This is a genomic window from Pseudorhizobium marinum, from assembly GCF_000705355.1.
In the GTDB taxonomy this organism is placed as follows: Bacteria; Pseudomonadota; Alphaproteobacteria; order Rhizobiales; family Rhizobiaceae; genus Neorhizobium; species Neorhizobium pelagicum.
The window spans coordinates 1-224242 of record NZ_JMQK01000003.1; the positions used below are offsets into that span (position 1 = coordinate 1).

At 63.8% G+C, this 224242-nt stretch carries 225 protein-coding genes, 3 tRNA genes and 2 riboswitches (1 of these 230 cut by a window edge); of the genes, 96 read left to right on the forward strand and 132 right to left on the reverse strand.

Translation table 11 applies throughout. The features are described 5' to 3' along the window. Positions 1 to 168: 168 nt before the first annotated feature. The 3 genes from EO99_RS0103975 to EO99_RS0103985 all read left to right on the forward strand — a co-directional run bounded on the left by EO99_RS0103975 (position 169) and on the right by EO99_RS0103985 (position 1663). Positions 169 to 591: a hypothetical protein gene (locus tag EO99_RS0103975; RefSeq protein ID WP_029617348.1), complete on the forward strand. Its 423-nt coding sequence runs from the start codon at positions 169 to 171 to the stop codon at positions 589 to 591. A 4-nt stretch (positions 592 to 595) separates the two neighbouring features. Further along, the gene (gene ubiG / locus EO99_RS0103980) at positions 596 to 1342 is read left to right on the forward strand and encodes a bifunctional 2-polyprenyl-6-hydroxyphenol methylase/3-demethylubiquinol 3-O-methyltransferase UbiG (protein WP_029617349.1); all 747 of its coding nucleotides are present in this window, start codon (positions 596 to 598) and stop codon (positions 1340 to 1342) included. A 63-nt stretch (positions 1343 to 1405) separates the two neighbouring features. Next, positions 1406 to 1663, forward strand: a complete 258-nt coding sequence (locus EO99_RS0103985; RefSeq protein WP_029617350.1) for a ribbon-helix-helix domain-containing protein — start codon at positions 1406 to 1408, stop codon at positions 1661 to 1663. Positions 1664 to 1667: 4 nt separating this feature from the next. Here EO99_RS0103985 and EO99_RS0103990 read toward each other — a convergent pair whose 3' ends face one another. The 4 genes from EO99_RS0103990 to EO99_RS0104005 are packed head-to-tail and all read right to left on the reverse strand — an operon-like array spanning position 1668 to position 4048. Continuing rightward, positions 1668 to 2096, reverse strand: a complete 429-nt coding sequence (locus tag EO99_RS0103990) for a DUF1178 family protein (protein ID WP_029617351.1) — start codon at positions 2094 to 2096, stop codon at positions 1668 to 1670. Then, the gene (locus tag EO99_RS0103995; protein WP_029617352.1) at positions 2093 to 2947 is read right to left on the reverse strand and encodes a carbon-nitrogen hydrolase family protein; all 855 of its coding nucleotides are present in this window, start codon (positions 2945 to 2947) and stop codon (positions 2093 to 2095) included. The genes EO99_RS0103990 and EO99_RS0103995 overlap by 4 nt, the downstream gene beginning before the upstream one ends. Before the next feature lie 13 nt (positions 2948 to 2960). Next, positions 2961 to 3218 (reverse strand): glutaredoxin 3, encoded by a 258-nt coding sequence (grxC, locus tag EO99_RS0104000; RefSeq protein WP_029617353.1) that lies wholly within the window; start codon positions 3216 to 3218, stop codon positions 2961 to 2963. 56 nt (positions 3219 to 3274) lie between these two features. Continuing rightward, positions 3275 to 4048: a ComF family protein gene (locus tag EO99_RS0104005; RefSeq protein WP_029617354.1), complete on the reverse strand. Its 774-nt coding sequence runs from the start codon at positions 4046 to 4048 to the stop codon at positions 3275 to 3277. A gap of 61 nt (positions 4049 to 4109) precedes the next feature. Here EO99_RS0104005 and EO99_RS0104010 point away from each other — a divergent pair, with 61 nt between their 5' ends. Then, positions 4110 to 5006 (forward strand): methyltransferase domain-containing protein, encoded by an 897-nt coding sequence (locus tag EO99_RS0104010; RefSeq protein ID WP_029617355.1) that lies wholly within the window; start codon positions 4110 to 4112, stop codon positions 5004 to 5006. Here the strand turns inward: EO99_RS0104010 and EO99_RS26575 are convergent. The 6 genes from EO99_RS26575 to EO99_RS0104040 form a co-directional block, all read right to left on the reverse strand. Next, positions 4996 to 5169, reverse strand: a complete 174-nt coding sequence (locus EO99_RS26575; RefSeq protein ID WP_077067031.1) for a Flp family type IVb pilin — start codon at positions 5167 to 5169, stop codon at positions 4996 to 4998. The genes EO99_RS0104010 and EO99_RS26575 overlap by 11 nt on opposite strands. Positions 5170 to 5204: 35 nt before the next feature. Beyond that, positions 5205 to 5522 carry a hypothetical protein gene (locus EO99_RS0104020; RefSeq protein WP_029617356.1) on the reverse strand — a complete coding sequence of 106 codons (318 nt, stop codon included), beginning with the start codon at positions 5520 to 5522 and terminating at the stop codon, positions 5205 to 5207. Positions 5523 to 5626: 104 nt separating this feature from the next. Next, positions 5627 to 6040: an 8-oxo-dGTP diphosphatase MutT gene (gene mutT, locus EO99_RS0104025; RefSeq protein ID WP_029617357.1), complete on the reverse strand. Its 414-nt coding sequence runs from the start codon at positions 6038 to 6040 to the stop codon at positions 5627 to 5629. Continuing rightward, a complete protein-coding gene (locus EO99_RS0104030; protein ID WP_029617358.1) occupies positions 6037 to 6813 on the reverse strand; it encodes a GNAT family N-acetyltransferase in 777 nt (258 codons plus the stop codon). Before EO99_RS0104030 ends, mutT begins: the two co-directional genes overlap by 4 nt. A gap of 7 nt (positions 6814 to 6820) precedes the next feature. Next, a complete protein-coding gene (gene argJ, locus EO99_RS0104035) occupies positions 6821 to 8062 on the reverse strand; it encodes a bifunctional glutamate N-acetyltransferase/amino-acid acetyltransferase ArgJ (RefSeq protein ID WP_029617359.1) in 1242 nt (413 codons plus the stop codon). A gap of 80 nt (positions 8063 to 8142) precedes the next feature. After that, entirely contained in the window at positions 8143 to 8988 is an 846-nt protein-coding gene (locus EO99_RS0104040) for a peptidylprolyl isomerase (RefSeq protein ID WP_029617360.1), read from the reverse strand. Positions 8989 to 9235: 247 nt separating this feature from the next. On the opposite strand from EO99_RS0104040, the gene secA reads away from it, so the two are divergent. From secA to EO99_RS0104055, 3 genes are all read left to right on the forward strand, one after another. Next, the gene (gene secA, locus EO99_RS0104045) at positions 9236 to 11956 is read left to right on the forward strand and encodes a preprotein translocase subunit SecA (RefSeq protein ID WP_029617361.1); all 2721 of its coding nucleotides are present in this window, start codon (positions 9236 to 9238) and stop codon (positions 11954 to 11956) included. Between the two features lie 184 nt (positions 11957 to 12140). Further along, positions 12141 to 13553, forward strand: a complete 1413-nt coding sequence (locus EO99_RS0104050; protein WP_037111090.1) for a lipopolysaccharide biosynthesis protein — start codon at positions 12141 to 12143, stop codon at positions 13551 to 13553. Between the two features lie 2 nt (positions 13554 to 13555). Then, positions 13556 to 14839: a GNAT family N-acetyltransferase gene (locus EO99_RS0104055; RefSeq protein ID WP_029617363.1), complete on the forward strand. Its 1284-nt coding sequence runs from the start codon at positions 13556 to 13558 to the stop codon at positions 14837 to 14839. 22 nt (positions 14840 to 14861) lie between these two features. Here EO99_RS0104055 and EO99_RS0104060 read toward each other — a convergent pair whose 3' ends face one another. Further along, complete coding sequence (locus EO99_RS0104060) at positions 14862 to 16496, reverse strand: AMP-binding protein (RefSeq protein WP_029617364.1); 1635 nt, start codon at positions 16494 to 16496, stop codon at positions 14862 to 14864. Between the two features lie 296 nt (positions 16497 to 16792). Here EO99_RS0104060 and EO99_RS0104065 point away from each other — a divergent pair. Together EO99_RS0104065 and EO99_RS0104070 are read left to right on the forward strand one after the other, a co-directional pair. Then, positions 16793 to 16877 (forward strand) — tRNA-Leu (locus EO99_RS0104065). A 156-nt stretch (positions 16878 to 17033) separates the two neighbouring features. Next, positions 17034 to 17555, forward strand: a complete 522-nt coding sequence (locus tag EO99_RS0104070; RefSeq protein ID WP_029617365.1) for a disulfide bond formation protein B — start codon at positions 17034 to 17036, stop codon at positions 17553 to 17555. On the opposite strand, the gene EO99_RS0104075 is transcribed toward EO99_RS0104070, so the two are convergent. Both EO99_RS0104075 and EO99_RS0104080 read right to left on the reverse strand, forming a co-directional pair. Beyond that, a complete protein-coding gene (locus EO99_RS0104075; protein ID WP_029617366.1) occupies positions 17552 to 18109 on the reverse strand; it encodes an HNH endonuclease in 558 nt (185 codons plus the stop codon). The genes EO99_RS0104070 and EO99_RS0104075 overlap by 4 nt on opposite strands. Positions 18110 to 18199: 90 nt before the next feature. Continuing rightward, entirely contained in the window at positions 18200 to 18844 is a 645-nt protein-coding gene (locus EO99_RS0104080) for a DNA-3-methyladenine glycosylase family protein (protein ID WP_029617367.1), read from the reverse strand. A 45-nt stretch (positions 18845 to 18889) separates the two neighbouring features. Between EO99_RS0104080 and gluQRS the strand changes: the two genes are divergently transcribed. Further along, positions 18890 to 19771: a tRNA glutamyl-Q(34) synthetase GluQRS gene (gluQRS, locus tag EO99_RS0104085; protein WP_029617368.1), complete on the forward strand. Its 882-nt coding sequence runs from the start codon at positions 18890 to 18892 to the stop codon at positions 19769 to 19771. Here gluQRS and EO99_RS0104090 read toward each other — a convergent pair. Beyond that, the gene (locus EO99_RS0104090) at positions 19736 to 20674 is read right to left on the reverse strand and encodes a YihY/virulence factor BrkB family protein (protein ID WP_235776760.1); all 939 of its coding nucleotides are present in this window, start codon (positions 20672 to 20674) and stop codon (positions 19736 to 19738) included. The two genes, gluQRS and EO99_RS0104090, sit on opposite strands and share 36 nt — an antisense overlap. A gap of 64 nt (positions 20675 to 20738) precedes the next feature. Here EO99_RS0104090 and EO99_RS0104095 point away from each other — a divergent pair, with 64 nt between their 5' ends. The 7 genes from EO99_RS0104095 (at position 20739) to EO99_RS0104125 (ending at position 25979) form a co-directional block, all read left to right on the forward strand. Beyond that, the gene (locus EO99_RS0104095) at positions 20739 to 21572 is read left to right on the forward strand and encodes an SDR family oxidoreductase (RefSeq protein WP_037111092.1); all 834 of its coding nucleotides are present in this window, start codon (positions 20739 to 20741) and stop codon (positions 21570 to 21572) included. A 21-nt stretch (positions 21573 to 21593) separates the two neighbouring features. Next, entirely contained in the window at positions 21594 to 21791 is a 198-nt protein-coding gene (locus EO99_RS0104100) for a twin transmembrane helix small protein (RefSeq protein ID WP_029617371.1), read from the forward strand. Position 21792: 1 nt separating this feature from the next. Beyond that, positions 21793 to 22365, forward strand: a complete 573-nt coding sequence (locus tag EO99_RS0104105; RefSeq protein ID WP_029617372.1) for a cob(I)yrinic acid a,c-diamide adenosyltransferase — start codon at positions 21793 to 21795, stop codon at positions 22363 to 22365. A 21-nt stretch (positions 22366 to 22386) separates the two neighbouring features. Beyond that, positions 22387 to 23133 (forward strand): rhomboid family intramembrane serine protease, encoded by a 747-nt coding sequence (locus EO99_RS0104110; RefSeq protein WP_029617373.1) that lies wholly within the window; start codon positions 22387 to 22389, stop codon positions 23131 to 23133. 142 nt (positions 23134 to 23275) lie between these two features. Next, complete coding sequence (locus tag EO99_RS0104115) at positions 23276 to 24025, forward strand: electron transfer flavoprotein subunit beta/FixA family protein (RefSeq protein WP_029617374.1); 750 nt, start codon at positions 23276 to 23278, stop codon at positions 24023 to 24025. Between the two features lie 25 nt (positions 24026 to 24050). Next, the gene (locus EO99_RS0104120; RefSeq protein ID WP_029617375.1) at positions 24051 to 24980 is read left to right on the forward strand and encodes an electron transfer flavoprotein subunit alpha/FixB family protein; all 930 of its coding nucleotides are present in this window, start codon (positions 24051 to 24053) and stop codon (positions 24978 to 24980) included. 120 nt (positions 24981 to 25100) lie between these two features. Then, positions 25101 to 25979, forward strand: coding sequence for a 3-hydroxybutyryl-CoA dehydrogenase (locus tag EO99_RS0104125; RefSeq protein ID WP_029617376.1), 879 nt, complete (start codon positions 25101 to 25103; stop codon positions 25977 to 25979). Here EO99_RS0104125 and tlpA read toward each other — a convergent pair. Then, positions 25976 to 26650 carry a thiol:disulfide interchange protein TlpA gene (tlpA, locus tag EO99_RS0104130; RefSeq protein WP_029617377.1) on the reverse strand — a complete coding sequence of 225 codons (675 nt, stop codon included), beginning with the start codon at positions 26648 to 26650 and terminating at the stop codon, positions 25976 to 25978. The two genes, EO99_RS0104125 and tlpA, sit on opposite strands and share 4 nt — an antisense overlap. A 24-nt stretch (positions 26651 to 26674) precedes the next feature. Between tlpA and argH the strand changes: the two genes are divergently transcribed. The 4 genes from argH (at position 26675) to EO99_RS0104150 (ending at position 32457) form a co-directional block, all read left to right on the forward strand. Continuing rightward, positions 26675 to 28078, forward strand: coding sequence for an argininosuccinate lyase (gene argH, locus EO99_RS0104135; protein ID WP_029617378.1), 1404 nt, complete (start codon positions 26675 to 26677; stop codon positions 28076 to 28078). Positions 28079 to 28168: 90 nt separating this feature from the next. Then, positions 28169 to 28363: an LPS translocon maturation chaperone LptM gene (gene lptM / locus EO99_RS0104140; RefSeq protein WP_029617379.1), complete on the forward strand. Its 195-nt coding sequence runs from the start codon at positions 28169 to 28171 to the stop codon at positions 28361 to 28363. 12 nt (positions 28364 to 28375) lie between these two features. Beyond that, positions 28376 to 29644, forward strand: a complete 1269-nt coding sequence (gene lysA, locus EO99_RS0104145; RefSeq protein ID WP_029617380.1) for a diaminopimelate decarboxylase — start codon at positions 28376 to 28378, stop codon at positions 29642 to 29644. Between the two features lie 161 nt (positions 29645 to 29805). Continuing rightward, positions 29806 to 32457 carry a TIGR02302 family protein gene (locus EO99_RS0104150; RefSeq protein WP_029617381.1) on the forward strand — a complete coding sequence of 884 codons (2652 nt, stop codon included), beginning with the start codon at positions 29806 to 29808 and terminating at the stop codon, positions 32455 to 32457. Positions 32458 to 32462: 5 nt separating this feature from the next. Here EO99_RS0104150 and EO99_RS0104155 read toward each other — a convergent pair whose 3' ends face one another. From EO99_RS0104155 to EO99_RS0104165, 3 genes are all read right to left on the reverse strand, one after another. Continuing rightward, complete coding sequence (locus EO99_RS0104155) at positions 32463 to 32840, reverse strand: response regulator (protein WP_029617382.1); 378 nt, start codon at positions 32838 to 32840, stop codon at positions 32463 to 32465. Positions 32841 to 32960: 120 nt separating this feature from the next. Beyond that, on the reverse strand, positions 32961 to 33515 hold the full coding sequence (gene hpt, locus EO99_RS0104160; protein ID WP_029617383.1) for a hypoxanthine phosphoribosyltransferase: 555 nt from the start codon (positions 33513 to 33515) through the stop codon (positions 32961 to 32963). Positions 33516 to 33557: 42 nt separating this feature from the next. Further along, positions 33558 to 34199 (reverse strand): hypothetical protein, encoded by a 642-nt coding sequence (locus tag EO99_RS0104165; protein WP_037111053.1) that lies wholly within the window; start codon positions 34197 to 34199, stop codon positions 33558 to 33560. 214 nt (positions 34200 to 34413) lie between these two features. On the opposite strand from EO99_RS0104165, the gene ftsE reads away from it, so the two are divergent. The 4 genes from ftsE (at position 34414) to EO99_RS0104185 (ending at position 37715) form a co-directional block, all read left to right on the forward strand. Beyond that, entirely contained in the window at positions 34414 to 35073 is a 660-nt protein-coding gene (gene ftsE / locus EO99_RS0104170) for a cell division ATP-binding protein FtsE (RefSeq protein ID WP_029617385.1), read from the forward strand. Further along, a complete protein-coding gene (locus EO99_RS0104175; protein ID WP_029617386.1) occupies positions 35066 to 36073 on the forward strand; it encodes a cell division protein FtsX in 1008 nt (335 codons plus the stop codon). Before ftsE ends, EO99_RS0104175 begins: the two co-directional genes overlap by 8 nt. 67 nt (positions 36074 to 36140) lie before the next feature. Next, positions 36141 to 36854, forward strand: coding sequence for a YdcF family protein (locus EO99_RS0104180; protein ID WP_029617387.1), 714 nt, complete (start codon positions 36141 to 36143; stop codon positions 36852 to 36854). A gap of 72 nt (positions 36855 to 36926) precedes the next feature. Then, positions 36927 to 37715, forward strand: a complete 789-nt coding sequence (locus tag EO99_RS0104185) for a lysophospholipid acyltransferase family protein (protein WP_029617388.1) — start codon at positions 36927 to 36929, stop codon at positions 37713 to 37715. Here EO99_RS0104185 and EO99_RS0104190 read toward each other — a convergent pair. Then, a complete protein-coding gene (locus tag EO99_RS0104190; RefSeq protein WP_029617389.1) occupies positions 37712 to 38245 on the reverse strand; it encodes a gamma-glutamylcyclotransferase in 534 nt (177 codons plus the stop codon). The two genes, EO99_RS0104185 and EO99_RS0104190, sit on opposite strands and share 4 nt — an antisense overlap. 53 nt (positions 38246 to 38298) lie before the next feature. Here EO99_RS0104190 and EO99_RS0104195 point away from each other — a divergent pair, with 53 nt between their 5' ends. After that, positions 38299 to 39303: a DUF2125 domain-containing protein gene (locus EO99_RS0104195; protein ID WP_029617390.1), complete on the forward strand. Its 1005-nt coding sequence runs from the start codon at positions 38299 to 38301 to the stop codon at positions 39301 to 39303. A 6-nt stretch (positions 39304 to 39309) separates the two neighbouring features. Here the strand turns inward: EO99_RS0104195 and EO99_RS0104200 are convergent, their stop codons facing one another. From EO99_RS0104200 to EO99_RS0104210, 3 genes are all read right to left on the reverse strand, one after another. Then, positions 39310 to 40236: a prephenate/arogenate dehydrogenase family protein gene (locus EO99_RS0104200; RefSeq protein WP_029617391.1), complete on the reverse strand. Its 927-nt coding sequence runs from the start codon at positions 40234 to 40236 to the stop codon at positions 39310 to 39312. Then, positions 40233 to 41342 (reverse strand): histidinol-phosphate transaminase, encoded by a 1110-nt coding sequence (gene hisC, locus EO99_RS0104205; protein WP_029617392.1) that lies wholly within the window; start codon positions 41340 to 41342, stop codon positions 40233 to 40235. Before hisC ends, EO99_RS0104200 begins: the two co-directional genes overlap by 4 nt. A 79-nt stretch (positions 41343 to 41421) precedes the next feature. After that, positions 41422 to 42186 carry a class I SAM-dependent methyltransferase gene (locus EO99_RS0104210; protein ID WP_029617393.1) on the reverse strand — a complete coding sequence of 255 codons (765 nt, stop codon included), beginning with the start codon at positions 42184 to 42186 and terminating at the stop codon, positions 41422 to 41424. An 87-nt stretch (positions 42187 to 42273) separates the two neighbouring features. Between EO99_RS0104210 and gloB the strand changes: the two genes are divergently transcribed. After that, a complete protein-coding gene (gloB, locus tag EO99_RS0104215) occupies positions 42274 to 43044 on the forward strand; it encodes a hydroxyacylglutathione hydrolase (RefSeq protein ID WP_029617394.1) in 771 nt (256 codons plus the stop codon). 1 nt (position 43045) lies between these two features. Then, entirely contained in the window at positions 43046 to 43471 is a 426-nt protein-coding gene (locus EO99_RS0104220) for a cupin domain-containing protein (protein ID WP_029617395.1), read from the forward strand. A gap of 3 nt (positions 43472 to 43474) precedes the next feature. On the opposite strand, the gene yddG is transcribed toward EO99_RS0104220, so the two are convergent. Together yddG and EO99_RS0104230 are read right to left on the reverse strand one after the other, a co-directional pair. After that, on the reverse strand, positions 43475 to 44365 hold the full coding sequence (gene yddG, locus EO99_RS0104225; protein ID WP_029617396.1) for an aromatic amino acid exporter YddG: 891 nt from the start codon (positions 44363 to 44365) through the stop codon (positions 43475 to 43477). 28 nt (positions 44366 to 44393) lie between these two features. Beyond that, positions 44394 to 45167, reverse strand: a complete 774-nt coding sequence (locus EO99_RS0104230) for a DUF3108 domain-containing protein (protein WP_029617397.1) — start codon at positions 45165 to 45167, stop codon at positions 44394 to 44396. Positions 45168 to 45416: 249 nt separating this feature from the next. On the opposite strand from EO99_RS0104230, the gene rpmB reads away from it, so the two are divergent. Then, complete coding sequence (gene rpmB, locus EO99_RS0104235) at positions 45417 to 45722, forward strand: 50S ribosomal protein L28 (protein WP_029617398.1); 306 nt, start codon at positions 45417 to 45419, stop codon at positions 45720 to 45722. Between the two features lie 109 nt (positions 45723 to 45831). Beyond that, positions 45832 to 46470: a queuosine precursor transporter gene (locus EO99_RS0104240; RefSeq protein WP_029617399.1), complete on the forward strand. Its 639-nt coding sequence runs from the start codon at positions 45832 to 45834 to the stop codon at positions 46468 to 46470. A gap of 23 nt (positions 46471 to 46493) precedes the next feature. On the opposite strand, the gene EO99_RS0104245 is transcribed toward EO99_RS0104240, so the two are convergent. Genes EO99_RS0104245 through EO99_RS0104260 form a run of 4 tightly spaced genes read right to left on the reverse strand, consistent with a single transcriptional unit; the run spans position 46494 to position 51074 of the window. After that, positions 46494 to 47468: an esterase-like activity of phytase family protein gene (locus EO99_RS0104245; protein ID WP_029617400.1), complete on the reverse strand. Its 975-nt coding sequence runs from the start codon at positions 47466 to 47468 to the stop codon at positions 46494 to 46496. Between the two features lie 26 nt (positions 47469 to 47494). Continuing rightward, a complete protein-coding gene (cobT, locus tag EO99_RS0104250; RefSeq protein ID WP_029617401.1) occupies positions 47495 to 49381 on the reverse strand; it encodes a cobaltochelatase subunit CobT in 1887 nt (628 codons plus the stop codon). 14 nt (positions 49382 to 49395) lie between these two features. After that, positions 49396 to 50388: a cobaltochelatase subunit CobS gene (gene cobS / locus EO99_RS0104255; RefSeq protein WP_029617402.1), complete on the reverse strand. Its 993-nt coding sequence runs from the start codon at positions 50386 to 50388 to the stop codon at positions 49396 to 49398. Between the two features lie 59 nt (positions 50389 to 50447). Further along, the gene (locus EO99_RS0104260) at positions 50448 to 51074 is read right to left on the reverse strand and encodes a J domain-containing protein (RefSeq protein WP_029617403.1); all 627 of its coding nucleotides are present in this window, start codon (positions 51072 to 51074) and stop codon (positions 50448 to 50450) included. A 101-nt stretch (positions 51075 to 51175) separates the two neighbouring features. Between EO99_RS0104260 and EO99_RS0104265 the strand changes: the two genes are divergently transcribed. Continuing rightward, entirely contained in the window at positions 51176 to 51457 is a 282-nt protein-coding gene (locus EO99_RS0104265) for a BolA family protein (protein WP_029617404.1), read from the forward strand. A 1-nt stretch (position 51458) separates the two neighbouring features. On the opposite strand, the gene EO99_RS0104270 is transcribed toward EO99_RS0104265, so the two are convergent. From EO99_RS0104270 to EO99_RS0104280, 3 genes are read right to left on the reverse strand one after another with little or no spacing between them, the layout of a single operon-like run. Beyond that, a complete protein-coding gene (locus EO99_RS0104270) occupies positions 51459 to 52766 on the reverse strand; it encodes an HlyC/CorC family transporter (RefSeq protein ID WP_029617405.1) in 1308 nt (435 codons plus the stop codon). A 5-nt stretch (positions 52767 to 52771) separates the two neighbouring features. Then, entirely contained in the window at positions 52772 to 53899 is a 1128-nt protein-coding gene (aroB, locus tag EO99_RS0104275; RefSeq protein WP_029617406.1) for a 3-dehydroquinate synthase, read from the reverse strand. After that, positions 53896 to 54489, reverse strand: coding sequence for a shikimate kinase (locus EO99_RS0104280; protein ID WP_029617407.1), 594 nt, complete (start codon positions 54487 to 54489; stop codon positions 53896 to 53898). The genes aroB and EO99_RS0104280 overlap by 4 nt, the downstream gene beginning before the upstream one ends. A 160-nt stretch (positions 54490 to 54649) precedes the next feature. Between EO99_RS0104280 and EO99_RS27970 the strand changes: the two genes are divergently transcribed. The 5 genes from EO99_RS27970 to EO99_RS0104305 all read left to right on the forward strand — a co-directional run bounded on the left by EO99_RS27970 (position 54650) and on the right by EO99_RS0104305 (position 58453). Beyond that, the gene (locus EO99_RS27970) at positions 54650 to 54805 is read left to right on the forward strand and encodes a hypothetical protein (RefSeq protein ID WP_029617408.1); all 156 of its coding nucleotides are present in this window, start codon (positions 54650 to 54652) and stop codon (positions 54803 to 54805) included. A 7-nt stretch (positions 54806 to 54812) separates the two neighbouring features. Continuing rightward, positions 54813 to 55757 (forward strand): site-specific tyrosine recombinase XerD, encoded by a 945-nt coding sequence (locus tag EO99_RS0104290; RefSeq protein WP_029617409.1) that lies wholly within the window; start codon positions 54813 to 54815, stop codon positions 55755 to 55757. A 42-nt stretch (positions 55758 to 55799) separates the two neighbouring features. Beyond that, a complete protein-coding gene (locus EO99_RS0104295; protein ID WP_029617410.1) occupies positions 55800 to 56753 on the forward strand; it encodes an acetyl-CoA carboxylase carboxyltransferase subunit alpha in 954 nt (317 codons plus the stop codon). Between the two features lie 183 nt (positions 56754 to 56936). Then, positions 56937 to 58223, forward strand: coding sequence for a L,D-transpeptidase family protein (locus tag EO99_RS0104300; protein WP_029617411.1), 1287 nt, complete (start codon positions 56937 to 56939; stop codon positions 58221 to 58223). Continuing rightward, positions 58220 to 58453 (forward strand): sulfurtransferase TusA family protein, encoded by a 234-nt coding sequence (locus tag EO99_RS0104305; protein WP_029617412.1) that lies wholly within the window; start codon positions 58220 to 58222, stop codon positions 58451 to 58453. Before EO99_RS0104300 ends, EO99_RS0104305 begins: the two co-directional genes overlap by 4 nt. A 5-nt stretch (positions 58454 to 58458) precedes the next feature. Here EO99_RS0104305 and EO99_RS0104310 read toward each other — a convergent pair whose 3' ends face one another. Next, the gene (locus tag EO99_RS0104310; RefSeq protein WP_029617413.1) at positions 58459 to 59589 is read right to left on the reverse strand and encodes a CobW family GTP-binding protein; all 1131 of its coding nucleotides are present in this window, start codon (positions 59587 to 59589) and stop codon (positions 58459 to 58461) included. A 14-nt stretch (positions 59590 to 59603) separates the two neighbouring features. Beyond that, complete coding sequence (locus tag EO99_RS0104315; RefSeq protein ID WP_081851978.1) at positions 59604 to 60596, reverse strand: D-alanyl-D-alanine carboxypeptidase family protein; 993 nt, start codon at positions 60594 to 60596, stop codon at positions 59604 to 59606. 259 nt (positions 60597 to 60855) lie between these two features. Here EO99_RS0104315 and EO99_RS0104320 point away from each other — a divergent pair, with 259 nt between their 5' ends. From EO99_RS0104320 to EO99_RS0104330, 3 genes are all read left to right on the forward strand, one after another. Further along, complete coding sequence (locus EO99_RS0104320; RefSeq protein ID WP_029617415.1) at positions 60856 to 62019, forward strand: M20 aminoacylase family protein; 1164 nt, start codon at positions 60856 to 60858, stop codon at positions 62017 to 62019. Positions 62020 to 62120: 101 nt separating this feature from the next. Further along, positions 62121 to 62197, forward strand: a tRNA-Arg gene (locus EO99_RS0104325). A gap of 132 nt (positions 62198 to 62329) precedes the next feature. Beyond that, on the forward strand, positions 62330 to 63346 hold the full coding sequence (locus EO99_RS0104330; RefSeq protein WP_051679696.1) for a sensor histidine kinase: 1017 nt from the start codon (positions 62330 to 62332) through the stop codon (positions 63344 to 63346). A 58-nt stretch (positions 63347 to 63404) separates the two neighbouring features. On the opposite strand, the gene EO99_RS28565 is transcribed toward EO99_RS0104330, so the two are convergent. Both EO99_RS28565 and EO99_RS0104340 read right to left on the reverse strand, forming a co-directional pair. Further along, positions 63405 to 64505, reverse strand: coding sequence for a methyl-accepting chemotaxis protein (locus EO99_RS28565; protein ID WP_029617417.1), 1101 nt, complete (start codon positions 64503 to 64505; stop codon positions 63405 to 63407). A gap of 190 nt (positions 64506 to 64695) precedes the next feature. After that, complete coding sequence (locus tag EO99_RS0104340; RefSeq protein WP_029617418.1) at positions 64696 to 65913, reverse strand: FAD-dependent oxidoreductase; 1218 nt, start codon at positions 65911 to 65913, stop codon at positions 64696 to 64698. A gap of 131 nt (positions 65914 to 66044) precedes the next feature. On the opposite strand from EO99_RS0104340, the gene dxr reads away from it, so the two are divergent. After that, on the forward strand, positions 66045 to 67238 hold the full coding sequence (gene dxr / locus EO99_RS0104345; RefSeq protein WP_029617419.1) for a 1-deoxy-D-xylulose-5-phosphate reductoisomerase: 1194 nt from the start codon (positions 66045 to 66047) through the stop codon (positions 67236 to 67238). Positions 67239 to 67275: 37 nt separating this feature from the next. Here the strand turns inward: dxr and hemA are convergent, their stop codons facing one another. From hemA to EO99_RS0104365, 4 genes are all read right to left on the reverse strand, one after another. Beyond that, positions 67276 to 68490, reverse strand: coding sequence for a 5-aminolevulinate synthase (hemA, locus tag EO99_RS0104350; RefSeq protein WP_029617420.1), 1215 nt, complete (start codon positions 68488 to 68490; stop codon positions 67276 to 67278). A 205-nt stretch (positions 68491 to 68695) separates the two neighbouring features. Continuing rightward, positions 68696 to 69493 carry an FAD binding domain-containing protein gene (locus tag EO99_RS0104355; RefSeq protein WP_029617421.1) on the reverse strand — a complete coding sequence of 266 codons (798 nt, stop codon included), beginning with the start codon at positions 69491 to 69493 and terminating at the stop codon, positions 68696 to 68698. Between the two features lie 12 nt (positions 69494 to 69505). Beyond that, the gene (locus EO99_RS0104360) at positions 69506 to 71854 is read right to left on the reverse strand and encodes a xanthine dehydrogenase family protein molybdopterin-binding subunit (protein ID WP_029617422.1); all 2349 of its coding nucleotides are present in this window, start codon (positions 71852 to 71854) and stop codon (positions 69506 to 69508) included. A 113-nt stretch (positions 71855 to 71967) separates the two neighbouring features. Beyond that, on the reverse strand, positions 71968 to 72456 hold the full coding sequence (locus EO99_RS0104365) for a (2Fe-2S)-binding protein (RefSeq protein WP_029617423.1): 489 nt from the start codon (positions 72454 to 72456) through the stop codon (positions 71968 to 71970). Between the two features lie 289 nt (positions 72457 to 72745). Here EO99_RS0104365 and EO99_RS0104370 point away from each other — a divergent pair, with 289 nt between their 5' ends. The 5 genes from EO99_RS0104370 to EO99_RS0104390 all read left to right on the forward strand — a co-directional run bounded on the left by EO99_RS0104370 (position 72746) and on the right by EO99_RS0104390 (position 82232). Continuing rightward, a complete protein-coding gene (locus EO99_RS0104370) occupies positions 72746 to 73009 on the forward strand; it encodes a YMGG-like glycine zipper-containing protein (protein ID WP_029617424.1) in 264 nt (87 codons plus the stop codon). A 162-nt stretch (positions 73010 to 73171) separates the two neighbouring features. Continuing rightward, positions 73172 to 75097, forward strand: a complete 1926-nt coding sequence (locus EO99_RS0104375) for an autotransporter assembly complex protein TamA (protein ID WP_456238894.1) — start codon at positions 73172 to 73174, stop codon at positions 75095 to 75097. 1767 nt (positions 75098 to 76864) lie between these two features. Beyond that, entirely contained in the window at positions 76865 to 79633 is a 2769-nt protein-coding gene (locus EO99_RS28750; RefSeq protein ID WP_456238895.1) for a translocation/assembly module TamB domain-containing protein, read from the forward strand. 338 nt (positions 79634 to 79971) lie between these two features. Next, complete coding sequence (locus tag EO99_RS0104385) at positions 79972 to 81753, forward strand: methyl-accepting chemotaxis protein (RefSeq protein WP_029617427.1); 1782 nt, start codon at positions 79972 to 79974, stop codon at positions 81751 to 81753. Beyond that, positions 81753 to 82232: a chemotaxis protein CheW gene (locus EO99_RS0104390; protein ID WP_029617428.1), complete on the forward strand. Its 480-nt coding sequence runs from the start codon at positions 81753 to 81755 to the stop codon at positions 82230 to 82232. The genes EO99_RS0104385 and EO99_RS0104390 overlap by 1 nt, the downstream gene beginning before the upstream one ends. Positions 82233 to 82427: 195 nt before the next feature. On the opposite strand, the gene EO99_RS0104395 is transcribed toward EO99_RS0104390, so the two are convergent. From EO99_RS0104395 to EO99_RS0104465, 15 genes are all read right to left on the reverse strand, one after another. After that, on the reverse strand, positions 82428 to 84083 hold the full coding sequence (locus EO99_RS0104395; RefSeq protein WP_029617429.1) for an OFA family MFS transporter: 1656 nt from the start codon (positions 84081 to 84083) through the stop codon (positions 82428 to 82430). 74 nt (positions 84084 to 84157) lie between these two features. After that, complete coding sequence (locus EO99_RS0104400; protein ID WP_029617430.1) at positions 84158 to 84502, reverse strand: formate dehydrogenase subunit delta; 345 nt, start codon at positions 84500 to 84502, stop codon at positions 84158 to 84160. Then, a complete protein-coding gene (gene fdhD, locus EO99_RS0104405; protein WP_051679697.1) occupies positions 84492 to 85319 on the reverse strand; it encodes a formate dehydrogenase accessory sulfurtransferase FdhD in 828 nt (275 codons plus the stop codon). Before fdhD ends, EO99_RS0104400 begins: the two co-directional genes overlap by 11 nt. 9 nt (positions 85320 to 85328) lie before the next feature. Next, positions 85329 to 88208, reverse strand: a complete 2880-nt coding sequence (gene fdhF, locus EO99_RS0104410) for a formate dehydrogenase subunit alpha (protein ID WP_029617432.1) — start codon at positions 88206 to 88208, stop codon at positions 85329 to 85331. Positions 88209 to 88212: 4 nt separating this feature from the next. Next, positions 88213 to 89769, reverse strand: coding sequence for a formate dehydrogenase beta subunit (locus tag EO99_RS0104415; RefSeq protein WP_029617433.1), 1557 nt, complete (start codon positions 89767 to 89769; stop codon positions 88213 to 88215). After that, complete coding sequence (locus EO99_RS0104420) at positions 89766 to 90245, reverse strand: formate dehydrogenase subunit gamma (RefSeq protein WP_029617434.1); 480 nt, start codon at positions 90243 to 90245, stop codon at positions 89766 to 89768. The genes EO99_RS0104415 and EO99_RS0104420 overlap by 4 nt, the downstream gene beginning before the upstream one ends. A 134-nt stretch (positions 90246 to 90379) precedes the next feature. After that, positions 90380 to 91273 (reverse strand): LysR family transcriptional regulator, encoded by an 894-nt coding sequence (locus EO99_RS0104425; RefSeq protein ID WP_029617435.1) that lies wholly within the window; start codon positions 91271 to 91273, stop codon positions 90380 to 90382. A gap of 96 nt (positions 91274 to 91369) precedes the next feature. Then, complete coding sequence (locus tag EO99_RS0104430; RefSeq protein WP_029617436.1) at positions 91370 to 91777, reverse strand: F0F1 ATP synthase subunit epsilon; 408 nt, start codon at positions 91775 to 91777, stop codon at positions 91370 to 91372. Positions 91778 to 91847: 70 nt separating this feature from the next. Continuing rightward, a complete protein-coding gene (gene atpD, locus EO99_RS0104435) occupies positions 91848 to 93290 on the reverse strand; it encodes a F0F1 ATP synthase subunit beta (protein ID WP_029617437.1) in 1443 nt (480 codons plus the stop codon). 23 nt (positions 93291 to 93313) lie between these two features. Beyond that, entirely contained in the window at positions 93314 to 94192 is an 879-nt protein-coding gene (locus EO99_RS0104440) for a F0F1 ATP synthase subunit gamma (protein WP_029617438.1), read from the reverse strand. Positions 94193 to 94223: 31 nt separating this feature from the next. After that, complete coding sequence (gene atpA, locus EO99_RS0104445) at positions 94224 to 95753, reverse strand: F0F1 ATP synthase subunit alpha (protein ID WP_029617439.1); 1530 nt, start codon at positions 95751 to 95753, stop codon at positions 94224 to 94226. Beyond that, positions 95753 to 96319 carry a F0F1 ATP synthase subunit delta gene (locus EO99_RS0104450; RefSeq protein ID WP_029617440.1) on the reverse strand — a complete coding sequence of 189 codons (567 nt, stop codon included), beginning with the start codon at positions 96317 to 96319 and terminating at the stop codon, positions 95753 to 95755. The genes atpA and EO99_RS0104450 overlap by 1 nt, the downstream gene beginning before the upstream one ends. 239 nt (positions 96320 to 96558) lie before the next feature. Next, on the reverse strand, positions 96559 to 96942 hold the full coding sequence (locus EO99_RS0104455) for an AGROH133_08824 family phage infection protein (protein WP_029617441.1): 384 nt from the start codon (positions 96940 to 96942) through the stop codon (positions 96559 to 96561). Between the two features lie 57 nt (positions 96943 to 96999). Next, a complete protein-coding gene (locus EO99_RS0104460) occupies positions 97000 to 99222 on the reverse strand; it encodes a primosomal protein N' (protein ID WP_029617442.1) in 2223 nt (740 codons plus the stop codon). A gap of 51 nt (positions 99223 to 99273) precedes the next feature. Further along, positions 99274 to 100191, reverse strand: a complete 918-nt coding sequence (locus tag EO99_RS0104465; RefSeq protein ID WP_029617443.1) for a GNAT family N-acetyltransferase — start codon at positions 100189 to 100191, stop codon at positions 99274 to 99276. Positions 100192 to 100329: 138 nt separating this feature from the next. Between EO99_RS0104465 and EO99_RS0104470 the strand changes: the two genes are divergently transcribed. Both EO99_RS0104470 and EO99_RS0104475 read left to right on the forward strand, forming a co-directional pair. Beyond that, a complete protein-coding gene (locus EO99_RS0104470) occupies positions 100330 to 101265 on the forward strand; it encodes a tyrosine recombinase XerC (protein WP_029617444.1) in 936 nt (311 codons plus the stop codon). Between the two features lie 79 nt (positions 101266 to 101344). Beyond that, positions 101345 to 102424 (forward strand): TraB/GumN family protein, encoded by a 1080-nt coding sequence (locus tag EO99_RS0104475; RefSeq protein WP_051679706.1) that lies wholly within the window; start codon positions 101345 to 101347, stop codon positions 102422 to 102424. Positions 102425 to 102430: 6 nt separating this feature from the next. Here EO99_RS0104475 and EO99_RS0104480 read toward each other — a convergent pair whose 3' ends face one another. The 14 genes from EO99_RS0104480 to sdhC all read right to left on the reverse strand — a co-directional run bounded on the left by EO99_RS0104480 (position 102431) and on the right by sdhC (position 118037). Next, entirely contained in the window at positions 102431 to 102928 is a 498-nt protein-coding gene (locus EO99_RS0104480; RefSeq protein WP_029617446.1) for a cytochrome b, read from the reverse strand. Between the two features lie 117 nt (positions 102929 to 103045). Then, the gene (lpdA, locus tag EO99_RS0104485; protein WP_029617447.1) at positions 103046 to 104452 is read right to left on the reverse strand and encodes a dihydrolipoyl dehydrogenase; all 1407 of its coding nucleotides are present in this window, start codon (positions 104450 to 104452) and stop codon (positions 103046 to 103048) included. 33 nt (positions 104453 to 104485) lie between these two features. Then, on the reverse strand, positions 104486 to 104899 hold the full coding sequence (locus EO99_RS0104490) for an MAPEG family protein (protein WP_029617448.1): 414 nt from the start codon (positions 104897 to 104899) through the stop codon (positions 104486 to 104488). Between the two features lie 15 nt (positions 104900 to 104914). Continuing rightward, positions 104915 to 106162, reverse strand: a complete 1248-nt coding sequence (gene odhB / locus EO99_RS0104495; protein WP_029617449.1) for a 2-oxoglutarate dehydrogenase complex dihydrolipoyllysine-residue succinyltransferase — start codon at positions 106160 to 106162, stop codon at positions 104915 to 104917. Positions 106163 to 106220: 58 nt separating this feature from the next. After that, complete coding sequence (locus EO99_RS0104500; protein WP_029617450.1) at positions 106221 to 109220, reverse strand: 2-oxoglutarate dehydrogenase E1 component; 3000 nt, start codon at positions 109218 to 109220, stop codon at positions 106221 to 106223. A gap of 220 nt (positions 109221 to 109440) precedes the next feature. After that, on the reverse strand, positions 109441 to 110343 hold the full coding sequence (gene sucD, locus EO99_RS0104505; protein ID WP_029617451.1) for a succinate--CoA ligase subunit alpha: 903 nt from the start codon (positions 110341 to 110343) through the stop codon (positions 109441 to 109443). A gap of 18 nt (positions 110344 to 110361) precedes the next feature. Then, on the reverse strand, positions 110362 to 111555 hold the full coding sequence (gene sucC, locus EO99_RS0104510) for an ADP-forming succinate--CoA ligase subunit beta (protein ID WP_029617452.1): 1194 nt from the start codon (positions 111553 to 111555) through the stop codon (positions 110362 to 110364). A 29-nt stretch (positions 111556 to 111584) separates the two neighbouring features. Continuing rightward, a complete protein-coding gene (gene mdh, locus EO99_RS0104515; protein ID WP_029617453.1) occupies positions 111585 to 112547 on the reverse strand; it encodes a malate dehydrogenase in 963 nt (320 codons plus the stop codon). A gap of 174 nt (positions 112548 to 112721) precedes the next feature. Next, positions 112722 to 113879 carry a cell division protein ZapE gene (zapE, locus tag EO99_RS0104520; protein WP_029617454.1) on the reverse strand — a complete coding sequence of 386 codons (1158 nt, stop codon included), beginning with the start codon at positions 113877 to 113879 and terminating at the stop codon, positions 112722 to 112724. Positions 113880 to 113906: 27 nt separating this feature from the next. Further along, positions 113907 to 114428 carry a protease inhibitor Inh/omp19 family protein gene (locus EO99_RS0104525; RefSeq protein WP_029617455.1) on the reverse strand — a complete coding sequence of 174 codons (522 nt, stop codon included), beginning with the start codon at positions 114426 to 114428 and terminating at the stop codon, positions 113907 to 113909. Between the two features lie 176 nt (positions 114429 to 114604). Further along, on the reverse strand, positions 114605 to 115384 hold the full coding sequence (locus tag EO99_RS0104530; RefSeq protein WP_029617456.1) for a succinate dehydrogenase iron-sulfur subunit: 780 nt from the start codon (positions 115382 to 115384) through the stop codon (positions 114605 to 114607). Between the two features lie 18 nt (positions 115385 to 115402). Continuing rightward, positions 115403 to 117244 carry a succinate dehydrogenase flavoprotein subunit gene (gene sdhA, locus EO99_RS0104535; RefSeq protein WP_029617457.1) on the reverse strand — a complete coding sequence of 614 codons (1842 nt, stop codon included), beginning with the start codon at positions 117242 to 117244 and terminating at the stop codon, positions 115403 to 115405. Between the two features lie 6 nt (positions 117245 to 117250). Further along, positions 117251 to 117631 (reverse strand): succinate dehydrogenase, hydrophobic membrane anchor protein, encoded by a 381-nt coding sequence (gene sdhD, locus EO99_RS0104540; protein ID WP_029617458.1) that lies wholly within the window; start codon positions 117629 to 117631, stop codon positions 117251 to 117253. A gap of 13 nt (positions 117632 to 117644) precedes the next feature. Then, the gene (gene sdhC / locus EO99_RS0104545) at positions 117645 to 118037 is read right to left on the reverse strand and encodes a succinate dehydrogenase, cytochrome b556 subunit (RefSeq protein WP_029617459.1); all 393 of its coding nucleotides are present in this window, start codon (positions 118035 to 118037) and stop codon (positions 117645 to 117647) included. Between the two features lie 282 nt (positions 118038 to 118319). On the opposite strand from sdhC, the gene EO99_RS0104550 reads away from it, so the two are divergent. After that, positions 118320 to 118685 carry a hypothetical protein gene (locus EO99_RS0104550; protein WP_029617460.1) on the forward strand — a complete coding sequence of 122 codons (366 nt, stop codon included), beginning with the start codon at positions 118320 to 118322 and terminating at the stop codon, positions 118683 to 118685. Here EO99_RS0104550 and EO99_RS0104555 read toward each other — a convergent pair. The 5 genes from EO99_RS0104555 to tsaD are packed head-to-tail and all read right to left on the reverse strand — an operon-like array spanning position 118682 to position 122178. Beyond that, positions 118682 to 119326, reverse strand: coding sequence for a class I SAM-dependent methyltransferase (locus EO99_RS0104555; protein ID WP_029617461.1), 645 nt, complete (start codon positions 119324 to 119326; stop codon positions 118682 to 118684). The genes EO99_RS0104550 and EO99_RS0104555 overlap by 4 nt on opposite strands. Before the next feature lie 8 nt (positions 119327 to 119334). Continuing rightward, positions 119335 to 119775, reverse strand: a complete 441-nt coding sequence (locus EO99_RS0104560) for an EVE domain-containing protein (RefSeq protein ID WP_029617462.1) — start codon at positions 119773 to 119775, stop codon at positions 119335 to 119337. Between the two features lie 6 nt (positions 119776 to 119781). Continuing rightward, positions 119782 to 120075, reverse strand: coding sequence for a YciI-like protein (locus tag EO99_RS0104565; protein WP_029617463.1), 294 nt, complete (start codon positions 120073 to 120075; stop codon positions 119782 to 119784). Between the two features lie 22 nt (positions 120076 to 120097). After that, positions 120098 to 121084, reverse strand: coding sequence for an NAD(P)H-dependent glycerol-3-phosphate dehydrogenase (locus EO99_RS0104570; protein ID WP_029617464.1), 987 nt, complete (start codon positions 121082 to 121084; stop codon positions 120098 to 120100). Beyond that, a complete protein-coding gene (gene tsaD, locus EO99_RS0104575; RefSeq protein ID WP_029617465.1) occupies positions 121081 to 122178 on the reverse strand; it encodes a tRNA (adenosine(37)-N6)-threonylcarbamoyltransferase complex transferase subunit TsaD in 1098 nt (365 codons plus the stop codon). The genes EO99_RS0104570 and tsaD overlap by 4 nt, the downstream gene beginning before the upstream one ends. Positions 122179 to 122250: 72 nt before the next feature. Between tsaD and hemC the strand changes: the two genes are divergently transcribed. The 6 genes from hemC to EO99_RS0104605 all read left to right on the forward strand — a co-directional run bounded on the left by hemC (position 122251) and on the right by EO99_RS0104605 (position 128442). Next, positions 122251 to 123180, forward strand: a complete 930-nt coding sequence (gene hemC / locus EO99_RS0104580; protein WP_029617466.1) for a hydroxymethylbilane synthase — start codon at positions 122251 to 122253, stop codon at positions 123178 to 123180. Between the two features lie 5 nt (positions 123181 to 123185). Beyond that, entirely contained in the window at positions 123186 to 123908 is a 723-nt protein-coding gene (locus EO99_RS0104585) for a uroporphyrinogen-III synthase (RefSeq protein ID WP_029617467.1), read from the forward strand. A gap of 91 nt (positions 123909 to 123999) precedes the next feature. Next, the gene (locus EO99_RS0104590) at positions 124000 to 125418 is read left to right on the forward strand and encodes a mitofilin family membrane protein (RefSeq protein ID WP_029617468.1); all 1419 of its coding nucleotides are present in this window, start codon (positions 124000 to 124002) and stop codon (positions 125416 to 125418) included. 11 nt (positions 125419 to 125429) lie between these two features. Then, a complete protein-coding gene (locus tag EO99_RS0104595) occupies positions 125430 to 127169 on the forward strand; it encodes a heme biosynthesis protein HemY (protein WP_029617469.1) in 1740 nt (579 codons plus the stop codon). A gap of 17 nt (positions 127170 to 127186) precedes the next feature. Continuing rightward, positions 127187 to 127663 carry a tellurite resistance TerB family protein gene (locus tag EO99_RS0104600; RefSeq protein WP_029617470.1) on the forward strand — a complete coding sequence of 159 codons (477 nt, stop codon included), beginning with the start codon at positions 127187 to 127189 and terminating at the stop codon, positions 127661 to 127663. A gap of 11 nt (positions 127664 to 127674) precedes the next feature. After that, the gene (locus EO99_RS0104605) at positions 127675 to 128442 is read left to right on the forward strand and encodes a glutamine amidotransferase (RefSeq protein WP_029617471.1); all 768 of its coding nucleotides are present in this window, start codon (positions 127675 to 127677) and stop codon (positions 128440 to 128442) included. 6 nt (positions 128443 to 128448) lie between these two features. On the opposite strand, the gene EO99_RS0104610 is transcribed toward EO99_RS0104605, so the two are convergent. Further along, positions 128449 to 129684, reverse strand: a complete 1236-nt coding sequence (locus EO99_RS0104610; RefSeq protein ID WP_029617472.1) for an MFS transporter — start codon at positions 129682 to 129684, stop codon at positions 128449 to 128451. 134 nt (positions 129685 to 129818) lie between these two features. Between EO99_RS0104610 and EO99_RS0104615 the strand changes: the two genes are divergently transcribed. Together EO99_RS0104615 and EO99_RS0104620 are read left to right on the forward strand one after the other, a co-directional pair. Next, entirely contained in the window at positions 129819 to 130109 is a 291-nt protein-coding gene (locus tag EO99_RS0104615) for a YggT family protein (RefSeq protein ID WP_029617473.1), read from the forward strand. Continuing rightward, a complete protein-coding gene (locus EO99_RS0104620) occupies positions 130102 to 130416 on the forward strand; it encodes a DUF167 family protein (RefSeq protein WP_156034625.1) in 315 nt (104 codons plus the stop codon). Before EO99_RS0104615 ends, EO99_RS0104620 begins: the two co-directional genes overlap by 8 nt. On the opposite strand, the gene ppa is transcribed toward EO99_RS0104620, so the two are convergent. The 4 genes from ppa to EO99_RS0104640 form a co-directional block, all read right to left on the reverse strand. Continuing rightward, positions 130417 to 130950 carry an inorganic diphosphatase gene (gene ppa / locus EO99_RS0104625; protein WP_029617475.1) on the reverse strand — a complete coding sequence of 178 codons (534 nt, stop codon included), beginning with the start codon at positions 130948 to 130950 and terminating at the stop codon, positions 130417 to 130419. A gap of 109 nt (positions 130951 to 131059) precedes the next feature. After that, positions 131060 to 131575 (reverse strand): GNAT family N-acetyltransferase, encoded by a 516-nt coding sequence (locus EO99_RS0104630; RefSeq protein ID WP_029617476.1) that lies wholly within the window; start codon positions 131573 to 131575, stop codon positions 131060 to 131062. Between the two features lie 195 nt (positions 131576 to 131770). Further along, positions 131771 to 133597 carry a translational GTPase TypA gene (gene typA, locus EO99_RS0104635; RefSeq protein WP_029617477.1) on the reverse strand — a complete coding sequence of 609 codons (1827 nt, stop codon included), beginning with the start codon at positions 133595 to 133597 and terminating at the stop codon, positions 131771 to 131773. Between the two features lie 133 nt (positions 133598 to 133730). Then, the gene (locus EO99_RS0104640; RefSeq protein ID WP_029617478.1) at positions 133731 to 135818 is read right to left on the reverse strand and encodes a M3 family metallopeptidase; all 2088 of its coding nucleotides are present in this window, start codon (positions 135816 to 135818) and stop codon (positions 133731 to 133733) included. Between the two features lie 256 nt (positions 135819 to 136074). Between EO99_RS0104640 and EO99_RS0104645 the strand changes: the two genes are divergently transcribed. After that, positions 136075 to 137286 (forward strand): multidrug effflux MFS transporter, encoded by a 1212-nt coding sequence (locus EO99_RS0104645; RefSeq protein WP_235776762.1) that lies wholly within the window; start codon positions 136075 to 136077, stop codon positions 137284 to 137286. Positions 137287 to 137345: 59 nt separating this feature from the next. Here EO99_RS0104645 and EO99_RS0104650 read toward each other — a convergent pair whose 3' ends face one another. Further along, positions 137346 to 138569: an argininosuccinate synthase gene (locus EO99_RS0104650; RefSeq protein ID WP_029617480.1), complete on the reverse strand. Its 1224-nt coding sequence runs from the start codon at positions 138567 to 138569 to the stop codon at positions 137346 to 137348. A 169-nt stretch (positions 138570 to 138738) separates the two neighbouring features. Between EO99_RS0104650 and EO99_RS0104655 the strand changes: the two genes are divergently transcribed. Beyond that, positions 138739 to 139599: an SDR family NAD(P)-dependent oxidoreductase gene (locus tag EO99_RS0104655; protein ID WP_029617481.1), complete on the forward strand. Its 861-nt coding sequence runs from the start codon at positions 138739 to 138741 to the stop codon at positions 139597 to 139599. Between the two features lie 59 nt (positions 139600 to 139658). Continuing rightward, positions 139659 to 140300 carry a LysE family translocator gene (locus tag EO99_RS0104660; RefSeq protein ID WP_029617482.1) on the forward strand — a complete coding sequence of 214 codons (642 nt, stop codon included), beginning with the start codon at positions 139659 to 139661 and terminating at the stop codon, positions 140298 to 140300. 14 nt (positions 140301 to 140314) lie between these two features. Here EO99_RS0104660 and tenA read toward each other — a convergent pair whose 3' ends face one another. From tenA to EO99_RS0104695, 7 genes are all read right to left on the reverse strand, one after another. Beyond that, positions 140315 to 140977, reverse strand: a complete 663-nt coding sequence (tenA, locus tag EO99_RS0104665) for a thiaminase II (RefSeq protein ID WP_051679707.1) — start codon at positions 140975 to 140977, stop codon at positions 140315 to 140317. A 4-nt stretch (positions 140978 to 140981) separates the two neighbouring features. After that, positions 140982 to 142220: a 23S rRNA (adenine(2503)-C(2))-methyltransferase RlmN gene (rlmN, locus tag EO99_RS0104670; RefSeq protein ID WP_029617484.1), complete on the reverse strand. Its 1239-nt coding sequence runs from the start codon at positions 142218 to 142220 to the stop codon at positions 140982 to 140984. A 208-nt stretch (positions 142221 to 142428) separates the two neighbouring features. Then, on the reverse strand, positions 142429 to 142932 hold the full coding sequence (locus tag EO99_RS0104675; RefSeq protein WP_029617485.1) for an invasion associated locus B family protein: 504 nt from the start codon (positions 142930 to 142932) through the stop codon (positions 142429 to 142431). Between the two features lie 275 nt (positions 142933 to 143207). Further along, entirely contained in the window at positions 143208 to 143597 is a 390-nt protein-coding gene (locus EO99_RS0104680; RefSeq protein WP_029617486.1) for a YkvA family protein, read from the reverse strand. Between the two features lie 56 nt (positions 143598 to 143653). Beyond that, the gene (locus tag EO99_RS0104685; protein ID WP_051679698.1) at positions 143654 to 143974 is read right to left on the reverse strand and encodes a 4a-hydroxytetrahydrobiopterin dehydratase; all 321 of its coding nucleotides are present in this window, start codon (positions 143972 to 143974) and stop codon (positions 143654 to 143656) included. Continuing rightward, positions 143971 to 144558, reverse strand: a complete 588-nt coding sequence (gene thpR, locus EO99_RS0104690; protein ID WP_029617488.1) for an RNA 2',3'-cyclic phosphodiesterase — start codon at positions 144556 to 144558, stop codon at positions 143971 to 143973. The genes EO99_RS0104685 and thpR overlap by 4 nt, the downstream gene beginning before the upstream one ends. Before the next feature lie 66 nt (positions 144559 to 144624). Beyond that, positions 144625 to 145269, reverse strand: a complete 645-nt coding sequence (locus EO99_RS0104695; protein ID WP_029617489.1) for an arylesterase — start codon at positions 145267 to 145269, stop codon at positions 144625 to 144627. A gap of 75 nt (positions 145270 to 145344) precedes the next feature. On the opposite strand from EO99_RS0104695, the gene EO99_RS0104700 reads away from it, so the two are divergent. From EO99_RS0104700 to EO99_RS0104715, 4 genes are all read left to right on the forward strand, one after another. Next, a complete protein-coding gene (locus EO99_RS0104700; protein ID WP_029617490.1) occupies positions 145345 to 146055 on the forward strand; it encodes an ABC transporter ATP-binding protein in 711 nt (236 codons plus the stop codon). Further along, complete coding sequence (locus tag EO99_RS0104705) at positions 146052 to 148595, forward strand: ABC transporter permease (RefSeq protein ID WP_029617491.1); 2544 nt, start codon at positions 146052 to 146054, stop codon at positions 148593 to 148595. Before EO99_RS0104700 ends, EO99_RS0104705 begins: the two co-directional genes overlap by 4 nt. Positions 148596 to 148797: 202 nt before the next feature. Beyond that, the gene (locus tag EO99_RS0104710) at positions 148798 to 149535 is read left to right on the forward strand and encodes a Bax inhibitor-1/YccA family protein (RefSeq protein WP_029617492.1); all 738 of its coding nucleotides are present in this window, start codon (positions 148798 to 148800) and stop codon (positions 149533 to 149535) included. Positions 149536 to 149650: 115 nt separating this feature from the next. After that, positions 149651 to 150199 carry a GNAT family N-acetyltransferase gene (locus EO99_RS0104715; RefSeq protein WP_029617493.1) on the forward strand — a complete coding sequence of 183 codons (549 nt, stop codon included), beginning with the start codon at positions 149651 to 149653 and terminating at the stop codon, positions 150197 to 150199. 4 nt (positions 150200 to 150203) lie between these two features. On the opposite strand, the gene EO99_RS0104720 is transcribed toward EO99_RS0104715, so the two are convergent. From EO99_RS0104720 to acnA, 4 genes are all read right to left on the reverse strand, one after another. Next, positions 150204 to 150590 carry a DUF2794 domain-containing protein gene (locus EO99_RS0104720; protein WP_029617494.1) on the reverse strand — a complete coding sequence of 129 codons (387 nt, stop codon included), beginning with the start codon at positions 150588 to 150590 and terminating at the stop codon, positions 150204 to 150206. A 264-nt stretch (positions 150591 to 150854) separates the two neighbouring features. Beyond that, positions 150855 to 151607 (reverse strand): DUF1223 domain-containing protein, encoded by a 753-nt coding sequence (locus tag EO99_RS0104725; RefSeq protein ID WP_037164760.1) that lies wholly within the window; start codon positions 151605 to 151607, stop codon positions 150855 to 150857. Between the two features lie 171 nt (positions 151608 to 151778). Then, a complete protein-coding gene (locus tag EO99_RS0104730) occupies positions 151779 to 152519 on the reverse strand; it encodes a TSUP family transporter (protein ID WP_029617496.1) in 741 nt (246 codons plus the stop codon). A gap of 88 nt (positions 152520 to 152607) precedes the next feature. Then, positions 152608 to 155301: an aconitate hydratase AcnA gene (gene acnA, locus EO99_RS0104735; protein ID WP_029617497.1), complete on the reverse strand. Its 2694-nt coding sequence runs from the start codon at positions 155299 to 155301 to the stop codon at positions 152608 to 152610. 264 nt (positions 155302 to 155565) lie between these two features. Between acnA and ccmA the strand changes: the two genes are divergently transcribed. The 5 genes from ccmA to EO99_RS0104760 are packed head-to-tail and all read left to right on the forward strand — an operon-like array spanning position 155566 to position 158437. After that, positions 155566 to 156207 (forward strand): heme ABC exporter ATP-binding protein CcmA, encoded by a 642-nt coding sequence (gene ccmA, locus EO99_RS0104740; RefSeq protein ID WP_029617498.1) that lies wholly within the window; start codon positions 155566 to 155568, stop codon positions 156205 to 156207. Continuing rightward, positions 156204 to 156863: a heme exporter protein CcmB gene (gene ccmB, locus EO99_RS0104745; protein WP_029617499.1), complete on the forward strand. Its 660-nt coding sequence runs from the start codon at positions 156204 to 156206 to the stop codon at positions 156861 to 156863. Before ccmA ends, ccmB begins: the two co-directional genes overlap by 4 nt. Before the next feature lie 44 nt (positions 156864 to 156907). Further along, positions 156908 to 157666 (forward strand): heme ABC transporter permease, encoded by a 759-nt coding sequence (locus tag EO99_RS0104750; RefSeq protein ID WP_029617500.1) that lies wholly within the window; start codon positions 156908 to 156910, stop codon positions 157664 to 157666. 1 nt (position 157667) lies between these two features. Then, on the forward strand, positions 157668 to 157841 hold the full coding sequence (gene ccmD, locus EO99_RS26580; RefSeq protein WP_077067032.1) for a heme exporter protein CcmD: 174 nt from the start codon (positions 157668 to 157670) through the stop codon (positions 157839 to 157841). Then, on the forward strand, positions 157838 to 158437 hold the full coding sequence (locus tag EO99_RS0104760; RefSeq protein WP_029617501.1) for a DsbE family thiol:disulfide interchange protein: 600 nt from the start codon (positions 157838 to 157840) through the stop codon (positions 158435 to 158437). The genes ccmD and EO99_RS0104760 overlap by 4 nt, the downstream gene beginning before the upstream one ends. Positions 158438 to 158441: 4 nt before the next feature. On the opposite strand, the gene EO99_RS0104765 is transcribed toward EO99_RS0104760, so the two are convergent. The 8 genes from EO99_RS0104765 to EO99_RS0104800 form a co-directional block, all read right to left on the reverse strand. Further along, a complete protein-coding gene (locus EO99_RS0104765; RefSeq protein ID WP_235776763.1) occupies positions 158442 to 158984 on the reverse strand; it encodes a DUF2585 domain-containing protein in 543 nt (180 codons plus the stop codon). 50 nt (positions 158985 to 159034) lie between these two features. Further along, on the reverse strand, positions 159035 to 159682 hold the full coding sequence (locus EO99_RS0104770; protein ID WP_029617503.1) for a septation protein A: 648 nt from the start codon (positions 159680 to 159682) through the stop codon (positions 159035 to 159037). 56 nt (positions 159683 to 159738) lie between these two features. Next, complete coding sequence (gene ftsY, locus EO99_RS0104775) at positions 159739 to 161121, reverse strand: signal recognition particle-docking protein FtsY (RefSeq protein ID WP_029617504.1); 1383 nt, start codon at positions 161119 to 161121, stop codon at positions 159739 to 159741. Between the two features lie 9 nt (positions 161122 to 161130). After that, complete coding sequence (mtaB, locus tag EO99_RS0104780; protein WP_029617505.1) at positions 161131 to 162405, reverse strand: tRNA (N(6)-L-threonylcarbamoyladenosine(37)-C(2))-methylthiotransferase MtaB; 1275 nt, start codon at positions 162403 to 162405, stop codon at positions 161131 to 161133. Next, positions 162402 to 163304 carry a diaminopimelate epimerase gene (dapF, locus tag EO99_RS0104785; protein WP_029617506.1) on the reverse strand — a complete coding sequence of 301 codons (903 nt, stop codon included), beginning with the start codon at positions 163302 to 163304 and terminating at the stop codon, positions 162402 to 162404. Before dapF ends, mtaB begins: the two co-directional genes overlap by 4 nt. A 549-nt stretch (positions 163305 to 163853) precedes the next feature. Continuing rightward, complete coding sequence (locus EO99_RS0104790) at positions 163854 to 164936, reverse strand: MBL fold metallo-hydrolase (protein WP_051679699.1); 1083 nt, start codon at positions 164934 to 164936, stop codon at positions 163854 to 163856. A gap of 64 nt (positions 164937 to 165000) precedes the next feature. Beyond that, positions 165001 to 165438 carry a type II toxin-antitoxin system VapC family toxin gene (locus tag EO99_RS0104795; protein ID WP_029617508.1) on the reverse strand — a complete coding sequence of 146 codons (438 nt, stop codon included), beginning with the start codon at positions 165436 to 165438 and terminating at the stop codon, positions 165001 to 165003. Beyond that, positions 165438 to 165680, reverse strand: coding sequence for a type II toxin-antitoxin system VapB family antitoxin (locus tag EO99_RS0104800; RefSeq protein ID WP_029617509.1), 243 nt, complete (start codon positions 165678 to 165680; stop codon positions 165438 to 165440). Before EO99_RS0104800 ends, EO99_RS0104795 begins: the two co-directional genes overlap by 1 nt. A gap of 309 nt (positions 165681 to 165989) precedes the next feature. Here EO99_RS0104800 and ffh point away from each other — a divergent pair, with 309 nt between their 5' ends. The 5 genes from ffh to trmD all read left to right on the forward strand — a co-directional run bounded on the left by ffh (position 165990) and on the right by trmD (position 169695). Then, positions 165990 to 167561 carry a signal recognition particle protein gene (ffh, locus tag EO99_RS0104805; RefSeq protein WP_029617510.1) on the forward strand — a complete coding sequence of 524 codons (1572 nt, stop codon included), beginning with the start codon at positions 165990 to 165992 and terminating at the stop codon, positions 167559 to 167561. An 8-nt stretch (positions 167562 to 167569) separates the two neighbouring features. After that, a complete protein-coding gene (locus EO99_RS0104810) occupies positions 167570 to 167887 on the forward strand; it encodes a chorismate mutase (protein ID WP_029617511.1) in 318 nt (105 codons plus the stop codon). A 38-nt stretch (positions 167888 to 167925) separates the two neighbouring features. Continuing rightward, entirely contained in the window at positions 167926 to 168303 is a 378-nt protein-coding gene (gene rpsP / locus EO99_RS0104815) for a 30S ribosomal protein S16 (RefSeq protein WP_029617512.1), read from the forward strand. A gap of 116 nt (positions 168304 to 168419) precedes the next feature. Then, on the forward strand, positions 168420 to 168986 hold the full coding sequence (rimM, locus tag EO99_RS0104820; RefSeq protein ID WP_029617513.1) for a ribosome maturation factor RimM: 567 nt from the start codon (positions 168420 to 168422) through the stop codon (positions 168984 to 168986). A gap of 7 nt (positions 168987 to 168993) precedes the next feature. Further along, complete coding sequence (gene trmD / locus EO99_RS0104825) at positions 168994 to 169695, forward strand: tRNA (guanosine(37)-N1)-methyltransferase TrmD (protein WP_029617514.1); 702 nt, start codon at positions 168994 to 168996, stop codon at positions 169693 to 169695. Here the strand turns inward: trmD and EO99_RS0104830 are convergent. Then, on the reverse strand, positions 169677 to 170423 hold the full coding sequence (locus EO99_RS0104830) for a sulfite exporter TauE/SafE family protein (RefSeq protein ID WP_029617515.1): 747 nt from the start codon (positions 170421 to 170423) through the stop codon (positions 169677 to 169679). The genes trmD and EO99_RS0104830 overlap by 19 nt on opposite strands. A gap of 284 nt (positions 170424 to 170707) precedes the next feature. Between EO99_RS0104830 and rplS the strand changes: the two genes are divergently transcribed. Beyond that, positions 170708 to 171265, forward strand: a complete 558-nt coding sequence (gene rplS / locus EO99_RS0104835; RefSeq protein WP_029617516.1) for a 50S ribosomal protein L19 — start codon at positions 170708 to 170710, stop codon at positions 171263 to 171265. Between the two features lie 77 nt (positions 171266 to 171342). Here rplS and EO99_RS0104840 read toward each other — a convergent pair whose 3' ends face one another. Together EO99_RS0104840 and EO99_RS0104845 are read right to left on the reverse strand one after the other, a co-directional pair. Beyond that, positions 171343 to 171978, reverse strand: coding sequence for an NrsF family protein (locus EO99_RS0104840; protein WP_029617517.1), 636 nt, complete (start codon positions 171976 to 171978; stop codon positions 171343 to 171345). Further along, a complete protein-coding gene (locus EO99_RS0104845; protein WP_029617518.1) occupies positions 171975 to 172532 on the reverse strand; it encodes a sigma-70 family RNA polymerase sigma factor in 558 nt (185 codons plus the stop codon). The genes EO99_RS0104840 and EO99_RS0104845 overlap by 4 nt, the downstream gene beginning before the upstream one ends. A 238-nt stretch (positions 172533 to 172770) precedes the next feature. Between EO99_RS0104845 and EO99_RS0104850 the strand changes: the two genes are divergently transcribed. The 6 genes from EO99_RS0104850 to EO99_RS0104880 all read left to right on the forward strand — a co-directional run bounded on the left by EO99_RS0104850 (position 172771) and on the right by EO99_RS0104880 (position 177585). Continuing rightward, entirely contained in the window at positions 172771 to 173055 is a 285-nt protein-coding gene (locus tag EO99_RS0104850) for a BufA1 family periplasmic bufferin-type metallophore (RefSeq protein WP_029617519.1), read from the forward strand. A 63-nt stretch (positions 173056 to 173118) separates the two neighbouring features. Beyond that, a complete protein-coding gene (gene bufB, locus EO99_RS0104855; protein WP_029617520.1) occupies positions 173119 to 173967 on the forward strand; it encodes an MNIO family bufferin maturase in 849 nt (282 codons plus the stop codon). A 9-nt stretch (positions 173968 to 173976) separates the two neighbouring features. After that, positions 173977 to 174750: an HvfC/BufC N-terminal domain-containing protein gene (locus EO99_RS0104860; protein ID WP_029617521.1), complete on the forward strand. Its 774-nt coding sequence runs from the start codon at positions 173977 to 173979 to the stop codon at positions 174748 to 174750. Next, positions 174747 to 175223 carry a DoxX family protein gene (locus tag EO99_RS0104865; protein WP_029617522.1) on the forward strand — a complete coding sequence of 159 codons (477 nt, stop codon included), beginning with the start codon at positions 174747 to 174749 and terminating at the stop codon, positions 175221 to 175223. The genes EO99_RS0104860 and EO99_RS0104865 overlap by 4 nt, the downstream gene beginning before the upstream one ends. Before the next feature lie 248 nt (positions 175224 to 175471). After that, positions 175472 to 176878, forward strand: coding sequence for a 3-isopropylmalate dehydratase large subunit (gene leuC, locus EO99_RS0104875; protein ID WP_029617523.1), 1407 nt, complete (start codon positions 175472 to 175474; stop codon positions 176876 to 176878). A gap of 158 nt (positions 176879 to 177036) precedes the next feature. Continuing rightward, positions 177037 to 177585, forward strand: a complete 549-nt coding sequence (locus EO99_RS0104880) for a SixA phosphatase family protein (protein ID WP_029617524.1) — start codon at positions 177037 to 177039, stop codon at positions 177583 to 177585. Positions 177586 to 177636: 51 nt separating this feature from the next. On the opposite strand, the gene EO99_RS0104885 is transcribed toward EO99_RS0104880, so the two are convergent. After that, positions 177637 to 179625: a PhoX family protein gene (locus EO99_RS0104885; protein ID WP_029617525.1), complete on the reverse strand. Its 1989-nt coding sequence runs from the start codon at positions 179623 to 179625 to the stop codon at positions 177637 to 177639. A gap of 90 nt (positions 179626 to 179715) precedes the next feature. After that, the gene (locus tag EO99_RS0104890) at positions 179716 to 180264 is read right to left on the reverse strand and encodes a L,D-transpeptidase family protein (RefSeq protein ID WP_037111068.1); all 549 of its coding nucleotides are present in this window, start codon (positions 180262 to 180264) and stop codon (positions 179716 to 179718) included. A gap of 138 nt (positions 180265 to 180402) precedes the next feature. Here EO99_RS0104890 and EO99_RS0104895 point away from each other — a divergent pair, with 138 nt between their 5' ends. Both EO99_RS0104895 and EO99_RS0104900 read left to right on the forward strand, forming a co-directional pair. Then, on the forward strand, positions 180403 to 181086 hold the full coding sequence (locus EO99_RS0104895; protein ID WP_029617527.1) for a response regulator transcription factor: 684 nt from the start codon (positions 180403 to 180405) through the stop codon (positions 181084 to 181086). Positions 181087 to 181094: 8 nt separating this feature from the next. Continuing rightward, positions 181095 to 181550, forward strand: coding sequence for a cyclic nucleotide-binding domain-containing protein (locus tag EO99_RS0104900; protein ID WP_029617528.1), 456 nt, complete (start codon positions 181095 to 181097; stop codon positions 181548 to 181550). A 15-nt stretch (positions 181551 to 181565) separates the two neighbouring features. Here the strand turns inward: EO99_RS0104900 and EO99_RS0104905 are convergent, their stop codons facing one another. The 6 genes from EO99_RS0104905 to tesB all read right to left on the reverse strand — a co-directional run bounded on the left by EO99_RS0104905 (position 181566) and on the right by tesB (position 188906). Then, the gene (locus tag EO99_RS0104905; RefSeq protein WP_029617529.1) at positions 181566 to 182369 is read right to left on the reverse strand and encodes an exodeoxyribonuclease III; all 804 of its coding nucleotides are present in this window, start codon (positions 182367 to 182369) and stop codon (positions 181566 to 181568) included. A gap of 98 nt (positions 182370 to 182467) precedes the next feature. Continuing rightward, on the reverse strand, positions 182468 to 183115 hold the full coding sequence (locus tag EO99_RS0104910; protein ID WP_029617530.1) for an outer membrane lipoprotein carrier protein LolA: 648 nt from the start codon (positions 183113 to 183115) through the stop codon (positions 182468 to 182470). 71 nt (positions 183116 to 183186) lie between these two features. Beyond that, a complete protein-coding gene (locus tag EO99_RS0104915; RefSeq protein WP_051679700.1) occupies positions 183187 to 185844 on the reverse strand; it encodes an FtsK/SpoIIIE family DNA translocase in 2658 nt (885 codons plus the stop codon). 233 nt (positions 185845 to 186077) lie between these two features. After that, a complete protein-coding gene (locus EO99_RS0104920) occupies positions 186078 to 187439 on the reverse strand; it encodes an ammonium transporter (RefSeq protein ID WP_029617532.1) in 1362 nt (453 codons plus the stop codon). Between the two features lie 22 nt (positions 187440 to 187461). Further along, entirely contained in the window at positions 187462 to 187812 is a 351-nt protein-coding gene (locus tag EO99_RS0104925) for a P-II family nitrogen regulator (protein ID WP_029617533.1), read from the reverse strand. A gap of 209 nt (positions 187813 to 188021) precedes the next feature. Further along, on the reverse strand, positions 188022 to 188906 hold the full coding sequence (gene tesB / locus EO99_RS0104930; protein ID WP_029617534.1) for an acyl-CoA thioesterase II: 885 nt from the start codon (positions 188904 to 188906) through the stop codon (positions 188022 to 188024). 81 nt (positions 188907 to 188987) lie between these two features. Here tesB and EO99_RS0104935 point away from each other — a divergent pair, with 81 nt between their 5' ends. Beyond that, positions 188988 to 190208: a ubiquinone biosynthesis hydroxylase gene (locus EO99_RS0104935; RefSeq protein ID WP_408002861.1), complete on the forward strand. Its 1221-nt coding sequence runs from the start codon at positions 188988 to 188990 to the stop codon at positions 190206 to 190208. Positions 190209 to 190212: 4 nt separating this feature from the next. Here EO99_RS0104935 and EO99_RS0104940 read toward each other — a convergent pair whose 3' ends face one another. The 4 genes from EO99_RS0104940 to EO99_RS0104955 all read right to left on the reverse strand — a co-directional run bounded on the left by EO99_RS0104940 (position 190213) and on the right by EO99_RS0104955 (position 192747). Next, positions 190213 to 190401 (reverse strand): Trm112 family protein, encoded by a 189-nt coding sequence (locus EO99_RS0104940; protein WP_029617536.1) that lies wholly within the window; start codon positions 190399 to 190401, stop codon positions 190213 to 190215. 6 nt (positions 190402 to 190407) lie between these two features. Further along, positions 190408 to 191082, reverse strand: a complete 675-nt coding sequence (locus tag EO99_RS0104945; RefSeq protein ID WP_029617537.1) for an LON peptidase substrate-binding domain-containing protein — start codon at positions 191080 to 191082, stop codon at positions 190408 to 190410. A 102-nt stretch (positions 191083 to 191184) separates the two neighbouring features. Then, on the reverse strand, positions 191185 to 192177 hold the full coding sequence (gene trxA / locus EO99_RS0104950; protein ID WP_029617538.1) for a thioredoxin: 993 nt from the start codon (positions 192175 to 192177) through the stop codon (positions 191185 to 191187). 54 nt (positions 192178 to 192231) lie between these two features. Continuing rightward, complete coding sequence (locus EO99_RS0104955; protein ID WP_029617539.1) at positions 192232 to 192747, reverse strand: prolyl-tRNA synthetase associated domain-containing protein; 516 nt, start codon at positions 192745 to 192747, stop codon at positions 192232 to 192234. 291 nt (positions 192748 to 193038) lie between these two features. Between EO99_RS0104955 and EO99_RS0104960 the strand changes: the two genes are divergently transcribed. Further along, positions 193039 to 193113, forward strand: a tRNA-Gly gene (locus EO99_RS0104960). Positions 193114 to 193217: 104 nt separating this feature from the next. Here EO99_RS0104960 and EO99_RS0104965 read toward each other — a convergent pair. The 4 genes from EO99_RS0104965 to EO99_RS0104980 form a co-directional block, all read right to left on the reverse strand. Next, entirely contained in the window at positions 193218 to 194231 is a 1014-nt protein-coding gene (locus tag EO99_RS0104965) for an aldose epimerase family protein (protein WP_029617540.1), read from the reverse strand. 67 nt (positions 194232 to 194298) lie between these two features. Beyond that, positions 194299 to 195480, reverse strand: a complete 1182-nt coding sequence (locus tag EO99_RS0104970) for a vWA domain-containing protein (RefSeq protein WP_029617541.1) — start codon at positions 195478 to 195480, stop codon at positions 194299 to 194301. A 1-nt stretch (position 195481) separates the two neighbouring features. Beyond that, the gene (gene metA, locus EO99_RS0104975) at positions 195482 to 196402 is read right to left on the reverse strand and encodes a homoserine O-acetyltransferase MetA (RefSeq protein ID WP_029617542.1); all 921 of its coding nucleotides are present in this window, start codon (positions 196400 to 196402) and stop codon (positions 195482 to 195484) included. 55 nt (positions 196403 to 196457) lie between these two features. Next, positions 196458 to 196535, reverse strand: a riboswitch (SAM riboswitch). 42 nt (positions 196536 to 196577) lie between these two features. Further along, on the reverse strand, positions 196578 to 197417 hold the full coding sequence (locus EO99_RS0104980) for an AAA family ATPase (protein ID WP_029617543.1): 840 nt from the start codon (positions 197415 to 197417) through the stop codon (positions 196578 to 196580). A 96-nt stretch (positions 197418 to 197513) separates the two neighbouring features. Between EO99_RS0104980 and EO99_RS0104985 the strand changes: the two genes are divergently transcribed. The 7 genes from EO99_RS0104985 (at position 197514) to EO99_RS0105020 (ending at position 205891) form a co-directional block, all read left to right on the forward strand. Beyond that, a complete protein-coding gene (locus EO99_RS0104985; RefSeq protein ID WP_029617544.1) occupies positions 197514 to 198167 on the forward strand; it encodes a thiamine diphosphokinase in 654 nt (217 codons plus the stop codon). A 3-nt stretch (positions 198168 to 198170) separates the two neighbouring features. After that, positions 198171 to 199994 carry an ABC-F family ATP-binding cassette domain-containing protein gene (locus EO99_RS0104990; protein WP_029617545.1) on the forward strand — a complete coding sequence of 608 codons (1824 nt, stop codon included), beginning with the start codon at positions 198171 to 198173 and terminating at the stop codon, positions 199992 to 199994. A 143-nt stretch (positions 199995 to 200137) separates the two neighbouring features. Beyond that, entirely contained in the window at positions 200138 to 200587 is a 450-nt protein-coding gene (locus tag EO99_RS0104995; RefSeq protein ID WP_051679701.1) for a response regulator, read from the forward strand. Positions 200588 to 200643: 56 nt separating this feature from the next. Then, positions 200644 to 200743: riboswitch (TPP riboswitch) on the forward strand. A gap of 36 nt (positions 200744 to 200779) precedes the next feature. Beyond that, a complete protein-coding gene (thiB, locus tag EO99_RS0105000) occupies positions 200780 to 201787 on the forward strand; it encodes a thiamine ABC transporter substrate binding subunit (protein WP_029617547.1) in 1008 nt (335 codons plus the stop codon). Between the two features lie 24 nt (positions 201788 to 201811). Then, on the forward strand, positions 201812 to 203443 hold the full coding sequence (locus tag EO99_RS0105005; RefSeq protein ID WP_029617548.1) for a thiamine/thiamine pyrophosphate ABC transporter permease ThiP: 1632 nt from the start codon (positions 201812 to 201814) through the stop codon (positions 203441 to 203443). Beyond that, positions 203430 to 204152, forward strand: coding sequence for a thiamine ABC transporter ATP-binding protein (locus EO99_RS0105010; RefSeq protein WP_029617549.1), 723 nt, complete (start codon positions 203430 to 203432; stop codon positions 204150 to 204152). Before EO99_RS0105005 ends, EO99_RS0105010 begins: the two co-directional genes overlap by 14 nt. A 281-nt stretch (positions 204153 to 204433) precedes the next feature. Next, positions 204434 to 205891, forward strand: coding sequence for a M48 family metalloprotease (locus EO99_RS0105020; RefSeq protein ID WP_235776765.1), 1458 nt, complete (start codon positions 204434 to 204436; stop codon positions 205889 to 205891). A gap of 24 nt (positions 205892 to 205915) precedes the next feature. Here EO99_RS0105020 and EO99_RS0105025 read toward each other — a convergent pair whose 3' ends face one another. The 6 genes from EO99_RS0105025 to EO99_RS27320 all read right to left on the reverse strand — a co-directional run bounded on the left by EO99_RS0105025 (position 205916) and on the right by EO99_RS27320 (position 212247). After that, the gene (locus EO99_RS0105025) at positions 205916 to 206776 is read right to left on the reverse strand and encodes an RNA polymerase factor sigma-32 (RefSeq protein WP_029617551.1); all 861 of its coding nucleotides are present in this window, start codon (positions 206774 to 206776) and stop codon (positions 205916 to 205918) included. A 284-nt stretch (positions 206777 to 207060) separates the two neighbouring features. Next, positions 207061 to 207630 (reverse strand): CarD family transcriptional regulator, encoded by a 570-nt coding sequence (locus EO99_RS0105030; protein WP_029617552.1) that lies wholly within the window; start codon positions 207628 to 207630, stop codon positions 207061 to 207063. A gap of 369 nt (positions 207631 to 207999) precedes the next feature. Then, positions 208000 to 208338: a ferredoxin FdxA gene (gene fdxA, locus EO99_RS0105035; protein WP_029617553.1), complete on the reverse strand. Its 339-nt coding sequence runs from the start codon at positions 208336 to 208338 to the stop codon at positions 208000 to 208002. A gap of 221 nt (positions 208339 to 208559) precedes the next feature. Then, the gene (locus EO99_RS0105040; RefSeq protein WP_051679702.1) at positions 208560 to 208925 is read right to left on the reverse strand and encodes an RNA-binding S4 domain-containing protein; all 366 of its coding nucleotides are present in this window, start codon (positions 208923 to 208925) and stop codon (positions 208560 to 208562) included. 2 nt (positions 208926 to 208927) lie between these two features. Then, positions 208928 to 211987 (reverse strand): helicase-related protein, encoded by a 3060-nt coding sequence (locus EO99_RS0105045; RefSeq protein ID WP_029617555.1) that lies wholly within the window; start codon positions 211985 to 211987, stop codon positions 208928 to 208930. Between the two features lie 11 nt (positions 211988 to 211998). Continuing rightward, the gene (locus tag EO99_RS27320; protein ID WP_156034627.1) at positions 211999 to 212247 is read right to left on the reverse strand and encodes a hypothetical protein; all 249 of its coding nucleotides are present in this window, start codon (positions 212245 to 212247) and stop codon (positions 211999 to 212001) included. 109 nt (positions 212248 to 212356) lie between these two features. Between EO99_RS27320 and EO99_RS26585 the strand changes: the two genes are divergently transcribed. Both EO99_RS26585 and EO99_RS0105055 read left to right on the forward strand, forming a co-directional pair. Then, complete coding sequence (locus tag EO99_RS26585; protein WP_077067033.1) at positions 212357 to 212512, forward strand: DUF3309 family protein; 156 nt, start codon at positions 212357 to 212359, stop codon at positions 212510 to 212512. Positions 212513 to 212546: 34 nt separating this feature from the next. Further along, complete coding sequence (locus EO99_RS0105055; RefSeq protein WP_029617556.1) at positions 212547 to 212801, forward strand: YMGG-like glycine zipper-containing protein; 255 nt, start codon at positions 212547 to 212549, stop codon at positions 212799 to 212801. Positions 212802 to 212876: 75 nt separating this feature from the next. Here EO99_RS0105055 and phbB read toward each other — a convergent pair whose 3' ends face one another. Together phbB and EO99_RS0105065 are read right to left on the reverse strand one after the other, a co-directional pair. Further along, on the reverse strand, positions 212877 to 213602 hold the full coding sequence (phbB, locus tag EO99_RS0105060) for an acetoacetyl-CoA reductase (protein ID WP_029617557.1): 726 nt from the start codon (positions 213600 to 213602) through the stop codon (positions 212877 to 212879). 92 nt (positions 213603 to 213694) lie between these two features. Next, positions 213695 to 214876, reverse strand: coding sequence for an acetyl-CoA C-acetyltransferase (locus EO99_RS0105065; RefSeq protein WP_029617558.1), 1182 nt, complete (start codon positions 214874 to 214876; stop codon positions 213695 to 213697). Between the two features lie 228 nt (positions 214877 to 215104). Between EO99_RS0105065 and phaR the strand changes: the two genes are divergently transcribed. Beyond that, positions 215105 to 215680 (forward strand): polyhydroxyalkanoate synthesis repressor PhaR, encoded by a 576-nt coding sequence (phaR, locus tag EO99_RS0105070; RefSeq protein ID WP_029617559.1) that lies wholly within the window; start codon positions 215105 to 215107, stop codon positions 215678 to 215680. A gap of 68 nt (positions 215681 to 215748) precedes the next feature. On the opposite strand, the gene rpmF is transcribed toward phaR, so the two are convergent. From rpmF to mtgA, 3 genes are all read right to left on the reverse strand, one after another. Then, positions 215749 to 215934 carry a 50S ribosomal protein L32 gene (rpmF, locus tag EO99_RS0105075; protein WP_029617560.1) on the reverse strand — a complete coding sequence of 62 codons (186 nt, stop codon included), beginning with the start codon at positions 215932 to 215934 and terminating at the stop codon, positions 215749 to 215751. A 146-nt stretch (positions 215935 to 216080) separates the two neighbouring features. Continuing rightward, entirely contained in the window at positions 216081 to 216728 is a 648-nt protein-coding gene (locus EO99_RS0105080) for a glutathione S-transferase family protein (RefSeq protein ID WP_029617561.1), read from the reverse strand. A 72-nt stretch (positions 216729 to 216800) separates the two neighbouring features. Then, on the reverse strand, positions 216801 to 217499 hold the full coding sequence (gene mtgA, locus EO99_RS0105085) for a monofunctional biosynthetic peptidoglycan transglycosylase (protein WP_029617562.1): 699 nt from the start codon (positions 217497 to 217499) through the stop codon (positions 216801 to 216803). A 168-nt stretch (positions 217500 to 217667) separates the two neighbouring features. On the opposite strand from mtgA, the gene EO99_RS0105090 reads away from it, so the two are divergent. Both EO99_RS0105090 and EO99_RS0105095 read left to right on the forward strand, forming a co-directional pair. After that, positions 217668 to 218582 (forward strand): polyprenyl synthetase family protein, encoded by a 915-nt coding sequence (locus EO99_RS0105090; RefSeq protein ID WP_029617563.1) that lies wholly within the window; start codon positions 217668 to 217670, stop codon positions 218580 to 218582. A 10-nt stretch (positions 218583 to 218592) separates the two neighbouring features. Further along, complete coding sequence (locus tag EO99_RS0105095) at positions 218593 to 219234, forward strand: LysE family translocator (protein ID WP_029617564.1); 642 nt, start codon at positions 218593 to 218595, stop codon at positions 219232 to 219234. Positions 219235 to 219257: 23 nt separating this feature from the next. On the opposite strand, the gene EO99_RS0105100 is transcribed toward EO99_RS0105095, so the two are convergent. From EO99_RS0105100 to pyc, 4 genes are all read right to left on the reverse strand, one after another. Beyond that, a complete protein-coding gene (locus EO99_RS0105100) occupies positions 219258 to 219914 on the reverse strand; it encodes an OmpA family protein (RefSeq protein WP_029617565.1) in 657 nt (218 codons plus the stop codon). 74 nt (positions 219915 to 219988) lie between these two features. Beyond that, positions 219989 to 221239 (reverse strand): flavodoxin-dependent (E)-4-hydroxy-3-methylbut-2-enyl-diphosphate synthase, encoded by a 1251-nt coding sequence (ispG, locus tag EO99_RS0105105; protein WP_029617566.1) that lies wholly within the window; start codon positions 221237 to 221239, stop codon positions 219989 to 219991. Between the two features lie 78 nt (positions 221240 to 221317). After that, a complete protein-coding gene (locus EO99_RS0105110; RefSeq protein ID WP_029617567.1) occupies positions 221318 to 222523 on the reverse strand; it encodes an MFS transporter in 1206 nt (401 codons plus the stop codon). 119 nt (positions 222524 to 222642) lie between these two features. Then, positions 222643 to 224242, reverse strand: partial view of a pyruvate carboxylase gene (pyc, locus tag EO99_RS0105115; RefSeq protein WP_029617568.1) — the 3' portion only. The gene runs 1862 nt beyond the window's last position; only the last 1600 of its 3462 coding nucleotides appear in the window; the start codon falls outside the window, past its right edge — the gene reads right to left on this strand; the stop codon is at positions 222643 to 222645.

Sequence of the window (224242 nt, forward strand, 5' to 3'; positions counted from 1 at the left end):
GGCACACGACGTGTCCCGGCCGAACTGAAAAGATCGAGATCGCCAGGGGAGGAGTCCGTCTGGCGAAAATGCACAGCGATGGCGTGACGCAGGAGCAGCTGATCAATCAGGATTACAAGGAGGCAGGGCTTGCGCGGCGAACCACGGTACGGGACAAGGAGAACGGGAATGGCATCGGAATACGAGCTGCTGCGGACGCAGCACCACGAACTGCTACATCGCAGTGTCGCAACGAAGGTGGGGGCGCCCTTCATTCTCTGCGGCATCCGCAAGTGTCGTCGCGACAAGGCCTGCACCGGTCCGATGCAGCCAAGTCGTCACACGCGAGGTGCCGTTCAGGCACAGCAACTGCTTGGAATGTCCGGAAACGCCTGCGCACGATTGCCCACTTGTATTGCCGCCCAGGAGGACGACAACTATGCCGTCTACCAAACCCACGCCAGACAGGAACTCGAAGCTGCGCGTTTAAGGAAAACGTCAGAAAAGCAGCTCAGGCAGCTTGCCAGCCGGCCCTGGCCGTCCGCTGCGGCAACCAGCCTCTTGACTTCGAGCCCCTGTCATCCGACTTCAAATGCCAAGAAGAAGGGATGATCCAATGACCGACGCAGCCAAGACAACCATCGACCAGAGCGAGGTCGACCGTTTCTCCGCCATGGCCGCGGAATGGTGGGATCCGACCGGCAAGTTCAAGCCGCTTCACAAGTTCAATCCGGTGCGGCTTGCCTATATCCGCGACCGCGTCTCCGAGAACTTCGGCCGCAACGCCCGGGATCACCTGCCGCTTACCGGCCTGCGTGTCCTCGACATCGGCTGCGGCGGCGGCCTGCTCTCCGAACCCATGGCCCGCATGGGCGCCACCGTTGTGGGCGCCGACCCGTCCGAAAAGAACATCCGGATTGCGCAGACCCATGCGGCCGAAACCGGCGCCACCGTCGATTACCGCGCAGTCACCGCCGAGCATCTGGCAGACGCCGGCGAGATGTTCGACGTCATCCTCAACATGGAGGTGGTCGAGCACGTGGCGGACGTCGAATTCTTCATGCGCACCTGCGCCGCCATGGTGAAGCCCGGTGGCCTGATGTTCGTCGCCACCATCAACCGCACGCTGAAGGCACGCGCTCTGGCCATCTTCGCCGCCGAGAACATCCTGCGCTGGCTGCCGAAGGGCACCCACCAGTACGAGAAGCTCGTCCAGCCGCAGGAGATCGAGGCGCCCCTCACGGCCGGCGGCATGGAGATCATCCACCGCACCGGCGTCTTCTTCAACCCGCTCCAGGACCGCTGGAACCTCTCGCCCGACATGGACGTCAACTACATGATGCTGGCGAAGAAGCACGGCTGAACGGCCGCTTTTGCGGCAGGCGATGGCTGTGGTAAACTGGCCCCATAGTTGGGAACGGAAATCATGTCGGAAGCCGTAAAAATCACAGTGACGCTGGAGCCGGACATCGAGGATTTCGTCCGCGACGAGGTGGAGCGCGGATCCTTCGCCTCACCGAGCGACTACGTCGAAGACCTGATCCGCAGACGCCGGGAACGCGGTCTGGCCCGACAGAAGCTCGATGCCGCACTCCAGAGAGGGATCGACGACATCGAGGCGGGTCGATACCTGCCGATTGACGAAGCTTTCGAGGAGGTTTTTTCGCGGCTGGGCTTGGAGTGAGCCGCTAGTTCGCGTCGTCCGGCAGCACCGGCAGCGGCGCCACCTCGATGCCTTCGTCGACCAGCGCGCGCACCTCTTCGACACTCGCCTTGCCGATGATGCCGCGGGCATTCGCCTCGCCATAGTGGATCTTGCGGGCTTCCTCGGGAAACTTCTCGCCGACATCCTCGGCATTGGCCTTGATGGCGGTGACCGCCTCGCGCAGCTTCGCCATCACCTGCTTCTGCGCCATGTCCATGGCAACCGCCCGCTTCTCGTCCTTGCGGCGCGCCGTCGAGACCGACGGCGCCATCAGCGACTTCGAGATCGCCGCGGAGTTGCAGGTCGGGCACGTCAGGAAGCCGGTCGCGACCTGCCGGTCGAAATCGGCGCTTTCCGAAAACCAGCCTTCGAAGGCATGGCCGTTGTCGCAGACGAGGGAATAGCGGATCAAGCGGGTACCCCTTCCGCCTCCGCCGCCACGGTTTCGAGCGTGAAGTCGCGGGCGTTCTTGAGATTGGGGATCTTGGCCCGGGCAGCCTTGACCTGATCGACATCGATCTCGGCCAGCACCACGGCCTCGCCACTGCCGCCGGCCGATGCCAGCACCTTGCCCCAGGGGTCGATGATCATCGAGTGTCCGAAGGTCTCGCGGGTGTCCTCGTGGACGCCGGCCTGGGCCGCCGCGATGAGGAAGGCGCCGTTCTCGATGGCGCGGGCCCGCAGCAGGACCTCCCAGTGCGCCTCGCCGGTCTGGCGGGTGAAGGCGGCCGGAACCGTCAGCACTTGCGCACCCGCAACCGCCTCCGCCCGAAACAGCGCCGGGAAGCGGACGTCGTAGCAGATCGCAAAGCCGAGCTTGGCAAAGGGTAACTCGGCGACCCGCGCCGTCTCGCCGGGGCTATAGGCGGCGCTTTCGCGCCAGCTCTCGCCATTGTCGAGATCGACGTCGAACATGTGGATCTTGTCATAGGTGCAGATACGGCTGCCATTGGGGCCGAACAGGAAGCCCCGGTTGGCGATCTTGCCATCGTCGAGCGCAATCGCGGTCGAGCCGACATGCACATGGATGCCAAGGTCCTGCGCCAGGCTCCGGGCGGTGGCGACGATGATATCGTCCGACTCGTCCCTCAGCACCGCCCTCAGCCCCGCGCGGTCCTTCTGCACGGCTCCGGTCATCTCCGGCGTCTGGACATAGACCGCGCCTTGGCTTGCCGCCTCGCGGACGAGACGCACCATGTCGGCCGCGTTCTTCTGCGGGTCGACACCGGAGCACATCTGGATGGCAGCAGCCTTGAACGCCATGTCGGTCGGTCCCTTAGTTGGCGAGCATCGGATCGAGCTTGCCGGCCCGGTCGAGCGCGTGCAGCTCGTCGCAGCCGCCGACGTGTTCGCCGTTGATGAAGATCTGCGGGAAGGTCGAGCGACCGTTGGCCTTGTCGATCATCTCCTGGCGCAATTCCTGCGAAAAGCTTGCGTCATGCTCGGTAAAGTCGACGCCCTTGGACGACAGGAGGGACTTCGCCCGGGAGCAATATCCGCAGCCCTGACGGGTATAGATGGTAACATCTGCCATGAATTCTCTCCGCGCACGGCTTAGGGAAAATGCCGTGGAAACATTGTCTTCTGCCTTCATATAGGCCCGGCCACCGCCATTGCAAAGGTCAAAACCGTGACCTCCGCTGCGCCCGCCCTGCGCAGGGCGCGGCATGCGGAGGAGACGGTTGCGCCCGTCGTGTAGACGTCGTCGACGAGCACGATGTGCCGGCCGGCGACGTCGGTCTCGCGTCCGGCCACGACCCGGAAGGCGGCCCGCACGTTGTCTTCCCGACCCCGCGCCGTCAGTCCCACCTGCCGCGCGGTATTCTTCACCCGCACCAGCGTCCGCGGCAGGAAAGGCCTGCCTGACAGCCGCGACAGGTGCCGGGCAAGCTCGGCCGACTGGTTGAACTTGCGGCTGGCGAACCGCCGGCGATGCAGCGGCACCGGCACGATGGCGTCGCATCGGGCAACCAGACCCTCGGAGGCGCGCAGCATCCAGAGCGCCATCATCGGCGCCAGATCCGTCCGGTCCCGGTATTTCAGGCCGTGGACCAGATGGCGCACCGGCCCCTCGTGGATCGCCACGCTCCGCAGGCGATCGAAGACCGGCGGTTCCGCGATCGCTTCCGCCGACACCATGCCCTCGCCGGGATCGATGCTGAACGGCAGGCCGAGGATCTCGCAGTAGGGACGTTCGATGAACGGGATTTCACGCCAGCAGTCTGGGCAGAAGCTTGCATGGCGGCCGGTGAGAACCCCACATGCGGGACAGACCGGCGGATAGACGAGATCGCCGATCCACCGCAGCCAGGCGGGGAACCGCAGCACGGGCTTCGACGCTGTCTCGGTGTCATCTACCGTCATGGATTGACATTAGGTCCGGCGGCGGGCCTTTGCGCAACAGATTCTTGAGGACATGGGCACGATGGAGATACTTTTCGATCAGGCGTTGGCAACGGCCCGGCGCGAACGGGCGATGTCCGCAGGCGATACCGGCGCGGGCTTCCTGCTCGAGATTGCGGCCAGAGAGATCGCCGAGCGGCTGTCCGTCGTCGAACGGCATTTCGACACCGCAGCCGAACTGCACGGCGGCAGCGGCACGACCGCCCGTCAGGTGCTGGAAACCGGCAAGGTCGGCAGCCTGGAGCGCATCGAAACCAGCACCGCCTTCGCGTCGCCCGGCAATCACCTGAGGCTTGCCGCGCTTGACGACGTCCCGCTCGATCCGGCTTCCGTGAACCTCATCGTCTCGCCGCTCTCGCTGCATCTGGTCAACGACATGCCGGGAACGCTGGTGCGTGTCCGCCGGGCCCTGAAGCCGGATGGTCTGTTCATGGCCGCCATCCCGGGCGGCGGGACGCTTGGCGAACTGCGCGACGTGCTCCTGGCAGCCGAGGCGGAAATCACCGGCGGCGCCAGCCCCCGCGTCATCCCCTTCGCCGATGTGCGCGATATCGGCGCCCTGATGCAGCGGGCGGGGTTTGCCCTGCCCGTCATCGACGTCGAAACCTATACCGTCCGCTACGATTCTCTCTTTGCATTGATGCGCGACATCCGCGCCATGGGCATGGCCAATCCGCTGATGGGCCGCAGCCGCACCCCGGTGGGGCGGCGGTTCTTCCTGCGGGCGGCGGAACTCTATGCGGAGCGCTATGCGGATCCCGACGGGCGGATCCGCGCAACCTTCTCGATCATCTACGCCTCAGGCTGGGCGCCGCACGAAAGCCAGCAGCAGCCGCTGAAACCGGGATCGGCGAAGATGCGGCTGGCGGATGCGCTGCGTGTCCCGAAGGACGACGACACCCGCGACCCTAGTCGGTGACGGTGTCCAGTCGCTCCTCGACGGCGCCGAAGACGTTGAGCAGAGCATCGGAGAAGGTGCCGAGACCGGCGATCAGAGCAACGGCGATCAGCGCTGCGATGAGACCGTATTCAATGGCCGTCGCACCCTCGTTCGATTGCGACAGGGACCGGAGGAGACGCATACGATTTCCTTTCGCTGCCTTGCAGGCATCACCGCTCAGCAGCGGCTGCCGACGTCATACGGCTGGATGATGCAGACGGAGCCGGGTGTTTCCTGCAAGACGCTGCGGCGGATCGTGTAGTGTTTGGAATTCGTGCCCGAAGGCGTGATGGAGCCGGTCGTGATGCGGTCGAACTCCTCCTGGACATGCGCCAGGTTTCGGTCATCGCGGTTCTCGGCGAGCATCGGCGTGACGATCAGGGACAGGGCGATCGCCGCCGTTCCGAACAGCAGCGCAATATTGAGGGCACCGGTCCTGCCGGATCTGTACGTGCGCTGGCGGACACGCACGGTCTTCCAGAGTTCATCGTCCATCGCAAAGCCTCGTCACGCAATTACTGCCTTGGTGAAAGACAACGTTAAGACAATTGGATAAACGATCTGTTAACGGCGTTCCAATTCGGGCCGCAGGCGTGACATTAAAGCAAGTCCTGCAGGAACGGGATCAGGGGCTCGTCGGCCGGCGGCATCGGATAGGAGCGCAGGTCGCGGCTGCGCACCCATTTGATCGCCTGGCCCTCGCGCCCGACGGGAATACCCTCGTAGCGCCGGCAGATGTAGAGCGGCATCAGCAGGTGGAAGCTCTCATAGGTGTGGCTCGCGAAGGTCAGCGGCGCGAGGCACGGGATCTTCGTGACGATGCCGAGCTCTTCCTCCAGCTCGCGGACCAGCGTTTCCTCCGGCGTCTCGCCGGCCTCCACCTTGCCACCCGGGAACTCCCAGAGACCGGCGAGGCTCTTGCCCTCGGGACGCTGCGCCAGCAGGATGCGCCCGTCCGTATCGACGAGCGCGCAGGCCGCCACCAGGAGCAGGCGCCGGGGTTCCACCGTCATCGCTGCGCCTCGCGCCAGTAGTGATACTCGTAGGCCTCACGGAAGCCGAACTTGCGGTAGAGCGCCAGCGCCGGCGCATTGCTGTCGAGCACCTGCAGCCAGGCGGCGCGGGCACCGCTGATGCGCGCCCACCGCAGCGCCGAGGTCAGGATCTCGACGCCCAGTCCCCGCTGGCGAAAGGCTGCGGCAACGGCCAGTTCCATCACGCCCGCGAGATCGTTGTCCTGGACGCACAGAGCCACGGCCACGGGGCCATGCGGCGGCTCCTCGATGACGAACAGCCCGCTCGCCGGCTTGATGGCGCTCAGCACCTCCGCCAGCGCCGGCTTCAGCCCCGCATCCTCGCCGGTGACGGAGAGACTGGCATCGACGAAGCGGCCGATGTCGTGGCTGGGCAGGTGGTCGATGGTATCCGGCAGCGTCAGGCGCCCGAGTTCCGTGGTCATCACCTTCACCGTCTCGAACCGCTCCCAGCCTTCTGCGGCGAGATGCTCGATCAGTTGCGGTGACGCAAGCGGCGTCTGCCGCAGCAGCAGCGGACGGCCATAGGACTGGAAGCGCTTGCGGGCCTTCTCCAGCCGCAGATCCATGTCGCGGCAGTCCGAAGGGTCGAGCGGCACCACGCAGTTGAGCCGCTTCGAGGGATGCCCGCCGGCAAGCCTCACCTGCCAGCTGCCGTCGTAGATGACGGTCGCAGCCGGCCAGGCGCGGAAGCCGACGGCTTCCAGGCGCCGGACGAGCGGCAGATTGCTGGCGGGGGACGTTGCCTGCATCTTCACCTCAGCTCCGATAGTCGCCGTTGATGGCGACATATTCCTTGGTCAGATCGCAGGTCCACACGGTGGCCGAACCGTCCCCTAGCCCGAGATCGACCCGGACCGGAATGTCTTCCTGCTGCATCACGGCGGTCGCGGCAGCCTCCGAATAATGCGGATCCCGCTCCCCGTCGACGGCCACGCGCACGTCGCCGAACCAGATCGCCAGCCGGTCGCGGTCGGCCATCTCGCCGGCCTTGCCGACGGCCATGACGATGCGGCCCCAGTTGGCGTCTTCGCCGGCCACCGCCGTCTTCACCAGCGGCGAATTGGCAATCGAGAGCGCGATGCGCTTGGCCGCCTGATCGGTTTCGGCGCCGGTCACGGTGATCTCCACCATCTTGCGGGCGCCTTCGCCGTCCCGGACCACCTGCAGCGCAAGATCCTTGAGAAGGTCGTTCAGCGCGGCACGAAAGCCGGCAAGCCGCGGGTCGTCGGCGGACGTCACCTTGTTCTGCCCGTCGGCGGCGGCCGCACCGGTCGCAAACAGCATCAGCGTGTCGGAGGTCGAGGTGTCGCTGTCGACGGTCATCGAATTGAAGGTAGGCTCGACGCCGGCCGACAGGAGCGCCTGCAGCACGGCGGCGTCGATATCCGCGTCCGTCACCACGAAGGAAAGCATGGTCGCCATGTCGGGCGCGATCATGCCGGCGCCCTTGGCGATGCCGTTGATGGTGACCGGCACGCCGCCGATCTCGGCGGAGCGCGTGGCGACCTTCGGATAGGTATCGGTGGTCATGATGGCCTTGGCGGCCTCGAGCCAGAAGTCCGGCTGCGCGTCAGTGTGCATGTCGCCGAGTACGCCGGCAAACTTTGTTGCGTCGAGCGGCTCGCCGATGACGCCGGTGGAAGCCAGATAGACCTGCGCCTCCGAGCAACCCACGGCAGCGGCCGCCGATTGCGCCGTCAGCTGCGTCGCGGCCCGGCCCTTGGCGCCGGTAAAGGCGTTCGCATTGCCGGAGTTGACGACGACGGCCCGCGCCTCGCCCCGCGGCAGGTTGCCGCGACAGAAGTCGACGGGGGCGGAGGGGCATTTGGAGCGGGTGAAGACGCCGGCCACGGCAGCCGGCTGGTCGAAGACCATCAGCAGCACATCCGTCCGGTTCTTGTACTTGATGCCGGCCGCGGCAGTGGCCATGCGGACACCGCGCAGTGCCGGCATCTCGGGATAGGACTTGGGAGCGAGGGGCGAAACGGAAGTGGACATGAGACAACCCGGACCGACAGATTTCCTAGAATAGCCAAAGGGCCCGCGAACGGCGGGCCCTTTGCTGAAGCGCGTCTGGCTCAGAGAGCCTTGTTCACGTCCTCATAGCCCTTGCGCAGGGCTTCGTCCATGATCTCGACCTTCTGCTCGGTCTTGGCTTCCGCGATGAGCGCGAGATACTTGTCGCGCATCACCAGCTGGCGGATCTGCGGCTCGACCTGCTCGAAGGCCGGCGGCTGAACGTCGCGACGATCTTCGAGCTTGATGACGTGGAAACCGAACTGCGACTGGACCGGCGTCTTGGTGTAGGCGCCCTTTTCCAGTGCGAAGGCTGCTTCCTCGAACTCGGGAACCATGCGGCCCTTGGCAAACCAGCCGAGGTCGCCGCCGTCAGACTTGTTGGAGTCCTCCGAGGTCGTCTTGGCAAGTTCGGCGAAGTCCTTGCCGGCGTCGAGTTCCGCGATGACCGCCTTGGCCTCTTCCTCGGTCTTCACCAGGATGTGGCGGGCATTGACCTCTTCCTGCTTGGGAAGAGCCGCGATTTCCTTCTCGTAGCGCGCCTTGACCTCGTCCTCGGTCACGGCATCCACCACATGGGTGCGGAAATAGGAATTGTGCAGCTCGCGATCGGTGATGTAGCTCATCCGCTTCTTGAAGTCTTCGGTATCGCGGATACCTTCGTTGACGGCACCCTGGGCCAGAAGCTTCACGTCGATGGCACCGGAGAGCGCGGCAACGCGCTTCTGTTCATCGGGAAGCTGCTGCAGCTGCGGATCAAGGTTGGCAATGGCAAGATCGAGCTCGGACTGGCGGATCTCCATCTCGCCGACCTTGGCGACAATGGCGTCTTCCTGCGCGAAGGCAGGAGCGCTGAAGGAAACCGCGAGAGCAAGCGCAGCCGAAGCGAGGAATTTGTGGCGCAACATCAAGTCACCTTTCGAGATTGGACACCGGTCTCAGAAGCGCCTGAAACCGGCCGGAATGCCTTCACAAACATCGGAATGTGGCCTTTGTGTATCGGCCGTCACCGTTGACATCATTCGACCCCCCTCTTATCTGTCACGCAACTTTGCGTCCAGAAGAGTTTCCGGGCGCGGCGGGCATTCGTCGGGACTGAAAAACCGGCCTGCAGCTTCGCAATCTTAGTAAAGATCTTGGGAAAGGACCATTCTGATGGTCAACTTTGGCGGATTGGCCCGCAAACTGTTCGGCTCTGCAAACGAGCGCCGTGTTCGCTCCTACAAATCCTCGGTGGAGGCTGTCAATGCCCTCGAGGATCAGATGAAGGCGCTCTCCGATACGGAGCTGGCGGCCAAGACCGCGGAGTTCCGCCAGCAGCTGGCGGCGGGCAAGACGTTGGACGACCTCCTGGTTCCGGCCTTCGCCGTGGTCCGGGAAGCCTCCCGCCGGGTGCTCGGCATGCGCCCCTTCGACGTTCAGCTGACCGGCGCCATGATCCTGAACGACGGATCGATCGCCGAGATGAAGACCGGTGAAGGCAAGACGCTGGTCGCGACGCTTTCGGTCTATCTGAATGCGCTGGCCGGCAAGGGCATTCACGTCGTTACCGTCAACGACTACCTGGCCAGCCGCGATGCCGCCACCATGGGACGCCTCTACGGCTTCCTCGGGCTGTCGACGGGCGTCATCGTCCACGGCATCAGCGACGACGAGCGCCGCGCCGCCTACGCCTGCGACATCACCTACGCGACAAACAACGAACTCGGCTTCGACTATCTGCGCGACAACATGAAGTTCGACCGCGGCCAGATGGTACAGCGCGGCCACAATTACGCGATCGTCGACGAAGTGGACTCCATTCTCGTCGATGAAGCGCGCACGCCGCTGATCATCTCCGGTCCCCTCGACGACCGCTCCGATCTCTACACCACCATCGATGCCTTCATTCCGCTGCTGAGCGAGGAAGACTACGAGATCGACGAGAAGCAGCGCGCCGCAAACTTCTCCGAGGTGGGCACCGAGAAGCTGGAAAACCTGCTGCGCCAGGCCGGCCTCCTGAAGGGCGAAAGCCTCTACGACGTCGAGAACGTCGCCATCGTCCACCACATCAACAACGCGCTGAAAGCCCACAAGCTCTTCACCCGCGACAAGGACTACATCGTCCGCAACGACGAGATCGTCATCATCGACGAGTTCACCGGCCGCATGATGCCGGGCCGCCGCTATTCCGAAGGCCAGCACCAGGCGCTGGAAGCCAAGGAAAAGGTGAAGATCCAGCCGGAAAACCAGACGCTGTCGTCGATCACCTTCCAGAACTACTTCCGCATGTACGACAAGCTTGCCGGCATGACCGGCACGGCGTCGACGGAAGCGGAAGAATTCGGCAACATCTACGGCCTGGAAGTGGTCGAAGTGCCGACCAACCTGCCGATCCAGCGTATCGACGAAGACGACGAGGTCTACCGGACCTTCGAGGAGAAGTTCAAGGCGATCATCGAGGAGATCAAGGCCGCGCACGAACGCGACCAGCCGGTTCTTGTCGGCACCACCTCGATCGAGAAGTCCGAGCTTCTGGCGACCATGCTGCGCCAGTCGGGCTTTGAACACTTCCACGTCCTGAACGCGCGCTACCACGAGCAGGAAGCCTATATCGTCAGCCAGGCCGGCGTTCCCGGCGCCGTCACGATCGCCACCAACATGGCCGGTCGCGGCACCGACATCCAGCTCGGCGGCAACCTCGACATGCGCCTGGAGCGCGATCTCGAGGGCATGGAGCCGGGTCCGGAGCGCGACGCCAAGGAGGCCGTGATCCGCGACGAGATCAAGGTTTTGAAGCAGCGGGCGTTGGCCGCCGGCGGTCTCTACGTGATCGCCACGGAGCGTCACGAAAGCCGCCGCATCGACAACCAGCTGCGTGGCCGTTCCGGTCGCCAGGGCGACCCCGGCCGCTCGAAGTTCTATCTGTCGCTGCAGGACGACCTGATGCGCATCTTCGGCACCGACCGCATGGACGGCATGCTGCAGAAGCTCGGCCTGAAGGAGGGCGAGGCGATCGTCCACCCCTGGATCAACAAGGCTCTGGAACGCGCCCAGAAGAAGGTCGAGGCCCGCAACTTCGACATCCGCAAGAACCTTTTGAAGTACGACGACGTCACCAACGACCAGCGCAAGGTCATCTTCGAACAGCGCATCGAGCTGATGGACGCCGACGCCGCCGGTCTCGAGGAAATCGTGGCCGACATGCGCAACGACGTCATCGAGGTGATGGTCGCCAAGCACATCCCCGAGCGCGCCTATGCCGAGCAGTGGGATGCGGCCGGCCTGAAGACCGACGTCGAGCGCCTCCTCAACCTGAACCTGCCCATCCAGGAGTGGGTCACGGAAGAGGGCATCGGCGAAGAGGACATCCGCGAGCGGATCACGACGGCCGCCGACAAGGCCGCTGCCGACCGCCACGAGCGCTTCGGCGCTGAGGTGATGAACTACGTTCAGCGCTCGGTCGTGCTTCAGACGCTCGACAACCTGTGGCGCGAGCACATCGTCAACCTCGACCACCTGCGCTCCGTCGTCGGTTTCCGCGGCTACGCCCAGCGTGATCCGCTGCAGGAATACAAGTCGGAAGCCTTCGAGCTCTTCCAGGCGCTGCTGGTCAACCTGCGCGAGGCGGTGACGGCCCAGATGATGCGGGTGGAACTGGTGCGCGACGCCTCGCCGCCGCAGCCGCCACAGACCATGGAACCGCATCACATCGACGCCACGACAGGCGACGACGAATTTGCCGGCGGCAATGCGTCCGGCCTGCAGGTGGCACCGGACGACCGCGATCCGACCAACCCGGAAACCTGGGGCCGTGTCGGGCGCAACGAAGCCTGCCCCTGCGGCTCCGGCAAGAAGTACAAGCATTGCCACGGCGCCTTCGAACAGGAAGCGTGAGCCGACGCGCCTGAGATCGCCGAGACTGTCGAGAATGCCGCCTCCGGGCGGCATTCCTCGTTTCGGCACCTTGTGGAAAACGGAGAATGACCGGGCAGACCGGGTGCTTCGAAAGGATTGTTAACCCTGCCGTGGCAAGACTGGCGTCAGCGTTTTTGTTTGATGTGAGTATTGCGTGCCGATCATGGCGATCATCGACACAGCGGAGAGATTCCTGCCGCAGAGGCTGCGCACCCGGCTGACGCCGTGGCGCGACCGGCTGGCGGGAACGCTCGAGAACGACGGAGAAACGGCGCGGGCGCAGGGCCAGGCGCTGACCGCCTTCGCGATCCGCATCGTCAGCGCCGCCATCGCCTTCGTCTCCCAGATCATCCTGGCGCGGCTGATGGGCGAGTTCGAATACGGCATCTTCGCCTTCGTCTGGGTTCTGGTGATCCTCGGCGGCAGTCTCTCCTGCCTCGGCTTCCAGAGTTCTGTCATCCGTTTCCTGCCGCACCACGAGGCGCTCGGCGATCTCGCCGCCGCCCGCGGCCTCAACGTCACGGCCCGCCTCTCCGCCCTGATCTCCGCGACCGTCCTCGCCGCCATCGGCTTCCTGGTCCTGGAGCTCTTTCCGCATCTGTTCGAGACCTACTGGCTGGTGCCGCTGTTTCTGGCGCTCGCCACCCTGCCGATGATTGCGCTCGGCGACGTGCTGGACGGCACGGCACGCGCAAACGGCTGGACGATGACGGCGCTCAGCCCGACCTTCCTCGCCCGTCCCACCCTGATCCTCGTCTTCATGGTGGCGGCCGTATGGATGGGGGCGCCCGACACCGCCGTGACGGCGATGCAGTCGGCACTGGCGGCAACCTACCTCACCACGCTGGTGCAATACGTGCGTCTGCGCCGCCGGCTGCGGCACACCTACGGGCAAGGCAAGCTGCGGCTCGCGCCGGCGGAATGGCTGGCCTATACGCTGCCGATCTTCCTGATCGACGGCATCGGCTTTCTGCTCACCAATGCCGACGTCGTGGTGGTCGGTCTCTACCTGCCGCCCGACCAGGTGGGGATCTATTTCGCCGCCACGAAGATCATCGTGCTGGTCCAGTTCGTCGCCTTCGCCGTGAAGGCTGCCGCCGGGCCGCGCTTCTCCATCCTGCTTGCCACCGACGATCGCGCGGCCCTGGCCGATTTTGCCGGCCAGGCGGCCCGCTGGAGCTTCTGGCCGGCGCTGGTCATCGGCCTGACGCTCCTCCTCCTCGGCCGGCAGCTGCTGGCCCTGTTCGGCGAGGCCTTCACCGAAGGCTATTGGCTGCTGCCGATCCTCTTTGCCGGCATCCTGGCCAAGGCCCTGATCGGCCCCGGCGAGGTGCTGCTCAGCATGGCCGGGCACCAGAAGCTCTGCGTGCTGGTCTATGGCGCCGTGCTGGCTGCCAGCATCCTGCTGAACATCATCCTCATCCCCCGCTATGGCTTGACGGGCGCCGCGATCGCGACCGCGATCGCCATGATGATCGAGACGCTGCTTCTGCATCTGGCCCTGCGACGCACGCTCGGCATCGTGCTGTTTGCGCTCGTGCGTCACCACCCCTCCGCGCATTCCAAGGCTGCATGACGATGGCTCCACCCCCAAACAGCCCTGATTTCGAAGGCCTGCCGGGCGCAGGATGGCCGCAACCGCTCTCGCCCGCGTGGCAGCGCGACCGCCCCGACGCCGACATCCAGATCGCCATCGGCCAGGGAGGCCGGGATCTCTGCCTCTATCCGGCCTCCTTCGGCTACGAGATGCAGCAGGAACTGGAGTTCCTGACCAATCGGGCGATGGAGCCTAACATCTTCTTCAGCGCCGGCCTGCTGGCGCCGGCCATGCCGCGGGTCGAGGACAAGCAGGTCCGTTTCGCGCTGATCCGCGACGAGCACGGGGAACGCAGCCGGATGCGGCTGCTGATGCCCTTCACGGTCGAAAAACCGGGCTTCTCGATCGGCCCGGCGATCATCCGGGTCTGGGCCAATCCCTTCGGCCCGCTCGGTACGCCGCTGGTGGATGCCGAGGGTGCGGCCGAAACGCTCGACAATCTTCTGGAGGCGCTCGTAAAGCCCGAGGCCCGCCTGCCCTCGGTCCTGGTGATCCCCCAGATCCGCGTCAACGGCCGCTTCGCGCAGCTGATGCGCGCCGTTGCGGTGTCTCGCGACCTGCCGGTGACGCTGACCGACACCATGGTGAGGCCGATGCTCGACAGCGCCGAGCCGGCGGAAACCTATCTGAAGGATGCCATTTCCTCCCACCACTACCGCGACCTCGCCCGCCAGTGGCGACAGCTGGCCAAGAAGGGCCGGCTCGAATACGCGGTGGCCCGCCAGCCGGAGGCGGTGCGCCTGAAGATGGAGGAATTCCTGGCGCTCGAGGCGAAGGGCTGGAAGGGCCGCAAGCGCTCGGCCCTGATCAACGACCGCTACCGGTCCGCCTTCGCCCGCGAGGCGATCACAAACCTCGCGGAAATCGATGCCGTGCGCATCCACACCGTCGAGTTCGAGGGCAAGGCGATCGCCTCGATGATCGTCTTCGTGATGGCCGGCGAAGCCTTCACCTGGAAGACCGCCTACGACGAAGATTTTGCACGCTACTCGCCAGGCAAGCTGTTGATGGTGAAGCTGACCGAATGGCACCTGGACGACGCCAACATCCTGCGGTCGGACTCCTGCGCCGTGCCCGACCACTCGATCATGAGCCGGTTCTGGAGAGAGCGGGAGGAGATGGGAACGCTGGTGATCGGGCTTGCCCGCAACAGCGACCGCGACGTGCGCCAGGCCGCCAACCAGCTTCACATGTACAACAGCACCCGCAACATGGCACGCCTGCTGAGGCAGAAGATCCTGTCGATCGCGCGCCGCCCGGAGTAACCGCAGCCGTCAAGGGCGGATCTCACTCCGCCGCTGCGCGCTGCCGCAGCATGCGGCGGATCACCTTGCCGCTGGTGGTCAGCGGCAGGTCGTCGACAAAGGCGATCTCCCGCGGATATTCATGCATCGAAAGCCGGTTCTTCACCCAGTCCCGCAGCTCATCGGCAAGCCCGGGGCCCGGCGCATAGCCGTTGGCCGGCACCACATAGGCTTTGACGATCTCGGTGCGCAGCCGATCCGGCTTGCCCACCACGGCCGCCAGCCGGACGGCCGGATGGCCGCAGAGACAGTCTTCGATCTCGCTCGGCCCGATGCGGTAGCCGGAGGAGGTGATGACGTCGTCGTCGCGGCCGATGAATTCGACATAGCCTTCGTCGTCCATCCGCCCGAGGTCGCCGGTCAAGAGCCAGCCATCGGCAAATTTCGCGGCCGTCGCCTCCGGGTCGTTCCAGTAGCCGAGGAACATCACCGGATCCGGGGATCGGACCGCGATCTGGCCGGTCTCACCCGTCGGCACTTCCGCGCCCGCCGCGTCGACGATCGCCACCCGGTGGCCCGGCACCGCCCGTCCGATGGCACCGGCGCGCGAAATCCCCAGGGCTGCCGAGGAGCCGAGCACGAAATTGCATTCCGTCTGGCCGAAGAGCTCGTTGACGGTGACGCCGAGCGTGTCCCGCGCCCATTCGAAGGTCTCGCGGCCCAGCGCCTCGCCGGCCGAGGCAATTGTCCTGAGGTCGAGCGCATAGCGGTCGCGGGGGGTGCGCACCGATCTCAGGAGCCGGAGCGCCGTCGGCGGGATGAAGGCATTGCGGACCTTCATCTCCGACAGGATGAGGAAGGCCATCTCGGCATCGAACTTCTGCGGCGGCGAGGAGACGACCGGAATGCCGAGCATCAGCGCCGGCAGGAGCACGTTGAGCAGCCCGCCGGCCCAGGCCCAGTCCGACGGCGTCCAGATCCGATCGCCCGGCAGCGGCGCCAGGTCGTGCCCCATCTGGAAGCCCGGGATATGCCCGGCGAGCACCCGGTGGCCGTGCAGCGCCGCCTTCGGCGGGCCGGTGGTGCCGGAGGTGAAGATCATCAGCGCCGGATCGTCGGGCAGGGTTGCGACCACCGGGAACGGCCCGGAGTGCCGGTCGACCAACTGGTCGAAGCCGAGATACCCCGGGGGCGCGGCGCCGTCACCCGTCACGATCACATGCCGGAGCTCCGGCAGCGCCGGAAGGATGGCCCGCAGCCGGCTCAGCCCGAAGGCATTGGTGACGATGGCCGCGGCCCCCGCCGCCTTCAGCCGGTATTCCAGCGCCTCTTCCCCGAAGAGGAGCGCCAGCGGCAGGGCAATCGCGCCCATCTTGTAGATGGCCACATGGGCGGTGACGGTCTCGAACCCCTGCGGCAGCAGGATCGCGATCCGGTCTCCCCGGCCAAGACCGAGTTCGCAAAACCCGCTGGCGAGCGAGGCGGAACGCGCCGAAAGCGCTCCGTAGGTCATGGAAAGGTGCCGCCCGTCGGGGCTGAAATGCTCCAGGCAGATGCGCGAAGGATCGATCGCCGCCCAGGCGTCGCTGACCGCCTCGCCGATGTTGAGAGGCGACGGGATCTGCCATTGGAAATCGCGGACAAGCGCGTCGTAGGATGAGGTCTGGGGCAGCAGCATGGCCTGGTTTCGCGTGGGCGCTCCATCCTCTGCTAGCATCGGCGGATGGGAGCCACAAGGAGTGGCCGCGGCTGCTTCCCGCTCCTTCAGAACCCGCGGGTCATGCAGGGCTGCGTCAATTCAACGCAGCCATGAGCGCCGTTCGACCCCGCAACGGGCAGATCAGTCGGGCTGCGCAAGAAAATTCCAATGCAGAAAGTGACGCCGTCCCACCGGCGCACAAGTCGATGCGTCGGCCGACTTGTGCCTTGCAAGCCAGCGGCACCGCATGGTAGAGCGCTTGCCGTACCGTCCGTGCCCCGTTGGCGGAATTGGTAGACGCGCCTGACTCAAAATCAGGTTCCGAGAGGAGTGCTGGTTCGATTCCGGCACGGGGCACCACGATCATCTCCCTCAGCCAACCCCGTCAGAACCCGCATGGATCACGCCAATGTGGTGGCGCCGCAATCGGAGAGGCGTGCGGCGACGTTTACAGCCGCCCGATGTTTGATTTAAGGGAGCACCGGGCGCGCGTTCGCCCTCGCGCAGGAGAAACCCATGGCCCCCGTTCTTTCCAATGACGCCTCCCGGACCTATGCCGCCTATGCCGCGGCGCTGACCCTGGGCATGGTGGCCACCGTCGGCGGCGCACTCGGCTTCCAGCATATCGGTGGCTACATTCCCTGCGCGCTGTGCCTGCTGCAGCGCGATCCCTATTACTACGGCATCCCGGTCGGCATCGCAGCGGTGCTCGCGGCAAGCTTCCGGCTCCCGGCCTGGACTGTGCGCAGCCTGCTCGTCGTCGTCGGCATCCTGATGCTCGTCGGCGCCGGTATGGGCGTCTACCACTCCGGCGTCGAATGGGGCTTCTGGGAAGGCCCGGCGACCTGCGCCACCAGCGTCACGGGGACCGCCACCAACGCCGGCAGCCTGCTCGACGACCTGAACGCCTTCCACGGCCCGTCCTGCACGGAGGCATCGCTGCGCGTGCTCGGACTGTCCTTTGCCGGATGGAACGTCATCGCAAGCCTCATCCTTGCCGCGATCGCCTTCCTCGGAGCATCCAGGAAGCCGGCTTAAGGCTGCAGCTCCGTATCCCAGTAGAGATAATCCATCCAGCTTTCATGCAGGTAGTTCGGCGGGAAGAGCCGGCCGTTGTTGTGCAGGTCCTGCACGGTCGGCTGGTAGGGCTTCTGGTGCGGGAACATGCTGGCCTGCCTGGGCAGCTTGCTGCCCTTGCGCAGATTGCAGGGGGAACAGGCGGCCACGACATTCTCCCAGGTCGTCTGTCCGCCGTGGGCGCGGGGAATGACGTGATCGAAGGTCAGCTCGTCGTGGGCGCCGCAATACTGGCACTCGAACCGGTCGCGCAGGAAGACGTTGAACCGGGTGAAGGCCGGATGCCGCGTCGGCTGGACATAGGTCTTGAGGCTGACGACGCTCGGCAGCCGCATGGAAAAGCTCGGCGAAGAGACCGAGTGTTCGTATTCCGCGATGATGTTGACACGGTCGAGGAAGACAGCCTTGATCGCGTCCTGCCAGGACCAGAGCGACAAGGGGTAATAACTCAAGGGCCTGTAGTCGGCGTTCAAGACGAGAGCCGGCAAGGCCTGGGGAGAGACTGCAATCGTCAAGGGCTGCTCCTTGATTTGGCATCTGCAGATTTATATTAGGTCCGATGCCACAGAATTGTGAAGCCATATTAACAGGCAGGGCTCGAATACTTAGAGCACAAGCGGTGCGACATCCTTGCGCAGAGTGACCGAATAATAGGCCCAGAACAATCTGGCCGCCACGGAACGCCATGGACTCCAGGCTTTTGCCATCAAGGCGACCTCCCGCGCCGGGGGGCGCGACGGCAGCTGGAAGGCGCCGGCAAGCGCTGCCTGGAGCGCCACGTCACCGGATGGAAAGACATCCGGATGCCCGCCGCAGAACATCAGATAGACCTCTGCCGTCCATGGGCCGATGCCGGGATGCGCCGTCAGTTCGGCCATCGCCGCAGCCGCATCCAGCCGGCAGACGGCGTCAAGGTCGAGACCGGAGCGGGAGACCGCCTCTGCCAGATGCGCCAGCGTCGCCGCCTTGGCGCGCGACAACCCGAAGCTTGCGACCGTCTCCGGCGCATGCGCCAGATAAGCCTCCGCCGTGGCCGGCCCCGCAGCCGTGATTCGGCGCCAGATGGCCGCAGCACTGGCCTTCGAGATCATCTGCGAGACAATGATGGAGGCGAGCCCCGCGAATCCCGGATCCATCAGCCGCAAGGGCAGCGGCCCGGCGGCCTCGATCACCGGCACCAGCCGGGGATCGGAAAGCCGCAGCGCCTCCAGACCCTCGCGCAGATCCTCCTCGCCGCGAATCACCCGCATCGCCTCTCCTGTGGCCGTTGCCTCGATTTCATGCCAGAAGAAACCATGCCTGCGACACCCGGTCAAAGTCCCGTCTTCCGTTTTGCGCCGAGCCCGAACGGGCTACTGCATCTTGGCCATGCGCTGTCGGCGATCCTCAACCACGACATGGCCCGCGACAGCGGCGGACGCTTCCTGCTGCGCATCGAGGACATCGATCTCGTCCGCTGCACGCCGGAGCTGGAGGCGGCGATCTACCGCGACCTCGCCTGGCTGGGCCTCGAATGGGAGACGCCGGTGCGGCGACAGTCGGAGCATTTTGCCGACTATGCGACGGCACTGGAGAGGCTTCGGGAGATGGGGCTCGTCTATCCGGCCTTCATGACCCGGGGCGAGGTGAAGGCAAGGGTGGCCGCCTCGGAAGCCGAAGGCGCCGCCTGGCCGCGCGATCCGGACGGTTCGCCGCACTATCCCGAAGACGACAGGCATCGCGGCGACGGCGAGCGGCGGCAACTGATGGCCGGCGGAATGCGCCATGCCTGGCGGTTCGACATGGAAAAGGCGATTGCGAAGGTCAACCGGCAGCTGACGTGGCAGGAGACCGTCGATGGCACGCCGACCATCGTCGTGGCCGATCCGGCCGCCTGGGGGGATGTGATCCTGTCACGCTCCGATGCGCCCTCGAGCTACCATCTCTCGGTGACCATGGACGACGCGGAACAGGGGATCACCCACGTGGTGCGCGGCCGCGACCTCTTCCAGGCGACTGCGGTCCACCGGCTGCTGCAGGAACTGCTCGGCCTGCCGCAGCCGCTCTACCACCATCACCGGCTGATCCTGGACGAGGACGGCCGCAAGCTTTCCAAGAGCGAGAAGTCGACCGGCCTGCAGGCCTTGCGCGAGGCGGGAGCCTCAGCGGCCGACATCCGGCGCCGGATCGGGCTCTGAGGCATCCTTGATGCGGCCGTTGCGCCTGCGCCGCGCATGCGACACCACCGAATAGACCCGGTACTTCATCAGCGCCGCATTGACCTCTGCCCCCAGCATGAAGATGACGCCGACCATGTAGAGGAAGACGAGGACGATCATCACCGATGCGAGGCCGGCGTAGGTGGCGGCGTAATTGGCGAAGGTGGCGAGATAGGAGGCAAACAGGAGCGCGCCCGCCGTCCACAACAGCAGGGTCAGCACCACCCCCGGCAGAACGTCGACGATGCGGCGACGGCCATCCGGCAGCCATTTGTGCGACAGGATCAGGCCGGCCATCAGAACCAGCACCGTGCCGTAGATACCCCAGTCCGAGGCGGCGCGCAGCAGGTCCTCGAGCCATGGAAAGAACCGTTCCGCATAGCGCAGCGCCACCGGCACGGCGACGAGGAAGGTGCTGATGATGGCGAAGGTGATGACCGCGGCCACGACATAGCCGAGGCTCGCGAGGCGGGTCACATACCAGGAGCGGCTCTCGCTGACGCGATAGGCGCGGTTGAGCGAGATGCGCAGGGCCTCGACGCCGTTGGAGGCGAAATAGGCGGCCGCCAGGACGGAGACCGTCAGCAGCCCTCCGCGCGGAATGGTCAGCACCTGCCGGATTTCGGAAGACAGCGGAGCGGCGATGCTCTCCGGCCAGGTGTCGAAGAGCAGGTGGACGGCGGTCTCCGAAAACGTGCTGGCGCCCAGAAAGCCGGCGAGCGCCGTGCCGAAGATCAGGAACGGGAAGAGCGCAAGCAGACCCGAGAGGGCGACATGGCTCGCCATCGCCCAGCCATCGTCCTCGTTGAAATGACAATAGGCGTCCCAGGCCACCTTGTAGGCCAGACCCAGTCCGCGAATCCTGCTGCTGTTTTCGGCCAAGGTCAGCTCCGTTGTCACCGCACCCCGAATATGGGATGGAGGGCCGCCTTGTACAGGAGGAATGATGCAGCACCGCAAGACCATCATCGTCACCGGCTGTTCTTCCGGGATCGGCGCCCATTGCGCCCGGGCCCTGCAGGCGGACGGCTGGCGCGTCTTCGCCACCGTCAGGAAGCCCGAGGACCTGGCGCCGCTGGAAGCGGACGGCATCGAGGCGCTGCGGATGGACTATGCCGACGAGCCGACGATTGCGGCGCTCGTCGACATGGTGAAGGAGCGCACCGGCGGCCGGATCGACGCCCTCTTCAACAATGGTGCCTATGGCCAGCCGGGCGCCGTCGAGGATCTGTCGACGGCAGTGTTGCGCGCGCAGTTCGAAGCCAACCTCTTCGGCTGGCACGAGTTGACGCGGCAGGTCATCCCGGTGATGCGGGCGCGCGGCACGGGCCGGATCGTCAACTGCTCCTCGATCCTCGGGCTCCTGCCCTATCGCTACCGCGGCGCCTATACCGCCTCCAAATACGCGCTGGAGGGCCTGACGCTGACGCTTCGCATGGAGCTCGAGGGCAGCGGCATACACGTCAGCCTGATCGAGCCCGGACCGATCGCCTCGCGGTTTACCGCCAATGCGCTGGCGAAGATCGAGGAGAATATCGACCTGCAGAATTCCGCCCATGCGCAGGAGTACCAGCGGCAGATGGCGCGCCTCATGGGCACCGGCCCCGCAAATCGCCACAAGCTGGGACCGGAAGCCGTCTACGACGTCTTGACGCATGCCTTGACCGCGGCGCGCCCCAAACCCCATTATCTGGTCACCACGCCCGCCAAACAGGGAGCGCTCCTGAAAAGACTGCTTCCCGCTGATCTCTTCTATCGATTGATGCGTAGGCTCGACTGACACAACAAGGCAGCACAGCATATGTCCACTTTTACCACCGTCCTGGCCCTGATCGTCATGGGGCTCGTGGTCCTCGTCCTGATCCGCGGCCTCTTCAACATGGTCAAGGGCACCGACGCGAACAAATCCAACAAGCTGATGCAGTTGCGCCTGATGTTGCAGGCGGTGGCGATCGTGCTCATCATGCTGACACTCTGGATCACGGGCGGCGGACGGTAGGATGGTCAGGCTCAACAGGATCTATACCCGCACCGGCGACGAGGGCACCACCGCGCTGGTGAGCGGCCCCCGCCGTGACAAGCACGACCTGCGGGTCGACGCCTATGGCACCGTCGACGAGACCAATTCGACGATCGGCCTGGTACGGCTGCATACGGCCGGCATGGTCGAGCTCGACGCCATGCTGGCCCGCATCCAGAACGACCTCTTCGATCTCGGCGCCGACCTCGCCAATCCGGAAATCCTCGACAATCCCGAGTACGAGCCCCTGCGCATCGTCGAGGCCCAGGTCGACAGGCTCGAGAGCGAGATCGATGCGCTGAACGCGTCGCTGGAACCGCTACGGTCCTTCGTGCTGCCGGGCGGATCGCCCGCCGCAGCTGCCCTGCATCTGGCCCGCACCGTATCGCGCCGCGCCGAGCGGCTGATGGTGGAACTTTCGCGGCAGGAGCCTGTCGGAGCCCCGGCCCTGAAGTACATCAACCGCCTCTCGGACTTCCTGTTCGTGGCATCGCGGCACGCCAATGACGATGGCAGGGCGGACGTCCTGTGGGTGCCGGGCAAGAACCGGTAGCAACACGCGGGAGGTCTGAAGATGTTCATCCCGCTGCATGACGCCAACGCGCTGAAATACATCCGCGTCCAGTATGTGACGATCGGACTGATCGCGGTGAACGTCCTCGTCTGGGCGGTCACGGCGGTGGCGCCGTCGGCGGTCGGGGAACTGGCGGCGCTCGGCCTCGGCTTCATCCCCGCCGTCGTGTTTGACCAGGCCTATCTGGATCCGTCGATGGTGCTGGTTCCGGAGAACGCGACGTTTCTCACCTATGCCTTCGTCCATCTGGACGTCTGGCACCTGGCCTCCAACATGCTGTTCCTCTGGGTCTTTGGCGATAATGTCGAGGATGCCCTGGGGCATGTCCGGTTCCTCGCCTTCTACCTGCTGTGCGCCGCTGCCGGAGCGCTGTTTCACGCGCTCGTCACGCCGGCCTCGCAGGGGCCGCTGATCGGTGCCTCGGGCGCCATATCGGGGATCGTCGCCGCCTATTTCATCCTGCATCCGCGGGTGCGGCTCTGGGTCCTGGTGTTCATGCGCATCCCGCTTCCGCTGCCGGCCTTCATCCCGCTGACCCTGTGGCTCGTGCAGCAGTTTGTCATGCTGGCCTTCAACCTCGACGGCATGGTGTCCTGGGGTGCGCATGTGGGCGGCATCCTTGCCGGTGCCGTCCTGGTGCTCGTCATGCGCCGCAAGGGCGTGCCGCTTTTCGACCGCAAGGTCGTGCTACCGAAGGCCGTGGTGACGAGGACCAGCGTTCCGCTGGTCCCGCGGTCGTCCTCATAGCGATATGACCAAACGACAGGACTTGCGGCCGGAAACCGCGTTGTAATCGTCACAAAAATGCGTATCCATGTCGCCCACTGACGAGAAAACGAACGGGAGAGGCTGCATCTTGCGGCCCGATTAGAAGTCAAGGAAGGACCCCATGAAGATCCTGGTGCCTGTGAAGCGAGTGGTCGACTACAACGTCAAGATCCGCGTCAAGCCGGATGGAACCGGCGTCGAACTGGCCAACGTCAAGATGTCGATGAACCCCTTCGACGAGATTGCCGTGGAAGAGGCGCTGCGGCTGAAGGAAGCCGGCAAGGCGGAAGAGGTCATCGTGGTCTCGATCGGTCCGGCCAAGGCCGAGGAAACGCTGCGCACCGGCCTCGCCATGGGCGCCGATCGCGCGATCCTGGTGGAGACGGACCAGCCGGTCGAGCCTCTGGCGGTTGCCAAGATCCTCAAGGGCATTGCCGAAGCGGAAGCACCGGGTCTCGTGATCATGGGCAAGCAGGCGATCGACGACGACAGCAACCAGACCGGCCAGATGCTGGCGGCCCTTCTGAACTGGGGCCAGGCGACCTTCGCCTCGAAGGTCGAGATCGGCGAGGGCTCCGCCAAGGTGACGCGCGAGGTCGACGGCGGCCTGCAGACCGTCGAGGTCAAGCTCCCGGCGATCGTCACGACCGACCTCCGTCTCAACGAGCCGCGCTATGCTTCGCTGCCCAACATCATGAAGGCGAAGAAGAAGCCGCTCGACAAGAAGACCCCGGCCGACTTCGGCGTCGACACCACGGCGCGCCTCACCGTGCTGAAGACCGAGGAGCCGGGCGGACGCAAGGCCGGCATCAAGGTGGCAAGCGTTGCCGAACTCGTCGAGAAACTCAAGACCGAAGCCGGCGTGCTCTAAGTCGGAAAAACAGGGAGACAACATCATGGCAATTCTTCTTCTGGCCGAACACGACAACAGCACCCTGTCCGATCAGACGGCCAAGGCATTGACGGCGGCAAAGTCGATCGGCGGCGACGTGCATGTGCTGGTGGCGGGTTCCGGCGCCCAGGGTGCGGCCGACGCCGCAGCCAAGCTCGACGGCGTTGCCAAGGTCCTGCTGGCCGACAGCGGCGATCTCGCCAACGGCCTGGCGGAACCGCTCGCCGACCTGATCGTCTCGATCGCCGGCGACTACGACACGCTGATCGCACCGGCAACCGCATCCGCCAAGAATGTCATGCCGCGCGTTGCGGCACTGCTCGACGTGATGCAGATCTCCGAGATCACCGAGGTGATTTCGGCCGACACGTTCAAGCGGCCGATCTACGCCGGCAACGCCATCCAGACGGTACAGTCGACCGATTCCAAGAAGGTGATCACCGTCCGCACCGCCGCCTTCCAAGCGGCCGGCGAAGGCGGCTCGGCCTCCGTGGAAACAATTTCCGCACCCGCCAAGGCAGGGCTTTCGAGCTTCGTGTCCGATGCGATCGCTTCTTCGGAGCGCCCGGAACTGACCTCGGCGAAGATCATCGTCTCGGGGGGACGCGCACTCGGCTCCGCCGAGAAGTTCCAGGAAGTCATCCTGCCGCTCGCCGACAAGCTCGGTGCCGCCGTCGGGGCTTCGCGCGCCGCGGTCGACGCGGGCTATGCCCCGAACGACTGGCAGGTCGGCCAGACGGGCAAGGTCGTCGCCCCGGATCTCTACATCGCGGCCGGCATCTCCGGTGCCATCCAGCACCTCGCCGGCATGAAGGACTCCAAGGTGATCGTCGCCATCAACAAGGACGAGGAGGCACCGATCTTCCAGGTTGCGGACTACGGCCTCGTCGGCGATCTCTTTGAACTTCTGCCGGAGCTTCAGAAGGCACTCTGAACCGTTGTTCGCGACTGCGAACGGCGATAGAAAGGGTCGAACGGCCAGACAAACTCATTGCCGGTCCTGGAACGGACCGGCATCAGACATGGCGCTGCAGGCGCCTGCGGGAGAAACACCATGGCGACAATTCAGAGCATCGGTGTGATCGGAGCGGGCCAGATGGGGTGCGGCATCGCGCACGTCTGCGCCGCCGCTGGCTACAAGGTGCATCTCTACGACCTGTCCCAGGACCGGATCGAGGCCGGACTGGCCACGATCAACGGCAACCTTGCCCGCCAGGTCAGCAACGGCAAGCTGTCCGACGACGAGCGGAAGGCCGCACTGTCGCGGATTTCCGGCTCTGCGGATCTCAATGATCTCGCACCCGTGGATCTTGCCATCGAGGCCGCCACCGAGGAGGAAGCCGTCAAGCGCAAGATCTACGCGCAGCTCTGCCCGATCCTGAAGCCCGAGGCGCTGCTGGCGACGAACACATCCTCGCTGTCCATCACACGCCTGGCCTCCGCGACCGATCGTCCCGAGCGCTTCATGGGCATTCACTTCATGAACCCCGTGCCAGCGATGAAGCTGGTGGAGCTGGTGCGCGGCATCGCCACCGACGAGACGACGTTCACCACGGCCCGGGAATTCGTCTCGACGCTCGACAAGACCGTGACGGTCGCCGAGGACTTTCCGGCCTTCATCGTCAACCGCATCCTGCTGCCGATGATCAACGAGGCGATCTACACGCTCTACGAGGGTGTCGGCTCCGTGGACGCGATCGATACCGCCATGAAGCTCGGCGCCAACCATCCGATGGGGCCGCTCCAGCTTGCCGATTTCATCGGCCTGGATACCTGTCTCTCGATCATGCAGGTGCTGCACGACGGGCTGGCGGATTCCAAGTATCGGCCCTGCCCGCTGCTGGTGAAATACGTCGAGGCCGGCTGGCTCGGCCGCAAGACCGGCCGCGGTTTCTACGACTACCGCGGCGAGACCCCGGTCCCGACCCGCTAGGAGCCTTTGGCGGCCGAGATCATCGCCTTGGCATCGGGACTGTCCCAGGCAGCCGGTCCGTTCATGGCCGACATCAGGCAGCCGTTCCTGTCGAGGAGCAGCGTCACCGGAAGTCCGAAGGCGAGGCCCTCCTTCTTCAGCGCATTGAAGACACCCATGCTGCTGTCGCGATAATACCCCAGTGCGTCGACGCCGGTCTCCGCCAGGAATGCCTTCGGCTTTTCGTCCGAGCCCGTGTCGATGTTGACGGCGACCACTTCGAAATCCTCGCCGCCCATGTCTGTCTGCAGGGTGTTCAGTGCCGGCATCTCTTCGCGGCACGGACCGCACCAGGTGGCCCAGAGGTTGAGAAGCACCGTCTTGCCCTGGAAGTCGCCCGTCTGAAGATCCTGCCCCTCCGGCCCCTTGAACGAGAGAGCAACCGGACGCGGCGGCTCGACCGGCGTCATCGCCGCGACTTCGCCGCGCGCGAGCTCGTCGACCCTGCGCGCCAGTTCGGCCGTACCCTCGCAGGCTCCGCCTGCCGCAGCCACTTCGGCGCCGGCCACGTTGGCATTGCCAGACCCCGCCGTCCTCACGTATACGGCAACAGCCCCGGCGATCAGGCCGGCAACGGCGGCGATCACTATCAATCTGGCGGGGGGAAGGCCAAGCGGTCTCTTGTTCGTCATCAAGCACTCCAGGACATTGCACTCATGGCTGACGGCACGAAGGACACGGTATCCTCCAACCAGATGTGGGGCGGTCGTTTCGCCTCCGGGCCGGATGCAATCATGGAGGAGATAAATGCCTCCATCGGCTTCGACAAGAAGCTTTACGCCCAGGATATCCGCGGCTCAGTGGCGCATGCGAGCATGCTGGCGGACAAAGGCATCATTTCGGCGGAAGATAAAGACAAGATCGTCGAGGGACTGAACACGATCCTGTCAGAGATCGAAAGCGGCAGCTTCCAGTTCTCCCGCAAGCTCGAAGACATCCACATGAACATCGAGGCGCGCCTTGCGACGCTGATCGGCCCGGCTGCCGGACGCCTGCACACGGCCCGCTCGCGCAACGACCAGGTGGCGCTCGATTTCCGCCTCTGGGTCAAGGAAGAGCTGGCCAAGACCGAAAAGCTGCTGACCAACCTGATCCTCGCCTTCCTCGATCGCGCCGAAGAGCACGCCGACACAGTGATGCCGGGCTTCACCCATCTGCAGACCGCCCAGCCGGTGACCTTCGGCCATCACTGCATGGCCTATGTGGAAATGTTCGGCCGCGATCGCCAGCGGGTGCGCCATGCCATTGATCATCTCGACGAAAGCCCGATCGGCGCCGCGGCGCTGGCCGGTACCGGCTTCCCGATCGACCGGCACATGACGGCCAAGGCGCTCGGCTTCCGCGAGCCCACCCGCAACTCCATCGATACCGTCTCCGACCGCGACTTCGCGCTCGAGTTTCTCTCTGTCGCCGCCATCTGCGCCATGCATCTGTCACGCCTGGCAGAAGAAATCGTCATCTGGTCGACGCCGCAGTTCGGTTTCGTCCGGCTCTCGGACGCCTTCTCGACCGGCTCGTCGATCATGCCGCAGAAGAAGAACCCGGACGCTGCCGAACTGGTGCGCGCCAAGACCGGCCGCATCAACGGCTCGCTGGTCGCCCTGCTGACGATCATGAAGGGTCTGCCGCTGGCCTATTCCAAGGACATGCAGGAGGACAAGGAACAGGTCTTCGACGCCGCCGAGAACCTGGAACTGGCGATTTCCGCCATGGCCGGCATGGTTCGCGACATGACCATCCGCGTCGACCGCATGCGCGCCGCCGCCGGCTCCGGCTATTCTACCGCCACCGATCTCGCCGACTGGCTCGTCCGGGAAGCGGGCCTGCCCTTCCGCGACGCCCACCATGTCACGGGCCGGGCCGTGGCACTGGCCGAGGAGAAGGGCTGCGAACTGGCCGATCTTTCGCTGGACGATCTCCAGTCCATCCATCCGGCGATCACCGACAAGGTCTTCGACGTCCTCTCCGTTGACGCCTCCGTCGCCAGCCGTACGAGCTTCGGCGGAACGGCACCGTCGGAGGTGCGCAAGCAGATCGCCTGGTGGCGCAGCCGCAACTAGACGAACATTGACACCGGACCGTACTGCACAAGCGACGGAAACTTCGCTATGAACGGTTTCAGACCAGCCAATAAGGGAAGTGAAACGTCGATGGGCTTGCAGAAATTCGGCACCACAATCCTGACGCTCGCCGTCGCGGGTATCATCCTTGCCGGATGCGGCCGAAAGGGCGATCTCGATCGTCCGAGCACGCCGGTGGAGCAGCAGAACATCCGCAAGACCGGCGAAAACCGCCAGCCCGAGCCGGTTGCCGACAAATCGTTTTTCCTCGACCCCCTGCTCTGAGCGGACACTGACGTGAACCATTTCCATTATGTCGACGGCGTGCTCCACGCCGAGAATGTGCCGATCCCAGAGATTGCCAAGGCGGTCGGCACGCCCTTCTACTGCTATTCGACGGCAACGCTGGAACGCCACCACGACGTCTTCTCCAAGGCTTTCGCCGACGTCGACGCCATGGTCTGCTATGCCATGAAGGCGAACTCCAACCAGGCGGTGCTGAAAACGCTGGGCCGGCTCGGCGCCGGCGTCGACGTGGTCTCCGGCGGAGAGCTGCGACGGGCGCTGGCGGCGGGCATCCCGGCAAGCCGGATCATGTTCTCCGGCGTCGGCAAGACGGCCGCCGAGATGGACCTCGCGCTGGAAGCCGGCATCTACTGCTTCAACGTCGAGTCCGAGCCCGAGCTGGAAGTGCTCAACCAGCGCGCCCAGCGCATGGGCAAGCGCGCGCACGTCTCATTCCGCATCAACCCCGACGTCGATGCCCGCACCCATGCGAAGATCTCGACCGGCAGGAAGGAAAACAAGTTCGGCATTTCCTACGAGCGCGCCGGCGAGGTCTATGCCCATGCTGCGCAGTTGCCGGGTATCGAGGTGACCGGCATCGACATGCACATCGGCAGTCAGATCACCGAGCTGCAGCCCTTCGAGGATGCCTTCCGGCTGTTGCGCGAGCTGGTAGACAGCCTGCGTGCCGCCGGCCACCGCATCGACCACGTGGACATTGGCGGCGGCCTCGGCATTCCCTACAGGGATGACAACACCCCGCCGCCGCTTCCCGATGCCTATGCCGAGATCGTCAAGACGCAGCTGAAGAGCCTGGACTGCAAGATCGTTACCGAGCCTGGCCGACTGATCGTCGGCAATGCAGGGATCCTGGTGACCGAGGTGATCTACGTGAAGGATGGCGGGGAGAAGACCTTCGTCATCGTCGACGGCGCCATGAACGACCTGATCCGCCCGACACTCTACGAGGCCTATCATGAGATCCGTCCAGTGGTCGTGCCGGCCGCCGATGCGCCGCGCATCCGGGGCGACATCGTCGGCCCCGTCTGCGAGACGGGAGACTATCTGGCGCTCGACCGCGAGATGGCGGCCCCCGCACCCGGCGACCTGATCGCCGTCGGCTCCGCCGGGGCCTATGGCGCGGTTCAGGCCGGCACCTACAATTCCCGCCTTCTGGTGCCCGAAGTGCTGGTCAAGGGCAGCACGTTCCACGTCATCCGCCCCCGCGGCAGCTACGAGGACCTGATCGGGCTGGATTCCCTGCCCGACTGGCTTTCCTGACGGTCTGATCGCGCCCGTTCACTTTTGCTCGACCCGCAGCGGAAAACTGCGGGCGACAGAAGTTGCGCCCTCGTCTTCGCCACAAAGACTGTTATCTTGACTCCCTGGTTCGCCCGACGCGGCGCGACCCCTATTTTGCGCCGCCACAGGAGACGGTCTGCATGAGCAACACCCGCAAAGGCGCCTTCGACGCCCTCCCCGTGCTGGCCCGCCGCGTCGCACTGAAACGCTCCCTCGCAAGGCTCGTCCTCTTCCTGGAACGGCTGACACCACGGCTCCTGCCGCCGCTGGCCGTCGCCGCCGTGTTTCTCTCCGCCGCCTGGCTCGGCATCTTCCGCACCAACATCGATCTCCTCCGCTGGGCGCTGGCCGGTCTCTTCGGCCTTGCCTTCCTCTCTGCCCTGCTGCCGCTCGCCCGGACCCGCTGGCCGAGCGCCGGCGACGGCGATCGCCTGCTCGAGGAGCGCAACCGGCTGGAACACCAGCCCGTCGCCGTCCAGGAGGACGTCCCGGCATTCGACACGCCGTTTGCCCAGGCACTCTGGAAGGAACACCAGGTCCGCATGGCCGAGCGCATTGCCGCTCTCGATGCCGGCATGCCGCGTCCCGATATCGCCCGCCACGACCGCTTCGCACTGCGCGCCATTCCGGCGCTGCTGGTGGTCGTCGCCTTCGGCTTCTCTTTCTCCAACGGTGCAGGCCGGGTCTCCGACGTCTTTCGCGCGCCGGCCGCACCTTCGAGCATCAATCCCGATCTGCGGATCGACGCCTGGCTGACGCCACCCTCCTACACGAGCCGCGCGCCCGTCTTCCTGACCGGCGGCGAAGCAAGCGCCAGCAACTCCATCTCCGTTCCGCAGCACTCCGACCTGACGGTCCGCGTGACGGGCGGCCGGGGCGAAGAAGCCGTCGTCTTTGCAGCCGCATCGAGCGAAACGCCGGCGACGCTCGTCAGCGAGGAAACGGCCGCACGGCAGGCCGCTTCAGCCGGAGCAGACGGAACGGAAGCCACGTCGCCGGCCGCTCCTGCCCCCGACAACCAGCCGCTCGCGCCGCGCACCTACCTCATGAAGGTGGCCGAGAGCGGCGCGCTGACGGTCAACGGCGAGACCTGGACCTTCGACGTCATCCCCGACCTGCCGCCCGAGATCGCCTTCGACGGCCAGCCGAAACGCGCGGTGAACGGCGCACTGGAAATCGGCTTCACCGGCAAGGACGACTACGGCCTGCGCGAGGCTCATGCGCTGATCGAGCCCGTCGAGGCCCCGGCGCCGGACGCGACGCCGCTCTATCCGCCGCCGGAATTCAAGCTCGACCTGCCGCGCCGCGATCTGCGCAACCCGAAAGGGCTCACGAGCCGGAACCTGACCGAGCATCCGCTCGCCGGCAAGCGGGTGCGTGTCACCCTCGTCGCGACGGATGGTGCCGGCCAGACAGGCAGAAGCCCGGCACACGAGATGGTGCTGCCGGGCCGCCCCTTCTCCGAGCCCCTGGCGGCGGCGGTGGCCGAACAGCGCCAGGTCTTCTCGCTCGACACCCGGCAGATGCCGCATGCCATCGCCCTCAACGAGGTGCTGGCGCTGCGCCCGGACGAAACGATCCCGAACCTTGCCCACTTCCTGCTGATCCGCTCGGCGCTCGGGCGGATGGAGCTCGCACGGGGTGAGGAACAGCTGAAGGAAACGGCGGATTATCTCTGGGAGATTGCGCTCGGCATCGAGGACGGCGACCTGTCTGCCGCGGAGAAGCGGCTGCGAGACGCCCAGAATGCGTTGAACGAGGCGCTGGAGAATGGTGCCACCGACGAGGAAGTCGCGCGCCTGATGCAGGAACTGCGCGAGGCGATGCAGGAGTTCATGTCGGAACTGGCCCAGCGCATGCAGAACAGCCCGCGCATGCAGCAGAACATGCAGGCAGAAAACATGATCCGCCAGCGCGACCTGCAGAACATGATGGACCAGATCGAGAACCTCGCCCGCTCCGGCAACCGGGATGCGGCCCAAGAGATGCTGTCCGAGCTGCAGCGGATGATGAACAACCTCCAGGCCGGCCGGATGCCGCAGGGCCAGCAGGGTCAGCAGCAACAGCAGAACAGCCAGATGCGCGAGCAGATCGACAAGCTCGGCGAGATCATGCAGGAGCAGCAGCGGCTGATGGACGAGACCTTCAAGCTGGACCAGGCGTTGCGCGACCGCATGCAGCGCGGCGATCCCGGCGAGCAGCCCTACGAACAGGGACAGCAGCAACAACCGGGCCAGCAAGGTCAACAGGGACAGGAGGGCGCTCCCTCCGACCAGATGACAGCCGAACAGTTGCGCGAGGCCCTGAAGAACCTGCGCGCCCAGCAGGAAGGCCTGGGCCAGCAGCTCCAGGAACTGCAGAAGGGTCTTGCCGAGCTCGGCATGCAGCCGGGCGAAGGCTTCGGCCAGGCGGAACGGGAAATGGGCAATGCCGGCGAGGCGCTGGGGCAGGGCGAGGGCGAGCAGGCCGTCGAGGGCCAGGGCAATGCGCTGAACGCGCTGCGCCAGGGTGCCCAGAACATGATGCAGCAGATGATGCAGGCCATGCAGCAGGGCCAGGGTCAGGGCGAAGGCCAGGGAGAGGCGTCGCAGGGCAACCAGAACGGCCGCGACCCGCTGGGTCGCCCGCGGGCAACGACAGGGCCCGATTTCAGTGACCAGGTAAGGGTACCGGACGAGATCGACGTGCAGCGTGCCCGCGAGATCCTCGAAGCGATCCGCGAGCGGCTTGGCAATTCCATCTCCGGAGAAGCCGAGCGCCGCTATCTGGAGCGGCTGCTCGAGATACGCTGAACGGCTCAGGCCGCGCAGGACCCTTCTTGCGCCAGCGCCTGGGCCACGGCCCGGCGAATGTCGGGAAGTGCAAACGGCTTCTGCACCACATCGACGATCTTGGAGGCCAGGTCGTCGGCGCGCTCACGCTGCTCGGCATAGCCGGTCATCAGCAGGATCTTCAATCCCGGGTGCCGCTCGGCCGCGTGATGCGCCAGTTCGATGCCGTCCATGACCGGCATGCGGATGTCGGAAAGCAGGAGGTCGAACTGCGACGCCGACAGCATTTCCAGCCCTTCGGCACCGTCGCCGGCTTCATGGGTCTCGTGACCGTCGAGACGCAGGGCACGCGCCACGAACATCCGCAGCGCACTTTCGTCTTCGGTTACCAGGATCTTTGCCATGATGATCGCTTTCTCCCGTTTGTGTTTAACATTGGGATCAAATCACCAGACTTTAGTTGTCGAGGAGTAAACGCGGCCCCTGTCGACGCTAACCATGGTTAAGGAAGTGCGAGCGGATCGCTAGCCTTCGGAGGGGGCATCGCCCGTCACGACGCCGACGAAAGGCAGCTCGCGAAAGGCATAGGCCACGTCCATGCCATAGCCGACGACGAAATAGTCGGGGCATTCGAAACCGACGTAATCCGCTTCCAGCTCTTCCTTGCGCTTCACGCTCTTGTCGAGAAGGACGGCGATCGAGACGTTCCGCGCGCCGCGCTCGTAGAGCAGTTCCTTGGCAAACAGCAGCGTGCGGCCGGACTCCAGGATATCGTCGATCAGCAGAACATCCCGGTCCTTCACGTCGCTGTCGATATCCTTGACGATGCGCACGCCCTGGGAAACGGTGCCTGCGCCATAGCTGGACAAGGTGATGAACTCGACCTCCGGCGCCAGCCCGACATCATGCAGGGCGCGCAGCAGATCTGCGGCGAAGATGAACGAGCCCTTCAGGATCGCAATCACGAGAAGGTCGTTGGTCGGCCCCTTGGCGATCTCCGCGGCAATGGCGCGATTGCGCTCCGCGATGACATCGGCAGTGTAAAGCGGCTCAATATTCTTGCCGCGAACGACGGGCATGGGGCTCTCCTGGGCGGTTCCGGGAGGTCGCCGATAGCATAATCAGGAGCTCGAAGCATCCTGTGTTGCAAAGGAAAGCTTCAGTTCCGGCGTTTTTCCACCGGGGTGCGGTATTCTGGAGGAGAACCCGTGGCTCTGCAGGCCCTCGATCCCGGCGACAGGCGGCGCCACGACCGTGGTCGCCAGAACATGCCCGTCCGTGACGAGGTCTGCCCGGATTGCCGGAAGCTGCAGGCGATCCGTGCTCCGGTTTTCCACGATGCCGTTGATCAGCAGGACGCGCATGCCGTTCACATCCTGCGGCGTGAGGGTGACATGGGTAAAATCGAGGAGCGGCGCTTCGACGGCACCGTTCGTCTTGCCCATGAACAGCGAAAAGCCACCGGCCAAGCCGAAGACGAGAAGAAAGACGAGCGCGACGACGGCGGAAAACATGTCGGCGGAAAGCCGGCACAGCGCCTTTTCCGCTCGCTCCATGAGCGTGGACGATGGGCTCTGCGTAACAGCACGCCTGAAGTCGGACTGGCTCTGGCTTCGATTGTCGGTCTCCGTCCGGAAACGGCGGTCCCGCGCGGCGCGCGCGACGGTGATGAATTCGGCATCGACGACACCTCCGCGTCCCGGATGGCCGCGCCGCACATGCCTCACAACAGGTTCGGGTGGCAGGATATCGATGACGGCCATCGTTCTCCCCTTTCGGGCACGAGTTGCACACGACCCTTTCGTCACCATCGGTGAAGGTCAGTCTCGGCATTGAATCGAATCCTACTCAGTCGTAAATTCGAATGGTTAATGCTTCGCGAACGCGGCCCTCAAAACGACCTATTCGAGTGGCCGTTGCAATTGGCTGCCGCACGACGGATTGTGGCGGCCTGAATATCAGGATTCGGATTTTCCATTGATTCACTTCGAGAATGTCGGCCTCCGCTACGGTATGGGCCCGGAGATCCTCCGGGACATGACGTTCGACATCCCGAAACGCTCATTCCAGTTCCTCACCGGCCCCTCGGGCGCCGGCAAGACGACGCTGCTGCGCCTTCTGTTCATGTCGCTGCAGCCGACGCGCGGACTGATTCGCATGTTCGGTCGCGACCTGTCGCAGATCCCGCGCAGCGAACTGCCCATGCTGCGCCGCCGCGTCGGCATCGTCTTCCAGGACTTCCGGCTGCTCGACCACCTGACGACCTACGAGAACGTCGCCCTGCCCCTGCGCGTCCGCGGCAAGGACGAGACGAGCTACCGCAACGACGTCATCGAGCTTTTGAAGTGGGTGGGGCTCGGGGAGCGTATCAATGTCCTGCCGCCGGTCCTGTCGGGCGGCGAGAAGCAGCGCGCGGCGATTGCCCGTGCACTGATGGACAGGCCGGAGATCCTGCTGGCCGACGAGCCCACCGGCAATGTCGATCCGCCGATGGCGCAGCGCCTCCTCAATCTCTTCCTCGAACTGAACCGGCTGGGGACGGCGGTGGTCATCGCCACCCACGACCTCGGACTGATGGACCAGGTCAACGCGCGACGCATGATCCTGACGGAAGGGCGGCTCGATATCTATGAATGAGATCACCCGCATCAAATCCGACAAGAAGGCCGCGCCGCGGCGCACGGAGATGCGCGTCCGGCCGACGGCGCCCATCCTGCCCCCGACCAACATCCAGGGCACCGCTCTGATCGTCGTCATCGCCATCATGGCCTTTCTGGCCTGCCTCACCTTCGGCGCCGTCACCATGGTGAGGGCCACGGCGGCCGGGTGGCAGAGCCAGATCTCCCGCGAGATCACCATCCAGATCAAGCCGTCCGAGGGGCTCGACATGGATGCGGCGCTTCAGACGGCCAAGACCTTGGCCTTGAGCTTCGTCGGCACGACGCAGGGCACCATCATGGACGACGCCGCGACGGCACGCCTCCTGGAGCCATGGCTGGGCACCGGCCTCGATCTCGAGGAACTGCCGGTGCCACGCCTCGTCATCATCACCATCGACGAGCAGAACCCGCCCGATTTCGCCGCCATGCGCGATCTCCTCTCGAAGGAGGTTCCGCAGGCCTTCCTCGACGACCATCGCACCTGGGTCGACCGGCTCGTCTCCATGGCCAGCACCACCGTCTGGATCGGCACCGGCGTCCTGATCCTGGTCTTTACGGCCATGGTGCTGACCGTCGTCTTCGCCACCCGCGGGGCCATCTCGGGCAACAGGCATATCGTCGAGGTGCTGCACTTCGTCGGCGCCGAAAGCTCCTTCGTGGCCCGCGAGTTTCAGAAGCACTTCCTGAAGATCAGCCTGAAGGGATCGGCCGCCGGCAGCGCCGTCGCAGCCATCCTCTTCGCCGTCCTGGGCGCCTGGCAGGCGAGTTCCCGCGCCACCCCGGAAAGCGACCAGGCCATGGCGCTGTTTGGAGCCTTCTCGCCGGGCGTCATCGGCTATGTCGGCATCTTCGCCACGATGATCCTGATCGCACTGCTGACCACGCTGACGGCGCGGCTGACGGTGATGAAGACGATCGACGAGATCGATCTCGTGCGGTCCGACCCGGCCAGGTCCGACGGACTGCCCGCCTCGTGAGCTGCAGCACGGGCGGCCACGCACAAAGACCTGTTCTCCGCCATTATCTCGGTTTATGCACTGATTCATGAGCACGACTCGTCCGATCAAGGGAAACGGATCAACTGGCGCGCCGCCAAGACGCGGCATGTCGCGCCAGCTGTTTTCGCGCCGCAGCTGGCTGCGGCGTGCCGTGCGACGGCTGATCATGGTCAGTTTCCTGCTGGTCGCGGGCGTCTTCGGCGGATTTCTCTGGTTTGCCGACTCGGTCGCCTCCCTGAAGCCCCCGGAGGGGGTGAAGGCCGACGCCATCGTCGTGCTGACCGGCGGTTACCAGCGGATCGACCAGGCGATGGGCCTGCTGCGCGATGGCGCCGGCAAGCGCCTGCTGATCTCCGGTGCCCATCCATCGACGACGCCGGCGCAGATCCGCAAGATGACCCAGACCCCCTCGGATCTGTTCTCGTGCTGCGTCGACATCGGCTACGACGCGCTCGATACCACCGGCAATGCCAATGAAATTGCCCGCTGGATCCACGACAACGGCTTCACGGTCGTGCTGGTCGTCACCAACAACTACCACATCCCGCGAAGCCTGCATGAACTGCGCCGCGTCGATGCCGTCACGCAGTTCATCCCCTACCCCGTCGTAAACTCCGATCTGACCCGCAAGGCCTGGTTTGCCGATCCCGACGTCCTGCGCACCATGATGTCGGAATATGTGAAGGTGGTGGTTGCCAACGCCCGCGACTGGATCGGCATCGAGCGGCCGAGCGGCCTTCGCACCGGCGACAAGGTTTGAAGCGCTTTCAACAGCTGCTTTCGCTTGCCTGCAATCTCGTGTAGGCAGCCTTGATCCACGAGGGAAGTCCACATGCTGATGGTTCGATCCATCCTCTTCAATCTGGCGTTTTATGCCAATCTCATCCTCCAGATGATCGTGCTGACGCCGTTCTACTTCCTCGTGTCGCGCAAGAGGGCCTTTGCGGTTCCCAGGAACTGGGCGCGCTCCAACCACTGGCTGATGAAGACGATCGTCGGCACCACCTTCGAGATCGAGGGACTGGAAAACATTCCCGAGGGCGGCTGCATCTTCGCCCCGAAGCACCAGTCCTTCTGGGACACGTTCGCGCTCCTGCCCTGGCAGAAGGACCCGGTCTACATCCTCAAGCGCGAGCTTCTGTGGATCCCGCTCTTCGGCTGGTACGTGATGAAGCAGCGGATGATCCCGGTCAATCGCGGCGCCCGCGGCAAGGTCATGGTCGAGGTCATGGAGCGCACCAAGCAGGAGATGGCCAACGGCCGGCAGCTGATCATCTACCCCGAGGGCACGCGCCGCCCGCCGGGCGCCGTTCCCGAATACCGCTACGGGATCGCCCGCATCTATCGGGACATCCAGGTTCCTGTCGTTCCGATCGCCATGCATCCGGGCCTGTTCTGGCCGCGACGCCGCTCGGTCCGCTTCCCCGGCCACTTCAAGGTCCGCATCCTGCCGCCGATCATGCCGGGCCTCGACCCGGATACCTTCTTCGAGACCCTGAAGACGACGCTGGAAAAGGCCAGCGACGACCTGCTGATCGAAACGGTCGAGGCCAACCCGCACCTGCGCCTGCCGCCGACGGTCGTGACGCGACTGGCGGAACTGCGCGCCGAACGCGCCTAAGGTGTCGCGACCAGGCGTTCGACGCCTTCCAGCCAATGGTCGCGGATGCCCATCTGCCGCAGATGAGCGACCGTGTTGATCACATAGGTCGGGTTGGGGCCGGATTTTCCGATGGCCTCGCGGACGATCCGTGCCGCCTCGGGAACGTCGAGCGCACCGGCATATTGCGCATGGGCCCGGTCGACCACATAGCCGATTGCCGTGACCCGCTGCCGATCGGCAAGCGTGATCGGCAGGAGCCTTTCCTTGTAGACATGCGTCACCAATTCCCTCGCCCGCAGATAGTCGAGGACCTCCGTCCGATCATCGCCCGCGACGCGAAACGCGACGCCGCGGCAGGACCCGCCGCGGTCGAGCCCGAGGACGAGCCCCGGCCGCTCGGGGGTGCCGCGGTGGACATGCGACCGGACGCAGAGGGAGCGTCGATAGCCGAAGACGTGAGCACCAGCCTTTTCCAGATAGGGAAAGCCCGGATTCCACATCAGCGATCCGTAGCCAAACACCCAAAATTCGTCCATATCCGGCGCCATGCGTTCCCTACAGCGCTCACCGCGCTACATCAGGGCCACCATTGGAGATCATCATGTCAGCGTCAAGCCGAACCAGCGTCAGCCGCAAGATTTGGCTCCTCGCGACGGCGATCGTCCTCGCGGTCGCTCTCTACACCGGTGGCTGGTTCTATGCCGCCTCGACCCTGAAGGAGGAGACGCTGGCGCTTCTGGGCGGCCAGGAAGCCAACGGGATCACCGTCGAATGTGCGGATGCCAATTACCGCGGCTATCCGTTCCGGATCGGGCTGTTCTGCTCGCGGGTGGCGCTCGACGACCGCAACAACGGGATCTCCGCGACGCTCGGCGCGCTGCGCTCCGCCGCGCAGGTCTATGCGCCGGGCCAGATTGTCTGGGAAGTGGATGCCCCGGCGCAGGTGCGGACCAGCCACGGGCTGACGGTATCGAGCACCTGGGAGAATTTCCAGTCGAGCCTGACGGCCAGGAATGGCGGCGTGGAGCGGAGTTCCACCGTCATCGAGGGCGCGACGACGAGCATCGTCTCCTCCGCCAGCCAGCCTTTCAGCCTCAGCGCCGAACGGACGGAGATGCACCTGCGCCAGAACGGCCAGGACCTCGATGCCGCCCTGCTGCTTCAGAACGCCCGCACCACGGCCGAAGGCCTGCCGGAACTGCTGCCGCCGATGACGGCGACGGTCGACGTGACGCTGGCGGGACGGGCGGGACTGATTGACGGCACCGATCCGAACGGTATCGCCCTCTATGGCACGCAGGGCGAGATGCGCACGCTCTCGGCAGATCTGGGCGAGGGCCGCGTGATCACCGTCACCGGCCCCTTCTCGATCGACGAGGAGGGGTATCTCTCGGGGCGCCTGAAGCTTCAGGTCGAACAGATCGACGCCTGGCGCAACAGCCTGGCGCTCGCCTTTCCGGAAATCGCACCGGCCCTGCAGACGGTTGCCGGCATGCTATCGGCGCTGAACGGCGGCGGACAGAATGCCTCCATCGACCTGACCGTCAACCGCGGCAAGGTCTTCGCGGGCGGCTTCATCCCGCTCGGAGAAATTCCGCGGCTCTGATGTGCGCTACTTCTTGTCGAGCGCGTGCCGGCCGAAGTCCGGCACGTCGACATCCTGCCCCGCCTCGACGATCGAGCGGCGGATGGTGCGGGTGCGGCTGAAGAGCTCAAACAGCTTGTCGCCCTCGCCCCAGCGGATCGCCCGCTGCAGATAGGCGAGATCCTCGGAAAACCGCGCCAGCATCTCCAGGATCGCTTCCCGGTTGTGCAAGCAGACGTCGCGCCACATGGTCGGATCGGACGCGGCAAGGCGGGTGAAATCGCGAAAACCGGAGGCGGAATACTTGATGACTTCCGATTCCGTCACGGTCTCCAGGTCGTCCGCCGTGCCGACGATGTTGTAGGCGATGATGTGCGGCAGGTGGGACACGATCGCCAGCACCTTGTCGTGGTGCTGCGGGTCCATCTCGTCGATGCGCGAGCCGAGCGCCGTCCAGAAGGCGGTCAGCTTTCGCAGCGCCTCCGGATCGGTATCGGGAAGCGGCGTGAAGATGCACCAACGCCCCTGGAAGAGACCTTCGAAGCCGGCATCGGGGCCGGACTTCTCGGTGCCCGCCAGGGGGTGTCCCGGGATGAAGTGAACGCCCTCGGGCATATGCGGCGCCATCTGGGCGATCACCGAGGCCTTGGTGGAGCCGACGTCGGTGACGATGGCTCCGGGCTTCAGCGTTGCTGCGATCTGGCGGGCCACCTCCTCGGAGGCACCGACGGGAACCGAAACGATGACCAGATCGGCACCCTTGACCGCCTCTGCCGCCGAAGCCGTATAGCTGGTTCCAAGCTGCAGTTCCTCCGCCCGGCGTAGCGTTTCCGCGCTCCGCGTCGAGATCACCAACTCCTTCGCCAGCCCCAGCGCCTTCACGTCCCGGGCAATCGAGGAGCCGATGAGGCCGATGCCGATCAGCGCAATGCGGCTGAAGAGGGCATCCGTCATGCCGTGCGCCCCATGAATTCGCCGAGCGTCTCGATCACGCCCCGGTTCGCCTCCTCGGTGCCGACCGTCATGCGCAGGGCGTTCGGAAATCCATAGCCCTTGACGGCGCGCAGGATATAGCCGCGGCTGGTCAGGAAGGCGTCGGCCTCCTCGGCGCGCTTGCCGTCCACGTCCGGGAAGTGGATCAGCAGGAAGTTGGTGACCGACGGCGTGACCCGAAGGCCGATGGCTTCGAACGCATGCGTCAGCTTGTCGAGCCACAGGGTATTGTGTTCCACGGCCTTCTCGATGAAGGCCTGGTCGCGCACGGCGCTGGCGCCGGCCGCGATCGCCGGTGCGTTCATGTTGAACGGGCCGCGCACCCGGTTCATCGCGTCGATGATGGCAGTCGGCGCATACATCCAGCCGATGCGCAGCGCCGCCAACCCATAGGCCTTCGAGAAGGTGCGCGTCATGACGACGTTGCGGCTGGTGGCGACGAGCTCGAGACCGGCCTCGTAGTCGTTGCGCCGGACGTATTCGGCATAGGCGGCATCGAGCACCAGGATGACGTTCTTCGGCAGGCCCGCATGCAGGCGGCGGATTTCCGAGACGGGAACATAGGTGCCCGTCGGATTGCCGGGGTTGGCGATGAAGACAAGCTTCGTCTTCTCGGTGACGGCCGCCAGAATGGCGTCGACATCGACCGTGGCGTCCTTCTCCTTGGCGACGACCGGCTTTGCGCCCGCGCCCATGATCTGGATCTTGTAGACGAGGAAGCCGTGCTCGGTGATGACCGCCTCGTCGCCGGCGCCCAGATAGACGTGGCAGAGCAGGCCGAGCAGTTCGTCCGAGCCGTTGCCGCACAGGATGTTGGCGGTGTTCAACCCATGCACCGCGCCGATCGCCTCGCGCAGTTCCGTCGCCAGGCCGTCGGGATAGATCTCGAGGTGGCTTGCTGCTGCCTTGAACGCCTCGATGGCCTTGGGGCTTGCGCCGAGCGGCGTCTCGTTGGCGGACAGCTTGAAGACGCGCGCCACGCCCGGCGCATGTTCCTTGCCGGGCACATAGGCGGCAATGTCCAGGATGCCAGGACGTGGAACAGGCTCGGTGACGACGATGCTCATGAGATCGACCTTCTGGAAGGGTGCAGGTAACGACGGATGATCCATCGGCATTAATGCCGAACGACCGCTTTGTCGAGGGTCAGCCCCCGGCGTGGGGCGCCTTTGCCGCAGCGCGGGTGGTCGGCACGCCCTGCGGCGCAAGCACCGGCACGAAGACGCGACGCGAGGCCCGCGCAGCAACGGGCAGCCCCTGGTAGAGCCGCTTCTGGGCCTCTACGATGATGACGCCGGAGAAGACCGGCCAGAAGCGCCGGCCCATCCGCTCCAGAACGTTGCGGAACTTCAGCACCATGCGGATCCGCGATGGCGGAAAGAACAGCGCATCGGCACTGGCCGCCGGCGTGAAGTTCGTTTCGCGCAACAGCCCGATGAGCTGACCGCGCGAATAGGGTCGCCCGGAACCGAACGGTGTATGTTCCATCCGCGCCCAGACGCCGCGGCGGTTCGGCACGACGATCACCAGCCGCCCGCCGGGAGCCAGCACCCGCCAGAGCTCCTTCAACGTCTCGCGCGGATTTTCCGCAAACTCCAGGGAATGCACCATTAGCACCCGGTCCACCGAGGAATCGGGCAGCGGCAGCTCCTCGTCGAACACCAGTGCCGTGGTCGACCGCTCCCCGACCGGCCAGTTGACCGCCCCCTGTCCCGCCGACATGAAGGCAAAGGTCCGTTCGGTATCGGCCCGGAAACGCTCCAGATAGGGCACCGCGTAGCCGAGACCGACCAGCCGCTCCTCCGGCAGTCGCGTCCACAGCGAGGACAGCGCCAGCGTGATCGACCGCTCGGCCAGGCGGCCAAGGGCGGAATGATAGAACTCGCGGAGATCGACGATATCGGTTTGCATGGTAAAAAAGCTAAGAGACAGCGGTTGGAGAACAACGGCACGACCTCTACATTGTTCTGACGCCAATGTCTGCAACGAGGGAGACTCATGAAGTCACTGGAGATCGAAGTCTTTCAATGCCGTAGCGACAATTACGGTGTCCTTGTCCATGATCCGGAGACGGGGCTGACGGCAACGATCGATGCTCCAGAGGAGCAGCCGATCCTGGACGCCCTTGCCCGCCGCGGATGGCGCCTCAGTCATATCCTGACGACCCATCACCATACCGATCACGTCGAGGCGAACCTCGCCCTGAAGGAGAAGTTCGACCTGGAGATCATCGGCCCGGTCAACGAGGCCGTGGCGATCCCCGGTCTCGACAACTCGGTGATGGAGGGCGACGAGTTCACGTTCGGCAACCATACGGTCTGCGTCATCGAGACGCCGGGACACACCGCCGGGCACATCTGCTACTATTTTCCCGACGACAAGATCCTGTTTGCCGCCGACACCCTGTTCGCGCTCGGTTGCGGACGCCTCTTCGAGCGGCCTGCAGCAGACATGTGGCATTCGCTCCAGAAGCTCGCGGCCCTGCCCGACGAGACTGCCGTCTATTTCGGGCATGAATACACGCTCTCCAATGCCCGCTTCGCCATCAGCATCGATCCGGACAATGTCCGTTTGCAGGACAGGGTACGGGACATCGAGGAAGCCCGGGCTGCCGGCAGGTTCACCATCCCGACGACGATCGGGCTGGAAAAGGAGACCAACCCCTTCCTGCGTGCCACGGACCCGGCAATCCGTCGCAACCTGCTGATGGAAACCAAATCGAACGAAGAGGTCTTTGCGGAAATCCGCAAGCGCAAGGACAACTTCTAGGATGACGGCAGAGGACATCATCCTGACCCTGGGCATGCAGCGCCATCCGGAGGGCGGCTGGTATGTGGAAACCTTCCGCGATCCGGCCGGCGGCCCGCGCGGACATTCCACCGCCATCTATTACCTGCTGCAGGCCGGGGAGCGCTCCCACTGGCACCGCGTCCACGATGCCGCGGAAGCCTGGCACTTCCACGCCGGCGATCCGCTGCGGCTGAAGATCTCGCAGGACGGTGAGCGGGTGGAGACCGTCATTTTGGGAACCGATCTGCTGCAGGGCGAGCGGCCGCAGGCGATCGTGCCGGTGAACGCCTGGCAGGCGGCGGAACCGCTGGGCCGCTTTACGCTGGTCGGCTGCACCGTGGCGCCGGGCTTCGACTTCGCGGCCTTCGAGATGGCGCCGCCGGACTGGAAGCCGGGCAGCGCCTGAACCTCACTCCGCGGGCGTTGCCTCGACCGGGCTGCGCCGGCCGAACATGTCGCGTGCCGCCAGGACTGCGCCACCGGTGATCAGCAGGCAGGCGAGCGCGATGCGCCAGTCCGGTTCGGCAAAGCCGCTGGCGACCAGGATCAGCGTCGACAACAGGGGTGCCGCATAGCTTGCCGCGCCGATGATCTGGATGTCGCCGTTCTTGACGCCGTAGTCCCAGGCATAGAAGGCCGCGCCGACCGGAAGCAGGCCAAGCCCCACGATCGCCAGCCACTCCCCGGCGTCTGCCGGCCAGACGGTCGTCTCGAAACCGAGATGGCAGAGGAGAGACAGCAGCGCGGTGGCGAGGCAGAAGCCGGTGACCACATCGGTGGAGACGCGATCGAAGCGGCGGGTGAGAAGCGAATAGCCGGACCATGTGAAGGCGCAAAGGAAGGCCGCGCCGTACCCGAGCAGGTAGCGGTCGTCGAAGGACAGTCCGTTGCGCGAGACGATCGCGATGGTTCCCGCCAGACCCGCGAGCGCGCCCGCGACATGATACCAGCGCAACCGCTCGCCCGGGAGGAGAGCCGAGCCGACCACGATGAACAGCGGCCAGAGGTAGGCGATCAACCCGGCTTCCACGGCGGGCGCATTGCGCAGGGCCGTGAAGTAGAGGAAATGGTAGCCGAAGAGCCCGAGGATGCCTGTGAGCCAGACCTTGGACGGCTGCCTGAGCAGCTTGATGCGCTCAGGTCTTGCCGCAAACAAGAGAAGCCCCGGAAGACTGCCGATCGCAAAGGTGATCGCCGAAAGCTGGAAGGGTGGCATGCCACCCGAGGCCGCGGTCATCAGGGCCAGCAGGGACCACATCAGGATGGCGGTGAAGCCGATCAGCGTGCCGCGAAGTTTCACCCTGCCCCCTTTCGGGGCTTCGCCCCAGTCAGCCGCCGTATTTTGCGGCCTTCACATAGACATCCCCCATGCTCGTCGGAATGCGAGCATAGACCGGGGCATATACATTCACCGACTGCGCCTTGGCAAACCAGATCTCCATCGGCGTCTTCTTGAGATGCTCGATATCGCTGCGGCCGCGGCGAAAGCCGGACTTGGGCACATACTGGATTTCGCAGACGATCGCCTCGCCTTCAAACCCGTCCGTGGAGAACGGCTTCCGGCCCTTGGGCGTCAGCACCAGATCCATGCGGGACTCACCGTCATAGATCTTGAGGCGGCTGGGGCAGACCTTGGAATCGCCCGCAAAGATCAGCCCGCTCAAGGGATCCAGCACCGAGCGCAGGTCCGCTTCGGTCACCGGCACCCAGTTGTCCGGCCGCGTCTTCGGCTCCGGCTTCATGACGGACTGGGTGACATTGCCATTGCGATAGGTGACGTCATAGACGCGCGTCCGCTTGCCGGTCTTGTAGACGAGGTTGTAGCGCTCCGCCTCAAGCCGATCCCCGCGCTTGCGGCCGCTGACCGTTGTTTCTGCGGAAATCTTCGTGATCAGCTCGGCAAGGCCCCAGGACCGGAAGCTGCCGGAGATGCGATAGTCGCGACCGCCAAATTCGCTGGCGAACGAGGCCTTGGCGATCGGCAGGATGCCGAGCGAGATGTCGTACTCGCTGACATGCCGGATGCCCGCCGTGCCGGCAGGTCCGGCAAGGAGGAGCGCGGCGGTTGCAACTGCCAGGAACGATCGGCGGCGTTCAAGCATGGGATGGTCTCCAGGGGAGAGGAAGGACGTCATGTCTCTCTCTTGCCATCATATATACAGTCCACTATGGCAGGAAAGAGCCGCCCGGGCCGCGTCTGCGCACAATCGCAGGGCCAAAACCCAAGGTTTGGCTTGACGCAGGCGACCGCACTGACTATAGAACCGCAACTTTCCAATCAGACCACTTGGATCGGCGCGCCGGGCATTGCCCGGAAGTACCATCCGATTGCATAAGAACAAAGGTGTATCATGACACGTATGTGCGAATTGACCGGCAAGGGCGTCCAGACGGGCAACAATGTCAGCCACGCCAACAACAGGACCCGTCGCCGGTTCCTGCCGAACCTGTGCCAGGTCACACTGATTTCCGACGCTCTGGGTCAGCGCTATCGTCTGCGCGTCTCGGCGCACGCCCTGCGCTCGGTCGAGCACCGCGGCGGCCTCGACGCCTTCCTTCTGAAGGCCAGCGAAACCGACCTGTCGATGCGCGCTCGCCTGCTGCGCCGCCAGATCGTCAAGAAGACTGCCGAAGCTGCAACTGTTGCTGCTGCCTAAGCTTTAAAAGACTATCACCGGTTCTGAGGAGGGCTTGACGGGAAACCGGACAGGCCCTTTCTCGTGACCTTCATCAAATCCAGCTGGTGGCATCACCCAGGGTAAAAAAATGCGATACCTTCGCTATACATCCGTCTACGCGCTTCTGATGGCGGCCATCGTCGTCGCCTCCAATTTCTTCGTCCAGTTTCCGCTGTCCGGCTCCCTGTTCGGGGTGGCGCTCGGCGATCTCCTGACCTGGGGCGCCTTCACCTATCCCATCGCCTTTCTCGTCACGGACCTCACCAACCGACAGTTCGGGCCGTCGATTGCCCGGCGCGTGGTGCTGGCAGGCTTCGTCGTCGGGGTCGCCGTGTCCTTCTGGACCGCGATGCCGCGCATTGCCATTGCCTCCGGCACGGCCTTCCTATTCGGCCAGCTCCTCGACATCTCGGTCTTCAACCGGCTGCGTCGCCAGACGTGGTGGCAGGCGCCACTGGCGGGATCGCTGGTCGGTTCGACCATCGACACAGCGCTGTTCTTCTCGCTCGCCTTCGCGCCCGTGTTTGCCGTGCTCGGCCCCAATGAGCCGTTCGCCATCGAATGGGCACCGATCCTGGGTGTCATGTCGACGGACGCACCCCGCTGGATGTCCTGGGCTCTTGGCGATCTTGGCGTGAAGATCCTGGTCGGGATCGTGATGCTGCTACCCTATGGCGCCCTGATGACCGTGCTGAAGCCCATGCCTCCGGCAAAGGCCACCAGCTGATCCATAGGCCCGTCCGGCTGGCGCTATTCCGTCAGCCGGAACTCCAGCATCAGGTTGCGCTGCAGGAACGACCGGTTGTCGTCGGAGACGAGGATGATCCGCGTGTCGCCCTCCGGCCCCCGGATGACATCGAGACCCTCCATGTTGTCGATCTCGGCGCTCATGTCGGCTTCGATCAGGACCTCGCCGTCAACGACGGCACCGGGCCGGATCGTGCGGCCGTCGATGCGCCGGATGCGCATGCCGACGCCGCCGGTGAAGCTGAACCGTCGCTCCAGCAGCAGAAGGTCGCCGTCCGGCAGGAAGTCGCCATCGGTGATGTCCCAGGGGTCGTCCTTGGAGACCGTGAAGATCCCCTTCAGCGGACCGTCCAGGACGGCGGCAAACAGGTTGCCATCGCCATCGATGCTTCGCTCTGCCACGGCGACGATCGCACCCTTGAGAGGACTGCCTGCCGGCGCCACCGCAAGCGTCTCGATGCCGCCATTCGACCGGAGCTCCCGCTTCGGTATGACCATGTCGACGGGACGCGGCTTGGAGGTCTCGAACCCTGGATCGGGATAGGCAGCGATACGGTGCTGCCTTTCGTAGCTGACGATCAGTTTGCTGCCGCGGGCGGCGAGCCCCTCTGAGTCCATCTCGGATTTGGACCCAGGCTGGCCATCGGCACCCAGCATGGGGGCGATCGAGATGTCCGCAAGACCGGCGAGACGGCCGGCGCCGTCACGAACGGTCTGTCCCGTCATCCATTCGCCGCTGTCGAGAATAGCCACGAAACTGCGACCATCCGGTCTGAACCGGATCGACGAAACACCACCGAGGCGCCTGTCGGAAGAGGAATACTGGAGCCCGCCGAGAAACTGGAGAGGACCCAGGTCATTGTTTGCCGAGCCTTGTCTGAAGGTCTTGATGACCTGCGCACTGACGGGCACGAATTCACCCGCTGACGCGACGGGAAACGCAACAAGCGAAAAGAACCCCGCCGTCCAGGCGAGCAGGCGTCCCGGCTTCGCGACCCTGCGCCTCAACCGGCCCGCCGCATCTTGCCTGCGTTCTCCTCGAAGAGGGCAGCCAGCTGCTCGGTCATCGCCCCGGCAAGCTCGTCGGCGTCGACGATGGTGACAGCCTTGCGGTAATAGCGGGTCACATCGTGACCGATGCCGATGGCGAGCAATTCCACCGACGAGCGCATCTCGATCTGCTCGATCACGGCTCGCAGGTGCCGCTCCAGATAATTGCCCGGATTGACCGAGAGCGTGGAGTCATCGACCGGCGCACCGTCTGAGATCATCATCATGATCTTGCGCTGCTCGGGTCTCGCGATCAGACGGTTGTGCGCCCACATCAGCGCCTCGCCGTCGATGTTTTCCTTCAGCAGGCCTTCGCGCATCATCAGCCCGAGATTGCGGCGCGACCGGCGCCAGGGTGCGTCAGCCGACTTGTAGACGATGTGGCGCAGGTCGTTGAGGCGCCCTGGATTGGCCGGCTTGGCATTTGCCAGCCATTGCTCGCGGCTCTGGCCGCCCTTCCAAGCCTTGGTCGTAAAGCCGAGGATCTCGACCTTGACGCCGCAGCGTTCCAGCGTGCGGGCGAGGATGTCGGCGCAGGTCGCGGCAACCGTGATCGGCCGGCCGCGCATGGAGCCGGAATTGTCGATGACCAGCGACACCACCGTGTCCCGGAACTGCGTATCGCGCTCCCTCTTGAAGGAGAGCGGCTGCATCGGATCGATGATCAGGCGCACGAGACGGGCGGGATCGAGATAGCCTTCCTCGAGATCGAAATCCCAGGAGCGGTTCTGCTGCGCCATCAGCCGGCGCTGCAGACGGTTGGCCAGACGTCCGACGGCGCCTTGGAGGTGCGCAAGCTGCTTGTCCAGGAAGGCGCGCAGCCGGTCGAGCTCGGCTTCGTCGCACAGCTCCTCGGCATGCACCTCTTCGTCGAATTCCTGTGTGAAGATGTGGTAGTCGACCTTGTCGTTGAAATCGTCGAACGGGCTGTGCGGCCGGCGCGTCTCGCCGGGCGTTTCCGAATGATCGTCCGCCTCGTCCGACATTTCGTCGTCGGACATCTCGGCGCCGTCCATCTCGCCTTCGTCCAACTCGTCGTCGGCTGCCTCGCTCTGCTCGGCCGGCGCCGCATCGGAACCCGCCTCCTCCTCGACCTCCTCGTTCTCGGCCTCGTTGCTGCGCGGCTGCTCCTCGTCGTTGGGGTTGTCCATCTCCTCGGGCTCGGACTCGTCATCGCCGAGGTCTTCGGCCATCTGCATGGATGACAGCATGTTCCGGACGAGCTTGGCGAAGGCCTGCTGGTCTTCGAGCGCACCCTTCAGATTGTCGAGGGCAGGACCTGCCTTTTCCTCGATGAACGGGCGCCAGAGGTCGAGCACCTTGCCGGCGCTGGCCGGCGTCCTGGTACCGGCGAGCTTTTCGCGCACCATCATCGCCATGGCTTCGGCCAGCGGCGCATCTTCCTGGCGCTCGATGCCGGAGAAGTTTGCCTTGGCGTATTTCTCCGCATTCATGGACTCGATGTTCGACGCCATGCCGGTCATGCGCAGTGCGCCGATCGATTCGACGCGCGCCTGCTCCACGGCGTCGAAGACGCTGCGCGCATCGGCACCCTGCGGCGAGAGATTGGCGTGGACATTGGTGTCGTGGCAGGCAATCCGCAGCGCCATGGAATCGCCAAGGCCGCGGGTGACCGCCAGTTCCTGGGCGGTCGGTCGCTTGGAAATTTCCGGCAGGCGAACCCGCTCGCCGGCAAGCCCCGGACGGTCGTTGCTGAAGCTGACCTCGACCTCGCTGTCGCCGGCAATCGAGCGGACGCAGCCGGTAATCGCCCGGCGCAGCGGTTCCACGTCGACGGGTCCGCCCGTTTTGCCCTTCAGATTATCGCCGCGTCCTGCCATCCGTCGTTATTACCTCAGGCTCCGAGTACGATATTGGCCGCACTCTCTTTCAGCTCCACGCCGAAGGCCCGCTGGTACTGTTCGGCCACCAGCGTACGCTCAAGCTCGTCGCACTTGTTGAGGAAGGTGATGCGGAAGGCAAAGGCGATGTCGCCGAAGATATCCACGTTCTCTGCCCAGGTGATGACGGTCCGCGGGCTCATCAGCGTCGACAGGTCGCCGTTCATGAAGGCCGAGCGGGTGAGATCGGCAACGCGCACCATCTTCGAGACAGTTTCGCGGCCTTCGGCCGTCTTGCCGAAGCTCTTCACCTTGGCGACGACGATGTCGACTTCCTTGTCGTGCGGCAGGTAGTTCAGCGTGGTGACGATGGACCAGCGGTCCATCTGCGCCTGGTTGATCTGCTGCGTGCCGTGATAGAGGCCGGTGGTATCGCCGAGGCCGACCGTGTTGGCGGTCGCAAACAGCCGGAAAGCCGGGTGCGGCCTGATGACGCGGCTCTGGTCGAGAAGCGTCAGGCGGCCCGAACTTTCCAGCACGCGCTGGATGACGAACATCACGTCGGGGCGGCCGGCATCGTATTCATCGAAGACGAGCGCGACATTGTGCTGGTAGGCCCAGGGCAGGATGCCGTCCTTGAATTCGGTGATCTGCTTGCCGTCCTTCAGCACGATGGCGTCCTTGCCGACGAGATCGATACGGCTGACGTGGCTGTCGAGGTTGATGCGCACGCAGGGCCAGTTCAGGCGCGCGGCCACCTGCTCGATATGCGTCGATTTGCCGGTGCCGTGAAAGCCGGACACCATCACACGACGGTTGTGCGAGAAACCGGCCAGGATCGCGAGCGTCGTGTCGCGGTCAAAAAGATAGTCGGGATCGAGGTCCGGGACATAGGGGTCGCCGTTGCTGTAGGCGGGGACCCGGATGTCGGAGTCGATGCCGAAGACCTCACGGACTGAAACAGTGGTGTCGGGAAGGTTTGAAATATCAAGATCGATCTTGCTCATTATCTCTCCAAGGCGCGAGCCACCGCCCGCCGTCAGTCCTCTTTCAACTGATTTATCGCTTAGCAGAAACCTGCTTGCTTCAACAACTGATATGCTTGGATCACCTCTCGAAAACGTTCCTCCGAGCCGCGATCGCCGCCGTTGGCGTCCGGATGGTGCATCTTCACCAGCTCCTTGTACCGGCTCTTGATCTCCGCCGAGGTCGCCCTGGCGCCAAGACCCATCGTGTCAAACGCCTTGGCCTCCAACGTCTTCAACTTGCGCGCCTGCGGCTCCGTGCGCGGACCGGCACTCCGGCTCGAAGCGACGAAGCCGAACGGATCCTTGATCTTGTGGGCTGCCCCTCCAGGACCCGACCGGATCGTCGAATGCATGGATGCATGCTTGGCACCCTTGTTGACCCCGACGGCCCAGGTGGGACGATGACCGGTGATCGCCTCCTTCTGGTAGCGCGCGATCTCGCTGTCGGACAGGCCCGAGAAGTAATTGTAGCCCTTGTTGTAGTCCTTCACGTGCTCAAAGCAGAAGAGGAAGAACTGCCCCTCGGCATTGCGTCCGACCGGCGCCCGATGTGCGCCCGGGCGGTCGCACCCGTCCCATTGGCAGGTCGGCGCCTCGGCGACCGTTTCCTGCTGTGTTTTCCGGCGCGTCCGAATGCGATCGAAGTATTTGGAATCCAGTTTCATTTGACCTCATTATGGGGTGCGCGAGGAAGACGAACAAGAATTGACAAACCCCTTTCTTGCTGCTCTCTGGATCACCCCCTACCGATCTGCGAAGGCTGCTCATGTCCGTAAAATCCCGTATAGAGATCCTACTCCAGGACGGTCTTGCTCCCGAGCGCCTGGAAGTCATCAACGAAAGCCATCAACACGCCGGCCATCAGGAAAGCTTCGACGGAACTGGCGAAACCCACATGAGGGTCCGCATCGTCTCGGAAAAATTCTCGAAGATGAGCCGCCTGGAGCGGCACAGGGCGGTCAACGAGCTGTTGAAGCCGGAGCTCGAGGCCGGGCTGCATGCGCTGGCTGTCGAAGCGTCGGCACCCGGCGAACCGACGCGCTGGTAAGCTATTCCGCCGGCAGGTTGACAGAATCGGCCGGGCGAATTCGAAGTCGCGTGATGCGGTTCTTCTCCCGCTTCATGACGATGAAGCGCTTTCCATAGAAGGTGAACGCCTGCCGCTCCTGCGGGATGAGCTTCGATTCATGGATGACCAGTCCGGCAATCGTCGTCGCCTCGTCGTCGGGCAGGTTCCAGTCGAGCGCCCGGTTGAGGTCGCGGATCGGCACGGAGCCATCGACGATGATGGAGCCGTCGGCCTCCTGCCGTACACCCTGGATCTCCAGATCGTGCTCATCGGCAATATCGCCGACGATCTCCTCCAGGATGTCCTCCAGCGTCACGATCCCCTGAACCTCGCCATATTCGTCGACGACGACCGCAAAATGCACCTTGCGGCGCAGAAAGGCGTTGAGCTGGTCCTTGAGGGTCGTGCTGTCCGGCACGAACCAGGGCTTCTGGGCAATCTTGACGATGTCCAGGTTCTCGGGCTCGACATTCGGTTCGGCAAGCGCGCGCAGAAGATCCTTCGCGTGCACGACGCCGATGATGTTCTCCGTCGAGTTGCGCCACAGCGGCATGCGCGTGAAGGGGCTCTCGAGCACCGTCCGCACGGCCACCTCCGGCGGATCGTCAGCATTGACGGCACGCATCACAGTCCGGTGCTTCATGACGTCGGAGACCTCCAGTTCCTCGAGATCCAGAAGACCACCCATGCGGTCACGGTCAGCCTTCTTGAACCCGCCCTCGCGGTGCAGGTGGTCGAGCGCGCTGCGCAGTTCCTCGTGTGCGGAGAGCATCGATGCCTCGCGCGAGAGATTAACCCCGAAGATCGCCAGGATTCCGCGGACGATGGCGTTGACGCCGCTGGACAGCGGCCCGACGACGGCCACGAAGAGCCGCACGAACGGCGCCACGAACATGGCGAACCGGTCCGGCGCCGAGATCGCCCAGCTCTTGGGAAGGACTTCGGAGAAGATTACCAGCAGGGCCGTCATCAACAGCGTCGCGAAGGCGACGCCGGAATCGCCGAACACAGCCAGGAACAGGCTGGTGGTCAGCGACGAAGCCAGGATGTTGACGAGGTTGTTGCCGATCAGCAATGCCCCGATCAGACGGTCGCGACGCTTGATCAGCGCTCCGACGACGCCTGCCCGTTCATCGCCATTGCTTTCCAGCGTGTGCATGCGCGCCGGCGATGCCGCCGTCAGAGCCGTTTCGGACCCGGAAAAAAAGCCCGAGGCAATGATCAGCAGCACGATGGATATGAGCGTCAGCCAGTAGTCGGCGACGACAGAGAAAAAAGCTTCCAAAATGGTCCCTAACGCATGTCCTCAAGGAAACTGAACACTTCCGACGTCGGCACGTCGTCCGCGACAAAAGACTGGCCGATACCGCGCGTGAGGATGAAGGTGAGCTTGCCGCTCTTGACCTTCTTGTCCTGCGCGATCGCCTCCATCAATATCTGGGTCGGCGGCAGCCCACCTTCAATATCCACCATCCTCGTGGGAAGGCCGACCTCGGCAAGATGCGCCGCCACGCGCTGACCATCATCCGGGCTGGCGAGATTGAGTCGGGCGGAAAACTGGTGAGCGAGGACCATGCCGATCGCCACGCCTTCGCCATGCACCAGCCGGCTGCTGTCGTAGCCGGTCGCCGCCTCCAGTGCGTGACCGAAGGTATGGCCGAGATTGAGAAGCGCGCGCCGTCCCGTCTCGCGCTCGTCCTCGACGACGATATCCGCCTTCGCCTGGCAACTGATGGCGATCGCCTCGATCCGCTCCGGCCCGCCCTCGAACACCTTCTTCCAGTTCTTTTCCAGCCAGTGGAAGAAATACGGCTTGTCGATCAGGCCGTATTTGGCAATTTCGGCATAGCCGGCCCGGAACTCCCGCGGCGACAGGCTGTCGAGCACCGCCGTATCGGCCAGCACCAGATCCGGCTGATGGAAGACACCAAGCAGGTTCTTGCCGTGCCGGGTGTTGATCCCGGTCTTGCCGCCGACCGACGAATCGACCTGCGCCAGCAGCGATGTCGGGATCTGGATGAACCGCACGCCGCGGCGCACGATGCCGGCGGCAAAGCCGGCGAGGTCTCCGATGACGCCGCCGCCGAGAGCGATGACGGCATCACCGCGTTCGATGCGGGCCGCGAGGATCATGTCCGTCGCCGCCGCAAGCCCGTCCATGCTCTTTGTCTTCTCGCCGGGCGGAAGCACCAGCGAGACAGCCTCGAAGCCGTCGGTCTGCAGGCTGTCCATGAGCTGCGCCAGGTAGAGCGGTCCGACGTTCTCGTCGGTGATGATCGCAACGCGCCGGCCAGTGAGCCTCGCAATGATTTCGCCGCCGGCCCTGCCGATCAGGCCCGGACCGATCAGGATGTCGTAGGCCCGGTCTCCGAGGGGCACATGAACCAGCCGCTCGCCGGTTGTGGACGAAGGAGCATTCATTGTGCGTCACCTTTCTCTGCGGGCCCAACCAGTGCCGACAGAACATTCGTTACCATCGTCTCTTTTCGCACGTTGCCGGACGGCACGATCAGATCCGCCTCGGCATAGATCGGGTAGCGTTGGTTCATCAGCTGCTCCAGCGTCGCCTTGGGGTTCTGCGTCTTCAGCAGAGGCCGATGATCGCGCTTGTTCACCCGTTCCCAGAGAACATCGAGGTCTGCCTTCAGCCAGAGCGAAACGCCGCCCTCCTTGATGACCTTGCGGGTATGCTCGTTGATGAACGCGCCGCCGCCCGTCGAGATGACCCGCGGCCCGCCCTCAAGCAGGCGGGCGATCACCCGGGTTTCCAGCGAGCGGAACTCGGTCTCGCCATAGGCTGCAAACAGCTCGGCAATCGTCATCCGCGAAACCCGCTCGATTTCGGCGTCGGTATCGATGAACGGAATGGAGAGCGCCTGCGCGACCATGCGGCCGATCACAGACTTCCCCGCCCCCATCAACCCGACGAAGATGAGGTTGCGCTTGCCGAGCGCCGCACGCGCCTGACTGGCGAGGGAGGGTACCGCAACGGGCATGAGAAGGTCATTCATCGTCCGAGATCCATTTATAGAAGGGTATCGACAAATGGACCCGCAGCGTCAAGCCATGCGGTGCGCAAAGTCCCGGCTCAACGCCAGCTTGCGCATGCAGCAGCCATTTCGCATATAGTTGAACCGTCTCCATCAGGATTCGCGAAGGAAATCCCGACCGATGCCCACCCTCTTCCGCTTCCTGTCCGTCATCGCGGTCATCGCCGCGATCATCTACGGGAGCATGCTGGCTCTGGTCTTCCTCGTCGAGCCGCGAGAACGCGATGTCACGGTTCGTGTCCCCTCGGAACGCCTGAACCCTGCACCACAGGAGTGAGGTCCGCGTGGCCGACCTGACCCGAGCCCATATCGAAGCCTTCCTGGAGATGATGAGCGCCGAACGGGGCGCGGCCGGCAACACGCTCGTCTCCTACGAACACGACCTCGAAGACCTCTTCGGCTTCATGGCGGCCAGGCGGGTGCAGACGATCGAGGCCAGCAGCAGCGACCTGCGCGCCTATCTCACCGGTCTGGGCAAGAGCGGATTTGCCCCGAGCTCTCAGGCACGGCGACTGTCGGCGATGCGGCAGTTCTACAAGTTCCTCTACGCCGAGGGCCTGCGTGGAGATGATCCGACAGCAGTTCTCGACAGCCCGGCAAAGGGCAGGACGCTGCCGAAGATCATGAGCGAGGAGGAGGTGACCCGGCTCCTCACGCTTGCCGCCGAGGAAGCGGACGATACCTCCCCAGGGCAATTCTCCCGGCTGCGGATGCTGACGCTTCTGGAACTGCTCTATGCCACCGGCATGCGCGTCAGTGAACTGGTGTCGCTCCCGGCGCGGGTTCTCGATCAGGAAGGCCGCTTCCTGATCGTCAAGGGAAAGGGCAACAAGGAGAGGCTCGTTCCCCTGTCCCGCTCCGCAATCGAAACGGTGCGGCGCTACGGCGAGGCGAGGCGTGCGGAAATCCCGGACGCCGACGACAATCCCTGGCTCTTTCCCTCCTCCGGCAAGGAGGGCTATTTGCCGCGGCAGGTCTTTGGCCGCGACCTCAAGGCGCTTGCCGCCCGCGCAGGCCTGAAGACATCGGCCATTTCTCCGCACGTGATGCGGCACGCCTTCGCAAGTCACCTGCTGCAGAATGGTGCCGACCTTCGCGTGGTGCAGGAACTGCTTGGCCATTCGGACATTTCCACCACACAGATCTATACCCACGTGCTTGAAGAGAGGTTGCGCCAATTGGTACAAACGCATCACCCTCTTGCAAAACTGGCAAAAAACCGGGAATAGAGGGCCCGCCGACCTGGCTAGAATGATCGGAACACGGATCTCATGCAGACATATCTCGACTTCGAAAAGCCCATCTCAGACCTCGAGGCCAAAATCCACGAGCTCAAGAAGATTGCCGCCGAAGACGAAAGCATCGACACGTCGGATGAGATCGCGCGCCTGGAAGTCCGCGTCCGCGAGGCGATGGAAGACATCTACGGCAAGCTGAACGCCTGGCAGAGAACGCAGGTCGCGCGCCATCCGCAGCGCCCGCACTTCATGAACTATGCCGCCCAGCTGTTCACCGATTTCACGCCGCTGGCGGGCGACCGGAATTTCGGCGAGGACGCGGCGATCCAGGCCGGGCTTGCCCGTTTCCGGGGACAGCCCGTTGCCGTCATGGGCCAGGAGAAGGGCCACGACACCAAGAGCCGCCTGAAGCACAATTTCGGCAGCCCGCGCCCGGAAGGCTACCGCAAGGCCGTCCGCGTCATGGAAATGGCCGACCGTTTCGGCCTGCCGGTGATCTCGCTCATCGACACGGCCGGCGCCTACCCGGGCGTTGGAGCGGAAGAGCGCGGTCAGGCGGAAGCCATCGCCCGCTCGACGGAAATGTGTCTCTCCCTGCGGGTTCCGATGGTCTCCGTGGTCATCGGCGAAGGCGGCTCCGGCGGAGCGATCGCGATTGCCACCGGCAACCGCGTCTACATGCTCGAGCACGCCATCTACTCGGTCATTTCGCCTGAAGGGGCCGCCTCCATCCTCTGGCGCGATTCCACGCGCGCAAAGGAAGCCGCGACCAATATGCGCATCACGGCACCCGACCTGAAGGAGCTGGGCGTGATCGACGACATCATTCCCGAACCGACCGGCGGCGCGCACCGCGATCCCGAAACGGTCATCGAGAACACCGGCGATGTGATCTTTTCGGCGCTCGAGGAGTTGGGCCAGATGTCGGGCGACGAGGTGCGCAATGCCCGTCGGCAGAAGTTCCTGCAGATCGGCCGTAACCTCTAATCCGGGTCACTGCCTTCAAATCGCCCCATTAAAGCTGATGTTTTGCACAAATCCCGAAGCGAATGCGGGGTTTTGCTGGACAGGCGGACGCCAGCGTTTAAGAAGATGTAAAGATTACCGCTTCATTATTATGGCTCTTGTGCCCGTTACTCGCCCTCAGCAATCCAAGTGGTGTTCATGTCGATACGCCTGAGAAACATTGCCCTCGCCCTTTTCTTCGCGACTGCACTGGCAGGCTGCAACGACACTCTCGATTCCGTCGACCTGTCCCACGTCAAGAACAAGGTTGAGCAGCCTCTTCCATCGCGCATCGTGACCGAGATGCAGAAGAAGAACATGCCCCGCAATTCTCCGATCATGATGCGCATCTTCAAGGAGGAAGGCGCTCTCGAGATCTGGAAGGCGAAGGCAGACGGACGTTTCGACGTGATCGCCAGCTATTCGATCTGCGCCTGGTCCGGCAAGCTCGGCCCGAAGGTGAAGGAGGGCGACCGTCAGGCGCCCGAAGGTTTCTACAACCTGACGCCAGCGCACCTGAACCCGAATTCCAACTATTATCTGGCGATCAATACAGGCTTCCCGAACCGCTTCGACCAGGCCCAGGGCCGCACCGGCTCCAACCTGATGATCCACGGCGCCTGCTCGTCGTCCGGCTGCTATTCGATGACGGACGCACAGGTGCTGGAGATCTATGCCTTCGCGCGGGACGCCTTCAAGGGCGGCCAGACGGCGGTCCAGCTGCAGGCCTTCCCCTTCCGGATGACCGCCGAGAACATGGCCCGTCACCGCGACAGCGAACATCTTGATTTCTGGAAGATGCTGAAGGTCGGATACGACAACTTCGAGGTGACCAAGCGTCCGCCAGAGGTCAATATCTGCGAGAAGAAATACGTCTTCAATCAGCAGGTCGAAGGTACGATCAGCAGTGCCGCAGCAGCATGCCCGCCGATGTCGACCCCGCCGGCGCTCAACGTCGCCCTGGCCTCCTATCAGAAGACCTACGAGGTCGCCTACGACAAGGCGATGAAGAAGCTGGACGGCATGGTCTGGTATGAGCCGACGGAAGCGGAGCGCAAGGCAGTGGTTGCTGCAAAGCGCAAGGGTCGTGATCTTGCCTACGCGCCGACCGGCACCTCGCTGGAAGCCGGAAAGCTTCTGAAGCGCCAGGAATTCGAAGCGTTGATGGCAAAACGCTCCGGCCCGCAGAGCACGCCCGCGACGCCGATGCTTGCCTCCACGTCGACCTCAACCTCGAGCCGTCCGGCAACCGCTGCCGAGCGGATGAAACAGGACCGCCTGCCACAGACGGCCACGACCTGGGAACAGGCCCCCGCGGAGACGGCAGCTGCCGACGGTTCTTCGACCACCACCACCGTTCCGATCCCGGCGCCCAATCCGCTTGCCTACGCCGCACCGCCCGTCAGCACCGCCGAGAAGAAGCCACTGTGGAAATTCTGGGCGTCGGAATGACCGACGAGACGGCCAGTCTCTACGACTTGAGGGGGCTGAAATGCCCCCTTCCCGTTCTCAAGACCCGCAAGCGCATGAGTGCGATGCGCTCCGGCGAGGAGCTGGTGGTCGAGACCAGCGATCCGCTGGCAGGCATCGACATCCCGCATTTCTGCCGGGAAGACGGACATCAGTTGATTGAAGGCCAAACGACGGAAGACGGGCACCGCTTCCGGATCCGCAAGGGCTGAGAGCGCTACATCCGCAAGCCGGGAACGGCGAGCGGATTGTCCTCCAGCGCAGCGCGGTCCGGCCGGTCCACCCGCGGCGTGCCCGTGAAGGCTGCAAACAGGTCGGCGACGAATTCCTCCGGCAGATCCTGCGTGATCAGCACCATGCGTGTGCGACGGTCGGACCCTTCAGGCCAGGCGGCCAACCGCTGCGGGGGATGGAAGATCGACTGCACCCCGTGCAGAACGAGCGGCCGGTCGGGATTGTCGGAGAGCGCCACGATCGCCTTCATCCGCAACAGCTTCTCGCCATGGGCCGACCGCAACAGGTCGACGAACATCTCGATGGCCGCAGGGTCTATCGGCCGGTCGTGAAGAATCGAGAAGGAGCGGATGTCGGCGCCGTGGCGGTTCACATCGTGATGATGATGGTGACCGTGATCATGGTGATGGTGGTGGTCATGCGCGTGGTGGCTGCTGGCCATCTCGTCGCGCAGCCAGCGATCCACATCGGCGATCTTCGTCGCCGGATCGTAGAGCCCGTTCTGCAGAACCGAAGCGGTCGCTGCCTCCGGCGCATCGGCATCCATCCGCACCGCCCGCGGGTTCAGCCGGTCGAGCTGCCCGTACAAATCGAGCAGCTGCTCGCTGGTCGCCATGCTGGTCTTCGAGATGATGAGCCGATCGGCGACGGCCACCTGTTTCACCGCCTCGACATGCCGTTCCAGGGTCGAACAGCCGTTGACGGCATCGACCACCGTGATCACGCCGTCGAGCTCGAAGCTCTGTGCCATTACGGGATGGCCCATGACCGATTGCATAACGGGTGCCGGATCGGCAAGCCCGGTGGTCTCGATGACGACGCGGCGGATCGGCGTCAGCCGCCCCGTCTGCATCGCATCCATCAGCGAGGCCAGCGTATCGATGAGCTCGCCGCGCACGGTGCAGCACAGGCAGCCGTTCGACAGCTGCACCAGCGTGTCGCCCGAGGATTCCACCAGCAGGTTGTCGATGCCGACCTCGCCGAACTCGTTGATGATGACGGCCGTGTCGCTCGTTGCCGGATCCTTGAGAATGCGGTTGAGCAGCGACGACTTGCCCGCGCCGAGGAAGCCGGTGATGATGGTGACCGGTATGCGGTTCTGAGAAGCCGACATCGTCTTCGCGCGACTCAGAAGGTCGGACGCGGCAGCGGGATCGGCACGTTGGCGATCTCGTTCTGCCCGGTCTTGCCCGCAGCGATCTCCGAGCCGGGGATCAGCCCGGCGAAGCTGTAGCGCGGCGGCCGCGTCATCTCGTGGATATAGGGCGAGCGAACGACCATGCGTCCGGCGTCGTCGCGGCCTTCGCTGCGCACCTTGGCCGCCTTGGGATTGCAGATCTCGGCGCTGATGTCGTTGACCGTCGCGGTGTCGCCATAGGGCGCCAGCGATGCAAGCGGCACGCCCTGACCGGACGGCGAGGTCAGCGCCTTCTGCAGGAGATCCGCCGAGTCGTCCGCGCGTCCCGCCAGGCTGTCGGAGCCGAGCACGATGGAGATGACCGTGCGCCCATTGCGTGTCGCCGAGGAGACCTGGTTGAAGCCGGAAGCGCAGATGAAGCCGGTCTTCATGCCGTCGGCGCCGTTGAAGCGACCCACCAGCATGTTGTAGTTCGGATAATTCTTCGCGCCGGTGCTGACGCCTTCCAGCGCAAAATAGCCTGCGTACTCCGGAAACTCGCGCTTCAGCTGCAGCGCCAGGACGGCAAGGTCGCGCGCCGTCGTATACTGACCCTTGCCCGGCAGCCCGTGCGGATTGATGAAGCGCGTCGAGGTCATGCCGAGGCGCTGAGCCTCCGCATTCATCATCCCGACGAACTGATCGAGGGATCCGCCGACCGTCTCGGCCACCGCGACCGCCACGTCGTTGGCGGACTTCACGAGCAGGAGCTTCAACGCACTGTCGAGCGTCAGCTTGGAGCCCGGCTTGAAATACATCTTGCTGGCCGGCTGGTCGGCAGCCTTCTTGCTCATGGTCACGGGCGTCTCGAGCGAAAGCTGGTTCCCCTTCAGCGCCTTGAACGTCAGATAGGCCGTCATCAGCTTCGTGAGCGAGGCCGGATACCACTTCTTGAACGCATCCTCATGCGTGATCACGCGCCCCGTGCGCACATCCACCACCATCTGCGGATTGGCGAACGCACTTCCTGCTGAGACAAAGACGGCAGCAGCGGTCAGGGCTGCAGCCAGCCTGGAAAGACAGGGCAAGGTGGAGTGACGCTTGAGCAAAACGATAACCTCGTTGGCGGGGGAACGAGAGCGGCAATAGTTTGCCTATGTGGCCAAGCAATGGCAAAGATCGTTGATTGCGTCAATCGTGAGGAGCACAATGGCTTGGGAGGGCGATTCACGATCTCGTAAAAAGACAAGAACAGGGAACCGAATGCCGATCATCAATCGAGCCGCCGAGCTACAGGCGGAAGTGACCGAGTGGCGCCGCCATCTTCATCAACATCCCGAAATTCTCTATGATGTCCAGGATACCGCAGCCTTCGTGGAAGCGCGTCTGCGCGACTTCGGCGTCGACGAGGTCGTGACCGGCATAGGCCGCACCGGCGTGGTCGGCCTCATCCATGGTCGCGGGCCCGGCAGCCGCACGATCGGCCTGCGCGCCGACATGGACGCCCTGCCGCTCGACGAGGTGACGGGCAAGCCCTGGTCTTCCACGACGTCCGGCAAGATGCACGCCTGCGGCCACGACGGCCATACCTCCATGCTGCTCGGCGCCGCAAGACACCTGGCGGAGACCCGCAATTTCAATGGCACGGTCGCCGTCATCTTCCAGCCGGCCGAAGAGGGCGGCGCCGGCGCGCTGGCCATGATCCAGGACGGGCTGATGGAGCGCTTCAGCATCGACGAGGTCTATGGCATGCACAACATGCCGGGCATTCCTGTCGGCCAGTTCGCCATCCGGCGCGGCGGCATCATGGCCGCACCCGACAAGTTCACGGTGACCATCAAGGGCCGCGGCGGCCATGCCGCCCAGCCGCACCGGACGGTCGACCCGATCCTGATCGGCGCCCAGCTCGTCGGCACCCTGCAGACGATTGCCGCCCGCAATGCCGATCCGCTGAGCTCCGTCGTCGTCTCGGTCACCCGCTTCCAGGCCGGCACCACCCACAACATCATTCCCGACAGCGCCGTGCTCGGCGGCACCGTCCGCAGCCTCAGCGAAGAGGTGCGCGATCTCGCCGAGACCCGCATCCGCCAGATCGTCGAAGGCACCATGCTTGCCCATGGGGCCACCGCCGAGATCGAATACGAACGCAACTGCCCCGTCACCACCAATCACGACCGCGAAACGGAGAACGCCATCCGCGCAGCCTCGGACGTCGTGGGGCCGAAGAACCTGGACGTGGAAGTCGAACCGTCGATGGCCGGCGAGGATTTCGCCTACATGCTGAAGAGCCGCCCCGGCGCCTTCATCTTCATCGGCAACGGTGACAGCGCACCGCTGCACAACCCGGCCTACGACTTTGCCGACGACGCCATCGCCTACGGCATTTCCTACTGGGTGCGTCTGGCCGAACAGCGGCTCAGCGACTGAGGCTGCAATCGACCGGACGCGTGGCGGGGTCATGTGCCCGCCGCGCCCCTTCCGAAAACGCTTGGCATCGACGGGCGCCTTTTGTATGGATGCTGTCCAGTGGTCCCGTAGCTCAGCAGGATAGAGCACCAGATTCCTAATCTGGGGGTCACGCGTTCGAATCGCGTCGGGATCACCATTGGCACCGCAACCTTGCGCCCTCATCGAGCCTGGATTTTTGAGCCTGGATTTTTTCCATCGAAAGCTGCTCGCTGAGCTATCTAGAACACAGGCAGTTCGTCTATGAAGGTGTTTTAGAAGAGGGACAGAGATGCTGCAGGCTACGCTGGACGTGCTGGGGGACGACGCGAGCATTGCCGGCCTCATCACCGCCAATGCGGCAGACGCCATCTTCCTGATGGATGGGCAAGGGCGCACGCTCTACACCAATCCTGCAGCCGAGAGGATGTTCGGCTGGAGCAATGACGAATTGCTCAATTCGCTGCTGCACAACGTCGTGCATCATCACAGGCCCGATGGCAGACCTTTTCCGATGGAGGAGTGCCCCTTGGGCGACGTCTTCGTCACCGGTCGCACGCTGGTGGCCCACGAAGACGTCTTCTTTCACCGGGACGGCCGACAGATCCCCGTATCCTGCTCGAACGCCTCCATCATCCGCGATGGCAAGGTCACGGGCGGCGTCCTGATCGTTCGCGACATAACGGACCGGAAGCAGCTTGAGCAACAGCGGGACCTCCTCGAGACGGAACTCGTGCACCGGATAAAGAATACGGTCGCAGTGATACAGGCCATCGCGCAGCAGTCCTTGCAGGGCGACGATGTCAATGCGGTGCGGGAGACCTTCCTCGCAAGGCTCAGCGCGATCGGACATGCCCAGGCTCTCGTGGCGGCCAACTACGCCGAGGACGCCCAGCTGCAGGTCGTGCTGGAAAGCACTCTGCGTCCTTTTACATCGGAAGCCAGATGCGCCACCCTGAGCGGCCCTCCTGTCGCGCTGCCGCCAAAGCAGGCCCTGACGCTCTCCATGGCCATCCACGAACTTGCGACCAACTCCCTGAAATACGGTGCCCTGTCGGTTCCCGACGGCAAGGTGACGGTCAGCTGGACGGTGGATCCGGATCAAGAGCGCCAGCGGCTGAGGCTCGTCTGGACGGAACTGGGAGGCCCTGCCGTTCGCCCGCCCGCTCGAAAGGGCTTTGGAAGCCGCATCATCGAAAAGGTCCTGGCCGCAGACTTTACCGGCAAGGTTGACCTGGATTATGACCCGCAAGGCGTTCGATGCAGCCTCGATGGCTTCATTCCGGCAAGGTCTTCGACACCCCGTTGAGGATGATCGCGGCTCGGTGCCGCGGTCGCCCCCGTCCGGACAGACGCAAGTCCTGCCCTCACCCCAGGTTCAGCCGCACGCCAAGACTTTCGTCGCTCTCCGTTTCCTGCACGACGACGCCGTGCCAGCCAAGGCCGTCGTAATCCTCGTAGCCGAGGGTCTTGGCGAAGGCGACGATGGCGCCGCTGCGGTCGTAATAGCTTCCCTTGTCCTCACCGTTCTTCTTCTGCAGGGCGAAATGGGTGAACATCCGGGACGGGTTGGTGGAGGCGATCACCCGGCTGTTGCCGTCGAGAAGCATGATGGTCGTCTTGTCCGCCACCTGCGGCGGCAGGTTGGCCTCCTTGTCGACGATCGCCTGGCCCTGCGCGTGCCAGTCGAAGTAGACGCCGAGCGTTCCGAGCAGGTCCCCGTCCATCTTACCGCCGTCGCGGACACCGGTCGCATAGACCAGCCCATTGCGTCCGCCATGCAGCGCGCTCGGCTTGACGTCGTCGACGATGTAGTCGTCGCCTGACCGGCAGCGGCGAGCAGCCGCGAACCAGGGCTCGGACGAAAGCGACGTGCCGATGATCTTCTTCTGGAAGGCGGGATTGGCCGATGCGATGATGCGGCCGTTGAGGTCGGTCAGCACCAGATCGAGATAGACCGTATAGAAGCGGTTGATGACGCCGAGCCGTTCGGATGCGAAGGCTGTCGCCGCGGCATCCTTTCCACCAAGCGCCTGCCAGAGCGCCGGGTCGGTTGCCCACCAGCGCACGTCGGCGGTCCGTTCGAAAAGATTGCGGACGATCAGCTGCACCAGCGTCTGGGCAAGATCCGTCAGGCGAACGCCTTCCATCTCCTCCACCAGCGAGTCTGCCATGCTCCGTCCGAGGCCGATACGGCCCAGCACCCTGCTCTCGAATTTTTCGGCGATCTCCGTCGCGGTTTGCGCCAGGCGCTGCACCTCATTGGCGACCACGGCAAAGCCCTTGCCCGTTTCCCCCGCCCGGGCCGCCTCGATCAGCGCATTGATCGCCAGGAGCCGGATCTGCTTGACGACGCTGGCATTGTCGCTGCTGAAACGCTCGAGTTCCTTGCCGATGTCATCGGTGACGATGCGCATCGTCCGGGGCGTTGCTGCAACTTGAGAGTGATCCGCTTTTGGCGCCAGCATGTAAAAATGCCTCTAAGACAAAGGATACCTGAGAAAAACTGCATATTTATAGCGAGATATACTTGCCCAACATGGTTAATATATCGTTCCGTCGCGATCCGTCCTGTCTGTCGACAGGCTCCTCCGGCGCGGACCTCGATGTTTGATCCGGCGGTGTGCGGCAATGAAGGCGAGGTCAGGAGCGACGGCGCTATCGGGAGCGCACATGCTCCATGCGAAATCCCAGGCCGATCAGCCGGCCGGCCAGATGCGCAAGAACCGGCCAGCGGGCGATGCCGCGAATGAAGGCCGGCGGCCCTTTCCGCTTTTCGGCATCCCCTTCGTCCTTCCGACGCCGGCTGCGCATCATCAGCTGCAGCTTCTGCGTCGCCCTGGTGGGAAACAGACGCCGCTTTTCGACAGCGGCAAGATCAGTTTCGGACAACCGCCCCTCTCGCAACGGACGGGCCAGGATATTGGCAGCGGCCACCGCATCCTGGATGGCAAGATTGACGCCGACGCCGCCGATCGGCGACATGGCATGCGCCGCGTCGCCGATGCACAGAAGCCCGGGCCGCCACCAGCGCTTCAGCCGGTCGATGCGCACGGTCAGCAGGCTGACGTCGTCGAAGCTTTGGATCTCGTCCATCCGCTCGGGGGCAAGCGGAGAGATCTCCCGTACCCTGTCGCGCAGGGCGGCAATGCCTTCCGCCTGAATCTCCGTATAGGTACCTTTGCGCACCACATAGCCGCATTGCCAGTAATCGCCGCGGTTGATCAGCACCAGCCCCTGGCGCGGCCCGGCATGCCCCATCACCTCGTCCGGATCCCCCGGCTGCCGGCTGAGCTTCATCCAGAGCACCTCGCTCGGCACGCCGAAACTCTCCACCTCAAGGCCCGCCTTCTCCCGCACCGCGGAGTTGCGGCCGTCGGCGCCCACCACCAGCGGCGCATGGATGGTGACCAGGCCCTCCGGCGTCTCCACCCGCAGGCCTGCAACCCGGCCATCCGTCTCGACCAGATCGAGCACCTTCGCCTGCATCAGCAGCCGGAACCCCGGATACTGTCCGGCCTTCGTCGACAGGAAGGTCAGGAAGTCCCACTGTGGCATGAAGGCGATGAAGCGGTTGCGGACCGGCAGGCGCGAAAAATCGGCGATGGTGACGGTGCGCCCGCCCATTTCGGCCGAGAGCTTCGGCGCCCTCGTATGCGGCAGGGCGAGGAATTCGTCCGCGAGGCCGAGCTCGTGCATCACCTCAAGCGTCGACGGGTGGATGGTGTCGCCGCGGAAATCCCGCAGGAAGTCGGGATGCTTCTCCACCACGACGACATCGACACCGGCGCGCGCGAGAAGGAAGCCGAGCATCAGCCCTGCCGGACCGGCACCGGCGATCACACAACTGGTCTGCAGTTCGTCTTGATGAGCCATGATCCTGTTTCACCCGAACCGCCGCCTCGATCAAGCTCCACGTGGTCGCAGCCGCGTCAATGTGAGCGAACTCTTGTGAGCGGCAGCGTTCACCTGTAGACGGTCTGCGACATTTACCATGGATCGAACGTATGGCAGGCGGCCCCGGCACGCATCGACGCATCTCCATTCTCGGCTCGACCGGCTCCATCGGGGTCAACACGCTGGATGTCCTGGCCCAGCTCGGCGGCAGGGACGCCTTCGACCTCGTGGCGATCACCGGCAACAGCAATGTCGAGCTTCTGGCCCGCCAGGCGCAGGATTTTGGCGCCCGCATGGCTGTCACCGCCGATGACGCCAACTACGCCGCGCTGAAGGATGCGCTGGCCGGAACGGGCATCATGGCCGCTGCCGGTCGCGAGGCGCTGCTGGAGGCGGCCTCGGCGGATGCCGACTGGGTCATGGCCGCCATCGTCGGCACCGCCGGACTGGCGCCGACGCTCGCCGCAGCCCGGCGCGGCGCCGACATAGCGCTCGCCAACAAGGAATGCCTGGTGTCGGCGGGCGATCTCTTCGTCACGGCCGTCGCAGACGGTGGCGGGCGCCTCATCCCGGTCGACAGCGAGCACAGCGCGATCTTCCAGTCGCTCGAGGACGACCAGCATCACGCGGTCGAGCGGATCGTCCTGACGGCCTCCGGCGGCCCTTTCCGGACCTGGTCACGCGAACAGATGGCCGACGTCACGGTAGAGATCGCCAAGGCGCATCCCAACTGGTCGATGGGCCTGAAGATCTCCATCGGCAGCGCCTCCATGTTCAACAAGGCGCTGGAGATGATCGAGGCAAAGCACCTCTTCAACCTGCGCCCCGACCAGATCGAGGTGATCGTCCACCCGCAGTCGATCATCCACTCCATGGTCGGTTACACCGACGGCTCGGTGATTGCCCAGCTGGGCGCACCGGACATGCGCACGGCGATCGGTTATGCGCTGGCCTATCCGGACCGGCCGAAGCTGAACGTCGACCGGCTGGATTTCGCCAAGCTGGCGCGGCTCGATTTCGAGGCGCCTGACGAGGTGCGCTTCCCGGCGCTGCGGCTGGCGCGCACGGCGCTGGAGCGCGGCGGCGTGCAGGGTGCGGTGATGAATGCCGCCGAGGAAGTGGCCTTTCAGGCCTTCTGCGACGGCCGCATCGGCTTCCTCACCATGGCAGACGTCGCCGAAGGGGTGATGGAGGCGATGACGGGTCATCCGGCCGCCGCGACGATCGATGCGGTCTTTGCCGCCGATGCCGAGGCAAGGCGCAGGGCGGCAGAACTGATCTCGAAAAAGGAAATGGCCGCATAAACGGCCATTTCTCTGATTCGACAGTCCCTGAGACGGATCAGGCGACCGCGCGGGCCAGCGCGCAGCGGGCCCAGAGCTGGTGCAGCGAGCCGACCAGATGCTCCAGATCGCCATCCGAATGCAGCGGCGTCGGAGTAATGCGCAGGCGCTCGGTCTTGCGCGGGACCGTCGGGTAGTTGATCGGCTGCACGTAGATGTCGAAGGAATCCAGCATGATGTCCGAGATCCACTTGCACTTGGCAGCATCGCCGACCATCACCGGAACGATGTGGCTCGGGTTGTGCATATGCGGGATGCCGCGGGCGTCGAGCAGCGAACGAAGCTTCTTGACGCGATCCTGATGGCGGATCCGCTCGAAGGGGCTTGCCTTGAGGTGCCGGATCGAGGCGATCGCGCCGGCGGCCAGCGTCGGCGGCAGCGCAGTCGTGAAGATGAAGCCGGAGGAGAACGAGCGGATAAAGTCGCAGAGCGCCGTCGACGCCGCGATATAACCGCCCATCACACCGAAGGCCTTGCCGAGCGTGCCTTCGATGATGGTGAGCCGGTCCATCAGCCCTTCGCGCTCTGCAATGCCGCCGCCACGCGGGCCGTACATGCCCACCGCATGCACCTCGTCGAGATAGGTCATGGCGCCGTAGCGGTCGGCGAGATCGCAGATCTCCTTGATCGGCGCGATGTCGCCATCCATGGAATAGACTGATTCGAAAGCGATCAGCTTCGGCGCATTGGGGTCAGCTGCCGCCAGCTTGGCTTCCAGGTCGTTGAGATCGTTGTGCTTCCAGATCACCCGCTCGCACTTGCCATGGCGAATGCCTTCGATCATCGAGGCATGGTTCAGGGCATCCGAAAAGATGATCAGGCCCGGGATCTTCTGGCCGAGCGTGCCGAGCGTCGCCCAGTTGGATACATAGCCGGAGGTGAAGACGAGCGCCGCTTCCTTGCCGTGAAGATCGGCCAGTTCCTGCTCGAGGCGAACATGGTAATGGGTCGTGCCAGAGATATTCCGGGTGCCTCCCGCACCCGCGCCACAGTGATCGATCGCCTCTTTCATGGCTTCGATCACGGCCGGATGCTGGCCCATGCCGAGGTAGTCGTTGGAACACCAGACGGTAACGTCCTTGGGGCCCTCAGGCGTGTGACGCGTGGCACGCGGGAAGTTTCCCCGGTGCCGCTCGAGATCGGCGAACACCCGATACCGGCCTTCCTGGTGAAGGCTGTCCAGCTCGCTCTTGAAAAATGCCTCGAAATCCATTTCACACTCCAGAACCTGTTTTTGGTTTTGGTTTCTCGCTCGCATTTCGTCAACCCCGCAGATTGGAATAAATCCAGACTGCGGCAATTGGACATTCTCGCAAGGAATCCCGAAAATGGACTTAACCGACCGGTGACCATGGAAACTTGATCCACATCAAGCTGGCGCCACCGAGGCGAGCAGCCGTTTCCGGCACATCGATCCGTCAGCCCGCCGCCATCACGGCGCGCTTTGCCATCACCTTCACGAGATTGGCGCGGTAGTCGGGACTGGCGTGCATGTCCGACAGAAGATCCGCGGAAGCGACCTCCGCACCGGCGACAGAGTCGGGAGACCAGGTCGATGCCAGGGCTGCCTCCATGCCGGCGTGGCGGAAGACGCCGTCGGCGCCCGCTCCGGTGACCGCCACGCGAACGCCATCCCCGCGCTTCGCCACGAACACGCCGGTCAGCGCATAGCGGGAGGCCGGGTTGGCAAATTTCGCATAGCCTGCCTTTTCGGGCGCCTCGAATGTCACGGCTGTGACCATCTCCCCTTCTTCCAGCGCTGTCTCAAACATGCCTGTGAAGAAGTCATCGGCCGCCAGCCAGCGGCGGTCGGTGATGATGGTTGCGCCGAGGCCCAGCATGGCAGCCGGATAATCGGCGGCCGGATCATTGTTGGCGATCGACCCGCCGATCGTGCCCATGTGGCGGACATGCGGATCGCCGATCATCCCGGCAAGCGCGCAGATCGCAGGACAGACGGAGCGCAGCATGGAGGAGCCGGCGACATCCGCATGCGGCGTTCCAGCGCCGATCCGGACATTGCGGCCATCGACAGAGACACCCTTCAGATCCGGGATGTGCCTGAGGTCGATGAGATCGCTGGGCGCCGCCAGCCGCTGTTTCATCGTGGCGATCAGGGTCATGCCGCCCGACAGATAGCGGCCCTCCTCGTGTTCGCCCCGCAGTTTGACGGCATCTTCCACGGAAGAGGCGCGATGATAGCTGGTTGCATACATGTCGGTTCCTCCTCAGTGGTTTGCCTGCATCGCCAGCCAGACCTTCATCGGCGTGGCGGGCATGGTGAGATCATTGGTGCCGATCGCATCGGTGATCGCGTTGATCAGCGCCGGCGGCGATCCGATCGCGCCGGCTTCGCCGCAGCCCTTGATGCCGAGCGGGTTGCTGGGGCACGGCGTATTCTGGTGCGACAGATCGAAGGACGGCAGGTCGTCGGCCCGCGGCATGGCGTAGTCCATGTAGCTGGCCGTCAGGAGTTGGCCGGATTCCGGATCATAGCGAACCTCCTCGAGCAGCGCCTGCCCGATCCCCTGCGCCAGCCCGCCGTGGACCTGGCCTTCGACGATCATCGGATTGATGATGTTGCCGAAGTCGTCGGCCGCGACGAACTGCACGATCTGCGTCTTGCCCGTCTCCGGATCCACCTCCACCTCGGCGATGTAGCAGCCGGCCGGGAAGGTGAAGTTCGCCGGGTCGTAGAAGGCGGTTTCCTTCAGGCCCGGCTCCATGCCGGAGGGCAGATTGTGGGCCGTATAGGCCGACAGCGCCACCTGGAACCACGGCACCGTCTTGTCGGTACCGGCCACTTTCAGTTCGCCGTTCTCGATGACGATGTCGTTCTCGTCCGCTTCCATCATGTGGGCGGCGATCTTCTTCGCCTTTGCCTCGACCTTGTCGAGCGCCTTGACGACGGCCGACATGCCGACGGCCCCGGAGCGGGAGCCATAGGTGCCCATCCCCATCTGCACCTTGTCGGTGTCGCCATGGACGATGTTGACGCTGTCGATCGGGACCCCGAGCCTTTCGGCGACCAGCTGCGCGAAGGTGGTTTCATGGCCCTGGCCGTGGCTGTGGGACCCGGTCAGCACCTCGATGGTGCCGACGGCGTTCACCCGCACCTCCGCCGATTCCCAGAGACCGACTCCTGCCCCGAGCGACCCGACGGCCGCCGACGGCGCAATGCCGCAGGCTTCGATGTAGCAGCTCATGCCGATGCCGCGTTTCTTACCGCGCTCGGCGGCCTCCGCCTTCCTGGCCGGGAAGCCGTCCCAATCGGCAGCCTGCATAGCAGCAGACAGCGACGCTTCGTAGTCGCCGGCGTCATAGTTCATGATCACCGGCGTCTGGTAGGGGAAGCTGCGGATGAAGTTCTTGCGGCGCAGTTCCGCCGGCGAGAGGCCGAGCTCCCGCGCCGCCGTCTCCATCGTCCGCTCCAAAAGATAGGTCGCTTCCGGTCGCCCGGCACCGCGATAGGCATCGACCGGCACGGTGTTGGTGTAGACCGTGCGGACATTGGCGTGGATGGCGGGGATCGCGTACTGGCCCGACAGCAGCGTCGCATAGAGATAGGTCGGCACCGCCGAGGAGAAGAGCGACATATAGGCGCCGAGATTGGCGATGGTATCCACCTTCAGCCCGACGATCCGGTGATCGGCATCAAAGCCCATCTTCACCGTCGAGACATGGTCGCGACCATGGGCATCGGTGAGAAAGGCTTCCGTGCGGTCCGAGGTCCATTTGACCGGGACGCCGGTCTTCTTCGACGCCCAGAGACAGACGATCTCCTCCGGATAGATGTAGATCTTCGAACCGAAACCGCCGCCGACGTCCGGCGCGATGACGCGCAGCTTGTTTTCCGGCGCCACATTGTAGAAGGCGCTCATCACCAGCCGCGCCACATGCGGGTTCTGGCTCGTCGTATAGCAGGTGTAGTGCTCTTCGGCGGCGTCATAGATGCCGAGCGTCGATCGCGGCTCCATGGGGTTCGGCGACAGCCGGTTGTTGTGGATCTTGATTTCCGTCACATGCGCCGCCGAGGCGATGGCCCGGTCGGTGGCCTCCGGATCGCCGATCTGCCAGTCGAAGATCAGATTGCCCGGCGCTTCCGGATGGATCTGCGGCGCCTCCGCCTGCAGGGCGGACACGGCTTCCGTGACGGCGGGAAGTTCCTCGTAGTCGACCGTCACGGCCTCGGCCGCATCCCGCGCTTCGGCGTAGGTGTCGGCAACGACGATGGCGACGGCATCGCCGACATAGCGGACGGTCTCGTAGGCCAGCGGCCGCCACGCCCCCATCTTCATCGGCGAGCCATCCTTGGAATGGATCATCCAGCCGCAGATCAGATTGCCGATGCCGTCGGCCTGAAGCTGCCGCCCGTCGAGGATGCCGATAACGCCGGGCATCTCCCGTGCCGCCGTCGTATCCATGCTGCGAATCCTCGCATGGGCATAGGGGCTTCGCACGAAACACGCGTGCTTCATGCCCGGCACCGACATGTCGTCGGTATAGCGTCCCTTGCCCGTCAGAAAGCGCTTGTCCTCCTTGCGGGTCACGCGCGCACCGATACCCTCAACACCCATGGTCATCTCCTCCCAGGAAACGTCTGAATTTGGTTCGATGGAGATGGCGGGACGTTGTGATTGCGCCTCCACGCGCAACCGCCAACGCCGTGAGCCGCCATTCGCCCGGATGGCTACTCGGCGGCTTCTCGGCCTGCCTGCATGTCCGCATTGGCGGCGAGCACGGCTTTCACGATGTTGTGGTAGCCGGTGCAGCGACAGATATTGCCCTCAAGCTCGTGGCGGACCGTCGCCTCGTCGAGCTGCCCTCCGTGGCGATGGATCATGTCGACCGCCGTCATCACCATGCCCGGCGTGCAGAAGCCGCACTGCAGACCATGATGCTCCTTGAAAGCGGCCTGGACCGGATGAAGGTCTCCCTGCGCTGCAAGCCCCTCGATGGTCGTGACGTCGGATCCGGCCGCCTGAACGGCAAGGACGGAACAGCTCTTCACCGAGCGGCCGTCCATATGCACCACGCAGGTTCCGCATTGGGTGGTATCGCACCCCACATGTGTCCCCGTCAGTCCCAGCTTGTCGCGGATAAAATGAACGAGCAGCATGCGGTCATCGCAGTCTTCGCTCACCCTGCGGCCATTCACCGTCAGCGTCACTTTCGCCATCATGTTCCTCCTCGTGCCTCCTCCAGACACGCGGACATCATTTGCCTTTTTTCGGAGCTGATCAACCTCTGTTTTGTCGGTCTGGCGGGCTTTTTTCCACCTGCGCCAGGCAGAGGATCCGCGGCCTGACGGTCGTCAATTCCCGTCGGCAATTCAGGCATATTTGGTTGATCTTCATCTGGACTTCGCGCCCGGTCGTTCTATTGTTTCAGCCGATGCGCTGTCCGCAAGCCAGGGGCGAAGGCGTCGCCGCCAGCCATTGAACGTCTTCGGAACCGTGGAGGAAACCATGAAAAAAGCTATCATCCTGATGATCGTCGGCCTGTCGGCCGCAAGCTGCACCCAGACCGAGCAGGGCGCGGCCATTGGCGCCGGAACAGGCGCTGTCATCGGCGGCATTGCCACCGGCGATGTTCGCGGTGCCGCCGTCGGTGCGGCGATCGGCGGCGTGTCCGGAGCCCTCATCGGCTCCGTCGCACAGCAGCCGGGCCAGTGCTACTACCGTGACAGATACGGCCGCCGCTACATCGACGACTGCCCGCGCGGATACTGATACCCTGTCGGACTTTTTGCCATTGTTGCCCCGGAGCACGCTCCGGGGCTTTTCTCGTACAAAAGACAATCGGAATATGAAAAAAGGTATTCGCTTCCGCCGTTTGCCGCTACATAGGCAGCCTGGGCCGGGACAGCTGCGAGAACAGGCGAAAAACTGACTTTGGATAGGCATGCGAGAAAAAGCGAGGCAGCAACTGCCGGTAAGCTGAGGCGAGCGTCAGCGCTGGCAGCCTTCGCAACCGCGGTCGCTTTTTGCCCGGTTTCAGAAGCGCATGCCTTCAAGCTTTTCGGTATCACGCTCTTCGGCAGTGAAGACGAGGCCGTCGAGGTCATCAATCCGGTCGCCTACGAAGCGACGATCGACACCGGCACCACCGATCAGGATCTTGCCGAGCGGCTGGAAAATGTGGCGTCGCTGGTGAATGACGATGGAAACCCGGTCTCCGGCGATCTGGGGCTCGTCGTCAAGGCCCGCGAAGATCGCGATCGCCTGGTCGCGGTTCTTTACGAAGACGCCCGTTACGGGGGAACCGTCCACATCACCATTCAGGGGCGGGACCTGGATGATCTGCCGCCCAATCCCACGTTCGATCATTCGCAGCCGGTTCCGGTCACCGTTACCGTCGTTCCCGGGCCGCCCTTCACCTTGGGAGCGGTGCGGTTCGAGGGGGCCGCTGCCGGGCGAGACCCGGAAGAGTACGATCTGATTGTCGGCGAAGAGGTGGGCTCCCGCCTGATCCTGAAGGCCGGCGAGCAGCTCCTGGTCGACATCAAGGACGAGGGCCGGCCTCTGGCGCGGCTGACGGAACGCCAGGTCACGGCCGATCATCCCACGCAGACGGTACAGGTGGTGATGGGAGCGGTCGGTGGACCCGTGGCCAACCTGGGCGCGGTGGCGGTAAAAGGTGCCCGCGCCGTCGAGCCGGATTTCATTGAACGCTATTCCCGTCTCGACAGGGGCGACCGCTATTCGCCCGAGCAATTGCAGAAGGCCTCCGAGCGCCTTCGCGAGCTGGGCGTCTTCTCGAGCGTCAGCATTCGGGAGGCGGACAGTCTGACGCCGGAAGGCACGTTGCCGCTCGTCATCGAGGTCTCGGAAGGGAAGCACCGCTACTTCGGCTTCGGCGCGGAATATGCGTCCTTGGACGGTGCAGGCGTGCAGGCCTATTGGGGACACAGGAACCTCTTTGGAGAGGCGGAGTCCCTGCGGATCGAAGGCAAGGTGTCCGGCATCGAGGCGACCACCGACGTTGCGACCTTCAACTATTCGGCGGGCATCACCTTCATCAAGCCGGGCGCCATCATTCCGGAAGGAACCTTCGAAGCACGACTGCAGGCGTTCAGCGAGACGCCGGATGTCTACGAAGCCCAAAGCATCGCGGGGTCCGCCGCCTATTCCTATGAGCTGAACGAGACGGACGTGGTGAAGGCCGGCGCCGAAGTCGTCTATATCCGCGCCGACGATGCTTTCGGCGAGAACGAATACCTGACGTTCGGCACTCCGATCTCGTTTGAGCGCGATGCCAGAGACAACAAGCTCAACCCGACCGAGGGCTACCGGGCCACCTTGGAGGCCTACCCCGCCTACGAAGCGTTCAACGGCAGCATCTTCTCCTCCTTCGAGGGCTCGGTGTCCGGCTATCTGGGCTTTGGCGAGGAGGATCGCGTCGTGCTGGCCGGTCGCCTTGCCGCAGGAACTTTGATCGGTGCGGACGACCTATCGGACATACCGGTCACCCGCCGCTTCTTTGCCGGCGGTGGCGGTTCTGTCAGAGGCTATGGATACCAGGAAATTTCGCCCTACAATGATTCCAACGAGGCGTTGGGAGGACGATCCTATACATTGGCCTCCTTCGAGGTCAGGACGAGGATCACGGAGAACATTGGTATCGTGCCTTTCATCGACATCGGCACCGTTTCAACCGAACTCGTGCCTGATTTCTCGGATATAAGAGCAGGTGCAGGTCTGGGCCTCAGGTATGCGACACCGTTCGGCCCCCTGCGCATCGACGTTGCCGTCCCCCTTCAAAGCTATGAAGGTGGCAGCAAGTTCGGCATCTATGCCGGAATTGGACAAGCTTTTTAACAGAGCCGACGTCGCCGGCCGAAACCAATGAAATCGGGCATGACGCTGATGGTTCGCTTGCTGAAATGGATCGTGGTGCTTGCGGCAGCCGCCGTGGCCATCGTCCTCATCATGGGGCTTGGTATCTTTCTGTTCATCGGCTTGACGCCGGTGGGGGGACGCATCGCTGCCGAGCGTGTTGCGGACATCCTGTCGACCCCGGACCGAACCATCGAATTTTCGCGACCGGAAGGCCTTCTGAGCGGCGAGTTGCGCCTGGAGGACCTGACCCTGTCCGATTCGCGCGGACCCTATGCCCAGCTCAGCGGCATCGAGATCGACTGGTCGCCCACTGCCCTCGTCAGCGGCGTTTTCCGGGCAGACCATGTTTCCGTCAGTCAGATCGATGTGCTGCGCGCGCCGGAACCCGCCGAGGTAACGGAGCCCGTCACCGATGAATCGGGATCCGGCTTTTCCCTGCCGATCGGGGTGAAGGTGGCACAGATCGACATGCCGGACATCGATCTCGGTCCGGCCCTGAGCGGACGGGACTTTTCGCTCTCGCTCAAGGGCTCGATCGACGCGACCGGCCCCGATGTTTCGGTCGAACTGGAAGCGCGCCGGAAGGACGAACCGGACGCCCGTGCGCTCGTGGACCTGCTGTATGCCCCGGAGGAGAACAGGCTTTCGGTCGACGCCTCGGTCTCGGAACCGCAGGGCGGGCTTCTTGCTCGGCTGCTGCACCTCCCGGGTGCCCCGGCCGTCGATCTCGCCCTTCAGGGGGCCGGTCCGCTTTCCGACTGGAGCGGCGACCTCACGGGCAGCGTGGCCGGCGATCCGGTGATCGACGTGAACGCCCGGCACCGGATGCTTCCGGATGGAAGCCGCAGCATCGCGGTCACAGGCGGCGGGCAGCTCGCCACCTTGCTGCCGCCGGCCTTTCGCCCTCTTTTCGAGGGCACGACGGAAATTGATGTGGCCGCCAACATGAACCCCAACGGGCGTATCGGCATCGACAGCGGCCAGATCACCTCCGGTGCGGTCAATATCGTCGCTTCCGGCGTCTGGAACCCGAACGGCGACAACAGCCTGACCGCAAGCCTGACCGGAACCGAAGGTCCCGTCGACATCGTCTGGCCGATCGCCGGAGAGGAAAGCCGGTTTACCGTCGACACCATCAATTTCACCCTGAATGGCGCGGCGACCTCCGCGAGGTTCAATGCAACGGCGTCCCTGCCGGCCGCCAGCCTTCCCCAGGGCAGCTTCCGGCAGATCCGGATCCAGGCCGAAAGCGAAGACCTGAACATCGCCGAGAATACCGGCAGCATCCGGACGCGCGTTCGCATCGGTGAAACCGATTTCGTCAACGAAGAGATCGACCGCGTCGTCCAGGGTCCGCTGACCCTCGACGCCCCTTTGCGCCTCGATCTGCCTGCCATCGGTCTCGATGCCGCCACCTTCGACAGCGCCCGCCTGAGCGGCACCGTCAGCGGTGCATTCGATACGCAGACGCAGGCGATGAGCGGCAATTTCCGCATGACCGCGGCACCCGCCGTCCTTCCCCCATCTCTGGCCGGCCGGTTTGAAGACAAGATCAACGCGGAAGGCTATATCGAGCGCACCAGCGACGGCGGCATCAGCCTCGAAAATCTGGTGCTGACCGCCAGTGCACTTGAAGCACATGGAAGCCTTGCCTTCCGCAACGACCAGTTGAACGCCGACCTGGCGGGACGCATCCCGGAAATCGGGCGATGGGTCGAGAACGCCGATGGCGCGGCAGGCTTCACGATGACGGCGACCGGCCCGATCAGTGCGCTCTCGATCAATGCGGTGGTCAATTCCGCCGAAGCACGCCTCGCCGGACGGTTGCTGGAAGACCTGCGACTGACCGTCGAAGGGACCGCCAATCCGCAGTCCCCGAGCGGCACCGTCGCCGCGACCGGAACGATCGACGGGCAGCCCTTGCGCATCAATGCCGGCCTCGTCTCCACCGAAGGCAGGATAGAGGCCCCCGAGATCACCGCCGAAGTCGGGCCCAACCGTCTGAACGGCTCCCTGGCGTTCTCGCCTGATTTCCTGCCGGAAGGTACGGTCAACTTCGAGTTTCCGGATGTCTCCCTGCTGGCCGCGCTGGCGGCGCAGGAAGCGGCAGGAGATCTGAGCGGCACAGTGACCTTCACGAGGGAGGACGGCCGCACCGCAGCCAGGGTGGAAGCCTCCGGCAGCAGTCTCAGCCGGGATCCCGTCACCATCTCCGAGCCGGCTGTGAACCTGACGATCCCGGACATCACGCAGCTTGCCGCCGATGGCACGGTCCGCGCTTCGCGCATCGGGACGGCAGCTGCGGCGGTCACGGATCTGAACCTCGGGTTTGGATACGAGGACGGTGCGACACGCCTCGACCTCGATGCGCAGTATGACGGCGCACCGCTCACCGCAGTCGCAACGATCCGTACCGGCGATCAGCTGACCGTTGCGCTCGAAAGTTTCGCCGCGACGCCGCGCGACATTCCGATCACTCTGGCGTCGCCGACCACCGTGGTCGTCCAGAACGGCAGCGCCGAGCTCTCCGGACTGACACTGTCCACGGGAAGCGGAGAGGTCAGCGTCACTGGAACGGTCGGCAGCAACCTCGACCTGCAGGCGGAGATCAACCGGCTGCCGGCCAGCCTCATCAACAGCTTCGTTCCCGCCATCAACGCCTCTGGCTCGATATCGGGGACGATCAGCGCCGGGGGGTCCATCACGGAACCATCGGTTCAGTACGACCTGGAGTGGTCGCAGGCCCAACTGCAGCAGACGCGGGATGCGGGTCTGGCACCTCTGAACCTGCGGGCAGCTGGCAGCTTTTCCGACAACACTCTGGTTCTGGACGAAACCCAGGTCGCGGGCGGCGATGGTCTCGATGTCACGGCTGCCGGGCGGGTGGTTCTGAACGAGACCGGGCCGCCGACGCTGGATCTTAACGCGGACGTCCAGTCCGTCCCGGCAAGCCTCGCCAATGCCTTCGTGCCGGCACTCGGCGCCCGTGGAACGATATCCGGCGATGTGACCGCCTCCGGCACGCCTGAGGCACCAGCCGTCCGGTACGACCTCACCTGGTCGGACGCGGCCGTTGCCCAGAGCACCGCCGCCGGTCTCTCTGCCCTTCAGGTGCGGGCAGCGGGCGAATACGCCGGCGACAGCGTCACCCTCGACACCACCCTGTCCGGCGAAAACAGTCTTTCGCTCTCCGGCGGCGGCACGATATCGCTCACCGGAGACCGGGCACTGAATCTCGACTTCCAGGGGCAGATCCCCTTCCAGGTCCTGGCCGGCCAACTGGCCAGCCAGGGATTTGTCCTGGAGGGTGACGGCACCGTCGATCTCTCGATTGGTGGAACACCGTCGGCACCGTCGATCACAGGATCCGCTTCCGCCTCCGGCGCGCGATTTATCGATGTTCGCCGCAACCTCGCGATCGAGGAGCTCAGCGCCAACGTCAACTTCAGCGGCGATCAGGCCGTCATCACCGACCTCTCCGGCGAACTTGCCACGGGCGGCAGCATCAGCGCGAGCGGCACGATCGGCATAGCCCCGGGCTCGGGGTTTCCAGCCGATCTGACGATCAACCTCGACGATGCCACCTATGTGGACGGCACCATCGTGACGGCGACGGCCGACGGCACGCTTACCGTCACCGGCCCGCTGACAGGGGGGCCGACGCTCGGCGGCACATTGGATCTGAGCGAAGCGGCGATCACCGTGCCGGCCAAACTGCCGAGCTCGCTTGCGGAGGTTGAAGTCCGCCATCGCAGACCTCCCCCCGCAGTGGTAAAACAGGTCGCCAAGCTGCAACCGGAACGGGCGGATGGCACCGCTGCCGCTCTTGGGCTGGACCTGACACTGAATGCCCCCAACAGCATCTTCGTTCGTGGCCGCGGCATCGACGCGGAACTCGGCGGTGACCTGACCATCACCGGCACGACCGCCGCCCCCCAGGTGTCCGGCGCTTTCGACCTGCGCCGCGGCCGGATCGTCATCCTGGCCAAGCGCCTCGATTTCACGTCAGGCCGCATCACCTTCGGCGGCGGATTGATACCGGTTCTCGACATGGAAGCCACGACCACCTCCGGACAGACGACGATTACGGTCAACGTCGCCGGACTGGCGAACGACCCCGATATCACCTTCTCTTCCTCGCCTGCGCTGCCCCAGGACGAGGTCCTGGCCCAGTTGATCTTCGGGCAGTCCATGTCCCGCCTGTCGCCGCTGCAGATTGCGCAGCTGGCAGATGCGGTGAGCCAACTGGCGGGAGACGGATCCACCTCGCTGCTGCAGACGCTGCGCAACAATCTCGGCGTCGACGACCTCGACATCAACACCGATTCCACGGGGCAGACCACCGTCTCCGTCGGGCGATACCTCAACGACCGCACCTACCTGCAGCTCGAACAGGGTGGCGCTGCAGGCGCCCAGGCGACGATCAACCTGGACATCGGTCGCGGGGTCAAGCTGAAGGCAGGTGCCGGCACGGAAGGCGGCACCGCCGGCATCTTCTACGAGCGCGAGTACTGATCACGGTCCTCGGCGGTTGCCCCCTGTCGACGTCCAGCCCTGCTTCCGCCCGCCGTCTTAATCCTTTGTTCAGCATGTCCTGAAGCGATCTGGATCCCTTTTGAACCAAATCCTGGTGGCTGCGTTTTGGGGCCTTGACCGACTTCGCCGATGCGCGTCGTGGCTGGGACTTGATAAACCGGCACCTCTAGAAGCTTGACCGTTTATTAAGTCTCAGCTGCTAGTTCTCACCCGTCTGTACTGAGGGCGTGGGACTTTGCGCATCACCTCCATGATGGAGGTTTGCTGGTCTGGCCGAGAGGCATCCTAAGGCACATCCTCTTCCACCGGAGCATTCCATGTCGTTTCTTTCGTTCGGCTCGGACAGCAGTGCTGTCCTGGCTTCGTTTTCCAAGTCCCAGGCCATCATCGAGTTCGACGTGACCGGCCATATCCTGACCGCCAACGAAAACTTCTGTCGCGCCATCGGCTACGAGCTGACCGAAATCGTCGGCAAGCACCACAGCCTGTTCTGCGAACCGACCTATGCGGGATCGCGGGAGTATCGCGAATTCTGGCAACGGCTCGGCGCCGGGAATTTTGAATCCAGTGCTTTCAAGCGGATCGCCAAGGGCGGTCGCGAAATCTGGATCCAGGCCTCCTACAATCCTGTCATCGTGCGCGGCAAGGTGCGCAGGATCGTCAAGATCGCCACCGACATCACCGCGGCAACGATGAAGGCTGCGGAAAACGACGGCAAGGTCACGGCGATCTCCCGCACCCAGGCGGTCATCGAATTCACGCCGACCGGCAACATCCTGCACGCCAACCAGAACTTTCTGGATTGCATGGGCTACGAATTGAACGAAGTCGTCGGCCGCCATCATGGCATCTTCTGTGAGCCTTCCTTCCGCGACAGCAGCGACTATCGGCAGTTCTGGCGCAGCCTGTCGGAAGGTGAGCCGGTGGCCGCAGAATTCAAGCGCATCGGCAAGGGCGGCAAGGTGGTCTGGATACAGGCGTCCTACAACCCGATCCTGGATGCAGACGGCAAGGTCTTCAAGGTCGTGAAGTTCGCGACCGACATCACCGAGCGCGTTAGAGCCGTCGACGAGATCGCCGCCGGACTGACGAGCCTGGCCGAAGGCGACCTGACATGCGCCATCGACAGGCCCTTCATTCCCGGCCTTGAGAAGATCCGCGTCGACTTCAACGGTGCCATCTCGAAGCTTCGTGACGCCATGCGCACCGTCAACCAGAATGCCGAGGGTATCGCTGCCGGTTCGGGCGAAATACAGCAGGCATCCGACAGTCTGGCGAAGCGCACGGAACAGCAGGCAGCGGCCGTCGAAGAAACCGCAGCGGCGCTGGAAGAGATCAGCCGCACCGTCGCCGACAGCGCCAGGCGCGCCGAGGAAGCAGGATCTCTGGTGGCCAAGACCCGCAAGGGTGCCGAGAACTCAGGGGACGTCGTGCGCAACGCGGTCAACGCCATGGGGCAGATCGAAGCGTCCTCGAAGCAGATCAGCAGCATCATCGGAGTCATCGACGAAATTGCCTTCCAGACCAACCTGCTGGCGCTGAATGCAGGCGTCGAGGCAGCGCGTGCCGGCGAGGCGGGGAGAGGTTTTGCGGTCGTTGCCCAGGAAGTACGTGAACTGGCCCAGCGGTCGGCCACAGCAGCCCGCGAGATCAAGACGCTGATCACGACGTCGTCGGAGCAGGTGTCGCGAGGCGTCTCGCTGGTCGGGCAGACCGGCACGGCGCTGGAGGACATCGTTGCCCAGGTTGTCGAGATCAACGGCAACGTCGCCGCGATCGTGGAAGCCGCACGCGAACAGGCGACCGCGCTTCGGGAGGTCAGCCACGCCGTCAATACCATGGACCAGAACACGCAGCAGAACGCTGCCATGGTGGAGGAAACGACGGCGGCCAGCCATAGTCTTGCCCGCGAAGCCGAGATTTTGCGTGATCTTTTGGCTAGATTTAGATTTGCGCAACAATCTTCCGTTAGGGTCGTCTCATCGCATCACGACAGGCCGCCAGCAGCCTCACCGGCTCGGCAGCTTCAGGCTCGGGTCGCCCGCGCTGCGTCAAGCGCCGCCTTGCTCCAGGCACCGGAGAGTTGGGAAGAATTTTGATGGCTACGACAACCAGTTCTGCGAACTACAGCGGCGAAACGCTCGAAATCATCGCGTTCCGCCTTCACGATCAGGAATTCTGCGTCAAGACGACGACCATCCGCGAAATCCGCGGATGGGCACCCTCGACGCCCATTCCGCACGCTCCCTCCGACGTCATCGGCGTGATGAACCTGCGCGGTTCGGTGATCCCGATCATCGATCTGGCGCAGAAGCTCGGCATGAAGAGCGCGGTCGCAACGGAACGCAGCGCCATCGTGGTCGCCGAAGTCCACAACATGGTCATCGGCATGCTGGTCGATCAGGTGTCCGACATCCTGACCATCCCGTCGAGTCAGGTGCAGCCGGTTCCGGAAATCTCGGCCTCCTTCGACAAGTCCTTCTCCGAAGGCATCATCGCCAACGAGCATGGCATGATCTGCTTCCTGAACCTCGCCAAGATGTTCCGGGGCTCCGAGATCGAAGAAATGGCCGCCTAAGCGGTTCCGCCAAAAGCCAGCCAAAAGCCGGATCGAAAGGCCACCCCGATAGCATCGGGTGGCCTTTCCGATTCTGGTGACCAGCAGGTCGCCGCAAGATCCGCGGACCAATGGATCTCGACGGCCGGGCTCCGTTCAACGAAGAATGGCGGCCCTGGGGCCGCCATTCTGGTCTTCCACTGGACCTCTCGGGCCTTACCCGAAGATCACCAGGCTGCTTCTCAGCGTCACCCAGACGCCCCAGAGAAGCGGGATGCCGACCACGGCCCAGGCGGCGAGCGCCTTGCCGTCGAAGCCGCCCTTGCCGATCCCGAAGGAACCGGTCGGGCCTGCATTTGCCGCAGCCGTCTTCGCCTGCAGGGATGCCACTTCCTCGTCCGACATGAACCACTTCTCCGGAAGCGGCCGGATCAGGGCGTTGGCGATCAGGCCGAGCACCAGCATCCCCGCCAGGATGTACATCGTCCCGGTGTAGAGCGCCGGTCCGGCGGGTACGCCGGCGGCAAGCTGGGCCTCGCGGATGTAGTTGACCACGACGGGACCGACGATGCCGGCCGTTGCCCAGGCCGTCAGCAGGCGACCATGGATCGCACCCACGAACTGGGTCCCGAAGATATCGGCGAGATAGGCCGGAATCGTCGCAAAGCCGCCGCCATACATGGACAGGATGATGCCGAAGGCGAGGACGAAGAGCGCCTTGCTGCCCATGTCGGCCAGCGTCGGAGCGGCAGCGTAGAGGATGATGCCGATGACGAAGAACGCGAAATAGGTGTTCTTGCGGCCGATCTTGTCCGACAGCGATGCCCAGAAGAAGCGGCCGCCGATGTTGAACAGCGACAGGAGACCCGCAAAGCCCGCAGCGATGGCGGCGATCTGGCCCTTCTGCCCGGCATCGAGCTGCGCGAAGGTCAGGTCCGGAAGGCCGATCAGCGATCCGGCGAAGATTTCCTGCAGCATGGGCGACGCCATGCCGATGACCCCGATGCCGGCGGACACGTTGAGGCAGAGCACGGCCCAGATCAGCCAGAACTGCGGCGTCTTGTGTGCATTCTTCAGATGCACGTGGCGCATGGTGATCATCGTGTTCTTGGAGACAGGTGGTGTCCAGCCTTCCGGACGCCAGCCGGCCGGCGGAATGCGATAGCCGAAGGCGCCGCCCATCATGAAGACGAAATAGATGATCGCCATGACGACGAAGGTCTGCCAGACGCCGACCGAGACATCCGTCTTGAAGTGGTTCATCAGGAGGTTGGCGAGCGGTGCGCCGATCATCGCGCCTCCGCCGAAGCCCATGATCGCCATGCCGGTCGCCATGCCGCGACGGTCCGGGAACCATTTGATCAGGGTGGATACTGGCGAAATGTAGCCGAGGCCGAGACCGATGCCGCCGATCACGCCGGCGCCCAGCCACATCAGCCACAGCTGGTGGGTCATGACGCCAAGCGCTGCAACGAGGATGCCGCCGCACCAGCAGCAGGCCGCGACGAAGCCGGCCTTGCGAGGTCCAGAGCGTTCCAGCCAGCCGCCCCAGATGGCAGCGGAGCAGCCGAGGAGAACGAAGAACAGCGTGTAGATCCAGCCGAGGTCGGCCACTCGCCAGTTGCAGGCTGTGGTGAAGAGAGCGCCAATGAGGTTCATCTCGGCGCAGGCAGCCGGCGTGTCCGCGCCGAGTGCGCGCGACAGCGGCAGCCAGAAGACGCTGAAGCCATAGGCCATGCCGATGCATAGGTGGATTGCCAGCGCTGCCGGGGGAACGAGCCACCGGTTGAAGCCTGGTTTTGCGATGATGCGTTCCCTGTCGAGAATACCGGGCTCTGAGAACCCTCCCGCGGTTGTTCCTGCGACTGCCATTCCAATCCCTCCTGTGGAAAAAAGGCTTCACAAACCTGCAAAGCCGCGTCGGCCCCTCGACCTACGATTGATCTCTATGCTGTGCTTTCCGGAACGCTGGGTTCCGAAAGAGACTCGCCCGCGACGGCGCCCTTGCCGCCCGGCGCGCCTTCTGCCGCTTCGTCACCGACCCCGACACCCGTCCCGACTGTCGCGTCGGGGCGACGGATCAAGGCCGAGGCCTGCATCACCAGCGGCAGCAACCCCTCGCCGCCGCTGTCGATGTGTTCGAAGAGATGCCGGCGCATGCGCGGCTCCCAGAACTTGTTAATGTGCGTCGCCACGCCCTCCGCCCGGATATCCTCCGGCTGCGACAGGAAGAAGGTCGCGATCTGGTTGGCCATACGGACGAGCTTCTCGCGGGTTTGGTCATGCGACATGGGACATGGCTCCGGTATTGATGCGATCCGCGCGGGTGAAGACTTCGAAATCGGCGCCGCGCGCCAGCGCAACGAGCGTCATGCCGGCAGCCTCTGCGGTGCGGATGGCGAGGGCCGTCGGTGCCGAGATGGCGATCAGTATGGGCGCACCAAGGATGGCGGCCTTCTGGACCATCTCGACGGACACGCGGCTGGTGACGACCACTGCGCCCTCGGCGCCGCTGACGCCCTGCGCCATCACCGCGCCGATGAGCTTGTCGAGCGCATTGTGACGACCGACGTCCTCCCGGACCGCGACCAGTCCGCCGCCGGGCACGAAGAATGCCGCGCCGTGTACCGCGTGCGTTTCGCCATGCAGAGGCTGGGCGTCGTTGAGCGCGCCGATGGCCGCCGCGACCTGCTGCCCGGTCAGGGTGATATCGACTGTCCCGAGTTGCGGCACCGGGCGGATCGCCTGTTCGATCGATTCGATGCCGCAGAGACCGCAGCCGACCGGCCCGGCCATGTGGCGGCGGCGCTGGCGAAGCGCATCTTCCTTGTGCTCGACCAGGGTGATCTGCACGTCGATCCCCTTCGGCTCCTCGACGACCTCGATCTTCTCGATCTCGGCGGCAGAGGCGATGATCCCCTCCGTGAGGCTGAAGCCCACCGCGAAATCAGCAAGGTCGGATGGCGTCCCCATCATCACCGCCTGCGTCGAGCCGCCGTAGGAGAGCGCGATCGGCACTTCCTCCGGCACCACCCTCACGCCGGAGCTGACGGTGCCCTTGCGGCAGACGATCTCCCGCACCGCCGTCTGTGGTTGAAAAACCTGCACTGCCGGATCCTATTCCGCTGCTTCAAGCTTGCCGGCGATCCGCCGCGAGCGCCGGGCCAGTTCCTCGTAATCCTGCTGCCATTCCGTCGGTCCGTTGGAGGGCGAGACCTGCACTGCGGTTACCTTGTACTCCGGACAGTTCGTCGCCCAGTCGGAGAAGTCGGTGGTGATGACGTTCGCCTGCGTATCCGGGTGGTGGAAGGTCGTGTAGACCACGCCCGGCGCCACGCGATCGGTGATCAGCGCCCTCAGTGTCGTGTCGCCGGACCGGCTGGCGAGCTTGATCCAGTCGCCGTCCTTGATGCCCCGCTGTTCTGCGTCATGCGGATGGATCTCCAGAAGATCCTCGTCGTGCCAGACCACGTTCTCCGTCCGCCGCGTCTGGGCGCCGACGTTGTACTGCGACAGGATGCGGCCTGTGGTGAGCAGCAGCGGGAAACGTGGGCCAGTGCGCTCGTCGGTCGCGACATACTCGGTGCGGATGAACTTGCCCTTGCCGCGCACGAAGCCGTCCACATGCATGATGGGCGATCCGACCGGGAATTTCTCGTTGCAGGGCCACTGCACCGAACCCATTTTTTCCAGGTAGTCGTAGGATACGCCGGCAAAGCTTGGCGTGGTCGCAGCGATCTCGTCCATCACCTGCGACGGATGCGTATAGGTCCAGTTCAGCCCCATCGCCTGTGCCAGCTTCTGGGTGACCTCCCAGTCGGCGTAACCGTTCTTCGGCGACATGACCTTGCGAACCCGGTTGATGCGCCGTTCCGCGTTGGTGAACGTGCCGTCCTTCTCAAGGAAGGTCGAGCCGGGCAGGAAGACATGCGCATAGTTCGCTGTCTCGTTAAGGAAGAGGTCGTGGACGACGACGCATTCCATGGCGGCAAGACCGGCAGACACATGCTTGGTGTCAGGGTCGGACTGCAGGATGTCCTCACCCTGGATGTAGATGCCCTTGAAGGTGCCTTCGACGGCGGCATCCAGCATGTTGGGAATGCGCAGTCCGGGCTCGTTGTTGAGCGTGACGCCCCACATCTTCTCGAAGGTGTCGCGCGTGGCGTCGTCGGAGACATGGCGGTAGCCCGGCAACTCGTGCGGGAAGGAGCCCATGTCGCAGGAGCCCTGCACGTTGTTCTGGCCGCGCAGCGGGTTTACGCCCACACCCGGACGGCCGATGTTGCCGGTCGCCATGGCGAGGTTGGCGATCGCCATGACGGTCGTCGAACCCTGGCTATGCTCGGTGACACCGAGGCCATAGTAGATCGCGCCATTGCCGCCCGTCGCAAAGAGGCGCGCTGCGCCCCGCACCAGTTCGGCCGGAACGCCTGTGAAGATCTCGGTCTCTTCCGGGCTGTGCTGCGGTTCGGCGACGAAGGCTGCCCAGTCCTCGAACTCTGACCAGTCGCAGCGCTCGCGGATGAAGGCCTCGTCGAAGATGCCTTCGGTGACGATGACATGGGCAAGCGCCGTCATGACCGCGACGTTGGTGCCGGGCTTCAACGGCAGGTGATAGGCCGCCTCCACATGCGGCGTCTTGACGAGATCGATGCGGCGCGGATCGATGACGATCAGCTTTGCACCCTGGCGCAGCCGCTTCTTCAAACGCGATCCAAACACCGGGTGACCGTCGGTCGGATTGGCGCCAATCACGACGACGACATCGGAATGCTCGACGCTGTCGAAGTTCTGCGTGCCGGCCGAGGTGCCGAAGGCCTGGCCGAGGCCATAGCCGGTCGGCGAATGGCAGACTCGGGCGCAGGTGTCGACGTTGTTGTTGCCGAAGCCGGCGCGGATCAGCTTCTGGACGAGAAAGGTCTCTTCGTTGGTGCAGCGCGACGACGTGATACCGCCGATTGAATCACGGCCATACTGGTACTGCAGCCGCTTGAACTCGCTCGCCACATGCGCAAAGGCCTCGTCCCAGGTGACCTCGCGCCAGGGATCCGTGATCTTCTCGCGCACCATCGGGTTGAGGATGCGGTCCTTGTGGCTGGCATAGCCGTAGGCGAAACGACCCTTGACGCAGGAATGGCCGCGGTTGGCCTGGCCATCCTTCCAGGGCACCATGCGCACCAGCTCCTCGCCGCGCATCTCCGCCTTGAACGAGCAGCCGACGCCGCAATAGGCGCAGGTGGTTACGGCCGAATGCTCCGGCTGGCCGATGGCGATCACCGATTTTTCGGTGAGAGTCGCCGTCGGGCAGGCCTGCACGCAGGCGCCGCAGGAGACGCATTCCGATTCCAGAAAATTCTCGTGCATGCCGGCAGAGACCCGGCTGTCGAAGCCGCGCCCTTCGATGGTCAGCGCGAAAGTACCCTGCACTTCCTCGCAGGCCCGCACGCAGCGCGAGCAGACGATGCATTTCGAAGGATCGTAGGTGAAATAGGGGTTGGACTCGTCCTTCGGCATCCACTGGACGTTGATATCGCCGTTGGTGCGCGCCTGGACGTGGTTGTCGCCCTCGTATCCGTAGCGGACATCACGAAGCCCGACGGCGCCAGCCATGTCCTGCAGTTCGCAGTCCCCGTTGGCGGCGCAGGTGAGACAGTCGAGCGGATGGTCGGAGATGTAGAGTTCCATCACGCCCTTGCGGATATCCTTCAGCCGGCCCGTCTGCGTGTGCACCACCATGCCCGGCATGACCGGCGTGGTGCAGGAAGCGGGCGTGCCGGCGCGTCCTTCGATCTCCACCAGGCAGAGCCGGCAGGAGCCGAAGGCATCCACCATGTCGGTGGCGCAGAGCTTCGGCACCTGAATGCCGGCCTCCATCGAGGCCCGCATGACCGATGTCCCTTCCGGAACCGTGATCTCGCGCCCGTCGATGGTGACCGTCACCTGCGCTTCCAAGCGGGAGGCGGGCGTGCCGTAGTCGATTTCATGAATGAGGGACATGGTCTTACTCCGCCGCTTCGACGAGGGGTGTGGGAGCGAAATCCTCCGGGAAATGGTTCATCGCGCTCATCACCGGATAGGGGGTGAAACCGCCCAGCGCGCAGAGCGAACCGAACTTCATCGTATTGCAGAGATCCGCCAGCAACACCTTGTTCTTCTCCGGCTCGATGCCTCGGGCAATCTTGTCGGCGGTTTCCACGCCGCGGGTCGAGCCGATGCGGCAGGGGGTGCACTTGCCGCAGCTCTCGATGGCGCAGAATTCCATCGCGAAGCGCGCCTGCTTCAGCATGTCCGCCGTGTCGTCGAAGACCACCACGCCGGCATGACCGATCAGGCCGTCCCGGGCGGCGAACGCCTCGTAGTCGAACGGCGTGTCGAACAGTTCACGGGGGAAATAGGCGCCGAGCGGTCCGCCGACCTGCACCGCCTTGACCGGGCGACCGGTGGCCGTTCCGCCGCCGATCTCATCGATGATCTGGCCGAGCGTCAGACCGAAAGCTGTCTCGAAGAGGCCGCCGTACTTGACGTTGCCGGCGATCTGGATCGGGATCGTGCCGCGGGAACGGCCCATGCCGAAATCCCGGTAGAAGGCTGCGCCGCGGTCCATGATGACCGGCACGGAGGCGAGCGATATGACGTTGTTGACGACCGTCGGACGGCCGAGAAAACCTTTGAGCGCCGGAAGCGGCGGCTTGGCACGCACGATGCCGCGCTTGCCTTCCAGCGAATTGAGAAGCGAGGTTTCCTCGCCGCAGACATAGGCACCTGCCCCCGCACGGACCTCCATGTCGAAGGCATATGGCGAGCCCATCACCGAAGTGCCGAGGATGCCGGCTTCGCGCGCAATGGCGATGGCCGCATTCATCGTCTCGATCGCATGCGGATATTCGGACCGCGTATAGAGATAACCCTTCGTGGCGCCGGTCGCGATGCCTGCGATGATCATGCCCTCGATCAGAACGAAGGGATCGCCTTCCATGATCATCCGGTCGGCAAAGGTGCCGCTGTCGCCCTCGTCGGCATTGCAGACGATATATTTCTGCGGACCGGCCGCGTCCGCGACCGTCTTCCATTTGATCCCGGTCGGGAAGCCGGCACCGCCGCGGCCGCGCAGGCCGCTGTCGGTAACTTCCTGCACGATCTCCGGCGCCGACATGGCCAGCGCCCGTTCCAGGCCCTTCAGGCCCTGATAATGGCGGTAGTCGTCGAGCGAGAGCGGGTCGGTCACACCGCAGCGGGCGAAAGTGAGCCGGGTCTGCTGACGGAGGAAAGGAATTTCCTTCGTCAGCCCCAGACAGAGTGGATGATCGCCGCCGCTGAGGAAGCCCGCGTCAAAGAGGCCGGCCACATCGACGGCCTTGACGGGACCGTAGGCGATCCGGCCGGCGCTGGTGCGCACCTCCACGAGCGGCTCCAGCCACGCCATGCCGCGCGACCCGTTGCGAACGATCCGGGCATCGAGGCCTCGCAGCTCGATTTCCTGGGCAATGGCAGTGGCAACCTTGTCGGCGCCGAGCGCCAGGGAGGCTGCATCCCGAGGCACGAAGATGGTGACGGTCATCGGCGCGCCTCCGCAACAATTTCGGTAAGACAGTGTTCGTCAACGCGGCCATAAACTTCATCATCCAGCATCGCGGCCGGCGCACAGGCACAGAGCCCAAGACAGAAGACCGGCTCCAGCGTCACGGCGCCGTCCAGTGTCGTCTGGTGAAAATCGATACCAAGAAGCTGACGAGCCTGATCGACGACGCGTTCCGCTCCCATGGCCTGGCAGGCCTCGGCACGACAGATCTTCAGGACGTGACGGCCTGCGGGCGCATCGCGGAAGTCGTGGTAGAACGTCACCACCCCATGCACCTCGGCGCGGGAGAGGTTGAGCTCACGCGCCAGTACAGGCTTCACCTCCTCCGGCACGAAGCCGAACTCATGCTGGATGGCATGAAGAATGGGCAGCATCGGCCCCTCGAGGTGTTTCAGGTCATGGATAATCGATAGAGCCCGCTCGGCATAACCACCGGTCGCCACATGCACGTTCATGTCTCAAGCCTCCCCACGGACGATGCACGAGTGGCACCCTCTCGACGCCTGCTTCGGCGCTTATGTGTACATAGTGGGGGCGGCAACCGGGAACGGTCAATAAACCTGTTTTGTTACGCGATAGAAAAAAGCTATCAAACGAGATCAGCGGCGCTCAGGCTGCGCGCTTGATAAAGAAGAGCCGAAACAAGGGGAGTAAATGGCTCGCGATGGGTCGCGACCAGGCCGACGATATGACTCGCTTCCGGCTCGATAATGGGAATCATCCTGATCTGCTTTGCAAATCCGAACGACTTCGCCACGTTCCGCGGCATGATGCTTGCCCATTGTCCGGTGCCCACGTGCGAGAGCAGAACGACCATGGAGTTGGACTCGAGAGTCGGTTTCACCGTGACTCCTGCCTCCGCGAGGTGCTGGTTGATGATCCGTCGGTTCTGCATGTCGGGAGTCAATAGGCATAGCCTAACGCCATTCATCTCCTTCCACGTCACGGCCTCCCGATCCGCAAAGGGCGTCCCCTCCGCCGTCACCAGCGTATAGTGTTCGGCATACAGAGGCACGCTGGTGACACGGCCGAGGGGCTCGTTGTCGAGATAGGTGATCCCGGCATCGATCTCGAAATTGTCGAGCTGGCTCAGCACCTGCAGGGAATTGCGGGAGACTACGGAGAAGGTGACGTCCGGGTGCTTCGCCTGGAAGGGCTCCGTCAACCGCGGGATCATGGCGAGCGCCGTGGGGATGGCAGCCAGGCGGATATGACCGGAGAGGCCGGTCTTGGCGGCCCGCATCTCTTCGCGCATGGTGCGGGCGTCGCCGACGATGCGCCTCGCCCATTCCAGCACCCGCTGCCCCTCCGGCGTCAGGCCCTGAAAGCGAGAACCCCGCACCACGAGGACGACGCCCAGCTGATCTTCAAGCTGGCGAATGGCGGCCGAAAGGGATGGTTGCGAAATTCCGCTCTCCTCCGCGGCGCGACCGAAATGCCGTTCCCGCGCCAGGGCGATAAAGAATTCCAGTTTGTCGATCATGCCGGCGTCTCCCTGCCGCAAGCACAGCAAGCAAAGCGTGACCACGCAACAAAAAAAGCGGCCAGAGGCCGCTTTCCAGATAGTATGAAGCCGAAATCACGCAGGCAGGATGGCGCCGTTCAGATTGGTCAGCGCCGCCAGATATTCCTCGAGCTTCGTCTTGTGGCCGTGGTCTGTCGTCGCCTCTGCATCCTTGCGCGCAGCATCGATGCGGGCCTGAAGCGTCTCCCGGGTCACATCCGAAAGCTTGACGGCAGATTCCGCCAGCAGCGTGCAGCCCGTCGGCAGGATATCGGCGAAACCGCCGAACACCACGTATTTGGTCACCTCGCCGCCAGCGAGCTTTACCGAGACGACCCCTGGCTTGATCGTCGTCATGGCCGGCGCATGATGGGCCATAACCGTCATCTCCCCCAGCGTCGCCGGGATCACCACTTCCGTGACCTTTTCGGAAACGAGAAGGCGCTCTGGAGAAACGAGTTCAAAATTGAAGGCGTCAGCCATGGCGGTTCACTTCTTCACGTGTTGCATGCAATGGCGCGCCACCGGAGTGGCGCACCCGCGTTTCGTCAGCTCAGGCGGCAGCCGCGAGCTTCTTCGCCTTTTCCATGGCTTCTTCGATCGAGCCGACCATGTAGAAGGCCGCTTCCGGCAGATGGTCGTATTCGCCGTTGACCAGGCCCTTGAAGCCCTTGATCGTGTCCTCGAGCGCAACCAGCTTGCCCGGCGCGCCGGTGAAGATTTCGGCGACGAAGAACGGCTGGCTGAGGAAGCGCTCGATCTTGCGGGCGCGGGCAACCGTCAGCTTGTCCTCTTCCGACAGTTCGTCCATCCCGAGGATGGCGATGATGTCCTGGAGCGACTTGTAGCGCTGCAGCGTCGTCTGCACCTTGCGGGCAACGTCATAGTGCTCTTCACCGACAACCATCGGGTCGAGCATGCGCGACGTGGAGTCGAGCGGATCGACGGCCGGATAGATGCCCTTTTCGGCGATCGAACGCGACAGAACGGTCGTTGCGTCCAGGTGGGCGAACGAGGTCGCCGGTGCCGGGTCGGTCAAGTCGTCGGCGGGAACGTAGATCGCCTGGACCGAGGTGATCGAGCCCTTGGTCGTGGTGGTGATGCGTTCCTGCATCTGGCCCATGTCGGTGGCAAGCGTCGGCTGATAACCCACGGCCGACGGGATGCGGCCGAGCAGAGCCGACACTTCCGAACCTGCCTGGGTAAAGCGGAAGATGTTGTCGACGAAGAACAGAACGTCCTGACCCTTGTCGCGGAAGTCTTCAGCGATCGTCAGACCGGTCAGCGCGACGCGGGCGCGGGCGCCCGGAGGCTCGTTCATCTGGCCGTACACAAGAGCAGCCTTGGAGCCTTCGCCGCCGCCGTGCTTGTTCACGCCGGACTCAATCATTTCGTGGTAGAGGTCGTTGCCTTCGCGGGTGCGTTCACCGACGCCCGCAAAGACCGAGTAACCGCCATGGGCCTTTGCGACGTTGTTGATCAGTTCCATGATCAGAACCGTCTTGCCAACGCCGGCGCCGCCGAAGAGGCCGATCTTGCCGCCACGTGCGTAAGGCGCCAGGAGGTCGACGACCTTGATGCCCGTCACGAGGATCTGGCCCTCGGTCGACTGGTCGACGTAGGCCGGTGCTTCCTGGTGGATGGACCGCTTGTATTCGGTGTTCAGCGGACCGGCTTCGTCGACCGGCTCGCCGATGACGTTCATGATGCGGCCGAGCGTCTCCATCCCGACCGGGACCGAGATCGGCGCACCGGTGTTTGTCACCTTCTGGCCGCGAACGAGGCCCTCGGTGGCATCCATGGCGATGGTCCGAACCTGGTTTTCACCAAGGTGCTGCGCAACTTCCAGAACCAGACGGTTGCCGTTGTTGTCGGTTTCCAGCGCGTTGAGAATTGCCGGCAGTTCGCCATCGAACGTTACGTCGACAACGGCGCCGATCACCTGCGTCACCTTGCCGACGGAGGCGCCGGCATCCAGGGTAGCTGCGATAGCCATAATTCTTACCCTCTTTCCTTATCTCAGAGCGCTTCCGCGCCCGAAATGATTTCAATGAGTTCCTTGGTGATCTGGGCCTGACGCTGACGGTTGTAGGACAAGGTCAGCCTGTTGATCATATCACCGGCATTGCGCGTCGCGCTGTCCATTGCGGACATCTGAGCGCCATAGAAGGATGCGTTGTTTTCGAGCAGCGCCCGGAAGATCTGCACGGCGACATTGCGCGGCAGCAGGTCCTCGAGGATTTCTTCTTCGCTCGGCTCGTATTCGTAGAGAGCGGCAGCGCCGGTCGCAGCTTCCGTCTTCTCAAACGTCGCCGGGATGATCTGCTGGGCTGTCGCCACCTGGGAAATCACCGACTGGAAGCGCGCATAGAAGATGGTTGCGACGTCGAACTCACCCTTGTTGAAGAGGTGGAGAACCTTGCCCGCCACTTCGTCGGCGTTCACGAAGCTCAGCTGTTTGACCTCGCGGAAGGTAATGTAGTCGACGATGTTTTCCTTGAACGTCCGCCGCAGGATGTCGTTACCCTTGCGGCCGACGGTCAGGATCTTCACCGTCTTGCCCTGCGAAAGCAGCTTGAGCGCATGGTCGCGCGCCAGCCGGATGATCGAGGAGTTGAAGCCGCCGGCAAGGCCGCGTTCACCCGTTGCCACGACGAGAAGGTGAACCTGGTCGCGACCGGTACCCGTCAGAAGCAGAGGCGCTTCCGCACCACCTTCCGAGGCGGCACTGACGTTGGCCAGCACCTTGTTCATCCGCTCGGCGTAGGGACGAGCGGCCTCGGCCGCCTCCTGCGCACGGCGCAGCTTCGCCGCGGCGACCATCTTCATCGCCTTGGTGATCTTCTGCGTCGCCTTGACGGAGGCGATCCGGTTTTTCAGATCCTTTAGTGAAGGCATCCGTTATCGGTCCTTAGGGCTAGATCTGGTCTCAGGCGAAAGACTTGGCGAAGCTGTCGATGGCCGCCTTGAGCTTTGCCTTGATGTCGTCCGACAGGGCTTTCTCGGTGCGGATCGCATCGAGAACGTCCTTGCCTTCGGAGCGAAGGTAGTTGAGCAGGCCCTGCTCGAACTTGCCGACATCGCCGACCGGGATCTTGTCCAGGTAGCCATTGACGCCAGCAAAGATCACCGCAACCTGTTCTTCCGTCTTGAGCGGCGAGAACTGCGGCTGCTTCAGGAGTTCCGTCAGGCGGGCACCACGGTTCAGCAGGCGCTGCGTCGAGGCATCCAGGTCGGAACCAAACTGCGCGAAGGCCGCCATTTCGCGGTACTGCGCAAGCTCGCCCTTGATCGAACCGGCAACCTGCTTCATCGCCTTGACCTGCGCGGCGGAGCCGACGCGGGACACCGACAGACCGACGTTCACGGCAGGACGGATGCCCTGGTAGAACAGGTCCGTCTCGAGGAAGATCTGGCCGTCGGTGATCGAGATCACGTTGGTTGGGATGAACGCCGAAACGTCATTACCCTGGGTTTCGATGACCGGCAGGGCCGTCAGCGAACCGGCGCCACGCTCGTCGGAGAGCTTGGCAGCGCGCTCGAGAAGACGCGAGTGCAGGTAGAAGACGTCGCCCGGATAGGCTTCACGGCCCGGCGGACGGCGCAGCAGAAGCGACATCTGACGATAGGCAACAGCCTGCTTGGACAGATCGTCGTAGGCGATCAGGGCGTGCTGGCCGTTGTCGCGGAAGTACTCACCCATGGCGCAGCCGGCAAACGGTGCCAGGTACTGCATCGGCGCCGGATCGGAGGCGGTTGCAGCAACGATGATCGAATAGGGCAGTGCGCCGCGCTCTTCGAGCACCTTCACGAACTGGGCAACCGTCGAGCGCTTCTGGCCGATGGCGACATACACGCAGTAGAGCTTTTCAGCATCCGGGCCGTTGTCGTGTATCGGCTTCTGGTTGAGGAAGGTATCGAGAATGATGGCGGTCTTGCCGGTCTGGCGGTCGCCGATGACGAGCTCGCGCTGGCCACGGCCGACCGGGATCAGCGCATCGATGGCCTTGAGGCCGGTCGACATCGGCTCGTGAACCGACTTGCGCGGGATGATGCCGGGAGCCTTGATGTCGACGCGCGAACGGCGGGTCGTGGCGATCGGGCCCTTGCCGTCGATCGGATTGCCGAGCGCGTCGACGACGCGGCCGAGCAGTTCCGGACCGACCGGCACTTCAACGATGGCACCCGTCCGCTTGACGGTGTCGCCTTCCTTGATCTCGCGCTCGGAACCGAAGATGACCACGCCGACGTTGTCGGCTTCGAGGTTCATCGCCATGCCGCGGACGCCGCCCGGGAACTCGACCATCTCGCCGGCCTGGATGTTGTCCAGACCGTAGACGCGAGCGATACCGTCACCCACCGAGAGCACCTGGCCGACTTCGGAAACCTCAGCCTCCTGGCCGAAGTTCTTGATTTGATCTTTAAGAATTGCGGAAATTTCCGCGGCGCGGATATCCATCAGCCAACCTCTTTCAGTGCAAGCTTAAGGGTGGAAAGTTTGGTGCGAAGGGAGGTGTCGATCTGGCGCGATCCGACCTTGACGATCAGGCCGCCAAGAAGCGTGGGGTCGACGGTAACGGCGATGACCACATCCTTGCCAGTGACGCCCTTCAGCGCCGACTTGAGTTCGTTTTCCTGGGCCGGCGTCAACGCATGAGCGGACGTCACTTCGGCCGTAACTTCGCCGCGATGGGCAGCGGCAATCTGTCGAAAGCCCCGGATCATGCCCGGCAGCGCGAAGAGGCGCCGGTTGCCGGCAACCACCCGGAGGAAATTGCCTACGATGCCTGTGATGCCCGCCTTGTCGGCAACAGCCGAAATCGCGCGCTTCTGCTCGTCGGCCGAAAACACCGGGCTTACGACGAGGCGCTTCAGATCGGCGCTTTCGTTCATCATGGCTTCGAACCGAGCGAGATCTGCGCTGACGGCATCGATCGAGTTCGACTCGAGAGCGAGTTCGAACAGCGACGATGCGTATCGCTCCGCTACACCGGAAATCAGCTGGGACGTGTCAGCCACGGGCACAGTTTCCCTGAGTTTTTGTCAGGCGCCAGACCTCCGAGCGGGAGACCGACAAGCCCCTGAGATTATTTGCTATTTGATTGAAAACAGCCAGCTTTCTCGCTGACCCTTTCACACGTTCGCGGTTCGTCTAGCATAGGAGCTATGGACTCGCAACACGGCAGATAGGCTAAAAAGCCTTGGCTCCAAGGCGCTGAGCCGAATTTATGACATGCCGGCCGCGATTCCCTCGCGTCCGGAGCCTAGAAATAACCGAGCACATAGCCGAGCGGCAGGCTCGCCAGCGCAAGCTGCAACAATACGGCCAGCACATTGCGACCGGTCCGGCCGCGGTCCAGCATCAGCGACAGCACGCGTCCGAGCGCCGCCATGGCCAGTGCGCTGCCGAGCATCAGGTAGGTGAAATCCTGGGCAAGCGCCAGGGCTGCCAGCCCAAGCCCGAGCTGAAGACCGCCCGAGGAGCGCGCCGCACCGAATCCCTCGGCAGCGACCTCACCCGTGGTGAAGCCCGCGGCCTTGAGCACGGCGGCCGGAAACAGCAGCGTGAGGAGGCCGATCACGGCCACCACTGCCGCTGAGACAAAGGCCAGTTGCTCCGGTAGTTCGCTCGGGAAGTAGAGCTCCACTGTTCTCTCCTGGAATGCGGGAAGGGGAAACGCCCCATACCAGCCGGCTCCTGATTCTCAAAGAAAGCTCTGCGGGTCGACGTCGATCTGCACATGCACCGAGCCTCGGATCTTCGGGCCTTTTTCCATCATCACCTGGAGAAAACCCTGCATGTCGGAATTGCGGCGTCCGTGAACCAGCAGCCTGAACCGGTGACGCCCCCGCACCAGCGCCAGGGGCGCTTCGGCCGGACCCAGAACCGATATGCCGGAGACCTGCGGGGCGGCGGCCCTGAGCCCGCGCGCGTGCAGTTCCGCGTCGGCCCGACCCTCCGCAGAGACGATGACCGAAGCAAGCCGCCCGAACGGCGGCAGGATTGCCTTCTCCCGCTCGGTGATCTCCCGCTCGTAAAAGGCGCTGGGGTCGCCCGAGACGATCGCCTGCATCACCGGGTGCTGCGGCTGGTAGGTCTGCAGCAGGCCATGGCTCTTGAGACCCGTTCTCCCGGCTCGGCCCGTCACCTGGCTGAGAAGCTGGAACGTCCGCTCCGCCGCGCGCGGATCGCCATTGGCAAGTCCAAGGTCCGCATCGATGATTCCCACCAGCGTCATCAGCGGGAAGTTGTGGCCCTTCGCGACCAGTTGCGTCCCGATCACAATATCGGCATCGCCGCGCGCGATGGCGTCCAGTTCCAGCCGCAGGCGCTTCACGCCACCGAGAAGGTCGGACGACATGACGATGGTGCGGGCATCGGGAAAATGCTTCTCGACCTCCTCCGCAATGCGCTCCACCCCCGGCCCGCAGGCCACGAGATGGTCGAGCGTGCCGCATTCCGGACAGGCCTCGGGCGTGGGCTCGTGGTAGCCGCATTGATGGCACTGGATCTGGTTGCGGAAGCGGTGTTCGACGAGCCAGCTGGAGCACTGCGGGCACTGGAAGCGGTGGCCGCACACGCGGCAGAGCGTCAACGGTGCATAGCCGCGCCGGTTCAGGAAGAGCAGTGACTGGTGGCCGTGTTCGATCGTCTTGCCAATCGCCCGAAGCAGCACCGGCGACAGGAAGCCGCCCCTCTGGGGCGCATGGCGCCGCATGTCGATCAGATGCAGGTCCGGCATGGCGGCATCGCCAAAGCGCGTCGGCAGATGCAGGAGATGATAGCGGCCGGCCTGGGCGTTGACCTTGCTTTCGACGGAGGGGGTCGCCGACACGAGCACGATCGGGAAGTCGCCGATCCTCGCCCGCACGACCGCCATGTCCCGGGCATTGTAGAACACCCGGTCCTCCTGCTTGTAGGCCGGGTCGTGCTCCTCGTCGACGACGATCAGGCCGAGGTTCTCGAACGGCAGAAAGAGCGCCGAGCGGGCGCCCGCCACCACCTGGACCTCGCCGGTGACGATGCCGCGCCACACCCTCTCGCGCGTCCGCGGCGAAAGATCCGAGTGCCACTCGCCGGGCTTGGCGCCGAAGCGATCCTGGAACCGCTCGAGGAAGCTTGACGTCAGGGCGATCTCGGGCAGCAGGATCAGCACCTGCCTGCCCTGCCGCAGCGTCTCGGCGATCGCCTCGAAATAGACCTCGGTCTTGCCGGAGCCGGTGACCCCGTCGATCAGCGACGAGGAGAACCCGCCCTTGCGCACGAGCGCGACGATCTCGGCAGCAGCCTCTGTCTGAGGCCCCTCGATGCGCGCGGCGGCATAGTCGGGATCCGGGCGCGCGACAACCGGCGGCGGCGGCATGAACACGGTCTCGAACAGCCCGCGCTGCGTCAGTCCGTCGATGACGCTCGTCGAGACGCCGGCGGCATGCGCCAGCCCTGCCCGCGTCCAGGAAATGTCTTCCTCACCCACCAGATCCAGAACCCGCGACCGTGCCGGCGTCATCCGCTCCGGCTGTCCGCCGATATACCGGATGCCCTCGATCATCGGCTCGGGCTCCAGTGCGGCAGGCGCGCGGATGGCCATCCGCGCCACCAGTCCGGGCGGCGAAAGCGTGTAGCCGGCTACCCATTCGATGAAACGACGCATGTCGGCCGACAGCGGCGGGCAATCGAACACCTGCGTGATGGGGCGAAGCTTCTTCGGGTCCAGCTTGTCGTCCGCCTGGCTGTCCCAGACGACGCCGATCACCTGGCGCGGACCGAGCGGCACCTGAATGATCGAACCGGGCTCGACGTGCATCCCCTCCGGCACGGCATAGCTATAGGGTCCCGGCGCCGGCAACGGCACGAGAACGGGCACCACCTGCCTAGCTGGCGGCGCCTCGAAGAGCGCGCCGAAGAGATTGGTCGATTCTGTGGACATATGGCGGGACATTGCCCCGAAGCGGAACAAAAGGGAACCCTTCGGGAAGAGTCAGGACCCCGAGGATGTTACCGGGCCGAAGATCGCGTCACCGTCTGCACCGAGCCTGGAGACGGTATGCGTCTCGATCGCCTTCGTGACATCCGCAAGATCGCCCTCCAGCTGATCCGGCTGGATCATCTGGCCGACCGTGACATCGAAGCGATTGCCCTTCTTGTTGAGGAGTTCGTAGAACACCGTCATGTCGCGCAGTTCCGTCGACCATTTGGCGAACCAGTAGAAGAGGCCCGAGTTGCGAGCCTTCATATGGATCGGCAGGATCGGCAGGTTGTACTTCTTGGCAAGCCCCACCGCCGAGGTCTTCCACGGCCGCTCGTTCAGCTGCCCGTCCGCCCAGTAGGCGATGCGGCCGGAGGGAAACAGCACCATGACCTTGCCGTTCTCCACCGTGCTGTTGGTCAGCACGAGGGTTTCCCGCGTCTTCAGCTTGCTCTTGTGCTCCTCGCGCCATTCGACAGGGATGATCATCTCGGCGAACCGGGGATTGACCCTGACGGCATCCCGATTGGCAAAGATCATCAGGTCGGGACGACGATCCTTGAGGAGGTCGAAGACGGCAATGCCATCCGCAATCCCGGTCGGGTGGTTGCTGACCAGGATGAAGCCGCCCGAAGCCGGAATGCGCTCGGCATTCGTCACGCGCACGTCGAGCTTCAGCGTCTCGCTCAGGTATTCGAACGACTGAAACCCGGACATGGCGGCGATGTCGTTGGCGAACTCGATCGCTCGATCATACCGAAGCAAGGTGTAGAGAAATGGCCGCATCACCGGCCACAGCGGATGCCTGACGATCCGCTGGCCACGCTCGGTAATGAGCGTATCAACGATATGACCAGGCTTTCCTTGCGAAACCAGAGAAACTGCTTCGGCGAATTGCCCCAGAGGGGACAGTGAATCGCGGCGCGCCATACAAACTCCTGCAGACAGGATAGGGGCTATATCGCAGTCCCGTATGATCGAACAATGACAACGTTGCATCTTTAGCAAATTGTAACGCCGCCCCCTGCAATCTGTGTCGGATAACCGAGCAAATCAATAGGCCCGACATTGAACGAACTGCTGACGATCGCCGCACCGGACCTGCTCGACAAACGCCGGGAGTGGCTGGAAAGCCTCCGCGACGAGCGCCGGCTATCCGCCAATACCCTGGACGCCTACGAGCGGGACAGCCGGCAATTCCTGTCGTTCCTGACCGGGCACCTGGGTGGGCCGGCCCGTATCGCCGACATTCATACGCTGCGGACGGGAGATCTGCGGGCCTTTCTGGCGTTTCGCCGACGCCAGGGTGCGGGCGCCCGCTCGCTCGGACGCCATCTGGCAGGTTTGCGATCTTTTCTGCGCTACCTGGAGCGCCAGGGTCTTGTGAACGCGGCGGCAGCCGGTGCCATTCGGGCGCCAAAGCAGCCGAAATCCTTGCCAAAGCCTCTGACCGATCGCCAGGCAATCGCGGTGGTCGCGGCCGAGACCCAGCTCCATGACGAACCCTGGATCGCCGCCCGCGATGCCGCGGTCCTGACGCTTCTCTACGGCTGCGGCCTGCGCATCTCGGAGGCGCTGGGCCTTCGCCCCACGGATGTTCAACCGGGAGATACGGTGCTGCGTGTCACCGGCAAGGGCGGCAAGACCCGCATCGTACCTCTGCTGCCCCTCGTCATCGAGGCGGTGGAGACCTACAGGACCCTGTGCCCCTACGTTCTGGCTCCGGATGCCGCTCTCTTCCGCGGCGCGCGGGGTGGCCCGCTGCAGCCGGCCATCATCCAGCGGGGCATGCAGAAGCTGCGTGGCGCCTTCGGTCTGCCGGAGACCGCGACGCCGCATGCCCTGCGCCATTCCTTTGCCACCCATCTGCTTGCGGGCGGCGGCGACCTGCGAACGATCCAGGAGCTTCTCGGCCATGCCAGCCTCTCGACAACGCAGATCTACACGGGCGTCGACAGCGCCCGGCTGCTCGATGTCTACGATCGTGCCCACCCGCGGGCTTAAGAAGGCTTTAAGCATGTGCGTTAATCTGTTGTGGAGCCGACGCAATTAGGGTCCGCGGAAATTTCGGACGGATGACATGATGAACCCCGGCTCTTCCCGTATCTCGCGCAGCCTGCCCCGCTGGCTACCGTCGCTCTCGCTGTGGCTGATGGCCGGGCTCCATCTCCTTCTGCTGGCTTCTCTCATGATGGTGCTGGGCACGCTTTCGCCCGCCCGGGCAGATGCCGAGTGCCGGGGCGAAAACCTTCTCGAGACGCTTCAGAAGGACGATCCCGAACGCTACGCCGAAGTGCTCGACGAAGGCCGGCAGATCGTCAACGGTCAGGGCCTGTTCTGGAAGATCCAGCGCGCCGGCACCGAGCCATCATACCTGCTCGGCACCATGCATGTTACCGATCCGCGCGTCCTCAAGATGCCGGCCGGCGCGGCAGAAGTACATGCCGGCGCCCGGATGATCGTCATCGAATCGGACGAAATCCTGGACGAGAAGAGGGCGATGGCTGCCATTCTGGGTAAACCGGAGCTCACCATGTTCACCGATGGCCGGTCGATCGAGACCCTGCTGGCAGCCGATGATCTCGCTGTTCTGGAGGCGGGCCTGAAAAGCCGCGGCCTTTCGCTCTCCGCCGTCTCGCGGATGAAGCCCTGGATGCTGGCGGCCTTCGTCGCCAGCTCCGCCTGCGAAACGGCGCGCAAGGCCGAGAATGCCGTCTTCCTCGACAAGAAGATCGCGCTCGATGCGGCTGCCGCCGGGAAGCCGGTGAAGGGGCTTGAGACGCTTCAGGAGCAGTTGGAGGCTATGGCGAAGATGCCGATCGAGTTCCATCTCGAGGCACTGGTGGAGACCGTCAGGCTGGGCGACCGGATGGACGACGTCGTCGAAACCATGACGCAACTCTATCTCGCGGGCGAAACAGGCCTGACGATCCCGGCGCTGAAGGCGCTCACCCCAGCCGAGTCTGGTGACGACGAAAGCGCCAATGCGGCATTCGAGAGTGCCGTCGTTTCGGATCGCAACAAGCGCATGGCCGAGCGGGCGGCCCCGATGCTGGCCGAAGGCGGCGTGTTCATGGCCGTCGGCGCCCTGCATCTGCCGGGCGACGAAGGGCTGGTGGCCCTGCTCCGCAGCCAGGGCTTTACGGTAACCGCCGTTCCATAGCCGGCCTCAGCCGACCGTCATCCGCCGCAGTATATTGGTCTTCCAGTAGAACTGGTGCACCAAGACGCCCAGCACGTGGGCCGCGATGACCAGCCAGAGAAGCAACTTCAACGGCCCGCCGTGGACCTCGCCCGCCTGTTCGATGCCGAAGTAATACGCAGCCATGCCGCTGAACGGCAGGGCGATGGTCAGGACATAGAGGGCACCATGCGTGACCTTCGCCGCCAGACGAAAGAGCGGCGGCTCTTCGGCCGGCAGGGCCGGCGCCTTCATCGTCAGCCTCAGACCGATCCGACAGAGCGTCAGGATCAGGATCGCGATCCCGGCATAGGCGTGGAGATTGGCGCTTGCCACCTGCTCGGCCGTCGCCGTGCCGGTCTGGCTGAACGCCCGGTTCCAATCCTCCATTCCCTCCGGAAGCAGCAGGTTGAAGAAGACGAGAGCGACGACCAGCCAGTGAAGGATGCGCTGGGACACAGAATAGGAAACAGTCTCGGAAGCCATTTACTTGCCTTTCGTCAAATCATTGAGCGGCAATTGCTTCCAGACGATAAAGGCCGCCGCTCGTTAGACAAGCTGCGGCCTCGAAGATGAAGAAGATGTAATCCTGGACTTGCGTTTTTACATGTGGATCGGCTTGAAGAAGGTGCCCAGAGCTGCCTCCTTCACGGCTTCCGACATCGTCGGATGCGCATGGCAGGTGCGACCGAGGTCTTCCGAAGAGCCACCGAACTCCATCAACACGGCGATCTCGTGGATCATCTCGCCCGCACCGAGCGCAACGATGTGGCCACCCAGAACCCGGTCGGTTTCCTTGTCGGCGAGGATCTTCACGAAGCCCTCCGTCGCCAGCATGGCGCGCGCGCGTCCATTGGCGGTGAACGGGAATTTCCCGACCTTATAGGCAACGCCGGCGGCCTTCAGCTCTTCTTCCGTCTTGCCGACGGAGGCAACTTCCGGCTGGGTATAGACGACGCTCGGAATGACGTCATAGTTAACATGGCCGTGCTGTCCGGCGAGGATTTCGGCAAGCGCCACACCCTCGTCTTCCGCCTTGTGCGCCAGCATCGGACCCTTCACCACGTCGCCGATCGCATAGATGCCGTCGACATTCGTCTTGTAGTGTCCGTCGATCTCGACGCGGCCACGGTTGTCGAGCGCGACGCCTGCCTCTTCCAGACCAAGTCCTGCAGTAAACGGCTTGCGGCCGGTGGACACGAGCACGACATCCGCATCCAGTGTCTGCGCCTCGCCGCCCTTGACCGCTTCGAAGGTCACCTTGGCGCCGGTGCCTGTCTTCTCCACAGCGGTCACCTTGGCGCCGAGGTTGAAGGCCATGCCCTGCTTTGCCAGCATCCGCTGGAACTGCTTGGACACATCGCCGTCCATGCCGCCGAGGATGGTGTCGAGATATTCGATGACGGTCACCTTGGCACCGAGACGCATCCAGACCGAGCCGAGCTCAAGGCCGATGACACCGCCGCCCACGACGATCATGTGCTCCGGTACCTTGTCGAGCGCGATGCCGCCGGTGGAGGAAACGATCACCTTCTCGTCGATGTCGACGTTGACGCCCGGGATGCCGGCGATGTCCGAACCCGTGGCGATGACGATGTTCTTCGTCTCGAGTTCCTGTGCCTTGCCATCCTCGCCCGTCACCGAGACCTTTCCGGCCGAGACGATCTTGCCGGTGCCCTGGAAGCCGTCGATCTTGTTCTTCTTGAACAGGAAGGACACGCCTTCGACGTTGGACTTCACGGTCGCATCCTTATGCGCCATCATCTTTTCGAGGTTGAGCTTCGGCGCCGCGATCTCGATGCCCAGATCGCCCATCCCATGTGCCGCATGGCTGAACATCTCGGAGGCGTGCAGCAGCGCCTTGGAGGGAATGCAGCCGATATTCAGGCAGGTGCCGCCGTAGGTCGAACGCTTCTCGACGACGGCGACCTTGAGCCCGAGCTGTGCAGCCTTGACGGCGCAGACATATCCGCCGGGGCCGCTTCCGATGACGACGAGATCATATGCCATTTCAGATTCCTTTTTAGTGAAACGCCGCGTCGGTCAGGCGAACAGGGCAAACATCATCATCAGCAGCCCAAGGATGCTGACAAGCCAGACGAGTGAGCGGATGTAGGGTATTCCGGCAAGGTAGAGCGGAACATAGAAGATCCTCGCCACCAGCCACACGGTACCGCCGACCAGCCCGAACCCCGACGCGTCACCCGTGAAGGACAGTGCGAGCAGGAGCCCGACAAAGGCCGGATAGGTTTCCCGATAGTTCAGGGAAGCCCGCTCCGCCCGACCGGCCAGCGCACCCTTCGGCGCCCTGCCTTCGTCCCGGGGTCCAGCGTTCCACGCGGACCCCAGTTCCTTGGTCGCCAGCATTCCCTGCAGCCCGATGTGCACGAGCAGCAGAACAACGCTGAGGGTAAGCAGCGTCAGGAGATACGTGGCATCTGCCGAAGCGATGTCCATGCTGCTTTTCCTTGCTTAGAGGTCGAGAACGAGACGTTCCGGATCTTCCAGGCTTTCCTTGACCCGCACCAGGAAGGTGACGGCTTCCTTGCCGTCGACGATCCGGTGGTCATAGGATAGTGCCAGATACATCATCGGACGGATGACGACCTGGCCGCCGATGGCGACCGGGCGCTCCTGGATCTTGTGCATGCCGAGAATACCCGACTGCGGCGCATTCAGGATCGGCGAAGACATCAGCGAACCGTAGACGCCACCGTTCGAGATGGTGAACGTGCCGCCCTGCATGTCGGCCATGCTGAGCTGGCCGTCGCGCGCTGCCCGGCCAAGACGACCGATTTCCTTCTCGATTTCGGCAATCGACATCTGGTCCGCGTCGCGCACCACAGGAACGACGAGACCCTTGTCCGTGCCGACCGCGACGCCGACGTGGCAGTAATTCTTGTAGATGATGTCGGTACCGTCGATTTCGGCGTTGACCGCCGGCAGTTCCTTCAGTGCGTGGGTCACGGCCTTGGTGAAGAAGCCCATGAAGCCGAGCTTCACGCCGTGCTTCTTCTCGAACACGTCCTTGTAGCGGTTGCGCAGATCCATGACCGCCTTCATGTCCACCTCGTTGTAGGTGGTCAGCATGGCAGCCGAATTCTGGGCGTCCTTCAGGCGCCGCGCAATGGTCTGGCGCAGGCGCGTCATCTTCACGCGCTCTTCGCGGGACGCATCGTCCGTGCTCGACGGTGCCCGTGCAGCCTTGGGAGCCTCCGCCTGGGCCGCCGGTGCGGAAATGCCCTTGGCAACGGCAGCGATGACGTCGCCCTTCAGGACCTGGCCGCGCTTGCCTGAACCGTCGACCTGTTCCGCGGAAAGGTTGTTCTCCGAAAGCATCTTGGCAGCTGCCGGAGCCGCCGGCATTTCGGAAGGCGCAGCCTTCGCGGCCGGAGCCGGCTCGGCGGCCTTGGCCGGAGCAGGCTCGGAAGCCTTGGCCGGCTCTTCGGCCTTTGCGGGAGCGGCTGGAGCCGCCCCTGCGCCACCTTCGGAAATCTGTCCGAGAAGGGCGTCGAGACCGACGGTCTCGCCGTTCTGGGCGACGATCTCGGTCAGGACGCCGGACGCAGGCGCCGGAACTTCGACGGTGACCTTGTCGGTTTCAAGTTCGACGAGCGGCTCGTCGGCCTTGACGGTGTCGCCGACTTTCTTGAACCAGGTGCCTACGGTGGCTTCGCTGACGGATTCCCCGAGGGTCGGGACGCGGATTTCGGTGGCCATGGTCTGTTTCCGTTTTCTCTAGGATGCCGTTATTGGGTGTCGCGGAGGCGGCTGAGGATCAGCCGCCGAGCGCGTCTTCAAGGAATGCTTCAAGCTGCGCCAGGTGCTTGGACATCAGGCCCGTGGCCGGCGAGGCCGCAGCCGGGCGACCGGTGTAGCGGACGCGCTGGTACTTGGCGTCGATATGGGCCAGAACCCATTCGAGGTACGGATCGATGAACGACCAGCCGCCCATGTTCTTGGGCTCTTCCTGGCACCAGACCATCTCCGCATTGCGGAAACGCGACAGCTCGTTGATCAGCGCCTTTGCCGGGAACGGATAGAGCTGTTCGATGCGCAGCAGGTAGACGTCGTCGATGCCGCGCTTCTCGCGCTCTTCCAGGAGGTCGTAATAGACCTTGCCCGAACACATCACGACACGACGGATCTTGGCGTCCTTCTGCAGCTTGATCGGGCCATCCTTGATGACCTCCGCATCGTCCCACAGCAGGCGGTGGAAGGAGCTTTCGCCAGCCATCTCCGCAAGCGTCGAGGTCGCGCGCTTGTGGCGGAGCAGCGACTTCGGCGTCATCAGGATGAGCGGCTTGCGGAAATCGCGCTTCACCTGGCGGCGCAGGATATGGAAGTAGTTTGCCGGCGTCGTGCAGTAGGCGACCTGCATGTTGTCTTCCGCGCACATCTGCAGCCAGCGCTCCAGGCGTGCCGAGGAGTGCTCGGGGCCCTGACCTTCGTAGCCATGCGGAAGCAGGCAGACGAGGCCGGACATGCGCAGCCATTTGCGTTCGCCCGACGAGATGAACTGGTCGAAGACCACCTGCGCGCCGTTGGCGAAGTCGCCGAACTGGGCTTCCCACAGCGTCAGCGCATTCGGACGGGCCAGCGAATAGCCATATTCGAAGCCGAGCACCGCCTCTTCCGAGAGCATCGAGTTGATGACCTCGTAGCGGGCCTGGGTCGGCGACAGGTTGGCAAGCGGAACGAAGCGCTCTTCCGTCTCCTGGTCGTAGAGAACCGAGTGCCGCTGGGAGAACGTGCCGCGTTCGACGTCCTGGCCCGAGAGGCGGATCTTGGTGCCTTCGACCGTCAGCGAACCGAAGGCCAGTGCCTCGGCCATCGCCCAGTCGATACCATCGCCCGTCTCGATCATCTGCGCGCGGTTGTCCATGAAGCGCTTGATCGTCCGGTGGGCGTTGAAACCTTCCGGAATGGTCGAGAGCTTGCGGCCGATGTCCTTCAGCTGCTTCATCGGCATGGCGGTCTTGCCGCGGCGCTGCTCGTCGGCATTGTCGGCGGAACGCAGCCCGGACCAGACGCCGTCCAGCCAGTCGGCCTTGTTGGGCTTGTAGCTCTGCCCTGCCTCGAACTCCTGCTCGAGGTGCGCGCGCCAGTCCGCCTTCATCTTTTCGAATTCGCCGTCGCTGATCAGGCCTTCGGCAATCAGGCGGTCTGCATAGATCTGCGCCACCGTCTTGTGGCCGCGGATCACCTTGTACATCTTCGGCTGCGTGAACGCCGGCTCGTCACCTTCGTTGTGGCCGAAGCGGCGATAGCAGAAGATGTCCAGGACGACCGGCTTGTGGAACTTCATCCGGTATTCGGTGGCGATCTTGGCGGCGTAGGTCACGGCTTCCGGGTCGTCGCCGTTGACGTGGAAGATCGGCGCCTCGATCATCTTCGCCACGTCGGACGGATACGGCGACGAGCGGGAGAAGGCCGGATTGGTGGTGAAGCCGATCTGGTTGTTGATGATGACGTGCATCGTGCCGGCGACGCGATGGCCGCGCAGGCCGGAGAGGCCGAGGATTTCGGCCACGACACCCTGGCCGGCGAAGGCCGCATCCCCGTGCAGGAGCAGCGGCAGCACCTTGGAGCGCTCGGCAAGCGGAACGATGCCGTCCTTGTCAGCGGTCTTGGCAAGCATGTCCTGCTTGGCGCGCGCCTTGCCCATGACCACCGGATTGACGATCTCGAGGTGCGAGGGGTTTGCCGTCAGCGACAAATGGACCTTGTTGCCGTCGAACTCGCGGTCCGAAGACGCACCGAGGTGATACTTGACGTCGCCAGAGCCTTCGACATCGTCCGGCTTGAACGAGCCGCCCTTGAATTCATGGAACACGGCGCGATGCGGCTTGCCCATCACGTTGGTCAGCACGTTCAGGCGGCCACGGTGGGCCATGCCGAGAACGATTTCTTCGAGGCCGTCCTGGCCGCCGCGCTTGATGATCTGTTCGAGCGCCGGAATCAGCGATTCGCCGCCGTCGAGACCGAAGCGCTTCGTGCCCTTGAACCGCACGTCGAGGAACTGCTCGTAGCCTTCAGCCTCGACCAGCTTCTGCAGGATGGCCTTCTTGCCGTTCGGCGTGAATTCCACGCCCTTGTGCGGGCCCTCGATGCGCTCCTGGACCCAGGCTTTCTCTTCCGGGTTGGAGATGTGCATGAACTCGACGCCCATCGTCGAGCAATAGGTGCGCTCCAGGATGTCGAGCATCTCGCGGACCGTCGCGAACTCCAGCCCGAGCACATTGTCGATGAAGATCTTGCGGTCGTAGTCGGCCTCGGTGAAACCGTAGGCGCTGGGCGACAGCTCGTTGTAGTCCTCCACCGGTATGGCAAGACCGAGCGGATCGAGCTTGGCGTGCAGGTGGCCACGCATGCGGTAGGCGCGGATCATCATGATGGCGCGGACGGAATCGCGCGTCGCCTGCAGCACGTCGGCCTCGTTGACCGTCGCTCCCGTGGCAACCGCGGCGGCCTCTGCCTTCGCCTTGACCTTCGTTTCGATCGCCTTTTCAACGACCGGCCAGTTGCCGTCGAGCGCCGAGACGAGATCTCCCCCGGCATCGATCGGCCAGTTCTTGCGCTGCCAGGACGCACCCTTGGCGGCCTTCTTCACGTCTTCCGGACTGTCGGCGAGCGCCTTGAAGAAGGACTGCCACTCCGGTCCGACGGAATTCGGATCGTCCTCATACCGGGCGTAGAGCTGCTCGATATAGGAGGCATTCGCGCCGTCGAGGAAGGAGGTGATGAGGAACTGCTCGTTGGCTTCTTGCCGTGCCATGATTTTCTTGCGGACGCCGCGCCCGCCTCCCGACGAAACTGAGGGCCAAAAGATAAGCGTCGGCCGTCGCTTTGATGGTCTTGTCTTTTGAAGCCGCCTGAGACGGCCACGGTCCGCGCCGCTTGACGCTGAACCCGCAAGGAAGGCGCCTGTTCCGCACCATCTTGCCGATAACGTGGCCGACCGGCGCAAGCCGGGCGGCCTTGATGCCTATGTGGCCTTAGCCCTTGAGGACTTCAACCAGCGTCGTGCCGAGGCGGGCCGGAGATGGCGACACCTTGATGCCTGCCGCTTCCATGGCCGCGATCTTCGATTCCGCGTCACCCTTGCCGCCGGAGACGACGGCGCCGGCGTGGCCCATCGTCCGACCCTTGGGGGCCGTCCGACCGGCGATGAAGCCTGCCATCGGCTTCTTACGGCCATTCTTGGCTTCATCGATCAGGAACTGGGCCGCGTCTTCTTCCGCGGAACCACCGATTTCACCGATCATGATGATCGACTGGGTGGCGTCATCGGCGAGGAACATTTCCAGGATGTCGATGAATTCCGTGCCCTTGACCGGATCGCCGCCGATGCCGACAGCCGTGGTCTGGCCGAGGCCTTCGTTGGAGGTCTGGAACACGGCTTCATAGGTCAGCGTGCCGGAGCGCGAGACGATGCCGACCGAACCCTTGCGGAAGATCGAGCCCGGCATGATGCCGATCTTGCATTCTTCCGGCGTCAGGACGCCCGGGCAGTTGGGGCCGAGAAGGCGCGACTTGGAGCGGTCCAGGCGTGCCTTGACGCGAACCATGTCCATGACCGGAATGCCTTCGGTGATGCAGGTGATGAACGGGATCTCGGCGTCGATCGCCTCGATGATCGCGTCGGCAGCGCCTGCCGGTGGAACGTAGATCACGGACGCGTCGGCGCCTGTGGCGTCCTTGGCTTCGGCCACGGTCGCGAAGATCGGCAGGCTTTCGCCCTTCGAGCCGGTCCAGGTTTCGCCACCCTTCTTCGGGTGGATACCGCCGACCATCTGCGTGCCGTAGTAGGCAAGCGCCTGTTCGGTGTGGAAGGTGCCGGTCTTGCCGGTCAGGCCCTGAACCAGGACCTTCGTGTCTTTGTTGACGAGAATGGACATTATTTCCGGTCCTTCAAATTAGGCGTTGATCGCAGCGACGATCTTCTTGGCGGCATCGTCCAAGTCGTCGGCTGCGGTGATCGCCAGGCCCGATTCGTTGAGGATCTTCTTGCCAAGCTCGACATTGGTACCTTCGAGGCGCACGACCAGCGGAACCTTGAGGCCGACTTCCTGGACGGCAGCCACGACACCTTCTGCGATGACGTCGCACTTCATGATGCCGCCGAAGATGTTGACGAGGATGCCCTCGACCTTCGGGTCAGCCGTGATGATCTTGAAGGCCGCCGCGACCTTCTCCTTGCCGGCGCCACCGCCGACGTCGCAGAAGTTTGCCGGCTCCTTGCCGTAGAGCTTGATGATGTCCATCGTCGCCATGGCAAGGCCTGCGCCATTGACCATGCAGCCGATGTTGCCGTCGAGGGCGACATAGGCGAGGTCCCACTTGGAGGCTTCGATTTCCTTGGCGTCTTCTTCGGTCTCGTCGCGCAGCGCCCGGACGTCGTCGTGACGGAACAGGGCATTGCCGTCGAACGACATCTTGGCGTCGAGAACGCGCAGATGGCCGTCCTTCATGACGATCAGCGGATTGACCTCCAGCAGCGCCATGTCCTTTTCGACGAACGCCTTGTAGAGCGCCGGGAACAGGGCCTTGGCATCGTCCGCGGCGGCACCCGAGAGCTCGAGAGCCTTCGAGATTGCAGCGACGTCGGCATCCGTGACGCCGGCTTCCGGCTCGATGGCGATCGTGTGGATCTTCTCCGGCGTGTCGTGGGCGACCGCCTCGATGTCCATGCCGCCTTCGGTCGAAACGACGAAGGCCACCTGACCGACCGACCGGTCGACCAGGAGCGAGCAGTAGAGCTCGCGGTCGATGTCTGCGCCGTCTTCGATGTAGAGACGGTTGACCTGCTTGCCGGCATCGCCGGTCTGCGCCGTTACCAGCGTGTTGCCGAGCATGTCGCGGGCGTGGGAAACCACTTCCTCGATGGACTTGGCAAGGCGCACGCCGCCCTTGGCATCGGGACCGAGTTCCTTGAACTTGCCCTTGCCGCGACCGCCGGCATGAATCTGGCTCTTGACCACATAGAGCGGACCCGGCAGCGACTTCGCAGCCGCCTCGGCCTCCTCGACCTTGAGGATGGCCACACCTTCGGCAACCGGAGCGCCGAAGCCCTTGAGCAGAGCCTTGGCCTGATATTCGTGAATATTCATCAGCGTTTCCTTGGATGTAGCTGGCGCGATTACTTCAGCGCGGGAGCGATGTTGATGCAGGCTTCGCAAAGACCGGCAACCGCGCCGACCGACTTCTGGAAGGCTTCTTCCTCGCTCTTGTTGAATTCGACCTCGATGATGCGCTCCACGCCACCGGCGCCGATGACTGTCGGAACGCCGACATACATGTCCTTCACGCCGTACTGGCCGGAGAGATAGGCAGCGCAGGGCAGCACGCGCTTCTTGTCCTTGAGGAAGGACTCGGCCATTTCGATCGCCGAGGCGGCAGGCGCATAATAGGCCGAGCCGGTCTTCAGCAGGCCGACGATCTCGGCGCCACCATCACGGGTGCGCTGGATGATTTCCTCCAGGCGCTCCTTGGTGACCCAACCCATCTTGACGAGGTCGGTGAGTGGAATGCCGCCGACGGTCGAATAGCGGGCAAGCGGCACCATGGTGTCGCCGTGACCGCCGAGAACGAAGGCGGTGACGTCCTGGACCGAGACGTTGAACTCCTCGGAGAGAAACAGACGGAAGCGGGAGGAGTCCAGCACGCCGGCCATGCCGACGACCATGTTCTTCGGCAGGCCGGAGAACTTCTGCAGCGCCCAGACCATCGCGTCGAGCGGATTGGTGATGCAGATGACGAAGGCGTCCGGCGCGTATTTCTTGATGCCGGCGCCAACCTGTTCCATGACCTTGAGGTTGATGCCGAGAAGATCGTCGCGGCTCATGCCAGGCTTGCGGGCAACGCCAGCGGTCACGATGCAGACGTCGGCGCCTTCGATGGCAGAATAGTCACTGGCGCCGGTGAGCTTCGCGTTGAAGCCTTCGACCGGGGAAGACTGGGCGATGTCCAGACCCTTGCCCTGCGGGATACCATCGGCGATGTCGAAGAGGACGATATCGCCCAGCTCCTTGATGCCGGCGAGATGCGCCAGCGTTCCACCGATCATGCCAGAACCAATAAGTGCGATCTTCTTCCGCGCCATCGAAAAGCTTCCTCTCCAGATCATTGTCCGCGACCGGACACGCAAGCCGGGCCGCCAATGTTCACATGGCCATACCGGAACCTGCTTGAAATAGCAATCGGTTCTTTGGAGGCCAGTGTTTTCAATCGGTTAAATGAATAAATTCTTACGTAAACGTAAGAATTTGCCCGTCGCTCACGAGTGACGTTGCGCGTGCACTGCCGCATAATCGGCGCTGCGCATCTCGAAAAGACGCGAAACCGTCCGGTCGAATTCGAACCCTTCCGTCCCGCGCCGTTCCGTCAGGAGATCGTCGGGTGCGGCTGCGGCGGAAACGTAAAGCCGAACGGCGTTGTCGTACAATGTATCGACAAGGTTGATAAAGCGTTTGGTCTCATTGCGTTTCTCCGGACCAAGCTGCGGAATCTGCTCGACGAAGATGGAATCGAAGCGCTCTGCGATCGCCAGATAATCCGCAGCGCCAAGTGGCCTCTCGCAAAGATCGGCAAAACGGAAGCGAGCGGCCCGGCCGACCGCACTGGGAACCTTGATCACACGCCCCTTGCGCGGGACCTCCGACGGCATTGCGCGCTCGCCATCGGTGACCTGATGCCACGTAGCCTCCATCGCCGCATCGGCCTGAGGACCGAGCGGGGTCACATAGACGGGAAGGTTTGCAAGCTTCTCCATCCGATAGTCGGTCGGAGACTCCAGCGATACCGTCTCGACGTGCTGCTGCAGCAGATCGATGAAGGGCAGGAAGAGGCCGCGGTTCAGTCCATCCTTGTAGAGGTTCTCCGGCGCGACGTTCGACGTCGCGACAAGCACGCAACCGAGGGAGAAGAGTTCGTTGAACAGCCGGGCAAGGATCATGGCGTCGGTGATGTCCGTCACCGAGAATTCGTCGAAGCACAGAAGCTCCGCCTCGGCGTAAATCTCGGCGGCCACAGGCGGAATGGGGTCCGCCTGCTTTGTCTGGCCGCTCTTCAGCCTCATCCGGTGCTCATGCACCCGACCGTGCACATCCGCCATGAACTCGTGGAAGTGAACCCGCCGCTTCTTGTCGGTGGCCGCCTTCTTGAAGAACATCTCCATGAGCATGGTCTTGCCGCGACCGACACTGCCGTGGATATAGAGCCCGCGAACCTTGCTGGGCCGGGTGCTGCCCTTGGCAAACAGCCATCCGAGCGCGCTTTGCTTCCTGGCCGGACGAGCTTCCCGAAGGTCGCCAAGCACGCGGTCGAGCTTGGCCGCAACCTCGAGCTGGGAGCGGTCTGGAGTCAGACTTCCTGCCGCGGTCTTGACCTTCAGCTCTTCTACGACGCTGTGCGTGTAGTCGGGAATGGCTTCCATAGAGGAGGAACGTGCTCCCTGGTGCCGCTAGCGGCTGAGGCTGACCGGCTGCCCGGAGTTGGTGGTACCGTCGAAGCGGTTGTCGGCGCTCTTGTAGACGCGGCCGATGACGTTGCCGGCGCGATCCTTGAACTGCACCATCTTGCCGGACACTTCCCAAGAGCCCATCGCGGTCAACTCGCCGGCGCAACCGCGCGTGCCCCCGCGCGAACCGCTTCCGAGATTGGTCAGCGTCAGGAACATGTCACAGGAACTGCCGGCGTTCGAAACGCGCCAGTTGCCGACCATCTGCTCCTTCGTCACATCCAGGGCCGTTGTCGGAGCCGAGGCATTCGGATCGAGCGATGCCGTTTCCTGCATCGGCGCCGTCGGGAACTGCGTTGCGCCACCGGGCGGTGGCAGCTGGTTCGACTGAACCTGGGGAACAGGCTGCGCCTGCAGCGGGGCAGGCTGCGAAGGGAGATTGTCGTAGGGGCTGTAGGAGGTGCGTTGGCAACCGGCGAGGGAGACGGCGACCATCAACCCGGTGGCGACATACCTGAACTGCATCATTTCACTCCGATCTTTTGCTGCACCCGGTGCTAGTGATGAAACACGGCGGAATTATCGCGATAGATTAGATCGAATCAACCGCAAGCACATCCCTGACTTAGCATCACAGGCTCTTGCCCGCAAAATGGAACAGCAGGCGCGAACATCAACCGGCGTCGCGCCTGAATTCTATTCTATACGCGGCGCTCGACCATCATCTTCTTGATCTCGGCGATCGCTTTCGCCGGGTTCAGGCCCTTCGGGCAGGTCTGTGCACAGTTCATGATCGTGTGGCAGCGATAGAGCCGGAAAGGATCTTCCAGATCGTCGAGACGCTCGCCCTTGGCCTCGTCGCGGCTGTCGATCAGCCAGCGATAGGCCTGCAGCAAGACAGCCGGACCGAGATAGCGGTCGCCGTTCCACCAGTAGCTCGGACAGGAGGCGGAACAGCAGGCACAGAGAATGCACTCATAGAGACCGTCGAGCTTCATGCGGTCTTCGTGGCTCTGCTTCCACTCCTTGGCCGGCGGCGGCGATACCGTCTTCAGCCAGGGCTCGATCGAGCGGTGCTGCGCGTAGAAGTTGGTGAGATCCGGCACGAGATCCTTCACGACCGGCATGTGCGGCAGCGGATAGACCTTCACGGTCCCGCCGATGTCTTCCATGCCCTTGGTGCAGGCCAGCGTGTTGGTGCCGTCGATGTTCATTGCGCAGGAGCCGCAGATGCCCTCCCGGCAGGAGCGGCGCAGCGTCAGCGTCGGGTCGATCTTGTCCTTGATGTACAAGAGACCGTCCAGCACCATCGGCCCGCAATCATCGATGTCGATGTAGAAGGTGTCGATACGCGGGTTCTGACCGTCGTCCGGATTCCAGCGATAGACCCTGTATTCGCGAACGTTCTTTGCATCGGCAGGCTTCGGCCAGACCTTGCCTTCGGTCATCTGAGAGTTCTTGGGAAGAGTGAGTTCAACCATGTCCGGATCCTCTCGAGATCAATACACGCGCGCCTTGGGCTCGATCTTTGCAGGATCGATGCCTTCGGCGATGAGTTCGGTGTGAACCGGGCGATATTCCAGCCGGACGCCGCCGGCATCGTTCAACCAGGCCAGCGTGTGCTTGCGCCAGTTGACATCGTCGCGGCCGCCGAACGGACCATCGGTAAAGTCTTCACGGGCGTGGCTGCCGCGGCTTTCCTTGCGCGCCTCGGCGCCGTAGACGGTCGTGATCGCGTTCGCCATCAGGTTTTCGAGCTCGAGGGTCTCGACCAGATCGGAGTTCCAGATCATCGAGCGGTCCGTGACCTTCGTATCCTTCAGCTCGCCCCAGATGGCCGACATCCGGCGACAGCCTGACTCCAGCGACTCCTGGGTCCGGAACACGGCGGCATCTTCCTGCATGGTGCGCTGCATCTTGTCGCGCAGCACGGCCGTCGGCGTTCCGCCGTTGGCATTCCGCAGACGGTCGAAGCGCTCCATGATCTTGTCGCAGGCGGCCGTGTTGAGGGCCGGCACCGCCGCCGCCCGGTCGATCACCTGGCCGGCGCGGATCGCCGCGGCACGGCCGAAGACGACAAGGTCGATCAGCGAGTTGGAGCCGAGGCGGTTCGCCCCATGTACCGATGCGCAGCCCGCTTCGCCGACGGCCATCAGGCCGGGAGCGATGCGTTCCGGATTGTCACTGTCCGCGTTCAGCACCTCGCCCCAGAAATTGGTCGGAATGCCACCCATGTTGTAGTGAACGGTCGGCAGCACCGGGATCGGCTCGCGCGTCACGTCGACACCGGCGAAGATCTTCGCGCTTTCGGAGATCCCCGGCAGCCGCTCGTGCAGGACGGCCGGATCCAGATGGTCGAGATGCAGGAAGATGTGGTCCTTGTTCTTGCCGACGCCGCGACCCTCGCGGATTTCGAGCGTCATGCAACGGGAAACCACGTCACGCGAGGCAAGATCCTTGGCGGAGGGCGCATAGCGCTCCATGAAACGCTCGCCTTCGGAATTGACGAGATAACCACCTTCGCCGCGCGCACCTTCCGTGATCAGGCAGCCTGAGCCATAGATCCCGGTCGGGTGAAACTGGACGAATTCCATGTCCTGCAGTGGCAGGCCGGCGCGGGCAATCATGCCGCCGCCGTCACCGGTGCAGGTATGGGCGGACGTGGCGGAGAAATAGGCGCGGCCATAGCCGCCGGTCGCCAGCACCACCATCTTCGCCGTGAAGCGGTGGATCGTGCCGTCGTCGAGGTTCCAGGCGACCACGCCGGTGCACTGGCCATCATCCGACATGATCAGGTCGAGAGCGAAATACTCGATGAAGAATTCCGCATTGTGCTTCAGCGACTGGCCGTAGAGCGTGTGCAGGATCGCGTGGCCGGTGCGGTCGGCAGCGGCGCAGGTGCGCTGCACCGGCGGGCCGGCACCGTAGTTCTGCATGTGGCCGCCGAACGGCCGCTGGTAGATCTTGCCTTCCTCGTTGCGCGAGAACGGCACGCCGTAGTGCTCCAGCTCGTAGACCGCCTTCGGCGCCTCCATCGCCAGATACTGCATGGCGTCCACGTCGCCGAGCCAGTCGGAGCCCTTGACGGTATCGTAGAGATGCCACTGCCAGCTGTCCGGCGTCATGTTCTGGAGCGAGGCGGCGATACCGCCCTGCGCCGCGACCGTGTGCGAGCGCGTCGGGAAGACCTTGGTGATGCAGGCGGTCTTGAAACCTTGCTCGGCCATGCCGAGCGTCGCGCGAAGACCCGCTCCGCCCGCGCCCACGACGATCACGTCATAGGAATGGTCGACGAAGGTATAGGCCTTGCCTGTCTGCGCAATGGGAGTGATGGATGCCATGACGGGTTATCCTGCGAATGCGATTTTCAGGACGGCGAAAAGACAGAGACCGCCGATCAGAATTGAGAAGAAGCCGTTGAGCATGATGGCCACCATCTTCATGGTCTCCGAATGGACGTAGTCCTGAATGACTTCTTCCATGCCGAGGCGCATGTGGATGACGCTCGCGATCACCGTCAGCGCATTGATCGTCGCGATGAAGGGATTGGAGAGCGCGCCAACAACCTCGGCGTAGGGACGTCCCACGTACATGACCAGGAAGCCGACGTAGAAGAGAAGGAGAGGCGTCAGCGCGATCGATGTCGTGCGCACCTTCCAGAAATGTTCGGTGCCGCTTTTGGCGGAGCCGAGGCCGCGAACTTTTGCAAGCGGTGTACGCATGTCCATGAGCCGTTCCTCCTCAGCGAACCAATAGCACGACGATCCACACCAGGACGGTGAGACCGATCGACGCAACGAGATTGGCCTTCGCCAGCATGGTCGAGAATTCCTTCTCGAAGCCGTAGCCGAGGTCCCACATCATGTGGCGGATACCGCCGATCAAATGATGAAGCAGAGCCCAGGTGTACCCGAAGAGGATGATCTGGCCGACCAGCGAGCCGAACAGGCCATTGACCTGGTTGAAATTCTCCTCGCCGGATGCAGCAGCAATCAGCCAGGCGGCAACAAGCACCGTGCCTAAATAGAGCGCTGCACCGGTAATACGGTGCATGATCGACATGGCCATGGTGGGGATGAATTTGTAAATCTGCAGATGCGGCGACAGGGGCCGGTTTTTAGTCACGTTCGCCATCAGGACCTCACGGCGTTGAAGCGTTTCCGGGCTTTTGCACCCGCCAATGCACCATGCCGAAGAAATGTGCATTGCATCATTAGGCGTGGTTTAGTTCCCGACATGCTCTACGACAAGCGATTTCAAACGGATCTTAAATTTTAATCGATTGGTGCCCGAACCCCTCGATTTCCGTAGTGGCGCCTGCCGATCGATCACATCAGGAATTTTCTCCACAGTCTTGGCGACTTGGTTATCCGAACTGTGTTAACCTTCCGTTAACGCTTGCGACGGAGGCTGGAGATGATCGGAAAACAACTGCTTTTGGTGGCCCTTGCTTCGGGTCTCTTTGGCATGATGGAGCTTCCGGCAATTGCTGGCGGCAACGACTGGCGGGACGGCGGTTCCCGCGGCCACAGTCTCCGCGACCATGGCCATTCTGATTTTCGCAATCTCGGCCGTTCGATCGGCTATACGACACCGGTGACCCACGTCCCCGGTGTCGGCACCTTCAGCCGTTCCGTCTGGGTGATCCGCAGAACCGAGAAGGTGGACCGCCCGCAGCCTGCACCCAAGGCGACGATCATCCAGGTCGACGAAAGCTACCTCCGCCGCTCAGACCCATGCTCCTGCGAATCAGGCGTCTGCGTCATCCGCGCAGCCAATTAGGTGAAGCGCCACACGGTCGTCTTCTTTATCTCGGCGTCCTCCAGTGCCCGGGTCACCGGCACTTCATAGGACGCCAGCGGCTCGAGACAATCCTTCGGCAGATAGCTCCGTCCCGGATCCCCGACGAGAACGATGCGCCCCTCTCCGGCCAGCCGGCGAAACCAGGGCGCGAGCGCTTCCGCAAAACCCTTGTCGTAGAAGACGTCGCCGGCAAGCACCACCTCGGCATCGACCGCCGTTCCGATCAGGTCGCCGCGCACGAAATCGACCGTCACATCGTTCGCCGCGGCATTGAGCGCAACAGCATCGGCAGCCCATGGGTCAACGTCTGCCGCCAGCACGTCGGCGGCGCCGGCATGCTTGGCCGCAATCGCCACCAGCCCGGACCCGGTGGCAAAGTCGAGCACCCGTTTTCCGGACACAGCCTCGGGATGATCCAGGATGTAGCGCGCCAGTCCCTGCCCGCCGGCCCAGGCAAAGGCCCAGAAGGGCGGCGGAAGCCCGATTTCCTCCAGCTCGTCCTCGGTCTTCTGCCACAGATCATGCGCCTCGTCGGCGAGATGCAATCGCACCTCCGGCACATGCGGTGGAGCAAGAAGCCTCGTATTGGAAAGGATGAAGCTGCGGGGATCAGTCTTCATGCACCGTGTCAATCAGGCGAGCGGGGCGGATTGTCCAGTCCGCCAAGCCGGCAGATCTCCACGTACTCCTCGTCCGTGACCGGCTGAACCGAAAGCCGCATCGATGTCACGAGCGACATGGTCTCAAACTTCGGATTGGCCTTGATCTCCTTCAGCGTCACCGGCGTGGGAAGATCGCAGATGGCGCGAATGTCCACGCAATCCCATCGCGCATCGCCATCCGCCGTCGAATCGGGATGGCTGAGCGCGCAGACCTCCACGATCCCGACGATCTCCAGCCCCTCATTGGAGTGATAGAAGAAGCCCTTGTCGCCGATCTTCATCGCCCGCATGTGATTGCGAGCCTGGTAATTGCGGACGCCCGACCACTCCTCGCCGGCATCGCCCTTGGCCTTCTGCATCTCCCAGGACCACTTGAAAGGCTCGGACTTGAACAGCCAGTATGCCATGGACGCTCAAGCCTCCGGCTTGTTGAAGACCCAGTTGTAGGGCTTCACGTCCACCGTTTCGAAGAGACCTGCCTGATAATAGGGATCGGCTTCCGCCAGAGCCCGTGCGGCGGCCACGTCCTCGGCTTCCACGATCACCAGGCTGCCGTTCGGCTTGCCCTCGTCGTCGAGGAACGGACCTGCCATCTTCAGCGTGCCATCCGCATTGAGCTTGTTGAGGTGCTCGAGATGGGCGGGCCGTGTGTCCATCCGGACGTTGAGGTGGCCGGGTTTGTCTGTGCACAGGAAGGCAAAAAGCATCGAGATCTCTCCGTTGTCTGTCTTATTCGGTGGTGATCGGGCGGGTCATCAGGCGCTCCACGGCTGCGGACACGTCGAGCTTCCCCGCGATGATGTCGGCGACGGCATTGGTGATCGGCAGCTCGATGCCATGCGTCCGGCCAAGCCCTGCCGCGATCGAGGCGGCGAACGCGCCTTCCACCAGATCGTTGCCGGCGCCCTCCGGCACCTGTTTGCCCAGCGCGATGCCATAGCGCAGATTGCGCGACTGATGGCTGGTTCCGGTCAGCACCAGGTCGCCGAGACCGGACAGCCCCCGCACCGTCTCCGGGCGGCCACCCATGCGCTCCGCAAGCCGCGACATCTCCGCAAGTCCGCGCGAGATCAGTGCAGCTCTCGCCGATTCCCCCAGTCCCGCGCCGTCCACAATGCCGCAGGCAATCGCCAGGACGTTCTTCAGCGCGCCGCCCAGCTGCGCCCCGATACGATCGGTCGAGGGGTAGAGCCGAAACGTCGGCGTGGAAAGCGTATGCGCCAGTCGTTCCGCCAGGGCGGCCTCGCCCGCCGCAATCGTCATTGCTGTCGGCAGGCCGCGCGCGATGTCGGCGGCAAAGCCGGGGCCGCTGAGGGCGGCCGCTGATCGGCCCCGCAGTTCCCGCTCGAGAACCTCCGTCAAGACGCTCCCGGACGTCCGATCGAGACCCTTGGCGCAGGTCACGACGGCGGCGTCCCTGGCAAGGTAAGGACCGTAGTAGCGGGCGGCATCCGCATGCGACTGCGACGGCATCGCAAACAGCACGATGCCGGCCTCGGAGATCGCATCCGGTTCGGCGGAGAACTGCAGCGCATCCGCCAGTGGCACGCCCGGAAGCACCGCATCATGCATCCGCATATCGCGCAAGTCGCTCATCAGCGCCGTATTGCGGCCGATGAGGGTGACGGTCGATCTGCTTTCGAGGGCCATGATCGTGGCCAAGGCCGTACCGAAGGCCCCCGCCCCGATGACGACGATGGTCGCTGTCGCACTCATGCCTTGGCTCCGCGCTTGCCTGATCCCAGCAGGGTCTGGGCATTGCTGTCGAGGGGCCAGCGGGAGCGCGGCTGAACGTCGAGCGCATCTGCGGGAAGCTCTGCTGCCATCCGCTCCAGCCCGGCCCAGGCGATCATCGCCGCATTGTCCGTGCAGAGGCGCATGGGCGGGGCCACGAACCGGAACCCGTACTCGAGGCAAAGCGCCTGCAGGGTGCGGCGGATTTCCTGGTTGGCCGCGACACCTCCGGCCACGACCAGGGCCGGCTCCGTGTCCAATCCGGAAAACTGGTCGCGAAACCGCGCAAGCCCTCGGCCGATCCGATCCTTCAGCGTGCCGGAAATGGCCTTCTGGAAGGAGGCACAGATGTCGGCCACGTCCTGGTCATCGAGCGGCGCGATGTCGGTTGCTGCCTGCCGCACGGCCGTCTTCAGGCCGGAAAAGGAAAAATCGAGCCGCGCCTCGCCGACCAGCGGCCGCGGCAGTTTGAAGCGATCGGCATCGCCGTGAAGCGCGGCCCTCTCGACGGCCGGCCCTCCCGGATAGGGGAGCCCGAGCAGCTTGGCCGTCTTGTCGAAGGCTTCGCCCAGCGCGTCGTCGATCGTCGTCCCCCAGCGTTCGTATTCGCCCACGCCGCTGACCAGCACCAGTTGCGTGTGCCCGCCGGAGACGAGAAGCATCAGATAGGGGAACGGCAGACCATCCGTCAGCCGCGCCGTCAGCGCATGGCCTTCGAGGTGATTGACAGCGTAGAGCGGCTTGCCGGCCGCACGCGCTATGGCCTTTCCGGTCATCAATCCGACCAGCAGCCCGCCGATCAGCCCCGGCCCGGATGTGGCGGCGACCGCATCGATCTCGGCGAGCGACACGTCGGCCCGCTCGAGCGCCTCTTCGATCAACCCGTCGAGCGCCTCGACGTGGGCGCGTGCCGCAATCTCCGGGACCACGCCACCGAAGGCACTGTGCTCTTCCAGTTGCGACAGCACCACGTCCGAGAGAATTTCGCCACGCCCGTCCGCATGCCGCACGACGACGGAAGCCGCCGTTTCGTCACAGCTTGTTTCGATACCGAGGATGCGAAGAAAGGTCGCCATGGGTCGATCGTTGATTGCGGGGCTGAATAAAGCCGGTTACCAAGGCCTCCGGTTAACAATGGACGAATACGGATGCAAACGAAACCTTTCCGGATCGGCACGCGCGGCAGCCCACTGGCACTGGCGCAGGCTGCAGAAACACGCGCCCGGCTGATGGCGGCGCATGATCTTCCCGAGGAGATGTTCGAGATCGTCATCCTGTCCACCACCGGCGACCGGATCGTCGACCGTCCGCTGAGCGAGATCGGCGGCAAGGGCCTGTTCACCCTGGAGCTGGAGGAGCAACTGATGTCCGGCGAACTGGATTTCGCCGTGCATTCCTCCAAGGACATGCCGACAGTGCTGCCGGACGGATTATGCCTTTCCGCCTATCTTCCGCGTGAAGACATCCGCGATGCGCTGATCGGCCGGACCGCGGCAAGTCTGACGGCTCTCCCGGACGGTGCGACCGTGGGCACGGCATCCCTGCGCCGACAGGCCCTGGTCCGTCGTATCCGGCCGGACATCCAGGTGACAATTTTCCGCGGATCCGTCGGCACCCGCCTGCGCAAGCTGGATGAAGGCCATGTCGACGCCACGCTTCTGGCGTTCGCGGGCCTGAAGCGGCTGGCGAGGGAAGAAGTGGTGACCGAACTTCTCGATCCCGCCGATTTCCCGCCGGCGCCCGCACAGGGAGCGATCTGCATCGAGAGCCGGACCGGCGACAGCCGGGTGGCCGATTTCCTCGACGCCATCAACGATCGTCCGACCTATGACGCCGTCAGCTGCGAGCGCGCCTTTCTCGGCGCCCTGGACGGTTCCTGCCGCACCCCGATCGCCGGCTATGCCCTCTGCGAGGGTGACCACCTGCGCTTCTCCGGCCTTATCCTGACACCGGACGGCCGGCAGGAATATGCCGTGGAACTGGACGGGCCTCGCTCCGAGGCCGAAAGTCTCGGCAGGCAGGCCGGAGAAACGGTGCGCGCGGCTGCAGGTCCCGGCTTCTTCGAAACCTGGAGCTGAACCAGGTGCGCGTCCTCGTCACACGACCCGAGGAGGCCGCGCGGAAAACGGCGGCGAAGATTGCGGCGCTCGGTCATCATGCCGTGATCCTGCCGCTGATGGCGGCCGAGCATCATCCGCAAGCGGCTCTGGACGCGCTCCGCCAGCCGCATGCGGCAGTTGCCGTCACCAGCGCCGAGACGGCAAGGGTTCTGCAGACCCTCGGCGGTGAAGTTCACCCTTACCTTCAGGACACGGTCTTCGCCGTGGGCGACGCGACGGCCGATGCCCTCCGCGCCACCGGCTTCGCCTCCGTTCAGGCGGCGGAGGGAACGGGCGCCAGCATGGTGGAACGCTTTCGCCCGCAGCTTCGCCAAATGACCTCCCAACGCCCGCTCCTCTACCTCGCCGGCCAACCCCGCTCTCCCGTGTTCGAAGAAGACCTGGAAGCTGCGGGTATTCCGGTCGCCACGGTCGTCAGCTACACAATGAGACCGGTCCCGATCCCGAAAGCCGCACTGTCCTCGGCCCTGGAAACACCACCCGTGGATGTTGTCCTGCTCTACTCCCGGGCGACGGCGCTGCGGTTCTTCGAACTGCCGCTTTCCGAAGAAAGCTTGATCGTCGTGTCCCGGAGCCGGATCCTCTGCCTGAGCGAGAATATCGCGCAAGCCGTACCGAAGGCCCTCGAGAGCAATGTCGAGACCGCAGCGAGCCCGGTCGAGGACAGCCTGCTGGCCCTTCTTTAGTCGTTTCCGGACCTCAAATTTCCGTCACCTCTTCCCATCCTTGGCCTTGCCCCCTAACTTCCCCCTGTAATGATGCAGGAACGAGGTCTCGATGGTCACGGATAAATCGCCCCGCCGCACGAAGTCCAACAAGGAGCCCGTGACGATCGACGGCACGGCCTCCAAGCCGGATGCGGTCGCCGAGGCGGTTCGCAGCAATGACAGCGACGACGCCGGGACATCCCCTGCGGCGACGTCATCCGCTCAGAATGCACCATCGAGTTCCGGCACCAAGCCTGGGTCCGAACCCGTGACCAGCGACGCGACCGTCTCGAAGCAGGAAACGCTCGCCGCTCCCGTTCGCAGCAACGACACGGACGACACGGCAGGGTCGGCGATGCTATCCGAGCCGGATTCCCCGCCGAAGAGCGCCCCGGCCGACGACGTGAAGACCGAACCAAAACCTGTCGCTGTCCCCGGCACTGCGGCGCGCATGAAAGACGATTCCGGTACGGACAAGTCTACTTCCAAGACGGAAACCTCCCGCCCCAGCTCCGACACCGCCTCATCTGCCGTACCGCCATCCTCGCGGACACAACCTGCAGGCAAGGGGACCGCGACCTCCACCCTGATCGCCGCCGGCATCTTCGGTGGCATCGTCGCCCTCGCTTTGGCAGGAAGCATGCAGTACGCCGGCTATCTTCCCACCGCGTCAGCGGATGGCGACGTCACCGACGACATCGCGGCACTTCGCCAGCAGGTCGAGACGCTGAGACAGGCCCCTGCGCCGGCCCCGGAGGTCGACGCGCGGCTGCAGGCCGTCGAGGCGGCCGTTGCCGCCGCGTCCGAAGGCCCCGGCGAAGAGCTGACCGCACGACTCTCCACCCTCGAGCAGGAGCTTGCTGCTCTGCGGACATCCGCGGAAGGTGTGTCGAGCGAGACCACCGGCCGCCTCGACCAGCTGCAACAGCGGCTGGAGGCCGCCGAGACGGAGCTCAACGAGCCTGGCGCCGAGGAGGCCGCCGCACAGGCGATCGCTGCCGCCGCGTTGAAGGCTGCCGTGGATCGGGGAGGTTCGTTTGAGGAAGAGCTGCAGACATTTGCCAACGTCACGCCGGACGATCCGGCGGTCGCCCAGCTGCAGTCCTACAGCGAAGGCGGCGTGCCCACGCGCTCGCAGCTCGCCGAGCAGTTTTCGGCGCTGTCCGCCGACATGCTGGAGGCCGCCCAGCAACCGGACCAGGATCAGGGCATCGCGGGCCGGCTGATGTCGAGCGCCATGTCGGTGGTCAAGGTCCGCCGGACGGGCGACGCCGAAGGCGACACGGCGGAAGCTATCGTGGCCCGGATGGAAAATGCGCTGCAGGGCGAAAACCTGCAGGACGCGGCCTCCGAATGGGAAACCCTGCCCCAGGAGGCCAAGGCGGTGTCGCAGGACTTCAAGCAGGCGCTTGATGCCCGCATCGCCATCGACGCCTTGCTCGGCGACACGCTCACGCGTGCCGTCAGCGAAACCAGAAGCTCCAACTGAAAGACGTCAGAATGATCAGATTGTTTGCGTTCATCCTCGTCGTCCTTGCTCTCGGATGGGGCTTTGCCTGGCTCGCCGATCGCCCGGGCTTCATCTCCATCGCCTGGCAGGATTACCTGATCGAAACCAGCCTCATCGTGGCCGCGACAGCCGTTGCCGCCGTCATCATTGCGATCATGGTCCTTTGGTGGCTGTTTCAGGTCATCTGGACCTCGCCGCATTCCATCCGCCGGCATTTTCGCGCCCGCAAGCGCGATCGTGGCTACCAGGCGCTTTCGACGGGCCTGATCGCGGCTGGCGCTGGCAATGCCCTTCTGGCGCGCAAGATGAGCCTTCGGGCTCAATCCCTGCTGCGCGCCGATCAGGAACCGCTGCTGCACCTTCTCGAAGCCCAGGCCGCCTTGATCGAGGGGCGCCACGACGATGCGCGGGCAAAGTTCGAGCGCATGGCCGAGGATCCGGAAACCCGCGAGCTCGGTCTGCGCGGCCTCTACGTCGAGGCGCGCCGGCTCGGCGCCGACGAGGCAGCCCGTCAATATGCGGAACGCGCCGCCGAAGATGCACCTTATCTTCCCTGGGCCGCCCAGGCGACGCTGGAATATCGCTGCCGTGCCGGTCGCTGGGACGACGCCATCCGCCTCCTGGACCAGCAGAAGGTCGCCAACGTCATCGAGAAGAAGCAGGCGGAGCGCTGGAAGGCGGTTCTCCTGACGGCCAAGGCCGGCGAACGGCTGGAAGGCGATCCGAAGGGCGCACGCGACGACGCGCTTGCCGCCCTCAAGCACGCCAAGGACCTTGTCCCGGCCGCGGTGATCGCCGCCAAGGCCTATCATCGCGAAGACAATACCCGCCGCGCCGCGTCCGTTCTCGACAGCGTCTGGAAGCTGTCGCCGCATCCGGAGATCGCCCGGGCCTATGTTCGCGCCCGCAGCGGTGATAGCGCCACCGACCGCCTGAAGCGGGCCGAGAAGCTGGAGGCGCTGCGCCCTAACAATGTCGAATCGCTGATCGCCGTCGCGGAAGCCGCCCTGGATGCGCGGGAACTCGACAAGGCGCGTGCCAAGGCCGAGGCTGCCGCCCGCATGGAACCCCGGGAAAGCGTCTACCTGCTGCTGGCCGACATCGAGGAGGCGGACACCGGCGACCAGGGCCGCATCCGCCACTGGATGGCACAGGCGCTGCGTGCGCCGCGCGATCCTGCCTGGGTCGCCGACGGCATCGTCTCGGACCACTGGATGGCCGTCTCGCCCGTCACCGGCCGTATCGATGCCTTCGAGTGGAAGGTGCCGTTCGGACAGCTCGAGGGACCGATCGAGGAAGGCGGCCTTGGTGCAAAGGCCATCGCCGAGCTCCCGCCCGTAAGCCCTGCACCCGCACCGGCCTTCTCTGCCGAAGCAATGCCCGAGCACGATCAAACCTCGCAGGACGTGAGCGATGCGGCTGCCAGCCGTTCGGAGGTCAAGACACCGGACGCCAGCACACCGGAGGTGACTGCAAAGGACGTTGGCACGAAGGACAACAAGGACCCGGAGAAGCCGAAGGCGCTCGATGAGCGGTCCCAGCAGACCAAGTCACCTGTGGTGGTTACAGCCAGCCGTGCATCCGAAAAGCCCAAGCCTGCAGCGGCAGATGCCAAAAAGGATTTGGACGAGAGCGATGACGAGCCCTTCTTCCACCGCCCCCCGGACGATCCCGGCGTGAAGGATCCGCAGGCTTCGCAGGAACCTCCCACCCGCCTTCGCCTCTTTTGACAGGACCAAAACGCATGTTGTTCGAACGGGTCCAGACCTTCATCCAGAACCTCGCGTCACGTCAGCCGGAGGACGAATATGCACCCGGCGATCCGCGGGTTGCCTTCGCCGCTCTCTGCTTCCAGGTGATGGAGGCGGACGGCAATGTCTCGGCGGATGAGCAAAGGATGCTCCGCGATCTGTTGCGGGAACGCTATCAGCTGGATGGAGAGCAACTTGCCGCGCTGATCGATGCCGGACGCGAAGCCGGGCACGAGGCGGTTGACTATTATCGCTTCACCTCGGATCTTAAGCGTCATCTCGACGAGGAAGAACGCGTCGAACTGCTGGGGATCCTGTGGGATCTCGTGCATGCCGACGGGGAGCGCAGCGAGATGGAGGATCACGTGATCTGGCGGATCGCGGATCTTCTGGGGGTTTCGGCGCGCGACCGGGTTCTTCAGCGCCAGCAGGCAGCCGCACGTCAACCGGGAGGAGACGCGGGAGACGAGTAGAAAGACAAACGATGCGAATGACACCGTCCCAGGGCACGAACAAACTCCCGGTTCTGATCGTGCTCCATCAGGAAACCTCCTCTCCCGGTCGCGTCGGGCAGATGCTGGTGGAGATGGGCTACCCGCTCGATATCCGCCGGCCTGTTCTGGGTGATCCGCTGCCTCCGACCCTGGCCCATCATGCCGGGGCCGTGATCTTTGGCGGCCCGATGAGTGCCAATGATCCCGAACCCTACGTCAAGGCGGAGACCGACTGGATCGCCGTGCCGCTGAAGGAGAACAAGCCCTTCCTCGGCATCTGCCTCGGTGCCCAGATGATGGTGCGCCACCTCGGCGGAACCGTCGGACCCGAGAAGGATGGCCTCACGGAGATCGGCTGGTATCCGCTGCGCGCAACCGAACACGGTCGGCTGCTGATGCCGCAGTGGCCTCGGATGGTCTACCATTTCCACCGCGAAGGCTTCAGCCTGCCGCACGGTGCGCAGCGCCTTGCCGAAGGCGACATCTACCCGAACCAGGCAATCCGCTACGGAGACAACGCCTGGGGCGTGCAGTTCCACGCCGAGCTGACGCGGGCGATGATGCAGCGCTGGGTGGTCCGCGGCGAACATCGCTTCATCATGCCGAATGCGCAGAAGGGCAGCGAGCATCTGGAAGGCCGGATGATCTTCGACGCTCCCCTGCGCCACTGGCTGTCGAACTTCCTGTCGCTCGTTTTTGAACGCGGGGAAGAGACGCAGCGAGCCGGAGCTGACGTGGATCGACGCAGAAGCGCCTGATCGCCGTTACCGATCGGGCGCATCCAGACTGTCGATCTTGCGCAGTTGCGGGAAACGCATCGCCCACAGGGCGGCAACGGCCAGCGTGCCCGCTCCGCCGATCACGACCGCGGGCACGGCCCCGAAGACCGAGGCCATCGTGCCGGCGCGAAACTCGCCGAGTTCGTTGGAGGCACCCACGAACACCATATTGACGGCGTTGACGCGGCCTCGCACCTCATCCGGCGTCCAGAGCGCGATCAGGGTCTCTCGCACGAACACCGAAATCATGTCCGATGCGCCCATCAGCATCAGCGCCACGACCGACAGCCATACGGTTTCCGAGAGGCCGAAGACGATGGTGCCGGCCCCGAACAGGGCCACCCCGACGAACATGAACGCGCCGGCATGGTGGCGGATCGGGTAGAATGCAAGGCAGAGCGCGACGGTCACCGCGCCGATTCCGGGCGCCGCACGCAGCAGACCGAGCCCCCAGGGGCCCAGCACCAGGATGTCGCGCGCAAAGATCGGCATCAGCGCCACGGCGCCCCCCAGCAGCACGGCGAAGAGATCAAGGGAGATCGCCCCGAGCACCACTTTTTCCTGGCCGATGAAACGGAAGCCCGCGAGGATCTCGCTCCAGCTGACCGTCCGCGTCCCGGTGTGCTGGGCCGGCTTGGGGATCAACACGATGAGCAGGCCCGCCAGCGCCAGGAACGTCAGGGCGACGGAGTAGGCGGCCACGGCGCTGACGCCGTAGAGCAGGCCGCCGGCAACCGGCCCGACGATCGAGGCGGTCTGCCATGAGGAGGAATTCCAGGCGATCGCATTGGCAAGGTCCCGCTCGGGAACCAGGTTTGGGGCGAGCGACTGGACGGCAGGCCCCATGAAGGCGCGTTCGATGCCGAAGACCGTCAGGATGGCAAACACCAGCCAGGGCATGAACATGTCGGCGACCGTCAGCATCAAGAGGGCGGCTGCGCAGACGGCACCGACGCCAAGGCAGATCGCCACGATCACCCGGCGATTGTAGCGGTCCGCGACGGAGCCGGTCACCAGGATCAGCAGCAACGAGGGCATGAACTGGAAGAGGCCGATCAGCCCGAGATAGAGCGCGCTGCCTGTCTCGTCGTACATCTGCCAGCCGACGGAGACGCTGATGATCTGGATCGCAAAGGCGGCGAGAAAGCGGGAGGTGAAGAAACGGGCGTAGGATGCGTGCCTGAAAGCCGCAAACCGATCATCGGCAGTGAAGGTGGACATCGACGGGAGACTTTCAACACGCCGGGCACAATCCGCGACCCACGTTAAACATGATTCGGATCGCGCGCCGGCACGGCACTTGCTCGTTAGTTCCCCAATGTCTACATGTCTGTCAACAACAAATGGAGACCTGAATGCTCGCGCTGTTCCAGACGATTGACCTGGCCCTGAACCTCTATACTTGGGTGCTGATCGGCAGCGCCATCTTCTCATGGCTCTACGCCTTCAACGTCATCAATTCGAGCAACCAGTTCGTTGGTGCGATCGGCAGCTTTCTCTATAACGTCACCGAGCCGGTGTTGCGGCCGATCCGGCGCATCATGCCCAACCTCGGCGGCATCGACATCTCGCCGATCATCGTCCTGCTGATCATCTTCTTCCTGCGCTCGCTTCTCTGGACAAGCATCTACCCGCTCTTTGCGTGAAGTGCCCTATAGCTCCCACGCGGATCATGTCCGCCTGACGGTCCGGCTGACACCGGGCGCGTCACGGGATGGTCTGGAGGGTTTCGCGACTCTGGCCGACGGCGAATGCGTCCTGAAGGCGCGGGTGACCGCAGTCGCCGAAGCGGGCAAGGCGAACAAGGCGCTGGTGGCGCTTGTCGCCAAGTCGCTGCGTCTCCCGAAGAGCGCGATTTCCATCATCAGCGGCGAGACGGCGCGCAAAAAAATCCTCCGGATCGATGGCGACCCGGAGGATGTTAGCGCAAGAATTCTGGCGCTCGGCAGCTGATTACTTGCTGGCCTTGTAGCGCTCGATGGCTTCGACGATCAACGACTTGGCGACGTCGACGTCCTGCCAGCCGCCGATCTTCACCCACTTGCCGGGCTCCAGATCCTTGTAGTGCTCGAAGAAGTGCTCGATCTGCTTCAGCGTGATCTCGGGCATGTCGGTGTAGTTTTTGATCTTGTCGTAACGCTGGGTCAGTTTCGGAACCGGCACGGCCAGGATCTTCTCATCCTTGCCGCCGTCGTCTTCCATCACCATCACGCCGATCGGACGGACATTGATGACGCAGCCGGGCACCAGCGGCCGGGTATTGCAGATCAGCACGTCGATCGGGTCGCCGTCTTCCGAAAGCGTGTGCGGCACGAAGCCGTAGTTTCCGGGATAGGTCATCGGCGTATAGAGGAAACGGTCGACGACCAGCGCGCCGGCCTCCTTGTCCATCTCATACTTGATCGGGTGGCCGCCGACGGCGACCTCGACGATCACATTGATGTCTTCAGGCGGGTTCTTCCCTATGGAGATCGCATCGATACGCATTCTGGTTCCCGGGGTGAGGTTGGATGATGGGCTTCGATACTGGGAAAAATGCTGCGAGGCAACACGCCTTTCGTCGCCGAAGAGGCGGAACATGCAGACAAGCGCAAGCTTATGCCAGGCGTGGCCAGACGAAGCCGATCTTGCGCAACGACGTGCCGCCGAAATCTTCCATGCCCTCGACCATGTCGAGGCCACCATGGCGGCGGAAGAAGCGGGAGGCATGCTCGCTGTCCTCGAGGCACCAGACGACCAGCCCCTGGCAGCCCAGCGACTTCAACAGACGCCGGCTCTCCCCGAACAGGCGGCGACCGAGGCCGATCCCCTGGAATTCGGGGCGCAGGTAGATTTCGTAGACTTCGCCGTCATAGGGCAGCGCCTTTGCCCGATTGAGCCCGATCGTGGCATAGCCCGCAATGGTGCCCGCAACATCCAGCACGAGAAGCGTCGCCGGGCCACGGCTAGCCTTGCGCCACCAGACTTCCCCGCGGCGTTCGATCATCTGCGTCAACGGCTTGTGCGGGATGAGCCCAGCATAAGCCTGGCTCCACGACATTCGGTGTGTCTCCGAGACGGCGCGGGCATCCTGCGGCTCGGCGCGCCGCACATCGATGGACAACGTTTTCATAACGTGACTCTGGACCCAATCATCGGGTTTAACGAGAACATGATACATCATCGGAACGTCTGTCCCCAGACCAGGAACAATCGCTCTTTGATCTACGTTAACGCCTTTTTAACCGCTCCCACAAGCCTGCCCCAGTTAAAGACACAAAAGAAAAACCCGGCACATGGCCGGGTTTTTTTTGGTCTTGCTGCTCGCTCAGCCGGCAGCCTTGGCCTTGCCGAATCGCTTGCGATCGTTCGCATCAAGGTATGTCTTGCGCAGCCGGATCGACTTTGGCGTGACTTCCATGAGTTCGTCATCCTGGATCCAGGACAGCGCCCGGTCGAGCGTCATGCGGATCGGCGGCGTCAGCTTGACGGCTTCGTCCTTGCCCGCAGAACGAATGTTGGTCAGCTGCTTGCCCTTCAGGACATTCACTTCCAGATCGTTCTCGCGCGAGTGGATGCCGACGATCATGCCCGCATAGACCTTTTCACCCGGCTCGATGATCATCGGGCCGCGATCCTCCAGGTTGAACATGGCATAGGCGACCGCTTCACCCGACTGGTTGGACAAGAGAACGCCGTTGTTGCGGCCGCTGATCTCGCCCTTGAACGGCTGGTAGTCGTGGAACAGGCGGTTCATGATCGCCGTGCCGCGGGTGTCGGTCAGAAGTTCGGACTGGTAGCCGATCAGGCCGCGGGTCGGCGCGTAGAACACCAGACGGACGCGATTGCCGCCGGACGGACGCAGTTCCGTCATCTCGGCCTTGCGCTCGGACATCTTCTGCACGACGACGCCCGAATGCTCCTCGTCGACGTCGATCACGACTTCTTCGATCGGCTCCATCAGCGTTCCGTTTTCGTCCTTGTGCATCACGACGCGCGGACGTGATACGGCAAGTTCGAAGCCTTCGCGACGCATGGTCTCGATCAGGACGGCAAGCTGCAATTCGCCGCGACCGGAAACGTAGAAGGAATCCTTGCCTTCCGACTCCTCGATCTTCAGCGCGACATTGCCTTCGGCTTCCTTGAACAGACGATCGCGGATGACGCGGCTCGTGACCTTGTCGCCTTCGGTGCCGGCCAGCGGGCTGTCGTTGACGAGGAAGGACATGGTGACGGTCGGCGGATCGATCGGCTGGGCCGACAGCGGCTCGCTGACCGACGGGTCGCAGAAGGTATCGGCCACGGTGCCCTTGGAAAGGCCGGCGATCGCCACGATGTCACCCGCATGGGCTTCGTCGATGGCGGTGCGCTCGATGCCGCGGAACGCCAGGATCTTCGAAATGCGGCCGGTTTCGACCACCTTTCCGTCTTGGCCCAGAACCTTGACGGACTGGTTCGGCTTGATCGAACCCGAATGGATGCGACCGGTGATGACGCGGCCGAGGAAGGGGTTGGCTTCCAGAAGCGTGCCGATCATGCGGAAGGCGCCGTCTTCATCGCCGACGCTCGGCTCGGGCACATGCTCCATCACCAGGTCGAGAAGCGGTGCAAGACCCTGGTCCTTCGGACCTTCCGGGTTGACGTTCATCCAGCCATCACGGCCAGAACCGTAAAGGATCGGGAAATCGAGCTGTTCGTCCGTCGCGTCGAGACTTGCGAAGAGATCGAAGACCTCGTTGATGACTTCCTCGTGGCGGCCGTCTGGACGGTCGATCTTGTTGATTGCGACGATCGGACGAAGACCGACCTTCAGGGCCTTGGAGACCACGAACTTGGTCTGCGGCATCGGGCCTTCCGAGGAGTCGACGAGAACGATCGCCCCGTCCACCATCGACAGGATACGCTCGACCTCGCCGCCGAAGTCGGCGTGGCCGGGGGTGTCGACGATGTTGATGCGGGTGTTCTTCCATTCGACGGACGTGGCCTTCGCCAGGATGGTGATGCCCCGTTCCTTTTCGAGGTCGTTGGAATCCATCACGCGCTCAGCGACACGCTGGTTTTCGCGGAAGGAGCCCGACTGCTTCAGCAGCTCGTCCACGAGGGTCGTTTTTCCATGGTCAACGTGCGCGATAATCGCGATGTTGCGAATTTTCATAAGTTGGATCTCTGGCCTTGGGCGCGAAAACGGGAGGAGGCGCCAAACTTCGTTGGCGCGCTCTTAGCCTATTTTTCGCATTTGCGAAAGAGGGGCCGCGCAGGCTTGCGCAATGGCAGCTATGCGGGGGCGATCATGCGTCGCTGCCCGACAACTCCTCGAGCATCGCCAGGCCCTTCTTCCTCAACATTGCCTCCGGGTCCGGCAGCTTGCCCCGGAAAGCCTTGTAGGCATCTTCGGGGTCGATCGAGCCGCCAACCGAATAGATGTTGTTCTTGAGCTTTCGTGCCGTCACCGGATCAAAGGCGTCGCCGGCTTCCTCGAAGGCTGCGAAGGCGTCGGCATCAAGGACCTCGGACCACATATAGGAATAGTAGCCGGCCGAATACCCGTCACCGGAAAACACGTGCTGGAAGTGCGGTGTCGCGTGGCGCATCACGATGGACTGCGGCATGCCGATCCCTTCCAGCACTTCCGCCTGCACCTTCATCGGCTCCTCCACGCTCGTCCTCGTGTGGAAGGCCATGTCGACGAGTGCCGAGGAGGTGAACTCCACGGTCGCAAACCCGGCATTGAACGTGCGGGCGGCGAGCACCTTGTCGAGCAGCTCCTTGGGCATGGGCGCGCCGGTATCGACGTGGATGGCATATTTCTGCAGGATCTCGGGCACCGTCAGCCAGTGTTCGTAAAGCTGTGACGGCAGTTCCACGAAGTCGCGCGCCACGCCGGTTCCGGCCACCGAGGGATAGGTGACGTTCGACAGCATGCCATGCAGGGCGTGGCCGAACTCGTGGAAGAGGGTGCGGGCATCGTCGATCGACAGCAGCGCCGGCTTGCCGGCCGAAGGCTTTGCAAAGTTGCAGACGTTGTAGATGATCGGGATCTCGCCTTCCGCGCCGTTCTTCAGCGTCAGCTTGTGCTGCGACTGGAACGAACTCATCCAGGCGCCGGAACGCTTCGACGACCGCGCGAAGTAGTCGCCTAGGAACAGTGCCTTCAGCGTTCCGTCTTCGTCGTGGATCTCGAACACCCGCACGTCCGGATGATAGGCCGGCACATCCTTGACCTCGGTGGCGCTGATGCCGAACACCCGGCTGGCGACATCGAAGCAGGCTTCGATGATCTTCTCCAGCTGCAGGTAGGGCTTCAGCTCCGACTCGGAAAAGTTGAACGTCCGGTGCCGCAGCTTCTCGGCGTAGTGACGCCAGTCCCACGGCATGACCTCATGGTTGCCGCCTTCCTCCGCGATGAGACCGGCAAGGCTCGCCTCCTCCTCCAGCGCCCGCTTGCGCGCCTTCTCCCATACCGCCATCAGCAACCCGTTCACTGCTTCCGGCGTCTTTGCCATGGTGTTGTCGAGCTTGAAGGCGGCGAAGCTGTCGTACCCGAGCAGCTTTGCCCGCTCGGCCCGCAGCTCCAGCGTTTCCCGAACGATGGCGAGATTGTCCGTCTCGCCGCCGTTTGCGCCGCGCGCGGTCCAGGCGCGAAAGGCCTGCTCCCGAAGGTCACGTCGCTCTGAAAAGGTGAGGAACGGTTCGATGATGGACCGCGACAGCGTCACGGCATAGCCGTCCTCGTGCCCGCGGTCACGGGCCGCCGACGCCATGGCCTCGCGCAGGAAGGGCGGCAGTCCGGCAAGATCGGCTTCCTCTGTCAGAACCAGGGCCCAGGTCTTCTCGTCCGCCAGCACGTTCTGGCCGAATTTGGCCCCCAGGCTGGCGAGGCGCTCGCTGATGGCGGCCAGCCGCTCCTGTTCGGGCTTTGCCAGCTGCGCACCGCTGCGGACGAAACCCTTCCAGTGGCGCTCGAGGACACGTCCTTCCTCGACCGACAGTCCCAGCGTGTCGCGCTTTGCCCAGAGGTCGTCGACCCGCTTGAACAGGACCTCATTCATGGAAAACCGCGAATAATGGCGCGACATCTTCGGCGCGATGTCCCGCTCCAGCGCCTGGATCACGTCATTGGTGTGGGCACCCGCCTTGTTCCAGAACAGGGCCGAGATGCGCGACAGCTCGTCACCGGCAATCTCCAGCGCGACGATGGTATTTTCCATCGTCGGCGGCTCCGGATTGGCGGCAATGGCGTCGATCTCCGCGTCGTGCTTCTCCATGGCCGCATCGAAGGCGGCGGCGAAATCCTCGTCCTTCACCAGGTCGAAGCGCGGCAGCCCCTGATGTCCGTTCCAGTCGATGAGCGCGGGATTGATGTGAAGCTGCGGCATGCGAAACCCTTTGTTCTGGTGCCATCCGTCGATGGAGAGAGACGTATCTTCTTATCTGGGACGTTAGCCGATCCATGCAACCAGCCAAGCGATAAAGCGCACGGTAATTCGCACGCCGCACAAAGTCTTGGTGCGAAGCCTTGCCTGCGCGAGGAAAGGGCGTAAGTCTTGCTCAACCCCGGCTGTCAGCTGCTGAGCAAGGCCGGACGCAATGCAGCTTATTCGGCAAGGTTCGACTTTGCCCCCATGGCGAAGAATGAAAACCGACAATCAGCTCCCTATCCCGACTATGTCCGCGAGCCGCACCTCGCTGCTGGGCGCCCTTCTGGCGGCGCTCGGCCCTGTTTCCATGGCCATTTACACGCCTGCCATGCCGGAACTGGTCCGCGCCTTCGGCACCACGGATGCGGCCATCAAGCTCAGCCTCTCGGTCTATTTCGGTGGCTTTGCCGTCACCCAGCTGTTGTCCGGCCCGACATCGGACGCCTTCGGCCGCCGCAAGGCGACCCTAGGCTTCCTGATGATCTACCTGATCGGCAGCCTGGTGGCCGCCTTCGCCCCGACGGTCGACTGGCTGCTGGCCGGCCGCCTGATCCAGGGCATTGGCGCCTCCGTCGGCATCACCGTGTCGCGTGCCATCGTGCGCGACCAGTTTACCGGCGCTGAAGCCTCTCGCATCCTCAACATGATTGGCATCATGCTGGCCATCGGCCCGGCAGCAGGCCCGACTCTGGGCGGCCTCGCCCTGACGTTCTTCAACTGGCAGGCGGTGTTTTTCCTGATGGTCGGCTTCGGGCTGGTCAGTTGCATTGCGGTCGGCCTGCTGATGAAGGAAACCACGATCCCCGATCGCGCCCTCATCCGCCCATCACGCCTGATTGGCTCCTACCGAACGCTGATCGCCGACCCGCAGGTACTCCTCTCCGCCCTCGTGCTGGCCGGCACGGTTGGCGCGCTCTATGCGCAGGCGACCATGCTGCCCTTCGTCCTGATCAACAGGGTCGGGCTGACCCCCGGCCAGTTCGGCCTCGGCATGCTGATGCAATCGGGCTTCTTCTTTCTGGGCTCCGTCAGTCTTCGGGTCTTGGCAAAACGCCTCGGCCAGAACGGCGCCCTGCGCACCGGGCTGACCCTGGCCGGTCTCGGCGGCACGATGATCGCTCTCTCGGTCCACCTGGTCGAGCCGACCTTCCTGTCCATCATGGTACCGGTGGCGTTCTGCGCCTTCGGCATGGCCTTCGTCATTCCCGATATCACGACAGCGGGTTTACAGCCCCATCCCAGGATCGCCGGCTCGGCGGCAGCCCTTCTCGGTTTCATCCAGATGGGCGCGGGCTTCCTCGGTGGCGTTGCCGCAGCCCTCATCGGCGACCCGCTGCTGGCCTTTGGCACCGTGATACCGCTGATGAACCTCATGGCGATCCTGGCCTATTTCGGTTTTCTCAACGTCCGCAAGCGCCGGACATGAAAAAGCCCGCCGGTGGTTCGTCCACAGGCGGGCTGATGGTTCACCGGTTCTTGAGCCGGTTAGTTCGACAGGTTGCGCTTGCCGAGCGTGCGCAGGCGCAGCGCGTTGAGCTTGATGAAGCCTGCTGCATCCTTCTGGTCGTAGGCGCCCTGATCGTCCTCGAAGGTGACCAGCTGGTCCGAATACAGTGACTTCGGCGACTCGCGGCCGATGACCATGACATTGCCCTTGTAGAGCTTCAGCGTCACTTCGCCTTCCACATGCTCCTGGCTCCGGTCGATGGCGGCCTGCAGCATTTCGCGCTCCGGGGAGAACCAGAAGCCGTAGTAGATGAGTTCCGCATAGCGCGGCATCAGCTCGTCCTTGAGGTGCGCGGCGCCCCGGTCGAGGGTGATCGACTCGATGGCCCGGTGCGCCGACAGGAGGATCGTGCCGCCGGGTGTTTCGTAGACGCCGCGCGACTTCATGCCGACGAAGCGGTTTTCCACGAGATCGAGGCGGCCGATGCCATTGTCGCGGCCGTAGTCGTTCAGAGCCGCAAGCAGTGTCGCCGGGCTCATGCGCACGCCGTTGATGGAGACGGCATCGCCCTTTTCGAAGCCGACCTTGATGACCGTCGCCTTGTCCGGGGCAGCTTCCGGCGAGATCGTGCGCATGTGCACATATTCCGGCGCCTCGACCGACGGATCCTCGAGAACCTTGCCCTCGGACGAGGAGTGCAACAGGTTGGCGTCGACGGAGAAGGGCGCCTCGCCCTTCTTGTCCTTGGCGACCGGGATCTGGTGCTGTTCGGCAAATTCCAGAAGATCGGTGCGGCTCTTGAACGCCCAGTCGCGCCATGGCGCGATGATCTTGATATCCGGGTTCAACGCATAGGCGGAAAGCTCGAAGCGGACCTGGTCGTTGCCCTTGCCGGTCGCGCCATGGGCGATGGCATCGGCGCCGGTCTTCTTCGCGATATCGATGAGGTGCTTGGAAATCAGCGGGCGGGCAATCGAGGTGCCGAGCAGATAGACGCCCTCGTAGACGGCATTGGCGCGGAACATCGGGAAGACGAAATCGCGCACGAATTCCTCGCGCACGTCCTCGATGAAGATCTCCTTGATCCCCATCATCTCGGCCTTCTTGCGCGCCGGCTCGAGCTCTTCGCCCTGGCCGAGGTCGGCCGTGAAGGTCACGACTTCGGCGCCGAGTTCCGTCTGCAGCCACTTGAGAATGATCGAGGTATCGAGACCGCCGGAATAGGCGAGAACGACTTTCTTCACGTCTTTGGGGAGTGCCATATTGGTTTCGTCCGTCCGGATGATGATGACTGTGCGCCAAGGGCCAGGAATGGCCGGCACTTTTAGCGAGTTTGCCGGGAGGTGCAAGATGTGACGCCTCTGTCATGTTGACGGCGTCTGATGCAGCGCCACATTGGTGGCTTGCATCCAGCGATCAGAGGAGCCCACCATGGCCGAAATTCATCCTGCCCTGACGAAGGGCAATGTCGCCGTCATCACCGGTGCAGCCTCGGGCATCGGCCTTGCGGCCGCCAAGCGCTTCGCCGAACTTGGTCTGTGCATCGTGCTTGCCGACCTGGAGGGCGACGCCCTGGCAGACGCCTGCCGCGCGGTTGCCGCGATCGCCGAAGGCGGCGAAGCGGACGTCACGCCGATCGGCACCGACGTGTCGCAGCCGGACCAGCTGGAATCACTTGAGCGCGCCGTCCTGCAGAAGTATGGCCGCGTGCATGTCCTGATGAACAATGCCGGCATCCAGCCGGGCAGCGCCCTCTTCGGAGCGCAGGCGAACTGGGACAGGGTCCTGGGCGTCAATCTGATGGGCGTGATCAACGGCAGCCGCATCTTCGGGCCCGGCATGATGGCCCACGGCGAGCCCTCGCTGATCATCAACACCGGCTCCAAGCAAGGCATCACCACGCCGCCCGGGGACCCAGCCTACAACGTCTCCAAGGCCGGCGTGAAGGCCTTCACGGAAGCGCTTCAGCATGAACTGCGCAACACGCCGGACTGCGCCGTCAGCGCCCACCTGCTGATCCCGGGCTTCGTCTTCACCGGACTGACGGCGCGCGGACGCGTGGAAAAGCCGGAGGGTGCCTGGACGCCGGAACAGACGGTCGATTTCATGCTCGAGGGCCTCGCCCGCGGCGATTTCTACATCCTCTGCCCCGACAACGAGGTCGATCGCGCCACCGACGAACGGCGCATCCTCTGGGCAGCAGGTGACGTCGCCGAGAACCGGCCGCCTCTTTCGCGCTGGCATCCGGATTATGCGGAGGCCTCGAAGGCCTTCATCGCCAGCCGTGGCTGATTGGCAGTTCAGGGAAAGCCGGGTAAGGATGCGGGCCAGACCAGCCTGTTGAGGGATCCATGGACCTCCTGCCGAACCTGCCCACGCTCCTCGCCTTCACCGCGGCCAGTCTGCTGCTGGCCGTGACGCCCGGTCCGGACATGACCCTCTCGATCAGCCGGGCGCTGGCGCAGGGACGAGGACCGGCGCTCTACGTCGTAGTCGGCACCTCGACCGGCATCCTGATCCACACGCTGCTCGTGGCCTTCGGGATTTCCGCGCTGATCACCGCCTCGCCCACGGCCTTCTTCATCCTGAAGACCGGCGGGGCCGCCTACCTTCTGTGGCTCGCCGTCCAGGCCATCCGCTTCGGCTCGAACCTCTCGATCGAAAGAGTGGAGGGCGCCAAAAGCTCGGCGCTGGCCAACGTCTCGATGGGACTCTGGGTCAACCTGCTCAACCCCAAGGTCATCATCTTCTTCATGACCTTCCTGCCGCAGTTCGTGACGGCGGGCGACCCGGCCGTCACCGAAAAGCTGATCTTCCTCGGCGTCTACTTCATCGTGGTGTGTTCGCCGGTCAACGTCATCGTCATCCTGCTGGCCGACCGTTTGGCGGGCTGGCTGCAGGCCAATCCGAAGGTCCTGCGCGGCATCGACTACACGTTCGCGGGTGTGTTCTCGGTCTTTGCGATGAAGATCTTCCTCACCCAGGCGCGCTGAGGCCAGGCGTCCCGTCAGGCGAGGTCGAGACCCATCTGCCAGAAGTCCGCTTCCAGGAGAGTGGCATCGCCAAACACCGTCGCGAGCTGGTCCATGCGCTGAGCGTCGACGCCCGCAAGCCGCCGGTTCAGCCACTCCAGCTCGGAAGCGACCAGCGCCTGGTATTCGTCGCCGGCATACATGGCGATCCACTCCGCATAGGGATTGCCTTCGTGCTTGGTAAAGGGCTGGCGCAGGATCCAGCTCGCGATCTCGCCATAGCCGATGATGCAGGGCGCCAGCGCCACATGCAGGTCGAGCAGATCGCCGCTCATGCCGGCGTCCAGGACATAGCGGGTATAGGCAAGCGTCGCCCGCGACGCCGTCAGCTTTGAGAGCGCCGCCTCGTCGATGCCCCAGGAAACGCAGTAGTTCACATGCAGCCCGATCTCGACGTCGACGATCGCCTTGAGGCTGTCGAGCCCCTGTCGGATCTCGGAGAGGTCGCGGCTCTTGTAGACGGCAAGCCCCCAGGCCCGGGCGAACTGCACCAGAAACAGATAGTCCTGCTTCAGGTAATGCTGGAAAGCCGGTTCCGGCAGCGTTCCCGCCGCCAGGTCCCGCACGAAGCGGTGCTCGCAGTAGGCCTGCCAATCGGGGGCGCTGCGCGCCTTCAGGCTTTCAAACGGCGTCGTCACGGGATCAGTCGTCTTCGCCGTGGCCGGCAATCATCATCGCCTCGAACGCCATGCGCTCGGTCTTGCGCATCCGCTCCGATTCCGACTTCAGCTGGCCGCAGGCCGCCAGGATGTCGCGGCCGCGCGGCGTGCGGATCGGCGAGGCAAAGCCTGCCTGGTTGACGAAGTCGGCGAACCGCTCGATCGTCGCCCAGTCGGAACACTGGTAGTTGGTGCCCGGCCACGGGTTGAACGGGATCAGGTTGATCTTCGCCGGCACGCCCTTCAGGAGCTTCACCAGTTCCTTGGCGTCCTCCAGGCTGTCGTTTACATCCTTCAGCATCACGTATTCGAAGGTGATGCGGCGGGCGTTCGACAGGCTCGGATAGGCGCGGCAGGCCTCCATCAGCTCCTTCAGCGGGTATTTCTTGTTGATCGGCACCAGCATGTCGCGCAGTTCGTCTCGCACTGCATGCAGCGAGATTGCCAGCATCACGCCGATCTCCTCGCCGGTCCGGTAGATTTCCGGAACCACACCGGACGTCGACAGCGTCACGCGCCGCTTGGACAGCGAAAGCCCGTCGCCGTCGGTGGCGATCAGCAGCGCCGTCTTGACCGCCTCGAAATTATAGAGGGGCTCGCCCATGCCCATCATCACGATGTTGGTGACCTTGCGATCACTCGACGGGATCATCGATCCCTGCGGCACGTCGAGATCCGGGAAGTCGCCCAGACGGTCGCGGGCCAGCAGCAGCTGAGCCAGAATTTCTTCGGCCGTCAGGTTGCGCACCAGCTTCTGCGTGCCGGTGTGGCAGAAGGAACAGGTCAGCGAACAGCCGACCTGGCTGGAGATGCAGAGCGTCCCGCGGCCTTCCTCGGGAATGTAGACCGTCTCGATTTCAACGGGACGGCCGGCGCCCCGCGGCGGAAACCGCAGCAGCCACTTGCGGGTGCCGTCGCCGGAAATCTGCTCCTCCACCACCTCCGGACGCGCGATCGTGAAACGCCTCTTCAGCATTTCGCGCATGTCCTTGGCGACATTGGTCATCGCGTCGAAATCGGACACGCCGCGGATGTAGAGCCAATGCCAGAGCTGGCTGACGCGCATGCGCACCTGCTTTTCCGGCACGCCCTGTTCCCTGAGCGCCGCGCCCATTTCTTCGCGCGTCAAGCCGATCAGCGACGGTTTCGTCCCTGCAAGGTCGGGTCTTGCGACAAGCGGTGCTTTGACCGCAGGGTCGAGAACAGCTTCGGAAACTGACATCATCTTGTCCTGTTCAAACGCATGCGGACACCGCGGTCGGCGGCAGGTCGGGCATGTTGTGGCTTGAGCACTTCGCGTCGGCAAAGGCCGAACGATCAACTTTGGCGCGGCACTTACCATCAAATCGGTGCGGCGTCACCAGTCTTCAAGACGCACCAAGGGCCGGTCTACCGACCGGCCCTTGGTGGAAGGCATGGAAATGGGACGATTACTTGCAGGTTTCGATCTGCTTCAGTGCCGCGGAAATGCCGGAGAGGGAATAGGAGTACGACGTGTTGGTGCCGCGTCCGGACGTCGCGCTGACCGTCATCGAGGTGCCGCCTTTCATGGCCGCGACGAGCGCAGGCTCTTCGGCCGCATTCTCCACCCAGGCCGCCTTGTCCTTGGTGAACATCACGAAGGTCTTGCCGTCGATGGTGACGTTGACCTTGGAGCTCGCCTGCAGCGGATAGCCCATCATCGCCTGCGGCTCATAGGAAATGTTCTGGCCCGGACGCTGCGACACGATGAAGAAGATATCGCCGTGATCGACGCTCGCCGGCTCCTTGGCGGTCGGGACCGACAGAACGTAGCAGACGGTGCTGCCGGACGAATTGTAGGAATAGGCACCCCACGCCTTGAACTGCTGGATACGGGTGGGCGATTGCGCCGATGCAATGCCGGCGCTTGCCAGCACGAGGGCCATTGCGGTTGCTACGGTTTTTACAGACATGGTTTCCTGCCGCTTCTTCGATTGCGCCGATAAGGCAAGCCTGGTCAGGCATCATCACGATTCGGTTTAATTTGACTTAATTGCGGTTACCAAACCGTCAACGGCAGGCATAAGAGATCATCACCGTCATCCCCCATGCCTCGACCCACTGACTGTGGCCAAGGGAACTGCTTTCCGGCAGCCACTGACACAAGGATTAGGGCGAGAGTTTGTCCCCATCCGGAGCAGCACCTTGCAGGGGCAGGCTGATCGGATCAGGGACCGATTGTCCCGCTCTACTTGGCGGGCGCCGGCTCTTCATCGGCTGCCAATGCCTTGTCGGCCGCCTGGTAGTGGCGATCGCCGATATGGCCCTGGATCATCCTCAGAGCCGCTGCAAACACCGCCATGTCATCGGTGAAGCCGACGACGGCAAAGACGTCCGGAAGCAGGTCGAATGGCAGGATGAAATAGGCGAGAGCCGCCAGCAGAACGCCACGCACCCGGGTCGGCGTCTTCGGATCGAGAGCGCAATAATAGGCCGCGACGAGGTCTCGGCTGAAGGGCACATATCCCGCAACCCGCTTCAGCTTCGGCCAGAACCGGGCCCGCACCTGCTTTTCGCGCCTGTCCTGTGTTTCCTCGTCCCCCGGCAGGAGGATCTCGCCGATCTTCACGTCTTCCATAGACAATCCTCGTCCATTCGCGTCGTGAGTGAATGTGGGGCAGATGGGCCGGGACTTCAATCGCCCCGCCGTGCGGCGGCACGATCCATGGCCCTCGCCAGCTTGAGATCCAGGGCCGTCAGCCCCGACACGTCATGCGTCGTCAGCACCACCTCGACACGGGAATAGACGTTGAACCATTCCGGGTGGTGGTTCATCCGCTCCGCCACAAGCGCGCATTCGGTCATGAACCCAAAGGCCTCGGAGAAATTGCGAAACGTGAACGTCCTTGTGATCGCCGTGTGATCGTCCCGCAGCGACCAGTCGGGCAGTTCGGCGACGCCCTGATCGATGTCGGCAGCCGAAAGGCGCTGGTAGGCTGCTGGTCCGCCCGTCACACGAAGCTCTTCATCGGCTCCACGGAAGAGCGATTGGTGCCGGTGCGGACCTCGCTCAGCGGGAAGCCTTCCTCCGTGAGATAGGGTCCACCGCCGACCGAGTCCTTGGAGGACATCAGCACGAACCGCGAAACCTTGAACGGCAGCGTGTGAAAATCGCCGCGTCCCGCCAGATAGCGGACCACATCGTCCAGACGGCAGGCCTTCAGCCGGGCAAGCGATACATGCGGCATGAACTTGCGGGGATCCGGCGGCAGGCCGACGCGCTGGCAGATCCGCTCGATCTCCGCCTGAAGCGCCGTCATTTCCTGCGAGGGCGAAACGCCCGCCCAGACCGAGTGCGGTTTCTTCGACCCGAAGGAGCCAATCCCGTTGAGGCTGACCTGAAACTCCGGCCGGTCTATCCGGTCGAGCCGGTCGACGATTTCGTCGGCGGTGCGGCCATCCACGTCACCGATGAACCGCAGCGTGATGTGGTAGTTTTCCACGTCGATCCACCGCGCTCCGGGGAGCCCTCCCCGCAGGAGAGAAAGGCTTAAGGCAACATTGCGCGGGATTTCGAGGGCGGTGAAAAGTCTCGGCATTGCGAACCTCCTCGAATCTCTTGCGATCAACCACAGCGAATCACGGGTACCGGCTGTGCGCAAGCGCTAATTTCCGTTGGACTGAATCTCGTCGATGAAGCGCTCCACGGCTGGCAGCGAGCGCTCCACCATGATCCCGACGCCCCGCGCGTTCGGGTGCATGCCATCCTCCAGCTGGGTGCCCGACACGGCTACGACCCCGTCGAGGAAGAACGGGTAGAGCGGCAAGCCGTGCTTCTCGGCAAGCCGGGGATAGATCTCGTTGTAGCGGGTCGAATAGTCGCCGCCCATGTTGGGAGGCGCAATCATCCCGGCGAGCAGCACCGGCATGCCCCGCTCCTTCAGCCGCGTGATGATGGCATCCAGGTTCTCTTCCGTCTCCTCGGGCGGCACGCCGCGCAGCGCATCGTTTGCGCCCAGCTCGAGGATCACGCCATCGGTACCGTCAGGAACCGACCAGTCGACCCGCGAAAGACCGCCGGACGTGGTGTCGCCGGACACGCCTGCGTTCGTCACGGTGACGGAGCGCCCCTTGGCCTTCAGCGCCGCCTCGAGCTGCGCCGTATAGGACTCGTTCGGCGCCAGCTGATAGCCGGCCATCAGACTGTCGCCGAAGCCGACCAGCTCGACTGCCTGCTGCTGGGAGGCGGCCGGCGAAACGAAGGCGGCGGCCATGACGAGGAAGTGAAGGACGATTGCTTTAAATCTCAAGGCCTGGTTCCTAAATGTTGCGCTGCCGTTGCGCGGCTTCGATTTTTGCTTAAAGCCAATATAGGAAGCTTTCCTTTGACTGAAACCATCATCGAGCTGAAGCGGGCCGATCTGACCCTCGGCAGTGCAGCGGCCTCCGTGCATGTCCTCAAGCAGATCGATCTTCAGGTGAACAAGGGTGAGGCTGTCGGCATCGTCGGCCCCTCCGGTTCCGGCAAGTCGACGCTTCTGATGGTTCTGGCCGGCCTCGAACAGCTGGATGCTGGCGAGATCCACATCGCGGGCGAACCCCTCCACTCGTTTTCGGAGGATGCCCTGGCGGATTTCCGCGGCCGCAACATCGGCATCGTCTTCCAGTCCTTCCACCTGATCGCCAACATGACGGCACTCGAGAACGTCGCCGTGCCGCTCGAACTTGCGAACGTTGCCAACGCCTTCGAAATCGCCCGCCAGGAACTCGCCGCCGTCGGGCTGGGAGAGCGTCTGAACCACTATCCGGGACAGCTGTCGGGGGGAGAGCAGCAGAGGGTGGCGATCGCTCGGGCGCTGGCGCCGTCGCCGCTGGTGCTGATCGCCGATGAGCCGACCGGCAACCTGGATGCGGAAACCGGTCGCCAGATCGCCGATCTTCTGTTCGCCAAACAGGCCGAACGCGGCATGACCATGTTGCTCGTCACCCACGACAGTTCGCTTGCCGGCCGATGCTCCCGCCAGATCCGCGTCCGTTCCGGAGAGATCGTCGGCGATTCCTCGAGCGCCCTGCCCGCCGAGGCTGTGGGGGCATGAGCGCCTTCAGCTCCCGCCTGGCAATCTCGTGGAAACTGGCCTTGCGTGAAATGCGTGGGGGCTTGTCGGGCTTCTACATCTTCCTCGCCTGCATCGCCCTGGGCACCGCGGCGATTGCCGGCGTCAACTCCGTGTCGCGCGCCATCACCGGCGCCATCGCCGGCCAGGGCCAGGAAATCCTCGCCGGCGACCTGCGGTTCGAGCTCGACAACCGGGAAGCCTCCGCGGAGGAGTTCCAGTTTCTCGAAAGCCTCGGCGAGGTGGCCGTCTCCACCGGCCTGCGGTCCATGGCCCGTGTCGCGGATGGCTCCGAGCAGGGGCTCGTGGAGGTCAAGGCCGTCGATGACGCCTATCCGCTCTACGGCACATTTCGAGCAGAACCGGACCGGCCGCTGGCAGAACTGCTGCAGCGCGACGGCGACACCTTCGGAGCGGTTGCCGCGCCGCTCCTCCTGGACCGCCTTGGCCTGCAGCCGGGCGATGAGCTTCTTGTCGGCAACGCTCGCCTGCGCCTGAACGGGACCGTACAGGCCGAACCCGACGCCGCGTCCGAAGGCTTCGGCTTTGCGCCGCGGCTGCTGATGAGCCGCGAGGCGCTGACCGCCTCGGGACTGGTCCAGACGGGCAGCCTGGTGGAACACGCCTACAAGATCCGCCTCGACAACCCCGGCCAGCGCACCGCTGTACAGGACCGCGCTTCGGATCAATTTTCCGACGCAGGCTGGTCTATCCGCACCAGTGATCGCGCCGCCCCGTCGTTGACGGAGAATGTCGAACGCTTCTCCCAGTTCCTGACCCTGGTCGGACTGACGGCGCTGATCGTCGGCGGCGTCGGTGTCGCCAACGCGGTGCGCGCCTTCCTCGATTCCAAGCGCACGACCATCGCCACATTCAAATGCCTCGGCGCCCCGGCGGGTGTCGTCACGACGATCTACCTGATCCAGATCCTGCTTCTCGCCGCCGTCGGCATTCTGATCGGCCTCGTCATCGGCGCCATCTCGCCCTTCATCGCCATCCGTTTCCTGGACGGCGTGCTGCCGGTTCCACGAGGGATCACCTTCTATCCCGGCGCCCTGGCGCTTGCGGCGCTCTTCGGCCTCCTCATTACCTTCACCTTTTCCGTGCTCCCGCTCGGTCACGCCCGCCAGGTCCCGGCAACCGCCCTCTTCCGCGAGCAGAGCTTCGAAGGCAGCGGCCTCCCTTCCTGGCCCTATGTCCTGGCCGCGGGCGTGGCGCTGGCGGCCCTTGCCGCGATCGCTGTCATCACCGCCGAAGAGCGGTTTGTGGCGGGCATATTCCTTGCCGCGGTTGCCGGTGCGTTCATACTCCTCCGCCTCGTCGCCCTATTGATTGCGGCCCTGGCGCGCCGCAGTCCGCGCGTCCGCTCGCCCGCTCTTCGCCTGGCGATCGGAAATATCCACCGGCCCGGTGCATTGACGCCGTCCGTGGTCCTCTCGCTCGGGCTCGGGCTTGCGCTTCTCGTCACGCTGGCCCTGATCGACGGAAACCTTCGGCAGCAGCTCACCGGACGCATGGCGCAACAGGCGCCCAATTTCTTCTTCGTCGACATCCAGAGCGGCGAGCGCGAAGGCTTTATCGACATTCTGCAGCGGAATGCGCCAGAGGGCACCATCAGTCAGGTGCCGATGCTGCGTGGCCGGATCACCGCCTTCAACGGCGAAGACATCAGCCAGATGGAAGTGCCGCCGGGCGGCCGTTGGGTGCTGCGGGGAGATCGCGGCATCACCTACGAGGAGGTCCTGCCGAGCAATGCCACGCTGACGGCCGGCGAATGGTGGCCGGCCGACTACGACGGCGAGCCGCTCGTTTCCTTTTCCGCCGAGGAGGGCGGAGAACTGGGCCTCAAGCTCGGCGACACCGTCACGGTCAACGTGCTGGGCCGCAACATCACCGCCCGGATCGCGAGCTTCCGCGAAGTCGAATGGGAATCCCTGTCGATCAACTTCGTCATGGTATTTTCGCCCAACACCTTCCGCGGTGCGCCCCATGCCTGGCTGGCAACGCTGACGGACGCCGATGCGACCGCAGCGCAAGAGGCCACCATCCTGCGCGAGGTCACCACAGCCTATCCCACCATCACCAGCGTGCGGGTCAAGGATGCAATCGACATCGTCGACCGTCTTGTCGGACAGCTGGCCACGGCCATCCGGGCCGCTGCGGCCGTCGCGCTGATCGCCTCCGTTCTGGTGCTCTCCGGGGCCCTTGCCGCCGGCAACCGTGCCCGCACCCATGACGCCGTGATCCTGAAGACCCTGGGAGGAACCCGCGGATTGCTGATCAGGGCCTTCAGCTACGAGTACATCATCCTGGGTGCCGCGACGGCCGTCTTTGCACTCCTCGCCGGCGGCGTATCGGCCTGGTATGTGGTGAGCCGGATCATGAACCTGCCCTCCGTCTTCCTGCCGGACGTGGCCGTCATCACGATCATCGGCGCCCTGGTCCTGACGGTGGGGATCGGCCTCCTCGGCACCTGGCGGGTGCTCGGGCAGAAGGCGGCACCGGTGCTGAGGGAGCTCTAGCCAACGCACCGCGATCACATCCGCGTCAGACTGCCGCCCGAGTCGCCGTCGGAGGGGCCTATTCCGTCGTATTTACAAGGGTTGGCTCTTGTACCAGACGCATTATCACATCATATTTCAAGCAGGCTTGCTGAAGCTCCGCAGCGGCGCCTGGGATTTATCCCGACACCGTGACCAATTTCGGAGCTTGATGAGGATACAAATGGCTGACCTACGTAACTACCAGAACCGAATGTCGCAGACTCGCGCGCAGACGGGCACGGGGATCGACGAGGGCCTTCGCGCCTATATGCTCAAGGTTTACAACCTGATGGCACTCGGCATGGCAATCACCGGCGTGGCTGCCTACGGCACCTACGCTCTGGCGGTTTCCAATCCGGCCTTCGCCAATCTGCTGTTCGCTTCCCCGCTCCGTTGGGTGATCATGCTGGCGCCGCTCGGCCTGGTCTTCTTCCTGAGCTTTCGCATCAACTCGATGAGCGTCGGGACCGCCCAGGCGACCTTCTGGGGCTATGCCGCCCTGATGGGCGTCTCGCTGTCGTCGATCTTCATCGTGTTTACCGGTGAGAGCATCGTCCAGACCTTCCTGGTGACGGCCGCCTCCTTCGGAGCGCTGTCTCTCTACGGCTACACGACGAAGAAGGACCTCTCTGGTCTCGGATCGTTCCTGATCATGGGCCTCTTCGGTCTGATCATCGCTTCGATCGTCAACATCTTCCTGCAGTCGTCCGCCATGGGCTTTGCCATCTCGGCGATCGGCGTGCTGATCTTCGCGGGCCTTACCGCCTATGACACCCAGAAGATCAAGGAGATGTACTTCGACGGCGACGACGCGCTGGTTGCTGGCCGCAAGGCCATCATGGGTGCGCTGACCCTCTACCTCGACTTCATCAACCTGTTCATGTTCCTGCTGCAGTTCCTCGGCAATCGCAACGAGTAGTCTGCATCGGAACCGACAACGGAAAGGCGGCCTTCGGGCCGCCTTTTTTGTTGCCCGGCATGCATCCACGGCCTAGGCTCCGACATTCTCAACAGCCTGTTTCCGGTTTCCGTCAATGAGCTTCAGCCTTCGCGACGCCAGCCTGTCCGACCTTGCCGCAATCACCGCCATCTATGCCGACAGCGTCACCAATGGTACCGCAAGCTACGAGATGACGCCGCCGGATGAGGCGGAGATGCGGGAGCGTTTCCTCGCCATCGCCTCCAGGGGCTATCCCTATATCGCCGCGGAAGCCCAGGACGGGATCTTGCTCGGCTATGCCTATGCCTCCGCATTCAGGACAAGGCCGGCCTACCGTTGGCTGGTCGAGGATTCCATTTACCTGGCGCCGGAGGCCCGTGGCCAGGGGATCGGCCGCGCTCTGCTGGCAGAGCTCGTGGACCGCTGCACCACCCTCGGCTTCCGCCAGATGGTCGCCGTCATCGGCGGGGCCAGCCCCGCCTCGATCGCTCTCCATCACGCTCAGGGCTTCGAGCTGTCCGGCACCCTCAAGGGCACCGGCTTCAAGCATGGACGCTGGCTCGACACGGTGATGATGCAACGCAGTCTGGGAGACGGAAATACCTCGGATCCGGATCAACTGGCCTATCCGGGCACGCTGTGACGCGCTAGTCGATCAGCTTCAGCGCCTTGTCGAACACCTTCAGCACCTGCGGCAAGTCGTGACCACGCTTGAGGATCGTGCCATGCGTGTTCAGGACCGAATAGGCGCCCTGTTTGGAGGCCAGCCTGGGGTTCTTCTCGATCCGGTAGAGCGGCATTTCGCCGGACCGCTTGAAGACCGAGAACACCGCCCGGTCCTTCAGCTGGTCGATCGCGTAATCCTTCCACTCGCCTTCACCGACCATGCGTCCGTAGATCCTGAGGATGGCATCCAGCTCGCGCCGGTGGAACATGACCGGCACGGGGTCCTTGTTCTGGCGGTATTCGGTCAGACTGACGACCACATCACCCCGGGCAGTTACCCTGCCTGACAAATCCGGTTGATCCGTCATCCTGCCTCCGTTGATGATGTCAGCCTTGTGACAGTGTGACGTGGCGCATTGAAATTGCAACCCGGAAGATGCAGACCTCGGCTCACGCGGAGGGATTTTATTCCCGCCCCAATTCGAACAAAAGACTGCCGAATTCAAAAGCGACAGTCGGTATTGTGATTGGCCCTTTCGGCGCCATCACGATCCGGTTCGGTTGCATTGACCCTTACCCCCAGCCCCCCAATGCTTCCGGGCCGGATCGACTTCTCGCAGAATCATTCCCGCTCAGCGCTTTTGGCGCCCTCCGGCCATCAGGATGGCGGCGCCCAGGATCGCCGCAGGCTCGCCGCCGGCACCCGATCGCTGCAGGAGCACGGCGCAGCCATCCTTCTTCAGCTTTCCCATGAACTTGCCGGGCAGCGTCAGCTTCAGCGGCTTGCCGTCCCAGATCCCGATCGACTGGACGTCGTAGACACTGTGCCAGTACTCCATGCGCTTGCCGGCGTTTTCGCCCTTCTCGACCTCCACCATCTGGCGTTTGGTGAAATAGGCCACAACCACTTCCGCCTCGCCCTGACCTTCCCCGATCTCGATCTGGATTTCCTTGCCGTGCATGCGGGCTTCCACGGGGACCGACAGTCCCTTGCCGCTTCCCCTCAGGCTGTCGATCCTCGAGTTTATCGCCTTGAGCTCGGTGCCTTTCACGTGGTCGCGACCGTTGATCACCGCCTGCGGCGTGTAGACCCCGCTGCGGCCAAGCGACTGGGCGTAGCCGTACTGGCGGTCGGTGTTTTCCTTCGAGCTCAGCGTGTCCGTCCACCCGAGGTAATTCCAGTAGTCGACGTGGTACGAGAGCGCCACGACGTCCCCCTGCCGGATCAGCTCCTTCAGCATGCCATCGGCTGGAGGGCACGAGGAACATCCCTGGGATGTAAAGAGCTCGACGACCCCCCGCGGGGTTCGTCCTTCTTCCGCAAACGCGGTTCCGGCCAGAAACAGGCCTGCAAGAACGACGACACTGCGGATTGTCAGGGGCATTACGGCGAACCTTTTTTGAATGCGCTTTGGTAGCCGCAGTGGACGGCGGCAAGCAAGCGCTAACGCAGGGAGCCCGGCAAGGTAACTGTGCCCGGGGCTGAAGATAAAGTAACGATGGGGTGAGGACGTGAGCCAGACTCGCATGCTGGCGGCATGACGCAAATCGGCCACTCATTCCATCACGTGCTGAAGCCCCTGCAGGAGATAGACGGCCCCGACACCGGTGACGATCCAGCGGCTCCAGGCGCGGAAACCAACGTCCGTCATCCGCTGCAGGATACCGTTGCCGGCCCGCGTTCCGAGAATGGCAATCGGCGCCGCAAGCGCGATGGCGATCCAGTCCGCCTGCGGCAGGGCACTCGCCGCATTCCAGTAGAAGACGACCTTGGTGGCATGCGAAACCAGCTGTGTTGCAGCCTTGGTGGCGATTACCGTGCGCCGGTCCATCGTCGTGCGGATGAAAAAGATGTCGATCGTCGGCCCGGAAACCCCAACCCCGACCGTCAAAGCTCCTGCCACCAGCCCGCACACCAGCGCGTGCGACGGCCGCGAGGCGTCGAGATGCAGGCGCTGGACCGGCAACCAGACGAGGATCGGCATCAGCCCGATCGCGATCGAGACGACGACGATGTTCGGCGTGTAGTCCAGGACGAGCAGCACCGCCGCCGAGATCGCAAGCCCGATGCAGAGAATGCCGAGGATGGAAAAATCGATGTAGTGCCGCGAGAACCAGGCACGGGACCCGTTCGCCACCATCTGGATGACGCCATGGACGGCAATTGCGGTGCCGACCGGCATCAGGAACAGCAGGATCCAGAGCAGGATCAGGCCGCCGGCCATCCCGAAGACGCCCGATAGAAGAGACGTCAGGAAGACGGTGCAGGCCATGCCGAAGAGGATGGCGAGGCTCAATGAGGAGGGCTCCCGGAGGATTCAGCCGCGGCGGTGGCCGCGTAGGACAACACCCGCCGAAGATCTTCGGCGGGTGTTGTCTGAAGCATCAGGCTGCGAGGTCGCGCAGCACGGTCTGCAGGATGCCACCGTTGTTCATGTAGGTGACCTCGTCGATCGTATCGATGCGGCAGAGGATGTTGATCTCCTTCACCGTACCGTCACCATAGGTGATCTGGGCCTTCTTCCACTCGCGCGGCTTGATCGGGCCTTCGAGGCCTTCGATCGTCACCGTCTCGTCGCCCTTCAGGTCGAGGCTCGCCCAGGTCGTACCTTCCTCGAGCACGAAGGGCACGACGCCCATGCCGACGAGGTTGGACCGATGGATCCGCTCGAAGGACTGGGCGATGACCGCCTTGACGCCGAGCAGGTTGGTGCCCTTGGCTGCCCAGTCACGCGAGGAACCGTTGCCGTATTCGACACCGGCGAAGATGACCAGCGGAACGCCTTCCTGCTTGTACTTCATGGCGGCGTCGTAGATCGACATCTCTTCCTTCGACGGATAGTGGATAGTGAAGCCACCTTCCTTGCCGTTCGGCCCGAGCATGAAGTTGCGGATGCGGATGTTGGCAAACGTGCCGCGCATCATCACTTCGTGATTACCGCGGCGCGTGCCGTACTGGTTGAAGTCGGCAACGCCGACGCCGTGATCCATCAGATAGGAACCTGCGGGAGACGCCGCCTTGATCGAACCGGCCGGCGAGATGTGGTCCGTGGTGATCTTGTCGCCGAACAGGCCGAGCACGCGGGCGCCCTTGATGTCCTTGATGCCGGCGCCGGTCTTGCCCATGCCCACGAAGTAGGGCGGGTTCTGGACGTAGGTGGAGTTGTCGTCCCAGGCATAGGTCTGGCCCGGCGGAATCTGCACGGCCTGCCAGTTCTCGTCGCCCTTGAACACGTCGGCATACTTGCTCTCGTAGAGCTCGCGGGTGACGTACTTCAGGATGAATTCCTGGATCTCGTGCGAGGTCGGCCAGATGTCCTTGAGGAACACCGGGTTACCGTCCTGATCTTCGCCGATCGGCTCCGAGGTCAGGTCCTTCTGGACCGAACCGGCCAGTGCGTAGGCGACGACGAGCGGCGGCGAAGCCAGGTAGTTCGCCTGGACGTCCGGTGAGATGCGGCCCTCGAAGTTGCGGTTGCCCGAAAGCACGCCAGCCGCGATCAGCCCCTTGTCGTTGATCGTCTTGGAGATCGGCGCCGGCAGCGGTCCGGAGTTGCCGATGCAGGTCGTGCAGCCGAAGCCGACGAGGTTGAAGCCCAGCTTGTCGAGGTCGTCCTGCAGGCCGGCCTTTGCGAGATACTCGGCAACAACCTGCGATCCGGGTGCCAGCGAGGTCTTGACCCAGGGCTTCGTCTTCAGGCCCTTGGCGACCGCGTTGCGGGCCAGCAGGCCGGCTGCGATCAGCACGCTCGGGTTGGAGGTGTTGGTGCAGGAGGTGATGGCGGCGATCGCCACGTCGCCATGGCCGAGATCGAAATCCGTGCCTTCGACCGCATAGCGGTTGGCGAGCTGGCCGGGCTTCTTGTAGTCGGCGTCCATGGCGCTGGCAAAACCGGTCGCGATGTTTTCCAGCGAGATGCGGCCTTCCGGACGCTTCGGACCGGCCATCGACGGCACGACGTCGCCGAGATCAAGCTCCAGCGTGTCGGTGAAGACCAGTTCGGAGCCGTCGCCTTCGCGCCACATCCCTTGAGCCTTGGAATAGGCCTCGACGAGCGCGATGCGGTCCTTGGTGCGGCCGGACATGGTGAGGTAGTTGACGGTTTCGCCATCGACGGGGAAGAAGCCGCAGGTGGCGCCGTATTCGGGGCCCATGTTGCCGATGGTCGCGCGGTCGGCCAGCGACATCGAATCAAGGCCGGGGCCAAAGAATTCGACGAACTTGGAGACGACGCCCTTCTTGCGCAGCATCTGCACGACGGTGAGCACGAGGTCGGTCGCGGTCACGCCTTCCTTGACCTTGCCGGTCAGCTTGAAGCCGATGACTTCCGGCAGCAGCATGGAGACCGGCTGGCCGAGCATGGCCGCTTCGGCTTCGATACCGCCGACGCCCCAGCCCAGAACGCCGAGGCCGTTGATCATCGTGGTGTGCGAATCGGTGCCGACGCAGGTGTCCGGATAGGCGGTCGTTTCGCCGTCCTCGTCCTTCGTCCAGACGGTCTGGCCGAGGTATTCCAGGTTGACCTGGTGACAGATGCCGGTGCCGGGCGGTACGACGCGGAAGTTCTTGAACGCCTGCTGGCCCCACTTCAGGAAGCGGTAGCGCTCGCCGTTGCGCTCGTATTCGAGCTCGACGTTGCGGGCAAAGGCGGTCGGCGTGCCGAATTCGTCGACGATGACCGAGTGGTCGATGACGAGATCGACCGGGACGAGCGGATTGATCTTTTCGGGATCGCCTCCCAGAGAAACCATCGCGTCGCGCATGGCGGCAAGGTCGACCACGGCCGGAACACCGGTGAAGTCCTGCATCAGCACGCGGGCGGGGCGATAGGCGATCTCGCTTTCAACCGTGCCCTTGTTGTTCAGCCATTCGGCAACCGTCAGGATCTGCGCCTTGTCGACGGTGCGGCCATCTTCATGGCGAAGCAGGTTCTCGAGCAGGACCTTCATGGAAAAGGGAAGCTTGGAGACGCCGGGGAGACCGTTGGCTTCCGCTTTCGGAAGACTGTAATAGACATAGTCCTTGCCGTCGACGGTAAGGACGGAGCGACAATTGAAACTGTCGAGAGATTTGGTCACGGAAAAACCCCGCTGATTATAGAGCCAACACGCGCGTGCGGACGCCTATGCACTACTGCACATCAGGATGCGGGTGCGACCATTTCCGCTGTCCGCACGAGAAGACGATGTCCTCACGTTCGGCGCAAGATGATTAATCACGCCGGTCGCTGGCGTGGTTGCGAAGCTTATAGATAATTTCTAAGAAGGGTTCCAGACTGCTAAAGTGCTAATTGCGCAAAATTTTTAAGTCCGGTGATTAAAATCCTAACAAAGGCATCGAGTATGCGGCTGAGAGCCGAGCGGCTGGGCGCACGACGCGGCGAAGATCTGCTTTTTTCAGACATTTCCTTCGACCTGGGCTCCGGCGACGCGCTGGTGCTGACCGGCCGCAACGGATCGGGCAAGTCGACGCTCCTGCGCGTCGTGGGCGGCCTGCTGCCGGCCGATGCGGGCCGTGTCCTGTGGACCGGCAAGGACGAGACGGTGCGCGCCGGTGAGGCATGCCACTATCTCGGTCACCGCAATGCCATGAAGGCCGAACTGACGGTGCGTGAAAATCTGGTGTTCTGGAAAAGCTTTCTGGGCGACCTCGAAGGCGGAGCGGGCATGTCCGTCGTCGAGGCTGCCGACCGGGTCGGACTGGGCGGCATCGCCCATCTTCCCTTCGGCTATCTGTCGGCGGGCCAGCAGCGGAGGATGGCCTTCGCCAAGCTGCTCGTCGCCTACCGTCCCGTCTGGATCCTCGACGAGCCGACAGCCGCACTCGACACCCGCGCCGAACAGACCTTCACCGATCTGATCAAGCAGCACTTGGCTGCAGGCGGCATGCTGCTTGCGGCCACCCACCAGCCTCTCGGTCTGGAGAATGCGAGGGAGCTGCGGATGACAGGCTTTAGCGATCTGCCGGAGGCATTCCTGCAATGATGGCTCTCCTCCTTCGCGACCTGAAGCTGTCCGTGCGCGCCGGCGGCGGCGCGCTGATCGGTGTCCTGTTCTTCATGACGGTGGTGGCGGTCATTCCCTTCGGAGTGGGCCCGGATCTCAACCTCCTGTCCCGCATCGGTCCCGCCATCGTCTGGATCGGCGCGCTTCTGTCGGCCCTGCTCGGCCTGGATCGCCTGTTTCAGACCGAGCGCGAGGACGGTTCGCTCGACCTGATCCTGATGCAGGAACATCCGCTGGTGCTGACGGTGCTCGTCAAATGCCTGGCGCACTGGCTTGCCAACGGCCTGCCGCTGGTGATCGCTTCGCCGCTTCTGGGCCTGTTCATGAACATGAGCGAAACGGCGATCGGCGCGGTGGCGCTGACGCTGCTGGTCGGGTCGCCCGCCCTGACCTTCATCGGCGCCGTCGGCGCCGCCGTGGCCGTCGCCCTGCCGCGCGGCGGGCTTCTCGTCTCGATCCTCGTCCTGCCGCTCGCCGTCCCGGTGCTGATCTTCGGAGTCAGCGCGTCCTATGCCGCCGTCGAGGACCCTGCCCCGTTTATGCCGCCTTTCTTGATATTGTCCGCCATCACGATGTTTTTCGCAGTCCTCGGCCCCGTCGGTGCGGCGCTGGCGTTGCGCAATGCCGGTGATTGACTAGAATCAAGCCTGAAGCCGCCGTCTTCGCCTAGAAAGCCGCCATGACCGAAAGCCTCGCCATCACAAAATTCAGCGATCTTGCCAATCCGACGCGTTTCCTGGCGCTCGTCGCCCGGCTATTGCCGTGGATGGCCTGTCTGACGGCCGGCCTGTTCGCGCTCGGCCTCTACCTCAGCTTCACGACCGAAAGCGATTACCAGCAGGGCGAGACCGTGCGCATCATGTATGTCCATGTACCGGCCGCCTGGCTGTCCATGATGTGCTACTCCGTGATGGCGCTCTCGGCGATCGGCACGCTGGTCTGGCGCCATCCGCTGGCCGATGTGTCGCACAAGGCGGCCGCGCCGCTTGGCGCCGCCTTCACGCTGATTGCGCTGGCCACCGGCTCGCTCTGGGGCAAGCCCATGTGGGGCACCTGGTGGGTCTGGGATGCGCGGCTGACGTCTGTCTTCATCCTGTTCCTGATGTATCTCGGCCTGATCGCCCTCAACCGCGCGCTCGACGATCCCTCCCGCGCCGCCCGCCTCAGCGCCGTGCTGATCCTGGTCGGCTTCGTCAACATCCCGATCATCAAGTTCTCGGTCGACTGGTGGAACACGCTGCATCAGCCGGCGAGCGTCGTCAGGCTCGACGGGCCGACGATCGCACCCGAATTCCTGGTCCCGCTGCTGGTCATGGCGCTTGCCTTCACCCTGCTGTTCTTCACGCTGCACCTGATGGCGATGCGCAACGAGATCTGGCGCCGTCGCGTCGGCGCCCAGCGCCGCATGGCGGCCCGCATGGCCGGGCGGGAGGCGTGACATGAGCCACACCTTCTACATCGCCCTCTCCTACGGCATCGCCGCGCTGATCGTCGCCCTGTTGATCCTCTGGGTCTGGCTGGACGGCAGGGGCCGCCGGAGGGACCTAGAAGAACTCGAGCGGGTGGGCGTTCGCCGCCGCTCGTCCGTTGCATCCGTGGATGAAGCCCGATGACCGAGGATACCGACAGCACACCGCGCCGCCGCGGCATCGGCCGCTACCTGCTCGCCCTGGTGCCGCTTCTCGTCTTTGGCGGCTTCGCGCTGGTGGCCGGCAAGATGCTCTACGACCAGGACGTCAACGGCCGTGATATCTCGGCGATCCCGTCTGCGCTGATCGGCCAGAAGGCGCCGTCGCTTGCCCTGCCGCCCTTGGAGGGGTCCAGCACGCCGGCGCTCACGGATGCGGCGATGGCCGGCAGGCTGACGCTCGTCAACGTCTTTGCTTCCTGGTGCGTCCCCTGCCGCCAGGAGCATCCGATCCTGAAGGAGCTGGCGAAGGACGAGCGGCTGACGGTGGTCGGCATCAACTACAAGGACCGCAACGACAACGCACTTCGCTTTCTCGGCGAACTGGGCAATCCCTACGACGCCATCGGCGTCGATCCGAACGGCAAGGCGGCGATCGACTGGGGCGTCTACGGCATTCCGGAAAGCTATCTCGTCGGCCCCGACGGCACCATCCTCTACAAGAAGGTCGGCCCCTTCGACGAGCGCAGCCTGACCCAGGAACTGCTGCCGGCGATCGAGAAAGCCGCAGCAGGCGCCTGAGGCGTCATCCGAGGGCGCCCTGCCACGCGCGGATCGCATCCACCGGCCAGAGCAGCATCAGCACGTTGAGGGTGAGGTTGTCGCGGATGATCCAGCCGGTCGCGAGCTCGAAGGCGAGGGCAATCGCAATTGTCAGCCAGATCGGCAGCCGCGCGGCGGCGAAGAACCCGAGCGCCATGAACGCTGTGTCCATCGCCGAGTTGAGGATGCTGTCGCCGGTGTAGCCGAGCGCCATGGTCGTGGTCCGGTAGCGGTCGATCACCATCGGCGTGTTTTCAAGGATTTCCCATGCCGCCTCGATCAGCACCGCAAGTGACAGCCGGGCTGCGATCGGCGCACGGCGAAACAGCAGCCAGGCGAGGCCGTAGAACAGAAACCCGTGAATGATGTGCGAGGGCGTGTACCAGTCGGACAGATGCTGCGAATTGCCGCTGGAATTGACCCCGCCCTCCCAAAGCTTGACGTAGCCGCACTCGCAGATCGGCAGCCGGCCCATCGCATAGAGGACGGCGATCTGCAGCAGGAAGAGCGCCAGCGCGACGCCGATCCAGAGCCGTGGCGAACCCCACCCGGAGGATTGGCCCACAGGGCTGTCGCTCAAGGCTTCGTTTCCGCCGCCGCGTCCGAAACGGTATGTCGCATGATCAGCGGCATCTGCGCGAAGGTGAAGATGAGCGTGATCGGCATCGTGCCCCAGACCTTGAAATTGACCCAGACATCGTCGGAGAAATTGCGCCAGACGACCTCGTTCAGCACGGCCAGAAACAGGAAGAACAGGCCCCAGCGGAAGGAGAGCTTCTTCCAGCCGAGCGCGTCGAGATTGAAGGCGGCGTTGAAGACATAGCCCAGCAGCGCCTTGCCGAAGAACAGGCCGCCGAGCAGCGCGACACCGAACAGCGCATTGACGATGGTGGGCTTCATCTTGATGAAGGTTTCGTCCTGCAGCCAGATCGACAGCGAGCCGAAAACCAGGACCACGAGGCCCGAGACGAACGGCATGACCGGCAGGTGCTTGAAGACGATCTTCGACACGATCAGCGAAATCACCGTCGCGACCATGAACAGCGCCGTGGCGATGAGCAGCGGCCCGCCGACGGCACTCAGGGCCGGAAAGGTCTCGGCCAGCCATTCCGCACGGATATTGCTGAAGAAGAAGACCAGCAGGGGGCCGATCTCGAGCGCGAACTTCAGCATCGGACGATGCTTTTCTTCAACGGTGGGCTTGGTGTCGCTTTCGAGCGTCATGGGTTCTCAACTTCTCTCGCCTGGAATGGCGGGTGGCAAACCGTGTTTCTGTGGCATCAATGCGTCAGTCCGGCAATGGCCTTGGCGAATTCGTCCGCCTCGAAGGGTTCCAGATCCTCGACACCCTCGCCGACGCCGATGAAATAGACCGGCAGTCTGTGCTTGGCGGCAATGCCGACGAGGATGCCGCCGCGCGCCGTGCCGTCGAGCTTGGTCATGATCAGGCCGCTGACGCCGGCGATGTTGCGGAAGATCTCGACCTGGCTGAGCGCATTCTGGCCGGTGGTCGCGTCCAGCGTCTGCAGCACCGTATGCGGCGCCTCCGGATCGAGCTTGCCGAGCACGCGGACGATCTTTTCGAGCTCCGCCATCAGCTCCGCCTTGTTCTGCAGGCGGCCGGCCGTGTCGATGATCAGCACGTCGGACTTCTTCGCCCGTGCCTGCTCGAAGGCATCATAGGCAAGCCCTGCCGCGTCCGCACCCAGTTTGGTGCCGATGAACTCGGAACCGGTGCGGTCCGCCCAGATCTTCAGCTGCTCGATGGCGGCCGCGCGGAACGTGTCGCCGGCAGCCAGCATGACCTTCAGTCCGGAGCCGGACAGCTTGGCCGCCAGCTTGCCGATCGTCGTCGTCTTGCCGGTGCCGTTGACGCCGACCACGAGGATGACGTGCGGCTTGTGGTTGAGGTCGAGGGCGAGGGGCTTTGCGACCGGCGCCAGCACCTTGCTGATTTCCGCCGCCATGATCCGGGACACATCTTCACCCGTCACGTCCTTGCCATAGCGTTCGGCAGACAGGGCACCGGTGATGCGCATGGCGGTTTCGACGCCGAGATCCGCCTGGATCAACAGATCCTCAAGGTCCTCCAGCGTCTGGTCGTCGAGCTTGCGCTTGGTGAACAGCGCCGTGATCTGGCCGGTCAGCTGCGAGGAGGTGCGGGCAAGCCCGGCCCGCAGCCGCTGGTACCAGGTCATCCTGGGCGCTTCGACCTCCGGCTCCGGGACGGCCTCGACACGGGTCGAGAACCCCTTCGGCAGGACCGGCTCCACCGGCGCCTCAGCGACCGAGGATTCCTCGGTTCCGGCCTCGCTCTCGGCCTCCAGCAGCGACAGCGGCACCATGCCGATTTCGGAAGATGCCTCCACGCCGGCAAGGAATGCGGGAACGTCATCCTCGGGAAGGTCGGCTTGCGGGCCGACGTCCGGGATTACAGCCGCATCTGCGGTGTCGTCGGCCACCGGCCCGCCGGCCGTATCCATCTCCACCGCTGCGACGGGATCAACCGGCGAGACGGGCAGATCCTCCTGGCGCAAATGCGGTTCGCTCTCGGGGCCGATGGCGGCCGCCTCGGCGGGGGCCAGCGCCTCTCCAGGTGTCGGTTCCGCGACGGGCTTGTCCTTGCCGAAGGTGAAGACCTTTTTGATGAAGCCGAGCGCCATGTGGTATCCTTACGCAGCCTGCGCGGTCGCAAGCCGCATTTCGAGATGCCGGCCATTATGGCCGGTAATCGTCACCCGCTTCAGATCGCGGGGCTTGAGCCCCGGCGCCGCCACCAGGGAAAAATTCTCCGTGTGGGCGAAACCGGTGTTCTCCATAAGGATCATCTGTTGCGTTCCGACCATCCGGTCAAGGTGCCGGCTTAAAACAGCCTCGCCGCATGCCCTCAAGCGCGCCGCGCGCTCCTTGACCAGTCGCCTGTCGAGCTGCGGCATGCGGGCAGCCGGAGTGCCGGGCCTCGGGCTATAGGGGAAGACGTGCAGGAAGGAGATGCCGGCCTCTTCCGCGAGCGTCGCGGCATTCTCCGCCATCTCCTCCGTTTCGGTCGGAAAACCGGCGATCATGTCCGCGCCGAAGGTGATGTCGGGCCGCAGACGCCGGGCCTGATCGACGAAGGCAAGCGCATCGGCGCGCGAATGCCGGCGCTTCATCCGCTTCAGGATCAGGTCGTCGCCGTGCTGCAGCGACAGATGCAGATGCGGCATGAAGCGCGGCTCGTCGGCGATCAGGTCCCACAGATGGTCGTCGGCCTCGATGCTGTCGATCGAGGAGAGGCGCAGCCGCAGGATCTCCGGCACCTGCTTCAGGATGGTCTTGGCGAGGACGCCGAGCGAGGGCTGGCCCGGAAGGTCAGTCCCGTAGCTCGTGGCATCGACGCCCGTCAGCACAATCTCGCGGTAGCCGCTCTCCACCAGCCGGCGCGCCTGGTCGACGACCGCCCCCATGGGCACGGAGCGGGAATTGCCGCGGCCATAGGGGATGATGCAGAAGGTGCAGCGGTGATCGCAGCCGTTCTGAACCTGGAGGAAGGCCCGCACATGTCCATCGATATGGCGGACCATCTGCGGCGCGGTCTCCGTGACGCTCATGATGTCGTTGACGCGCAGCTTTTCTTCCGCCGAGACGCCGAAGTCGGGCAGTGCGCGGTAGGAGGTGCGCGTCAGCTTTTCCTCGTTGCCGAGAACCGCATCCACTTCCGCCATCTCGGCGAATGTGGCGCTTTCGGTCTGGGCGGCGCAACCTGTGACGATGATGCGGGCATGCGGCTTGTCGCGCCGCGCCCGGCGGATCGCCTGCCGTGCCTGCCGCACGGCTTCGCCGGTGACGGCGCAGGTGTTGACGAGGATCGCATTGTCGAGCCCCGCCTGTTCCGCCTCGACCCGCATCACTTCCGACTCATAGGTATTGAGCCGGCAACCGAAGGTGATGACGTCGACACCGCTCAATGGACCTGTGCCTCCGGCACGACCTCGCGCGTGAAGCCGCCGGTGCGGGGATCGAGCTTGCCCGACCATTCCCACTCCGCAGGCCCCGTCATCACGACGTGATCATCCGCGCGCCACTCGATCACCAGCGGCTGGCGGATCGGGCTGGAAGCAACGTCGATGGTGACGGTGCGGCCCGTGCGGCCGGTGCGGGCAGCCGACACGGCGGCGGCGCAGGCGGCCGACCCGCAGGCCAGCGTCAGACCGGCGCCGCGTTCCCAGGTGCGGGTGCGCAGCCCTGCGTCGGAGGTCACCTGCGCCAGCGTGATATTGGCCTTTTCCGGAAACATCGGATGGTTTTCCAGAAGCGGGCCGAAGCGCTCCAGATCGAAGCTCATCGGATCGCGGTCGACCCAGAAGACGGCGTGTGGATTGCCCATCGACATCACCGAGGGCGAATGCAGGACGGGCGCATCGATCGGGCCGATCTGCAGCTCGATCCGGCTCGTGTCGAAGAATTCCTCCGCCAGCGGAATGCGGTCCCAGGCAAAGACCGGCTTGCCCATGTCCACCGAGATCGTGCCGTCGTCATGTTCGACCGCATTCAGGATGCCGGCGACGGTCTGGAAGGTGAAGGCCTTGCGGCCCGTCTCGGCGGCCAGCGCCTGGACGACGCAACGGGTGCCGTTGCCGCAGGCCTGGGCCTTCGAGCCGTCGGAGTTCAGGATGTCGATCCAGGCATCGGTGCCTTGCGCCTTCGGATCATGGATCGCCATGATCTGGTCGAATTGCGTGGCAGGATCGTCATTCAGGGCGATCGCCGCTTGAGGCGTTACCGTGTCCGCGCGGCCGCGCATGTCGACGACGAGGATCTTGTTACCAAGCCCGTTCATCTTCGCAAATTCGACCTGATCTGCCATCGCCTTCGATCCCGTTGGGTACCTGCCCATTCGCCGCCGTATATGGCGGAAACCACGGATAATTACCAGAGTGCGGACACGCAGAGCTTCCGCTGCCGAAGCCGGTGCGGTTGGAGATGCGGTCCAAGGAGAGCCCACGCACATGCGAAACCTCTCAAAGTTTGTAAGTGTGGCTCCGCATGTGCGTGGCCTTCGGCGTTCTTTCGGGACTTCCGGTCCCTACAGGCAGTCGTCTCGTCTCGCTGCGTGCGAAACAGTTTCGCACTTGCACGGCTAAACCGAACCGGGCCTGGCGACCCGGGGGAGACTTGATAGGAAGTGGCATCTTGCGACGCCACCGCCATGACTTCCGCCTCCCTGCCTCTCACCGCACGTTACGGCATCGAGACAGGGCGCCGGCTCCCGCCTGCCCGCGAACGTCTCGCGAAACACTCCGGCGGCGGAGGCCGACATATCTTCGCTCCGCTTCGCAAGATGTGAATCTGAACTGCGCTAAGTGGTTGAACTGCTTGGGGCAGGGGTGCAAAAACGGCCTCTCCCGTCGCTACATCAGGTTGTTGCCGCAGGCACCTCGAAAACCTCGCCCGGCCGCATCGGCCGGAAGCGTTCACGCGGCAGGTTGCGCGCATCGAGCGCCGAATGAAGGGCGACCACCGGCTCTTCGATACCCTCGTCGGTCAGCTTGAAGGTGCCCCAGTGGTGGCCGGCCACATGGGCGGCATTGCAGAGCAGCATGCCCTCCACCGCCTCCTCCGGGTTCTGGTGCTGCGCCTTCATGAACCATTGCGGCTCATAGGCGCCGAAGGGTAGGTTGGCGAGGCGGAAGCTGCCGTGCTTCTCGCGCGCGGCGCGATAGTTGATGCCGCTGTGAAAGCCCGTATCGCCGACGTGATAGATCTTGCCGGCCGGCGTCTCGATGACGAAGGCAGCCCAGAGCGCCATGCGACGGTCGCCGAGACCGCGCGCCGACCAGTGGTGGCATGGCTCGCAATGCAGAGTTACGCCGCCCCCGACCTCCAGCCGATCGGCCCAGTCCATGACGTCGATCCGGGCATCAGCGAGACGCGAACGGATGATGTCGTCATTGCCGAGCGGCGTCACGAACTGCGGCTTGTCGCGCCCCTGCAGCACCCAGAGCGTCTCCAGGTCCATGTGGTCGTAGTGATTGTGGGTGACGATGACGATGTCGATCGGCGGCAGGTCGCCCATGGTGATGCCGGGCTGGTTGACGCGCTTCGGCCCGGCAAAGCGGACCGGGCTGGCGCGTTCGTCCCAGACCGGATCGGTCAGGATGTTCAAGCCCGCTGCCTGGATCAGGAAGGAGGCATGGCCGACCATGGTGACTGACATCCGGTCACCGGCGACGCGTTTTTCCGGAACGGCCTGCGGGAAGGGGCTCGGGAAGCTTTCCGGCCAGGCCTTGTTGTTGCCGCCGAGCTTCCAGCGGATCAGGTTGGCGAACCCGCCGGGCTCTTCGCCACCCGGATTGAAGAAGACCTTGCCGTCGAAGTGATCGCTGACGGGTCCGGTGTAATATTTGTTGCCGGCCATGGCACTCCTTGCCGTGACGCCGCCCGCAAGTGCGGCGAGGGCTGCGAGACCGGACCATCTGAGAAAATTGCGACGATTCATGCGGTGTATGTAGCAGGATGCGCGTGCGAAGGGGAGGACCCGTCCTGATGGCAAGGTTACACGATCACGCGATCTCGATGTCGGTCCTGGCGAAGTCGTCGCCGACGAAGAGCAGGGGCGCCTTCAGCGATCTCGCCGCGGCATAAGAGAAGCAGTCGCCGAAGTTGAGCCTGGCGGGGTGGCCCACGAAGCGACCAAAGGTCTTGGCAGCGCCAAGCGCTTCTTGGTGCAGACCGACGGGGAGATTGACTTCAACGGCGTCGACTTGCTCAAGGAAAGCGCGGACAAGATCCTGCGTTTCCTCGATCAGGCTCGCAGGCGTGGTCGAATGCTCGCCATAGATGGAGATCTTCTTCTTGCGAGCCAGAGCAATCACAGCCTCGAAGACGACAGTCGAAGAGTAGTAGACGGGCAATTCTGCGAGGCTGATCCTGCGAAGCAGGGAACTTCCCGCTGCTTCCTGTCCGATGATGGCGACGATCGCTGATGCATCGAGAAACATCAGATTTCCCACATCTCGTCCATGAAAGCCTTTTCGTCGAAGTCCGGATCATTCGGTCCAAGTGCGGCATACCGATCCTGAATTTTCCTCACACGCTCTTCCAGCGTCAATTCCTCCCCCGCACGCTTGAGCTCGTTCTCGAGCGCTACACGCACCGCTTCAGTCTTGGTTTTGGTGCCGAGCCGGTGCATGAGTTCATCAGCGAGCTGGTTCACCTTGGCATCACGGATATAGAGGGACATCGCCTTATCGCCTTCAATGGTGATGAATATTCAATTTAACATGCTCGCATATTCATGCAACCCTCAATGATCCAACCTCGCCTGCCTTGACTCCCGCACCCTTTTCCTGTTTATCCGCCGCATCTGCTGACAAGTGACAAGACTTGGAGCCGCCGACCGGGGCCGATTTTACTGAGCCCGGAGGTCAACACCCGACAGCGCGTGGCGCCCTCGGGTGCTTTTTGGCTTTGCCCGCTCGCGGGCGTCTTGCTTTTGCCGGCGCGGATGACGACGTTTCCGATATCCCCGGAAGCGAAGAAGGAAGAAGCAATGTTCGAAAACCTCCAGGACCGTCTTGGCTCCATCCTGAATGGACTGACCGGCCGTGGCGCGCTGAGCGAGGCGGATGTCTCCGCCGCCCTGCGCGAGGTTCGCCGTGCGCTCCTGGAAGCGGACGTCGCGCTGGAAGTCGTCCGTTCCTTTACCGACCGTGTCCGCGAAAAGGCGGTTGGCGCCGACGTCGTCAAGTCGATCAAGCCCGGCCAGATGGTCGTCAAGATCGTCCATGACGAACTTGTCGAGATGCTGGGCGCCGAAGGCGTCGGCATCGACCTGCATGCGCCCTCGCCGGTCGTCATCATGATGGTCGGCCTGCAGGGCTCGGGCAAGACGACGACGACCGGCAAGATTGCCAAGCGGTTGACCGACCGCGACCGCAAGAAGGTGCTGATGGCGTCGCTCGACACGCGCCGCCCGGCCGCCCAGGAGCAGCTGCGCCAGCTGGGCGCCCAGACCGGCGTCGACACGCTGCCGATCATCGCCGGCCAGTCACCGACAGATATTGCCGCCCGCGCCGTGCAGGCGGCCAAGCTCGGCGGCCACGACGTCGTCATCCTCGACACCGCAGGCCGCACCCATATCGACGAGCCGCTGATGGCCGAAATGGCCGAGATCAAGCGGCGCGCCCATCCGCACGAAATCCTGCTGGTCGCCGATGCGCTGACCGGCCAGGATGCCGTCAACCTCGCCCGCAACTTTGACGAACGCGTCGGCATCACCGGCTTGGTGCTGACCCGCATGGACGGCGACGGCCGCGGCGGTGCGGCGCTGTCGATGCGCGCCGTCACCGGCAAGCCGATCAAGCTGATCGGTACCGGCGAGAAGATGTCGGAGATGGAAGAATTCCATCCCCGCCGGATCGCCGACCGCATTCTCGGCATGGGCGATATCGTTTCGCTGGTCGAGAAGGCGGCGCAGAATATCGACGCCGACAAGGCGCGCGCCATGGCCGAGAAGATGGCCAAGGGCAAGTTCGACCTGAACGACCTCGCCGACCAGCTGCGCCAGATGCAGTCCATGGGTGGCATGGGCGGCATCATGGGAATGATGCCCGGCATGGCCGGCATGAAGGACAAGATGGCCGCAGCGGGCCTCAACGACAAGCTGTTCGGCCGCCAGATCGCCATCATCCAGTCGATGACCAAGGCCGAGCGCGCCAACCCGGATATGCTCAAGCATTCCCGCAAGAAGCGCATCGCCGCCGGCTCCGGCACCGATGCCGCCGAGATCAACAAGCTGCTGAAAATGCACCGCCAGATGGCCGACATGATGAAAGCCATGGGCGGCAAGGGCAAGGGCGGCGGCATGATGAAGCAGATGATGGGCGGCCTTGCCGGCAAGATGGGTTTGGGCGGCATGGGCGGCGGCATGCCGGGAATGGGCGGCATGCCCGATCTCTCCAAGCTCGATCCGAAGCAGCTCGAGGCCCTGCAGAAGCAGGCAGAAGCCGCGGGCTTCAAGCCGGGCTCCATGCCCGGCCTGCCCGGGGGCGGCATGGGCGGGGGTCTTCCGGGCCTCGGCGGCGGCTTCCCGGGCCTGCCCGGCATGCCGAAGAAGAAGTGAGGGGGAGCATGACCGAGAAAGACGTCAAGGAACAGCTGCTGGGCTACCGGCAGTCGATCGACAACATCGACGCGGCACTGCTGCACATGCTGGCGGAACGGTTCCGCTGCACCAAGGAAGTCGGGCTCCTCAAGGCCCGTTACGATTTGCCGCCGGCGGACCCGGCGCGCGAAGAATACCAGATCGAACGCCTCCGCCGCCTGGCGAAGGATGCTCATCTGGACCCGGATTTCGCCGAGAAGTTCCTGAACTTCGTCATCAAGGAAGTCATCCGGCACCATGAAGCAATCGCTGCCGAACACGGCGGCACCAAACAGTCTGCCTGACACCAGGCGGCCCATACAAAGACCCAAGGAGTAAGAAAATGTCCCTGAAGATTCGTCTCGCCCGTGGCGGTTCCAAGAAGCGTCCCTACTACCACGTCGTCATCGCCGACGCCCGCGCCCCGCGCGACGGCCGCTTCCTCGAGAAGGTCGGCCACTGGAACCCGATGCTGCCGAAGGATAACGCGAGCCGCGTCGAACTGAACCTCGAGCGCATCCAGGAATGGATTGCCAAGGGCGCCCAGCCGACGGACCGCGTTCTGCGCTTCCTCGCCGAAGCCGGCGTCGCTCAGCGCGAGACCAAGAACAACCCGGAAAAGGCAAAGCCGGGCAAGAAGGCCCAGGAACGCACCGCCGAGCGCGCCCAGAAGGAAGCAGACGCCAAGGCTGCCGCTTCGGAAGCCGCTGCTGCCGAATAATTGATAATCCGCTTCGGGCGGCGGACGGGCGGCACGGAGACGTGCCGCCCGTTTTGTGTTTTCATTTGGCCGCACTCCCAGTAAAAGCGCCCCTGAATGGTCCAGGACAAGAACGTATGAACAAGCTCCAACATCCGATCCTGATGGCGACGATCGGCGCCGCACAAGGCCTGCGCGGCGAGGTGCGGGTTCGCTCCTACACGGCCGAGCCGATGACGCTCGGCGACTATGGCAAGCTCCACGCCAAGGATGGCCGCGTCTTCGAAATCCTGGAGATCCGCGAGGCCAAGAATGTCGTGGTGGTCCGCTTCCGCGGCGTCAACAGCCGCGAAGACGCCGAGGCGCTGACCGGCCTGGAGCTCTATGTCGAGCGGGAGAACCTGTCGGACGACGAGCTCGACGATGACGAATTCTATTACGCGGACCTCGAGGGTCTCGACGCGGTCGATGAGACCGGCAAGAGCTACGGCACGGTGAGCGGTGTCTACGACTTCGGCGCCGGCGACCTGCTCGAGCTGAAGGGGCCGGGACGCCGTCCCGCCCTCATCCCCTTTTCCGAGGCCGCCGTCCTGGAGATCGATCTCGAAGGCGGACGGATCGTCATCGATCCCCGTGCCGCTGGCCTGATCGAGGATCCGGACGAAAAGACGAGCCGTGGCAAGCCGCCGGAAGGCGAGCGGTAGAGCGCCCGTGACCTTTCGCGCCACGATCCTCACCCTCTACCCGGAGATGTTTCCCGGCCACCTGGGCTTGTCGCTCGCCGGCAAGGCGCTGGAGCGCGGCCAATGGTCGATAGATCCGGTGCAGATTCGGGATTTCGCCAAGGATAAACACCGCACGGTCGACGACACGCCGGCCGGCGGCGGCGCGGGCATGGTGCTGAAGCCGGACATCCTCGCCCGGGCGATCGATCACGTGTCGTCCGACGATCCCCGTCCGCGGCTGCTGATGAGCCCGCGTGGGCGACCGCTGACCCAGAAGCGCGTCCGGGAGCTGGCAGCCGGTGAGGGCGTGGTGATCGTCTGCGGACGCTTCGAGGGCGTCGACCAGCGCGTGATCGATGCGCGCGGGCTCGAGGAGGTCTCGATCGGCGACTACATCCTCTCCGGCGGCGAGCCGGCGGCGCTGACGCTGCTCGACGCGGTCGTGCGCATCCTGCCGGGCGTCATGGGCAATGCGCTCTCAGGCACCCATGAGAGCTTCGAGGAGGGACTTCTGGAGTATCCGCACTACACCCGACCGCAGATATTCGAGGGACGCGACATCCCCGCCGTTTTGACCTCCGGCAACCATGCCGAGATCGACAAGTGGCGGCACCGGCAGGCGCTGGAGCTCACACGCGAGCGGCGGCCGGATCTTCTCGCCGAGGACGATCAGCCGGTGACGAAGTAGTAGATCGTCAGCGCCACGCCGATGGCGACGACGACCAGGCGCATCGCCGTCTGCGGCACGCGTCGTGCCATCCAGACGCCGGCATAGCCGCCGAGCGCGACACCCGGGATCATCACCAGCGCCTGCGGCCAGGCGACGACACCGCCGCCGACGAAGATGACGATCGCGACGGCCGCGATCAGGATCGACAGCAGGTTCTTCAGCGCATTTAGGTGGTGGTAGGTGCCGCCGGAGGTAATCCCCAGCACGGCCAGCATCATGATCCCCATGCCGGCGCCGAAGAAGCCGCCGTAGATGGCGGTAAAGAACTGCGCCACGACGCTGACGGGCGAATTGACCGGCTTGTCGGCCGATGCCTTGGGCTTCAGCCACGGTCCGGCGGCGAAGATGGCGGTTGCCGCCGCCAGCAGCCAGGGAACGATGGCGCGGAAGGACGGATTGTCCAGCGACAGGAGCAGCAGCGAGCCTCCCAGCGCACCGATGACCGAGACTACAGAGAGTGCCACGGCGCTGCGCCAGCTTTTGGCGATCTCGTCGCGATAGGCGAAGGTGGAGGTGATGTAGCCTGGGAACTGCGTGATCGAGGAGGTTGCATTGGCGGTGATCGGCGGAATGCCGGCCAGTGTCAGGGCGCCGAAGGTCAGGAAGGTGCCGCCGCCGGCAATGGCGTTCACCGCGCCCGCGAAAAAGGCAGCAACGAACAGCAGCAGCATGGTGACAATGGTCATGGTATGATCTTCCCCGGCAATGACGCTGACGACATAGCCGCCCGCGTCTGCGACTGCAAGGACTGCGACCGCGCCACCGGTACGGCAACTATTTCCGGCGCAACGGGATGACAAAGCCGTTTCTTTGGTGTAATGGCCCACGCGGACATGGGGTTTTCCCCTCGACCAGCAAGCAAAGAATGGTGAACCCGCTCTTGGCCCGAAAGGGTCAACTCCCGAAGCATTGACCAAGGGATGACGACCGAGCGCTCTGGCTGTTTCAGAAAAACATAGAGGTTTGACCTATGAACATCATTCAGGAATTGGAAGCCGAACAGGCCGCCAAGATCGAAGCCCAGCGCAAGCTGCCGGAATTCTCTGCCGGCGACACCGTCCGCGTCAACGTTCGCGTCCGCGAAGGCACCCGTACCCGCGTGCAGGCCTATGAAGGCGTCTGCATCGCCCGCTCCGGCGGCGGCATCAACGAGAGCTTCACGGTTCGCAAGATCTCCTACGGCGAAGGCGTCGAGCGCGTATTCCCGGTCTATTCGCCGCTCGTCGAAGGCGTCGAAATCGTCCGCCGCGGTAAGGTTCGCCGCGCCAAGCTTTACTACCTGCGCGATCGTCGCGGCAAGTCGGCTCGTATCGTCGAAGACACGGGCACCCGCGCCCGCAAGCTGAACGACGCCGAGCGCGCCGCCGCTGCGGAAGAAAAGGCCCGCATCGAGGCTGAAAAGGTTGCAGCAGCTCAGGCGCTTGCCGCCGAGAAGGCAGCAGCCGAAGCCGAAGAAGCAAAGGCAGCGGAAGCTGCTGCTGCCCAGGCAGCGGAAGACGCAAAGGCTGCAGAGACCTCTGCAGAATAAGCGTTTCATCAGATTGCAGAAAAGGCGGCCTCCGGGCCGCCTTTTTTATTGCCGTGGCCGCAATACCGTTCGGCCGGCTACCAGGTCAGCCAACGCTTTCCGGCAAGATAGCCGGCGCCGGTGACGATACCGATCGCCAGCGTGTACCAGAGGGCCACGAAGAGCGGGCTGTCGTCGGTGCAGTTGGAGGCATAGAAGGCCGCTGCAAGCCCGCCCGCCGCCAACCCGGCCACCGCGCCGGCTCTGCCCGGATGTTGCGGAGCGCCCTGGCGCAGGGCGAGGATGAATGCCGAAAGCGGGCCGATCGACAAAAGCGGGATCAGCGACAGGCACTCGTGCGCATTGCGCCCGATCATCTGCGCGCCCCACCTGGCAGAGGGGACCGCCGCAAGCTCTGCGACCACGGCCCCCACCAGCAGCAGCGGCACCAGCACGAGCGTGACGGCCGGCCATTGAAGCCGGGCACCCGGCCGCCCGATTTGCACCATCAGGTTGGAGGCGGCCAGGAACAGCGCCAGGGTCACCACGAGCTTGAAGATGAATCGGAGGCTCTCCAGCGCCGCGTAGATGTCGGGCCGAAACCCCATCGCTGCGAAGAAGAACAGGCCTGCAAGCAGGACACCTGCGAGAAGGGCAACCGCCAGTGCCTGGCCGAAGCGGAAGCGGACCGCCGAATCCTGGGACAGCAGGTTGATGAGTTCGTCGGTCTTCACGTCATTGGCTCCCGATAGGTCAGCGATAGCGCCTTCAACGCCCGGTGCAGTGCCACGCGGACCGCCCCCTCGGTCATATTGACCCGGCCTGCCGTCTCGCGAACGCTGCTGCCTTCCACCGAGATCGCCTGGACGATCGTCCGCTGGGGTTCCTTCAGTGTCTTCAGGATCCGGTCCACATCGAGCCGTTCCTGCGCCTGCGCCTGCTCGTCGACCTGCAGCACGGCGATCACGTCATCCAGCGGCACGTCGATATGACGGCCGCGCCGGCGCAGGCTGTCGATCAGCTTGTTGCGGATGATGGTCGAGATCCAGGGTGCGATGGGGCGCGATGAATCCCAGGTGCCACGTTTGAGGTGGATGGACAGCAAAACCTCCTGCACGATGTCTTCGGCCTCACTGGCGGGCGCACCGAACTGGGCGCAGCGCCGGCGTGCCATGGTGCGCAGGTGCGGCGCAACGGACGAGAGGAAGCGGTGATACGCATGCGTGTCACCACCGATCGCCGCCCGCATCCACGCGGACCACTGCTCTTCACGCGCCAGATCTTTCATTCGGATAGTCCTACGCCGCCGCCGAACCGATCGTTACACGCGCCTGCGGTTTTTCTTGTCGAGGCGTTTCGAGCAACCATCTCCACGATAGAGCATATGGCGGTACCGTCCAAACAAATCGGCGTGGGCCTCACCCACCCTTTCGCAGGAATTTTCGATCCCGATGTAACACCCGCTCAGCACCGGGCGTAAGTCTCCATGCAGGCCAGAGAGGCTCTGCTTACCAGGGAGACCGAACATGAAGACCAGCATGATATCCCTTGCCATCGCGGCATCCGTCACCTCGGCACTCGCGTCGATCACATCCCCCGCCTTCGCCCAGGAAGCGGGCAAGGAGAAGTGCTACGGCGTTGCCCTCAAGGGACAGAACGATTGCGCCGCCGGCCCCGGCACCACCTGCGCCGGTACCTCCAAGGTCGATTACCAGCAGAATGCCTGGAAGCTCGTACCGGCCGGCACCTGCCAGGCGATGATGACGCCGAACGGCCACGGCATGCTGGAAGCCGGCCCGGCTCCCGCCTGAGCCGCAGGCTGACGAGCAAAGGCGCCGCAATGGCTGCGGCGCCTCTTCTTCCGGAGACGCGTCATGAAAGCATCGCAGCTTCCCGCCCGTGCGGGCGTGGGCTTCAAGCCCGAGCATTTCGCCATGATCGATGCCGAGCGGCAGCCGGTCGGCTTCTTCGAGGTGCATGCCGAGAACTACATGGGCGCCGGCGGACCACCCCATGCGCAGCTTAGCCGACTAAGGGAAGACTACGCACTGTCCATCCACGGCGTCGGCCTGTCGATCGGTTCGCTGCAGCCCCTCGACCAGGACCATCTCCGGCGCCTGAGGCAAGTCTGTGACCGCTACCAGCCGGAGAGTTTCTCCGAGCACCTCGCCTGGTCCACCCATGACACGACCTTCCTGAACGACCTGCTTCCACTCCCCTACACCCGCGAAACGCTCGAACAGATCTGTCGGCACATCGACGAGGTCCAGACCACGCTCGGGCGCCAGATGCTGCTCGAGAACCCTGCAACCTACCTGCTGTTCGAGGAAAGCACCTACGAGGAGACGGACTTCCTCGACGAGGTGGTGAAACGAAGCGGTTGCGGCCTGCTGCTGGACATCAACAACGTCTTCGTCGCCTCGACCAACCACAACACCGACCCCCGCAGCTACCTGGCGTGCTTCCCGATCCGCCACGTGCGCGAGATCCACCTCGGCGGGCATTCCGAGACAGAGGACGATCTGGGCGCGCCACTGCTGATCGATTCCCATGACACCCCGGTGCGCGATCCGGTCTGGGCGCTCTACGCAGAGGTCGTCGCCCGCATCGGACCGGTGGCCACGCTCATCGAATGGGACAACGACGTGCCGGACTGGCCGGTGCTGCGGTCCGAAGCCGAGGCTGCGGAAGCCATTCTGCGCCGGTCGGCGCTGGCAGCCTAGGAGGCGATCATGTCGACCATGCAGCAGAGATTTGCCGCGGCGCTGATGGCGCCCGACAGCCCGCTTCCGGACGGTCTGTCCTCGTGGAATTCACGGCAGCCCAAGGCGCGCTACGACGTCTACCGCAACAACGTCATGATGGGCCTGCGCCGGGCGCTCGCCAGCCGCTTTCCCGCCGCAGAACGGATCGTGGGAGAGGATTTCTTTGCCGCGATGGCCGACACCTTCATCCGCGCGCATCCGCCGCGTTCGCCGCTGCTCTTCCTGTACGGGGACGATCTTCCCGAGTTCGCGGCCGGTTTTCCGCCGGCGCAGTCCGTGCCGTACCTGCCCGACGTGATGCGGCTGGAGATTGCCCGCGGACGCGCCTACCACGCCGCCAATGCCGCACCGCTCGATCCGGTCCGGCTTGCGTCGATCACGCCGGAACGCCTCGGCGACCTCCGTTTCACCCTCCACCCAGCCGCCGCCATCCTGCGTTCCGCCTTCCCCGTCGTCACGATCTGGGCGATGAACGCCGGCGAGCTGCCGGCGGCGGCAATTGCCGACTGGACGCCGCAGGATGCGCTGGTCGTGCGGCCGCATCTGGTCGTCGAGGTGTTGCGGCTGCCGCCCGGCGGTGCCGTCTTCCTGGAAGCGCTAACCGACGGCGAGACGCTGACGACCGCGGCAGAAGCGGCGATGGCTGTCGATGCCGCCTTCGACCTCGCCGCCAATCTGGCCGGTGCGCTGGGTGCCGGCGCCGTTTCAGCCATCCATACACAAGAGGGAGAGCAGCCATGAGCAGTCCGAGCGCCGTTTCCGCCGACCACAACCTGTCGCGCCGCCTGCGGGATGGGATGGGCCTGCTCGACCGTATTCCACACGACCTGATCGCGATCGTCGCCCGCCTGTCGATCGCCGCCGTCTTCTGGAAGTCTGGGCAGACGAAGCTCGACGGCTGGCGCGTGTCGGAAAATGCGGTCTATCTGTTCGAGCACGAATACGCCCTGCCGCTGCTCAGCCCGGTGATTGCCGCCCACTTGGCGACGCTTGCCGAGCATCTGCTGCCGGTGCTGCTGGTGATCGGGCTTGGCAGCCGCCTGGCCGCCCTCGGGCTGCTGACCATGACGCTGGTGATCCAGATCTTCGTCTATCCCGACGCCTGGCCGACGCACGGCACCTGGGCCGCCTGTCTGCTGCTGATCATCGCCCGTGGGCCGGGGCGGCTGTCCCTGGACCAGCTGGTCGCCGGGAGCGCAGACCAGCGCGCCTGATGAGCCCAGCGCGCATCCATGTTGAACGGGCGTCGCAAAACTGCTAAATACCCCGCCATGGGATCGAAATTCGGATGCCTCGCGAACCAGTTCATCGTGCTGCAGGACCACAAGCGTCTGCCGGCACGCTTTTTCGCGCGCATTTCCGGCGCTCTGAACAGCCGACTTCGCTGAGCTGATCCATATCGCACCGGCAGCGATACGTGCCGGCCTCTTTCCCGCATTTACATTTCCAATGGATGGCAGCCATGAGCGCACCTCGCACCCTCTACGACAAGATCTGGGACGACCACGTCGTCAGCGACGACAACGGCACCTGTCTCCTCTACATCGACCGTCACCTCGTCCATGAGGTGACAAGCCCGCAGGCCTTCGAAGGACTGCGGCTTGCCGGCCGCACGGTCCGTGCGCCGCAGAAGACGCTGGCCGTCGTCGACCACAACGTTCCGACAACGCCGGACCGCCACATCGGCATCAAGAACGAGGAAAGCCGCATCCAGGTGGAGGCGCTGGCCCAGAACGCCCACGATTTCGGCGTCGAATACTACTCCGAGAAGGACAAGCGGCAGGGCATCGTCCACATCGTCGGGCCGGAGCAGGGCTTCACGCTTCCCGGCATGACGATCGTCTGCGGCGACAGCCACACCTCGACCCATGGCGCCTTCGGGGCACTCGCCCACGGCATTGGCACCTCCGAGGTCGAGCACGTGCTGGCGACCCAGACGCTGGTGCAGAAGAAGGCGAAGAACATGCTGGTGCGTGTCGATGGCCAGCTGCCGCCGGGCGTCACCGCCAAGGACATCATCCTCGCCATCATCGGCGAGATCGGCACCGCCGGCGGCACCGGCCACGTCATCGAATTCGCCGGCGAGGCGATCCGCGCCTTGTCGATGGAAGGCCGCATGACGATCTGCAACATGACGATCGAAGGCGGTGCCCGTGCCGGCCTGATCGCACCCGACGAGACGACCTTCGAATACATCAAGGACAAGCCGCGGGCGCCGAAGGGCAAGGCCTGGGACATGGCGCTCGACTACTGGAAGGGCCTGCACTCCGACGAGGGCGCGCATTTCGACAAGGTCATCGTGCTCGACGCGGCAAACCTGCCGCCGATCGTCTCCTGGGGCTCTTCGCCGGAAGATGTCATCTCCGTTCAGGGCGCCGTGCCCAACCCGGACGAAATCCAGGACGAGAACAAGCGGACGTCGAAGTGGCGCGCGCTCGACTACATGGGCCTGAAGCCGGGGACGAAGATCACCGACATCGCCATCGACCGGGTCTTCATCGGTTCCTGCACCAATGGTCGTATCGAGGACCTGCGCGCGGCCGCCAAGGTGGTCGAGGGCCGCACGATCGCTCCAACCGTCTCGGCCATGGTCGTCCCGGGCTCCGGCCTCGTCAAGGAACAGGCAGAGGCCGAGGGGCTGGACAGGATCTTCCTCGATGCCGGCTTTGAATGGCGTGAGCCGGGCTGCTCCATGTGCCTGGCGATGAACGACGACCGGCTGAAGCCGGGCGAGCGTTGCGCCTCGACCTCAAACCGCAATTTCGAAGGCCGCCAGGGCTACAAGGGCCGCACGCACCTGGTATCCCCGGCCATGGCGGCGGCCGCCGCTGTCGCCGGCCACTTCGTCGACATCCGCGAGTGGAAATAACACGTCCATCCTGACGTCTTGGCTTTAAGAGATGCCGCCGGCCCTGCCGGCGGCATCTTGCGTTGCAGCTGTACCCGCCGTCCGTCGGGAATGCCTGGACCTGCGGATGTTGCCGCTCCATGTAGGAGTCTCGGAAAAACACATGCGGAGGGGACACCATGGCCGATCACGCGGACGGAAAAGCGCCACCGCGCCACCGCAGGCTGCTCCTCCTGCGGCATGCCAAGTCCGCCTGGCCGGAGGGCGTGCCGGATCACGAGAGACCTCTTGCCGAACGGGGAGAGAAGGCGGCGCGGGCGATGGGCAACCACATGGCGCGCGAGCATCTCATTCCCGGTCTCGCGCTCGTTTCCGACGCAAGACGGACGCAGGAAACCTGGGAACTGGTGAAGAGCCGGCTGCCGTGCGCGGTGGAGGCCCGCGTCACGCCGGCGCTCTATGACGCTTCCGCGGCCCAGATGCTCGAGGTTCTGCGCAAGACGGATGCAAATACCGATACCGTGCTGATGATCGGGCACAATCCGGGCCTGCAGGAGCTGGCGCTGATGCTGGTGGGTGAAGGACATGCGCAGGCGCGCGACGCGATGGCCGAGAAATATCCGACCGGCGCATTGGCGGTGATCGATTTTGCTATCGGCGACTGGCCGAGCGTCGAACCCGGATCCGGCTTTCTCGCCGGTTTCCTGACGCCGCGCTCGCTTCGCTAGAAGGGGAGCCCCGCGCCAACGCGGAGCTCCGTTTTCTGCTTCTTTCGCGGATCAGACGGCGATCTTGCCGCCGCCGACCTTGGTGATCGCCACGACGGAAGGCCTTACCGGCATGTCGTCCTTGAAGTCCGGCCAGCGGGTCGACAGGTCCTCGTAGTAGGACGGACGACCATGGCCATCCCAGTCCTCGCCGCCGTCGGCCGGATGCTGCACGGCAACGAACGCCGTCTCGTCATCGGGCGTAAACAGAGGACCGCACATTTCGGCACCGACAGGAACCCGGAAGAACAGCTTCGACGTCGCGCGGGCATCGCCCTCCGTATCGACGGCCCAGAGACCATCGGTGCGGCCGGTCGCCTTGTTGCTGTTGCCGTCGGTCGAGACCCACAGGCGGCCGGCCGAATCGACGGCGCAGTTGTCAGGCATGCCGAACCAGCCGTTCTTCGTCGTTTCCGTCGAGAAGGTAGCGCCCACTTCGGCGACGGAAGGATCGCCGCACTTCAGCAAAACTTCCCAGGTGCCGGAGGTGGCGGCGAAGTCTCCCTCGGCTTCCGAGATCTCGATGATGTGGCCGAACGCGTTTTCGGCACGCGGGTTGGCCGCATTCACCTGATCCGGCTTGCGCTTCGTGTTGTTGGTCAGCATGACATAGACCTTGCCGTTGACCCCGTTCGGCTGGACGTCTTCGGGACGGTCCATCTTTGTGGCGCCCAGGACATCACCTGCGCGGCGGGTCTCGATCAGCACGTCGGCCTGGCTGGCGAAACCGTTTTCTTCCGTGAGCGGGCCTTGGCCGTGGACGAGCGGCAGCCATTCCATGCTGCCGTCTTCCTCGAACTTCGCCACATAGAGCGTGCCGGCATCGAGAAGATCCATATTGGCGGCGCGATCGTCGGCATTGTAGGTGCCGTCAGTCACGAACTTGTAGACATAGTCGAAACGCTCGTCGTCGCCGAGATAGAAGACGACCTTGCCGTTCTTCGCGACGATCGACTCGGCCCCCTCGTGCTTGGTGCGGCCGAGCGCGGTGCGCTTCTTCGGCGTCGAGGTCGGGTCCATGACGTCCACCTCGACGACCCAGCCGAAGCGGTTCGGCTCGTTCGGCTCCTTGGCGAGATCGAAGCGGTCGTAGAACCGGCCCCACTCGTAGCTGCCATCCGGAACGCCGTAGCGTTCGTAGTTGGCGGCTTCCGCGTGATCGGCCGGCAGGTCGCCCATGAAGTAGCCGTGGAAGTTCTCCTCGGCCATGATGTAGGTGCCCCAGGGCGTCACGCCGCCGGCGCAGTTGTTGAGCGTGCCGATGACCTGGGTACCGGTCGCGTCGGCTGCGGTCTTGAGGCGGTCATGGCCGGCCGCCGGACCGGTGATCTGCATCTCGGTGTTGACGGTGATGCGGCGGTTGTTGGCGCCGTCGCGGACCACCTGCCACTTGCCGTCCACGCGGCGGATCTCGACGATGGTGCCGCCATGGGCCGCCATCTCGACATCGACCTGATCCTTGCTGAGCGGGCCCTGCTCGACCTTGCCGTCGACGAGGGTGACGAGGCCCGGGAACATCAGGTGCGGGTTGGTGTATTCGTGGTTGACCACCAACAGGCCATGGTCGGCGGCGCCATCGAGCGGAATGAAGCCGACGTAATCGTTGTTGTAGCCGAACTGCCTGGCCTGGGCCTCCGCAGTCTGGTTGGTCGGGTCGAACTCGGGCGCATCGGCGAACAGCGGATCGCCCCAGCGCAGCAGCACGTCGGCGTCATAGCCTTCCGCCACGTGATGGTTGGCGTCGACACCGGCTTCCACTTCCGTGAAGGAGAAGGCCGAACCACCGGCGGCTCTCGCCTTCTCGGCTGTCATCAGGGCAAGCGGGCTGACGGTCGCGGCGATCGCGGAAACGGCCAGCGAGCCCTGCAGAAAGTTGCGGCGCGAGAAACGGCGGCTGATGATTTCGCCCATTGTGGCGTTGGCGCTGGAATTATGGCCGTCCCCATCCGCCTCTTCCAACTGGGTGGTCGGGAACATCTTCGGACAGTGTTCGTCGGTCATGGCAGCCTCCTGCTGAGGGGTTTGGATCTACCAGCCGACACTAGGACCCTACCATTACGGCTATGCGACACCTCAGCCTGATCGGCCTCCTTAAAGCACCCGCACGATCGTTCCGCGGCGCAGGAAGGGGATCAGCCGCCGCATGTCCTTGAGACTGATCGCGACGCAGCCCGCCGTCGGCGGATAGCCCGGCTTGATCAGGTGGAAAAAGATGGCCGAGCCGCGGTAGCGGCGGCGCGAGGTGATGTTCCAGTCGAGAACGAGGCAGATGTCGTAGAGCCCGTCCTGGCGCATCATGTCTTCGTGGCTTGATCGGAACGGAGCACGCACCAGCCGATTATAGCTTGGGTGCTCCGGCTGGTCACACCAAAGCATGTCGCGGGAGATGCGCCTCATCGGCAGGGACGTCCGCAGCGCCTGGACGCGATCCCCGCGGGTAAAACCGTACAGCAGGCGCATGACGGCAATCGGCGTGGCGCCGTCGCCTTCCCGCTTGAAGGCCGTGCGGCCGGAGCGGCCGAGCGCTGCCGGAACCGTGATGCCGCCGAAGGAGACGATGCCGCGGCAGGCATTGCCGGGGGCGGACCGAACGGTGACCACAACTTTCGATTTACCCGGCGATCTGCGTAAATTCGCCATTTTCCTCACGAGTTGTTGCTTTAAAGATGATTTGGTTTGAAATCATAGCACGATACCACTTAGATCAAGTGCCTGAACCAATTGCCCGCTCACGTCGTAGACGAGGTATGGGCGAGGCAAAACAAGAGGCAAGAACATATGGCAGCTCGCACGATATTGCTGGTGGATGACGACGACGATCTGCGCGAAACGCTGATGGAGCAGCTGTCGCTCTATGAAGAGTTCTCGCTGTTGCAGGAGGCGAACGCCACCAAGGCAATGCAGGTGGCGAAGGCCACTCAGGTGGATCTGCTGATCATGGACGTGGGACTGCCGGACATGGATGGCCGGGAGGCCGTCAAGCTTCTGCGCAAGAACGGCTTCAAGGCGCCGATCATCATGCTGACCGGGCATGACACCGATTCCGACACGATCCTCGGCCTCGAGGCGGGCGCCAACGACTATATCACCAAGCCATTTCGCTTCGCGGTGCTGCTGGCCCGCATCCGCGCACAGCTTCGCCAGTACGAGCAGAGCGAGGATGCCACCTTCACCGTCGGCCCCTACATCTTCAAGCCCAGCCAGAAGCTTCTGACGACGGACGATGGAAAGAAGATCCGCCTGACGGAAAAGGAATCGGCCATAATCCGTTACCTCTACCGGGCCGACCAGAAGGTCGTCACCCGCGATGTCCTTCTCGAAGAGGTCTGGGGCTACAACTCCGGCGTCACCACCCATACGCTCGAAACCCATGTCTACCGGCTTCGCCAGAAGATCGAGCGAGACCCTTCCAGTGCCGAAATTCTCGTGACCGAGAACGGCGGCTACAAGATCGTACCCTAGGCCGCCCCATGTCCCTCAAAGATGACATCCGCCTCTTCTCCCAGGTGCCCCTGTTCCGGGAATTGAACGAGGACCAGCTGCGGCTGCTCGCCTTTGGGGCGGAACGGCGGGGAGTGGCCGCCGGGCAGGAGCTGTTTCGCGAAGCCTCGCCGGCGGAATCCGCCTTCATCGTATCGAAAGGTGCGTTCGAGCTTGTCGTCTCGACAAGGGAGGGAGCCACTCCGCTCGATACGGTCGCAACGCCGGGCACGCTACTGTCCGAGCTGGCGCTGGTGACCATGGTCGAGCGCAAATACACCGCCATCGCGCTGGAGGACTCCGAAGTCCTGCGGATCACCCGCAGCCTGTTTCACCGGCTGCTGGAGGAATACCCACGGGTGGGGCAGCTGGTGGAGAGCCGCATTCGCGACAATATCGTCGCCTTGGCCAGCGCTGCCGCCGGGATGCAAGGCCGGTTCAGCTAGACCGGCCTTGCCGACCTAGAACTTGAATACCGCCGTGACCGGAACGTGATCCGACGGTTGGTTCCAGCCACGCGCTTCCTTCAGCACATCGATGCGATCGAGAAACGGCCCGAGGTCGTGTGATGACCAGATGTGGTCGAGCCGCCGACCACGATCGGCAGCCTCCCAGTCCTTGGCGCGGTAGCTCCACCAGGTGTAGAGCTTCTCCTCGTCCGGCACATGCTGGCGCATCAGGTCGAGCCAGTTTCCCTTCGCCATAATCTCCAGCATACCCTCCGTTTCCACAGGCGTGTGGCTGACGACCTTCAGCATCTTCTTGTGCGACCAGACGTCGTGTTCGAGCGGCGCTATGTTGAGGTCGCCGACCAGGATTGAGGCAATGCCGGGCATGGCATCCGCCTTCAGCGCTTTCATCTCCTCCACGAAATCCAGCTTGTGTCCGAACTTCGGATTGATCGCACGATCCGGCTCGTCGCCGCCGGCCGGCACATAGAAATTGTGGATCCGGATCCGACGCGAGCCGCGCTCGAAGATCGCCGAGATATGGCGGGCATCGCCGACGCCACAGTAATTCTGCCGCTGGTCTTCGGTCAGCGGCACGCGCGACGCGATGGCGACGCCGTGATAGCCCTTCTGCCCGTGGATGATGATGTGCTGGTATCCCAGATCCTTGAGCGGCTGCAGCGGGAACTCGTGCTCCTGGCACTTGATCTCCTGAAGGCACAGGATGTCTGGCTGGTGGCGGACAATGAACTGCTGGACGATGGGCATGCGCAGCCGCACCGAATTGATGTTCCAGGTGGTGATGGAGAATGTCATGCAGGGTCCTCAGGCAGGTGCCGGAGGTGTAGGCAATTTTGCGCGGCTGGTGAAGCAAAAAAGGGACCCGCGCGGGTCCCTTGCCGGTTCATGTGTGGCTAGATCTTGCGAACTTCGTCGTAAGGGATACGGAACACCCGTTCATCGAAGCCGACACCGTTCTTGACGTTGTAGATCATCACCGACGTGTCCTTGTTCTGCGCATCGGTGATCGTCCACTGGCGCAGCTCAAAGGTCTTGGAATCGAACATCATGGTGATGGTGGAATCGCCGAAGATGGTCCGGTTGCCCAGCACGATCGTGGTCAGATCCGGCTCTTCGCGAACGCTTCTGACCGTTTCGTCGGACAGGTCGATCCGCTCCGCCAGGAGCAGGCTGAGTGGCGTCTTCGACAGGGGGTAGAGGTCCCAGGTCTTCAGCTTCGTGTTTCCGATGACCACATTGGCTCCGTCGGCGATGACGCGGATCGGCGACGGGTCTTCGAAATTGAAACGGAGCTTGCCAGGCCGCTCGATGAAGAACTTGCCGCCCGTCTGCTCGCCGCGGGGTCCAAACTGGACGAACTCGCCCATCATCGTCTTGACGGACGAAAAATGGTCGGCGATCCTTTGCGCTGCAGGCGATGCGGCCTGCGCAAATACCGGGGCCGGCAGCGCGGCAGAGGCCGCAAGGCCGATCAGGCCGAGGGAAAAGCCTCGGCGGCTGAGGGAGCCCGTCCAGGCAGAGTTGGCAGTCTTTTTCATCATCGTCTTCTGTCTCCTTCACCGCTTCGTGGAAACAAAACGCGGCAGCTTGATGGCCAACGCGCAATGCGCATTTAGCGTTCCAAGATGTCGCTCTCCGTGGGCACGAGGATTTCGCGCTTTCCGGCGTGGTTGGCCGCGCCGATCAACCCTTCCTTCTCCATCCGCTCGATCAGCGACGCCGCACGGTTGTACCCGATGCCGAGCCGCCGCTGGATATAGGAGGTCGACGCCTTTCCGTCGCGCAGCACGATCGCAACCGCCTGGTCATACGGGTCTTCGGAATCCGACAGATTGGACGTGCCGGCCGGGCCGCCGCCATCGTTCTCGTCATCGTCGTCTGCCGTGATCGCCTCCAGATATTGCGGTGAGCCCTGGGTTTTCAGGTAGGCGACGATCTCCTCGACTTCGGTATCGGAGACGAACGGACCGTGGACGCGCTGGATGCGGCCGCCTCCGGCCATGTAGAGCATGTCGCCCATGCCGAGCAGCTGCTCGGCGCCCTGTTCGCCGAGGATCGTCCGGCTGTCGATCTTCGAGGTGACCTGGAAGGAGATGCGGGTCGGGAAGTTCGCCTTGATCGTGCCGGTGATGACATCGACGGACGGACGCTGGGTTGCCATGATGACATGGATGCCCGCCGCTCGGGCCATCTGCGCCAGGCGCTGGACGGCGCCTTCGATATCCTTGCCGGCGACCATCATCAGATCGGCCATTTCGTCGATGATGACGACGATATAGGGGATCGGCTGCAGATCGAATTCCTCGGTCTCGTACATTGCCTCGCCCGTCTGGCGGTCGAAGCCAGTCTGCACCGTGCGGGTCAGCACCTCGCCCTTGGCGATGGCCTGCTCGACGCGGCTGTTGAAGCCGTCGATGTTGCGCACGCCGATCTTCGACATCTTCTTGTAGCGTTCCTCCATTTCGCGCACGGTCCACTTGAGCGCGACCACAGCCTTCTTCGGGTCGGTCACGACGGGCGAGAGGAGGTGCGGAATGCCGTCGTAGACGGAGAGTTCGAGCATCTTCGGATCGATCATGATCAGTCGGCACTTCTCGGGCGTGTAGCGATAGAGAAGCGAGAGGATCATGGTGTTGATGGCGACCGACTTGCCGGAGCCGGTGGTACCGGCGACCAGAAGATGCGGCATCTTGGAAAGATCCGCCACCACCGGCTCGCCGCCGATGGTCTTGCCGAGCGCCATGGCGAGCTTCGCCTTGCTGTTCTCGAAATCCTTGCTGCCGATCATCTCGCGCAGATAGACGGTCTCGCGCGTACGGTTCGGCAGCTCGATACCGATCGCATTGCGCCCCGGAACGACGGCCACGCGGGCGGCGATCGCGCTCATCGAGCGGGCGATGTCGTCCGCCAGGCCGATGACCCGCGACGACTTGATACCGGGCGCCGGTTCCAGCTCGTAGAGTGTCACGACCGGACCGGGACGGACGTGGATGATCTCGCCCTTGACGCCGAAATCCTCCAGCACGCCTTCCAGCATGCGGGCATTCTGCTCCAGGACATCCGCCGACAGGGTCGCATCGCGCGCAACCGCCTTGGGCTCGGCCAGCAGGTGAACGGAAGGAAGCTGGAAGCCGTCCCGATCGATGAACGAGCCCTGCGCATCGCGGGCAACACGGGCGCTGGGCTTCGGCGGCGGTGGCGGCGCAATGACCCGCGGCTGAGACCGGGCGCCGGCAGGCGCTGCCGGGCGCGACACGGCGAAGGGCACGTCATCATCCTCCGGCAGGATGCCGGCCGGGCGGACGTCGTCGTCGAAGTCGTCCTCGTCGTCATCCTGCGCCATGGGTGGCGCGACAATGGAGCGGCGGCTCGAACCTTCGGCCGGACCGTCGAGAGACGGCTCGACCCGGTGTCCGGCAGAAGCGGCCTTCGGCCGCACCGGCTCGTTCAGTGTCCCGAATTCGTCATCGTTGAAGTCATAGGGCTGGTCGAATGTGTCGCGCGGGGTCCGCTTGATGCCGAGCAGCCGCCGGGTGCGGGCCTGGGCGATGTACCAGTAATGCGCCAGCGCTCCCAGCGCCAGGAAACCGGCAAACGTGCTGTCGTCGTCGTCTTCCTCGTCGTCGAGAGCCGGGCGACCGCGGGTCGCGGGCGCCGCGACAGGCATGCGCTCCTCGTCCTCGTGGTCCTCGAAGGCATCGCCGACGAGACCGGAGGCAAAGAGCAGCAGCCAGACGGCCGGAACCGCGAAGACGAGACCGAGGATGGTCGCCAGCATGCCGGTCGGATAGGCGCCTACGAAAAGGGCGGGAAACCGCAGGATCATGTCGCCGATGACGCCACCGATTCCGTTGGGGATCGGCCAGGTGAAGGGGGCGGGAAAGCAGCCGAGCGAGGCCGAGGCCAGCAGCGTGCCGCCACCCCAGGCGGCAAGCCGCGCCGGAAGCCGGTTGAACCTACGGCCCGAGATCAGCGCCAGCGCGACGGCCAGCAGCGGCAGCAGCGCGACGAGGCTCGAGAGCCCCAGGAACTGCATCATCAGGTCGGCGAACGCGGCGCCGGCATGCCCGAGCAGATTGGTTGGCTGGTTATCGGTGGCGTAGGAAAAGCTCGGATCGGCGACGTTCCAGGTGGCCAGCGCAGCAACGGCCAGGGCCAGACCGAGGAAGATCGCAAATCCGGCCAGCGCCAGGGCCTGCCGAACGATGAAGGCTGTCAGCATGGCTTTGGCCGACCCATTGCCCATCGCTGCCGAATTGCTTCTGCCCATTACCCTGCCCGCCGTTCAAACACCTGAAAACAGTGACGGTCGCAGGAGCACGCACGTCGCCATTGTGGCGGCAAGGTAGCGCGCGGTTGGTTAACGTGGCTTTAACCACATTCGACGCGACACGCGCAAAAGCGCACAAAAACGCCCGGGCTGGCCGCCCGGGCGCTGTGTGATCCACCAGAATTGGACCCGGTGATCGTCCTGGGACAGCTTTCGCTGCCCCAGGGTTTTGATCAGGAGTGGTAGGCCGCTTCGCCGTGCGATGCGAGATCGAGGCCTTCGCGCTCCGCTTCGACCGGGACCCGCAGGCCGACGACGACATCGACAACCTTGTAGAGGATCGCCGAGACGATGCCGCACCAGACGATGGTGATGACGACGGCGGTAAGCTGCGTCATGAACTGGCCGCCCATGGTGACGCCGTCGGCATAGCCGATGCCGCCGAGCGACGAGGAGGCAAAGATGCCGGTGGCGAGCGCGCCGAAGAAGCCGCCGACGCCATGGACGCCGAAGACGTCTGCCGTATCGTCATAGCCGAACTTGTTCTTGATCACGGCGATGAAGAAGTAGCACAGCGGCGAGACCAGGAGGCCCATGACGATGGCACCCATCGGACCGGCGATACCGGCTGCAGGGGTGATGGCGACGAGACCGGCGATCATGCCGGATGCCGCACCGAGCATGGATGCCTTGCCGCGCGTGAAGCTCTCGACGATGCACCAGGACACAATGGCGGCTGCCGTTGCGATGAAGGTGTTGACGGTCGCCAGCATCGCGCCGCCCGAGGCTTCGAGGTTGGAACCGGCGTTGAAGCCGAACCAGCCCACCCAGAGCATGGCGGCGCCGACGAGCGTCAGCGTCATCGAGTGCGGTGCCATCATGTCCTTGCCGAAACCGGTACGCTTGCCGATCATGATGGCGCCGATCAGACCGGCGACGCCGGCATTGATGTGGACGACCGTGCCGCCGGCAAAATCGAGGGCACCCATGGCAAACAGCAGGCCATTGGCATCCCAGACCATGTGGGCGACCGGGAAGTAGACGAAGGTTGCCCACAGGATGCAGAACAGCAGTGCTGCGGAGAACTTGATGCGCTCTGCGAAGGCGCCGACGATCAGCGCCGGCGTCAGCGCCGCGAAGGTCATCTGGAACAGCATGAAGATGTACTCAGGAATGACTGCATCCGAGAAGGTTGCCGCCGTCGAATCCATCGTGATGCCCGAGAGGAAGAGCTTGGCGGTTCCGCCGAAATAGGCGTTTTCCGAGCCGCCGAAGGCAAAGGAATAGCCGTAGATGACCCAGACGAGCATCATCGAGGCCCCGACGACCGTGCACTGCATCAGGACGGACAGCATGTTCTTCGCGCGGACGAGACCGCCGTAGAACAGGCCGAGGCCCGGCATCAGCATGAACAGGACGAGGATCGTGCACAGGAACATGAAGGCGGTGTCGCCCTTGTCCGGAACCGGTGCGGCGGCAACAGCCTCGGCGGCGGGCGCGGCTGCGTCCTGCGCAAAGGCAACGACGGGCGAAAGCAGGGCTGCGGTGGCAGCGCTCAGACGTCCGAACGAGGTTGAAACTCTGGAAAATTGCATTGGTAGCTCCCCAATCAGCCGTTTAAAGCGCTTCTGTGTTGGTCTCGCCGGTCCGGATGCGCACGGCCTGCTCGATCGAATAGACGAAGATCTTGCCATCACCGATCTGGCCGGTCTTGGCGGCGGAGGCGATCGCATCGACGGCCTTTTCGACCAGATCCGTGGCCACGGCGATTTCGATCTTCAGCTTTGGCAGAAAACTCACCGCATATTCGGTGCCGCGGTAGATTTCGGTATGTCCCTTCTGCCGTCCGTAGCCTTTGACTTCGGTAACGGTCAGGCCTTGGATACCGACCGCGGTAAGGGCTTCGCGCACCTCATCCAGCTTGAACGGCTTGATTATGGCCATCACGATTTTCATCTGGCGTCCCATCCTTTGTTGACTCGGCCGGAGCCGACTTCCCTGATCGCTGGCTGATCACGACAGCGACTGGTTCTTTACATACAAAGGGCGTGCCAGATTCGGGATGCACTAATAAATAATTGAAACACGTAGGTTTTTGGGAAAAAGCCTAAACCTGAGGCAGTGAAAAAGCAGCCCGCCGATTAAAATAGAGGCAGATATTCGGAAATGCCGAATATTTATTCATCTGCCCGTTTCCGGATCAGACCCTCCTGAGCCACCGAGGCGATCAGGGTCCCGGACCGCGTATAGAGGCTGCCGCGTGTCATTCCGCGAGAACCGGACGAGCTCGGACTGTCCTGGGTGTAGAGCAACCAGTCATCCAGAGCGCAGGGCCGGTGGAACCACATGGCGTGGTCGAGGCTTGCCACCTGCAGCTTGGGATCGAAGATCGAGGTCCCATGGGCATAAAGGGAAGTGTCGAGCAGCGTCATGTCCGAGAGATAGGCGAGGACGCAAGCCTGGTAGTGCCGATCGGGAAGCACCTCGCCGATCGCTCTGACCCAGATATCCTGCCGTGGCTCCAGCTTTTCCTTGGTCAGATAATGCACCAGCGACACCGGCCGGATCTCGATCGGCCGATCCTGGTTCCAGTATTTGCGGACGGCGGCCGGAGCCTGGGCCAGGAAGAGCTCCTCGAACTCCTTCTCCCCCATCAGGTCCTCCGGCGGCGTGACCGGCGGCATCGGCACCTGATGGTCATACCCGTCTTCCTCCACCTGGAAGGAGGCCGACATCGAGAAGATCGGCCGTCCATGCTGGATGGCAACGATCCAGCGGGTCGCAAAGCTTGATCCGTCGTGAATGCGCTCCACCTGATAGACGATCGGCACTGCCGGATCGCCGGGACGCATGAAATAGGCGTGCAGGGAGTGGACGAAGCGGTTGCCGTCGACCGTCCGCTGCGCCGCCATCAGGGCCTGGGCAATCACCTGGCCGCCGAAAACCCGCTGCCAGCCCACCTGCGGGCTGAGGCCGCGGTAGAGATTTTCCTCGAGCTTTTCGAGGTCGAGCGTCGAAAGCAACCGGTCCATCGGGGCCTGGAATTGGGGCTGACGCGACATTATGGCGTTCTCCGGCAATAGGAAGCAGATGCCGGATGCTCTATATGGACGGTGTCAACTTCTCAAGTCACACGGGAGTGCCTGCAAATGCTGGATATTTTGGTTGTCGGTGGCGGTTACGTCGGATTGGCGGCCGCCGTGGCGGTGAAGCAGTCGGCGCCGCACCTGAAGATCGAGATCCTGGAAGCAGCGCCCGGACATGTCTGGGAGAAGGACGAGCGCGCCTCCGCGATCATCGCGGCCGCGACCCGCATGCTGCGGGTCCTCAACGTCTGGGACGAGATCGCGCCCGAGGCCCAGCCGATCAACCGCATGATCGTTACCGATTCGCGGACCTCCGAGCCGGTCCGTCCCGTGTTTCTGACCTTTGACGGCGCCGTCGAGGAAGGCCTTCCCTTCGCGCACATGATCCCGAACGTCGCCATGGTCCGGGCGCTCCGGGGCGCTTGCGAACGGCTCGGCATCCCGATTCGCCACGGCCTCTCGGCCACCGGCTTCACCACCACGAGCACCAGCACCACCGTGGCCCTCTCGGACGGCACGACGGTCGAGACGCGCCTGCTCGTCGCCTGCGACGGCGTACGATCCAAGCTGCGCGACATGGCGGGGATCAAGACCGTGACCTGGGACTACGGCCAGTCCGGTATCGTCACGACCGTCGCCCACGCGCGGCCCCACGATGGCGTGGCCGAGGAACACTTCCTGCCGTCCGGGCCCTTCGCCATCCTGCCGCTCACCGGCAACCGGTCATCCCTGGTCTGGACCGAGCGGACGGCTGATGCCGATCGGCTGGTCGCATCGGACGATCTGGTCTTCGAAGCGGAACTGCAGCGCCGGTTCGGGCACAAGCTGGGCGAGATCAGCGTTGTCGGCGGCCGCAAGGCCTTCCCGCTCGGCCTGACCCTGTCGCGCGCCTTCGTGGCCCCGCGCCTGGCGCTGGCGGGCGATGCCGCGCACGGCATCCACCCGATCTCCGGCCAGGGGCTCAACCTCGGCTTCAAGGATGTGGCAGCGCTTGCCGAAACCATCGTCGAAGCCGATCGCCTCGGCCTCGACATCGGCGCACTGAACGTTTTGGAGCGCTACCAGTCCTGGCGCCGCTTCGACACCTTCCGGATGGGAGTGACCACCGACGTCCTCAACCGGCTCTTCTCCAACGACGTGACGCCGATCCGGGTTGCCCGCGATTTCGGGCTGGGCCTTGTCGAACGCATGCCGGGGCTGAAGTCCTATCTGATCGGGCAGGCCGCCGGAATCTCGGGCGAGGATCGCCCGAAGCTTCTGGCCGGTGAAGCAATCTGACCCGTCAGCCTTCCAGCTTGCGGGCTTCCGAGACCAGCATGATCGGCACGCCGTCGCGGATCGGATAGGCAAGCCGCGCCTTTTCGGAGATCAGCTCGTTGGTGTCGCGGTCGAGTGTCAGCCGCGCCTTCGTGAGCGGACAGACGAGAAGCTCCAGGAGTTTCGGGTCGACTTTGCTGATACGCTCGTCCATGGGCACCTACTGCAGAACGGTGTCGGAATCGCCTGCCCCGCGGGCGAGCAGCATCTCGGTGATGGCAATCAGCGTATCGGCGCGGGTCTTGAGGTCGGGCGCCTCCAGAAGCGCCTGCTTCTCCGCCGGCCCGAAGGGCGACATCATCGAGAGGGAATTGACCAGCGTCCGGTTGCCCGCAAGCTCCACGCTTTCCCAGTCGGCCTCCAGCTTGTTGGCGTCCAGATAGGCCCGGAACACCCGCAGCAGGGCGGCGCGGTCGACGGACGCTTCGTCGTCCTCCGCCGAGAGATCGGCAAGAAGCGGTGCGATCTTGAAGCTCCGGTAGGGGTGGCCGGTCCCCGTCTCGTCAAGCAGGCGGAAGCGGCAGACGCCGCTCAGCGACGCGATATAGCGCCCGTCCCCCGTCTCGGCAAAGGATGTGATCCGGCCGATGCAGCCGACGCTGCTGAGGGCCGGCCGGAGCGCAGTCGAGCCGGCCGGTTCCGACAGCACCGGCTGGACGATGCCGATCAGCCGGTCACCGGCAAGGGCGGCGTCGAACATGGCCAGATAACGGGGCTCGAAGATGTTGAGCGGCAGCTGGCCGCCCGGCAGCAGAAGCGCACCCGTGAGAGGAAATACCCGCACGGTGTCCGGCAGGTCTTCGCGCTTCACATATCTTGCATTTCCGACAATCATGGGGCCCAACCTCCAGGACCACAGGCAGCGGCGAGACGCCGTCTGTGGAGTTAATGTGGGGCGGACTGCGGGGATCGCAAGACCGCCTTCGGGCGCCCGCTCTCAGGCAAACAGGATCGAGGACATCCGCCGGCGCGCCGTGATGGTGGCCGGATCCTTCGGTCCCCAGGCCTCGAAGAATTCCAAGAGCTGACGGCGGGCACCGTCGTCGTCGAACGTGCGGTCCTTGCGCATGATCATCAGCAGATGTTCCGCCGCTTCGTCGCGCTTGCCTTCGGCATTGCGGATCTTTGCGAGCTTCATGCGAGTCTCGTGATGGTCCGGGTTGAGCGAAAGCTCGTGCTCGAGGGCCGAAGGATCGCCCAGCTTGCGGGCTTCCTCGAACTGCTGCAGCTTTCGCGCCACCGCCTGGATGGCGGGATCCGCAGCAATCTCCTCGGGAAGGGACTGCAGCATCTGCGAGGCGCGCGCCGCGTCGCCCAGTTCGATCATGCACCGCATCAGACCGGCGGCGGCCTTCGCGTTTTCCGGATCCGCCTGCAAGACCGCGCCGAAGAGCTGCGCAGCAGCCTGCACGTCGCCCGCCACAAGCAAACCTTCCGCCTCGGCGAGCGCCGCTTCGATTTCCGCCGCCTGATCGGCACCGGCCGGGCCGGCGACCTTGTCGATGAACTGGCGGAGCTGACTTTCCGGCACCGCGCCCATGAAGCCATCGACGGGCCGGCCATCGACGAAGGCAACCACGGCCGGAATGGACTGGACGCCCATCTGGCCCGGGATGGCCGGATGATCATCGATGTTGAGCTTGACGAGCTTGACGCGCCCCTGCGCTTCCGTGACCACGCGCTCCAGGATAGGCGTCAGTTGCTTGCAGGGACCGCACCAGGGCGCCCAGAAATCGACCAGAACCGGCTGCCGGCGCGATTCGTCGATGACGTCCGCAGCGAACGCAGCCGTGCTGGTGTCCTTGATGAGGCTGCCGGCAGGCGTCGAAGCTTGGTCCGGCGCCGGTGCTGCCGGGCCGCCGAACTGCGCCGAGCCGGTCATCTGGCCGCCGTAAGAGCCACCGCCGTAAGGATTGTCTGTGCCGCTCATGAAATGTCTCCGGATCTCGTCGTCACCGCTTCACCTGGGTGGGAACATTGTATGTCAGTCGGTCACTTTCAAGACTAGCGGCGTATGGCCGGTCGCCTCGAGGAAGCGTAAGAGATCGTTGCGTTCGATCGACGTGGTGGCATCGTTGGACAGCGGATGCCCGTTGATGACGTCATTCTGCATCAGGTCCTCGTCGAGGACGAAGGTGACCTGATTGCGCGTGTCGTTGATGGCGCCGAAGACGGTGACCGATCCAGGCGCGACGCCGAGATACTCCAGCAGCTTCTCCGGTCTTCCGAACGAGACACGGCTAGCCGCGCCGATCACCTTGTGGACCGTCTTCAGGTCCACGGCCGCATTCTCCTCGACCGTCAGGACGAAATATTTGTCCTTCTTGTCCTTCACGAACAGGTTCTTGGTGTGCCCGCCGGGGATCTCGTCGCGCAGGCCGACCGATTCGGCCACGGTGAACACCGGTGCATGTGTTCGCGTCGAATAGGAGACGCCGAGATCATCGAGGAGCGCATAGAGCTCTTCGGGGGTCTTGGGAGAGGAAGAAACGTCGTTCATGGTTCCACGCGGTTCAAGTGAATCTGCGGCAGGATCGGCTGCCACCGGAGGCTTATCGTGCCGTGGCCACTGCCGCAAGCAGATGCGCGGGGTGCGGCGTGGTAGAATGGGAAATTCGCCAGCGCGACGATCTCCAGGCAGCATGCCCCGGAATTGTCGGCCGCGGCCAGAAAATTCTCATCCGGCTTTCATTTCCCTGTTGCATTCGAAAATCACTTGAGCCATATAGCGCCCGTCGCCGCAACAACGGTCGGCCCTCGATCCAACGTTACCCCAGGATCGCGGTTATGAGCGGGTGTAGCTCAGGGGTAGAGCACAACCTTGCCAAGGTTGGGGTCGAGCGTTCGAATCGCTTCACCCGCTCCATTTTCTCCCAGGCTCCATCTATCAGCCAAAGCGTCACCATAGACGCGGCTCCTGTGCATGACCTGCGCCCAGCCTTCGCCGGGCGCGCGGTTGCAAAAAAGTCTTCAGCTCTTCGAGAAGCAGTAATCCGTCTCCTGCCGCAGCACGTCACCGGGGCGTAAAACGGCCTCCGGGAAATTGGCGTGGTTGATCGCATCCGGCCAGATCTGCGTTTCCAGGCAGAAGCCGGCGAAGGCACCGTAGTGACGTCCGTCGTGGCCCGGCACCTTCACGTCGAGCTTGTAGCCGGAATAGAACTGCACGCCCGGCTCCGTGGTGCGCACCTCCAGCGAGACGCCGGAATAGGTGCTGCGGGCAAGCGCGACGGAGCGCTTCTCCACCCTCTCGGTCGAGAGACAGAAATTGTGGTCGAACAGCACCCGCGCACCGTTCTCCTCCCGGTCCATCGGCCCCATTTCGCGCAGGTCGAAGGCGGTCGAGGCCACCGGCAGGAGCGTGCCCGTCGGGCACTGCCGGTCGTCGACGGCGGTAATCTCGTCCGCCGCGATCATGATGTCGTGGCCGAGCGCCGTGTCGCGGCCGTCGAGGTTGAAATAGGTGTGCTGGCAGATGTTGCAGGGCGTCGGCTGGTCGGTGCTCGATTCGTAGAGCACCGTCAGCACGCCCTCGCCGTGCAGGTGATAGGTTGCCGTCACCGTGCAGTTGCCGGGATAGCCGGCGCGCCCGTCGGGATCGACGATCTGCAGCACCACCCGGTCGTCGGCGAGATCGACGATCTCCCAGTTGCGCTTGGCCATGCCGTCGCTGCCGCCGTGGAGATGGGTGACGCCCTTCTCGTTGAGCTCCAGCTGGTAGGCCTTGCCGTCCAGTTCGAACCGGCCCTCGGTGATTCGGTTGGCGCAGCGCCCGGGCGTCGCGCCGAAATAGGATGAATACTTCGGATAGTCATCGAAAGCATCGAAGCCGAGGACGAGCGGCGGCTGGTGGCCCGCGAGCCGCAGATCCTGGATAACCGCCCCCCAAGTCATGACATGCGCCGTCAGTCCGCCGCCGGAGATCCTCACTCGGTAGACGGTCTCACCCTTTGCCGTTGTTCCGAAAACTTCGCGCTCGACCATTTCAACCCCCAAATCAGTGCCGGCTGAACCTGATCGATTTGGGCGCCTCGCGCAACGGGCAAAGCGGCTAGCGGCCGAGCGCCCGCGTGGCCTGCTCCAGACCGCCGAGCGTCAGCGGAAACATCCGGTCGGAAACGATCCGCTGCAGCTGGAGGATCGACTGGGTGAACTGCCAATGCGCCTGCGGGACCGGGTTCAGCCAGACGCAGCGATGGAAATGATCCGTCATCCGCCGCATCCAGAGCTCGCCGGGTTCCTTGTTCCAGTGTTCGACGGACCCGCCGGCATGGGTGATTTCATACGGGCTCATCGAGGCGTCACCGACGAAGATGACGCGATAGTCACTGCCGAAGCCGTTGATGACCGTCTCCGTCGGCAGACGCTCGAAGCGCCGGCTGTTGTCCTTCCAAACGCTCTCGTAGAGGCAGTTGTGGAAGTAGAAATGTTCCAGATGGCGAAACTCACTCCGGGCGGCGGAAAACAGCTGTTCCACCGCCAGCACGTGATCGTCCATCGAGCCGCCGACATCGAAGAACATCAGGAGTTTGACGGCATTGCGCCGCTCCGGCCGCGTCTGGACATCGAGGTAGCCGTGCTGCGCGGTCGACTGGATCGTGCCGTCGAGATCGAATTCCTCCGTCGCCCCTTCCCGCACCCAGCGGCGCAGACGCCGCAGCGCGATCTTGATGTTGCGCGTGCCGAGTTCGACGCTGTCGTCGAGATCGGCAAACTCTCGCCTGTCCCAGACCTTGACGGCACGCCGGTTGCGGGAACGGTCCTGGCCGATCCGCACGCCTTCCGGATTGTAGCCATAGGCGCCGAAGGGGGAGGTTCCGGCGGTACCGATCCACTTCGAACCGCCCTGGTGGCGACCATCCTGCTCCGCAAGCCGCTGGCGCAGCGTCTCCATCAGCGCCTCGAATCCGCCCAGCGCGTCGACAAGGCGTTTTTCCTCCTCGCTCAGATAGCGTTCGGCAAGCTTTCGAAGCCACTCCTCCGGCAATGCCACCGGGTCGACCCCGGGGTCGCTAGCCAGCGACTGCAGCCCGCGAAAATGGGCGGCAAACACCTGGTCGAACCGGTCGATATGCCGCTCGTCCTTCACCAGGCAGGTTCGGGCAAGGAAATAGAAGGCCTCGACGTCGAAATCCGCCAGCCCCTGCTTCATCCCCTCCAGCAGCGACAGATACTCCCGCAGCGTGACGGGAAGCCTTGCAGCCTTCAACTTGAGGAAGAACGGGAGCAGCATCCTAGACCGATCCAATCTTCTCCAGCTGGTAGGGCGTCGACTGGTAGATCTCGTTGATCCAGTTTCCGAACAGGAGATGGGCATGGCTGCGCCAGCGGTTCTGCGGCGTCAGGGTGGTGTCGTCGTGCGGGAAATAATTGTGCGGCAGCTTGATTGGCACGCCGGCATTGACGTCCCGGAAATACTCCTCGGCCAGTGACGTGGAGTCGTATTCGACGTGGTTGAACATGTAGAGGCGGCGACCCTGCGCTTCTTCAACGAGGCAGACACCCATTTCCTCCGATTCCATCAGGATCTTCAGCTCCGGCACCTTGGCGATATCCTCGCGCCGCACCTCGGTCCACCGCGATACGGGCACCTGGAAGTCGTCGGAAAAACCGGTCAGGAACACGGAAGCTGGACACAGGTTGCGGTGGCGGTAGACCCCGAAGGCCTTTTCCTTGAGCTCGTGCTTCGGCACGCCGTGGAAGTGATAGATGGCGGCCATCGCGCCCCAGCAGACATTCATCGTCGAATGGACGTTGGTCGTCGTCCAGTCGAGGATCTGCTGCATCTCGTCCCAGTAGGTGACGCTCTCGTAGGGAAGCGTCTCCACCGGCGCACCGGTGATGATGAAGCCGTCGTACTTGCGGTGCTTCACCTCCTCCCAGGTCTCGTAGAAGGAGAGCAGGTGTTCCTCCGAGGTGTTCTTCGCCTTGTGTCCGCCGATCCGCACGAGCGACAGTTCGACCTGCAGCGGCGAGGCGCCCACGAGCCGTGCCATCTGCAACTCGGTCTTGATCTTGTTGGGCATGAGGTTGAGCAGGCCGATCTGCAGCGGGCGGATATCCTGCCGCACGGCGACCGTTTCGGTCATCACCCGCACGCCCTCCTGGACGAGGGTTTCGAAGGCGGGCAGCGTATCGGGAATCTTGATCGGCATCGCACACTCACAAAACAAGAAACCGGCCGCGAACAAATCGCAACCGGCGCGTGAAGGTGGAACTCGCGCGGCCCTTTAGCGACTTGTTTAACGTGGCTGCAAGCCGGCCGGCCAAATCACCACACAATATCGTTCAATTAAACTTCGAAGCAGCAAAGGTCAAGAAAAGAGGAGTCTAACGTTCGCGGCGCGCCATGAAGGCCAGGCGCTCGAAGAGGTGGACGTCCTGCTCGTTCTTCAGAAGCGCGCCGTGCAGCTTCGGCAGCGCGGTCCTGACATCGGCGCCCAGATCGGCGGGATCGATGTCGTCGGAGACCAGCAGCCGGATCCAGTCCAGAGCTTCCGAGGTCGAGGGCTTCTTGCGCAGGCCCGGCGTCTCGCGGATTTCGTAGAAGCGCGTCAGCGCCTGGCGGACGAGCGCCTGCTTGATGCCCGGATGATGGACCTCGACGATCCGCGCCAAAGTTTCGGGGTCGGGAAAGCGGATATAGTGGAAGAAGCAGCGGCGCAGGAACGCGTCAGGAAGCTCCTTCTCGTTGTTCGACGTGATGATCACGACCGGCCGGACCTTCGCCCTCACCGTCTCACCGGTCTCATAGACATGGAATTCCATCCGGTCGAGTTCCTGCAGCAGGTCGTTGGGAAACTCGATGTCCGCCTTGTCGATCTCGTCGATCAGGAGAACGGTCTTCTCCGGCGCCGTGAAGGCCTGCCACAGCTTGCCCTGGCGGATGTAGTTGCCCACGTCGTTGACGCGGGCGTCGCCGAGCTGGCTGTCGCGCAGCCGCGAGACCGCGTCGTACTCGTAGAGCCCCTGCTGTGCCTTCGTGGTGGATTTGACGTTCCACTCGATCAGCTGAAGTCCGAGCGCCGAGGCGATCTGCCGGGCGAGCTCTGTCTTGCCGGTGCCGGGCTCCCCCTTGACGAGCAAGGGCCGCTCCAGCTGGATGGCCGCGTTGACGGCGACCAGCAGATCCTTGTCCGCGATGTAGTCTGCCGTACCCTGAAACTGCATGCGATGCCCCTGTCGAAGTTGCCGGCAACGTAAAAGCTCGGTTTCGGCTGTGCAAGCGGCTTTCCCTCAGCCCCGGCTTTGCGATATGGGCTTCCCATGATCAAGACCACATTCACCATCCTGCTCGGCGGGGATTTGACCCTCACGGATCGACTGCAGTATGCGATTGCCGGAAGCCGCTTCATCGCGGCCGACGGCGGCATGCGGCATGCGAAGCCTCTGGGCGTGGAGCCGGAGCTCTGGGTGGGGGATTTCGACTCCACGCCGCCGGCGCTCGTCGAGGACTGGCCGCAGGTCGAGCGACATCCTTTCCCGGCGGCCAAGAACGAGACCGACGGCGAGATCGCCACCGCGGAGGCGCTGGCGAGAGGGGCACAGCGGCTGATCCTCGCCGGCGCCATGGGCGGCGAGCGCAGCGACCATGCGCTTCAGCATTTTCTCCATGCACTGCGCCTGGCCGAGCAGGGCGTCGATGTGCTTCTGACATCCGGCCTTGAGGAAGGGATGCCCCTGATGCCCGGACAGCCCAGAGTTCTCGACGTGCCAAAAAGCTCGATGTTCTCCGTCATCGGATTTTCCGATCTGGAAAACCTGACGATCACCAACGCCCGCTATCCGCTCGACAGGTATTCTTTGCCCTTCGGCTCCGCGCGCACCATATCCAATGTGGCTGAGGGCCCCGTCTCCCTGTCCATCGATCGCGGCAGGGCGATGATCCTGGCCCGCCCCTATGACCTGACTGGAGCCTGAACCTTGGCACCCCCGATCCTGAAACTCGACGATATCTTCCTCAGCTTCGGCGGCACGCCGCTTCTGGCGGGTGCCAACCTGCAGGTGGAGCCCGGCGACCGCATCTGCCTTGTGGGACGCAATGGCTCCGGCAAGTCGACGATGATGAAGATTGCCGCCGGCATGGTCGAGGCACAGTCCGGCGAAGTCTTCCGGCATCCCTCCGCCACCATCCGCTATCTTGAGCAGGCCCCGGATTTCGGCAGCTACCAGACGGTGCAGGCCTATGCCGAGGCGGGATTGGGCCCCGGCGACGACGCCTATCGCGTTACCTATCTGCTGGAGCACCTGGGCCTGACCGGCGAGGAGGACCCCAACCGGCTTTCCGGCGGCGAAGCCCGCCGGGCGGCACTGGCACGCGTCTTGGCGCCCGAGCCCGATATCCTCATGCTGGACGAGCCCACCAACCATCTCGACCTGCCGACGATCGAGTGGCTGGAAGACGAACTGCGCAAGACCCGCAGCGCGCTCGTGCTCATCTCCCACGATCGGCGCTTCCTGGAGAAGGTGTCGACCGCCACCGTCTGGCTCGACCGTGGTGTGTCGCGGCGTCTCGACCGCGGGTTCCAATACTTCGAAGCATGGCGCGACGAGGTGCTGGAGGCGGAGGAGCTGGAGCAGCACAAGCTTGGAAAGGCGATCGAACGGGAGGAGCACTGGCTGCGCTACGGCGTGACGGCGCGCCGCAAGCGCAACATGCGCCGCCTGGGCGAGCTCCAGACCATGCGCGCCGACTACCGCGGCCACAAGGGCGCTCAGGGCAGCGTGCAGGCGACGGCATCGGAAGGGCGCGAGTCCGGCAAGCTGGTCATCGAAGCCGAGATGATCACCAAGAGCTACGAGGAGCGCACCATCGTCGCGCCCTTCAGCATCCGCGTGCACCGGGGCGATTGCATCGGCCTCGTCGGCCCGAACGGCGCCGGCAAGACGACGCTCCTGAAGATGCTGACCGGACAGCTTGCGCCGGACACCGGTACCGTGAAGCTCGGCACCAATCTCGAGATCGCGACGCTGGACCAGAAGCGCGAGGATCTCGACCCGGAAGAAACGCTGTCCCAGTATCTGACCGACGGACGCGGCGAGACGCTTCTCGTCAACGGCGAGCAGCGCCATGTCGCGGGATACATGAAGGACTTCCTGTTCCAGCCGGAGCAGATCCGCACCCCGATCAAGAACCTCTCCGGCGGCGAGCGCGCCCGGCTGATGCTGGCGCGGATCATGGCGCGTCCCTCGAACCTGCTGATCCTCGACGAACCGACCAACGACCTCGACATCGAAACGCTCGACCTTCTGCAGGAGATCGTCTCCGGCTTCAGCGGCACCGTCATCCTCGTCAGCCACGATCGCGACTTCCTCGACCGCACGGTGACCTCGACCATAGCGCCCGCCACGCCGGATGCCCCCGATGGCCGCTGGATCGAATATGCCGGCGGCTATACCGACATGCTGGCTCAGCGCCGGGGCGCACAGGAAGAGCGGCGGCGCGTCGAAAAGCAGGAGAAGTCGAAGGCCGCAACGGCCGGACCCGCATCGGAGGCTCCCAGGAACAAGGTCAAGCTGTCCTTCAAGCAGAAGTTCGCGCTCGAGAACCTTCCCAAGGAGATGGCGAAGGTGGAAGCCGATATTGCCGCGCGAGAACAGAAGATGGCCGATCCCCAACTCTTCAGCAAGGACCCGGCGACCTTCAACAGGCTGGCGGCGGAGACGGAGAAGCTGCGCCAGGGCCTGACGCGGATGGAGGAAGAGTGGCTGGAGCTCGAGATGCTGCGCGAGGAGCTGGAGGGATAGGAGTTAACCCTCTGTTAGCCATAACGGGCGGCCATTTCGCTGCTTCTGCCGGAAACCGGAACAATCCTTCGGGACCTTCGTTCGGTTGTCAGTGTCGATCTGGGACAGACGCTGGTAAGACACCGAACCTTAGGAGAATTCCAATGCTGGCAAGTGTACCGAGTCGTCGGCTGGCTCAGCAAGCGGCACACCATCGTGTCCTGATTGTCGAAGACGAATTCCTGATCGCGCTCGACGTCGGCGAGACAGTTGAGGCGATGGGTTTGCAGATCGCCGGCTTTGCCAGCGGCCGCAGCCATGCCTTGGCGCTTGCCCAGACGGCCGACATCGCCCTGGTCGACGTGAACCTCTCCGACGGAAGAACAGGACCGGAACTCGGACGCGAGCTTGCCGAGATCTACGGTCTGACGGTAATCTACATGACTGCCAACCCGGAAGAGGTCAATCAGGTCCAGAACGGCGTGCTTGGCGTCCTGACGAAGCCCGTGATGCCGCATGTCGTGGAACAGTCCATCGATTATGCCGTTGCACGGCGCACCGGCGGCATTGCCTCCCTGCCCCGCGAACTCCACGTTTTCCAGCGCCCTCACTAGCGCCTCGATCCCGGCGCGAATGCTTGCCAAGGCCTGCGCTGCCCGGTACACCGTAGGAAGCTCTAACGGGGTGCCGCATCTGCGGCTGAGAGGCTTTGCCAACCCGCGGAACCTGATCCGGTTGATACCGGCGGAGGGATTAGACGGCTTCTGATCGACGCCTGTTCCCTTTCGTTGAACAAGGAGGCGTCAATGACAAGAACCCTGCCATTCCTGTGTTTCCTGTCGACCTTCGCAATCGCCTATCCTGCGATGGCGCAGGAGAAGACGCTGACCATCTACACCTACGAGAGCTTTACCGCCGAATGGGGCCCCGGTCCCCAGGTCAAGGAAGAATTCGAAAAGACCTGCGCCTGCACCATCGAGTTCGTCAGCGTGGCGGACGGCGTGGCTCTGCTCTCCCGGCTGAAGCTGGAAGGTCAGAGCACGGGAGCTGACCTGGTGCTCGGCCTCGACACCAACCTGGCGACGGAAGCCAAGGCCACCGGACTTTTCGAGCCGCATGGCCTCGACACGGGCGCCATCGCAGTCCCGGGCGGCTACAGCGACGAGGTCTTCATTCCCTACGACTACGGCCATTTCGCCGTGGTCTACGACACGCAGGCGATGCAGACGCCACCCAGAAGCCTGAAGGAACTGGTAGAAGGAGATCCGGCCCAGAAGATCGTCATTCAGGATCCGCGCACCTCGACGCCGGGGCTTGGCCTGCTTCTCTGGGTGAAGTCGGTCTATGGCGACGACGCTCCGGCGGCCTGGACGAAGCTCCGCGACAGGATCTTGACGGTGACGCCGGGATGGTCGGAAGCCTACGGGCTGTTCACCAAGGGCGAGGTGCCGATGGTTCTCTCCTACACCACCTCGCCGGCCTATCACATGGTCGCGGAGGGCACGGAGAGGTATCAGGCCGCCGCGTTCTCGGAAGGCCACTATGTCCAGATCGAACTGGCCGGAATGCTGACGACATCGAATGACAAGACGCTGGCGAGAAAGTTTCTCGCTTTCACGATGACGCCGGCCTTCCAGAACATCATCCCGACGACGAACTGGATGATGCCGGCCGCACCAACCTCCGAACCCCTTCCGGACGCCTTCAACAGGCTCGTCAGTCCGCAGAACACGCTGCTGATGGATCCCGAGGAGGTTGCCGCCCATCGACGGGCATGGATCGATGAATGGCTGACGGCAATGAGCGCCCGATGAGCGCCGAGTGAGCCGACAGCCATGATGATGACGCGGCGGCAGCGACGGTGGGGACTTGCCGGCAGCGCCATTGCCCTGGCGGCAACCGCGCTCTTCATACTTCTGGCACTGGCCGCGCTGCTGGCCAGTCAACCGGCGACTACCGATGGGTGGATTTTTTCGGCCTACACATTCCGGATCCTCCAGTTCACGCTTCTGCAGGCAGCTCTGTCGACCCTGCTTTCGACAGGCCTTGCCGTGCCCGTGGCGCTCGCGCTGGCGCGCCGCAGCCATTTCCCCGGGCGTCTCTGGGTTCTGAGACTCATGGCGCTGCCGATGGGCTTGCCGGTTCTGGTGGTGACGCTCGGTTTGATTGCCATCTGGGGCCGGCAAGGCTGGGCAAACGGCCTGCTCCTCTCGCTGGGTGCCAGCGAACCTATCAGCATCTACGGATTGAGCGGCATCCTTCTGGCGCATGTATTCTTCAACCTGCCGCTTGCCTGCCGGCTGATGGTCTCCGCGCTCGAGCGCCAGCCGGGCGAATCCTGGATGCTCGCCGCAGGCCTCGGCATGAACTCCGTCTCGGTCTTCCGCTTTGTCGAGTGGCCGGCGCTGGTAAGGATCCTGCCGGGCATTGCGGGCCTCATCTTCATGCTGTGCGTGAACAGCTTCACCATCGTCCTGGTCCTGGGCGGCGGGCCCGCGGCAACGACGCTGGAAGTCGCCATCTACCAGTCCCTGCGGTTCGATTTCGACCCGCCCCGGGCGATTGCCCTCGCGCTGCTGCAGATTGCGCTGACGGGCCTGGTCGTGGCAGTCCTGGCGACAATGCGCCGACCGGAGGAAAGGATATCAACGCTTGGCGGCGCAAGAATCCGCTTCGACGGGCGAACACTCGCGAAGCGCACCTGGGATATGGCTTGGATTGCCACAGCTGTGGCCTTTCTCTTGCTGCCCTTGGTCGCGGTCGTCTCGGCCGGTCTGCAGGCAGACCTTGGCCGGCTGGTTACCAGCGCAGCGTTCGCAGGCGCTGCCGCGACGAGCCTTGCGATTGCCCTCGCATCCGGATTGCTCGCACTGGCAATGTCGATCGCCATCATCCGCGGCCGCCTGACGGTGGCAGAGACGCAGGGCGCTGGAGCCAGTGCAGTCGCCTATGGCCGAATTCTCGGTGCCACATCATCGCTCGTCCTGCTCGTCCCGCCGATCGTCCTCGGCACGGGATGGTTCCTGCTGTTGCGGCCATGGGGCGACGTGAGCCGCTTTGCACCCGTCCTGGTCGTCGCCATCAATGCCCTGATGGCGCTGCCCTTCGTCGTGCGCGTCCTGGAACCGGCCATGGAGACGCACCACGCACGAACCGCCCGGCTGACCGCCAGTCTCGGCATGTCCGGGCTCTGGAAACTATGGCACATCGACCGGCCGATCCTGATGACGCCTGCGGCCCTCGCGCTCTCCTTCGCGATGGCCCTGTCGCTGGGCGATCTCGGCGCTGTCGCTCTGTTCGGCTCCAGCGATTTCGTCACGCTGCCCTGGCTGCTATACAGCAGCCTGTCGAGCTATCGGACCGCCGATGCCGACGGACTGGCGCTTGTCCTCGGCGCCGTCTGCCTGATCCTGGCCGTCGTCGGCACATCCGGACAGGATAGCAACAGGAGCAGGCGTGCCGCAGGTTGAACCGGGACCAGACATTCATCTGCGGGACGTGCGGCTTGTGCTCGGTGCGCGGCGCTTCGAGTTCGACCTGACCCTGCGCGGGGGCGCCATCACCGCCGTCATCGGTCCCTCCGGATCGGGAAAATCGACTCTTCTCAACTTGGTTGCGGGCTTCGTCTTTCCGAAGTCTGGGCAGATTGTCATAGGACACCAGGACCTGACGCCGGAGCATCCGGCAGAGAGACCCGTTTCCCTGGTGTTTCAGGACAACAATCTCTTCGGTCACCTCGATCTCTTCACCAACGTCGGGCTCGGCATCAGCCCCTCTCTGAAACTGTCGAAGGAGGAAAGGCGCAACGTTTCTACAGCCCTCTCGCGCGTCGGTCTGGGTGGAATGGAAAAGCGCAAGCCTTCGACCCTGTCTGGAGGGGAGAGGCAAAGGGCAGCCTTTGCGCGCGCCCTCGTGCGCCAAAAGCCGGTTTTGCTGCTGGACGAACCCTTCGCGGCACTGGATCCCGGCCTGCGTCTCAACATGGCGAGCCTGTTGACGGACTTGCAGGCGGAGAGAAAAAACACCGTTCTCATCGTCACCCACGACCCCGACGAGGTCCGGCGCCTGGCAGACGACGTCGTGTTCATCGACGATGGCCGCGTGATTCTGCAAGCTCCCGCGGCCGACCTCGCCGCGCGCCGCGACATTCCCGCCATCGCCAGCTTCCTGGACGGCTAGTCGCCCCATGCCACAATTTGGACGTGCCGCAGTGGCATCGCAGCAACAGCACCTTTCCGGTTGCGACAAGGATCCCTATTTAGAAGAGAAGCTCTGTGATTGCTGCGCCAGAATCGCTAAGTCGACAGAATTGCAGTCACCGACTCTCCGTCGAAATGGACTTGAGCCGGGCGCGGATCGGATAGCGGATCTTGATGATGACACATCCGAAAACGACGAGCATGCAGCCGGAGAGGCTGGGATCGCCCCCTTCTGGGCAGACACCTTCCGTGCGCCGGGGGATGACGGGTGCTGTCGTGCTCCTGGCGGCAAGCCTTGGCTTGTCGAGCTGCCAGTCGCTTCTTGATCAGGCCTACCAGCCGAATGTCTCCCCGTCCGATTCGCCACAGATCGTCGACGAGGTCCAGAGGAATGACCCGCGAGCGCAGATGGGCGCACGCGAGCACCCCCGTATCGTTGCAAGCTATGGCGGCGAATACCACGACGAGAAGACGGAGAAGCTGGTGGCCCGCATCGCCGGGGCGCTGACTGCTGTTTCGGAAAACCCGAACCAGTCGTACCGCATCACCATCCTCAACTCCCCTGCGATCAATGCCTTCGCCTTGCCCGGCGGCTATCTCTACGTCACGCGCGGGCTTCTGGCGCTTGCCAACGACGCGTCCGAAGTCGCCGCCGTACTCTCGCACGAGATGGCGCATGTGACCGCCAACCACGGCATTGAGCGGCAGCGCCGGGAAGAGGCGGAGGTCATTGCCAGCCGCGTCGTCGCCGAAGTCCTGTCGAGCGATCTTGCCGGCAAGCAGGCTCTGGCCCGTGGCAAGCTTCGCCTCGCAGCCTTCTCCCGCCAGCAGGAACTGCAGGCGGATGTGATCGGCATTCGCATGCTGGGTGAAGCCGGCTACGACCCCTATGCCGCACCGCGGTTTCTGGATTCCATGGCCGCCTATGCCCGCTTCTCGTCGGTCGACCCGGATACGGACCAGAGCCTCGACTTCCTGTCCAGCCATCCGAATGCACCCCAGCGTGTGGATCTGGCGCGCCGCCATGCACGCGCGCAAGGGATGGAAGGACAGGTTGGGGATAGGGGCCGCGACTATTACGTCGCAGGCATCAACGGCCTTCTTTACGGGGACAGTCCGGAGGAGGGCTTCGTCCGCGGCCAGACCTTCCTTCACGGCGGCCTGGGAATACGCTTCGACGTGCCCTCCGATTTCCGCATCGACAACAAGGTGGATGCCGTACTGGCGACCGGGCCGAGCGATACAGCGATCCGTTTCGACGGCGTCGACGCCGGCGATACCGACAACCTCGCCAATTATCTGACCAGCGGGTGGGTTGCCGGGCTGAAGGCCGAGACAGTTCAGACGACGACCATCAATGGCCTGCCCGCAGCCACGGCGCGCGCGTCGGCCGAGCGTTGGGACTTTGATGTAACCGTCGTCCGGTTGAACAATCAGATCTTCCGTTTCCTGACGGCGGTTCCGAAGGGTAGCCCGATGCTGGAACAGGTCTCGACGGTGCTGAAATCAAGTTTCAGACAGATGACGCCTCAGGAAACCGCAGCCCTGAAACCGCTGCGCGTGCGCGTCGTCACCGTGGGTCCGAACGACAGCCTAGCCACCTTGGCAGCCCGGATGATGGGTACCGATCGCAAGCTGGATCTCTTCAAGCTGATCAATGCCATGCCCGCTGGGGCCGCCATCACGCCAGGTCAGCGGGTCAAGATCATTTCCGAGTAATTGCGGGTCGGAAGAGTTGCCCGATCAGACGGCGGCCATTTGCGGATTGGCGGAAACGAGGGCGGATCTCAGCTTCTCGATAGCGCGGCTTTCAATCTGCCGCACGCGCTCCTTGGAAATGCCCAGTTCGGTACCGAGAGCCTCCAGGGTTGCACCGTCGTCGGTCAGGCGACGCGCGCGGATGATTTTCTTTTCCCGATCGTTCAACTTGGTCAGCGCGCCCTGCAACCAGTTCAGACGGCGCTCACCATCGATCATGCCCGACACCTGCTCGTCCGGCAGGGGCTCGGCGCTCGGCAGGAGGTCGAGCCGCTCGCCGCTGTCGGCATCGCCTGCAATGGTGGGGGCCTGGAGCGAGGCGTCGTTACCCGATAGCCGTGCATCCATCGTCTGCACGTCGGCCACGCTGACGCCCAGTGCCACGGCAATCTCTTCATGAATGGCACGGGAGGTCAGATTGCTGTCGCCACGGGAAAGCTTGGCGCGCAGACGGCGCAGGTTGAAGAACAGGGCCTTCTGTGCCGAGCTCGTGCCGCCCCGAACGATGGACCAGTTGCGGAGGATATAATCCTGCATCGAGGCGCGGATCCACCAGCTTGCGTAAGTGGAAAAACGAACGTCGCGGGCCGGCTCGAACCTTGCCGCCGCTTCCAGGAGCCCTACATAGCCTTCTTGAACCAGGTCGCTCATCGGCAGGCCGAAGCCACGGAACTTCGAAGCCATGGCGATCACCAGACGCATATGCGCCAGCGCGATCTGGTTGCGCGCATCCTGATCCTTATCGTCCTTCCAGCGCACAGCAAGATTGCGCTCCTCATCTCGGGCAAGATAGGGGGCAGACATGGCGATTTTGATCATATTGCGATCCGCAGACATGGCTTTCATCGTCTTCTCCGTGCAGTTGGCTAACCACGGCAAGCAGGCGATGACCCACCGTGGACGGTGCGGGTCGAGATCATGCGCCGCTTGCTTCCCTTCTTTTTCGTTTCTCGAGGACTTGCCGTAGGACGGCGGCCCCCTAAATTTCTCTGAAACAGTTGAGAAGCCTGGCCGTAAAAGCAGCAAGATTTCGCCGTTCCGGCGGGTTAACGTTGCGCGGTTGAAAAAGTTCCAAAACAAAAAACCCGGCCAGTGGCCGGGTTTTTTGTCAGTGTCGATGACGTTCGCTGTTAGGCGGCTTCGTCCTGGGACTCATCTTCATCGACGACCTTGCCACGCTTTGGGCCCTTGGCAAGGTTGGCCTCCACCAGACGAACGGATTCGGTATCCGACATCTTGTTGACGGCCGCAATTTCACGCGCCATGCGGTCCAGGGCGGCTTCGTAAAGCTGGCGCTCGGAATAGGACTGCTCTGGCTGGTTCTCGGCGCGGTAGAGGTCGCGCACGACTTCCGCGATGGAAATCAGGTCACCGGAATTGATCTTGGCATCATATTCCTGCGCCCGGCGGGACCACATGGTGCGCTTGACGCGTGCCTTGCCTTGAACCACCTTGAGAGCGCGCTCCACGAAATCCGTTTCGGACAGCTTGCGCATGCCGATGCTGACCGCCTTGGTGACAGGCACCTTGAGTCGCATCTTGTCCTTTTCGAAATCGATTACGAAAAGCTCGAGCTTCATGCCCGCAACTTCCTGTTCTTCGATGGCAGTGATCATGCCGACGCCATGGGCGGGATACACGATTGCTTCGCCGGTTTTAAAGCCTTGGCGCGCCGAAGATTTTTTCTGCTGGGTCGTCATTCGTTTCACAAACTCCCTGTTACGCACCCGGTTTTAGGACCGGGGCCGGGTCAGGCAGGCCCGGATGAGACGGGGGGAACCGTCGGGTCACTCAATACTGGTCCGACCAACGTGCGCGAAAAAACAACTCGATCGCGGCAGCGACGACACATAAGATCACAGTGATGTCACGGAAATCGCGTCTAGATGACCTGTTGCTTTCGTGATGTTTTTTGGGCACGCAAGTGCCACCTTGTGGAACAGTTCTTGTTGTCTACCACAAAAAAGTGCCGAAATCAATAATTTGCTTTTATATGCGGCATATCCGCATCAATGTCCGTTTGCCCAATCTGCAGGCAGGACACCCGTCCAGGGAATCTCCGGAAGACGTCAGTCACCCTTGCCGGGTTCGGCCTTGAAGAACTGCTCGAACTTATCCGCAACGCCGTCCATCTCCTTCGCCTCGGGCAAAGGCTCCTTCTTGACGGTGATATTGGGCCAGATCTGAGCATAGTCGGCATTGATCTTCAGCCACTTGTCGAGACCCGGCTCCGTGTCCGGCTTGATGGCCTCTGCCGGACATTCGGGCTCGCACACGCCGCAATCGATGCATTCATCAGGATGAATGACGAGGAAGTTTTCGCCCTCGTAGAAGCAATCCACGGGGCAGACTTCCACGCAGTCGGTGTACTTGCAGCGAACACAATTGTCAGTCACGACGTAAGTCATGCGGCACTCCAGAAAACGCGATCGGACCGTCTGCGGCCAGAGACGCTGGGCCGACCGGAAGAGCAGCGAAATGCCTCTTAGGGTCGGCGGTTTCCGCCTCGATTGACCGTGACGTAGTGCCTTTATCCGCGCTTAGCAAGGATAAAGCTTCCATCGAAACGGCTGTTTCGGAAGCATTATTCTCTTCGGGTGCCTGCAGTGGCCCTATGCCTTCACAGACCCTAGTTCCCGTCCTTGCCACGATGGAAGGGCCGTCTGAGTGCGCGCTCGAAGGGTGTCAGCCGCGCTTGCTCCGAGACCGGCGGGGAAAGATCATCATAGAGTTGACGGGCCTCGCTGGAAGGACCGCGCCGAAACCCTCCGCTCCGCACCACAAGAAGGACATCCCGTCGCTCGAACAGGAGGCCGACCTTGTCGCCCGGGCGCACAAGATCGCTTGCATGCCGGATCGGCCTTCCGTTGATGGTGACGCTGCCAGCCTCGACGAGTGCCTGAGCAATGGCCCGGGACTTTACCATGCGGGCGAAGAAGAGCCATTTGTCGATACGCTGATGCGTCCCGGCCGGTGCCTCTCCCTCTGCCGCCATGGCTACTTCTTCATCTGTTCCTTGAGCGCGGCAAGCTTGGCAAAGGGCGAATCCGGATCCACCGGCTTCTCCTTGCGTGGAGGCTTCGCCTCGAAACGAGCCGGCTGCGGCGCTTTGCCGCGATCGGGTCGGTCATTCCTGTCGCCGCGGTTCTGCCGCTCGGGCTTGCCCTCAGGCCGGCGGTTGTCGCGCTTCGGACGGCCACCTTCGCGGGTCTCGCGTTCACCCTGGCTGCGCGGCTCGCCCTGCTCACGGTTTTCGCCACCGCGGCCACCCGGCCGGCGCTCGCCCTGCGACGGGCGCCCGCCTCTCTGGTTCTCGTTGCGTCCACCTGGCCGCCACAGCAGCACAGGCTTGGGCTCTTCCGCTTCCGCGACCTCACCCGTCGTCTCGACGCCTTCCGGCGGCTGAACGGCTTCGGCAACTGCGACCGGATCGGCGGCTTCGGACGTCTCGGCGGCTTCGGACGTCTCCTCGGCAGGCTGATCCACCGCTTCCCCGGCGGCATCAGCCGCTTCGGTCTTGGTTTCGGCATCGGCAGGCTGCGCTTCGGCATCGACGCCGCCCTCTGTGGGCGAAGGCGCAGCGGTCGACGCCGGCTCCTGCGCCGACAGGAAGGCTGCCGCCTCGGCAGCACTCAGCACGTCGGCGCGGTATCCGAGACCCTTCAGGATCTCTTCCATGTCGTCGGGAGTGGCACCCAGAATGGAGAGCATGGATGTCGTGGCCGTAAAGCGACGGCCGTCATAGGCGCCCTCGGGACGCGGAGAGGTGCCGGGCTTCCACTGGAGAAGTGGACGGATCAGATCCGCAAGACGCTCCAGGATGTCAATGCGCACGGCCCGCTTGCCGAGGAAGCGGAAGCCGGCAAGCTTGTAGAAGGTGCGCTCGAAACCCGGATCGGCGACCACGGACGTGCGACCGGCCGCAAGTGCGGGAATGAGTTCGCCATAACCCGGCTTGTCCAGGCCGTCGTTCTTCAGCGCCCAGAGCAGGGTGATGAGTTCGGCCGGCGACGGCTTCAGCAAGGCCGGCATGAAGATGTGGTAGGCGCCGAAGCGGATGCCATAACGGCGCATCGAGGCGCGGCTGTCCTGGTCCAGCGACTTGACGTCGTCGGCAACGTCGCGGCGGAAGAGCACGCCAAGGCCCTCGACCAGCTGGAAGGCCAGCCCTTTCGCCAGTCCCTGCAGGTCCTCGGCGCGAGAGAGATCGTCGAGAGGCTTCAGAACGGTCGCGATATGATGGTTGACGAAGCGCTCGATGCGGGCAAGCGCGTGTTCTCGCGCATTGCCCGACAGGGCATCGTCCGCCAGGAGGATGACGCGCGGGCGCATGATGTGGTCGCTGGCGGAGAGCCGGCCGACGGGATCGCCCAGCCACCGCACGAAGCCATCCGAGCCCACGGACAGATCGCCGTTGCCGGACGCATAGAGGCGCGCCGCTCGGGCTTCGAACTCAAGCGACAGAGCCTTTTGGGCAGCCCCCTGGACAGCCTTGGCATCCGGACCCTCGGCCCCGGAAACCGGCGTAAACCGAAATCCCGCCAATTGTCCGACGTGATGGCCTTCCACGAAGACATCACCATTCACACTGATTTCAGCTTCCAGCATCGCATTCTCTCTCAGGCGCTTCATGAGCACAGATGTCCTGCGGTCAACAAAACGTTTCGTCAACCGTTCATGTAGGGCGTCTGACAGCCTGTCCTCAATTTCTCTAGTCTTTTCTTGCCAGTGTGTCGGATTGGCAAGCCAGCCGGGACGATTGGACACATAGGTCCAGGTGCGGATCTGGGCGATTCGCGCCGAAAGCGTATCGATTTCGCCATCCGTCCTGTCTGCCCGCCTCACCTGTTCGGCCATGAAGTCCTCGTTGACCGCGCCATGGCGCACGAGGTCGGAGAAGAGCGTCGAGATCAGATCCGCATGCTGCGCCGGCGCGATCCGCCGATAGTCGGGCAGGGCGCAGGCTTCCCAGAGCTTCTCGACCCGTTCGGCCGTCGTGGCAGCATCGATGATCTCGGGATAGCGGGACAGATAATCTAGCGCCTGGCTGTCTGTCGCCGGCAGCGCTCGTGTGAGGCCCGCGATTGTCGGCGAGGTCTCAAGGCTCGCCTTGAGACTGCGGATCGAGGAATAGTCCAGCGACTTCGAACGCCACTGGAGGACTTTGACCTCGTCGAACTGGTGGCGTTCGATGCGCTCGACAAGCTCGTTGTCGAGCGGCTGCACCTGACCGGTGACGCCGAACGTGCCGTCCCGCACATGGCGTCCCGCCCGCCCGGCGATCTGGGCCATTTCTGCGGGATTGAGGTTGCGGAACTGATACCCGTCGAACTTGCGGTCCTGCGCAAAGGCCACATGGTCGACATCGAGGTTGAGACCCATCCCGATCGCATCGGTCGCGACCAGATACTCGACGTCGCCCTCCTGGTAGAGGCCGACCTGAGCATTGCGAGTCCGCGGGCTGAGCGCACCGAGAACCACCGCCGCCCCGCCACGCTGGCGGCGGATCAGCTCGGCGATCGCATAGACCTCGTCGGCGGAAAACGCGACAATGGCGGTGCGCTGCGGCAGGCGGGTGATCTTCTTCTGCCCAGCATAGAAGAGCTGCGACATCCGCGGCCGCTCGATGATGGTGATCCCGGGCAGCAGTCGCTCCAGGATCCGGCGCATGGTCCCGGCGCCAAGCAACAGCGTCTCCTCGCGCCCGCGAAGATGCATGATGCGATCGGTGAAGATGTGGCCGCGCTCCAGATCGGCGGCAAGCTGAACTTCGTCGATGGCAACAAAGGCAGCCTTCGTCTCGCGCGGCATCGCCTCGACCGTGCAGACGGAAAAACGGGCGCCCGGCGGCGTAATCTTCTCTTCACCCGTGATCAGGGCGACGGCGGGCGCACCCACCTTCTCGACCACCCGGGTATAGACCTCGCGCGCCAGAAGCCGCAACGGCAGCCCGATGACACCGCTGCCATGGGCCACCATCCGTTCGATGGCGTAGTGGGTCTTGCCGGTATTGGTCGGGCCGAGCACCGCGGTCACGCCGCGTCCGCTGAGCATCATGGGCTGAAAATTCAAAACTGCGTCCGCACATCAAGGCTTCGCCGACGCGCGCGTGTGGCGGCGACCGTGTAGAGATGGCCATTTCCCGGCGCATTGGCAAGTGACGGCACCGTTTCTCCCGAAATTTCGGCCTTCATGCTTGTCGTCGTCAGGAACAAAGCGGAACGTTTAGGCGACGAATCGCTGACTCCGTGAGGTCCGTTTTTGTTCTTCTGCCCCGCCGTCGAGCTTCTCGGGCAGGTCATTTTCACCAGCACCATGGCGCCTCGGAAGACCTCATTGTCGACACCAGTTGCCGTGACGGAACAAAACGATAGAAGATGCGTTTGTTCCTCCATCCTGAAGAACAGGGATCGGAGACTGCAAGACATGCTCGGTACGGTGCTGCTGGTCATCCTCATACTGCTTCTCATCGGCGCTCTGCCGAATTGGGGTTACAGCAGCAACTGGGGCTATGGTCCTTCAGGCGGGCTCGGCCTGGTCCTGGTCATCGTCCTCATCCTCCTGCTCATGGGCAGGATCTAAGTAAAGCGTTATTGAAACGGGAAGGAAGAAAAACATGAAGAAGATCTTGCTGGCAGGCGCACTTATCGGCTCCCTCGCATCGTGCACCTCGACGGAGCGTGGCACCGCCATCGGCGCCGGTACCGGTGCAGTGATCGGCGGCGTTGCCTCCAACAGCTGGGGCGGCGCAGCTGTCGGCGCTGTGGCTGGTGGTGCTGTTGGCGCCCTCGTCGGCGCCTCGCAGGAACGCTCCGGCTACTGCGTCTACCGCGACCGTTATGGCCGCACCTACGAAGCCCGCTGCCGCTAAGAGCGGATCAGCTGTGAGAAAAGGCGCCGGTCACACGGCGCCTTTTCTGTTTGATCGCCCACCTTGGCCGGCGGATCACTGAAAATATTGCCCGCCGTTTGCCGCAAGCGTCGAGCCGGTGATGAAGCCCGCATCGTCCGAAGCGAGAAAGACGACGCAACGCGCGATCTCTTCCGGTTCCCCCAGTCGTCCGACCGGAATCTGCGGAATGATCTTCTCGTTCAGCACCTTTTCCGGAATCGCTCTTACCATTTCCGTTGCAATATATCCGGGACAGATCGCGTTGACGGTAATGTTCCTGGCCGCCCCCTCCTGCGCGAGAGCCTTGGTGAACCCGAGGTCGCCGGCCTTGGCCGCAGAATAGTTGACCTGCCCCATCTGACCCTTCTGGCCATTGATGGAGGAAATATTCACGATGCGGCCGAAGCTCCGCTCGCGCATGCCGTTCCAGACCCGGTGCGTCATGTTGAAGAGACCGCTCAGATTGGTGGCGATCACCTCGTTCCACTGCTCAGGGGTCATCTTGTGGAACATCGCATCGCGGGTGATCCCCGCATTGTTGACGAGCACCTCGACCGGCCCGATCTCTCCCTCGACCTGGTCGATGCCTTGCGAGCAGGCTTGGTAGCTCGAGACATCCCATTTGAATACCGGGATCCCCGTTTCCTCGCCAAAGGCGCGGGCTTTCTCCTCGTTGCCCGCATAATTGGCTGCGACGCGATATCCCGCCGCACTCAGCGCTACCGCAATCGCGGCGCCGATCCCACGCGTGCCGCCGGTAACCAATGCTACTCTGCTCATCAGGTCTCCCCTCCCGTTCATGGCAGTCCGCGTCGACCGGTCTCTGCGGCCTCAGACGCGGCATTCAATGCTGATAGGCATCGGTCTGGTCTTCACATCGCCTCGACGCACATGGCGACACCCATGCCGCCGCCGATGCAGAGCGTCGCAAGCCCCTTCTTGGCGCCCCGGCGCTTCATCTCGAAGACGAGGGTGTTTAGGACCCGGGCGCCCGACGCGCCGATCGGATGACCGATGGCGATCGCCCCGCCATTCACGTTGACGATGGCCGGATCCCAGCCCAGCTCCTTGTTGACGGCGCAGGCCTGCGCCGCAAACGCCTCGTTGGCTTCCACGAGATCGAGGTCGCTTGCCTTCCAGCCGGCCTTCTCCAGGGCCTTGCGGGATGCCGGGATCGGGCCTGTTCCCATGATCTGCGGATCGACACCCGCCGTTGCCCAGGACACGATCCGCACAAGCGGTGTTATCCCGCGGCGCGAGGCCTCCTGCTCCGTCATCAGCAGGGTGGCGGCAGCGCCATCATTGATGCCCGATGCATTGCCGGCGGTGACGGTGCCCTCCTTGTCGAAGGCAGGCCGCAGCTTCGTCATGCTTTCCAGGGTTGCCCCGATACGAATGTATTCGTCGGCATCGACCGTGACGTCGCCCTTGCGTCCCTTCACCACGAACGGCACGATTTCGTCCTGGAAGCGGCCGGCTGACTGCGCCGCCTCGGCCTTGTTCTGGGAGCCGACGGCGAACTGGTCCTGCTCCTCGCGCGACAACTGCCACTGCCGCGCCACGTTTTCGGCCGTCGTGCCCATGTGGTAGCCGTAGAAGGCATCCGTCAGGCCGTCCTTGATCATGGTGTCGATCATCTTCATGTCGCCCATCTTCACGCCGCCGCGCAGATGCGCGCAGTGCGGCGCCATCGACATCGATTCCTGTCCGCCCGCAACGACGATCCGGGCATCTCCGAGCGCGATCTGCTGCATGCCGAGCGCCACCGCACGCAGACCGGAGCCGCAGAGCTGGTTGACGCCCCAGGCCGTCGCCTCCTGCGGCACCCCCGCCTTCATCGCGGCCTGCCGTGCCGGGTTCTGCCCTTCGCCGGCCGGGAGGACCTGCCCGAGAATGACCTCATCGACCTCTGCGGCATCAACACCGGCGCGCACCAGAGCGGCCTTGACGGCAGCGGCCCCCAGTTCGTGGGCGGGAATGTTGGCGAAGGCACCGTTGAACGAGCCGACGGCCGTTCGGGCTGCGGATGCAATGACGATCGAAGTCTGGGTCATGGGCGGCTTCCTCCTCGGGTACTTTTATCGTGAAACTCTTGCAAAGCTTCCAACCGAAGTCAAACCGCCCGAAGTGCGAGCGAGCACATGTCGGGGCTTGCGCCGATTTGCTGCGCAGCATACGCCGCGCCGCGCTGCACAAGATGGATTGTCAGTGCCGATTGTTTGGGCTTACAGTTGGTGCGGGAGAGACCGTCCGGATCGAATGGATGGACACGAGGAGGCAACATGGCCAAGAACGACGGCGATACGATTATCAAGAAATACGCCAACCGGCGCCTCTACAACACCGGCACGAGCACTTACGTGACGTTGGAAGACCTCGCCAAGATGGTGAAGAAGGGCGAGGACTTCACGGTTCAGGACGCAAAGAGCGGCGAGGACATTACCCACTCGGTCCTGACGCAGATCATCTTCGAGCAGGAATCGAAGACCGGCAACACCCTTCTGCCGATCTCATTCCTGCGACAGCTGATCTCCTACTACGGTGACCAGATGCAGATGGTGGTGCCGACGTTTCTCGAGCATTCGATGCAGGCGTTTACCGACCAGCAGGTCCAGATGCGCGAACAGATGACGCGCGCGCTCGGCGAGACGCCGCTGACCAAGAACCTTCAGGCGCCGATGCAACTGATGGAAGAACAGGTTCGCCGCAACACCGAGATGTTTCGGCAGGCCATGCAGATGTTTTCTCCCTTTGGCGCCCAGGCGACGGGAGCGGGCGGCAAGAAGAACGAGCCCAAGGACATCGATGAGCTGAAGGAGCAGCTGCGGACACTGCAGGACCGCATCGACAACCTCTAAGGCAGACGAAACGCAACAAAAAAGGCCGGAAAAACCGGCCTTTTTTGTTCAACATCAGCGAAGAAAGCTTATGCGCTTTCCTTCGGCGTCAGAACCTGGCGACCGCGGTACATGCCCGTCTTCAGGTCGATGTGGTGCGGACGGCGCAGTTCGCCGGAGTTCTTGTCTTCGGTGTAGGTCGGTGTCTTCAGCGCGTCAGCCGAACGGCGCATACCGCGTTTCGACGGGCTAGTTTTTCTCTTCGGTACAGCCATGCTCGTTACTCCACTTTCGTGCAAGACATTGTCCCCGGCCGGATTTCTAGCCGAAATGGACAAGCTTCAATATCGGAAATTTGGCCGGCTTATACATGCTGGACCGGCCGTTGACCAGTCCCCACTGCAAAAAATCGTGCCGCCGATCAGGCCTCGTCTTCGGGGACGACCCAGGTTTCCGCAAGCGCAGCCTTCTGCCATGCAAGCCAGGCCGGATGAGCCTTCACGGTCGCCATATAATCCAGCACGTCAGGCTCGGTGACAAGATCGTAAATCTCGAAGCGATTGACCACCGGAGCAAACATGGCGTCGGCTGCGGAGAACGGACCGAAAAGGAAAGGTCCACCCGACGCCTGGCGGCATTCCTTCCAGATGGCGCACACCCGCGCGACGTCTTCCGCCACGCCCGCGGGAAGGTCGATCCGCCCCTTCGGTCGCCGGATGTTCATCGGGCAGGCTCCGCGCAGGGCCCGGAAGCCGGACAGCATCTCCATGGAGATCGATCGCGCCACGGCACGCGCGGCTGCGGCTTCTGGCCAGATGCCGCGATCGGGAAACAGCTCTGCCACATACTCGATGATCGCCAGCGATTCCCACACGCGCACGCCACCGTGATGGAGAACCGGCACGCGGCTTGTCGGCGAGATCTCGCTGAAGCGCGGATTGCCGGCCGGGAAGTCGAAGGGGATCAGGACTTCCTCGAAGGGAATCCCGGCGGCCGTCATCGCGATCCACGGGCGAAACGACCAGGAGGAGTAGTTCTTGTTACCGATGTAGAGCGTTAACCCGTCCATGTGCCCCTCCAGCCAGATGCTGTTGATGGCTTAACCGGCTCCGCCCCGCCTGACCAATGAAAAGGCTGAACACTAGCCATAAATGCAGGTGATGTATTCGCCCGAACCGCGGGCCCGTCGCTCGACGACGCCGGCAATCCGCTGCATGCCTCTACCGGGCTTGCTGGCGACCCGGGTGATGGGGTTTGGAAGCGAAACGGCGAGAAGCGCTGCCTGCCGGCGCGTCAGGTCGGCGGCCGAAACCCCGAAATGGTGCTGGGCTGCCGCCTCCGCGCCATAGATGCCCGGCCCCCATTCGGCGACGTTGAGATAGATCTCCATCATCCGTCGCTTCGGCCACACGAAATCCGCCACCATCGCCAGCGGCAGCTCCAATCCCTTGCGGACGAAGGAGCGTCCGTTCCAGAGAAACAGGTTCTTGGCAGTCTGCATCGGAATGGTGCTCGCCCCACGCGTATTTTCACCCTCCAGCGCCTCCTGGACCACAGCCTTCATCTCGCCCCAGTCGACGCCGCCATGCCGACAGAACTGCCCGTCCTCCGACATCATCACCGACTGCACGAGATTGGGCGAGATCTCCTCCAGGCTGACCCATCGGCGATCATAGCCGTTGAGCATCACCAGATCCGCCGCCATGAGTGTCGAAATCGGATGAACGAAGGCTGGCGTATAGAGGAGGATCAGCAGATAGGGAGCGATCAGCAAGGCGAGACCGAGCAGCAGCAGCCGGCGCAGGATCCGCGAAAACGATCGTCCTCTGCTGCGGCTCAAGCCGGCATCTCCCTCTACCCCATCGTCTTCCGGCTCTGTCGCCACGCTCGCCTCTCGCTTTTGCCGTTTCTTAGCCGCTAGCGGCCCGGATGGCCAGTGGACCTCCAAAACTCTTGGCGTGCGAGAAATCGCGTTGCACAGTCCTGTCCGGCATGCCAAACAGCCGCCATGACCGGGCCGATCAACGAATTCGAAAAACGCCTGATGGAAAGCGCCGAAGCAACGGAAACGCTGCTGGCATCACTGCTTTCCGGAACATGCCTGCCGGGTGAAATCAGCCGGCCGGCAACACTGCTGGCTGCCATGCGGCACGGCACGCTGAACGGCGGCAAGCGTCTGCGGCCATTCCTGGTGCTGGAAAGCGCCGCCATGCTCGGCGGCGATCCGCAGGCTGCCGCCAGGATCGGCGCGGCGCTGGAATGCGTTCACTGTTATTCCCTGATCCATGACGACCTGCCGGCCATGGACGATGACGACATGCGCCGCGGCCAGCCGACCGTCCACCGGGCTTTCGACGAAGCCTCGGCGATCCTGGCGGGCGACAGCCTGCTCACCTATGCCTTCGACATCATCGCGGCGCCGGAGACGATGCTTCCCGACCCACAGAAGACCGAGCTGGTGCTGGCACTTGCCCGCGCCTCGGGTCTCGGCGGCATGGCAGGCGGACAGGCGCTGGATCTTGCTGCCGAGAAGGCAGCACCGGACGAAGCCGGGATCGTCACCCTGCAGGCGATGAAGACGGGGGCGCTGCTGCGGTTTGCCTGCGAGGCGGGCGCCATTACTGCTGGACGGGGGCCGGAAGACCGGCAGCGGTTGCGGGACTTCGGCGAGAAGATCGGACTGGCCTTCCAGCTGGCCGACGATCTCCTCGACATCACGGCGGATGCAGCGACCATGGGCAAGGCGACCGGCAAGGATGCCGCGCGCGGCAAAGGCACGCTCGTCGCGCTCTATGGGGCGGCCTGGGCCGAAGATCGGCTGGCCGTTCTGGCGCAAGAGGCGAGCGATTTGATCTCCGGATACGGGGACAAGGCAGTCATTCTCCAGGCTGCGGCGCATTTCATCGCGGACCGAAAGAGCTGACGGAGGCCCGATGACAGAGGTGATGAGCTATCTTCCGATGATCTGGCCGGCCTATGTCGCCTACCTGATAGCGGTCATGAGCCCCGGTCCGGCGATCCTGGCCATCATCGGCACGGCCAGCGCCCAAGGCCGCCGGGCCGGCGTGACCATTGCCCTCGGCATTTTCTGCGGATCTGCGACCTGGGCGGCCGCGGCGGCCATGGGGATGGCCGCCCTGCTGCGGCACTACGCCTTTGCTTTGGAAATTCTGAAGATCGCCGGCGGCTTCTACCTTCTGTACCTGGGCTGGAAGGCCTACAGATCGGCACGCCTCAGCGACACGGAGCTCAAGCTGTCGCAGAAAACCGGGGACCGGTCCGTCCGCCAGCTCCTGTTGCGCGGTTACGCGATCCACGTCACCAATCCGAAGGCGATCTTCGCCTGGCTGGCGATCATCTCGCTCGGGCTCCCGCAGGCTGCGCCGACATCTGCGATCATTGCGATCATCGGCCTGTGTCTGTCCTCCGGGCTGCTGATCTTCACCGGCTACGCCCTGCTCTTCTCCACGCCACAGGCTGTTAACGCCTACCGCGCCATGCGCCGGTGGATCGAGGGAGCCATGTCTGCCTTTTATTGTTTTGCCGGCCTGAGGCTTCTGACGAGCCGCCTGTAAGGCGGCCCGTCCGCATCATCCGACTACTGCGAGATCGGCGCGATCAGCACCTCGACGCGACGGTTCTGCGCCCGTCCATCCGGCGTAGCATTCGACGCGATCGGCTGCGACGGCCCGAAGCCCAGCGTCGACATGCGGCGCTGATCGACGCCCTGGCTGGCGAGATAATTGGCGACCGATGCAGCACGGCGTTCGGAAAGGCCTTGATTATAGGCCAGGCTGCCGGTCGAATCCGTATGTCCGTTGACGTCGATGAGCGTCCGGTTGAACTTGTTGAGGACGAGCGCAACCGAATTCAGCGTCTGGTAGAACGGTGGGATCACCTGATCCTGGTCCGTGGCAAACGTCACGTTGGACGGCATGTTGAGAACGATGCGGTCGCCCATGCGCGTCACCGAGACACCCGTTCCCTGCAACTGGGCCCGAAGCTCCGACTCCTGCTGGTCCATGTAGTTGCCGATGGCGCCGCCGGCGAGGCCGCCGATCGCAGCACCAATCAGGGCGTTGCGGCCCTTGTCGCCGCCGCCGACCACCAGGCCGCCGAGTGCGCCGAGGCCGGCACCGATCGCCGCGCCTCCGGCGGTATTCGATACCTTCTGCTCGCCCGTGTACGGGTCGGTGGTGGTGCATGCGGAAAGATAGGTCGCGCAGAGCGCGACGATGGCCAGTCTCTTGATCATCAGAATCGATATCCCCGTCGTCTATGGTGAATCGTCATTTACCATAAATTGCGGCAATATCGGGTCAATGGAATTCATTCCGCCGCGGAGCGGTGTCCGAAGCGCTGTTCGATGTAGTCGATGACCATCTTCTCGAAGTCGCCGGCGATGTTCGGGCCGCGCAGCGTCATGGCCTTCTGCCCGTCGATGAACACCGGTGCCGAGGGCGTCTCGCCGGTCCCGGGAAGCGAGATGCCGATATCGGCATGCTTGCTCTCGCCCGGACCGTTGACGATGCAGCCCATCACCGCGACGGTGAGCGCTTCGACGCCGGGATATTTCTCCCGCCAGACAGGCATGTTCTTGCGGATGTCGTCCTGGATCCGCTGCGCCAGTTCCTGGAAGACCGTGGAGGTCGTGCGCCCGCAGCCGGGGCAGGCAGCCACCACCGGGATGAACTGCCGGAAACCCATCACCTGCAGCAGTTCCTGCGCCACCTGCACCTCGCGGGTGCGGTCGCCATTCGGCTCCGGCGTCAGCGACACGCGGATGGTATCGCCGATCCCGTGCTGCAGCACATAGCCCATGGCCGCCGATGAGGCGACGATGCCCTTGGATCCCATGCCGGCCTCGGTCAGGCCAAGATGCAGCGCGTGGTTGGAGCGCTCCGCCAGCATCGAATAGACCGCAATCAGATCCTGCACCTGGCTGACCTTGGCCGACAGGATGATGCGGTTGCGCGGCAGACCGATGCTCTCGGCAAGCTCGGCCGAAATCAGCGCTGACTGCACGATGGCCTCATGCATGACCTGGCGGGCGGACAGCGGAGAACCCTCCAGGGCATTGCGGTCCATCAGCGTCGTCAGCAGATCCTGGTCGAGCGAACCCCAGTTGACGCCGATGCGCACCGGCTTGTCGTAGCGGATCGCCATCTCGATGATGTCGGCGAACTGCTTGTCCTTCTTGTCCTTGAAGCCGACGTTGCCGGGATTGATGCGGTATTTGGCGAGCGCCTCGGCACAGGCGGGATGATCGGCCAGCAGCTTGTGGCCAATGTAGTGGAAATCGCCGACGAGAGGCACGTCCAGTCCCAGTCGCAGCAGCCGCTCTTGGATCTTCGGCACCGCTGCGGCACTCTCATCGCGGTCCACCGTGATGCGGACGATCTCCGAGCCGGCCGCATGGAGCGCCGCGACCTGCGCGACCGTGGCATCCACATCCGCCGTATCGGTATTCGTCATCGACTGCACGACCACCGGTGCTCCGCCGCCGACGATGACCCCGCCGACATCGACAGCCACAGTTGCGCGGCGTGGCTTCGGATCATGGTCGATCGGTGCAGACATGGGGCTCTCTTGGTCTGAAAACGTCCCTTTCAGGTGGATGATGCCTTGGCTAATGTCAACCTCGGCGCATCTCACTTCTCAGCCGGGCTTCCCATCTTGCTCATGACGCACACCGTCGGCATGGCGCGCCAGCGGCGACAGCAGCAGGACAACGAGATGCAGGATCGAAAGTGCTGCGAAGATGATGGCGAGCCCGCTGTATTCGGCAATGAAGCCGATGGCGGAGGGCGCCAGCAGGATGCCGGAATAACCCATGGTCGTGACCACGGAGAGGCCGACGCCCGGCCGCAGGCCAGGCAGATTGCCGGCCGCCGAAAAGACGATCGGCACGAGGTTGGAGATACCGATGCCGGCCAGCGCGAACCCGAGGATCGCGATGGTCCCGGTTTCGGCAAAGCCGGCGGTCACCAGGCCGATGACCGAGATGACGGCACAGACCCGAAGGGTGCGAACGGCCCCGAACCGGTCCCGAACGAGATCGCCCGCGAACCGCATGATGGCCATGGTAAGCGAAAAGGCCGCGAAGGCGAATCCGGACGCGGTGATCGAGGCGCCGAGTTCCTGGCGCAGATAGAGCGCGCTCCAGTCGATGACGGCGCCCTCCGGGATCATGCAGAACAGCGCCATCAGGCCAATCAGCCAGGGAAGGGCCGTGCGAGGCAGGCGCGCCCTCTCGTGAACTTCCTCCGGATGCGGCGCATCGCGCAGGACGAGCGTCCAGGCCGCGGCCAGCATGAGTGCCGCCAGGATGGTGACGAGGGCGGCGTGGCCGGACACGCCGAGATGTTCGATGAGATAGCCGCCCGTCGCCGCGCCAAGCAGGCCACCCAGGCTCCAGAACGCATGGCAGGACGACATGATGGCCCGGCGCATGTATTTTTCCACCGCCACGGCATTGGCATTCATGGCGACATCCATCGCGCCGATCAGCCCGCCGAAGAAGAAGATCGCAACAGCGCCGGACCATAGTCCGTCGACCCAAGTGAGCAGGAGAAGCGTCGGGACGGCAAGGAGCGCGGTGGCCCGGGACACGGTGCTTGATCCGAACCGGCCGATCTGGCTGCCGGCGATCGGCATCATGACCAGGGACCCGAGACCGAAGACCAGAATCATCACCCCAAGCATGCTCTCCGTCAGGCCCAGACGCTCGGCGAACTCGGGAATTTTCGGTGCCCAGGCGCCCACCAGGAAGCCGTTCATCAGGAACAGCAGTGCGACGCCCGCGCGCTCCCGGGTAATATAGCCGGGCCGTGCGCCAGCTGCTTTTCCGCCAGAGATATCCATGTCCGCATCCCATCGTGTTGCGGCAACATTTATTTAAATCGATTGAAAGGGGCAAGCGGCAACCTGACCGCCGGCCACACATTTTATGTCGCCGCCCTCGGTCGCGTGAGCATGGTTGACTAGTCGCCGAATACTAGAAGCAGATCCTTCGCATCGATTTGGTCCCCGACGCGCACCAGCACTTCGGAAAGAACACCGTCCCGCTCCGCGTGCAGCGCCGTCTCCATCTTCATGGCCTCGATGGAGAGCAGGACATCACCGGCCTTCACCGACTGACCGGCAGATACGGCCACCGTCGAGACGACGCCCGGCATGGGCGCACCCAGGTGGTTGGCATTGGCGATATCCGCCTTCCGCCGTGCGGCCGACCCCGCGGCGCCGTGGCTGCGATCCGGCACCTTGATGCGGCGCGGCTGCCCGTTGAGTTCGAAGAAGACCGTGACGAGCCCCTTGTCGTCCGTGCCGCTGGTGGCCTGATTGACGAAGACCAGGGTCTTTCCCCGCTCGATGTCCGCCAGCAGCTCCTCGCCGTCCGACATTCCGTAGAAATAGGCATGCGTCGGCAGGACGGAGACCGGGCCGTAGGTTTCGATCGCCTGGGCGAACTCGGTGAAGACCTTCGGGTACATGAGATAGGAGGCAAATTCGAAGTCGCTGACCGGACGCTCGAGCTTCGTCTCGATCGCCGCGCGCTCGGCATCGAGGTCGGCCTGCGCCAGCAGAGCTCCAGGCCTGTCAGTGTATGGCTTGTCGCCCTTCAGCGCCTTCTTCTGCAGTGCCTCCGGCCAGCCGCCGGGGGGCTGCCCGAGATCGCCTTTCAGCATCGAAACGACAGAATCCGGAAACGCGATGTCCTTGGCAGGGTTTTCGACGTCCGCAACGGTCAGGTCCTGGCTCACCATCATCAGCGCCATGTCGCCCACCACCTTCGACGACGGCGTCACCTTGACGATATCGCCGAACATCTGGTTGGCATCCGCGTAGGTCTGCGCGACCCGGTGCCAGCGGCTTTCGAGCCCCAGCGAACGCGCCTGCTCCTTCAGGTTGGTGAACTGGCCACCCGGCATCTCGTGGAGATAGACCTCCGAGGCCGGGCCCTTGAGGTCGCTTTCGAATGCCGCATACTGATGACGGACCGCCTCCCAATAGAAGGAGATGCGGCGGATCCATTCCGGATCGAGCCCCGGATCCCGCTCCGCACCCGACAGGGCCTCGACGATCGAGCCGAGGCACGGCTGGGAGGTTGTCCCCGAGAAGGCGTCCATGGCCGCATCGACGATGTCGACCCCGGCATCGACCGCCGCCAGAACCGTGGCGGCCGCGATCCCGGAGGTATCATGCGTGTGGAAATGGATCGGCAGATCCGTGGATTCCCGCAGCGCCTTGAAGAGCACACGTGCAGCAGCCGGCTTCAGCAGCCCCGCCATGTCCTTGACCGCAATGATGTGCGCGCCGGCCTCTTCAAGCTCCTTGGCGAGCGCCGTGTAGTATTTCAGGTCGTACTTCGGACGCGCGCTGTTCAGCAGGTCGCCGGTGTAGCAGATGGCGGCTTCGCACAGCTTGCCTTCCTCCTGCACGGCATCCATCGACACCCGCATGTTCTCGACCCAGTTCAGGCAATCGAAGACACGGAAAAGATCGATGCCGCCAAGCGCCGCCTGGCGGACGAAGTATTTCACGACGTTGTCGGGATAATTCGTGTAGCCGACGCCGTTGGCG

Excerpts from the sequence above, each read along its gene's own strand:
- EO99_RS0103975 (WP_029617348.1), top strand. The coding sequence starts at position 169 with ATGGCATCGGAATACGAGCTGCTGCGGACGCAGCACCACGAACTGCTA.
- ubiG (WP_029617349.1), top strand. The coding sequence starts at position 596 with ATGACCGACGCAGCCAAGACAACCATCGACCAGAGCGAGGTCGACCGT.
- EO99_RS0103985 (WP_029617350.1), top strand. The coding sequence starts at position 1,406 with ATGTCGGAAGCCGTAAAAATCACAGTGACGCTGGAGCCGGACATCGAG.
- EO99_RS0103995 (WP_029617352.1), bottom strand. The coding sequence starts at position 2,947 with ATGGCGTTCAAGGCTGCTGCCATCCAGATGTGCTCCGGTGTCGACCCG.
- grxC (WP_029617353.1), bottom strand. The coding sequence starts at position 3,218 with ATGGCAGATGTTACCATCTATACCCGTCAGGGCTGCGGATATTGCTCC.
- EO99_RS0104005 (WP_029617354.1), bottom strand. The coding sequence starts at position 4,048 with ATGACGGTAGATGACACCGAGACAGCGTCGAAGCCCGTGCTGCGGTTC.
- EO99_RS0104010 (WP_029617355.1), top strand. The coding sequence starts at position 4,110 with ATGGAGATACTTTTCGATCAGGCGTTGGCAACGGCCCGGCGCGAACGG.
- EO99_RS26575 (WP_077067031.1), bottom strand. The coding sequence starts at position 5,169 with ATGCGTCTCCTCCGGTCCCTGTCGCAATCGAACGAGGGTGCGACGGCC.
- EO99_RS0104020 (WP_029617356.1), bottom strand. The coding sequence starts at position 5,522 with ATGGACGATGAACTCTGGAAGACCGTGCGTGTCCGCCAGCGCACGTAC.
- mutT (WP_029617357.1), bottom strand. The coding sequence starts at position 6,040 with ATGACGGTGGAACCCCGGCGCCTGCTCCTGGTGGCGGCCTGCGCGCTC.
- EO99_RS0104030 (WP_029617358.1), bottom strand. The coding sequence starts at position 6,813 with ATGCAGGCAACGTCCCCCGCCAGCAATCTGCCGCTCGTCCGGCGCCTG.
- argJ (WP_029617359.1), bottom strand. The coding sequence starts at position 8,062 with ATGTCCACTTCCGTTTCGCCCCTCGCTCCCAAGTCCTATCCCGAGATG.
- EO99_RS0104040 (WP_029617360.1), bottom strand. The coding sequence starts at position 8,988 with ATGTTGCGCCACAAATTCCTCGCTTCGGCTGCGCTTGCTCTCGCGGTT.
- secA (WP_029617361.1), top strand. The coding sequence starts at position 9,236 with ATGGTCAACTTTGGCGGATTGGCCCGCAAACTGTTCGGCTCTGCAAAC.
- EO99_RS0104050 (WP_037111090.1), top strand. The coding sequence starts at position 12,141 with ATGGCGATCATCGACACAGCGGAGAGATTCCTGCCGCAGAGGCTGCGC.
- EO99_RS0104055 (WP_029617363.1), top strand. The coding sequence starts at position 13,556 with ATGGCTCCACCCCCAAACAGCCCTGATTTCGAAGGCCTGCCGGGCGCA.
- EO99_RS0104060 (WP_029617364.1), bottom strand. The coding sequence starts at position 16,496 with ATGCTGCTGCCCCAGACCTCATCCTACGACGCGCTTGTCCGCGATTTC.
- EO99_RS0104070 (WP_029617365.1), top strand. The coding sequence starts at position 17,034 with ATGGCCCCCGTTCTTTCCAATGACGCCTCCCGGACCTATGCCGCCTAT.
- EO99_RS0104080 (WP_029617367.1), bottom strand. The coding sequence starts at position 18,844 with ATGCGGGTGATTCGCGGCGAGGAGGATCTGCGCGAGGGTCTGGAGGCG.
- gluQRS (WP_029617368.1), top strand. The coding sequence starts at position 18,890 with ATGCCTGCGACACCCGGTCAAAGTCCCGTCTTCCGTTTTGCGCCGAGC.
- EO99_RS0104095 (WP_037111092.1), top strand. The coding sequence starts at position 20,739 with ATGCAGCACCGCAAGACCATCATCGTCACCGGCTGTTCTTCCGGGATC.
- EO99_RS0104100 (WP_029617371.1), top strand. The coding sequence starts at position 21,594 with ATGTCCACTTTTACCACCGTCCTGGCCCTGATCGTCATGGGGCTCGTG.
- EO99_RS0104105 (WP_029617372.1), top strand. The coding sequence starts at position 21,793 with ATGGTCAGGCTCAACAGGATCTATACCCGCACCGGCGACGAGGGCACC.
- EO99_RS0104110 (WP_029617373.1), top strand. The coding sequence starts at position 22,387 with ATGTTCATCCCGCTGCATGACGCCAACGCGCTGAAATACATCCGCGTC.
- EO99_RS0104115 (WP_029617374.1), top strand. The coding sequence starts at position 23,276 with ATGAAGATCCTGGTGCCTGTGAAGCGAGTGGTCGACTACAACGTCAAG.
- EO99_RS0104120 (WP_029617375.1), top strand. The coding sequence starts at position 24,051 with ATGGCAATTCTTCTTCTGGCCGAACACGACAACAGCACCCTGTCCGAT.
- EO99_RS0104125 (WP_029617376.1), top strand. The coding sequence starts at position 25,101 with ATGGCGACAATTCAGAGCATCGGTGTGATCGGAGCGGGCCAGATGGGG.
- tlpA (WP_029617377.1), bottom strand. The coding sequence starts at position 26,650 with ATGACGAACAAGAGACCGCTTGGCCTTCCCCCCGCCAGATTGATAGTG.
- argH (WP_029617378.1), top strand. The coding sequence starts at position 26,675 with ATGGCTGACGGCACGAAGGACACGGTATCCTCCAACCAGATGTGGGGC.
- lptM (WP_029617379.1), top strand. The coding sequence starts at position 28,169 with ATGGGCTTGCAGAAATTCGGCACCACAATCCTGACGCTCGCCGTCGCG.
- EO99_RS0104150 (WP_029617381.1), top strand. The coding sequence starts at position 29,806 with ATGAGCAACACCCGCAAAGGCGCCTTCGACGCCCTCCCCGTGCTGGCC.
- EO99_RS0104155 (WP_029617382.1), bottom strand. The coding sequence starts at position 32,840 with ATGGCAAAGATCCTGGTAACCGAAGACGAAAGTGCGCTGCGGATGTTC.
- hpt (WP_029617383.1), bottom strand. The coding sequence starts at position 33,515 with ATGCCCGTCGTTCGCGGCAAGAATATTGAGCCGCTTTACACTGCCGAT.
- EO99_RS0104165 (WP_037111053.1), bottom strand. The coding sequence starts at position 34,199 with ATGGCCGTCATCGATATCCTGCCACCCGAACCTGTTGTGAGGCATGTG.
- EO99_RS0104175 (WP_029617386.1), top strand. The coding sequence starts at position 35,066 with ATGAATGAGATCACCCGCATCAAATCCGACAAGAAGGCCGCGCCGCGG.
- EO99_RS0104180 (WP_029617387.1), top strand. The coding sequence starts at position 36,141 with ATGAGCACGACTCGTCCGATCAAGGGAAACGGATCAACTGGCGCGCCG.
- EO99_RS0104185 (WP_029617388.1), top strand. The coding sequence starts at position 36,927 with ATGCTGATGGTTCGATCCATCCTCTTCAATCTGGCGTTTTATGCCAAT.
- EO99_RS0104190 (WP_029617389.1), bottom strand. The coding sequence starts at position 38,245 with ATGGCGCCGGATATGGACGAATTTTGGGTGTTTGGCTACGGATCGCTG.
- EO99_RS0104195 (WP_029617390.1), top strand. The coding sequence starts at position 38,299 with ATGTCAGCGTCAAGCCGAACCAGCGTCAGCCGCAAGATTTGGCTCCTC.
- EO99_RS0104200 (WP_029617391.1), bottom strand. The coding sequence starts at position 40,236 with ATGACGGATGCCCTCTTCAGCCGCATTGCGCTGATCGGCATCGGCCTC.
- hisC (WP_029617392.1), bottom strand. The coding sequence starts at position 41,342 with ATGAGCATCGTCGTCACCGAGCCTGTTCCACGTCCTGGCATCCTGGAC.
- EO99_RS0104210 (WP_029617393.1), bottom strand. The coding sequence starts at position 42,186 with ATGCAAACCGATATCGTCGATCTCCGCGAGTTCTATCATTCCGCCCTT.
- gloB (WP_029617394.1), top strand. The coding sequence starts at position 42,274 with ATGAAGTCACTGGAGATCGAAGTCTTTCAATGCCGTAGCGACAATTAC.
- EO99_RS0104220 (WP_029617395.1), top strand. The coding sequence starts at position 43,046 with ATGACGGCAGAGGACATCATCCTGACCCTGGGCATGCAGCGCCATCCG.
- EO99_RS0104230 (WP_029617397.1), bottom strand. The coding sequence starts at position 45,167 with ATGCTTGAACGCCGCCGATCGTTCCTGGCAGTTGCAACCGCCGCGCTC.
- rpmB (WP_029617398.1), top strand. The coding sequence starts at position 45,417 with ATGACACGTATGTGCGAATTGACCGGCAAGGGCGTCCAGACGGGCAAC.
- EO99_RS0104240 (WP_029617399.1), top strand. The coding sequence starts at position 45,832 with ATGCGATACCTTCGCTATACATCCGTCTACGCGCTTCTGATGGCGGCC.
- cobT (WP_029617401.1), bottom strand. The coding sequence starts at position 49,381 with ATGGCAGGACGCGGCGATAATCTGAAGGGCAAAACGGGCGGACCCGTC.
- cobS (WP_029617402.1), bottom strand. The coding sequence starts at position 50,388 with ATGAGCAAGATCGATCTTGATATTTCAAACCTTCCCGACACCACTGTT.
- EO99_RS0104260 (WP_029617403.1), bottom strand. The coding sequence starts at position 51,074 with ATGAAACTGGATTCCAAATACTTCGATCGCATTCGGACGCGCCGGAAA.
- EO99_RS0104265 (WP_029617404.1), top strand. The coding sequence starts at position 51,176 with ATGTCCGTAAAATCCCGTATAGAGATCCTACTCCAGGACGGTCTTGCT.
- aroB (WP_029617406.1), bottom strand. The coding sequence starts at position 53,899 with ATGAATGCTCCTTCGTCCACAACCGGCGAGCGGCTGGTTCATGTGCCC.
- EO99_RS0104280 (WP_029617407.1), bottom strand. The coding sequence starts at position 54,489 with ATGAATGACCTTCTCATGCCCGTTGCGGTACCCTCCCTCGCCAGTCAG.
- EO99_RS27970 (WP_029617408.1), top strand. The coding sequence starts at position 54,650 with ATGCCCACCCTCTTCCGCTTCCTGTCCGTCATCGCGGTCATCGCCGCG.
- EO99_RS0104295 (WP_029617410.1), top strand. The coding sequence starts at position 55,800 with ATGCAGACATATCTCGACTTCGAAAAGCCCATCTCAGACCTCGAGGCC.
- EO99_RS0104305 (WP_029617412.1), top strand. The coding sequence starts at position 58,220 with ATGACCGACGAGACGGCCAGTCTCTACGACTTGAGGGGGCTGAAATGC.
- EO99_RS0104310 (WP_029617413.1), bottom strand. The coding sequence starts at position 59,589 with ATGTCGGCTTCTCAGAACCGCATACCGGTCACCATCATCACCGGCTTC.
- EO99_RS0104315 (WP_081851978.1), bottom strand. The coding sequence starts at position 60,596 with ATGGTGGTGGATGTGCGCACGGGGCGCGTGATCACGCATGAGGATGCG.
- EO99_RS0104320 (WP_029617415.1), top strand. The coding sequence starts at position 60,856 with ATGCCGATCATCAATCGAGCCGCCGAGCTACAGGCGGAAGTGACCGAG.
- EO99_RS0104330 (WP_051679696.1), top strand. The coding sequence starts at position 62,330 with ATGCTGCAGGCTACGCTGGACGTGCTGGGGGACGACGCGAGCATTGCC.
- EO99_RS28565 (WP_029617417.1), bottom strand. The coding sequence starts at position 64,505 with ATGCTGGCGCCAAAAGCGGATCACTCTCAAGTTGCAGCAACGCCCCGG.
- EO99_RS0104340 (WP_029617418.1), bottom strand. The coding sequence starts at position 65,913 with ATGGCTCATCAAGACGAACTGCAGACCAGTTGTGTGATCGCCGGTGCC.
- dxr (WP_029617419.1), top strand. The coding sequence starts at position 66,045 with ATGGCAGGCGGCCCCGGCACGCATCGACGCATCTCCATTCTCGGCTCG.
- hemA (WP_029617420.1), bottom strand. The coding sequence starts at position 68,490 with ATGGATTTCGAGGCATTTTTCAAGAGCGAGCTGGACAGCCTTCACCAG.
- EO99_RS0104355 (WP_029617421.1), bottom strand. The coding sequence starts at position 69,493 with ATGTATGCAACCAGCTATCATCGCGCCTCTTCCGTGGAAGATGCCGTC.
- EO99_RS0104360 (WP_029617422.1), bottom strand. The coding sequence starts at position 71,854 with ATGGGTGTTGAGGGTATCGGTGCGCGCGTGACCCGCAAGGAGGACAAG.
- EO99_RS0104365 (WP_029617423.1), bottom strand. The coding sequence starts at position 72,456 with ATGGCGAAAGTGACGCTGACGGTGAATGGCCGCAGGGTGAGCGAAGAC.
- EO99_RS0104370 (WP_029617424.1), top strand. The coding sequence starts at position 72,746 with ATGAAAAAAGCTATCATCCTGATGATCGTCGGCCTGTCGGCCGCAAGC.
- EO99_RS28750 (WP_456238895.1), top strand. The coding sequence starts at position 76,865 with ATGACGGCGACCGGCCCGATCAGTGCGCTCTCGATCAATGCGGTGGTC.
- EO99_RS0104385 (WP_029617427.1), top strand. The coding sequence starts at position 79,972 with ATGTCGTTTCTTTCGTTCGGCTCGGACAGCAGTGCTGTCCTGGCTTCG.
- EO99_RS0104390 (WP_029617428.1), top strand. The coding sequence starts at position 81,753 with ATGGCTACGACAACCAGTTCTGCGAACTACAGCGGCGAAACGCTCGAA.
- EO99_RS0104395 (WP_029617429.1), bottom strand. The coding sequence starts at position 84,083 with ATGGCAGTCGCAGGAACAACCGCGGGAGGGTTCTCAGAGCCCGGTATT.
- EO99_RS0104400 (WP_029617430.1), bottom strand. The coding sequence starts at position 84,502 with ATGTCGCATGACCAAACCCGCGAGAAGCTCGTCCGTATGGCCAACCAG.
- fdhF (WP_029617432.1), bottom strand. The coding sequence starts at position 88,208 with ATGTCCCTCATTCATGAAATCGACTACGGCACGCCCGCCTCCCGCTTG.
- EO99_RS0104415 (WP_029617433.1), bottom strand. The coding sequence starts at position 89,769 with ATGACCGTCACCATCTTCGTGCCTCGGGATGCAGCCTCCCTGGCGCTC.
- EO99_RS0104420 (WP_029617434.1), bottom strand. The coding sequence starts at position 90,245 with ATGAACGTGCATGTGGCGACCGGTGGTTATGCCGAGCGGGCTCTATCG.
- EO99_RS0104425 (WP_029617435.1), bottom strand. The coding sequence starts at position 91,273 with ATGATCGACAAACTGGAATTCTTTATCGCCCTGGCGCGGGAACGGCAT.
- EO99_RS0104430 (WP_029617436.1), bottom strand. The coding sequence starts at position 91,777 with ATGGCTGACGCCTTCAATTTTGAACTCGTTTCTCCAGAGCGCCTTCTC.
- atpD (WP_029617437.1), bottom strand. The coding sequence starts at position 93,290 with ATGGCTATCGCAGCTACCCTGGATGCCGGCGCCTCCGTCGGCAAGGTG.
- EO99_RS0104440 (WP_029617438.1), bottom strand. The coding sequence starts at position 94,192 with ATGCCTTCACTAAAGGATCTGAAAAACCGGATCGCCTCCGTCAAGGCG.
- atpA (WP_029617439.1), bottom strand. The coding sequence starts at position 95,753 with ATGGATATCCGCGCCGCGGAAATTTCCGCAATTCTTAAAGATCAAATC.
- EO99_RS0104460 (WP_029617442.1), bottom strand. The coding sequence starts at position 99,222 with ATGTCCACAGAATCGACCAATCTCTTCGGCGCGCTCTTCGAGGCGCCG.
- EO99_RS0104465 (WP_029617443.1), bottom strand. The coding sequence starts at position 100,191 with ATGGCGCGCCGCGATTCACTGTCCCCTCTGGGGCAATTCGCCGAAGCA.
- EO99_RS0104475 (WP_051679706.1), top strand. The coding sequence starts at position 101,345 with ATGAACCCCGGCTCTTCCCGTATCTCGCGCAGCCTGCCCCGCTGGCTA.
- EO99_RS0104480 (WP_029617446.1), bottom strand. The coding sequence starts at position 102,928 with ATGGCTTCCGAGACTGTTTCCTATTCTGTGTCCCAGCGCATCCTTCAC.
- lpdA (WP_029617447.1), bottom strand. The coding sequence starts at position 104,452 with ATGGCATATGATCTCGTCGTCATCGGAAGCGGCCCCGGCGGATATGTC.
- EO99_RS0104490 (WP_029617448.1), bottom strand. The coding sequence starts at position 104,899 with ATGGACATCGCTTCGGCAGATGCCACGTATCTCCTGACGCTGCTTACC.
- odhB (WP_029617449.1), bottom strand. The coding sequence starts at position 106,162 with ATGGCCACCGAAATCCGCGTCCCGACCCTCGGGGAATCCGTCAGCGAA.
- EO99_RS0104500 (WP_029617450.1), bottom strand. The coding sequence starts at position 109,220 with ATGGCACGGCAAGAAGCCAACGAGCAGTTCCTCATCACCTCCTTCCTC.
- sucD (WP_029617451.1), bottom strand. The coding sequence starts at position 110,343 with ATGTCCATTCTCGTCAACAAAGACACGAAGGTCCTGGTTCAGGGCCTG.
- sucC (WP_029617452.1), bottom strand. The coding sequence starts at position 111,555 with ATGAATATTCACGAATATCAGGCCAAGGCTCTGCTCAAGGGCTTCGGC.
- mdh (WP_029617453.1), bottom strand. The coding sequence starts at position 112,547 with ATGGCGCGGAAGAAGATCGCACTTATTGGTTCTGGCATGATCGGTGGA.
- zapE (WP_029617454.1), bottom strand. The coding sequence starts at position 113,879 with ATGGAAGCCATTCCCGACTACACGCACAGCGTCGTAGAAGAGCTGAAG.
- EO99_RS0104525 (WP_029617455.1), bottom strand. The coding sequence starts at position 114,428 with ATGCAGTTCAGGTATGTCGCCACCGGGTTGATGGTCGCCGTCTCCCTC.
- EO99_RS0104530 (WP_029617456.1), bottom strand. The coding sequence starts at position 115,384 with ATGGTTGAACTCACTCTTCCCAAGAACTCTCAGATGACCGAAGGCAAG.
- sdhA (WP_029617457.1), bottom strand. The coding sequence starts at position 117,244 with ATGGCATCCATCACTCCCATTGCGCAGACAGGCAAGGCCTATACCTTC.
- sdhD (WP_029617458.1), bottom strand. The coding sequence starts at position 117,631 with ATGGACATGCGTACACCGCTTGCAAAAGTTCGCGGCCTCGGCTCCGCC.
- sdhC (WP_029617459.1), bottom strand. The coding sequence starts at position 118,037 with ATGGCGAACGTGACTAAAAACCGGCCCCTGTCGCCGCATCTGCAGATT.
- EO99_RS0104550 (WP_029617460.1), top strand. The coding sequence starts at position 118,320 with ATGATCGGAAAACAACTGCTTTTGGTGGCCCTTGCTTCGGGTCTCTTT.
- EO99_RS0104555 (WP_029617461.1), bottom strand. The coding sequence starts at position 119,326 with ATGAAGACTGATCCCCGCAGCTTCATCCTTTCCAATACGAGGCTTCTT.
- EO99_RS0104560 (WP_029617462.1), bottom strand. The coding sequence starts at position 119,775 with ATGGCATACTGGCTGTTCAAGTCCGAGCCTTTCAAGTGGTCCTGGGAG.
- EO99_RS0104565 (WP_029617463.1), bottom strand. The coding sequence starts at position 120,075 with ATGCTTTTTGCCTTCCTGTGCACAGACAAACCCGGCCACCTCAACGTC.
- EO99_RS0104570 (WP_029617464.1), bottom strand. The coding sequence starts at position 121,084 with ATGAGTGCGACAGCGACCATCGTCGTCATCGGGGCGGGGGCCTTCGGT.
- tsaD (WP_029617465.1), bottom strand. The coding sequence starts at position 122,178 with ATGGCGACCTTTCTTCGCATCCTCGGTATCGAAACAAGCTGTGACGAA.
- hemC (WP_029617466.1), top strand. The coding sequence starts at position 122,251 with ATGCAAACGAAACCTTTCCGGATCGGCACGCGCGGCAGCCCACTGGCA.
- EO99_RS0104590 (WP_029617468.1), top strand. The coding sequence starts at position 124,000 with ATGGTCACGGATAAATCGCCCCGCCGCACGAAGTCCAACAAGGAGCCC.
- EO99_RS0104595 (WP_029617469.1), top strand. The coding sequence starts at position 125,430 with ATGATCAGATTGTTTGCGTTCATCCTCGTCGTCCTTGCTCTCGGATGG.
- EO99_RS0104605 (WP_029617471.1), top strand. The coding sequence starts at position 127,675 with ATGCGAATGACACCGTCCCAGGGCACGAACAAACTCCCGGTTCTGATC.
- EO99_RS0104610 (WP_029617472.1), bottom strand. The coding sequence starts at position 129,684 with ATGTCCACCTTCACTGCCGATGATCGGTTTGCGGCTTTCAGGCACGCA.
- EO99_RS0104615 (WP_029617473.1), top strand. The coding sequence starts at position 129,819 with ATGCTCGCGCTGTTCCAGACGATTGACCTGGCCCTGAACCTCTATACT.
- ppa (WP_029617475.1), bottom strand. The coding sequence starts at position 130,950 with ATGCGTATCGATGCGATCTCCATAGGGAAGAACCCGCCTGAAGACATC.
- EO99_RS0104630 (WP_029617476.1), bottom strand. The coding sequence starts at position 131,575 with ATGAAAACGTTGTCCATCGATGTGCGGCGCGCCGAGCCGCAGGATGCC.
- typA (WP_029617477.1), bottom strand. The coding sequence starts at position 133,597 with ATGAAAATTCGCAACATCGCGATTATCGCGCACGTTGACCATGGAAAA.
- EO99_RS0104640 (WP_029617478.1), bottom strand. The coding sequence starts at position 135,818 with ATGCCGCAGCTTCACATCAATCCCGCGCTCATCGACTGGAACGGACAT.
- EO99_RS0104645 (WP_235776762.1), top strand. The coding sequence starts at position 136,075 with ATGAAAACCGACAATCAGCTCCCTATCCCGACTATGTCCGCGAGCCGC.
- EO99_RS0104650 (WP_029617480.1), bottom strand. The coding sequence starts at position 138,569 with ATGGCACTCCCCAAAGACGTGAAGAAAGTCGTTCTCGCCTATTCCGGC.
- EO99_RS0104655 (WP_029617481.1), top strand. The coding sequence starts at position 138,739 with ATGGCCGAAATTCATCCTGCCCTGACGAAGGGCAATGTCGCCGTCATC.
- EO99_RS0104660 (WP_029617482.1), top strand. The coding sequence starts at position 139,659 with ATGGACCTCCTGCCGAACCTGCCCACGCTCCTCGCCTTCACCGCGGCC.
- rlmN (WP_029617484.1), bottom strand. The coding sequence starts at position 142,220 with ATGTCAGTTTCCGAAGCTGTTCTCGACCCTGCGGTCAAAGCACCGCTT.
- EO99_RS0104675 (WP_029617485.1), bottom strand. The coding sequence starts at position 142,932 with ATGTCTGTAAAAACCGTAGCAACCGCAATGGCCCTCGTGCTGGCAAGC.
- EO99_RS0104680 (WP_029617486.1), bottom strand. The coding sequence starts at position 143,597 with ATGGAAGACGTGAAGATCGGCGAGATCCTCCTGCCGGGGGACGAGGAA.
- thpR (WP_029617488.1), bottom strand. The coding sequence starts at position 144,558 with ATGCCGAGACTTTTCACCGCCCTCGAAATCCCGCGCAATGTTGCCTTA.
- EO99_RS0104705 (WP_029617491.1), top strand. The coding sequence starts at position 146,052 with ATGAGCGCCTTCAGCTCCCGCCTGGCAATCTCGTGGAAACTGGCCTTG.
- EO99_RS0104710 (WP_029617492.1), top strand. The coding sequence starts at position 148,798 with ATGGCTGACCTACGTAACTACCAGAACCGAATGTCGCAGACTCGCGCG.
- EO99_RS0104715 (WP_029617493.1), top strand. The coding sequence starts at position 149,651 with ATGAGCTTCAGCCTTCGCGACGCCAGCCTGTCCGACCTTGCCGCAATC.
- EO99_RS0104720 (WP_029617494.1), bottom strand. The coding sequence starts at position 150,590 with ATGACGGATCAACCGGATTTGTCAGGCAGGGTAACTGCCCGGGGTGAT.
- EO99_RS0104725 (WP_037164760.1), bottom strand. The coding sequence starts at position 151,607 with ATGCCCCTGACAATCCGCAGTGTCGTCGTTCTTGCAGGCCTGTTTCTG.
- ccmA (WP_029617498.1), top strand. The coding sequence starts at position 155,566 with ATGCGGCTGAGAGCCGAGCGGCTGGGCGCACGACGCGGCGAAGATCTG.
- ccmB (WP_029617499.1), top strand. The coding sequence starts at position 156,204 with ATGATGGCTCTCCTCCTTCGCGACCTGAAGCTGTCCGTGCGCGCCGGC.
- EO99_RS0104750 (WP_029617500.1), top strand. The coding sequence starts at position 156,908 with ATGACCGAAAGCCTCGCCATCACAAAATTCAGCGATCTTGCCAATCCG.
- ccmD (WP_077067032.1), top strand. The coding sequence starts at position 157,668 with ATGAGCCACACCTTCTACATCGCCCTCTCCTACGGCATCGCCGCGCTG.
- EO99_RS0104760 (WP_029617501.1), top strand. The coding sequence starts at position 157,838 with ATGACCGAGGATACCGACAGCACACCGCGCCGCCGCGGCATCGGCCGC.
- EO99_RS0104770 (WP_029617503.1), bottom strand. The coding sequence starts at position 159,682 with ATGACGCTCGAAAGCGACACCAAGCCCACCGTTGAAGAAAAGCATCGT.
- ftsY (WP_029617504.1), bottom strand. The coding sequence starts at position 161,121 with ATGGCGCTCGGCTTCATCAAAAAGGTCTTCACCTTCGGCAAGGACAAG.
- dapF (WP_029617506.1), bottom strand. The coding sequence starts at position 163,304 with ATGGCAGATCAGGTCGAATTTGCGAAGATGAACGGGCTTGGTAACAAG.
- EO99_RS0104790 (WP_051679699.1), bottom strand. The coding sequence starts at position 164,936 with ATGAATCGTCGCAATTTTCTCAGATGGTCCGGTCTCGCAGCCCTCGCC.
- EO99_RS0104795 (WP_029617508.1), bottom strand. The coding sequence starts at position 165,438 with ATGTTTCTCGATGCATCAGCGATCGTCGCCATCATCGGACAGGAAGCA.
- EO99_RS0104800 (WP_029617509.1), bottom strand. The coding sequence starts at position 165,680 with ATGTCCCTCTATATCCGTGATGCCAAGGTGAACCAGCTCGCTGATGAA.
- ffh (WP_029617510.1), top strand. The coding sequence starts at position 165,990 with ATGTTCGAAAACCTCCAGGACCGTCTTGGCTCCATCCTGAATGGACTG.
- EO99_RS0104810 (WP_029617511.1), top strand. The coding sequence starts at position 167,570 with ATGACCGAGAAAGACGTCAAGGAACAGCTGCTGGGCTACCGGCAGTCG.
- rpsP (WP_029617512.1), top strand. The coding sequence starts at position 167,926 with ATGTCCCTGAAGATTCGTCTCGCCCGTGGCGGTTCCAAGAAGCGTCCC.
- rimM (WP_029617513.1), top strand. The coding sequence starts at position 168,420 with ATGAACAAGCTCCAACATCCGATCCTGATGGCGACGATCGGCGCCGCA.
- EO99_RS0104830 (WP_029617515.1), bottom strand. The coding sequence starts at position 170,423 with ATGACCATTGTCACCATGCTGCTGCTGTTCGTTGCTGCCTTTTTCGCG.
- rplS (WP_029617516.1), top strand. The coding sequence starts at position 170,708 with ATGAACATCATTCAGGAATTGGAAGCCGAACAGGCCGCCAAGATCGAA.
- EO99_RS0104845 (WP_029617518.1), bottom strand. The coding sequence starts at position 172,532 with ATGAAAGATCTGGCGCGTGAAGAGCAGTGGTCCGCGTGGATGCGGGCG.
- EO99_RS0104850 (WP_029617519.1), top strand. The coding sequence starts at position 172,771 with ATGAAGACCAGCATGATATCCCTTGCCATCGCGGCATCCGTCACCTCG.
- bufB (WP_029617520.1), top strand. The coding sequence starts at position 173,119 with ATGAAAGCATCGCAGCTTCCCGCCCGTGCGGGCGTGGGCTTCAAGCCC.
- EO99_RS0104860 (WP_029617521.1), top strand. The coding sequence starts at position 173,977 with ATGTCGACCATGCAGCAGAGATTTGCCGCGGCGCTGATGGCGCCCGAC.
- EO99_RS0104865 (WP_029617522.1), top strand. The coding sequence starts at position 174,747 with ATGAGCAGTCCGAGCGCCGTTTCCGCCGACCACAACCTGTCGCGCCGC.
- leuC (WP_029617523.1), top strand. The coding sequence starts at position 175,472 with ATGAGCGCACCTCGCACCCTCTACGACAAGATCTGGGACGACCACGTC.
- EO99_RS0104880 (WP_029617524.1), top strand. The coding sequence starts at position 177,037 with ATGGCCGATCACGCGGACGGAAAAGCGCCACCGCGCCACCGCAGGCTG.
- EO99_RS0104885 (WP_029617525.1), bottom strand. The coding sequence starts at position 179,625 with ATGACCGACGAACACTGTCCGAAGATGTTCCCGACCACCCAGTTGGAA.
- EO99_RS0104890 (WP_037111068.1), bottom strand. The coding sequence starts at position 180,264 with ATGGCGAATTTACGCAGATCGCCGGGTAAATCGAAAGTTGTGGTCACC.
- EO99_RS0104895 (WP_029617527.1), top strand. The coding sequence starts at position 180,403 with ATGGCAGCTCGCACGATATTGCTGGTGGATGACGACGACGATCTGCGC.
- EO99_RS0104900 (WP_029617528.1), top strand. The coding sequence starts at position 181,095 with ATGTCCCTCAAAGATGACATCCGCCTCTTCTCCCAGGTGCCCCTGTTC.
- EO99_RS0104905 (WP_029617529.1), bottom strand. The coding sequence starts at position 182,369 with ATGACATTCTCCATCACCACCTGGAACATCAATTCGGTGCGGCTGCGC.
- EO99_RS0104910 (WP_029617530.1), bottom strand. The coding sequence starts at position 183,115 with ATGATGAAAAAGACTGCCAACTCTGCCTGGACGGGCTCCCTCAGCCGC.
- EO99_RS0104915 (WP_051679700.1), bottom strand. The coding sequence starts at position 185,844 with ATGGGCAGAAGCAATTCGGCAGCGATGGGCAATGGGTCGGCCAAAGCC.
- EO99_RS0104920 (WP_029617532.1), bottom strand. The coding sequence starts at position 187,439 with ATGCAATTTTCCAGAGTTTCAACCTCGTTCGGACGTCTGAGCGCTGCC.
- EO99_RS0104925 (WP_029617533.1), bottom strand. The coding sequence starts at position 187,812 with ATGGGACGCCAGATGAAAATCGTGATGGCCATAATCAAGCCGTTCAAG.
- tesB (WP_029617534.1), bottom strand. The coding sequence starts at position 188,906 with ATGTCGCGTCAGCCCCAATTCCAGGCCCCGATGGACCGGTTGCTTTCG.
- EO99_RS0104940 (WP_029617536.1), bottom strand. The coding sequence starts at position 190,401 with ATGGACGAGCGTATCAGCAAAGTCGACCCGAAACTCCTGGAGCTTCTC.
- EO99_RS0104945 (WP_029617537.1), bottom strand. The coding sequence starts at position 191,082 with ATGATTGTCGGAAATGCAAGATATGTGAAGCGCGAAGACCTGCCGGAC.
- trxA (WP_029617538.1), bottom strand. The coding sequence starts at position 192,177 with ATGAGCGGCACAGACAATCCTTACGGCGGTGGCTCTTACGGCGGCCAG.
- EO99_RS0104955 (WP_029617539.1), bottom strand. The coding sequence starts at position 192,747 with ATGAACGACGTTTCTTCCTCTCCCAAGACCCCCGAAGAGCTCTATGCG.
- EO99_RS0104965 (WP_029617540.1), bottom strand. The coding sequence starts at position 194,231 with ATGGTCGAGCGCGAAGTTTTCGGAACAACGGCAAAGGGTGAGACCGTC.
- EO99_RS0104970 (WP_029617541.1), bottom strand. The coding sequence starts at position 195,480 with ATGCTGCTCCCGTTCTTCCTCAAGTTGAAGGCTGCAAGGCTTCCCGTC.
- metA (WP_029617542.1), bottom strand. The coding sequence starts at position 196,402 with ATGCCGATCAAGATTCCCGATACGCTGCCCGCCTTCGAAACCCTCGTC.
- EO99_RS0104980 (WP_029617543.1), bottom strand. The coding sequence starts at position 197,417 with ATGCAGTTTCAGGGTACGGCAGACTACATCGCGGACAAGGATCTGCTG.
- EO99_RS0104985 (WP_029617544.1), top strand. The coding sequence starts at position 197,514 with ATGATCAAGACCACATTCACCATCCTGCTCGGCGGGGATTTGACCCTC.
- EO99_RS0104995 (WP_051679701.1), top strand. The coding sequence starts at position 200,138 with ATGCTGGCAAGTGTACCGAGTCGTCGGCTGGCTCAGCAAGCGGCACAC.
- thiB (WP_029617547.1), top strand. The coding sequence starts at position 200,780 with ATGACAAGAACCCTGCCATTCCTGTGTTTCCTGTCGACCTTCGCAATC.
- EO99_RS0105005 (WP_029617548.1), top strand. The coding sequence starts at position 201,812 with ATGATGACGCGGCGGCAGCGACGGTGGGGACTTGCCGGCAGCGCCATT.
- EO99_RS0105020 (WP_235776765.1), top strand. The coding sequence starts at position 204,434 with ATGACGGGTGCTGTCGTGCTCCTGGCGGCAAGCCTTGGCTTGTCGAGC.
- EO99_RS0105025 (WP_029617551.1), bottom strand. The coding sequence starts at position 206,776 with ATGAAAGCCATGTCTGCGGATCGCAATATGATCAAAATCGCCATGTCT.
- EO99_RS0105030 (WP_029617552.1), bottom strand. The coding sequence starts at position 207,630 with ATGACGACCCAGCAGAAAAAATCTTCGGCGCGCCAAGGCTTTAAAACC.
- fdxA (WP_029617553.1), bottom strand. The coding sequence starts at position 208,338 with ATGACTTACGTCGTGACTGACAATTGTGTTCGCTGCAAGTACACCGAC.
- EO99_RS0105040 (WP_051679702.1), bottom strand. The coding sequence starts at position 208,925 with ATGGCGGCAGAGGGAGAGGCACCGGCCGGGACGCATCAGCGTATCGAC.
- EO99_RS0105045 (WP_029617555.1), bottom strand. The coding sequence starts at position 211,987 with ATGATGCTCAGCGGACGCGGCGTGACCGCGGTGCTCGGCCCGACCAAT.
- EO99_RS27320 (WP_156034627.1), bottom strand. The coding sequence starts at position 212,247 with ATGGTGCTGGTGAAAATGACCTGCCCGAGAAGCTCGACGGCGGGGCAG.
- EO99_RS26585 (WP_077067033.1), top strand. The coding sequence starts at position 212,357 with ATGCTCGGTACGGTGCTGCTGGTCATCCTCATACTGCTTCTCATCGGC.
- EO99_RS0105055 (WP_029617556.1), top strand. The coding sequence starts at position 212,547 with ATGAAGAAGATCTTGCTGGCAGGCGCACTTATCGGCTCCCTCGCATCG.
- phbB (WP_029617557.1), bottom strand. The coding sequence starts at position 213,602 with ATGAGCAGAGTAGCATTGGTTACCGGCGGCACGCGTGGGATCGGCGCC.
- EO99_RS0105065 (WP_029617558.1), bottom strand. The coding sequence starts at position 214,876 with ATGACCCAGACTTCGATCGTCATTGCATCCGCAGCCCGAACGGCCGTC.
- phaR (WP_029617559.1), top strand. The coding sequence starts at position 215,105 with ATGGCCAAGAACGACGGCGATACGATTATCAAGAAATACGCCAACCGG.
- rpmF (WP_029617560.1), bottom strand. The coding sequence starts at position 215,934 with ATGGCTGTACCGAAGAGAAAAACTAGCCCGTCGAAACGCGGTATGCGC.
- EO99_RS0105080 (WP_029617561.1), bottom strand. The coding sequence starts at position 216,728 with ATGGACGGGTTAACGCTCTACATCGGTAACAAGAACTACTCCTCCTGG.
- EO99_RS0105090 (WP_029617563.1), top strand. The coding sequence starts at position 217,668 with ATGACCGGGCCGATCAACGAATTCGAAAAACGCCTGATGGAAAGCGCC.
- EO99_RS0105095 (WP_029617564.1), top strand. The coding sequence starts at position 218,593 with ATGACAGAGGTGATGAGCTATCTTCCGATGATCTGGCCGGCCTATGTC.
- EO99_RS0105100 (WP_029617565.1), bottom strand. The coding sequence starts at position 219,914 with ATGATCAAGAGACTGGCCATCGTCGCGCTCTGCGCGACCTATCTTTCC.
- ispG (WP_029617566.1), bottom strand. The coding sequence starts at position 221,239 with ATGTCTGCACCGATCGACCATGATCCGAAGCCACGCCGCGCAACTGTG.
- EO99_RS0105110 (WP_029617567.1), bottom strand. The coding sequence starts at position 222,523 with ATGGATATCTCTGGCGGAAAAGCAGCTGGCGCACGGCCCGGCTATATT.